We start from the raw sequence: 230,686 nt of genomic DNA, 5'->3' as shown, positions 1-230,686 counted from the left end.
GCGTGGGAATTAATTACGGAAGGCAGGACAATTATGCCGAGGCTATTTCTAATTTCAGAGAGGCCTTGCAGGTGGCCCAACAAAACAATAACGCGGATGATAAGGGCTCAAGCTTGATTAATCTGGGCATTGTTTACAAGCGCATGGGAGAATACCCCACCAGCATTTCTTACTATACCCAGGCATTGGTTTTATATGATTCCATTGGGGATGAAAATGGGCTTGCCCACATTTATGGAAATCTTGGGATTTTGTCCAATATGATGGAAGAGCATGATAAGGCTTTGGAGTATTATGACAAAGCCTTGGGATGGTATCGTTCACAAAATAACAAACAAAAAATAGCTCTTACGCTGAACAATATTGGAGAAGGGTATTTGTTGAAAAAAGAGTTCGACAAAGCCATGGAATATTTAAAAATGGCCTTGGAGCATTATGATTTACCCAAAGAAAGCATTGTGGCCCGAATCAATATAGGGCAAGTTCATTATGAACGAAAGGAATATAGTAAGGCTGAATCATTTTTGAAATCGGCCTTGGAAGATGCCGAAGAGCTGGGGTTTCTTCAAAATCAATCCACGGCGCTTCGATATTTATCCAAAATACAATCAGAACAAGGTAACCATACACAAAGTGTTGCCATGGCACTACGGAATAAGATAGTTGCCGATTCTGTGGCTAGTTTCAATCAAAAAGCAGAGGCAGAGAAATTACTTGCCGACGTGTATGAAAAAGCTGGGTATCTGGAAGCTTCGTTGGAACACCTAAAAAAGTACAATTCTTGGCAGGACAGTATTTTTAATGAGAACAAAACCAAGAGCTATCAAAACCAGCAGGTAATGATGGAGGTGCATGAAAAGGACAAGCAATTGGAAACCCAAGCCCTGCAAGTGGAGTTTTTAAATGGGAGGGTTTTGTTGGAAAACCGCTGGAAATGGAGTCTTTTTTTGGCCAGCTTGTTTCTGCTCATCGCAGGGTTGCTGTATTATCAAAAATATAAGGAACGGCACAGATATTCCAATGTGTTGGAGTTTAAAAACAGGGTAATCACTGAACAGAAAGAACAGATAGAGGAAATCAACCTACAATTGGAAAAACGGATGCTCAGGGCCCAGATGAACCCTCATTTTATTTTCAACTCATTGAGTTCCATACAGTATCTGATCAACACAGATGACAAAGAGTCTGCGTTGCATTACCTATCTATTTTCTCCAAGATGCTCCGTCAGGTACTGGAAACTTCCATCAACACGAACATGGTCTTGAAAGATGAGGTGGAACTGATCAAGACCTATCTGGAACTAGAGGCCCTTCGGTTCGAGAAAAACTTTTCATACAAAATCCATGTGGATGAAAAACTTGATGTTGAGAGCCATGAGATTCCTGGTATGATCATTCAGCCCTTTGTGGAAAATGCGATTTTACATGGACTTATGCCCAAGGAAGGAAAGAAAGAGCTGACTATCGATATCCAAGAAAATGGGCCTCACATTCAGTGTACCATAACCGATAACGGGATTGGACGGGAAGCCGCAAAACGCATCAATGACCACAAAAAAGGAAAATCCCGATCTAGGGGTATCTCGGTGACACAACAACGGATAGCATTATTGGCTAAAAAGTATGGCTTGGAAACGGAAGTCAAATACACGGATCTTTTTGATGACCAAGGGAAATCGGCCGGGACCACTGTAGAGATACGTATTCCAAAACAAGGGCTGTAGCCACATTGAATTCTCCAAGGAATTGCGTTATCTTTAAAAACTTCAAAAAATAACATGATGAACACTTTTTTCCGTTTGTTGTTTTTGGTATGTGCTGTTCAGGTGACCGTAGCCCAAAAACAAAGCTTTTCCTATCTCGATATCTTTGATCTTCAGTATGTATCCGACCCACAAATTTCTCCTGATGGGGAATGGGTTGTATACCGTCGTATGGGCCTGGACATTATGAAGGATGCCGAAACGGGCAACCTTTGGTTGATTAAGGCCGATGGAAGCCAAAACCAAAAACTCACTTCTCGTGAAGTGAACGAAAGCAGTCCTCGATGGTCACCCAGTGGGGACCGTATTGTTTTTGCAAGCAGCACCGAAGAGGGTTCTGAAATCTTTATGTTTTGGGTGGCTTCAGGAAGAGTGGCGAAGCTTACCCAATTGCCCTTTAGCCCCAGTTCACTGACTTGGTCACCGGATGGAAAACAATTGGCCTTTTCCATGAATGTGCCGCAAGCACCTCCGGTAATTGCCAAAATTCCCGCCAAACCCAAAGGGGCCAAATGGCAAGATACGCCTCGGATAACGGATCGCGTTTACCATGAAGCGGATGGCAGAGGGTATATCGCACCAGGCTTCAACCATATTTTTACCATTCCCGCCAATGGAGGTGCGCCTCGTCAGATTACTTCCGGGGATTGGCATCACAGGGGTAACCTGTCCTGGGGAAAGGATGGGTCAACGATTTATTTTTCGGCCAATAGGGTGGACGATTGGGAGTACCGTTTTCGAAACAGTGAAATCTATTCGGTGAATGTGGAAACGGGTGAGATAACTGCCTTGACCGACCGTGATGGCCCTGACCATGATCCCCAAGTATCTCCCGATGGAAAAAGTATTGCCTATGTAGGGTATGAAGATAAGGTGCAAGCATATCAAATTCGAAAATTGCATATTATGGATATTGATGGCAATAACAAAAGGGTCGTTGCAGAGGATTTCGACCGATCTATTGCCGATATCCAATGGAATGCCAAAGGCGATGGGGTTTATGTGTACTATGATGATAAAGGAAATGGAAAGGTTGGTCTGATTTCCCTTAATGGAAAGATGACCAAGTTGGTGGACAATGTGGGTGGAACTACCTTGGGCCGACCCTATTCCGGGGGATCATATAGTGTTTCCAACAACGGAACCATTGCGTACACCCAAACTAGGCCAGAATATCCATCGGATTTGGCCATTCTGGGATCAAAGGCAAAGAACCTTGTCCGGGTCACCCGTTTAAATGATGCCCTGCTCAACTACAGGAAGCTGGGAAGGGTAGAAGAGGTCTGGTACAAATCGTCAGTGGATGGACGGGATATTCAAGGATGGGTGGTGTATCCTCCCAATTACGATCCAAACAAGAAATACCCTTTTATGGTCGAGAACCATGGTGGACCCATAGCTAATTATGGAGACCGATTTTCCACTGAAATGCAGTTGTTCGCGGCTGCCGGCTATGTGGTTTTTTATCCCAACCCAAGAGGAAGTACCAGCTATGGTGAGGAATTCGGGAATCTACTGTACAACAATTATCCTGGAGAGGATTATAATGATGTGATGGATGGTGTAGATCATTGCATCCAAAAGGGAATTGCCCACGAAGACCAACTGTTTGTGACCGGTGGAAGCGCCGGGGGAATTATGTCGGCATGGATGATTGGCAAAAACAATCGCTTTGAGGCCGCTGCGGTGATAAAGCCCGTGATGAACTGGATTAGTAAAACCCTTACTGCCGACAATTATTTTTATTATTTCGACCATCGATATCCGGGGCAGCCTTGGGAAAATTTTGAGGGTTACTGGAAATTTTCTCCCATTTCCCTCGTTGGAAATGTACAGACGCCTACCATGGTCATGGTGGGGATGGAAGATTTAAGAACACCGCCCAGTGAGGCCAAACAACTGTACCACGCGCTTAAACTGCGCAAGATCGAGACCGTTTTGGTCGAGGTTCCCGGGGCAAGCCATGGCATTGCCGGAAAGCCAAGCAATCTCATGACCAAAGTGGCCCATATTGTGGCTTGGTTTGATAAGTATAGAACGGATAAAAAGAATGAGTAGTAAAAAAAGACATTGGCTCTGGAACATATTGATCGTTCTTACCTTGGTGGCCTGTACCCTTGCCTTTGTAGCCCATTACAAGAACTGGCAGAAAATCGAGGAGGGGGAGTTCAGTATTTTTTCAGGGATTTATCGTCAGAAGATTCCAATTGTCGATATGGACAGCATCATGTTGGTGGAGAAATTGCCTGAAATGGAGCGTTCTTCCGGTTTTTCCTGGATGGCAAAGGAGAAAGGAGTGTTCAAGGATTCCATTACCCAAACCAAGGTCTATGTGTTTGTGGATGACCTGAGACAGCAAAAAGTCCGGTTGGTGCACCATGATTCCCTGAAAATGTATTTCAACCTACAGGACAGTCTGGAAACCCAAAAAATATATACTATTTTGCAATCAGAATTGATGGACAACCTCAAAGAACCAAAATGATTTCTTTAATCGTACATGGTATGCAACCCAATAATTGTCCCAATTTACTATGAAACTGATTTTATTAGCGTTCGTGTTAATCCCGGCATCCCTTTTTTCGCAAAACACGATTTCGGTACACATTAAAAATGTGGATTCCACCAAAGGCCATGTGAATGTAGCGGTGTACAACTCAGATGATTCATTTTTATCGTTTGATGAAGTCCTTAAAACCGAAACGGCACCTGCCCATGAAGGGGTGGTAAGCTTGGAGATACAGGATTTGCCCATGGGAGAATACGCATTGGCCGTCTTCCATGATGAAAACGCCAACGGGAAACTGGATACCAACTGGTTGGGCATTCCAAAGGAGAAAGTGGCCTTTTCCAAAGCTAAGATGAAAGCTTTCGGCCCCCCAAAATACAAGGAGTGTGCCTTTAAGGTTACTTCAGATTATGAGATCAGTATTGATCTCTAACCAAAATGTTCTAAAATGGAAACCATTTTTCTCACACAGCTCATGGGCGCGCTCTATGGATTATTGGCAGTTGTTTTTGGTGCTTTTGGCGCCCACGCCCTTAAAAAGAAATTAACCCCTGAACTACTCCATAGTTTTGAGACAGGGGTCAAATATCAAATGTACCATGCCATTGTGCTATTGGTTTTGGGCTTTAATCTGGGCTTTGACCAGCCCTTGGATTCGGCCATTAGCAATTGCTTTATTTTTGGCACCCTTTTGTTTTCCTTCAGCATTTATGCACTCTGCCTGAGTGCCGCTAAAGGAGAAAAGCTTCGCTTTTTGGGTCCGGTAACCCCAATCGGGGGATTACTCTTGGTTGTGGGCTGGGCCTTGCTGCTCTACAAGTTTGTCTCGCCTATATTTTAAGAGATCAGTCCACCGTGACGGGAGTAATTTCCGGATAGAACCATGGCGTATGCTGATTGGTCACCGCGGTCCATTTCCAACCCTCTTTTTCTTTATGGGCGTTCAAGGTCATTAATCCAATCTCCTTAAAAGTGGTATCCGAAGGGACTTCCTTTTTGTACCAGAACATTTTCCAGGAATAATAAGCTATCGCATTTTGGGAATCCAATAGCCGTATTTTGGGTTTTCCTATTTCATAGTAGTACGCCAAGGAGTCATTGCCCATCATCATGCCATGAAACTTTTCAAGCTCCTCTTTTCCTTCAAAATAATACCCTTGCGAATTGATCCAAGTGGCATCCTCCGTGAACCTACCCATGGCCAAGGCCATGTCTTTTTGGATCATAGCCGTTTCCCGGTCCGCAACCATCTGGATCAACTCCAAGGAATCCTGCTCACGGGTATTGGTAAGAGGCGCAGTTTTATTTTGATTTTGACAGGATAGGACTGTTCCGCCAATCCATAGCAATCCCAAATAGAAAATCTTCATGACCTAAAGCCTTAAGTACATATTTCCATTGATGGTGTTCAAGCGAAGCCGATGGGTGGCGTTGTCAAATTTGCCTTCCACTTTTTGACCTACATGCCTATCCGTCACTTGCAGTTCCAGATTTTCATCGGCATAAATATAGCCGTGTATGGTTTCGGCCACCAGGCGGGAGTTTTTCATGACCAGGTCAATTTCACCATTGATGGTCTTCAGGTTCATATCACCAGCATATTTTTTAATTTCAATATTCCCATTGATAAGGTCGGCGGTAAAGTCTCCCTCAATAAGGTCGGCATTTAGATCGCCATTGATGCTACTCACTTTGAAAATGGCATTCTTGGGAACGTAGAGCACGTAGTTGAACCGGTAGGTTTCATGGGTATGGTAATAGCGCCGTTCCCCTTCCGGGCGGTTTTTATTCCACTCGTCATGAAAGGCATCAAAAACATCCTGCGGGTTGGAGGTAATGGTAATGGAACTGTTGCTCTCATCAATGTCCAATTTATATTTATCCAGATATTTTCCGTCTTCCGTAGTGATATCCGCCTTAAAATACACCGAGGACTTTTCCCAAGTCTTGACTTCGATTTTATAGGCAAACTTCACATCCAATTCTATGAATTGATTGGTGTAGGAAATGTTTTTCTCAATGATTTTCTGCGCATTGAGGGACAGACACAGGAGGCCCATCAATACTAGGGTCATTACATTTTTCATGAGGGTTCGTTTTTAAGATGATGGATTGAATTACTGTTTTCTTAGATAGATGTTACCATTGGTGGATTTTAGGGATATGTTCACGCCGCCATTGTTTATGGCTGCATTGACTTTACGGCCCGAAACGGATTTAAGCCCATCCTTTTCTTCGCGTTTTAGATCAAAATTGGTGTAGATGTCCCCGTTCACTGAACTCAGGGAAAGGTCTGCAGGGGTGTTTCCCGGCATGGTGACGTCCACAGCGCCATTGGTGGAATAAATGGAAATGGGGGAATTTTGCTTGACGGTTCCAAACTCCACGGTAACTTCACCATTTAAGGTATTGGCGGTAACCGGACCGTTTACATCCAAAATCTCTATACTTCCATTGAGTTGGGCATCCGCTTCTATTTCGCCTGCGAAACCGTTAATTTCTATGTTTCCGTTCCAGGTACTCTTTACGGCCACATTTTGGTTTTTAGGCAAAAAGATCTCGGCACCTTCAGATTTTCTCAAGTTTTTTACGATTAAGGTGTTCCCATCCTGTACCACATAAAACCCGACCTCGGTATTGTCGTTTCCGCCTTCTCCCACTAGCCGGAGCCCTTTCGCACGTTCTGAAACCTCGTGCCGGTCGCCGGCTTTGATCAATATCTCATTGGACGTGTATGTTCTAACGGTGATGTCTGCCTTGGACTCGATCTTCACCCATTCTATCCCGTTGAGGGACTTGGTGTAGTCGTTTTGTGCCTGGGCCATGACACTTAGAATAAGGGCCGTGAAAAGAATGTTCAATTTTCTCATGATTTTCGTTTTTTTGATGTTTATGTTATTCTGGGTAATACAGCTTTGATTTGTTCTTTGATGAAAGGCTGTGTATCTTCTTGTTCCAATAGTTTTTTCATGGGAGCGATCGCTTTTTTCTCCTGTATCTGTACCAACCTCTCAATGATGCCAATCTGGATGCTTGGGTTTTTTTCCTTCCCTAGGGCCTCGATGAAGACATTCTTTACGGTATCCGATGCGCTGAATTTTGAAAGGGCCTCAAAAGCGGTAAGGCGCACATTGTCATTTTCATCATGGAGCAAACGATTGGCCAACGCCTGTATGATGGCTTCATCCGGATGTTCAAACTCTACAATATAATTGACGCCTTGTATGCGTTTGCTGGCGGATTGGTTTTCCATCAAGGAAAGCATGGCGGTCTGTTTCATTTGAAGGGTTTCGTCTTTTAAAGCGATAATGTCCCCATCGACCTTTTTTTGTTGAAAGAGGCTTCCCATTTGAAAAGAAGCCACTAAAAGAGCAATGCTGGCGGCAACTTTGAGCAGATTGGTGGCCCAGTTGGATTTTTTCTTTGGGCCCAACGAAACCACTTTTTCATGATTTTCTTTTTCGGCATGCAAAGCTTCCTCGAATTTGTTCCTGAGTCGATCTGTAGGTATATGGGGAACGTCATCATCAAAAGCCTTGAACAGCGTTTTCATCTCTTCCAATTCTTTTTGACAGTTGGGGCATTGGGATAGATGCTCTTCTACCTTTTTCAGGGTATTTTCATCAAGAATGCCATCCAAATAGGCCGGAATTAAGTCCGAAATGTGATTATTCTTCATGGCTATAAACTTTCTAAATAAATTTTCTTCAATTTTTTAAGGATACGGCAGACCTTGGTCTTCATCGCTCCGGGGGTACTTCCCATGATTTCCGCTAGCTCTTCGTACCGTATCTCCTTGAATCGGTTTAGGATGATCAGCTCGCGATCTTCAGGGTCCAACTGGTTAAGGGCTTGCTGTAATTGGGAATAATCTTCCACATCTTCATCCCCATCGGATTTGTATTCAAGGACATCCAAACCATCATGATACTTGTGATTTCTCGTAAAATGACTTTTTAGACTATTCCGGGCTATGGTGAACAACCAGGAAACGAACGAGCCATTTTTATAGGAACTTCTGTATTTGATGAGCTTATAAAAGATATCTTGTGTCAAATCCTCACTCAACATGCTATCGCCGGACATCTTGTACAAAAAATTGTACACGTGTTTGTGATGTCGGTCAAATAGGACCTTGAGCACATCCAAATTGCCCTCAGCCACCTTTTGCATCAGTATTTCATCTGAAAGCGCTTCCAAATGCTGTTTTTAGTTGGTGTTTATCCTATATAGTCAGGAAATTGGAAAAGGTTACATATACGAAGAAAAAAAATGTGAATAATCTCATTTATTGGATAGTTTTGATTTTGATGACCCCACTAGATCCCCTTACTCCATACTCAGCGGCTTGAGCACCTGTGATGGCCTCAATGCTTTCAACAAGGAAACTGTCGATGAGTTGGTCCACGGACCGGAAAGAGTTGCCCACAATGTATCCGTTGAGGACATACAAAGGTTCCGTTGCTTTTTCCCCATAAATTTGATTGGAGGCTTTGATAAAGTAGGGCACGCCATTTCTTAGGGTTACGCCCGGAAGTTGTCGTATGCGTTGCAGAAGACTGATGTTTCCTTTGTTCCGTTGCTCAAACTCTTTGGCGATTTCTGGATTGTAACCTGTGCTTTTGGTTCCTGAACAGCTAACCAAGAAGAAAATAAGGAACAAAATACTGAGGGTAAATAGCTGTTTCATAGTGGCGCAATTACCCTACAAGCTATTAATTTTTAGCGAACTAAGTAATTTTTAAAAAGAAAAAATGGACGGAAAAACCTCAGCCACAACCACAATTGTCCTGTCCACAGGATTTGGAACCTTTCTTTTTGCCAAAGGCCATGGATTTCGGCAATATAAATTTCCAGACCAAGTAGGCTATGGCTACGGCCACTATAACATATACCAATAGTTGCTGAATTTCCATTAGCTGAGGATTTGATAGGCGATCATAGCAGTAAGATACGCAAATATGCTCATAAAAGTGAGCTGGAGCAATGGCCATTTCCATGAATTGGTCTCCCGTTTTACAATGGCCAAGGTGCTCATGCACTGCATGGCAAAGGCATAGAACAACATTAAAGAGATCCCTGAGGCCAGATTGAACAAAGGTTTTCCCGAAGGACTCAGTTCAGCGGCCATGCGGTTCTTTATGGTCTCTTCCTCATCACTGCCTACACTGTAAATGGTGGCAAGGGTGCCTACAAACACTTCACGGGCCGCAAAGGAAGTCAGAACGGCAATTCCAATTTTCCAGTCGTAGCCCAAAGGTCTTACCAAGGGCTCAAACGCTTTTCCGGCATAGCCAATGTATGAATGTTCCAGTTTATGGCTGGCTATTTCTTGGGCTTTGGCTCGTTCAATTAAATCTGCGGTACGAACCTGAATGGAATCTTGTACAGCTTCTTGGGAAATCCCCTCATGCTCAGCTGTTAGGCCAGTTGTATAATCGGAGATGTTGTTCTGAATGTAATTTTTGCTGTAAGTGGTTAGACCTTGCGCTTCAATCCGGTTGTTGACAATGTTTTCAGCATCATGAAAATCATCCGAGAACCCATTAGATCCCAAAAACCAAAGTACAATGGAGATGGCCAGGATAATTTTACCAGCCCCAAAGACAAAACTTTTTGTTTTTTCCAATACGGTATAGGCTACATTTTTAAAAAGAGGAATCCGATAGGTGGGCATTTCCACCAGAAAAAGTGACCTACTCTTTATTCTCATGATTTTGTTCAACACCATGGCCGAAAAAATGGCCATACCAAAACCAATTAGGTAAAGCAACATTAAAGTCAAAGCTTGATAACTAAGTCCCAAAAGGGAACCTTCGGGAATCACCAAGGCAATGAGAATAAGATAAACGGGTAAGCGTGCTGAACAAGTGGTAAATGGAGTAACCAAAATTGTGATCAAGCGTTCTTTCCAATTTTCAATGGTCCTAGTGGCCATTACCGCAGGAATGGCGCATGCTGTTCCTGAAATAAGCGGAACAACACTTTTGCCGCTTAGCCCAAAAGGGCGCATAAGTCGGTCCATCAAAAATACAACCCGGCTCATATATCCGGACTCTTCAAGCAAGGAAATGAAAAGGAACAAAAAAGCGATTTGTGGAATAAAGATGACAATACCGCCTATTCCGGCCAAAATCCCTTCGGCCAACAGGTCTGTGAGTACTCCGGGGGGTAAAGTATTTTTGATCCATTCACTGGCTGCCGCAAATTGTTCATCAATAAAATCCATGGGATAGCTGCTCCAATCAAAAATGGCTTGGAAAATGAGCAGGAGAATTGCAAAAAATATCAGGTAACCAAAAACTTTATGTGTGAGCACCTTGTCTATGGAACCTCGGAACCCTTTGGCATTCTGAAAATCAACCTTATAGGTCTCCTTGAGGGCGTTATTGATGAACTGATACCGCAATACGGTCTCTTTATGCTGAAGTCTTTTGAGTTCTTCCTTGGATTTAATGGAAAACGATGTGGCGTCCTGTATCCGTTTTTTTTCAATGGACATAAAGTTTACGTCCTGTGTAATGACCAGCCATAATTTGTAAAGGTCTTCATTGGGGAAAGCCTTTTGTAGTCCGGCAAAATAGACTGGTGCTATGCGCGAAGTATCCAGATTAGGCTTGGTGGTTAAGCTTTTATAGTCCGCAATATGTTGCTTTAGCTGATCAATGCCATTCCCTTTTCTGGTACTTACCAAGGCAATCTTAGTGTCCAGCTTTTCTTCCAAGGCCGCTATGTCAAGGGTAATTCCTTTTCGTGACATACGATCGGCCATGTTTATGGCAAGAATGGTAGGTATGCGAAGGTCTTTGATCTGCGTAAAAAGAAGGAGGTTTCTTTTTAGGTTTTCAACATCGCTGATCACCACAGCAACATCTGGATAGTCCTTATTATTTTTGTTGAGCAACAATTCCACAGCCACACTTTCATCCAAAGAGGTGGTATTAAGGCTGTATGTGCCTGGAAGATCAAGAATATGGGCTTTAACACCTCGAGGAAGTTTACAGATTCCCTCCTTTTTCTCCACAGTGATGCCGGGATAGTTACCGACCTTTTGTTTAAGACCGGTTAATTGATTAAAAACAGAGGTCTTTCCAGTATTGGGATTGCCGATCAGGGCAACATTTATGTTCTTGCTCATAGGGCCGAGGTATCTTCAATAATGTCCAACTCAATACACCGGGCCAATGATCGTCTAATGGCAATGTGACTTCCACTCAGGTTGATGTAAATAGGGTCTTTTAGCGGGGCAACTTGTACCAATTCTACAATATTGCCGGGCAAACATCCCAATTCCAAAAGCTTTATGGGAAGGGTATGTTCGGAAAACTCTTTGATTACCCCTTTCTGCCCATGTACAAGATCCGCTACTGTTGCCACTGTTTTTATTTAGATTGATTTTAATTAGCGTCAAAAATACGTAAAAAAGACATAATACAATATGCAAAAGGAAATGATCCCATTGGAACTATTCTGCATAGCTGGCTTTTAAAGTCTTGAGGTCTTCGAGCAGTTTGTTGATCTCTTCCCTGTTAGTGCCATCGTAAAATCCACGTATTCTTCGTTCTTTATCCACAAGAATGAAGTTTTCTGTATGAATCATGTCATATGCGCCTCCGTCACCATCCATTTTTACTGCCAAATAGGATTTTCTGGCCAGCTCATAAATCTGTTTTTTATCACCAGTGACCAAATTCCATTTACGATCCACCACTCCTTTTTCCAAAGCATACTTTTTCAATTGGGGTACGGAGTCTATCACTGGCGTCACGGAATGGGAGAGTAACATAACTTCATCATCGTCCATAATGGCATCTTGTATTTCGGCCATGTTTTTTGTCATGATAGGACAAATGGTGGGGCAGGTGGTAAAGAAAAAGTCCGCCACGTAGATTTTATCTTTGTAATTCTCTTGGGTAACAGTTTTTCCGTTTTGGTTGGTGAGTTCAAAATCGGCAATCTTATGGTACTTCTTTTTGTAGTGCAGGGTACTGTCAACAAGGGTAGGGTCTACCATGGAAGGTTGGTAAACGGGAAGCATTTTTTGGGGTTGTAGCGCATTGTAAAACAGATAGATGATAACAGAAGAAAGCATCAATAGTACTGCCCCAAAAAACTTGTATTTTGAAAAGAAGGAAAGCATAGCTGCAAAATTACGGCTGTCAAAAGGATTCTTCAAGGTGAAACCCAGTTTTTGTTGCTAAATCTTTCTTAAAACAAACCTCTGCCCAAAAAGCTGTTTTTATATCACTTGGTAAAAGGTTACTTTTGTGAGTTTTAACAAAACACTTCGGATGAGTCCCATACTTATAAAGACCATACAATTCTTTCTTAGTTTATCCTTGCTCATTGTACTTCATGAGCTTGGGCACTTTATTCCCGCTAAGATTTTTAAGACCAGGGTTGAAAAATTCTACCTCTTTTTTGATGTAAAGTTTTCCCTTTTCAAGAAGAAAATTGGGGAGACCGTATATGGTATTGGGTGGCTGCCCTTGGGAGGTTATGTGAAAATTTCCGGGATGATCGATGAAAGTATGGACACCGAGCAGATGAAGGAAGAGCCCAAACCGTGGGAATTTCGCAGTAAACCGGCGTGGCAACGTCTGATCATAATGCTGGGTGGAGTCACGGTTAACTTTATTCTAGCGGTAATCATATACATTGGAATGGCTTATTCCTATGGGGATCAGTATATTCCCATGGAGAGCCTTAAGGACGGGGTTTGGGTCACCGAAAAGAGTATTGGAGATAAACTAGGCATACAAACAGGAGACAAAATCCTTGCGGTAGATGGTAAGGAGTTGGAATCTTTTGATAAGGTTTTTGGTGAGTTGATCAATGGGAACAACATCACCATTGAGCGCAATGGTCAGCAGATTGAAAAAGAAATCCCAGTGGATTTCATTGCCACCTTGCTTGAAGATGAGGATAAAATACGGTTTTTGAGTTTTAGGGTTCCTTTTGTAGTAAATAAGGTTCCCAAGAGTTCGCACAACAAAGATGCTGGCTTTAGTGCCAAGGACAAGTTCGTGGCCGTCAATGGTCAAGCAGCCGAATATAGAGATGAAGTGATTGACTTCTTGGAGAAGAACAAGGGTCAGGAAATCAATGTAACGGTACAAAGGGAAGATGGCTCCAAGGCTGATGTTACCGCCCAAGTAAATGATGAGGGTATGTTGGGCTTGGAAGTTGGAGGTTATACCATGGAAGACCTTGAAGACGAAGGATATTTTTCCATAAAGACCCAAAACTATTCTTTTGTCGAAGCGATACCTGCTGGTATAAACAAGGGTGTAAATACCTTGTCCAGCTATGTGAAACAACTCAAGAAAATATTTAACCCAGAAACTGGGGCATATAAAGGAGTTGGAGGATTTGCAGCTATCGGTAGTCTATTTCCTGATACCTGGAATTGGGCAACCTTTTGGTCTACCACCGCATTTATATCAATTATGTTGGCCTTTATGAACATCTTGCCCATACCTGCTTTGGATGGGGGGCATGTAGCATTCCTATTATACGAAATGGTCACTGGGCGCAAGCCAAGCGACAAGTTTTTGGAGTATGCCCAGATGGTGGGCTTCTTCCTATTGATTGGTTTATTGCTGTTTGCGAACGGTAATGATTTGTACAAATGGCTTTTTAAATAGAAAAGCGGTTTTTTTCTTTGTAGTGTATTAAAGAATCTGCTATATTTGCACCCGCTTAAGGTAAAATATTCCTCCTTAGCTCAGTTGGTTAGAGCATCTGACTGTTAATCAGAGGGTCCTTGGTTCGAGCCCAAGAGGGGGAGCAAAAGCGAAGAAAGCCATACGAAAGTGTGGCTTTTCTCATTTTATCCTGTTGTTGCGAGAAGTTTACCCTGAGCGAAGCTGAAGGGAGACCAAGAGGGGGCAGTTATAGAAATCCAATACTAGAAATAGTGCTGGATTTTGTTGTTTTATGGGGTTTATTGCTAGGTATAACTCTGTATCTGATGCTAGTGTACAAACTGGATTGAGTAAAACAACAATTTCTAGGGCCTGTCGCGGAGAAAGAGATCAAACAGGAGGCTATATTTGGGGTTATTAATAATTAAAAATAGAAGGCCCGGTTAAAAGAACTTTACGGGGCCTTCTTAATCATACTTTGATGAGGAAAGCTTGGAAGAAAGCCAATTGAAATTAATGATTACTTTAGAAATATGTTTTGATGATTTATAAATGGGATTTAATAAAAAATCTATAAAAGGCCAACACATAATCTTAGTAAGTTCTTTGATTGGGCTTATTGGGGCATTTTGGGGGGCAAAAATTGAAAAGAATAATGCAAAAGATGAAAGCAGGGCGGAGACTGATATATTGCAAAAAACCATTACTGATTTGCAAAAAACTATTATCGATCAGAATGATGCATTAAAAGAAAAACAAGACAGTATTGTTCAACTAAATAATGAAAACAAAGAGTTGATTAAAGACGCTGCCAAAAAAACGCATTTTTTGTGGAGTTTGTCAAATGAGAAAGAAAAAACGCTAATCATATCTGAATGTACATTTAGTTTCAAATTATATGGATTAAGTCATGAAGTTCAGAACAATATGAAATCATTGTTAGGGAAAATGGTCAATTATACTTTTATTATGTATCAAGAAAAGGATGGTAAGATTGTATCAGAGGCGGAGATAGATATAATTGGGGTTTGGGAATCAGTATTTAAAGACAATGGAAGCTTTTACAAGAAAAACAGTTTTGTTTATGATTTAGCCCAGATTGGGCTACGCATATTTGATTCAGAAATCAATGTAATCTCTGGGGTTGATAGCTTTGATAAAGCTTTACCGTTAAAGTTTAAACCGAATATTACAACATTTTATGGGAGAAGATTTGATTGGGAAAACGGAAGCTTTTCAATTGGATATAAAGGTAAGTCAAGGAAGGCAGAACTTGAAAATCAGAAAGATAGAAGTTTCATTGGAGTTTTTGATATTTCTACTCTATAACTATTGCTCTACAAGGTATTGATGTTGTAAGACAATGTAAATGAATAGAATACATAGTTTTGTAAGTTATGGATTGGACCACATTAGTTATGGGAGTTTTAAAGTTATTTAAAGACGGCAATGCTATAATTTTGTGCACAGGTGTCATTGCAGCAATTGGAATATACATTGGAACGTCTGTAAAGGAAAAAGAAATAAGAAGGCAAAGTCAAGCTGAAATAGAAGGGTTGGAAGCTAAAATAGATGAGAAAACTGAAGACATAAAACAGTTGACCATTGAAAAAAATGACCTGTTGGAAGCCTTAAATGAAAATCAAATAGGATTTAATAGTGTTCAAAAACAGTTTAGCCAAATTCTAAACACCTACGGCAAAGAGCAGAAGAAGATTTTTTATAGTTCTATAGTATTGAGTGTTAAATTTGAAAGTGAGGCAGATTTTATAACGAAAGAAGTTAAGACTGAAAAAGGAGCGATTGATGTAGTTGATGATTGGTTAAATTTGTTTTCCTATACACTCCAGTTTTTCCGAAAAGAGGGTAACGAGCCATACGCTTCTTTTAGTCTTCTTGATAAAGTTTTTGAAGATAAAAGGTTTTTGGCAACGATGACTCAGAATAATACATATGCTTATCTTGATTTAACCCAAAGAGATGAAAAATCACCTTCTGCGTTTTATGTGAATTTTTGGTTTGATATTGAAAAAGGATCCATAGTAGATAAAATTAACCAAGGGGATATTGTTCGACTGAAGAAAGATTGTATTCATCATAAAGAAGGAAAAGGCACTGTATTGTCCAGTAAACCACATTTGGGATATAGTGTTAATCCGGTAGAGTCGGAACTGAGAAACCAATATGGTATAAAATATTCACTAGTTTACAAGGATAGTGGCTTCGATACTGATCCAGTAATGCACTATTTTGACTTCGAAATTATCGATTAAAAATTTTCGTTATACTATTAAAACTCCGTTAATGAATCTTTTTTGTGTTAGATAAATATTTACCTTAAAGGTTATAAATTAATAAAAGAGCATTATTATGATTTCTCCAATAGCAATGGGTAAAATATCTCGAGATGGTAAAATAATTAAAGCAACACCTGGAATTAAAGTGAAAAATATAAAGCCAATTGACATCAATAGTCAAGAGAGGTACGGCTATTTGATAAGCTTACCTGATAGACTAGTTAAAGATTCTGACTATATAGTTCAATTGACTGCTGAGAATTTTGGTGAAAATGGCCCAGATTTCACTGTGACATCAATAGCTTTAAGATACCAAACAAAAAAGAACTTTGAGGTTATCATTTGGGGAGATAGGGTACAATCTGGGTTGAAAATGGAAACGGTTAAATCTAATTGGCATTTTGTGATATATGATATATAGTGGAAAGGTGATTATAATTTTAGTTAAGAAATAATAAGTTTATAAAAGGCATTCAATTCGGATACCTATTTTTATTAATAAAAGGTAAATTCTTGAAAATCAGAAGGAAATGGTCCTTGGTTCGAGCCCAAGAGGGGAGCAAAAGCGAAGAAAGCCATACGAAAGTGTGGCTTTTCTCATTTTATCCTGTTGTTGCGAGAAGTTTACCCTGAGCGAAGCTGAAGGGAGCCCAAGAGGGGAGTAGAAGTGATAAAACCCGGTTATTTAGCCGGGCTTTTTTAGTTTTACCAACTACACTTAAATGATTTAATCCTCGGGACCCACCCAAGCAAATGGATTATGCGCCACCTCCCATAAGTGGCCGTCCAAGTCTTTAAAATAACCATGGAAACCGCCCCAATCTGCTCTTTGGGCAGATTTTACCAATACGGCACCAGCGTTGACGGCCTGTTCCAAGACTTCCATAACTTCGTTTTCCGAAGCTACGTTGTGGGCCAAGTTTATTCCGGCATATCCACTTCCTTCGGAGGGAACACCGGCATCGGCTGCCAAACTTTCACGGCCCGAAAGCCCAAGCCAGGTTCCGTTCAGGTTAAAAAAGGCAACGCCGGGAGGGGAGGGGAGCATGGGTAGTCCCAGTCCATCGTGATAAAATGCAATGGACTTCTCCAAGTCGGCGACCCCCAAAGAGACCATACTGATTCTAGGTTTCATTTTCTATGGTTTATGGTTCCATTTTTCTTTGATGACCTTACTAAGATACAATTCGCAAGTCATTTTGTGGGTTAGTTCATGCTTTGGTGCCATTGGGATGTATGACAAATGGGCTATCTTGTAGCGAGTATCCAACCAACCATCTATGTCGCCATCTACCACCAACGTTTCCCAACGTCTTTTTTCCTTGGATGTATTCCGGGGATTGACCATGTTCCTATTGATTGCCGAAGCTGCCGGATTTCACGCTAATTTTTCAGCCTTGGCCGAAGGCACTTGGTTGGAAGGGTTTGCCCATCAATTACACCATCACCCTTGGAACGGGCTTCGGTTTTGGGACTTGATCCAGCCCTTTTTCATGTTCATCGTGGGAGTGGCCATGCCTTTTTCAATGCGAAAGCGACTGGCCAACGGGGACAAGAGCGCAGTGACCCGCCATATCTTGAAAAGGTGTTTCCTGCTGTTCAGTTTTGGGGTACTGTTGCACTGTGTCTACAGTCATAAACTAGTTTGGGAACTTTGGAACGTTCTGGTGCAGTTGGCGTTCACCATACTGATTGCCTACGCCATCATGCAGCTTCCCCATAAAGTTCAATTGGCCATGTCCGCAGCACTTTTGGTATTGACCGAAGTGTTGTACCGGGCCTACAATCCCGAAAACCCGTACAACCAAGGTGAAAGTTTTGGTTCTTGGGTAGATATGCTGGTGATGGGAAAGACCAACAGCGGCTATTGGGTCTTCATCAATTTTATCCCTACGGCGGCCCACACCATTTGGGGCGTGGTCTGCGGACAGGTTTTGCTCTCCAATAGGGATGCGAAGGAAAAACTAAAGGTATTCGTCATTTGGGGACTTGGGGTTCTGGTGCTGGGTCTGGCCATGGATGTGCTTAACATTACCCCGATCATCAAAAGGATCGCCACGACCTCATTTACCTTGGCTTCTGGGGGTATAGCCGTTCTGGTATTGGCCTTGTTCTACTGGGGGATTGATGTTAAAGGCTATAAGGCCAACTGGTTGAAAATATTCTCCGTAGTGGGCACCAACTCCATCTTTATCTATTTATTTGCGGAGACCGTGGGGGTACAATGGTTTCAGGATTTTGGAAAAATTTGGACCGAAGGGCTCTTGGCCCCGATCGGCCTGCCCCAAGATTGGCTCATGGTGATCAATGCCTCGTTCGTGCTCTTTATCTTTTGGTACCTCACCTATTTCTTAGATCGGAAGAAAGTCTATTTTAAGGTGTAAGGACGTTTATGAACAAAACCAATAGGAAGAGAAATCAAATGCAAAGTTGGAGAGCATCATACGTTTTTCAGGTATTCCAAGACTCTGCTGAATAGATTAAACCGCTTTTTTCAGCAAAAATTGAGAGTCCCCCGGCTTTTAGAATCGCGTTTCCCGCTTTAATTATTGATTCTTGTTGATTGTATTCACTTTCGGTTAAATCCATTCTGATAAAAAAATCGGAATCCTTGAACTTTCCAAAAAAATCTAAATTGTCAAAATCTGACTTTTCAAGAATTTGAATTCCAAATGATTCTTGGGTACTCATATTCAACATTATATATCCTGCGAAAACAAATTCATTCATGTTGTTTTTTGCAATTGACCCGACTATTTCACTTCTGTCGTTCCAATTTCCAGGAATCCAAAAAACTTCATCGTTCGGAAATTCCACCTGTGGTTTTTTCTTTCTTCTAAATGGATTTTTCATTTTTTACCTCTCCAATAAATCCAACAACTGTTCTTTGTTTAGGTTAAGTGCTTTGGCCACCCTAAGCAAACCAATAACACTGGTATTGATCTCCCCATTCTCCAATCTACTGATTTGGGTTCTGCTGATGTTGGCCTCCAACGCCAATTGATGTTGGGATAATCCGATTGCGGACCTATGGTCCTTGATTTTTTTACCAAGCTGTTTTTTGAACTCGTTTTCCTGCCTTTCAAGCCCGCTTTCATAAAATCCCATTTGTGTTGGATTATGATTCAAAAAAATCTTTTATCGGTACATTCAGTGCTTGTGCCAAAAGATTGAGATTGACAATGGAAGTACTGATTTCTCCACGTTCTATTCTCCCGATCTGATTTTTGGACATCTTCGCATCTGTTTCCAAAGCAGCCTGGGATAGTCCGGCCGCTTCCCTTAAATCTCGTACCCGTAGCCCAAACTCTTTTAAGATTTGTAACTCTTCTTGGGTGTAGTTTCTTCGCATGATTCTAACCCTCTTTCAAAAATAAGGTGTGCAAGGGAACTCCCAAGGCGTTGGCAATTCGGTTGAGGGTAACCAAACTGGTGTTACGCTCTGCACGTTCAATTCTCCCAATCTGGTTCTTGGTGATATCTGCTTCTATGGAAAGTTGGAATTGGGTCAGCCCTTTCGCATTGCGAAGTTGTTGGATTCTCTGACCAACCGACTTCATGATTTCCTTGTCTTCTTGTGTGTAGGTATTGAGCACATGCCAAGTTGCCTATAGTTTAATAAAATATAGACACCCTCGATGGGGTATTTTAATTATTTTTCTTATCATTGTCATAGAAATGCCGGCATAACCCCCTGAACCGTAATCTCTTTGCCATGCCCATTGATCTATTGGGGGAGATCCAACATTTTTTGGACCAGCGTGCCAACTCTTCCCTGGAAATTACCTTCGCATATCTGGACATCCATTTGTTCAATGAGCACAAGTTGCTCAACAGGATCGTTCGGGAGAATGCCAAACTTCGCATCCACGCCCCACCATCGCCCGGGATGCCCCAAATGGAGGTGTTGGACCATCTGGTGTTTCAGTTTTCCTTTCGGTTTGGGCTGCCCACTTCACAATTCCCATTCGAGAGCAATACTTTGGGAATGCCACGACCCTTGGCCCGCGGTTTTTTGCAGATCACCACCGAGGAACTGGACCTACAGTTTACCATTGAGGCCCCAGACCCCAAACTCCACATCTTGGTACAGCATTGTTATGTAAATCCTATATATATAAAGCAGGTAGAGCGGCAAGGTGTGGCCCAACCCTAAAGGGTTGTTTGCAGTAAAAAAGCCCACCGATATCGGCGGGCTCTTTCCTGTAAAGCTAGTTTTTCAGATTGTTTTGATCTGATGGTGTTGGTCGGGAAGATTGCCCCTTGACTTACAGGGTGTCTTCCATTTTATTGGTCAGCACCATCGGCCATGGCGCGATCAATGGTATACTGTGCCACTGCGCGGCCTTGGTCGGTACCCACGGTGGCGTCAAAACTCCAATGGATTCCACCGTACACCCTTGATATGGCGGCCTCTTCGGCCCAACCCCTGAACTTACTGGCCTCTTCCGGGAAAACATAGGCCAATACTTCCGATGCCGCTGCCGAAAACACACTGTGTCCCGAGGTGTAGCTGGGGAAGTTTGGGGTTCCGGCGATGGTCTCAAACCCTTCGATCATCTGGATGGGTCTGGGATAATGGTAATAGTATTTGGCATCCCAACAACTGATCCCGGAGTCCATAATGGCCATATTCATATAGGCTAGGGTACGGGTGGTCTGAAGTGGATTCAATCTATAATCCACGATAAATTCGTTGGCAATGCGGTTCCAGTGCCCTGGAGGGGTGTAGGTGCCCAGTCCATCTTGCCAAAAGTTGGCGATCCGGCGATGTTCGTCCGTCATGTTGCGGGCGTAGTCCTTAAGCAGTTCCACATCGTCCAAAAATTCCTGTGAGTCCAGTTGCGGCGGTGCAATGGGGCGTACACTTTCCACATCGTCAATGCTCCACATGGTGACCTGACTGAACAATGGTGTCAGTCCCACGGGACGTTCCGGGATTTCCAAATTGTCCCAAGCCCAACCAAAACGGTCATAGGCGGCTTGTTTAATGGAATCTGAAACGGCTTTTGGGGTCTGCGCTTTGCTCATGCCGTCGGTGGAAGCCCGTGCCAGGGCAGTGGCGGAGACCACATCACCAATGGCAACGCCTGCGGTGACATCGCTTATCACATGCCCGCCGGACAATCGGAGACTTTCCAAATGTTCTTCTTCCAAGCCTTGCAGATACTCAGCTTCCAAAGGAAACATGGCTGTAAGGATGTTCCGTGAGGCCCTTGCGATCACCGCCCCATCCGAGGGATAGGAGGGGATGGCATTCTCCTCATACGCAAAATCGATGTCCCCATCCTGCTGATAGGGTGCCGCCCGGTTGTATTGGTATTTGTAATGCCATGCGCTGATGAGGCCATCAAACTGCGCTACGGACATATAGGCCAATGCCCTACACGCATAGGGTGGATGTGCAAAAGGAAAGGCCGGTGGCCCTTCAGGGTTGGATGGATTGGGCAGGGTATAGGTGCCATCGGCATTGGGACCGGGGATGAGGTTGTACTTGGCAATGAGTTCCAAGGCAACCTCGTTCCAGCGAATGGCCGGATTGTTGGTCCAATACTTTATGGCTTTTTTCTGTTCTGAGCTCATGCTTTGCATGTCGGCTTTCAGGTCTGCCAGTTCCGCTTGATAGGCTTGGGAATCGGAAGACTCGGGTGCATCCACGGGTATCGAGGCCCCGGAATCATGCAGCACAGGGGTCCAGTCCCCGCCGTTTTCATCAAGTTCGGAATACGCGTAACTTTCATAGGGAAGGTAGCGCGGAGTGTCTTTCTCGCAAGAGACCAAAACCACAAGGGCGATGGCCCAAAGTAGGGTGGATATCTTATTGTACATCATCGGTTGCTTCAATTGGTTTTTTGAATGGGTTGAACTGATAGGTAATACCAAAGCCGGTATTGCTGAGTTTGGGCATGTTCCGCCCATCAATGATCCTGTTGTGGTAGGCCACAACGCCCAATCCCTTCAAGGATTTAAAATAGTATTGTGCCGAAAGCCCAATGCGGTCAAACTTTACCTTATTGGTGGGCTGTGCGGCATTATAGGCCCTGATATCGTCCCCGCTGGTGGAATCCAGTCCGGTATAGTTGAATTCCAACTTGAACGAGTAGTCAAAGAACCACTTTCCAACGATGCCTTCATAGGTCCAGGCGTTCGGGACATCCATCCAAGCGGTGTAGTAGCTGCCGTTGTTGTAATAGTAATCCCGTTCGGCCTCGGTATAGCCACGCCAAAGATGGGCCAAGGAACCCCTTACGAACCAGCCGTTGGACAATTGGTACTGACTTATCGCCCGAAGTGAAAATTCCGGGGCACCTGAACCAATGCTATAAGGTTTGTAATCGGACAGATAATTGGTAAGGGGAGTTGAAAATCCGGCCGTGGTCAAGACGGATAACTCCCCATTGCCCAAGGTCTTTTGAATGGCCCTATATTTTAAAGCGAAGCCAATATCCTGAAATCCCCTTGCGCCAGTGAACTTTCCTCCATTGGGTTCAGAAGATTCCGTACTGATGAAGGGCAGGCCAATATAAAAATTGAGATCGTCCAGAATACCAATGGCCGCCATTGGCAATACCGTGTTGCGGTCCACCGTGGCAATGGTCTCGTTGGACCGTAGGTAATCGCCTTCCCAATAGCGGTCAAAGCTGCCCATATCATAGGCAAACAAGATGCAGATGTTCTTTGAGGGCATCATCAAGGCATCACTGGGAGTCTGAGCCCGAAGCGGGTTCGGTGACCAGATGCATAATAGCGTTAGGGTAACCAGCAGATTGGGCCAAGAAAACCTGGACCTAAATGGGGAACCCTGTTTAGAAGTGTTGTTTAATGGAATCATTATTTAGTTTTGATTGGAAATAAGGTCAAGGCAATGACTCCTAACCTATTTTATGATTGATATGATGGTCGTTTGGTCATGCCGCGGGCTAAAATAGAAGTAAGGCGCTAACGAACGGATTAAGGAAAAATAAGAAGGGTTAAGGAAGGGTTAAGAGGGTTAAGAATCACCTAAAAAGAGGAAATTAAGACTAATCAAAGATTGTGCAAAAAGGGATAGCCGATACTATTCCATAAAAAAAGCCACCCAAAAGGGTGGCCAATCCATATAGGTGGTACAGATTTTCTATACAAAAAGCAATATCACGGTGAGTACAAAGCCTGCTGCGGCAAAGTACAGCCCGTTTTTATAAATGGGGGCTTTGGGACGAAACATAAAAAAAGCGGAAACGGCAAAGAACAATAGCGCCACACCAAAGAAAATGCCCAGCCAGAACAAAGGATGGCCGGAGTGCATTTTGTGGAGTTTGTTCATGTTGTCCAGAATCTTGGGCAAACGTTTTTCGGTATAGGAAGCTTCCCCTGTTTTTTGGTTGTAGGTGCCTCCGTTGAAATACAACACGTCCCCTTCGGTCTTGTCCACCTTGAATCCTCTTTTGCGCAAAGCAGCGCCGAGCGTTTCCTCATTGAGGTTGGGCTCCAATGTTGTACTGACCTGGACATTATTTTTCATGTAGTCCGTATTTCTAAACGTAAGCACAATGCCACTAATGGCATACACGGCCATGATTCCGGCCAAGAAAAACCCAAGATATCTGTGGATTTCCCGAAACGTGTTTTCCGATTTTCTTCCCATGAAGGAGGGTCTGTTTTTAAATTGTTTTCGGGCCCAAATATACTTCTATTGTTGCGCCATTTCTAGATTAATGGTAAGGTCAACTTCATTGCCCAGGGAAGCCGTTTCACCACCCACACCAAAATCCAGTCGGTTGACGGTACCAGTGAGTTTAAGTCCGGCTTTCAACTTTTGGCTGCGTTGGTCCGTAATAATTCCGTTAACTTTTCCATCAAGAGTAACCGTTTTGGTTACGCCATGCATGGTAAGATCTCCAGTAAGTTTAAAGGTTTTGTCCCCCGTCTTTTCAAAGGTGTTGCTCTTAAAGGTGATGGCAGGATGGGTCTCGGCGGCAAAAAAATCATCGCTTCGCAAATGGTTGTCCCTGTTGGTGTTGTCTGTGTCGATACTGGTGGTTTTAATGTCGACCGAAAATTGAGCTTCGTCAAAAGTATCGGTAGCAGTGGCAGTAATGTCAAAATCGCCAAAATGGCCTTCCACTTCAGAGATCATTAAGTGGGTAATGGCAAATCCAACTTTGGAGTGGGCGCCGTCCGATTTCCAAGTGGACTGTGCAGATACCATAGATCCCACAAGAAGGGAAAAAATCAGTGCTGTTTTTTTCATGATTGATTCATTTAGAATGTTAGTGATGTTTTTGTTTCTGAGATTGATAACTACTAATATGGTCAAATCAAATTAGTGCCCCTAAGATTTTTCCGTAAACGGTAGGAGTGGGCATGTCATCAGCAGGTTTTATGAAAATTTTAACTAAACTGTCGTTCAAGGGGTAAATTTTGTTGTTGGCAAAACAATTTTCCATTAAATGTGGATTATACATAGTTTTGACCTTTAATAAATTACAACGTCTTGATTTCAAGAAAGGAACTTCTATTTCAGGTTGTACTGCACGTTATTGTGCTCTTGTTTTTCTCTTTTGACAAACACGAGGGTGGTATTGATATAGATCGAGCCATCTTTCTGTTGTTTTACAGTGCGGCTACGGTCATTATCACCTATTTTCTAATGCCCAAATACCTATACAAGAAGAAGTACTGGCAGTTCTTTATTGCCTTTGGCCTTGTTGTTACCGTTGTGATTTTGTTGGAAGAATTGGTGCTGGAACCCCTGATGTTTCCCAATACCAAGCGGGGGACCTCTTTCCCGGGCGTGTATTTATCCCTATTGGGGGTATTGCCCGTTATGACCATTTTGTCCGGATGTAAATTTGGATGGGACGCTTTGCAGAAACAGGCCGAAATAGATGAGCTTCAGAGTACCATTCAAGAAAGTGAGCTTCAGTTTTTGCGATCACAGATCAACCCGCATTTTCTGTTCAATAATTTGAACAATCTATATTCCTATGCATTGCAGAACTCTCCCAAGACCCCGGAGATAATTTTAGAGATGAGCGGTGTATTGCGTTACATGCTCTATGAGTCCAAGGAGCAGTTTGTCCCTCTCAAAAAGGAGTTGGAACAGCTGGACAATTTTATAAAACTGTACAAGCTTCAGATTGAATCCAGAGGGCACGTTAATTTTAAGACAAGCAACATTAATGGTGGCCATAGAATTGCTCCATTGATTTTGATTGTGTTCGTAGAGAATGCTTTTAAGCATAGTCAATCCGGACAATCATCGGATATTGAGATAGATATTTCCATAAAAATGGAAGGCTCTGTATTGGAGTTTCGTTGCAAGAACAATTTTGAAGTAGTGCCCAGCTTGGATACGGTTGCCAAGGGAATTGGGCTTCAAAACGTTCAAAAAAGATTGCAATTGTTGTACCCGAACAAACATCGTCTGGAAATAAAGGACGAAAATAAAAGTTATAACGTATACTTGAGGTTGGAACTCGAAAAGGCATAGGGTATGAGATGTATTATTGTTGAAGACCAACCACCCGCCCAACGCATCCTACAGAAATTCATAAAGGATGTAAATTCCCTTGAACTGGTAGGGACTTTTTCTGATGGGTTACAGGCCCTGGAGTTTTTAAAGAATGCATCTGTGGATTTGATGTTCTTGGATATCCATTTGCCCAAAATCAATGGAATCGACTTTCTAAAAAGTATCCAAGACCCTCCCAATGTGATACTTACCACGGCTTTTTCGGAGTATGCACTTGAAGGATATGATCTTAATGTGGTGGACTATCTACTAAAACCGTTTTCTTTCCAACGTTTTTTGCAGGCTGTGAACAAAGTGAACAAAAAACCTGATTCGGATTTTAAGAATGGAGGAACTTTGTCAAGTGCGGTCCAAGAGATTTATGTAAAGTCCAGCCATGAACACATCAAGGTCGCGGTGGATGATATTCTGACCATTTCGTCTGATTCCGATTATACGGAAATCCGATTGGAACACCGAAAGATATTGTCCAACGAATCCCTACGCCATTGGGTAAGTGTATTGGAGCCTCCACAGTTTTTTCAAGTGCACAAATCACATATCATCAACACCAAAAAAATTGATAAGATCTCTGGTAATCTTGTGTACTTGACCAATGGAGCAAAAATCCCTATTGGACGTGCCTACAAGGAAAACTTTCTGAATAGCATATTGTAATCCATAACAACATTACTCTTGAAAATAAAAAGGCCCGGAAATTTCCGGGCCTTTCTTGGTGGAATTTTTTGAATCCTACCCAGTAAAATAAGATAGGATGGCAATGACAATCACGACCAAGAGTACAGAAAGTACCACATCCACAGTGCTGTAGCTTCCTTTTGTGGCAGCTCGATCCTCTTCGGTCAATGTGCCAAAAGAAAGGCCTTTAATCAATGCGTAGTTTGGAGGAGCAGTAGCCAAAGTGACCGCAATACATAGGACCACGGAAAAGATGAACATAAATATGGCCATGTGGGCAAAGTTCACCGTAGCAAACTGAAATAGAAAACCTGATACTTCTTCTCCAGAGATAATTTGTGGTTGATAATATATTTCTGAACCCAAGCGCAGCACCAAGAGCACCAGACCTGCCAAAAGTGTGGTGATGGCCGCTTTTGAATTGACCCTTTTCCAAATGATTCCTAAAAGGAACACTGTGGTTACGGGAGGTGCAATATAGGATTGTACATTTTGAAGGTATTGGTACATGACCCCACCACCGATTTTGTCCATAATGGGAATCCAAACAATACCAAGCACCACAATGATTCCCGTGGCAATTTTACCAATGGTAAGCAATTCCCGTTCAGATTTTTCTGGGCGAAGCTTTTTATAGATATCGATGGTGAAAATAGTGGAACATGAATTGAACACAGAGGCCAGGGAACTCATCAATGCGGCCATAAGCCCACCAGCCACCAAGCCCTTCAACCCAACTGGAAGAAGGGTCTTCACTAGCATGGGGAAAGCCCTGTCGGCACGTTCCACACTAAATACTTCTGGGTTTTGAATGGTGAGGGCAAAGGCGATGATGCCAGGTATCAAGAAAATCAGGATAGGCATCAGTTTTAGATAGGCTCCAAAAATGGCCCCACGTCTACCTATTTTAATGTTGTTGGCAGCTAAGGTTCGCTGTACAATATATTGGTCGGTACACCAATACCAAATTCCTACAATGGTTCCCCCGATCAAAAGACCGGTCCACGGAAAATCTGGATCGCTCATGGGACGCCACATGTTAAAGTGGTCTGGGCTAACCGAGGTCACGGTTTCCCGAAGCTGTCCCCAGCCCCCAACTTCCTGAAGCCCCAAATAGGTAATGATCAAGGAACCCAAAATCAAAATAACGGTCTGTAGGGTTTCCGTATAGATCACAGCTTTCATTCCACCAACCACGGTATAGATCCCGGTAAAGACTACTACCCCAATGGCTCCATACCAAAATGGAATCCCAAGCAGTTCGGAAACCACAATTCCTCCTGCATAAATGGTCACGGAAACCTTGGTGAGCACATAGGCCACCAATGAAAATATGGATAGGAACCAGCGCGATCGGCTATCAAAACGTTTTTCGAGGAACTCGGGCATGGTAAAGGCTCCACTACGTATATAAAAGGGAAGGAACAGCCACCCTAGCAGTAGAACAATCCAGGCATGAAGCTCATAATGGGCCATGGGTGTGCCCGATTCAAATCCGGTTCCTGCCAAGCCGACTACGTGTTCCGAGCCTATGTTTGATGCAAAAATCGAGGCGCCGATAACGAACCACCCCACATTTCTACCTGCCAGAAAATAGTCCTCGGTATTTTTGTTTTTCTGGGCCACCACCCAAACGGCCACTCCGATCAGGGCCAAGAAGTAAATGCCCAGAACAATCCAGTCGGGCCTTTCTAAAACTGATTCCATAATTAAATTGGTTTGTTTGCTTTGTTAAGTTAGTTTATATATACTGATTGATTATGTTCTCAAACAACTCCTGTTTTCCACTACGCTTTTTGATTTCCGGGTTTTTAGAAGCATGTGCATGTAGGTCTAACAAGGAGAGTGTACCATCTTCAAAGGCTTTTCCGGTGCCGGAATCAAACGAGCTATATCGGTCCCTCCTCATGCTAATATAATTGGAATTTTCCAATATGTCGTTGGCGGCCAATAAGGCTCTTGCAAAAGCATCCATTCCACCGATGTGAGCATGGAAGATGTCCTCCAGGTCGGTAGAGTTTCTTCGGATTTTTGCGTCAAAATTGATTCCACCGCCCTGAAAGCCACCTGCTTGTAGGATAACCAGCATGGCTTGGGCCAGCTCATACACATCTACGGGGAACTGATCGGTATCCCATCCGTTTTGATAATCGCCCCGGTTGGCATCGATGCTGCCCAACATCCCATTGTCTGCCGCAACCTGGAGTTCATGTTCAAAAGTATGCAGGGCCAAGGTGGCATGATTGACTTCGATATTGAGTTTGAAATCGTCCAAAAGGTCATACTTGGTTAGGAAACCGATGACCGTGGCGGCATCAAAATCATATTGGTGTTTGGAAGGCTCCATGGGTTTAGGTTCAATAAAGAACGTTCCTTTGAACCCTTGTTTTCTGGCATAGTCCTTGGCCATGTGCAGGAACCGGGCCATATGGTCCTGTTCGCGACCCATATCGGTGTTCAATAAGGACATATATCCTTCGCGACCTCCCCAGAACACATAATTTTCTCCATTCAGTTTAATGGTGGCATCCAAGGCGTTTTTCACTTGTGCCCCGGCATGGGCCACCACATCAAAGTCTGGGTTGGTGGCCGCCCCGTTCATGTATTTGGGATTGCTGAAGCAATTTGCGGTTCCCCACAATAGTTTTACCCCGGAAGCCTTCATTTTTTCTTGGGCGTAATCGGTAATGATTTCCAATCGTTTTTCAGATTCGGCCAACGAATTCCCTTCGGCAATCAGGTCAAAATCGTGGAAACAATAGTAGGGAGCTCCAATCTTGGTGATAAACTCAAAAGCAGCATCCATTTTGTCTTTGGCCTGTTGAATAGGGTCTGTACTGGTCAACCAAGGAAATTCTTGGGTCGGTGCCCCGAAAGGATCGGCCCCTACACCAGTGAAGGTATGCCAATAGGCAATGGCAAACTTAAAATGCTCCTTCATGGACTTGTTGCCCACCATCTTGTTCTCATCATAATATTTAAAGGCCATGGGATTATGGGATTCCTTTCCTTCAAACTGTATTTTTCCGATTCCTTTGAAAAATTCCTTATCTCCTTTTGTGATCATAGTTTTCTATTGTTCAATGTTCTAGATATGTTTTTAGTTCTTTTTTCCAGTTGTGATAGGCTTCCTGATAATTTTCAGTGGAAGCGTCCGGTTCATACGTCAACTGAACGGCATCCGTGGCCGTAGCTTCAGCGATACTGTCAAAATCCCCATGGGCATAAGCTGCCGCCCTAGCTGCGCCAACAGCTCCCGTGGTCTCTACAATATCTATGCGGCTATTGGTCAGTGAGGCAATGGTCTTGGAAAATATACCTGCCCGAAAGAGATTGTCATTACCTGCTTTGATCGAGGTGATATCCACCCCGTCGTTTTGTAGGATTTCCATGCCGTATACAAAGGAGAATGCAATGCCTTCCAAGGCCGCCCTGAAAATATGGGGAGCTTTGTGTAGGTTAAACCGAAGGTTCAGAATTCGCGAACCTTTCCCAAAATTGTTCAGCATACGTTCGGTGCCATTCCCGAAGGGAAGAATACTCAACCCTTGGGCGCCAATGGGTATGGATTCCGCCATTTGGTTCATTTGGTGATACGAAAGCCCTTGAGTCAGTTCGTTCCTGATCCAGCTATACTGTATTCCCGTACCGTTGATGCAAAGTAGTTTCCCGATTCTTGGGTCCTTTGGCGTATGATTCACATGGGCAAAGCTATTGATGCGGGTGTGTTCTTGGGTGGTTTCTTTATCGGATAGGGCGTAAACCACTCCTGAAGTACCTCCGGTGGCAGCTATCTGTCCGGGTTCCATCACATTCAAGGATAGGGCGTTGTTGGGTTGGTCCCCTGATCGGTAAAGAATGGGGATGCCCTCGGGAAGTCCAGATTCCAAAGCGCCCTGCTTGCTCACAAAACCCTGTTCCGAAAAAGTGGGACGTATTTCAGAGACCAAGGAAGGATCTATACCAGCTTCCTCCAATAACCATGTAGCCACTTCATTGGTTTTAAAATCCCATAAAATTCCTTCGGAAAGCCCAGATGGTGTGGTAACGCAGGAGCCGGATAATTTTAGGGCAATAAAATCGCCGGGTAGCATGAACTTGTGGATGTTCCTAAAAAATTCAGGTTCGTGGTCCTTGACCCATTTTAGTTTGGAAAGCGTGAAATTTCCGGGGGAGTTGAGGAGATGTTCCACACACTTTTCTTTACCGGCCTTGTTGAACAGCTCTTCCCCGGTTTCCACGGCTCTACTATCGCACCAAATTATAGAGGGCCGGATAGGTTTATGGGACTTATCCACCACGACCAAACCGTGCATTTGGTACGATATGCCTATGCCTTTGATGTCTTCTTTGGAAATCCCATTGTTGGAAATAAGCCCATGTACGGCGGTACAAAGGTGTTTCCACCAGAGTTCAGGGTCTTGCTCTCCCCATCCTGGATTTGGGGCCATGATGGGCATTTCCTTTTCGGGTTGTTGTACAACATCCACCACACTTCCATTCTCTGAATTTACCAAGGCCGCCTTAATGGATGAACTGCCAATATCAAAACCTAACCAATATTTAACCATGTTGTTGTCGAGCGCTTCAAATATTCAATTAAAATAGCATTAAAAATTAAATGTCATCCAAGAATCATGATCAAGAGCAATTTAGGATGGAACAGGAATAATTTTTTGCTAACGATTATTTAAACTAAAAAAGCGGATTGTTTTCCAAAAAAAGTGAGTAATTTGAAACTTTATTTTATTATTTGTAAACATTGTGTCAACCCAAAACGCCCATAAAAGACGGTCTTCCCTGGTATTCGTCCTGCACGCCTCCCTAGCGGCTTTTGGCACCTACTTTTGTATGTATGCCTTTCGTAAGCCTTTCACCGTGGCAACGTTTGACGGGCTGGCTTATTTTGGGGTGGATTACAAAATATTGTTGATCATTGCCCAAGTATTGGGATATGCCCTTTCAAAGTTCATCGGAATCAAGGTAATTTCCGAATTGAAACCCAACCGAAGGTTGCTGCTTTTGATTTCCTTGATCTTTCTGGCCGAGATGGCATTGATAGGCTTTGCAACCCTGCCGGCCCCCTATAATATTTTTTTTATGTTTTTGAACGGCATTCCCCTGGGAATGGTCTGGGGCATTGTGTTTTCTTATGTTGAGGGAAGAAGGTTCACCGATGTGTTGGGAGTGATTCTGTGCGCTAGTTTTATCGTTTCAAGTGGGGTGGTAAAATCCGTTGGGCTTTATGTAATGAATTATTGGGGAGTGAGTGAGCTATGGATGCCTTCGGTCACCGGGGCGCTTTTTGTTCTTCCATTATTATTGTCCTCTTACTTTTTACAACGGGTGCCCCCGCCCACAGCTTCGGATATGGAGCAGCGTACCGAACGTGTTCCCATGACCAGTGAAGATCGGAAAGCCCTTGTGAAGAAATTCTTTTTTCCACTTTTGTTGGTGGTCATTTTTTATACCTTTTTGACCGCGTTTAGGGATTTCCGAGACAATTTTGCCAGGGAATTGTGGGACAGTATGGGGTATCAAGGTGATATTTCCGTCTTTTCCACTTCAGAAATCATCATTGCCATTATTGTGCTCTTGATCATAGGCTCCATTTTTTATGTGAAGGATAACTTTAGGGCATTGTTGACGTATCATTTACTGTTGATATTGGGAACCTTGGTACTGGGAATTTCCACTCTCATGTTCCAAATGGGTTTGATGGCCCCCTTTGTTTGGATGGTCTGCACAGGTTTTGGACTCTACATCTGCTATGTACCCTTCAACTGTCTGTTCTTTGATCGTTTCATTGCGGCATTCAAGATAAAGGGCAACTCAGGGTTCCTGATCTATATAGCCGATGCTTTTGGATATGTGGGCAGTGTTTTGGTGCTCCTCTATAAAAACTTTGGTCAGGCCAACCTTTCATGGCTCAACTTCTTTGTATATGGCACATACGCCGTGGCCATTATCGGTATTTGTATATCAGTGGTGCTTTTTGTCCATTTTGGGGCAAGGCATAAATCAGAAAAATTGAACCAGGAATTGGATTATGGACAATAAATATGATGTAGTTGTTGTAGGTGGTGGTATTTTGGGCACGTTTCATGCCTATCATGCCATGGAATTGGGGATGAAGGTCTGTTTGGTTGAAAAGGACAATTATCCCAAGGGCGCTACCACTCAAAATTTTGGACAGGTAGTTCCATCCGGGATGAACACCAAATGGCAAAAGTACGGGCGGGAAAGCCTTCGAATCTATAAAGAGATCCAGTCCCAGTTTGACATCAGCATTCGCCAAAATGGAACAGTGTACTTGGCATCCAATGAAGAAGAGGAGCAATTGTTGGTGGAGCTAAGGGCCATCAACAACAACAATGAATATAGTTCCAAGATGCTGACGAAGAACGAATGCTTGGAGCGGTATCCCGGCCTACGTAGGGATTATGTAAAGGCTGGACTTTTTTTTCCTGATGAGGTGACCGTTGAGCCTAGGACCATGATCCATAGGCTACAGGAATATCTGGTGGCCCAAAATGGATTGGAGATCAAGACAGGATTTTTGGTTTCTTCCTGCGAGAGAACGGGGAGCGAGATAGAAGTACAGAGCTCGATGGGTGAAAGTATCTTTGGTAAAAAGGTGATCATTTGCAACGGTAGCGATTTTAAGAATCTTTACCCTGAATTGTTTGCCCAAAGCGATTTGGAAGTTTCCAAGCTTCAGATGATGCAGACCAAACCCCAGGAAAATTATACCTTGAAAGGGTCCATTTTAACCGGATGGTCCATCAGAAGGTATGAGGCATTTTACGAATGCCCATCCTATCACGAAATAAAGGCCAAGGAACTACCGGATACCCCGCAGAAAAACTGGGGGGTGCACATTTTGTTCAAACAGGCCTTGGACGGTTCGGTGATCTTGGGAGATTCACATCAGTATGCCGATGCGGCCAATATGGATGATTTAGGGTATGATCTTGATATGGATATTGATAACTTTATGGTGGAGGAAGCCAAAAAAATCTTTCAATTGCCCAACTATGAAATTCAGCGTAGGTGGTACGGGATGTATTCGCAATGCAAGACCAGTGACATCTTCAAAAAGACCATTGATGGGGATATCCACATTGTTACCGGTATTGGAGGTAAGGGCATGACAGGGAGTGCCGGGTTTTCAAAAAAGAATATTGCCAAAATTTTAAATCGATAGAAATCGCTTATGAAAGATATGAAACTAGTTGTGTTTGATATGGCCGGAACTACGGTGAACGAGGACAATGTTGTTTACAAAACAGTACAAAAGGCACTGAACAATGCGGGGGTTGATGTTAGCTTGGACCAAGTATTGGAACATGGGGCAGGGAAGGAAAAATATCAAGCCATATTGGACATTGTTGAACAGGTAAATGCCACTGTGGATGCCAAGGAAGTACATGCCCGTTTCAAGGAAATGCTCAAACAAGCCTATGCCGAGTTGGAGGTGACCACTTATGAAGGGGTGGAACAGCTTTTTGAAACCTTGCGTTCCCATGGGATCAAAGTGGTGTTGAACACGGGGTACGACTCCAATACCGCACAATCATTGTTGCAAAAATTGGGTTGGATACCAGGAAATCAAATAGATGCACTGATCACGGCCGATGATGTGGAAGTGGGAAGGCCTTCTTCGGAAATGATCGATAAGGCCATGGCCTTATTCAATATTACCGATCCAGAGCAAGTGCTCAAAGCTGGTGATTCTGAAATAGATATTGAGGAAGGTAAAAACGCCAACTGCGGGATTACTATTGGGGTCCTTACCGGGGCACAGACCCGGGAACAATTGGAGAAAGCCGAGCCAACCTACATCTTGGAGTCATTAAGTGACCTGAAAGAAATCCTGTTCAAGGATTAGATAAAGAAATAGACCACCAACATCTTTGAAGGAACTTTGCCCCTGTTGATGGGAACATGGGGAATCCTTCCATCGAAAAAGATGGAATCCCCTTCCTTCAAAAGTACTTCCTGGTCCCCAATGACGTATGCACACTCACCGGTTAGAATGTATTTGAACTCAAAGGCATCTGTAATTACTTTTTCCCGTTCGGAGTTGGGCTGCACCTCCAAGAGTACACTTTCAAAACCAACGGAGTTCAATTGTTTTCCAAAGATGTAATTGTAGGTAAATCCAATGGCTTCGTCCTCTTTTTCAATGATGGTCTGTTCTTCTTTCCGCGACACCAAAAAGTTGTGCCCATTGACCTTGGGCATACCATCAAAGAAATCGATCATCTCGGTTTCCAAAGCCCCCACGATTTTTAAAAAAACGGGTAAGGAAGGGATGGTCCTGCCATTTTCTATGCGTGAAATCAACCCAGCGGTAACTCCAGCTTGGATGGCAACATCGCTGATCGTCTTTTTGTTGCCTCTCCGTATTTCCTTGATGCGTTTGCCAATGCCTATCAGATAATCATCCATGATAACTTAACCTCGTGTATTTTAGTATTTATAATATTTTGGAAAAAGGAACAAATAAAGTATGTTTCTTAACCTATTGTTAAACAGTAATATATTAAGGTGTTCACTTGGTGCAAGATACCATAAAATTTGAATATTTGTAAATAATGTTTAGCTAACATTATGGCGATTCTTTTAACCTTTCCATATCTTTTTTTTAATCTGTTCAACTGCGTGCCTTAACGCTTGTGTTGGATATTTGTTGATAAATAATTAACCAAATTTTACAAATATTCAACAAATGAAAAAAGCATTCGTAGCGTTTATACTTGCCTTTACCGTAAGTATTGTCGGCTATTCCCAAACCACATTTTCAGGTACGGTTGTGGATGAAAACAGTGTACCGTTGCCTGGGGCATCGGTTGTTGTGAAAGGTAGCACCGTAGGGGTGGCTGCAGATTTTGATGGAAACTTTGAAATTGGAATTCCCCAGGAAGGTGGAATTTTGGTAGTTTCCTATATAGGGTATATAGCCCAAGAATTTGATCCTTCCGGAAAGACCATGGCAACCATTATGCTACAACCCGATTCGCAGCAATTGGATGAAGTGGTGGTTACGGCTTTAGGTATCAAAAGGGAAACCAAAAAATTGGCCTATGCCGTTCAAAAAGTTTCCGGGGAGGAGATTTCTGAAGCAAAGGAAACCAATGTGGTGAACTCACTTGCCGGTAAAATGGCGGGGGTTCAGGTCACTGGAGGGAACTCCGGTGTGGGATCGTCCTCTCAGATCATCATCCGTGGGGAAAATTCATTGAATCCTAGCCCCAATGCCAACTCTCCTTTATTTGTGGTGGATGGTATTCCTATTAATAATAATGTGAGCAGCCGTGGTTCCGAAGGTAACATGGAAGTGGATTACGGGAATGGTGCCATGGACATCAACCCGGATGACGTGGAGACCATGACCGTATTGAAAGGTCCCAATGCAACCGCACTTTATGGTTCAAGAGGTGCCAATGGGGTTGTCCTCATTACCACAAAATCAGGAAGAGGTACAAGAGGTATCGGTGTTTCATATACCAATAACACCACCTTTGAGGATTTGTTGACCTTGCCTAAATATCAAAATAGATACGGACAGGGGTCTGGTGGACAATTTGCCTTTAATGATGGAGGTCAGAACCGTTCCTTGACTGGAGGGGTCAATGACCATGTGGATGAAAGCTGGGGTCCTGCCTTGGACGGACAACTGATTCCACAGCATGACAGCCCTACCAGCAGTGGATTGCGTGCTGGGGATGTACATGTACGACCTAGAAATCCTGATGGTACTTTCGCGGATGAAATCATTGCGACTCCTTTTTCACCGTATCCAAACAATATTGATGATTTCTTCAGGACCGGGTTTACCATGAGTAACAACATTGCATTGACGGGGGGTAATGAAGATGGAAATTTCAGGGTGTCTTTCACCGATTTGCAGAGCGAGAGCGTTATTCCAAACTCCAACTTTAAAAGACGTTCCTACCAAGTGAACGGAACCTATAACCTGACCGATTGGTTGAAGGTGACAGGATCCATGAACTACATCAATTCCAATTCAAGGAACCGTCCCAACAACTCTTATGGAACGGAAAACGTAATGTATCTATGGATCTGGTTCGGTCGTCATATAGACATGAACGGACTAAGGGATTACTGGCAGCCCGGTTTGGAAAATGTACAACAGTACAACTACAACTATAACTACCATGACAACCCGTTCTTTACGGTTTTTGAAAACACAAACGCCTTTAACAAGGACCGTGTGATCACCAACTTGCGGGCCGATTTGCAGTTGACCAAGGATTTGAGCTTTATGTTGCGCTCCGGGTTTGATTATTCCAATGAACTGGATATGCGTAAAAGGGCTTTTTCAACCCAGCGATTCCCAAATGGGCAGTATCGTGAGGACTACATTTATGCCTACGAGCAGAACACCGATTTCCTATTGGCCTATAACAAGGAGTTGAACGAAGATTTTGACTTTGGAATTTCCATGGGGGCCAACCATCGTTCGGCAAAGAACAGATATCAGCGTATCAGCGCCAACTCATTGTCCATTCCTGACATCTACAATTTTGGTAATGCCGCCGAGCCTTTGACACAGAGTGATTACGACAGCAAGTTTACCGTAAACAGTTTGTATGCCTTTTCAAACATTTCCTATAAGGACTATGCGTTCTTGGATGTGACTGCCCGTAACGACTGGTCGTCCACTTTACCCGATGGAAACAATAGCTATTTCTATCCTTCGGTTGGATTGAGTTTCATTCTTTCCGATATGTTTGAGATGCCAAAAGCCATCAGTTTTGCCAAAATCCGTGGAGGATGGGCCAGCGTGGGTAACGATACCGACCCTTACAACTTGGCTGCCACCTATGGTTTTGGAAACACCTTTAATGGATTTTCCAGGGCATATTCACCTTCAGAATTGAAACTGGCAGACCTAAAACCGGAAAGAACCAACTCGTTTGAAGTGGGTGCCGATCTACGATTCTTCCAAAGTCGCCTAGGTTTGGATGTTGCAGCGTACAAGTCTGCTACTGATAACCAAATTCTATCCCTTCCGGTTTCCAACACTTCAGGATATGGATCAAGGATCATCAACGCCGGTGAAGTGGAGAATAAAGGTATTGAGGTTACATTGAGCGCAACTCCTGTAAAGACCAATAACTTTAGCTGGGATACCAATATCAACTTTACCGCCAACCGTGGCGAAGTAAAGGAACTTACCGATGGACTTACCAGTTATTTGGTAAAAGAGAACTACCTACAAGTGGTGGCCGAAGTTGGTGAGCGAATGGGCGATTTGTACGGAACAGGATTTGAGCAGGTTACCGACAAGAGCAGCCCATACTATGGACAGTGGATTATTGATGAGGGTTCAGGCTTGCCTATCCGAAGCAATGAACTGCGCAATCTTGGAAACTACAATCCAGATTTCATGGTAGGTTTCCAAAACAGCTTCCAGTATAAAAACTTCAGGTTCGGATTCCTTTTCGATTGGAGACAAGGTGGGGTGTACCACTCTAGGACCGTTGCCATTGGAGGAACAACAGGAATGTTGGATTTTACAGTGCCAGGACGTGAGACAGGAATCGTTGCGCAAGGTGTGATTGACAATGGGGATGGAAGCTATACACCCAATACGCAGAGTGTGGCCGCATCCAATTACTATTCCCATGTGTACAATAGAAGCAATGAGCAAAGCTCAATGTTCGATGCAACCTATGTGAAACTTCGCGAAGTAAAGTTGGGATATACCTTCCCAAGTAAATTATTGGAAAGAACCCCGATTAGGTCAGCTACCATTTCACTGGTTGGCCGTAACCTCGCTTTGTGGACAGAAAACGACCACGTAGATCCTGAGACCATTTCTTTCTCCGGAGGCAATATTGTGCCCGGTGTAGAAGACATGGCCCTGCCCAGCACCAGAAGTTTTGGACTGAACCTTAATGTAGAATTTTAAATAGTCAAGACGAAAAAAAGATGAAGACATCAAACATCATAGCGTCAATATTTCTAGCGGGAACCTTAATGGTGTCCTGTACCGAAAACTTTGAAGAAATCAATATGAACCCTAATGCCCCGGAGCAGGTAAGTGCCAACTTGCTGGTATCTACCGTGACCTCGGAAATTACCAGAACACTTACAGAAGAGGGCTACAGCGATGGAAACACCATTACTCAATTGATGGCCAAGAACAACTTTCCTGGATTTAGCCAATTTGATTGGGGAGATCAAGGCATGTGGAATTTCTTCTACAATTACTTGCCGGAAATCAACGATATTTTGGAAATATCAAGGGCAGAGGGTACACAAAATGCAACCTATGAAGGGATAGCCCTTACCATGAGGGCCCTTAGTTTTGCCAACCTGACCGACTTGTATGGACATGTTCCTTACTCTGAAGCCATGTCCGGTAAGTCAGATGGAATATTTACTCCGGTATATGATGATCAAGAGACCGTTTATAATGGGGTGTTGCAAGATTTGGCCGACGCAGATGCCGCACTGGCCAAAGGAGAGGCAATTGCAGGTTCTTCAGGAGATGTGATCTTCAATGGGGATGCTACCAAATGGAGAAGATTGGCAAACTCATTGAGACTGCGCTATTTAATGCGGATTTCAAAACGTAGGGATGTTTCTGCCGACATGCAGTCCATTGTCAATGCAGGAAACTATATCGATTCCAATGCGGACAATGCCGTATTGGTGTACAGTGGAACCTCCAACACAGATTCTTGGCCGCAGAGTACTGGCCGTATTGGTGGATTTGACGAGAAAAGCTTGTGTACCACCTTGTTGGATTATTTTGAACGCTTTAATGATCCACGTTTGGATATTTGGTTCGATAGAAACAGTGATGGTGATTGGGTGGGTATCCCAATTGGCCTAAACCAGGACAACGCCCGTGCCTATGATGACGAGTTCAGCCCAAGCAGGTTGGATGTGGAGTTGTTTTATTTTTCTGCCACTCAAGCCGAAGCTTTCATCATGAAAAACTCTGAAGTACAATTTATTTTGGCGGAAGCTGCCGAAAGAGGCATCATTACTGGAAGTGCGGAGAGCTATTACAATGAAGGTATTAGGGCAAGCCTTTCCTATTGGGGGGTTGATGATGCCGACATTGAAGCCTATTTGTTGGAATCCGAAGTGCAATATGATGGTACCTTGGAACTTTTATTGACCCAAAAGACCATTGCCCTTTGGAATGTGGACTATCAAGGTTGGATGGATTACAGAAGAACAGGCATGCCTGCATTGGAAACGGGTCAAGACGACTTGAACGGAGGAAGATATCCCGTTCGTTTCCTTTATCCTTCATCGGAACAAACCCTGAACAAGACCAATTATGACAGTGCCGTAAGTGCCATGGGCGGAGAGGGAGACAATATAAATACCAAAGGTTGGTGGGAAACCGGAACCAGATATTAGTAGAAGAATTCATTCATTTCAGCGAGCAAACGGTTGCCTCTTAATGGGGCAGCCTTTGCTATTTAAGACTTATGACCATGATAAAAAAAGCACTTTGTTTGTTTCTGTTGGCCGTCTTGGTTTTTGCCTGTGACAAAACGGATAAAAAAGAATTCACCATAGATCATGTGGTTGTGATTGGAGTGGATGGGATGAGTCCGGATGGTATCCGAAAAGCAAACACCCCCATGTTGGACTCCATGGTGCATAATGGAGCCGCAACCATGCAGGCAAGGTCGGTCCTACCTTCAAGTTCCAGTCCCAATTGGGCCAGTATGATTATGGGAGCCGATACGGAGCAGCATGGGATCACTTCCAACGGATGGGAGAAATTTGACCATCAATTGCCTCCGGTCGTGGCTACCAAGAACGGAACTTTCCCTACCATCTTTACCCTCTTCAAGGACCAACAGCCAGAAGCCCATGTGGGTGCGATTTACGATTGGGACGGTTTTGGTAGATTGTTTGAAAAGGACGATGTTGATTTTGATATCAATGGCGACCACGAAGATGGGACTACCACAGATGCAATAGCCTACATTAAAGAACACACTCCCAAGTTTACGTTTGTACATCTGGACCATGTGGACCATGCCGGGCACAGTATGGGCCATGGCAGCCGGGAATATTACACTTCTGTTGCAAAAGCGGATTCCTTGATCACTGAGATTGTAAAGGCCACCAAGGAAGCCGGGATGTTTGAAAAGACCTTGTTCATTGTATCTGCCGATCATGGGGGATTGGGTTATGGACATGGTGGGGAGAGTTTGGCCGAAATGACCATTCCATTTATCATGTACGGGGCCGGGGTGAAGAAGGGCTATGAAATTGAAGAAACCGTATACCAATACGACAATGCCCCTACTGTAGCCTACGCCATGGGACTGCAAACCCCACAAGCGTGGATTGGCAGACCTGTAAAAGGGGCTTTTATAGGAAATGAAAAACCCAAACTGACCTACAAGCGAAAAGAGCAGATCACCCAACCCAAGATTCTTCCCGATGCGGGCCATTATGAGCCGGCAGGCGGAGTTTTTAAAGCCGATTCCGTGGCAGTGGTGATACAAAACCCGAACAATAGTGGGGAAATTCGCTATGTGCTGGGGGGTGAGGTGCCAACGGCAACCAATAGCTCAGTGTACCAAGACACCTTCTATCTGAAGGAAACGGCTGTGCTAAAAGCTGCTGTTTTTCAGAATGGAGCCATGGCAAGCACCATGGCCGAGGCTAATTTTAGAATTGTACCCAAAACCAAGGAAGATCCCGTAAAGTTTCAGATATTCTATGGGGAAAAAATGGAAAAGCTTCCCAATTTCTCTACGCTAAAACCGATAAAGGAAGGATATTTAACGGAGTTCTCCCATAAGCAGGCCTTGAGTCCGGACATTCAACAAGATCAGGTGGCCTTGGTGTTGGAAAGCTATTTGGAAATCGAAGAGGAAGGAAAGTATCGCTTCTTTACCAATAGTGATGATGGCAGCAAACTCTATGTGGATGGAACATTGGTGGTGGACAACGACGGGGACCATGGCGTTTTGGAACGTAGTGGAACCATGGAGTTGACCAAGGGACGTCATGAAGTGCGTGTGGAGTTCTTCAATGGTGGCGGGGGCTACCATTTGGATGTAAAGTATCAGGGGGCCAATGTTCCCAAGCAGATTATGCCTGCAAATAAATTATACAGAGTCAAGTAATAGATGTTCCTCAACCTTAAAAAATTGGGTTTTTTGATGTTTGCCCTGTCTGTTTGGATTTCACATGGACAGGATAAACAATTGCCCAATTGGAAGCCTGGTTTTTTGGATATCCACCACATCAACACCGGTAGGGGAGATGCTGCTTTTATGGTATTTCCGGATGGGACAACATTCTTGGTGGATGCTGGCGACATGTCCGAGACCCACCCAAGGACCACATCAAGTAGAAATGCCAAGTTGGTTCCCAATCGGTCAAAAACTGCCCCTGAATGGATTGTGGATTATGTGGACCAATTCATACCTAAAAACCAAAATAGGCAGTTGGATTATGCCTTGATCACCCATTACCACGATGATCATTTTGGGGAGGTGGACTCCCTGCGAAAAATAGCACCGGGAGGGTATCAGTTGACCGGGATTATGGCAGTGGGTTCGTTGTTGCCCATCAAAAAACTGATTGATCGCGGATTTGAGTTTCCCTTGGATTTAAAGGATGCCAAAGTGCAATCCGAGGAACGTTTCTCCAAGGATACATACGGCATGGTTTCCACCTTGAAGGAATATTGGAAGTTCATCGATTATCAATCCAAAGAAAACGGATTGGAAAATGAAGCCTTGAAAGTGGGTGCCGTGGACCAAATCGTTTTGAAGCACAATCCAAAGGATTATCCTGATTTTTCCGTTCGAAATATTGCCTCCAATGGAGTAATCTGGACTGGAGAGGACGAAAATAAGTTTTCCCTTTTTAAAGCTGGAGAATATCCGGGTGAAAACCCCTTGAGCAATTGTATCAGGATAGATTATGGGAAATTCAACTATTTTACCGGAGGGGATATTGCGGGAATCGATGGGTTTGGGCAAACGGACCTCAACGCCCTTGAATCGCATGTGGCACCCGTCATTGGCCCGGTGGATGTGGCCACGTTGAATCATCATGGTAATCGGGATTCCCAGAACCCCTATTATGTCCGTACCATTAGGCCGCGGGTTTGGATCCAACAAAACTGGACGGCTGACCATCCGGGGGAGGAGGTACTGCGAAGAATCACCTCTAAACAACTCTATCCTGGCGATCGCGATATTTTCTCCACCATTATGCTGCAGGGGACCAAGGATGTCATAGGGGGCAAGGTGAATCAATACAAAAGTCAGGAAGGACACATTGTGGTTCGGGTGTATGATAACGGAAACATGTACGATATTTATGTGTTGGACGACACATCCGAAGAACGTAAAATACGAGCAAAATATGGACCATACAAAGCGAGATAGGCACAGCGGGGAATATGTTGTGGAAGGAGACATCAACCTAACCTCCGCGAGAGGGAAGTGGGTAGAAGGCGATGTGAACGAACAAACCAAGGAACTATTGGAAAAAGATGCCAAGTACTTTTTGCATCAATCCATGTCAACCCCTTGTTTGGATGTCTTGAAAAACTGCGAAGGCTCATATATTGAAAGCATTTCAGGTAAAAAATACCTCGACTTCCATGGAAACAATGTGCATCAAATTGGGTTTTCCAATCCCAAATTGGTGGGTCGGTTGACGGAACAATTACAAGGATTGACCTTTTCTACCCGAAGATATACCAATGAGGTGGCCATAAAATTTGCCGAAAAGTTGACCTCGGTCTGTCCGAAGGGCCTCAATAGGGTATTGCTCACCCCAAACGGAAGCTCCGCAATTGGCATTGCCTTGAAATTGGCACGGGCGGTTACGGGAAAGCACAAGGTGGTTTCGTTTTGGGATTCCTTCCATGGCGCTTCACTGGATGCCATCAGCGTAGGGGGCGAATCGGTTTTTAGGGAGCATATGGGTCCTTTGATGCCCGGTGTGGAACGCATTCCACCCCCAATTACCTACAGGGGCATTTTTGAAGGAAATGAAGATAAAGCACTGGAATATTTGGAGTACGTACTTTCCAAGGACAACCAGATAGGGGCCTTGTTGGCGGAGACTATCAGGAATACCGATGTGCAGATTCCTTCGGAAAAATTTTGGAAAGGGGCCCGCGAACTTTGTACCAAGCATGGAGTATTGTTGATTTTGGATGAAATTCCAATCGCTTTGGGAAGGACCGGAAAAATGTTCGCTTTTGAACACTATGGCATTGAACCCGACATCCTTTGTCTTGGCAAGGGATTGGGAGGGGGGATCATTCCCCAAGCCGCCATTGTAACCCGGGATGAATACAACACCTTTGGGCATATCTCCTTGGGGCACTATACCCACGAGAAAAGTCCGCTGGGGGCCATGGCGGGCTTGACGGTTCTTGACATCATCGAGGAAGAGAACCTTTTGGACAAGGTAAAAACCCACGAAGCCTTTCTAAAAAATGCACTGTACAAATTGCACCGAAAATATTCCTTGATCGGCGATGTAAGGGGCATGGGCTTGCTTTGGGGTATAGAACTGGTCACCAATAGGACCACCAAGGAAAAAGCTGTTGTGGAGGCCGAGGAAATCATGTACGAATGTCTAAAATTGGGATTGAGCTTTAAGGTTTCCAAAGGAAACGTACTGCAATTATCCCCCCCACTGACCATATCACAAGAAGAACTGGAAAAAGCCTTGGAAATATTGAACGAGGCCTTCCTTAAAACCAATGCAATTGTCTAATGAAAAAGATCAACCAACTATTATTCTATTTTTTTGCAGGTACGGTCATGGCCGTGGCCCAGGAACAACCCCAAATTTTGGTGCAGCCCTATTTGCAGGATGCACAACCCAACTCCATCATCATCAAATGGGAGACCAGTAGCGGGGAGGAAAGTATTGTGGAATGGGGAGCCACGGAAAAATTGGGAAAGAAGACCCAAGGGATAGCCTATGATGTCAACTTTTCGGATACGAGGATCCATGAGGTGAAGTTAACAGGTCTGCAACGGTTCACCGAATACTACTACCGGGTAAGGACGGGCAAGGTGAAATCGGATATTTATCAATTTAAGACCCCACCTTTTGCCAGCGACCAGGAATCATTCAATATTGTGGCCATGAGCGATATGCAATACGACAGTCAAAACCCCAACAAGTTTTCCGAAATGGTGAATGAAGGGGTGATACAGTACTTGGAACAGGAGTTTGAAGGCAAATTGCCCGAAAATTTGGCCTTGGTGATGATTCCCGGAGATTTGGTGGCCACAGGAAGCAACTACAGTCAGTGGAAGAACCATTTTTTTGACCCAGCCCAAAAGCTTTTTGCAGAAGTTCCCGTATATCCCGTTTTGGGCAATCATGAGCGGAACTCCGTATTCTATTTCAAATATTTTAGTCTTCCCGAAAATGGTACCCCGGCCTATGCCGAACATTGGTGGTATAAGGACTACGGCAATACACGGGTCATTGGATTGAATTCCAATGAAGGCTACCGCGATTTAAGGGAACAATACGAATGGTTGGAAAACGTCTTGGCCGAAACCGAGAAAAATGATGCCATTGACTTTGTTTTTGCCCAATTGCACCATCCCCATAAATCGGAACTTTGGATTCCCGGAGAGGAAGAATCAACCGGAAAAGTAGTGAAGATGTTAGAAGCGTTTTCCACCAAGACAGGAAAACCCAGTATCCACTTTTTTGGCCATACACACGGCTATTCCCGGGGACAGTCCCGGGACCATAAGCATTTGTGGGTGAATGTGGCATCGGCAGGTGGAGCCATAGACAATTGGGGCGAGTTTGAAGGTAGGGATTATGATGAGTTTACCGTGACCCAGGACGAATACGGATTTGTAATGGTTGAAGTGGATGGTAACCGGGAAGACCCCAAATTTACCATTAAACGCATCAGTAGGGGAAATGAAGAAGATTTTAGGGACAACGAACTTCGTGATAGCATCACCATCTGGAGAAAGGAACGGAAGCCAGTTGCACCCATGCCTTTGACCCCAAAAGAAGATCAAGAGGCAAGTATAGAAGGAACCATCCTTAAAGCCGGAACTTTTGAAAGTAGTCATCAGGGAACCTTTCATGCGGCATCGCATTGGCAGGTTTCAGAGGCCAAGGACTTTGAAAAGTTGGCCTTTGAAAGCTGGAAGCAGCATGAAAACTGGTACTACAAGGAAAACAGACAAAGGGATGATGACCTTACGGATGAAAAGACCAAGCGTCTAAAACCAAATACCACGTATTTTTGGCGAGTAAGATACCGGGACCAAAACCTGAATTGGAGCGATTGGTCCGAAATAACATCCTTTAAAACCAAATAAAACATGAAGAACAGGATTTTGCTTTTGATCACGGCATTTGTGGCCATTATTCATTTGGGGAATGCCCAAGACTCCAACAGCACTAAAGTTATTTTAATTACGTTGGACGGGTTCCGTTGGCAGGAACTTTTTACGGGGGCAGATTCCCTTTTGGTAGCGAACAAGGAATACGTTCACAATCCGGATATGTTGAAGAATACCTACTGGAGGGATACCCCAAGAGAACGAAGAGAGGTGCTTTTGCCATTTGTATGGGGTCAAGTGTCCAAAATGGGCCAATTGCATGGCAACAGGAGCCTGGACAGCAAAGTGAACCTTACTAATACCATGTGGTTCTCCTATCCAGGCTATAACGAGATACTTACCGGTACCGCGGACGATGCCAGAATCACCAGTAACGATAAGATGAACAACCCCAACACTACCATTTTGGAACGGTACAACAATTCCCCCGAAGGGAAGGGAAAGGTTGCTGCATTTGGGAGCTGGGATGTGTTTCCGTATATCATCAACGAAGAGCGATCAGGGATTCCCGTAAACGCCGGTTTTGAATCGGCCACCGAAAACCTGAACGAGCGCGAGAAATTCCTCAACCAATTGCAGGAACAGATTCCCAGCCCTTGGGGCAGTGTTCGGTTGGATGCCTTTACCCATCACTATGCCTTGGAGCATATGAAAAAAGAGCATCCCGATCTGGTCTACATTTCCTACGGGGAAACCGACGATTTTGCACATGATGGGGATTATCAATCCTATTTGAAATCGGCCCACAACACCGATGCCCTGATCAAGGAACTTTGGGAGTTTGCCCAAGAAGATGAATTCTATAAGGGCCAAACCGTCTTTTTGATCACCACCGATCATGGTAGGGGCACCCAACCCTTGGATACTTGGAGAAGCCATGGAAGTAAGATCAATGGGGCAGGCCAAGTTTGGTTGATTGCCTTCGGAAAGGGCGTTAAAGCATTGGGAGAGATGGAAAATGAACAGTTATACTCCAATCAGATTGCCCCCACGGTGCTACAGCTCTTGGATATTCCCATAGTCAAAGAAATCAAGGGGAGTCCCTTAAAATTATAAGTACGTCAGTTTTATTTTCAGTTAATTAGTTTGAGTTAGTTTGTCAGGGCCCGCACGAAGTGCGGGCCCTTGCTTTTTATGGATTTTCATCTTATCGTGGTCATGGGTGTTTTTGCCTAAAATGGTTACCTTAGAGGGGTATAACTTTTATATGAAAGAAGAACTTTTAGGAACATTCAGTTCCCATTTTGAGCAACCCCTTATTGATGAGATTATTGAAGTAGGCAAGTGCATGGAAGTCCCTGCAGGTGAGACCATCATGGATATCGGAAACTATATCAGAAGTATTCCATTGCTGCTTTCTGGAGCCATTAAAGTGTTACGGGAAGATGATGAGGGTGATGAATTGTTGCTCTACTATCTGGAACAAGGGGAGACCTGTTCCGTGACCATGGCCTGTTGCATGGGACACACCCAAAGCGAGATCAGGGCCATTGCCGAGACCGATGCCAAAATTGTTATGGTACCCGTCCAAAAAATGGAGGAATGGATGGGCAAGTACAAAGGATGGCGCAATTATGTGTTCGAAAGCTACCATAACCGATTGAATGAACTATTGCAGACGGTGGACAGTATTGCCTTTAAAAATTTAGATCAGCGCTTGGTGGACTACCTCAAAAAGAAAATTGAGGTGACCAACGACAATCAGATACGAAGTACCCATCAAGAGATTGCCTATGATTTGCATACCTCGAGGGTAGTGATATCACGCTTGTTGAAAAAGCTCGAGAAAATGAAGAAATTGGTCCTTCACAGGAATTACATCCAGATTTTGGATCTATAGGTCTGTGCCTTTGGTTACTGTAAAGCAACACACGGAACCGTATTTTTGTTCAAAACCAATCCTATGCTTAAACGGTTTTTTCCCTTTTTATCGTGGTTGAAGACCTATAATCGTTCACTCCTTTATGGGGACCTTATTGCCGGACTCACCTTGGGGGTCATGTTGGTGCCCCAGGGGATGGCTTATGCCATGATTGCGGGAATGCCCCCAATTTATGGGCTTTACGCTGCATTGGTTCCGCAGATTGTCTATGCATTGACAGGGACATCTCGCCAACTGGCGGTGGGCCCGGTGGCCATGGATTCCCTATTGGTGGCGGCAGGAGTAGGCGCTTTACAACTTGCCAACACCCAAGATTATATTGCAGCCGTACTTCTTTTAGCTCTTCTTATAGGGGGTGTTCAATTGGTATTGGGTTTTTTTAGAATGGGATTTTTTGTCAATTTTTTGTCCAAACCCGTCATTAGTGGATTTACCTCGGCTGCGGCCATTTTGATTGGATTGGGCCAACTGAAACATATTTTTGGGGTCCAGATTTCGCAATCCAGCAAAATACACCAGCTGTTGGGAAATATTTTTGACAGTTTGGGGCAGATCAACCTCTATGCGTTGGGATTGGGTATTGTTGCCATTCTTCTTATCCTCCTCATGAACCGCATCAGCAAAAAAATACCCACACCGCTAATCATTGTAATAATAGGGGTTTTGGCTGTGCTGTTTTTGAATTTGGAAACCAAGGGAATCCAGGTGGTGGGAGAAGTGCCTATAGGACTACCCAATTTTCAAATACCAGTTTTGCAATGGGAGCTAACAGGACAATTGTTGCCCATAGCCATTACGGTGGCCCTATTTGGGTTCATGGAGTCTATTTCCATTGCCAAGACCATCGAAGAAAAACACAAGGATTATGAGCTCGATGCTAATCAAGAACTCAGGGCTTTGGGTCTTTCCAATCTTTTGGGATCTCTTTTTCAATCCTTTCCCGTATCTGGAAGCTTTTCTAGGACTGCGGTCAATGAGCAGGCCGGGGCAAAGACAGGAATGGCACTTATTTTTAGTGCGCTGTTGATTGCTGGCGTCCTTTTGTTTTTAACACCCTTGTTCCATGATTTGCCAGCTGCGGCATTGGGGGCAATCATTATTGTATCGGTCTTTGGACTTATCGATGTAAACTACCCGGCACAGCTTTTTAAAAGTAGAAAAGACGAGTTTTTATTATTGATTGCCACTTTTTTGATGACATTGTTTATTGGGTTGATAGAAGGAATATTATTGGGCGTTTTGTTGTCCCTTCTCCTTTTGGTATACCGAATTTCCAATCCCCATATTGCCGTTTTGGGACGCATAAAAGGCACTGATTATTTTAAGAATGTAAACCGGTTTCCGGAAGAAGTGGAGGTAGAGACTGACAAGCTCATCATTCGATTTGATGCCCAACTGTATTTTGGCAACAAGGATTACTTCAAAAAACAGCTTTATCAACAAATAGAAAAAAAAGGAAGTGGGTTGAAGTATATCATCCTTAATGCGGAGGCCATCAACTATATTGATAGCAGTGCAACAACGCTTTTGGAGAGGATTATTTTGGATTTACGGGAAAGGGGTGTCCAATTGTTGATAACAGGTGCCATAGGGCCCACAAGGGATATTTTGTACGACAGTGGGCTTATCAATGTCATTGGTGAGGAAAACCTTTTTGTACAAACATTTGAGGCAGTGGACTGTTGCTCCGACCACAGGGAAAGGACTGGAATTCAGAAAAGGGTCTCGCTGCAATCCAAAACAAAGACTTTGTAACTTTGGTAACTGTGCAGGTGAAAGTACCTATGTATTTTTGACAAAAATCTTAAGACATGAAAATTGAACAAATCTATACTGGATGTTTGGCCCAAGGGGCATATTATATAGAAAGCGAAGGCGAAGTGGCCATTATTGACCCACTTAGGGAAGTAAAGCCATATATTAAAAAGGCCAAGGAGCGTGGGGCGACCATAAAATATATTTTTGAGACCCATTTCCATGCCGATTTTGTAAGTGGTCATGTGACCTTGTCCAAAGAGACCGGGGCTCCCATTGTTTATGGCCCTACCGCCCAACCTTCTTTTGATGCTATTATCGCAGAGGACGGGCAAGAGTTTAAACTCGGTAAGATTACCATTAAAACGCTACACACTCCTGGGCATACCATGGAGAGTACCACCTATTTGTTAAGAGATGCAAATGGAAAGGACCATGCCATTTTTAGTGGCGATACACTGTTCTTGGGCGACGTGGGGCGTCCGGATTTGGCCCAAAAAGCAGCGCATATGACCCAAGAGGAGTTGGCCGGCACCTTGTACGACAGCCTTCGAAACAAAATCATGCCCTTGGCCGATGATGTCATTGTGTACCCAGCACACGGTGCAGGCTCTGCCTGTGGAAAGAACATGATGAAGGAAACCGTGGACACCCTAGGTAATCAGAAGAAAATGAACTATGCCCTACGGGCAGATATGAACAAAGAAGAATTTGTCAAGGAGGTCACCGATGGCCTTTTGCCACCTCCCCAATATTTCCCATTGAATGTGAAAATGAACAAGGAAGGGTATGAGGATATAGATACTGTCCTAAAAAGAGGAACCCAAGCCTTAAGTCCAGATGCATTTGAGGCAGCGGCCAATGAAACAGGCGCTGTGGTTTTGGATGTGCGTCACCAAACCGATTTCGCCAAGGCACATGTACCACGATCTATTTTCATTGGACTGGATGGAAGTTTTGCCCCATGGGTAGGCGCTTTGATTGCAGATGTGGAACAACCTATTCTTTTAGTGGCTCCAGAAGGTAGGGAAGAAGAGACCATTACCCGCCTCTCCAGAGTAGGGTTCGATGGTACTTTTGGATATTTGAAAGGTGGATTGAAAGCGTGGAAAGCAGCAGGCAAGGAAGTGGATACGGTAAAAAGCGTTTCTGCGGATGAATTAAAAAAAGCCATGGAAGAAAAAGTCCCTGTATTTGATGTTAGGAAGGAAACGGAATATCAGGCTGAACATGCGGAGAATGCCATATTGACCCCATTGGACTTTTTAAACGATTATCTGGCTGAATATCCAGAGAATGAAACCTTTTATATTCACTGTGCTGGAGGATATAGAAGTATGATAGCGGCTTCTATCCTAAAAAGCAGGGGAATACATAATCTTATTGATGTGGCCGGTGGTTTTGGTGCCATGAAAACAGCAGGGATTCCTGTAACGGATTACGTTTGTCCAACTACTTTAAAATAATAACATGCGAAAAGCACTAAAATTTACCCTCTTTACTTTTAGTTTTTTGTGGATGATGTCTTGTCTTCCCCAACAAAAGGAAGTGGTGAAAAAAATAGATAAGGCCACCGTGCAGGCTGAAGTGATAGCCAAAGATGTGCAGTTAGTTGATGTGAGGACTCCAGCCGAATACGACCAAGGGCATATTGATGATGCTGTTAATTTTGATGTGAGCGATACCGAGACTTTTTCAACCCAGATAGAAAACTTGGACAAGGACAAACCGATATATGTCTATTGCAAAAAGGGAGGGCGAAGTAATAAGGCCGCTGAAATTCTAAAGACCAAAGGATTTACCCAAATCTATGATTACTCAGGAGGCTATGATGATTGGAAGAAAATAGAATAGCTCCCTTTCCAAGGGAATTTATTTTTTCCTTTTTCGGAATCCGTGAACCAACTGTCCCCAAAACCCTTTGGGCAGGGTTTCGTCACCCGGAAACCCCAATCTAATCTTTCCACTGCTTTCCGGAACATAATTGGTGCGGAACATGTAATCCCAAAGGCTAAGGCTTATTCCAAAATTCATCCCATAGGGATGTTCTTTCGGAAGATTGTAGGCATGATGGTATAAATGCATCACGGGATTGTTCAAAATGTATTTCAATGGTCCCCAGGTAAGTTTTATGTTGGAGTGGTTAAAATGCCCAATGGCAATGGCAGCAAAATGTACAATAAAGGCTTGCTCAGGCTCAAATCCGCCCAAAACCATAACGCCCAAAGTTTTTAGGGGTTTGTAGAGGATGTTTTCCATCCAATGGTAGCGGAGGTGGGCGGCAAACCCCATTTCCTTAACGCTGTGGTGTACCTTGTGAAACTCCCAAAAAGCTGGTACCCTGTGCAAGAGCACATGGGTGAACCACTGCACAAAATCGAGCACAATAAAGAAAACCAGTAATTGGACCCATTGCGGCCAGAGGGTAACATCCACTAGGGCTAGACTCTTTGAGCTGATGCCCATATCCAAAAAGAGAATTCCTAGCACTTTGTACACGCCACTTACGACTATGGCAAAAATGAAAAAGTTGAAGAACATGTAAAAAGCATCCAACCAAAAGTCCTTTCTAAAAATGGACTGTTCCTTCCGCCAGGGAAAAAGAATTTCCAATCCCCATGCCAAAAGTGAAATGGCAATAAGCCCCCAAAAATAGTTGGTGTACCACGGCACTTGGAACAATATGGATTTCCAGGTCCATTGGGCCGTTCCCAAAAATCCGTTCAACAAAGCGTCTAGATATTCTCCCATGGTCAATTTAGTTCGTACCATTCGGCAACTTCCAAATTCTGTCGCCTTCCTTTGTTGGTCGGCGCATAGTTTTTGGACAGATAATTTAAAATAAGCTTTTCATTTGCGCCCAAATCCCATAGGTTTTGGGTCTCTTGCATCCACACAATGGTGGCTTTCCAACCTTCCCGGCTCATCCGGTTTTGGGTGACCAATTTTGCAGAATGACAGCCCGTACAATTTTGAATGGTGACCTGCATTCCTTCATCTTCAATAAAACCTGTGGCCAGATGTATGCCGTTTTCCACTTTGTCGAAATCTTCTTCACTGATTTCCACAGGAATTTCTTCAAGATTTATTTTTGGTTTTCTGTTGTTGAAATAGAAGAGTCCTCCGAACAAGACCAACATCAGTAATAGAAAGATGGCTAAAACCGATACAAATGCTTTTATCTGTTCTTCAAAATTGGGCTTCATGCTCATACCATTTTAATAGCTATTCTATGACAGGCATTGTTCAGGTATCCCTTGGGATTCCATCCGGGCAAAACCATGGGCTGGGATTTCCCTTGCGAATCCGTGGCTCTTGCCCAAACTTCGTAATAGCCTTTTTTTGGAAATGATATTGAGGCCTTGAAATGTTGCCAGGCAAGTCGATTGGAGGGCTTTTTTAAGGCACAGTTGTGCCATGTGCTTCCAAAATCTATGGAATATTCCATTTTGGAGACCTCAAGTTCCCCGGCCCATGCATGACCGTTAATTTGTAGGATCTGTCCTTTTTTTATGAGTGCTCCGCTCTTGGGAAAGGTAATCAGGGATTTCACGGGCATGGATTCAATAATACACATATTTTCATCATCCACTTTGGTGCCGGGAGAAACCGTCTCGCAGGGAACCCGGTAAGAACTTCCTCCCATTTTTTCACCATCATGTACCTTGTTTCGCACACTGATACGAGTCAGCCATTTTCCCGATGTGGAGGCTGGCCATCCACCACACACCAACCGAAGTGGAAATCCGTGCGCCAATGGAATGTCCTCGCCATTCATGGAAAACGCCAAAAGCGTTTCGTTCTGCATTGCTTTTGCTATAGGAACCCCTCTGGAAATAGGTTCTTTTCTTGGGTCGCCACTTAAATGGGTGTCGGCCGCATGGTACCCAATGTATACCGCATCTGGGTTTATGCCCACATCTTCAAGTACATCGCGAAGACGTACCCCGGTCCATTCGGCACAAGAGACGGCCCCAACGGTCCATTGGTTTCCCTTTGCGGGTGGATTGAACTCGCTTCGCCCATTTCCACCACACTCCAAGGTAAGTTGATAGGTATGCTTTGTAAATCGTTGTTTGAGTTCATCCAAGGTATACGTTTTTGGGTTTTTCACAGATTCCCCATCTATGGTCAAAGCCCATGTGGAAACATCTATGTTCTTTGGGATTTTCCCATTGTTTCGGATGAACATGTATTTGTTGGGGGTGATGTCGTCATTCAACAAATGGGCCTTGGCCTCCATGTTCCATGGTTTGTCATTCAGGACAACCATTTCCTTGTCCTTGTTAAAAAGTTTAAACGGGTCTGGATCTTGGAGCCCCACTGGGAAATAGTTTTGGGGCATTTTGTGACCAAAGACCACTTCGGCTCCCAGAATGCCTGCCATGGTAGCCAATGATAATTTTTGAGTGAACTTTCTTCTTTCCATAAAAAACCAAACCTAAATCTATGATAAAAATAAATAGAACTGTGTAACCCATGTTACCGAATTCTTTCTAGATGTGCTATAACTTTGATATTGAATGAATAATAGTTTTTGAAAGACTAAGGAATCCGGCATTTTTCTGGGTGACACATAAAACATATTTATATGAAAAAGAACATGGGCGGTTCGGACCGCATAATAAGATTGGTTGTGGCGCTAGTGGTATTTTCCCTTTATTATTTTGGGGTCATATCGGGTACTTTAGCCTATGTCCTAATGGCATTGGCCGCCATATTTGTTCTAACAAGTTTTGTAGGTTTTTGTCCTTTGTATGTCCCTTTTGGAATTAAGACATGTAAAACAAAGGATTAGGTTTTTTCTTGATTGGTTGATGACAAAGCCACCCTTTTTGGGTGGCTTTTTTGTGCATGGAAGTATAACTATTCGAATTTTTGTTTTATGAGAATTGTCATACTTTAAGGTTAATAAGGCTGCTATATTTGGGATATAAAATACGCAACTATGAAAACTTTATTAGCTCTACCCTTAGTTTCCTGGGACAACGGTATTATTATGATTGCTGTATTTGGTGCAGTGGTGGTTGCTTTGGTGCTGGCAGTTCTAATGATGATGAACAGCGGGAAAAAGTAATTTCCCCTTTCTAAATAGGTCTCTCTTCTGAGTCGGTTTGTCTGTAAACGAGTCGAGCTTTGGAATATGTGGCTTGTCTTTTCAATAGATGCATATCTTTTGTGTCTGATACTTCTTTTTCGGATATTTTAGCAATAGGTTCACTGTAACCAATGTTACTGTGAAGAGGTTTTTTTGCTGTTAAATTTGCCTCCAAATCATACAATCTTTTTTGTTTAAGTCTTTTTGTTCAACTTTGTTAAAAACCTAACAGATGTTTTATCAACCTTGGCCTTGGTATATAGCCGGACCTCTTATTGCCTTCATGATGGCATTGCTCATTTTAATGGGCAAACGCTTTGGAATGTCCTCCAACCTCGAAACTTTTTGTTCCATCGGAGGCGCAGGAAAATTCACGGATTACTTCAAAGTAGATATAAAATCCAAACGCTGGAACCTATTGGTGGTTTTGGGCTCCGTTATTGGAGGATTTTTGGGAGCACATTGGTTGTCGCCCAACCCCGCAGTGGATATTTCACCCAAAACCGTAACCAAACTTCAAGAATTGGGATTTGATAGCGCCGGAAAAGCCTATTTGCCCGCTGAGCTTTTTAGTTTGGAATCGTTGTCCGACCCAAAAATTTGGATCATTCTTTTGATTGCAGGTTTTTTGGTGGGCTTCGGGACCCGTTATGCCGATGGGTGCACTTCTGGACACGCCATTTCGGGCTTGAGTAATTTACAGCGACCTTCATTGATAGCTGTCATTGGATTTTTTATAGGTGGACTGATCATGGTTCACTTGTTGTTCCCCCTAATTTTTGGATCATGAAGAACTTGGCATATATTTTTATCGGTACTTTTTTGGGAATTGTCCTTTACAAATCGGAAGCGGCCTCTTGGTTCAGAATTTATGAAATGTTCCAATTTGATTCATTCCACATGTACGGCATAATCGGTTCTGCTTTGGCCCTAGGGGTTGTTTTGGTCTTATGGATCAAAAAATCAAAAGTAAAATCCTTTTCAGGAGAACCCATTGGCATACCCGACAAGGAAAAATCTTTTGCTCGATATATTGTGGGCGGAACCCTTTTTGGATTAGGCTGGGCATTGGCCGGAGCTTGTCCAGGACCCATTTATATTTTGGTGGGCGCTGGTTATTGGCCTATCATTATCGTGCTGATTGGAGCCATTTTAGGAGCTTTTACCTATGGTGTATTTAGGAATAAATTACCGCACTAAGGTTGATTGAACGGGATATTTGGGCCAAACAACGATTATGAATGGTTTGTTGCTCGCAAGCCTCTTTCTTTGTCTGTCCCAAAACTTACGTAATTAACCCTGCATGAAGCTAACCACGTTTATTATTGACGATGACTTGGTGTCGCAGTTTGCGACCCGGTATTGCATACAACAATCCCATGGTAATTTTGACATTGTTACTTGCTCCAGCGGAGAGGAAGGCATAAACGCCTGTTTGAGTTCTATTGAGGAGCACGACAGATTGCCCGATATTATTTTTTTGGACCTTGTAATGGATGGGATGAACGGTTGGGACTTTCTCGAAAATTTGCAGACACTATTCAAAAAACATGAACTGCCAAGTGTTTATGTACTTTCAGCCTTTACCAATGCCAAGGACCGAACGATAGCCAAAGGTCACGCTCTGATTGCTGGTTATATTGATAAGCCTTTGTCACGTTCCTATTTGGAAAAAATCTTGAAAGAAGAGGAGAAAAAGCGTGTTGTTTAGTTCCTATCCTGTTCCTTATGAAAAGAATCTAATTAGATTGCTGCAATTGCATAATGTTTTTCAAAAAAACATATTTTTGCATTCCATTTTCAGAAATGGCCCCGTAGTTCAATGGATAGAATAGAAGTTTCCTAAACTTTAGATGCAAGTTCGATTCTTGCCGGGGCTACTTTTAATTCTTCAGATGGTTAATAACAATCCATCTTAATCTGGTTACGATTCTGGTAGTGGCTCAGATTTTTGCTAAGATGCGTGCTGCAAATCTTTTTTAATTCACTCAAAACCTCACCCTGCATTGCAATGGATCCACAAATCATCACATATCCCCCTTTATTCAGGATTTTAGCAATGTCAGCACCATCTTTTTTAATCAAATGTTGTACATAGGTTTTTTCGTCACCAATCCTTGAGTAGGCAGGAACAAATCGGGATAATTTTTTTTGTGCTAGAGCTTTGTTAATGTAAGATTGATAGAGCTGCAAGGACTCTGGTGTTCTTCCGCCCCAATATACGTGTAATTTTCGTTTGTGTGTATTGGTGGCCATCATTCCCAAAAATGGGCCTATCCCTGTTCCTGTTGCGATCAATACCGTTTCTTTATTGCCCTTGGGAAGATGAAAATGTCTGTTCTTTACCACCCCGGCAGATAAAATTTCACCTTTACCCAACTCGCCCAATTGATTTGAACAGATTCCATTGGGATGTTTCTTTACACTGATTGTCAATAGATCTTTTCCTAAGTGGCCAATGGAATAGAGACGCTCACGGCCATCTTCATTAGGGATAATAGATAAGAGGTCACCTGAAACAGTCTTTGCTCCATTTTTGTTTTTTAGGGTGAGCAGAAAAGTATCCTCTTTGGTCAGGTCTGCCCTGTCCATCACCACAAAATCGGAAATCTGGTTTTTGGTTAGCGATATTTTGGGCTTTTCAAGACGCAGTGTTATTCCTTGGGATTTGGCCCATTGATTTGTCCACTTGGAAAAAGCTTCAAAAGATTGATTGTTTATGGTGAAAACTTCACCCAAAGCCGTGGAATCCGTTTGGGTTTTTAAGACTTCGGATACTTCATAGGCGAATTGACAAAAATTAGGATAGGATGTAGAGCCAAATCCAACTACAGAAAAGGAAAATGGCTGTTTTTGCAGATGTTCTTCGGCCAATTGCATAAACTTTGAAGCACTGGCCGGGGCCTCTCCTTGTCCATAGGTTGCAGTTAACAGTGTGAGTTGTTTCATTTTTGGGAAGACATTGTATTCGTTCATCATTCCCAAATAGCTTTTTTTTCCAGTCTTTAGCAGTTGTTTGTGGAATTCTTGGGCAAATAATAGGGTGGTGCCCCCTTCGGTACCTACCAATATGATATGTTCACAATCATTTTTGGCATATTTGTTTTTGATACGGATTTTGGGTCTTTTAAAATAAATGATAAAACCCGTGAGCATCAAAAAAGGAATGGAAAGGCTTCCCAACCCCAATATGCTACTCCAAATGATGCTGCCTTCGCCAGTGTGCAAAACAGTTGCCCACGAGGATATGGTGGTAACAAGGGGTTGTTGCTTTTCAGTAATGGTCTCCCCAGTAAATTGGTTGAGCAAAACCTCCCTATACTTGAGACGGATGGTATAATAATCTTCCACAAACTCAGAAAAAGGGTACTCCAATTCCCGGAGTTCCCCTAATGCTGTCTGCTGGAAAAGCGCAAATTCTTTAACGGGTATGGTTGGTGTTTCCCGTAAGGAATCATAATCCACTTCATGGGCAATCTGTTCTTCTGGAATTAGGTTGAAGCGCAGTAATGACAGGTACACCCCGGTCAATGACAATACCAAAATGGGCAATAATGCTATGCGTGAATAAACGACATGGTTGAATTGCGAAAAATTTTCACGTACCACTGGGGCAAAAAAATATCGGATTCCTCCTTGGCGTTTGGCGATGAGCACAATACCTGAAACAACAATTAAAAAAAGCAGGAAGGAAACAAGACCGATCAAGAACCGTCCTGTGGATTTTAGAAACAATGATCGGTGCAGATTTGTACTGAATTGAAAAATCGGCGCCTTTTCAATGAGGTGGCCTAACTGTTGCCCAGTGAAGGGGTCTACGTAAAATTGCTTGCTCTCACCTTCTATAATGACCGAGACACTGATGAAGCCGTTGCGGTCACGCGAGATGGAAAGAATCTCATCGTATTTCGCATTAAGGTTCTCCATTGTCTGGGCCAAACTAAGCCCATCTGCTTCAGCAATGCGATAGGGCTGTACTTTGTTCGATATGGGTTCCACGGCCAATATTACCCCCGTGATTGATGCAACCAACAGAAACAGGGATGATACCAGTGCAAGGATCAAGTGGCTATATCGCCATACCGAAAGCGCCATAATTATTAATTTGGCACCATCCGAATATAACGGATATAGCCTTTTCCATCAACTTTGTTTCTGATTGTGGCCGAATTGAGGTCTATCTCAGCATCAACGGTATAGTACTCCTGGTTTTCAACCGCAGACTCAAAACGGATTTTGTAGCCGCTGTCTACTTGGGATGAATCCACGGACAGTGAAATAATGTTTCTTTCACCATTGCCCACAGTGGCTCCTGTAATGGCATCAATATTCTCATTTATACCATGGCTAAAACCCCACCAATCTTTTAGGTCTGGAAACCACTCTGGGTCATCTCCTTGAACATACAGGGTTTTAACATAATCTCCTTCAGCATTAATCAAAGAGACAACCACATAGGCTTTTTCACCTGTATAGTTGGCCATCTGTATCATACACTTATAGGAAACCGTGGTTGGTGCTTGCATAAAGGATGAGGCAGCAAAAAAAGCGAAAACCAGTGTAAGTAAAATTATAGGGCGATTCAGTATTCTTTTCATATTTTGATTAATTAAGGAAATCCAAATTCACATTGGTTTTACCCAAAAGTTCATTTTCTTGGGCCAATTCGTATGCGGTTTCACCGAACTCAGTGGTTGCATTGGTGTCTGCACCGTTGGCAATTAAATATTTGAGAATGTCAGTGTCGGTGGATTTCATGGCCGCATAATGTAAAACAGTGTTTCCTTGTTTGTCCTTTGCGTTGATATCCGCACCAAAGGCTTGCACTTTTTTAAGTAAGCCCAAGTCATTCTTGTCCATGGCCAAATGCCATACTGTTCTTTGATCGGGTTGTGGCTTTGCAAAGTCAACCCCTGCTTGGCGCAATGCTTTTACCTTATCATCAAAATCACGGGTGTTGCCACGTGCCGCGAATAGGTAATAGGCAAGGTTGTTCCCGTCTTTGTCCACAACAGTTGTATTGGCCCCCTTAGAGATCAAATAATCCACAACTTCAACGGAATTGTCCTGAACGGCCAAAGTCAATGCAGAATATCCTTCATCATTTTTATGGTTGATGTTATCCGTTTTTTCGGCCAGAAACTTGATCACTTCCAACTTGTTACGCGATGCAGCATTCAACAAGGGGATATTGCCTTCACTGTCCACGGTATTTAGGTCAACTCCCTTTTTTATAAAGTAGTTGTAAAGGGCTAGATTGTCTGAAGAGCGCGACAGGTTGTGCAACGGAGTAATTCCATTTTTGGAGGTAATATTGGCGTTGAGCCCCAAACTTTCCAAATAGTGGAACACCTCCATGCCATTACTGCTTCCCCTTCCGCCACGACTGGCAAAAAGAATGGCATTTTCATTGGTGTTGGGATTTTTTTCCGTTGAAACGCATTTGGCTACCAAGGCTTTTAAAACTTCGATATTTCCACCTTGGGCAGTAATGTTGAATATGCCATTAGCATGATCATCGGTAGCGTTGAGGTCTAGTCCTTTGCTGATAAAATAGTTGATTAAGTCCAAATTTTTTGCCCTTGGTGCTGCCACCAAAAGCACATTGCGACCATCGTGATCTTTTTCATTTTTAAGGTCTGCACCATTTTCAATAAGAAAATCATAGATTTTTGTATCGGTTTGGCCAGTAGCAGCGGTAAATTGGGTCAAGGAATACCCATGGGAATCTTTTACGTCCAATTTGGCGCCTTTTTCAACCAAGTACTTCATGATGTCCAAGTCACCTCGTGAGGCAGCCCAAAAAATATAGGTGCGTGAATCGTGCGTGCGTTTGTTCACATCATTGCCATTGTCGATAAGGTGTGCAATCGTAGTTACTGGATTTCCTCCAAAAATAGCAAAAGTGGTAGGGTCAAATCCGCCTCTATTGGCTTCGGTAATTGAATGCCCTTGGGCAATTTTGCCATTAATATCGGCAATTGAGGGTTTTGAGGCCCAATAGTCCCTATCCATAAATGGATTATCAGTACCGTCCTGTTGTGCCAAGGTGTTTGAGACGGCAAGTACGGCAACCATACCAAGGAGGAAGGATTTTATAGTCTTTGTTTTCATTTTGGTTCTTATGAGATTTTTTAAATGTAAAATTCCATGCTCTATAAATTTATGGCTTATAAAGATGTCAATGGATCGATATAGTATGTAATCAGGGTTTCAAAGTTATTGCTTTTGATCTAAGTTTAAATGGAATACAAGTCCATTCCAAAACTGAACAGGATCTTTTTATAAAATTGTTCAAACCTTAAAATTCCGTGGGATGTTTTTCTCCCACGGAATTCTATTTCACATAATTGCTTCAGAAAGGTTTACCAGGCACCTATAAAATGGCTTCCCGTAGCGTTGACCAGTTCTGCCCCCTTGGTAACTTCACCGGTTTCGGTATCTACAACATAAATGTTTCCGTTCTTTCCTACCGGGGCTTGTGTTAAATAAATCTCATTTCCATCAACGGCATACCCTTGGTATTGGAACAAGTAGAAGTCTGCCTCGTATGGAATATCATTGATTTGGGTAGCCGTTCTGGCATTTAGATCAACAAGGGCAAAGAAACCTTGCTGACCAGCAACACCTTCTGCAGACCCCTCGTGGCGGTAGGCCAAAACTGCTTTTCCGTTGGCAGCAGGTCTCCAGGCCAAGACATAGGCACCGGTTACGCCCAGAGCATCGTCCAAGTTGAAATCGTAGGAGTCATCATACTGGTTGTCAGTACCGATCTTTAGAATATGGGAACCTTCAGGATCGCCTTGGTTGGCTTGGTAAACGGCACCGTCGTACTCAAAAGAGTTGATGCTTCGATATCCGTTGGTGTTACCATGCCCTACGCCAGAAGTGATTATGGTTGGATTCAACAGAGAGGGATAATCCAATACAATGGTTTTGGAGCCTAAAATTTCATAATCACTATCACTTTCTATTGTTTCGGGATCAATTTTGCTCAAACGGGCACCTATGTATAATTTGTCGCCAGCGGCATTTAAAGTGGGCATATCAATTCTAGAAATGTAGTATCCCAATGCCTCTTCTTCTTCGGACAACCCGATCTCATGTTCTTGGAAATTGTTGATTTGGGAATCAACCAAATTCAAAGTTACTACACCAATGGTCTGGCTTGTACGAATGTAGGTGTCATCGGCCACATTGTCCGGGGTGCCGTTGTCATCAACTTGGTGTTCGGTAGATACGTAAACGGCAGAACCCGTTTTGTCCCCATCAAACAACTTGATCCATCTAGGTGCCGATCCTACATAAGGAGCAATACTGATTTCCGATCCGGTTTGTTCAAAATCATTGCCGCCGTTTACAATGTACTTGGTATAGTTGCCACCGGTATCGCCAGCGTAGCTAATGTTAAAAATGGTGTTGCCATCTTCAGAAGCCTGCAATCTGGCCGTTCTGTTGGAGGGTGCTACAAAACCATTGTTAAAAGGATCTATCTGAACGGTTGGGTCTTTGGCCTCTTCACTGGTAACGGAATATATTAGGGTTCCTCCATTGCCATCTCCTGGGTTTTCACCCATTTTGGCACCTGCAATGGTAATCCATCGGGACTCCTCTACGGGCTCTTCATTAGGACATCCATTGTTGGCTGCTGTTCCTGCCTCTGAAGGGCATTCGTCATTTGTATCTGCAATACCGTCGCCATCGGTGTCAACAACCGCGGGGTTTTCACCGCCATTGTCATCACTGCTACATGCGGTCATTAAACCAAACACCAGCAAAAAGACAGCTAAAGTTCTAAAATTTAAAAAGGTACGTTTCATATGAGTTGATTTATTACGATTAAAAATTGTTTACTATGTAGTTTAGTTTTAGATAAAAAGCCCTGCCTGGTTTTTGTACCGATAGATTATCATACACGGCTTGGTCAAAAATGTTCTTGACATCGAAGCTTAGGATGAAATTCTTTTTGGGGAATGTATAGCTGAGCCCAAAATCATGGGAAATTTGCTCGGGAATCAGAAATTCCTCTTCGCCTGATGTGTTTCTCCCTGCGGCGAACTTGAAGGCAAATTCGTCGGTATAGTAGGCGTTATAAAATAGATTGATCCGGGAATTTGTTTGAATGAGGTTGTTAAGGGTATACCGTAAACCTGCATTCATGGTAAACAAGGGTACGTTGGGAACATCGCTCTCTACGCCTGAGTTTACCGTGGTCAAGCTCATCCGGGTCATGTTAAAATTGAACCCTAGGTTATTGTCGTAGGTGTAGTTGAACTCTGCCTCAATTCCTTTGGATTCTGCCGTGTTCGCTAAGTTGGTATATTGTACAAACTCGTCACTTTCCCTAAGTCCATCGGCATTTGCAGGTAGTCCTATCCTGTTTTCAATATTACGGGCAAAGAAGTTGGTGGACAGGGTAACCCCATGTTTTTTAATGTAAAATTTGCCAAGACGAAAACCAATATTCAAATTGTCACTGGTTTCAGGTTGAATGGTCAGATTGGGAAGCAAGTTATCCCCGGCATCACCAAAAACTTCATTTTCACTAGGTAGACGAATGGCTTTTTCAGCGGATAACAACAAGGTAATTTCTGGAATAACAATATAGGAGGAGGCAAACCCATATCCTGTGTAATCTTTGTTGCTTTCGTAAACCTCATCAATTACTTCGGTATTGTCTTCATTAAACACGGGTTTGGTGTTCAGTACTTTTTGTAAATAATGCTTCCCAAAGGCGTTTAATTTAAATTTATCATCAAATGCGTTCAGTTCATAACTAAGGGAAAAGATATTCTTATATATGTCACTGCTTTGTTGGAAGGTGTTTTCCAACAGTGACACCATTTCATCAGTATCTTCTCTGTCAATACCGCTATAAACGTGATTCAATAAAATTCTGTGGTTGTTGTTTATGGCATAAGAAAGACCCGACCGTACCGAAGCTACGTTGCGGACAATTTTGGCCAGCGTTGGACCATTTTCATTTTGGGAGCCCCAGATATAATCAAGGTACTCACCATCAAATCCAACCAATCGCTCTCCTGCCCAAGTATAGGCCTGGGCAACGGTATCGTTAATAACGCGGTTACGCTTGCCATATACCCCATTGACGGTTAGGTCTAGGTTTTTTATAAAAAGATCCTCTTTTTGGTATGTTAGGTTTCCAAGAAATGCGTCGGACTTAAGAAATCGGCCCTTATAGGGTGATATGGTCACGAAAGTACCATGCTGCACTTCATTGTATTCATCGGATGCTGTAATGCCCACCAAAAATTGATCGGCCCAACCAACATTGGTATATCCAACTTGCACTGTACCACCCGAAGAACGATAGGCATCATGAAACCTTCTGGCCACAATAGGTGTTTGTACTCCGTTTGGGGCAATATCCACTATGGTTCTTCCTGAAATTTTATAATCGTTGTCCGAATAGTTGTGAAACGCTGAGGCTTTTATGGTAAATCCTGTTTTTTCTAATCTATAGGCACCATTCAAATTTGTTTGCAAAGTGTTGAAAGACCCATAGGAAACAGAAGCGTTTAGGTTATTTTTGGCCCCATCATGAAGTTCAATGTTAATGGCACCACCTACGGCATCGCTGGATAAATGTCCGGGCACCACCCCTTTATAGACCTCAATATTCTTGATCATTGAAGGAGGGATGCTGTTTAGATTGTAGGAGGAACCGTATACAGAAATTGGAATTCCATCAATAAAAATGCTGACCGATCGGCCAGAAAGGCCATTTAAACTGTATTGCACGCTTGAACCCAGACCGCCATTTTGACGTATTTTAACGCCAACCGTGGTATTCAACAATTCGTTGGTTTGTATACTTCTAAGTCCCGCTTCCTTGGTTTCTATGGCGTTTACCGCAAAACCTTTGGTTTCCAAAGCGGTTTTGTTGGATTTTCCACTTACCGTTACCCCATCTAGGGTTTCAGTATTTTCACTCAGCGTAAAATCGAGCTTTATCCTACGGTTTTCCGGACTTGTCTGAATGGTTTTTGAAGCATTCCCATACCCAATGAAAGATACGGAAACGGTATACTTTCCATAGGGCACGTTGATTTCAAACCTGCCCTGTTCGTCAGTCAAAGAGCCGATCTCTGTCCCTTTGATCAGGACCGTGGCGTATGTCAGCGGGCTGCCATCTTCTGAGGTTATTTTACCGAAAATAGCGCTGTCTTTGGTGCTCTGAGCGTGTGACAGTAAGGAAATAAAGAAGAAGATGGTTGAAAAATGTTTGCCCATTCTTGTAAATAATAACAATTATCTTTATTAAGATTTAATCTAAATAAATTAGATTTGCAAATCTAAAACAGGAGTGGGCGCGAGGATACCGCAAAAGGAAGTTTTAAGTACGCAAAAGGAAGAAATGCAATCAGTCTTAAAAAGTGAGCTGTTCAAGGGGAGTGTTTACAAAAAAAAATACTCCAAGGATTTTCTTACCGAAGAATTGCTCGAGGATAAGATTGAAATTGATACATCAGATGTCTCAGGTGTAATCAAGGAACTTCAACTCAACGGGATTTTTATATGGAGCAAATACATTCATGCGCCAAAAGGATATGTGTTTCAAGTTTCTAGCAACTTTTCACTGTTCGCACTTCATTTTGAGATTGCAGGAAACTATAGGTATACACCTTTTAAAGACCGCAATCCCCTAGTGGAGATACCGGATTTTCATTACAATATATTCTATTTGCCTGAAGTCAATGGTACTCTAGAATATAAAGGGGCGCCAAGGCGTACACTTGAAATTGTCTTTACTTTAGGATTGATAAAAGAATTGGTAGGGGATACTTATGGCCAAACATTGGAGAAAATCGATGACATGGTCAGAAAAGGCAAACCATTTGTTTTTTGGAAGAAGCCACGTCCTATTTCCTCAGAACTTGGTCAAGTTTTGGAAGAAATCATAAACTGTCCATTTGCGGGTCGGTTAAAAAAAACATACTTGCAATCCAAGATTACAACCTTGTTGGTAGATATATTGATTGAGTTTAATGGGAATTTAAAGCCTGAACCAAATATAAAGGTATCCAAAACTGACATTGCCAGTATCCGTAGGGTAGAGCGTCACATAAAATCGAATTTGAAGAAAACTTTACCTATTTCGGAGCTTTCAACAATTGCAGGGTTTAATGGTACAAAATTAAAAAGGGATTTTAAACGAATACACGGAACCACAATCTATAAATATATTACCCGATTGCGTATGAAAAAAGCAAGTGCACTTATACGTAATGAAGGTCTTACAATCGCCCAAGCTGCTTATGAAGTAGGCTATGGCAACCCACAACATTTTACCAATGCCTTTAAACGAACCATGGGGTATTTGCCCAGTAGCCTTAAAAAATGATTCTTTCATTTTGGGTCTACCGTAATTTAACAGTTTGAATAGGTAATACCTTTTTTCATGAAGAAATCGCAGGCTCTATTGCTAAAGACTGCGATTTACTACAATCAAACAAACTCAAAAAACGTTAACTCAATTCCATATAGGGACTATCCACGGTATTATGTACGCTTGGGCCAAAGTGATCAAACAAATCAATAAGAGCATGATCAAACTATGTTTTAAGGTATATCTAAAAAGTTGTGCTTCCTTGCCAATCAACCCCACTGCAGCAGTGCCTACAGCAATGGATTGGGGAGATATCATTTTTCCGACCACACCACCTGAAGTATTCGAAGCTACGGTCACCAAGGGATCAACTCCAATCGATTTAGCTGTTTCAAATTGAAGTTTCCCAAAAAGTGCATTTGATGAGGTGTCCGAGCCAGTTACAAAAACACCAAGCCAACCCAAAATAGGGGCAACAAATGGATACAAAAACCCAGTATTGGCCAATACCAAGGCAATGGTGATTACTATTCCCGAATCGTTTACCACATAAGCAAATCCCAAAATGGCCGAAACTGTAATTATGGGGAACTTTAGTTGTTTTAAGGTTGAAAAAAATAAAGCAAAACCTTCTCTATATTTCATCCCAGAAATAGGGATGGACAAAAGTGCTGTTATCAGAATGGCCGTCCCAGCTGCAGAAAGCATATTTAATTTATACCCATGGGGAATGGGTTCGCCCTGTCTATCCAAAATAACATTGTGCAGTCCTTTGATGTCAAACTTGAACGTACCTATCAAGTCGAGCTTTTCTTTTACAGGTGCTAACCCCCAAACAATTATCAACACGGCTAAAATCACAAAGGGGAACCAAGCAATGGCTATTTGCTTTTTGGTATAGGTCATTTTTTCCACTTCAGAAGGAGCTTCCTCGTTCTCGAACCTCCATATGTTTTTCGGTTTCCAGAATTTTAAAAAAATAATGAGACAAATGATGGATCCCAATCCGGCAATGATATCGGGAAGTTCCGGCCCAAGAAAATTGGATGAAAACCATTGTAAAGAGGCAAAGGATACACCACAGACCAGTATGGCGGGAAACACTTCCAATGATTTTTTGTAGCCACATATCAACATGGTCAAATAAAACGGAAGTACCACAGACAAAATGGGCAAGGTACGTCCTACCAGTTGCGAAATGGCCATTTCAGGTATTCCCGATACTTGAGAAGCTACGGTAATGGGTATACCGATGGCCCCAAAGGCAACGGGTGCTGTATTTGCTATCAAGCAAATACCTGCTGCATAAAATGCATTGAACCCCAAACTTACCAGCATAGCTGCCGTAATGGCGACTGGCGCTCCAAACCCTGCCGTTCCTTCTAAAAATGATCCAAAGGCAAAGGCTATCAATAATGCTTGCAGCCTACGGTCCGAGGTAATGGATGCCATGGAATGTTTAATAATCTCAAACTTTCCGCTTTTAACGATAATGTTAAACAAGTAAATAGTGGTCACTACAATCCAGCATATGGGAAACAGCCCATACAAAGCACCGTGGGTAAAAGACAATAGAGCCAATTTTATGGGCATTCCATATATCAACACAGCTACAAGTAGGGCTGCCAATGCAGCATACAAACTGGCCTTATGGCCTTTCATTTTTTTGATAGCCAAGGCCCAAAAGATAGTGGCAATGGGAACAAGGGCAATCAATAAAGACAAATAGATATTGCCGAAGGGATCTACAATTTGGTTCCAGGTCATCAAATTCAAAATATAGGTTAGTATCCTTGTTGTTTGAGTTTACATGGATGGAAGCCCACTGATCACCCTTGGAAGTGGGGCTGTAAGTCCATTTAAATCGTAGAACACCCGCCCTCCTTTGATGGTCACTTGGCATTCAAACTTTTTGGTGCCAGACATTTTGGTGCCCTGCTGGTCATAAAATCCAAATTTTCCATCGCGGAGGCTGAGGACGGTAACATCTCCTTCCGATCCCACGGAAAGATTTCCCAATTCTTCTCTTTTTATGGTTTTTGCCGGATGCCAGGTTACAGCGGTTATTATATCCTCTAGACCCATACCCATAGCCATGAATTTTGACATTATGCTCAAGATATCCTTCATGGCAGCGTTCATACTTCCTCCATGCAGGTCCGTACTGATGACATCTGGGTAGAATCCATCCTTGGTGCCTGGAATGGCGTTTGCGTACTTGAAGCTTGCTCCTCCATAACCAACATCATAAATAAGACCTCTTTTGCGCGCTTCAAGGACAAATGGTTTAACCTTATTGGTTACGGTATCTATTATGGGCCTGCCATAAACATGTGTAAAAATATCCCCAGGCCTAAAACGTTTAAGAATGGCGTCCTCCAATTTGCCATCCAACATTACCGGTATGTTCCCGGCCATGTTGCCCGCTTCTATTGCGCGATCAATGGGGACATAATAGTCTTCCCCCTCACCTCTAAAGTGTGCAACCTTGAAACCTACGATCAGGTCTGAGTACCTTCGGGCCACTTGGGCACTTAATTTTGCATCCATGTCGCTGGTATCCTGCTCCCAAACTCCTCCCTTCATTCCTTCGCCTACTATATTGAGGAACGATAGAATTCGCGTATGGGACCGGTCAATGGTCTGCTCTTTGAATGTCTGGAAAGACTTCCATCCTGCACTTCCGGCATCAACAAGTGTGGTAACCCCATTCCGAAAAGTAAACCCATCGGGAGGAACGGCGTAAAAACTATTTCTTAAATAATGACCGTCTTCCACCCCAAAAAAGCCATGTGCATGCATATCTACCAATCCTGGCACCACATATAGCCCCTTGGCATCAACAATTCTATTGGCCCTTTTCTTATTGATTTTTTTGGAGATTAACGCCACCTTTCCGTCTTTTATGGCTACATCAAGTGGTTCATTAATATCATTTTTAGGGTCGATTACATGGCCACCTATGATGGCAATATCAAATTCTTGGGCATTTAATCCATATCCCACATAAAGGCAAAAAAGCGCTAGTGCAATAATTTTTTGTTTCATTTTAGGTTGATTGTTTGTTATTCATGGTAAACTATTTTTCACCGAATATGTAGGTGTCAAGAATCAATATTTCCGTTTAGCTTCCCATTTTCCATTACCATACTCGCTAAAACTAACATCGCCACCCATGGTTTGTGCGTTATGTACTTTTCCTTTAAAAGTGAAGTTTAGTCGAACCCCGTCTTCGGTATGTGAACTGCGGATCAGCACCTCGTCTCCATGAATGTTGCCCATTAATCCTCTGGATGCATAGCTGCCGTAATGCGTTCCCTTGATGTCTTCATCTTTCTGTACAATCACAAAGGTTTGATCTGATGATGTTGCTGCAAACCACATTGTAACTTCCCACTCCCCGCTTAAATTAAAAGTGGCAGGCGCCAAATTCTTCCCAATTTTTGGCGGGTTTGACAAAACCTCAAAAACGCGATCGGCGATTATTTTTTCTTCACCATCTTTTAATTGCGACGTGTTTATGCCAATGGTTGGGCTGGTATTGGGCGGAAAAGGTAAAAAACTCCCGGCCCCGCTTACAGCCACTCGAGGCGTTTGGTTCCACAAAATCTGTTCAACTTCATGCCCTGTCAGTGGTATTTTTTCCATATCCCATTTTACCCGAAGTGATGGACTTGGGTTGGATAGCTGTTCCGGTGGGGGTTGTCTTATGGAAGTTTCCAAACCGGGGATCTTATTCAGTTTACTGGCGATATATTCCAACCTATTGGTCCATACTTGCCTTTCTCCAACATGATCTCTCTTCATCCACATTTCCACTGCGGCAAGCATTCCCATGATTTCTTCCCGACCCACCTTATATCCACGACCGAACCCATGGTGCGGTGCGCTGGTCACCCAAGCTGCTTTGATCAAATCTTTACGGCCCAATAACAATCCAGCACATTGGGGTCCACCTAAATATTTTCCACCGCTGTAGGCAACCAAATCGGCACCCTGCTCTATATGAGGGTTGGGCACTGGGAGCCCTTCTGCTGCAGCATCGACCAAGATGGGTACATCCAGCGGTTTGGTGACACTGGCAATTTCTTTTACGGAAAGTGGTCCGTTCATGGATTTTGATCCCGCCAATACAAGTACCATTGCAGTTCGTGGTCCTAAGGCAGCTTTCAGCTCTTCCTTGCTGTCCACCGTGATCATTTTTACCCCAACCCCTCTAACAGAAGATTCGTAAGCGGTCCATGAGTATTTGGGAATAATGACCTCGTCCTTCATGCCTTCCAGGTTAGGGAGTTGCCAGAGCTTATCTGGATCTCCGCCAGTGACAATTCCTGTTGTGGCGATAATGAGCGCTCCCGTGGCTCCGGTTGTGACCACACCATATTCCGTTCCGGTCAACGCTGCCAAACGCTGACCAACGCCATCCATCAATTCATCAAATTCAACATAATGGTGAGTAGCCTCTTCCATTGCCTGCTCAACTTCGGGCAATATCCGGCAACCACCGATGACGGTAATAGTTCCTCTTCCATTGATTACGGGGCGTACACCTATTTTTTCATAGATGCTCTTTCCTTTTTCAGCCTCAAATGCCAGTCCTTTTAGGGTCTTGGCCGTTTCAGTTTGTCTTCCTGCATATAAGCTGGAGGGGATTAATTGAGCTATTGCCCCAGTTAAGGGAAGTACACCCAACTTTCTAATCAATGTTCTTCTTTTCATAATTAATATCCTGGGTTTTGGGTTAAATTAGGGCTGTTATCCAATTCTTGTTGAGGTATTGGAGGCCGCCTCGCTTTACATCAAGAATCATGATTGATTTAAGTGAAGTTGTACGAATGACATAAACGTACTTCCCTTAGAAATATCAACAGATTGAATTTTCAATACCTTAACTTTTTTTAAAAAATATTTTTATAACCTTATCATTTTAACATTTAAATCAAAAATAGCTAAGTTTTTTGTGACATTTATGAAAATAGTGTGTTAATCAAGAATCTTATAGATTGTATTAAGAGGTATACCTTGACATTCATAATTGCCGTAGGGCAATTCTTGACTATAAATTGGATTGAAATGAGATTATGATATGGCCAAATATATGGTGGGGAGTTTCTATATAAATTAAAACCCAGTAATTGTTATACTGGATTAAAGTCTTGAATTCTTGCGAGAACAACTTTTTGAACGAACCAACTTGAATAAGCATATTTATTCCTACCCAAGAAATTTTTCAAATAGAGTTTTTTTCATGGTATGGTAAATAACAAACTATCAAAAACGGCAGTATCAATTTCTGAGGTTATTTGAATATATTTACTACAAAGGATTTTATGTTGCAAACATATTGTTCCAAGAAATCCTTCTTAAAACGTGATTGCTATGAAACGTTTTTGTAAGATAGCTTTACTCTTTCTCTTGGCTCTGCCATTTTTTATCCAGGCCCAAAAATTGGAACCCAAGGAAATTACGGCATTGATCAATACCTTTAAAAATGATGTTCGGGGCCCCTACAAGGATATCCGGTGGTTCTGTACCGATGGAAGTATTCGAGCTCCAAAGGATCCATGCCCAGAGGATATTGGTCCAGGAGTGCAGCATGCCCGTTATAAAGATCAAGTGGTGGCATTGGGAAAATCCAACCATATTTTCCTTGGCCAAATATTGGCGTATACAGATGTTGACTCGTTTTGGGATGAAGAAAATGATCATTCCCGCTTAAAACAATATCAACTTGATAAATATCTTAAAAGTGTCGACAACGGCTGGATTAACCAAAAAGGGCAATTTTACCGTGGGGCTATTCAAGCTGAAGATGAACAGGCATGGGGCATGGAGTTTTATCAATGGCTGTTGGAGAGCGACGAGGTTTTGCTGAAGGAATATTTCTTGGTTCGCCAATCTTTAAAGGATATACCCCACAATGGGGATGACAATGTGGCCCAAAAGATGCGGAGCGAATCCAAGGTCATATCCGATTTGTATTTGCCTTTTATGGATCTTCGGGTTAAAATTCATAGTCAACCCGAAGAAAGTGACATTCAAAAAGTAGTTGGGTTCAAACAAGCACACACTGCTAAGTTGACTTCAGACATTTCCAGAAAAATAGATCAGTTGGTGGCTACCATGAAGGAATTCCATAAGCCAGTGGATATTGTTGCGTTGCCTAAAATAGCCTCTCTCGCGGCAGGAACAGATTTAGGCGGGAAAATAGAAAGTTTTGCCTCCAATTCAGCATTGGTAAATAACGAAAAGTTATTACTGGAACAAGCTTCACAGCTTTTGTTTGATATCAGGAACGATCTTTTGCAAGAGAAAAGACCCACGGCCAGACTACAACTCCTTGATGTTTCTCTAAAACTGGAAGAAATTGTGTTTAAAAGTTCGTCCAACTATCAACCGGAAACCTTGAAAGAGCTCTTGCATAAAATCTGTTATTTGGGCATGGCCGTCACTGGATCGGGATATTTGGAACAATGGGAATGGGAACAGCTGGCCAGTAATCTTACCAGTTATGAATCTGAGGAACGATCACTTGGTGAACTTACTGAAGTATTAAATCGGGCAAGGGCTGCAGTGGAATGGAGTGCAGCCATGGTCAAGGCCAATTATGATGCCATAGTAAGAGAATATGTTGCTTTTGAGCCGCTTACAGCAGGTTTTGTAGATGACAAGATTCGTGGTTCCGTGGCATTGCATTTGGGGCAAAGTGTAGGTGATTTAGGAAATCTAATTTCAACAGAGTCCCAGCTGGCGAACAAAGTAATGGGCCTACAAAATCAAAGTACAATCCGAGGCCTCAATCCCGGATATGCGTTTGGGGAGTTGGTAGTTGTAGGAGGAAGCTCTGATGATATTGAGGTGTCATCGGACAAAATCTATGTGTTTCAACGTCCACCATCAGATCTAAAACCTGTTGCAGGTATTGCCACAGTGGCAGAAGGGAATATGGTTTCCCATGTTCAATTGTTGGCACGTAACCTTGGGATTCCAAATGCCGCCTTGTCAGATGAGAACCTTCAGGATCTTCAACAGTATAATGGAGCAAAGGTTTTCTATGCGGTTTCGAACAAAGGGAACGTTATTCTTAAGCTTGAAAGCCAAATGTCTACAGAGGAAATGGCACTTTTTTCCAAAAAAGAACGTAAGGAAGAACGCATTGAGGTTCCCATTTCACAGATACGGTTGGATGAAAACAATGTTTTAAACATGCGAAATGTTGATGCGGACGATTCGGGTAAATTGTGTGGCCCCAAGGCTGCAAATTTGGGTCAACTCAAAAAAATGTTCCCTGAAAAAGTCGTTGAAGGCTTGGTGATTCCTTTTGGAATTTTTAGGACGCACATGGACCAAAGCATGCCCGGAGAGAAGATTTCCTATTGGCAGTTTTTGACCAAAATGTTCGAGGAAGCCAATAGCATGTTGGATTCAGGGATTTCCGAAAAAGAGGTGGAAAATTATCAGCTACACGAATTGGGGATTTTACGGGATGCCATCAAAAAAATACCCCTTGAGGACAGCTTTGTAAATCAGTTGGAGAAGGGATTTAAAGAAGTTTTGGGTTCCGAATTGGGTTCCGTTCCGGTTTTTCTTCGCAGTGACACCAATATGGAGGATTTGAAGGATTTCACAGGAGCAGGGTTAAACCTTACTATTTTCAACTCTGTAGATAAGGACAAAATTTTACAGGGCATTAAGGATGTTTGGGCATCGCCTTATACGGAACGGAGTTTTAAATGGCGTCAAAAATACTTGTTGAATCCTGAGAACGTTTTTCCGTCCATTTTGGTGATTCCTAGTGTGGATGTGGACTATTCTGGCGTTTTGATTACGAAGGGAATCAGTGCTGGGACAGATAAAGATCTTACGGTGGCATTCAGCAGGGGAGCTGGTGGAGCTGTAGATGGACAGGCCGCCGAACAATACCTGATTATGGATGAAGGCGGATATACCTTGTTGGCTCCTGCAAGGGAACGTTTCTATAACGGTTTGCCCAAAACTGGTGGTACAGAGAAGAAAAAAGCAACCTTCCAAGATCGAGTCCTCAATGAAAAAAACATCAATGAGATTCGGGAGTTGGCCCGTACAATTCGAGCCCGTGTGCCTAAAGAGACACATTCCGATTATCAAGACGCTTACGATGTGGAGTTGGGCTTCAAAGATAATAAGCTTTGGTTGTTCCAGATTCGTCCGTTCGTGGAGAACAAAAAGGCGCTGGGTTCCACATATTTGGAATCCATCACACCTAAGATCGACCTTACCAAACGTATTTCACTTTCTAAAAAATTGTAGATGAAAAAAATACTTGCTTTAGGAATTTTGGGGTTGATGGGATTGGGATTCACAGAATTTGTGGAATATCCCATAGATGGTTATGAACGTACAGGGATAAAACGGCTAAAGCGGCTTGAAATGATAAAGAATGGGGAACTCAAGGAAACGTCTTCTCCCTTGCCGGAAGGTGCCAAAAAATCTTGGAATGATATACAATTAAACCTGCTTTCCAGAAAAGCGGATAGTGTGGGAAGCTTTTTTGTGGTGGACGAATCATTTCAAAAAGATATTGGAGCCTTGTTCAGAGGGCTCGATAAAAGTTATTCCTTGACCATTTTGGATATTTCGGACCCTGATAGTATACGCTATGCCGAACGGAACAAAGCATTGGGCTATCAGCCGGGCAGTGTGGGTAAATTGGCCGTGCTTGTGGCACTTTTTGAACAACTGGACAAGATTTACCCTGATTCCTTTGAAATGCGTACCCAATTGTTGAAGAACAAAGTGGTAAAAGCGGGGGTATGGGGCCTTACAGATGAACATACCGTCCCTATCTTCAATATAGAGAAGAATACCTTGGTCAAACGTCAGGTGATTGCCAGTGATGTGTTCAGTCTTTATGAATGGGCCGATCATATGCTTTCCGTTAGCAACAATGGAGCAGCAAGTATTGTCTGGCGCGAGGCACTTTTAATGGCTGCTTTCGGTCAAAAATATCCCGAACTTACCGAAGAAGAAGCCATGGCCTATTTTAAGGAAACCCCTAAGAAGGAGTTGACGGATTTGGCCAATGACGTAGTTAATCTGCCACTTCGAAATTTGGGAATTACCACTGATGAATGGCGATTGGGAAGTTTTTTCACCTCTGGTGCCAATACCTATGTTGGAGACAAAGGTGGCAGCATTGGTACACCTTACGGACTGATGAAGTTTTTGGTGCAATTAGAGCAGGGCAAGGTCATTGACGAGGCGAGTAGTCTGGAAATGAAACGCCTGATGTACATGACAGATAGAAGAATTCGTTATGCGCAATCTCCTTCCCTTAAAGAAGCAGCCGTTTATTTTAAATCCGGAAGCCTTTACAAATGTGATCGTAGCAAAGGGGAGGAGTGCGGAAAATACATGGGCAATGTGCAAAACTTCATGAACTCCGTGATTATTGTGGAACACCCGGATAACTGTAGATATATGGTAGTGCTCATGACCAATGTGCTGCGGAAGAATTCTGCTTCAGACCATATGTATTTGGCTTCGGCCATAGACAAAATCGTTAGGAAGGGTTAATGTCTCCCAAGGCTTTGATGGCAAAATCCTTGATTTTTGGATTGTCATCCGTAACCAACTTTTCCAATAAGGGTTTAAAACGCAGGTCTTTTTGTTTTCCTATCAGATAAATTACGGCCAGTCTCAAATTTACATCCGGGACATTTAGCAATTGCTCAAAACATTCCATTTCACTGGGAATGGTATGTTTGATTTTTTGGATAGCTTCCTCCGATGAAAAATCCATGGTGGCTTCCTCAATAATGGGCAATAATTTTTGTTTAAGGTTGCCTGTGAGTAGGTTGTCCAAAAACTCAATGGCCTTGTTCCTTGATTCTTCTTTAGGACTTAAAAGCCCCAAATAGGCATTTTGTACATCTTCTTGTACATACTTTAGCCCTAAAAGCTTGAATATCCGTTCCAAGCCCGAATCCAATCTTCGTTCCAACAATTCCAATAACGAGGCACGGGCATCTCGCTCCTCCGAATCGATATTTGCTCCTGATTTTTTCCGGTTTCTGTATGAAATGATAATCTGGGTGTGCATGGCCGAAAGCGTTTGATGGTACAATTTGCATTCCTCAAAAATCTTGGCCACTATTTTAAACCGATTGAATTGTAATGTGGGTCTTTCTTTTCTGATGTCGCTAAGGGCACGTACCACTTCCAACCGAATACTGAGATCAACATCATCAAAAAGTTGAAACAAAGAATAAACGGCTTCCTTGGACATGAATGACTTGATTACCAAGGGCACAAATCGGCAAATTTCGAGGGTTACTGTCCGGTTTTTTACATGTGAAACCAAAATGGGAAGAACCCCTGGACCGTAATTGTTCAGCGCCGCAATAACAAAGGGCCTCATTGCTTTATGAGGGAGCAAATGCAGGAGCTTACTGATGAACATTGGTCGCATACTGAAGCCTGCTGCAACTATGGCAGCTTGTTTTAAAGAGTCATCTTTATCCTCCAAGGCTTCCATGATTACTGGATAATATTGCGGATGCCCAGAAGCGCCAATGGTTTTTAAAACAAGTGGATTTGCGGGGGATCCCTTTTGCGCCAAACGCTTTTCCAACCTTCCAATTAAATCATGCCTTGATTTCAAGGTAATGTTTCCGGCACTTTCCTGTGCCAAACAGAACAGAGCGGTATCGCGAATCAATTGGGTATCTGCATCCAGAAACTGGTCAAAAACGTATTCTTCATTTTGGTCCGCATGAAGCAACAGATACTCAAAAGTGGCCAAAGTCAATTCTTCATCGTTATATGCCAAAAGTTCACTGATATTGGCCACCATTGCAGCGCTGTTTAAAAAATAAAGATTGCGCATTGCGGCAGCTTTTACTTTTAGGGAAGGGTAATCCAGCAATTTCAAAACGTCCTCGGAGAATCTCCTATCATTTATTTCCATCAATTTGTTCAGCATAAAAAGGATTTGTTCCTCTGTTCCGGAGGAAAAAACGCTCTTCATTCCTTCCACCACGGATACGTTCTTCACCTTGGCAATAGATGTGTTTGTGGCTTTTGTAGTTACATTTTCTAAGTTCTTTTTAAAGGTGGTGTAATATTCTTTGCGCAAAACAGCCACAAAAAAAATCCAGACAAGAACCAAGCCAATAATCAGTAGCGTAATACTGGTTGTTCCTAGATTAAGACCAATAACAAAGAAAATCAATAACAGTCCGGCAAATCCTGTGGCAATGCTATCAACAACTACATCTATGAAGGATTTTGTACGATTTTTTAGTTCGAAGGGCAGGGGTAGCGCCAACAATTCAGAAGCACTTTTGTTGATGGATTGCTTCAATACCCCATCCATTGCCTTTATGGCCACAATGGCAGATAATTCTGGGATTATCAAGAAAAAAACAGCCCCAAACAGGATGCCCAAGGGCAATAAAAGCAAGGAAAATCCAACGCCCCAAATGCCCACTATACGTTGGGTGAGGAAGAGTTGTACTGCCAGCGACAATAAATTGAACGTAGAGAACCAAAATGCAAGAAATGCGGAAAGCTCTTCTGGGTCTTCAATGGACTTGGCAGCAAAATCACTAAACAAATAATCCACCAATTTAGCCACCAAAACGCCAACGGCCACGGTTAAGGCCATATACGTAAGGTGACGGGATTTTTTGATCAACGTATAAGGATGACCATCTGTTAATGAGATTCGCTTTTTCTGTTGTAGCTCATCTAGTTTGTTTACCCGAAGTTTCCAAATAAATCGAAGTAACGGAAAACACCCAATAAGTAATACGGCTGCGATAAATATCATAACGGCATTCCCAAGAAGCGGTGCAAAAATGGAGGTTAGATAGCCCCCTATGATTCCACCTAAAATAGCTCCTGAGCCTATAAAGCCAAAAAGTCGTTTTGCATCCCGCACGTTGAAAACCAAATTGGCAAGGACCCAAAATTGGGAAGCAGACAGTACGGCATAAATGGCCACCCATATATAGAAAAAGAAGAGCAGATAAGTGTTCATCAGTCCCAATTTCAATAGGCTTCCCAAGGCCACTAGAACAACAATTGAAGTTGTTAGGGTAGTTTTTATGATGTGGTTCAACTCAAATTTTACCAGAATTCGGGTATAGAATAGGGAGCTGAGCACTGCTGTGAGAGCGACCAATACATAGGCAACAGACAATTTTTCGGCACCGAGTTCCGAGAGAAATAGTGCATTGATCGTGGGCTTTATGATCAAAAGAACTGATATGATCAGAAAGATGTAGCAAAACATGAAAAAGGAGATTTTGTATTCCCCTTTTCTAATGTCAAAAAAGTTATTTGCTAATTTGTAGAGCATTGGTCGTGAAACTATCCAATGACTAAATTTCGGTTTTTTTCAATACTTTTTCTACTGGTTTGACCAGATTTCGAATGATTTGTTCCCCTTCGGGGTCATCAATCAATGCAACCAAGATGTACCTCCGATTAGCATCTCTTCCCCAGACCAAAATGGAATCGGAGTGATATGTTTTCCATGATCCGGACTTCCGGAACAGTCTGGCAGATGGGGCAATGATTTCCAGCGTGTTCACAAACTTATGGTGAAGCTCAGGATTTTCCATAATGCTCAACATTTGCTTGGACCTTTTTTCATTGACCAGCTTTCCATTGGCAAGCAAATAATAAAATCGGCAAACTTGGGTTACCGAAGCGGCATGGCTAAGTTGCTTTAAAGGCTCTCTATTGGTATCGCCACCACCTCCATAGCGCTTTCCTACCCAAAGTCCCCCACCATTGCCTTCATCATAAAAGGTATATTTGGGATCCGTCATGACAGCTTCTATCTTAGCATACCCAATTCGATCTATCATTCGGGTAGAGGCAGCATTGTCCGATTTGCTGATCATTAATCGCATATCTTTTTTGATCTCAGGTGTTTCAACAAGTTCTCCTTTTTCAATAGCATCCATGGCAGATAATAGAATGGCAATCTTGGGAAGACTGGCGGCATACATCATATGGTTGCCATTGATTCGAGCGAACCTGACCTTTTCTGGATTGCTCAGATCCACAATGCCCACGGCCATCTTTTTTTGGGAAATTAAATGTGACCATGTTGGATTGCTTAAAATCTCCTCTTCAAGATTGTTTTGAAGTGAAGTATCTACCAGTTTGGTTAAGGGTTTAATGTTTTTATTGTCCATTTTCAAAGGCAATGCTTGTTGACCTGAAATGGAAAAACAAATGGAAAAAACTAGTAACGCAAAAAAGGTATTTCTCATGTGTAAGTTATGGTGTAAAATACGTGTCAAAAGTATATAATCCTAAGATACACAATATGTTAAAAATCACTTTTTAGATGAATTGAAACAATGAGGATTCATAAGGCTTGCCAATTCTTTCTTCTTCAAAATATGTTAAAATGTGTTCCGATAATTAAGATTAAAAAGAGCGCTGAAAGGGATATTAATTTTAGAGTGGGGTGGTTTAGGTTCAAGGAGTACGATACAATAGCTATTTAATTTTCACTTGTTCAATTAGTTTCTTTGAGATTAACCTTGCTCACATGAACATTAAATAAGTATAAAGCATTATTAATGGGGAATTTTAAATGGATATCAAAAGCTGCATAATTACAAAGCTTTTAAAAAATTATGAAGATAAACCAAATCCAAAGAGGGATGCCGCTGTACTTGCCAGCTCGGCATCCCTAGTGCTCATGATATGGCTAGGTAAATCTTCCCGAGGGTAGTCAAAGACGCAATTTAAAACCGCCATTGGCCACAAAGCCATCTACAGGGGCATAAATGTCCAAAAACTGAGGATTGCTTAAATCTCCAGAATAAATGGCTCCAAAACGGGACTGTCTTGTATCTAGAAAATTTTCAAAATTCAGGAAGATGGAGAAATTCTCCCCTAGCTTTTTTTCGCTCATTAACCCCACAATCCAATAAGATTCACTGGTTGTTCCCGAACTTAATTCCTGTGGACTGTAATAATAGGCTTCCAAACCAATCCAAAAATTCTCTTCTTTTTCATACATCAACACATTGTTCAACCGATGTTTGGCTACCAAAGGAAAGTCTGATTTCATTCCATCTTCGTGTTGTTTCACGTTGGCATGCGTGTATCCGGTGAACAGTTTTAAATCTCCATATTTAACCTTTAGGTTGATTTCGGTGCCCTTAGTATCCACATACCCATTGGATTGCTCAAACAAATAGAAACCATTACCGTTTGGGGTCAGCATCATGGGGTCGTTGATCTTGGTGTAGAATAGCAACGTGTTTACAGACATGGTTACTCCTGGAAATGGGATCCATTTGTAGTTGATGTCAAAATTACCCCCAATGGAATGTTCAAGGTCTGTTTCATCCACGTCAATGGGCAGTACGTTCCTAAATTGGAGTCTTTCAGCATCTTCGGTGAACACGGTTGGGGTTTTATATCCCATACCTCCGCCTAGACGAAACGTTAGAGCCTGATTTGGCTCGTACAGTACGGATATCCTTGGCAGGGCCATTGCACCATAATCGGAATGAAAATCTGCACGGAACCCTGTTTCAAGTGATAAAATATCATTTATAGGCCATACATTTTGTGCAAATAACCCAAAAATCTCGTAGGATTGGTCCAATGCCCCATCTTGATCGTTTCGGACATCATTGAAATACTCTGTCCAAAGGTTTGCCCCGAGAACCCATTCCAGTCCGCCTTCTGAAGCATTGGAAAAGTTTATTTCACTGAATGAAGAACGTTGGTATCCCGAAAAGGTGAAATCAGGAATTTGAATGGTTCTATCATAAAAACTGAAACTGTTTTTTAGCTCTAGCCGATTTTGGGCATCAAAAGCATGCTTGAACCCTAGTTGGGTAGAGAACCGCTCGGTTTCATTGGATTCAAAGTAGGGGTCTTGTACAGTTTTGCCTTTTACATGGTCCATATTTCCCCCTAGGCGGTCTTCCCAAATGGCATTGAGGCCGATCAACAACTCGGTTTGGTCGTTCAAGTACCAATAGAGTTTTGGATTTAAGGTAAAACGATCAAATTCCGGAATGGCGGTCAAACCAATGTCCGCAGGATCATAAGGGGTTCCCAGATTATAGGAGGCAAATACTGTTGTCCCCAATGTTTTGAACTTTTGGGAATAAAATCCACTTAAATCCAAACCTAGGGCCGAGGTGCCATTGGCCATAAAACTTAGTTCTGGAACATCTTCCGGTGATTTGGAAATAAGGTTCACCAACCCTGCAATCGCACCACCACCGTAAAGGGTAGAGCTAGACCCTTTTATAACCTCTACCTGTTTTAGGTCCAAAGGTGCAATCTGCATCAGACTCAGTCCACTGGCAAACCCTGAATATAATGGAAAACCATCACGAAGCAATTGGGTATACTTACCATCCAAGCCCTGTATGCGGATACTGGAATTGTAGCTGGTGGCCGATGTCTGTTGGGTCCTGATGCCAGTGCTCTCATTGAGGAGCATTCTAATATCACCGGGTTTCATATTCCCTTTTTCGGAGAGTTCCTCGCCTGCAATCACCTCTACTCGGGTGGGAATGTCCGCAATGGTCCGTGAGCTCCGTGTAGAAACCAAGGTTATTTCCTCCATTTCCTCGGCCTGGGGAGCTAGAAAAATGAATCTGTCAACGGTATTATCCAAAGGAAAAGTTAGACTGCGATTAACAGAGGTATATCCCAAATAGCTCAATTGTAATTCAAATGTGCCATCGGGGATATCATCAATATATATTTTTCCCGTTTCGTTTGAAATGGCTCCTTTGTCAATGGGTTTCAATAGGGCAGTGACCCCAATCAATGGTTCGGCACTAATGGAATCTTTGACAACAATGTCCAAAGTGTTCTGTGCAAGAACGGATACCGTCCCAAACAGGGACAGCAGCAATAATAATCTCGTTTTCATGTAATTTAAATTTTTGACGTATATAGAATCATGGTCAGGACGGTGCCGACCAAAGTGAATCTGGTTTAAACCAGCTTATACTTCAAAAATCCGAGGGGGTTTAAGGGAAAAGAAATACACTTCCTTGGGAAGCGGCTCAATATAGACAATGGGCTGTATTTTTTCTTCAAGCTCAAAGGGAACAAGCTCCAATGACACATGATTGGTTGTAAATCCTGGACACCTTCCACAAGTAAAAAAAGGGGAACAGGGCGTTTCCTTGTCATGTTGTTCATTTTCAGTATTGTGATCTCCATCAGCGCAATGGGATGCGGTAGAAGTTTCAAAACATGAATCTGTTTCTTGACAACATGGGTATGATGACAGAACAATCGTGAGCAATGATAAAATCACAGTGAGGAACTTCATATCACAAAGATAAGGATTTACTCCAGGGTCACTTCTTTTTGTAAATGATTTGGAATATATCCTTTTTGAAATTGTTGGTTGTATCTTTATGGAATTTGAAAAAAGAGTTAGGATGAACTGGATTTTATTGCTTGTCGCAGGGCTTTTTGAAGTGGCTTTTGCCGCTTGTCTTGGAAAGGCCAAAAACGCTTCAGGAGCCGAAGCAAACTATTGGTATATTGCCTTCTTAATTTGCTTGGCCATTAGTATGTTATTGTTGGTAAAAGCAACCAAACATTTGCCCATTGGAACTGCCTATGCCGTTTGGACAGGCATTGGTGCCGTTGGGACGGTTTTGGTTGGAATCCTACTATTTAAAGAGCCAACAACTTTTTGGAGGTTGTTTTTTATTACCACTTTAGTAATCTCAATTGTTGGTTTAAAAATAGTTTCTCACTAGAACTTTATGGGTTACATGAACGGTTCGGGGTTAATTTTCCCCCTATTCTTCAGCAATTCCTCTGATTTTTGCATAAGCCGCTTTCATCTCGGCCAATTTTTCGGGATGGCTTTTGGCCAAGTTGTTCTGCTGGCCCAAGTCTTCCTTCAGGTTGTACAATTGATATTCCGGATCATTGCCTATCTCAATGTTAACGGTTTTGATCATGGCAGGCCCATCATAAGGCGGGATCATGGCCCAATCCCCTTTTCTAAATGCGGTTCGGGTGGAGGCCTCTATAATGAGTTCATCCCGACCGTTGGTGTTTTTTCCCATCAATACATCCAACAAATCTTGACTGTCCTGGGTCGAGGCATCACTGTTCACCAATGCCGCAATTGAAGCCAAAAGATCTACTTGGCTTACCATTGCATCCGAAGTACCTGGGGTAATCTTTCCTTTCCAATAGGTGATGAAGGGTACACGAGTGCCTGCTTCGAACAAGCTGTATTTTCCACCCCGCAACGGGCCGGCGGGTTTATGGTTGCCCAACTTCTCAACGGAATCGTCATAATACCCATCGTTGACCACAGGGCCATTGTCGCTTGAAAACACGATCAAGGTGTTCTCCAGCAAGCCTTCTTCTTTCAAGGTTTTTACAAACTCGCCCACGCACCAATCGGCCTCCACGATTACATCACCACGGGGACCCATACCGCTAGATCCTACAAAACGCGGGTGTGGGGTTCTGGGTACATGGGGCTGTTGAAGTGCATAATACAGGAAAAAGGGCTGATCTTTCTTCTCTTTTACAAATCGTTTGGCCTCGGCCAAAAAAGTATCGGCCATATCCTCATCCACCCATTTGGCAGCTTCTCCGCCTTTCATGAACCCAATTCGGGAAATGCCGTTCACAATGCTGTTGTCATGCCCGTGGTGCCATTTCATTTTCAACAACTCTGGGTTGTCCTTGCCCGTGGGTTCGCCCGGGAAGTTTTTTTGGTAATCAATTTGAATAGGGTCATTGGGGTCAAGATTGTCCACCTTTCCATTTTCAATGTACACTGTGGGTACCCGATCTTGGGTAGCTGCCATGATGTAACTATGGTCAAAGCCTACCTCGTTGGGACCGGGGCTGATGGCTTGGTTCCAATCCACATGTCCGCTGCCAAGTCCCAAATGCCATTTTCCAACAATTCCCGTAGTGTAGCCTTGTTGTTTCAACACCTTGGGAAGGGTGGTTTGGGCCGTATCAATGATCAAGGGGGCGGTGCCCGGTAAGATTTTGGCACTTTTGTTCCGCCACGGATAGGACCCGGTCAACAGGGCATATCGGCTGGGGGTACAGGTGGCCGAAGTGGCATATCCGTTCGTAAATCGCATCCCATTGTTGGCCAAGTGATCCAGATTGGGTGTATGGAGTTCGGTGGCACCATACGCTCCCAGCTCTCCATAGCCCAGATCATCGGCATAGATGATTACGATATTGGGCAGGGCAACTTGTTCTTCCGACTCGGTCTGCTCTTTCTTTTCGGCCTTACAGGCAAAAAACAATATGGTCATCACAAAAAAAAGGGTTCTGGCAATGTGCATTATAGTGGTTTTGTTGGGTTGATGGAATTGCAATCTAAGGAAAAGAGTGCAATTTTTAGGGAAGCCTATGGACAATTTCGGAATTGTATCAATCGTCAAAAGAAGCATTGAAAAAATCACCTAGGGATATTTCAAAATACTGACAGAGCTTTTTTAGGGTTGAAAGTTGAATGTCTCGCTTGCCTTGTTCAATTCTTGAAAATTGAATTCCCGTATCATGTAGGGCTTCTTCTTGTGTAACTCCTTTGATTCCTCTTAACTCTTTGACCCTTTTTGCCAGATTTACAAGCAATTGCTCTTTGCTTTCTTCTTTCATCTTGGCAAGTTCAGGTCAAAAAAAATTTATTATAACAACCGTTCGGTTGTTTTTTTAATATATTTGAACCAACCTCTCCAAATCATTTCCATGAATAATGCATCCATATGCTTAAGACAAATCCTTTTTGGGTCATTAAAAACTTTATAGACCGAGGTTCTCCAGATATGCTGGAGCTTACTTTTTCCATTTTGCAAACCAAAGTTTGGAGTGATATGGAAATACTCATGAAATCAACAAGGAAAAAAGGTACTATTAGGGTACACCGACCTCCAAACTATAATCATATGTACATTGATGTAGTGGAAAATCCAGCTTTCCGTTTTGTATTCTTATGCTCCATGCCACTCTTACATCATCGGGGTCAAAGGATAAAACTTCCCAGACCTTTAGCGAATGGTCACTTAATGATAGATTTTAGCACGCTCGAGTTGAACTTTACTATCGATACCCCCGACCCAAAACATAGAGTCTATGTGAGACAAAGATATATCGGTCTCTACGGTATGAAAGAAAAACAAAATACTATGGTTCTACAGTCAATATGGCCCTTAGCCTAATGTCATTGGAAGAACTGCCGATCATTATTCTAAAATCGCCCGGTTCCACTACGCGGTCCATACCTTCGTTCAACATGGTCAACATTTCCGGGGTTATTTCAAAGGACAGCTCCTTGGTTTCCCCCTTTTTCAAATGGACTCGTTGAAATCCTTTCAACTCCATAATGGGTCGGGCCACGGAGGCCAAAATGTCCCTGAGATAGAGTTGCACCACCTCGTCTCCATCGAACTCCCCAGTATTGGTGACCTTAAACCGGACGGTTGTGGTCTGGTCCTTGGAAATGCTCGGGGCATCAATTTGTATGTCCTCATAGGCAAAGGTGGTATAGCTTAGACCATACCCAAAGGGGAAAAGTGGTTTTCCGGTCAGGTTGATATAGTCATCGCCCCTTCCGGTAGGTTTATGGTTGTAATACAGGGGTAGTTGCGCTTCATGTACCGGAAAGGTAATGGGCAGCCTTCCAGCGGGGTTGTAGTCACCAAAAAGCACATCGGCAATGGCATCGCCCCCAGCGTCACCGGGATACCATACGTCCAGAATGGAGGGGACATCATCAATCCAACGGTCCATGGTGATAGCACTGCCACCCACCAAAACCACCACCATGGGTTTTCCGGTCTTGGCCACGCTTTGGATCAATTCTTCCTGATGACCGGGAAGGGATAGATAGGCCCTGTCCCTGAACTCTCCTTCCTCGATACCCACGGTAACAATGGCCACATCGCTTTTTTGGGCAGTGGCCACGGCTTGTTGGATCTGTTGTTTCCAATCATTTTCAACACCCACATCCCACAACAGTTTGAACCACACATTGCCCACGGTCTCAAAAAATTCGACCTTGAGGTCGTACTCCTTTCCTTTTTCAAAGCGATAGTCTTGGGTAATGGTCCTGACAGTTTGTTTGGTCCAATTGTCCACCACCAGTTCGCCATTGATGTACACCCGATATCCATCGTTGCCCTTGATACCGATTTTAAAAGTGCCCGTCTCGGAAGCTTTGAGTTTTCCGGTCCATCGGGCAGAATAGAAATCATAATTGATTTTCTCCTGATCAGGGGAAAATAAGGTCCATCTAAAATCAATCACTGGGTCAATCCGAGTAAGTGCAGGCTCGCCTTCAAGGGTAATGTTGTTGAAATATTCCGCCTGTAACCCTGCCTTTTGCTCCCCATCTTGGTAATGGTACAATTGTTCCCTGGGGATGGTCACATAATTGGTGGATTCCCTCCCAGGTCCAGCCGCATGGTTGATTGCCACGTTTTCACCCAACTTGGTCTTGAGGCCTTCCAAAATGCTCACGGGCTTGTTTCCGGGACCGGAGTAGCCCCCCAGTCTTGCTTCTTCGGCATCCGTGCCGATGACGGCCACAGATTTGACGGTTTTGGAGAGAGGAAGGGTTTGGGCATCATTTTTCAACAGGACCATAGACTCCAAGGAAGCTTTCTTGGCCAACTCCCGATTTTCTTTTGTGCCGTTCCATTTGCTGGCTTCTTGCGGGTCTACATATGGGTTTTCAAACAATCCCAATTTAAACTTGGCCCGAAGCACCCTTCTGACGGCTTCATCTATGGCCGCTTCATTGATCATTCCTTTTTCAAAGGCTTCGTAAAATAGGGTGTAGTGGTCGTATGAGGTTTGAAAAATCACATCCAATCCATTTTCAATGGCCTGTTGGGTGGATTCCGCATAATCCTTTGCGGTAAAATGAAGCACATTGGACCCACCTGTGGCCCCGGCATCGGAAATCACAAAACCATCAAAGCCCCATTCCTTTTTCAGTTTTTGGTTGAGCAACCAGTCGTTGGCAGTGCACTGCCTTCCATCAAAGGAATTGTAAGAAGTCATCACGGACCATGCATTGGCCTTTTGGAAACTGGCCTTAAAAGCGGGAAAATAAATTTCCTCCATCAGCCTTTCATTAAAATGAATGGGGTAACTATCGCGTCCACCATCACCTACATTGGCCACAAAATGCTTGGGGGTGGTAAGCACTCCGGACTTTTCAAACTGGGAAATGAAGGAGACTCCCATTTGTGTAGTTAAAAAAGGGTCTTCACCATAGGTTTCCTCGGTTCTTCCCCAGCGAACATCGCGGGCTATATTGAGCACGGGGGACAAGATTTGCCGAATCCCCCTGGTCTTGGTTTCCATGGTAATGGCTTTGCCTACATCGGCAACAAGAAGGGTATCCCAAGTGGCTGCCAAGGCAATGGACTGTGGAAATGCTGTGGCACCTTCCCGAACCAAGCCGTGAAGTGCTTCGTCAAAAGCAATGATAGGAATACCCAATCGGGTTTCCTCCACAAAGTATTTCTGGATTTCATTGATTAAAACGGCGGTTTGTTCTGCGGTTCCCCCACCGGAATAATCCAACAATTGCTCTGCCTCATTCCCAGATTTTCCCTTGGTGGCCACCTGAAACCCAAAAATGCCATGCTTGTAGCGTTCCTTGCCATCGGATAGATCTCCGGGAATCATGAACAACTGCCAGAATTTTTCTTCCAAGGTCATCCTGGGCAATAGGTCATCTACCCTTTCTTCTATGGACAAATCTGGATTTTTGTAATCCAACGGGTCTTCTTTTTGGCACGAAATGAGGAGAACGGATAAAACCACCATGGCCATGCACAGGGTTTTGCAGGGGAGCACTATTGTTTTCATTTAAAGGGTTTGGTTTAGTTTAGAAGAGAAGTCATAGACTGCTTCTTTGGTCATAAATGTAGGGTATTTTCTGGGAATGGGTTGAAGGTGTTTGTTCATGGCCCTTTCTTATTTCTTCCTTACCTTAGTGCAAACTTCCAGCGTATGGAGACCAAAGTCAAGAACGTATTTGTGGATGGGGCCATTTCCTCAGAGTTTATCGCCCAATCCATAGCAAAACACCAATCCAAGACCCAGATTGGGGCACATGATATTTTTCTGGGACAGGTACGTGCCGATGAGATCGATGGCAAAACCGTCTCGGCTATAGAGTACTCTGCTTATGAGGATATGGCCAATCAGAAGTTCCATAAAATCAGGGAGAGCACTTTTTCAAAGTTTGAAATTACCTGCATGCATATTTACCATAGCAAGGGTAAGGTAAATACAGGTGAAATTTGCCTTTTTGTGTTTGTGTCTTCTCCCCACAGGCGGGTGGCGTTTGAAGCATTGGAGTATGTGGTCGAGGAAATCAAGGCCCAGGTTCCTGTATTCGGAAAGGAACTCTTTGGGGATGATTCCTATCAATGGAAAGTCAATACATAGCCCATGGTCGATATAACCCAAAAACAATCCACCCATAGAACTGCCGTGGCGCAGGCGGTAGTAAAAGTCGGGAATATGGCCACGATCGAGGCCATCAAAAACGGAACGGTCCCCAAGGGCGATGTGCTTTCCATGAGCAAAGCTGCCGGTTTTTTAGGGGTGAAAAAAACTTCAGACCTGCTTCCCGATTGTCATCCTCTCCCTGTGGAGTATTGCGGTATTGAATATGAAATGGATGGACTGGAGATCAAGATCATCATCACTGTAAAGACCTTCTATAAAACCGGGGTGGAGGTAGAGGCCATGCATGGTGCCAGTGTAGTGGCCCTTACCATGTACGATATGCTAAAACCCATTGACAAAAGTGTGGAAATCCACCACATAAAATTATTGAAAAAGACAGGCGGCAAGTCAGATATTGATAAGTTGTAATTTTTTCAATTTTTTTTCCCAACCAAACACTTTTATTCTAATTTTAGGTTGATTAGAAAATAACCCCAACACCATGAACAACCTCAAACGTGTAATTGTCGATTACAAAAAGCTAACCCCAGAAGTATTGAAATTACTTGTGGAAAAATACCCCGATGGCTATGGAGATAACGATGTGATCAACTTTAGAAATTTGAAAGGTGAGTTGATTGAGGCTGTTGAGGTATCCACGGAAGACACCAAATATTTGGTAAAGATAAGTTCCAAGTTGGAGCATACCATGGCGAACTTTGATGATGATGACGATGAAGACACATCAGATTTGGATACTGATGATATGGACAAGATGCCAGATGATGACGATGATTTTTCAGATTCCGAAGAGGAAGAATAATCTCAATCCCGTTTTAGATTTTCCAACATTTCAACCGTGGTCTGATCCAAATTAAAGTTGGGTTGCCATCCCCAATCCTTTCTGGCCAGGTATCGTCAATGCTACTAGGCCATGAATCGGCTATTTGCTGTCTAAAATCTGGGGCGTAGCTTATGGAGAAATCAGGAATGTGTTTTTGGATGCTTTTAGCCACTTCACTCGGGGTAAAACTCATGCTGCCCAAATTGTAGGAAGATCGTATGGTGAGGTTTTCAGCAGGGCTTTCCATTAAGCTGATGGTGGCCCGGATGGCATCGTCCATATACATCATGGGGAGTTTGGTTTCTTCATTCAGGAAACATTGGTAGTTGCCATTCTTTAAGGCTTCATGGTATATCTCAACGGCATAGTCGGTAGTTCCGCCGCCTGGCATGGTCTTCCAACTGATCAATCCTGGGTAGCGCACACTACGCACATCAACCCCAAATTTTTTAAAGTAATATTCGCACCAACGTTCCCCAGCCTGTTTGCTTATGCCATATACGGTGCTTGGTTCCATAATGGTGTTTTGTGGGGTATCTTCCTTTGGGGTATTGGGGCCAAAAACAGCTATGCTGGAAGGCCAAAATACCTTGGATAATTTTCCTTCCCTAGCTAAATTCAATATATTGAAAAGGGAGCCCATGTTCAGGTTCCAGGCCCTCATAGGAAACTTTTCTGCAGTAGCGCTGAGCATTGCAGCCATTAAGTAGACTTCATCAATTTCATAATGCATTACCACATCTTCAATGGCGCCATAACTTGTGGCATCCAAAAGTTCAAACGGGCCAGATTTCACTAGATCATTATTTCCTTCCCGTATGTCGCTGGCAATAACACATTCGGAACCATACTTTTTTCTGAGTTCAACGGTGAGCTCGGTACCAATTTGTCCGCATGCCCCTAAAATGAGAATAGGCTTTTGCATCTAATTTGAAGTTAATTGCGTTTAAGGATAAATATAGCCTTTATTAAAATTTGTACATTCGCTTATGCGAAAATTGATAGTTACACTGATGGCCTTTGCTGCTCTTTGGAGCTGTAAAAATGCAGAAAACGCTTCTGAAGAAACCGAGGCCGTAGAGCTCGTATTCAATTATCAAAAATTACCTTCCAAATTGGCCTTGAACCCAGAAGCAAGTGCCATTGTAGAAACTTGGGAGGAATTTAAGGCTTTGTCAGGAAGCATAGATGTTTTGTACAAGGCAACCAACAATGAAGATTTGAGTTTGGCCATTGATGACCTTATTGAAAAGGAAAAACTTTTAGAAAAAGGAACCTATCCAGAGCTTTTTGATAGTTTTCAGGTGAAAAGTAGACAACAGGTACTTAAAACGTATTTGTATAAGGTTAAATCCAAGGTTTTGGAAAATCAAGAAACCACAGAGCCCACTATAGAAATGGTGGAAGCGTACAATGCGATACGTAAACAGTTAAATGTTATCGTAAACAGTCAGTTGGACAAAAAATTGATTTTGGATGAAGAATAAGATATTTTGTCTGTTGGCGCTTACCGTTATGGTAGCCAGCGCACAGACCACGGAAAAGGAAAGAATCGACACTTTATTGGATAGTTGGCACTTGGCGGCTTCCAATGCCGATTATGATGCTTATTTTGCAAAAATGACCCATGACGGGGTCTTCATTGGTACCGATGCCACCGAAAATTGGCAAAATGAGGAATTCAAAGCGTTTTCAAAACCTTATTTTGATCGTGGAAAAGCTTGGAGTTTTACCGCGGTCCAACGTAATATATACCTCAATAAAGCCAAGGATTTTGCTTGGTTTGATGAATTGTTGGATACCCAGATGAAACTGTGTAGGGGTTCCGGGGTGCTCAAAAAAGAAAATGGGCAATGGAAGATTGCCCATTATGTACTTTCAATAGCCGTGCCCAATGAAAATGTTGACGAACTGATTCAAATGAAGGAACAAAAAGATGACCAGTTGTTGCTCGAATTGAAAAAACAACAGGATTAATTTCCTCCCTCTGGTTTCTCTTTTCTAGATTCCAACGCCTGCTTGCTTAAACTCGCCAAATTAAAATTGGGATCCAATTTTAGGGCTTCATCAATGGTAGCTATGGCTGCATCGATATTGTTCCTGTCCATATTGAAGGTCAAAAGGCCCTTTAAGTGGTAAAAGGCAGACTTTAAATGAACTTCATAAGGTTGCTGTCTCTCATAAAAAGCATACTTCATATCGTCCTGGGCGTTGGCAATACCATACTCTATATTGGTGGAAGCTCCGGCATTATCCCCAGTCTGGATTTTTAAGTCGGCTAATTCATATGCCAAATAAGCAGATGGGTCTCTTTTGAAAAGTACCTCAAACTGTTCCAAAGCCCTTTTGGGTTGGTTCAGTGCCTTCAAACATACGGCCTTTACCTGAACGGCCAAATCAGAATCGGCATCATCCTTTTCAATCCCAATGGTGTTCAAAGCTTGTAGGTGTTGGCCATTGTTCATATAGATAAAGGACAAGGTGTCTCTCCTCTCTTGGGAGGGGGCAAGTACGTTTAAATGAGTCAATGCTCCAATAACACCAGTAATGTCACCTTGCAAGCGCATTTCATCATAGTATGCTTGATAGTGTTCCAAAAGTTCATTTTTGCTCTGGGCCATCGCACTAAAACCGATGAGTAAAAGTAATAGGGGTAATGTCTTTTTCATTGATCTTCAATTTAGTGCGCCAAAACTAAAAAAATTATCGGTATAAAGCTGTTAAGAAAATGCCATATGGAATATTAAGCCCTTTATGTGGTAATAGAAGTTGTGAAGCTATGTCCTTTGCCTAGAAAAAGGCTGCTCAGCACCACCTTATTTTTTTCTTCCAAAACATTGTTCTGGTAGTGTGGTGGGGGAATATCTCTTTTTTTGGCTTCATCCACATAGTAATCCCTTTTTTTTGGGTGCAATGGATAAACGCCATTAAAAATTTCACCCCAATACTCATTTTGGATGATGGTGGAAATCATGAGGATGCAATCATCCAGATGAATTAAGTTTACCGGGTCATCACCATTGGTAAGGTTTTGTTTTCCGGAGAGCATGGTTACGGGGTGTCGTTGAGGTCCAATTAATCCGCCAAAGCGAATTACAGTGGTGTAAAGGGTGGCGTCTCCCATCAAAAGATTTTCACAGGCCAGTAATTGCTTTCCAGACTCTGTATTGGGTATTGGAGGAGTGAATTCGGTAACATTACCTTTCACATCACCATATACCGATGTGCTGCTTACAAAGATAATTTTTGAGACTCCACTCTTTTTAATTTCGGCATGGAGCAGTTTTATTTTTTCAATATAGCTTTCGGCATTTTTACTCCTTAATCTTGGAGGTATATTTATGATTAAAATGGAAATGTTGGATAAGAATTTTTGAATGTCACCTTTGATACCCGTTTCGGACAACTCAATTTGAAAAGGTGTTATCCCATCCAATTGAAGGGCATTCATCTTATCTTTTGATGTTGTGGAGCCATGCACATCATAAGAATTCTTTGCCAATTGTCTGGCCAAGGGAAACCCTAACCATCCACATCCTAAAACACCAATTTTTTTATTCAAACCGCAATGTCTTAATGGTCAATATGGCATCGTTCAACACAAAGGGCATGGGAATGCTGGACTCGGGTCTTTTGGGAATGCTAAAGTCCGGATGGGTAAGCAAATCATTGGAAGCCTCGTAAAAAGACAGCTCCAACACCGAGTCTTTTGGAAAGGTCAACTCAAGCTCGGTAAAGTCATTATTGGTTATGTAATGCGTTACGAGTTTCGAGTTTCGAGTTTCCAAAAAATGTTCTGACAATGGGATTCTATTCACTTTTGCGTTTTGCAAAGTGATGGGGTTGGTGTACACATCCAGGCGGTTAACATCCCGTTTTGGAGTGATGCACAGCTCTAGAACCCTAGCATCACCTATAATCGTGTCTTTTACTTTATCAATCCACGGAATTGCAATGTTTTTTTTCGGTGCATCGGCAATGTAAGTGAGCTGGGTTCGGTATTTGCTGGATAATGTCTCATATTCCTCAGTACTGGGTTTGTGTTTAGTATCTCCCAAAAATTGATTGTTCCAATCAATTGGGCTATTGTCATACGTGGCCCAAGTAGCAGTGTCCGTATCTGCGTTGTAAACGTAAAGGAGGCTACTTGGTTTGGGTCTTTCTGCATTAAAATCTGAATTAATATGGGACGATATGCCAAACACCATAAACAGAAACAAAAACAGATAGGCCAAACGATCTTTGTTTTTTAGTTGTCCGAAAAATGGTAACAACAAAACAAATAGGAGGGTAGTGAATACCGTTGCGGCCACCATCATCTTCAAGCCTAATCCAACAGGAAACATTTTAATGAAAGGCGAATAAATAAAAACTGCCGGCAATCCTAAAAAGACCATCAAAAAAGGATTGGGCTCATCTTGGTTCAGGGTTACCATAAAAGCGGCCAAAAGCCCAAAAAGAGGAATCACAAAAAAGCTTGCGCCAGATAAATATTGTGCAACAAGGCCACAGATAATCAACCATACAAAAATCGGCGCAACCAAAAGATTGGGCGTGCCTGTTTTTCGAAATTTATGATAGGTCCAAAAACATACGGCCAAAGAAATCATGACATAGACCACGATGTACAAATGGCCATTATAGGTGAACCCATGTAACATATCCTTAAAGTCGGGATACCACCAAGTAATTGTGGTCCAACAAAAATAGCCGATTGCTCCATTGACCACGAGAGTGAACAGTAAAGGCAAGAACCCTCTTAGAATATCTTTTAGATGTAATCTTTTCTTTTTGAAGCCTACAATCAATAAAATAACAAAGGTCAATAGGGCAAACCCGAACATGGGCCAAATCCATTCAAAGGGATAAGAAACCAGATTGAAAAAAGGGAGATTAAAGTAGATATAATCATTTAGGCTTTTAAGATTCCCCAAATCCGATTCACTGAAATGTTTGAGCAATGGCATTAGGTAACTGCCCTGATGAGCCAATGTTTTTCTGTCCAAACGCTCATAAGTGTCCAGCGCAGTATGGTAATCAAAATGGTCATCAATAAAGGCAAAGTTAAAGCCATCAATATCGCCATCTTCCCTAAAGACAGTCAAATCCGTATCATTGGGCAACATTTTATAGATGCTGTAGGCTAAGGAATTGGCTACGGGATACTCTGGGTGGGCTTCGGAAAATTCCTTGATAAGGGTTCCATTGCCCCTATTGGTCTCAATGAGCATATAACTAGGGCCTCCGCTTCCACGCGCCTCAAAATTGAGCACCAAACCAACATCTTTTGCCCATGGATGTTTGTTTACAAATAAATCGGCTCCATTGAGACCCAATTCTTCAGCATCGGTGATAAGTATGATAATATCGTTTTTCGGGTTTTGGTTTTCTTCCAAAAAAGCCCTAACTCCTTCTAAAATTGTGGCTACGCCACTTGCGGCATCACTTGCGCCGTGTGATGAATGCGGATTGCTATCATAATGGGATAACAACAAAAGTGCTTTTCCTTCTGATTTACCCTTTATCCTTGCCAAAATATTGGTGGCTTTGCTGAGATTGGCCCAGTCCCCAGCGGTATATCCCTCTTGGGTAGAGGTTTCCAATCCCATTTTCTTAAGCTCGGAAATAATATAGCTTCTGGCCCGTGCATGCCCTGGAAATCCAACGGCATGAGGCTCTACGGATAGATTTTTAACATGAACCAATGCCCTGTCCGTGGAAAAAATCTGCGGAGACGCATCCATATCTGGACCGTATGTTGGCGTCAAGGCTTTATAGCTCCAAAATACAGCGGCTAAGAGAAGGAAAAGGGCAAGGGTTCGGGAGAACTTCATGGTTTTACGTTGTTTGGTCATAAAAATATGAAATTATGAAAGGTTCTCATATTTGGATATAAAAAGTTAGATAATTCGCTAAAAAAAGCTATATTTAATATTCAACCTTAAATTTAACCTTATGGCAATCAAGAGTTTTCAAGGCGTACGATCTAAGGAGGAGTCTAAAAAAAAGTACGACGCTCCTATTTTGGTTGAGGATTACATGACCAAAAAACTGATTACTTTTTCACCCGAACAATCTATTTTGGAAGTAATGGAAGCATTTGCCAAGTATCACATATCTGGGGGGCCAGTTATGGATAATAATGGATTTTTGGTAGGCATCATTTCCGAAGCGGACTGTATGAAACAGATTTCTGAAAGTAGGTACTTCAATCAACCTATATTGGACAAAAGTGTGGAACGGTATATGACCAAGGAGGTGGAGACCATTCCGCATGACATGAGCATTTTTGATGCGGCCGGTGTCTTTGATCGACATAACCGTAGGAGGTTGCCGGTAATGAAAAAGGATATTCTGGTGGGCCAGATAAGCCGCAAAGACATTGTAGTGGCAGCCCTAAAGCTCAATGCACAGAATTGGAAGTAAAATTTTATCACTCCCGTTTTACGATCATATAATAATCGTTGTCCAAAGGTAAATACCCAAGGTCATAAACGAAATAGTAGGTACTGCCCTTTTTGGTGGTATATAGGTTGGTAATGTATTCAAAATCGAAGCCTTTATCCAGTAATCGCATCTTTGTAGTGGTGGTTTTCCCTTCTTTTAATGGAAAACTATCCAGAATACGATAGTTTTTGCGCAGTTTGTTATTGATGTTGCGCACCAAGTTTTTGCTGTCTTTGTTCAGGCGATTGTTATAGGCATTTCTACAGTGGTCGGAGCAGTATTTCTGGTCAATCCTGCCCAAGAGCTTTGCCCCACATTCCAAACATTTTCTTTCGGACATAGGATAAGATTTAGGTGACTACAATATCATACTTTTTCAACAAACCTATGAGACCCTCTTTGCTGAACTTACTTTTTTTGAGGGAGTTTCTAGTGGGGTCGATGGAAAAACCGAAGGCAGTTTCAAAATCCGTCCCCTCCAGATCGGTATTCTCAAAAATAGCATTCTTCAGGTCAGAACCTGAAAAGGAACTCCCTTTTAGGGAGGTGTTGGAAAAATCGGTCTGGTGCAACTTGCAATTTAGAAACTGGGTCTGGGGAATTTCCAAATCATAAAAAGAAGCCACCGAAAGATTACATCCGTCAAATTGAAACGATAGCAGCATGGGATTACAGCTGTCAAACTGAAGCCCCACCATTTTGCAATTAATGAATTCCACCTCGTTAAAAGTGGTATGGGCTATATTGGCATTGGTCAAATCACAGTCCTCAAAGGTACACTCCACAAAGTTTTGGTTGTCCAAAAACCCCTTGGTGAACAAGCAATCCACAAAGCGACAATTTTCATAATCCCCTTTGGGCAACTTGGTTTGCGTAAAATCCTGTTTGATAAACTCTTTGTCCAGCCAAAATGATTGTGCCATATGATATGTTTCCAATGAAATTAAACCGTTTTCGGGGTCATGCGCAATGTAAGGTAAGTTACAAAAACTGATGGGGATTGTTAAGAAAAGGATAAACCTTGAATTTTATTTGGAACAATCGTTCTAAAATAAATATGTTTGTATTGGAACATTCATTCCAAAATAAAAACATAAAACAATTACACCATGAAAAAACTATTGGGAAAAGTAGCCATCATTACCGGGGCAACAAGTGGAATGGGTCTGGAAACGGCCAAAAGATACCTCGAGGAAGGGGCCAAAGTGGTCCTTACGGGTAGAAGTCAGGACAAGTTGAACGCCTTAGAGGACCAACTTTCAGGAGAGTACTTATTGGTAAGGGCCGAAGCATCCAGTGTCTCGGACAGTGCGGCCCTTGTGGCCCAGACCGTGGAGCGGTTTGGGAAGATTGATATCCTGTTTCTGAACGCAGGAGTCTTTAGAATTGAGCCTTTGGAACATCTGACCGAGCAGATTTTCGACGAAGTGTACGACATAAATGTGCGAGGCCCGCTATTTACCGTAAAGGCAGCCTATGAATATTTGAATGAGAGGGCTAGTATCATTTTCAACACCTCCATTGTAAACGTAAAAGGCTTTTCGGGCATGTCAGCCTACGGATCTAGCAAAGCGGCATTACGGTCACTGACCCGTACATTGGCTGCCGAATTGGGACCCAAGGGAATCCGGGTAAATGCCATAGCACCGGGACCTATTGACACTCCTATTTACATCAAGCACAATGCGCCTCAGGAGAATGTGGACCAGATGGCGTCCAACCTTCCTTCAATGATACCCCAAGGCAGGTTTGGGACTGTGGATGAGATTGCCACCACAGCCGTATTCTTGGGGTCTTCGGACAGTAGTTATATCACCGGGGCGGAGATTCCCGTGGATGGAGGATTGGCGCAAGTGTAATTTTTTGAATACTTTCGAAAGAATTATTTCGAAACACATGCCAAGGGTAAAGCAGTTTGATGAAGCGGAGATATTGAACAAGGCTATGGAACTCTTTTGGGAAAAAGGGTTCCATGCCACTTCAATGCAGGATTTGGTATCCCATTTGGGTATCAACAGGGCCAGTTTATACGATACCTTTGGCTGTAAAGAAGCCCTTTTCCAGAACGCCGTGGAACACTATATTGAGGTGAGCGGTAGCTGTATCCGAAACTTGTTCGCAGAGGAAAATGATGTTCGTGTTGGACTCAGAAAGCTTTTTGATATGGCCATCAATGAATCCCTTTGTGATCTGTCCAAAAAGGGGTGTTTTGTAGTCAATACCACCACAGAGCTCATTCCCGGAGATGCGGCCATTCAGGAAATGCTCCAAAAGAACAGGGAGAACATGGAAGCAGTTTTTGTGGATTATATCCAAAAGGGAATCGACAAGGGCCAAATCGATGCCTCCAAAAATGCACAGGATGTTGGGTTAATGTTTTTTGGTCTATACAATGGACTCAGGGTTTTGGCCAAAGTGGACCCTACTTCGGAAAGTCTCAAAAGAATGGCGACCGCTGGACTTTCCATCTTGGATTAAGGACCGTTAAGGAACCCGCTTGTAGGCAAATAGCACTTCTTCGGCAGAATCGGCATCTTCAATAAGAACATGAACGTTCATCTCATTTTCATTGACTCGTTCCATGGTGAGTCCTTCAAAAAAAACCTTGTTCTTTTCAACCTTGACCAACCTAAAATCAACGGTTTCATCCTTTTCTTCCCATCCTCTGAGGTTTCCTTGGAAGTGTTTCAACTGTAAAATCATCGTATTCTCCACCTGTTGGATATGCCCTATTTCATAAAAAGAAACCTTGTTGTCCTTGACCAGTTTAAAGACAAACATCATGGAGCCCCCGAGCGGGGGACCCCAGATTTCTTCAGCAATGCCGCCAAAGGCTTCGCCTTGCCAATGCCCAGATATCCAAGATACATCTTCCAGTGTGGCATTTGGGGATTGTTGACCTTCGGTCAATTGTAAGGTTTCTTGGGCCGAAACCATACCCACATGGAACAGGAGCAGGATAATTGCAGTTCTCATACGATGTTTTATGGTAAGACGAACGGCCAGCTATTAATTGGACAATGCAAACTTTACATTTACCGTGGTCTCCACTCTTATTTTTTCAAAATCGATGTCCAAGGGTTGTGCTTGGCCCATGTCGGCACTCACTGCTTTCATTTCCATCATTGGAGCTTGGTTGTATCTGGGATAGTGTGGCTGCGAGTGGTCTGCGATATGAAGGGCAGATCCCACTTTTTGTCCTAACGGTTTAGTGAGCGCATTAGCCTTTTGCTTGGCCTTTTTCACGGCTCTGGTCTTCAGTTCCAGTTCCAGTTCATCCATTTTGGAATATTCGGTTTTTTCCAAAAAAGCATTGGCAATATCCAACTGCTCCAAGGCCATCAAGACCTCACCGGCCTGTTTTCCAGAGTATACCAAAAGGGAATACTGTTTGCTTTTTAGCACTTCCTTCCCACGTAAAAAATATTTTTGAAAGTTACTACTGAGGTCTTTGATCACCAATTGCTTGTCCAAATCCACCCCAAGGGCCTTTAAGCGTTGGGCCATTTTGTTTTCCTGCTCTTCCACGGAATTTCGGCCTTTGGAATCCTTTTCCTGAATGGTGATGTTGAGGTAAATTTTATCTGGGGTGACCAAAGTGTCCACTTGGGCCGAGGTTTCCAAATAGGGAACATCCAAGAAACTCTTTGATTGTGCAAAAATGGCTGTTGAGAACAATAGCCCGATAATGGGAATGATTACTTTTTTCATGCGTTTTTGATTTTTTATTTAAAGGTAAATACTTCCCCCCAAGAAGCAAAACCTGTGCCGTTTTATGATCCATAAAATTTCAAAACATAAAAAACTGGGGGATTCTCCAATATTCTTGAGTACATTGTAAGTATGAAATTTGTTCTGGCTCCCGATAAATATAAAGGTTCGCTCACTGGGCGGCAATTTTGTGATGCGGTTGAAAGTGGGATAAAAAAAGTTTTTCCTACTGCTGATATCGTCAAAAAGCCCTTGGCCGATGGCGGGGATGGTACCATTGAAGTTGTGATGGATTATCTTCATGCAGAAATGGTTTCCGTTAAAGTAAATGATCCTCTTTTTCGTGAGATAGAGTCGGCTTATCTGCTTTCGGGAGATGGGAAAACGGCATTCATTGAAATGTCCGAAGCCTCAGGGTATAAATTATTGGCCAAATCGGAAATGAACTGCATGCACACCACTTCTTTGGGAATAGGTGAAATGATCGTGGATGCGATGGAAAAAGGGGCTAGGAACATTGTTCTTGGTATTGGGGGCAGTGCCACCAATGATGGAGGCATGGGGTTGGCCATGGCCTTGGGGTATGAATTTTTGGACAAGGATGGGCAAGTTTTGGAACCTGTGGGGAGGAATCTTATCCATGTAAAGCACATCAGCAAGGAAAAAGTTCACGGGAAATTATCTGAAATCAATGTTCAAGTGGCCTGCGATGTCAATAATCCCTTGCATGGCAAACAAGGCGCGGCCCACATATACGGACCCCAGAAGGGAGCCTCTCCAGATGAAGTGGTCTTTTTGGACCAAGGGTTGGAAAGTTTTGCGCAAGTACTCCAAGCTGTTTTTGATGTGGATGTACAGCAAATTCCAGGAGCTGGTGCCGCAGGAGGTATGGGAGCTGGGACCTTTGTTTTCTTGAATGCCCATTTAACGCCTGGGGTGGATCTGGTGATGCAATTGGCCCGTTTTGATGATGCTTTGGAAAATGCTGATTGGGTCATCACTGGCGAAGGACAAATGGATGGTCAGACCTTTTCTGGAAAAACCATCAATGGGGTAGTGCGCTCGGCCCGGGCAAAAAATATTCCAGTTGCCGCTTTTTGCGGTTCCATGGAGGTTTCCATTGAGGATATGCAGAAGATGGGACTACAGTATGGGGTTTCCATTTTGAACCATGTGGGCAATTTGGAGGATGCCAAGGCCAAAAGCTACCGGAATCTGGAATTGGCCAGTTATAATTTTGCGAGTCTTTTGAAACAGGCCAAAATGTAATCAGGGCTTGGATTTCCCTCGCATCATCTTAAATTCCAACGAAGTTTTTACGGCTTTCCATTCGCTGTCCAAAATGGAAAAGAGCACCGTATCCCGAATAACTCCCCTTTCATCAATGCGATGGTTTCTCAGGATTCCTTCTTGTTTGGCCCCTAATAGAAGAATGGCATTGCGCGAAGGAAAATTATGAAAATGGGTCTTGAACTCCACCGCAATACAATCCAACACTTCAAAAGCGTGTTTCAAGAGTAGATACTTGCATTCGGTATTGACCCCGGTTCGCTGTACCCGTTCAGCGTACCAAGTCGCCCCGATTTCAACCCTTCTGTGTTGGGCATCGGCATTCAGATAGCGGGTACTGCCTACAACGGTATTGGTTTTTTTATCGATGATAGCGAATGGAAGTGCCCTGTCCGCTTTTTGTTCCGAAAAGACAATACCCATATAAGTGTCAATGGTGTCGGCGGATGGAACGGAAGTATACCACAACTCCCAAAGTTTACCATCTGAAGCTGCGGAGACCAAAGCCTCTCTGTGTTCGGCTAGCATAGGGACCAGCTTTACCAACTCTCCTTCCAGCGTAATGGGTTGCAACCAAGGTGCCATAGAATTTACTTAATGTTGATTTTACCAAAGGTATTATGCTTGGCTCAATTTTACACAACAAAAAAGCCGGGATATGCTCCCGGCCCATTTGTCAATCAAAAAACGAAATCTGAAAAAGGAAATTATATTTCCCTGAATTCCTCTACAGAGAAAAAGTCTTTATCGGTATTGTCAATAAAGTAAATACCTTTCGTTACAAAATACTGCATGGTTTTGTCGTCTATCTTGACGGCAAACCCCTTTTTTGTGGGAACTACCTTAAAACTATCGGTTACGGACCGTCTGTATTTTAAGACCATATAGTGATCATAATTTTGATCATTGTCTTTGTCCACGGCAATGAGTTTGGTAACTACTGCCGGTTTCTCTTTTCTATTTTGATTAACTTGACTCATCTCTTTTTGTTTCAAGACCATGGGGTAATTTCTATGCTCCATGACCTTAAGGCTGTATGGAACCTCGGTGCCATCTTTTTCAATGGAAAAAGTTTTATGGATAGTGGCGTTCATATGACCGGAGTCTTGGCTTTGGGCATATCCTGCCATACCGGTTAGTATAAAAATTGATAAGAATGTTGTTAGGATTTTCATGGGTAAATGTTTTTAAATGATACATATTTTCTTTCTCAGGGTGTGGTCAAGAATTATTTGAGATAAGCAGTGAACATCCAATTTCTTTTTTCCATGTGCATAAGGAAATCGGTGAGGATTTGTTCCGTGGCCACATCACCACTTTCCAAGGCGGCATTGATACCGTCCAGCATATTGTTATGTAGTATTTCATAATCGTTTAGTACTTCCCGTACCATTTCTATAGCGGACAGTTCTTTTTCAGGTTCCTTTATGGTAGAAAGCTCAATGGTTTTCTTTAGGGTAAAGTTGGGTTTCACGCCAAAGACGCGAATGCGCTCTGCTACAATATCAATGTTTTCCTTGGTGGTGTTGTATTCTTTTTCAAATACTTCATGGAGTTCAAAAAATTCTGGACCTTCAATGTTCCAATGAAAATTTCTCAGTTTATTGTAGAATACCTGATAGTTGGCAAGTAGAGTATTTAGAGTGACTACAATTTCGGCAGTCTCCAAATAGGTAAAACCTAATTTTTTAAATGTCTTGTTTTTTGTTTTTACAGTTTCCATTTTTTGTGTTTTTCTGATTCGACTTTGTGTTTAATTTGATGCATACCCTATTTGGTCCATAAATCGGGCTTAATAAGAAATGCATTTTGTACGCTGGGTTGTGGGAAAAGAAGGTTTCCCAATATGGATATAAGGGTCAATTGCTCGACCTAGAAGATAATAGGATTGAAGTCTGTTTTTATGATATCCATATTATTAATATAGAAGTATATTTCAGAAAATCAAGTATTTAACATGGTTTAACGTCTCTAAACACTCTATTAACAGTTTTGAGGTGGTATTTTATTCATTGTCCCGATTTCGCACAATAAAATCCTTGTTGAGAGCAACGTATATATCGGCAGAAATATCAATGACATACTCTTTGTCGCTATTAAAGACTTTTTGGGACTCTCCATTTTGATGGTCATGCTCTTGGATGTAGATGGTTTCCATTTTATCATATAACCGTTTTCCAAGACTAAAGCGTTTTACTACTGTGTATTTGTGGATGCACCGTATGATCATTTGTGTTGTTTGGTTGAGTTTCATCTTAAGACACTCTTTGGATGTATTTGGTCACTCTCCTTTTGATTGTTGCTTGATTTAATCAATCGGCACCTATATTAAATTTCAATCATTTACATGCGTTTACAAACGAAAACAAATGATTTCAAACCGATTCATGCTTTGAACGGCTGCTAAGTTTGCCCTGTCGAACAAAACCTATTCGATAGTAGTAACTGTTTAACGCTTAAATCTTAAATCATGAATTCACTACGAAACAAAGTACAGTTAATTGGTAACCTGGGGAACGACCCAGAAATCATCACCATGGAAAATGGAAACAAACTGGCCAAGTTCTCTGTGGCCACTAATGAATCCTACAAAAATGGAGATGGCGAAAAAGTAACCGATACGCAATGGCACAATATTGTGGCTTGGGGGAAAATGGCTGAGATAGCCGAGAGTTATCTTGTCAAGGGAAAGGAAGTCATCATTGAAGGGAAGTTGATGTCCCGTGCCTATGAAACCAAGGAAGGTGAGAAACGGTATGTCACTGAAATTAAATGCAATGAGCTTTTAATGATAGGTAAATAAGACGATTCCTACATGTGAACGAGAAAGGGGGCAGTTTGTCCCCTTTCTTTTTGTTTACTATGACTTCATGATATCTTAAAGTAAATAGATGCAAGCTTTGGGGTACTTGTTCGTCTTACTAAAAAAAGATTGCCATGAAAGCTATGATCCCCTTCATATTGTTCCTTTGCTTTGGACCATTGTTATTGGCCCAACAGGAGAGTATTGTACCTCAAAACTTTAGATTTTATGAGGATCTAGCCCTTCGTGATGCGCAATATGAGCAGAAATTGGAAGCCATGGACCTACAGGATGAACTGGATTATTGGACGGACCAGCATAATTATGAGCGCCAATTGGGAACAGAAAACTTTACGGCCTATCTGGTATACATGAAAAGCAAAAAGGAGGCCTATCAACGGCACCTACAAAATTGTACGGAAGGCTGTATCCATAGCAGACGTTTCTTTGAAAGGGCCCATGAGTATCTTTCTTCTTCGGATACGGAATACTTAAAACAGCTAATGGAAAATGGAATGGTCTTGAACACTTCCCCAAAAAGAAACCAATAAGACTAAAAAATCCACCAATTGGTGGATTTTTATGCAACTTTCTTTAAAAGGTCAAAACAAGGACAGCGCTTGCAACGCTTGTTTTCTCCCTTTTTATATTTTTTACAGCACTTGGTCTTGCAGTTAGTAACCTGAAGTTCTTTCAACAAGGCCTTTTTCTGTTTTTTTTCTTCTTTTTTCTTCTTCTTTCCCATCTATCAACACAGTGGATGGGCAAAAATAATTATTTTAAATCAATCTAAATAAAAAATTATTAACAATTGTTTGACTCCCAAGCTAAAAACGAAGGGCAACTCCCATGGTATTTGGGCCAAAGGAAAGGTTCCAGCTTAATTTTGATTGGTTGTCATTGTATTTCTCATCGTATTTGGAATCCAAGTACTTGTCTATGGATTCTACAATAAAAATGCTCAGTACAGTGCTAAAAGCAACATCAGAAACCCAATGGAAATCATCCACAACCCGGACCATACCGGGAATCATGCCAACGGTATATAATCCTGCTTTCACCCAAGGACTTTTAAATTGCTTGGCAATGGCATATGCGTTGCTAAAAGCCAACATGGCATGGCCAGATGGGAAGGAGTCATAATCATATACACGGTCCAAGTGGAATGGGTCAAACGTACTGGAACTGGCTCCACTTTTTGGTCTTGCCCTACCTATGATACGCTTGCTCACTTGTTGTAAAAACCCACCTGCGGTGGCAGACGAAATCAGGAGCACCCCGGTCCGTCTCAGTTTTTCATTTTTGGTAAAGAGTCCGGCCAAATATACTCCTCCTGTGAGCATATAATTGTTTTCAGGACTGCCATACTCATGTCCATAGTCAATCACAAAATCAGGAATGTCTTTGCGAAAACCGCTTTTCCAATCGTTGAGCTCGTCATCCGCGGTAAAAAGAAGCAAGGTGCCTCCAGTCAGATATCCAAAATTGGCCCAATCGTTTCCTTGCCAATGAAATGGCCGTGAATAGGCATGGCCAACCCCGCCAAAAATGTTTCCAACATCATAGGTGAAGTTGTTCCAGAGGTTTTTCTCTTTTGTTGGTTGTAATTCTTGACCTGCTACGGGAATCACAATTAAGATAATAATGAAGTATTTGAACAATTTCATGGCGATTGAAAATAAAAATTAGGCGATAAAATTACGCATAAATGTCCTGCGCCAATCTAAAGGTATTGGCATGGGCTTCTACAATAACCTTAATGTCGGGAGAATACCCTCCTCCCATACAGCATTGTACTGGAATTTTTGCATTATAACACATTTCCAGCACGTAGCGGTCACGTTCTCTGCATCCCTCCAAACTCATGGCCAAGGTGCCCAATTTGTCGGAGGCCAGTACGTCCACACCGCAGAGATAGAAGATGAAATCCGGTTGTACTTTATCTAAAAGGCCGGGTAGGGTGTGCTTTAAAATGGAAAGGTACGCTTGGTCCGTGGTACCTTTTTCCAGAGGGATATCCAAGTCCGAAGTTTCCTTTTTGAAGGGATAATTACCCCTTCCATGCATGGAAAACGTAAAAATAGTGGGGTCGTCCTGAAAAATTTCGGCAGTACCGTTGCCTTGGTGTACATCTAAGTCAATAATTAAAATATTCTTGGCCAAGTCTTTTTTTTGAAGATATCTGGCCGCTATGGCTTGGTCGTTCAATAGGCAAAAAGCTTCGCCTCTGTTGGAATACGCATGATGGGTTCCTCCTGCGATATTCATGGCAATACCATGTTCAAGTGCAAATTCACAACCCTTGATTGTGCCATCTGCAATAATCTGTTCACGTTTCACCAATTCGTCACTTAAGGGAAAACCTATTTTTCGAATGGCACGCTTATCTAGATGTAGGTTTATCAAATCCTCATAATATGCTTCGGTATGAACCGCTAAAATAGATTTGACATCAGGAAAAGAGGGTTCAAAGAAGTTTTCTTTGCCGCAGGTACCTTCATGAAGAAGCTGTTGGGGCAACAACTCATACTTGATCATGGGAAACCGATGCCCTTCCGGTAATGGATGCCTGTAAATGGAATGGTAGGCTATTTTTAGCATTGAATTCCCTTATTTGTGAAGAGCCAGTTGAATACGTTTTCTAGAAACATCCACATCCAACACTTTGACCACCACTTGCTGATGTAGGCTTACGTGCTCATTGACATCTTTCACAAAAGTATCTGAAAGATTGGAAATATGGATGAGTCCACTTTCCTTGATACCGATGTCCACAAAACAACCAAAATTGGTAATATTGTTTACAATGCCCGGCAATAATTGTCCTTCTCTTAAATCGGTTATTTCCTTGATGTTTTGGTTAAAGGTAAACACCTTGGCTTTTTCCCTGCGGTCCAAACCAGGTTTTTCCAATTCTCCTAGAATATCTTTTAAAGTAGGAATTCCAATATTGTGCGTGCAATAGGATTCAAGGTCGATGTTTTGTAAGACCGATTTATTGCCAACAATCTCTTTCAAGGAAATGCCTTGGTCTTTCACCATTTTTTCAACTATGCCATAACTTTCTGGGTGAACAGCTGAGTCGTCCAATGGATTTTCACCCTCTTTGATACGCAGGAATCCGGCACTTTGTTCAAAGGCCTTTCCACCAAGCCGGGGTACTTTTTTAATTTGGTCCCTGCTGGTAAAGGTCCCATGTTCATTGCGATAGGTGACAATGTTTTCAGCCAGTTTCGGACCAATGCCCGACACATAGCTGAGGAGGGGCACACTAGCGGTATTGATGTTGACCCCGACGGAATTGACACAGCTCTCAACCACGGTGTCCAAGGAGGTTTTCAATTGGGTTTGGTCCACATCGTGTTGGTATTGGCCCACCCCAATGGATTTGGCATCTATTTTCACCAATTCGGCCAAGGGGTCTGCCAAACGGCGCCCAATGGAAACTGCCCCTCGGACAGTAACATCGTAGTTTGGGAATTCATCCCTGGCAATTTTGGAGGCCGAATAGATGGAAGCTCCTGCTTCACTGACCACAAAAACCTCAATGGGGTTTTTAAATGCAATACGTTTTACCAGTTGCTCCGTTTCCCGTGATGCGGTTCCATTGCCAATGGCAATGGCCTCAATTTTGTACGCATCGACCAAGGAACTTATTTTTTTGATGGCCCCTGCACTGTCCCGTTGAGGTGGATGTGGATAAATGGTCTCGTTGTGTTTTAAATCGCCTTGCGCATCCAAGCACACCACTTTGCAGCCCGTTCTGAACCCCGGGTCTATGGCCAAAATACGTTTTTCGCCCAAAGGAGCACCCAATAGCAATTGCTTTAGGTTTTTGGAGAACACCTGTATGGCCGAAGTATCCGCTTTTTCCTTGGCGGTCTTCAAAAGTTCGTTGGAAAGAGAGGGAAATAAAAGGCGTTTGTAGGCATCCGCTATGGCCAGTTCAATCTGTTGCGAACAAGTATTGTTGGATTTGATGATGCGTCTTTCAATGGCATTGAGTGCCCTGTCATCATCGATTTCAATCTTAACCCGGACAAACCCTTCCTTTTCCGCTCGCATTATGGCCAAAAACCTGTGGGAGGGACAGCGGTCCAATGGCTCGCTCCATTCGAAATAGTCGCGGAACTTTTGGGCCTTTTCGTCCTCTTTTTTGGTTTTGATGACGTTGGTGGTGATCAAGGCATGGCGTTCCAGCTGGTTGCGTAGCTGGTTTCGAATGTCCGAACGTTCATTGATCCATTCCGCAATGATGTGGCGGGCGCCTTCCAAAGCTTCATCTTCATTGTTGACTTCCTTGCCTAAATATTTGGAAGCGATGAACTCAATCTCATCACTCCGCTGGGCCATGATAATCTTTGCCAAGGGTTCCAACCCATTTTTTCGGGCAGTCTCCGCTTTGGTCTTTTTACTTTTTTTGAAAGGGAGATAAAGATCCTCCAGAGTGGTAAGGTCGGAACAGTTCTGGAACTTTGTCTGTAATTCCGGGGTAAGTGAGCCCTGTTCTTCGACCGCCTTGATAATGGCGGATTTCCGCTTTTTCAGAGCCTCAAACTGGGTTTTATACTGTACAATGGCCCCAATTTGGACTTCATCCAGATTACCGGTACGCTCTTTTCTATAGCGGGAGATAAAAGGAACGGTACAATCTTCGTTCAACAAAGCCACGGTGTTCTCCACACTCTTTTGCGAAAGTTGGGTGTGGTGCACAATATAAGGAACGAGTTGCATGATGTTTGTTTAGTAGTTATCACTTCGAGCGCAGTGGGGAAGTCTTACAATCCAAATTTTTGAAAGAGGGTATCGACTGCGTTCGACCAAATAGTTTCTTTGAATGTGAACTAGCTTATACCTTCCCCATTCCCAACCCCATCTTCATCTGGGTTGACGAACACCAATTTCCCTTCTTGGTTTTCGGTCATTAAAATCATCCCTTGACTTTCCACACCGCGTAATTTTCTTGGGGCAAGGTTCACCAAAACGGTTACTTTTTTCCCTACGATATCTTCGGGTTTAAAACTCTCGGCGATTCCGGATACAATGGTTCGGGTGTCCAATCCGGTATCTACTTTCAACACCAAGAGCTTGTTGGCCTTGGGCATTTTTTCGGCTTCTACAATGGTACCCACCCGCATATCCAGTTTGGTGAAATCGTCAAAAGTGATGGTGTCTTTTTCAGGGGTCACGGCTTTGTCCATTTGTGCATTTACTTTTTTGGTAGCTTCCAGTTTGTCCAATTGTTGTTGGATCTCCGCATCTTCAATTTTTCGGAAAAGCAGTTCACTTGGGTTTATGGTATGTCCAGAGGGAAGTATTACATTGTTATTAGGCTTGATATCATCCCATGAGGGTATTTCAGAAAGTGAATTAAAATTGAGAATATTCTTTAATTTTTTTGAGATGAATGGTAGAAAAGGTTCACTAAGGATAGCTAAAGATGCAGCAATCTGTAATGCCACAAACATAATGGCCCTTACTCCTTCATCATTAGTCTTTATCAATTTCCATGGCTCACTATCAGCAAGATACTTGTTTCCTAAACGGGCTAAATTCAACAGTTCCTGACTGGCTTCTCTAAATCTATATCTTTCTAACGATTCTTCAATTTGCTTTGGGAAAAAGCCTGCTAATTGCAGAGTTCTTTTGTCGGAGGGATCCATTCGTTCAGCTAAAGGAACAACTCCATCGTAATATTTGTGGGTCAACACGGCCACGCGGTTCACGAAATTTCCAAAAATGGCCACCAACTCATTGTTGTTTCGAGCTTGGAAATCTTTCCAAGTAAAATCATTGTCCTTGGTCTCTGGGGCGTTGGCGGTCAAGGCGTAGCGGAGCACATCTTGCATATCCGGAAATTCTTCCAAATATTCGTGTAACCAAACGGCCCAATTCTTTGAAGTGGAAAGCTTGTTGCCCTCCAAGTTCAAGAATTCATTGGCAGGGACATTTTCCGGCAAAACAAAATCGCCATGGGCCTTAAGCATGCTCGGGAAAATGATACAGTGGAACACAATATTGTCCTTTCCTATAAAATGGACCAACTTGGTGTCCTTGTCCATCCAATAGGGTTTCCAATCTTTTCCTTCGCGTTCGGCCCATTCCTTGGTGGAGGAAATATATCCGATAGGCGCATCGAACCAGACGTAGAGCACTTTCCCTTCGCCACCTTCCACGGGAACGGGTATTCCCCAATCCAAATCTCGGGTTACGGCACGGGGTTTCAGCCCGTCATCAATCCATGATTTGCATTGGCCATAAACATTAGGCTTCCAGTCAGATTTATGACCTTCCAGAATCCATTCTTTGAGAAAATCTTCATAGCGGTCCAAGGGTAAGAACCAGTGTTTGGTCTTTTTAAGCACTGGAATCCCACCGGTTATGGTTGATTTTGGGTTGATGAGGTCTGTGGCATTCAAGGACGAACCGCAGTTTTCACATTGATCACCATAGGCTTCCTCATGACCACATCGAGGGCAAGTACCCACCACAAATCTATCTGCCAAAAACTGTTGAGCTTCCTCATCAAACAATTGCTCGGTCTCCTCTTCGATAAAATCATCTTGCTCGTACAGTTTTTTGAAGAAATCCGATGCAGTCTGATGGTGTACCTTAGCAGATGTTCGGGAATAGTTATCAAAAGAAATCCCGAATTCGGCAAACGATTTTTTTATGATGCCGTGGTATTTGTCTATGATCTCTTTTGGGGAGACCCCTTCTTTTTTGGCCTTCATAGGGATGGCCACACCGTGTTCGTCACTACCGCAGATAAAGGCAACATCCTGTCCTTTTAGTCTAAGGTAGCGGGAATAGATATCGGCTGGAACGTACACCCCCGCCAAATGGCCAATGTGAATGGGGCCATTGGTGTAGGGTAGCGCAGCTGTAATGGTGTATCTTGAAGGAGACGTTGTCTTGGGCATGTATTGTGTAATTAGGCCTCAAAAATACTCATTTTGGAAGAAGCCTAAAATGCCTTGCGACGAAAAAGCAAAACCTCCAAATTGTGCAGCCCAAAATTGGGGTGTGGGGTTGCACAACAGGAGGCTTTTTTGAATAAATGATTAAGTATCCCGCTTTTTTACATGATCATTACGGATTTGCTCATTCGTTGATCCGCAACGGATATTCTATAAATGTATTTCCCAGTGGAAAGACTATCTCTCATACGCTCCCTAATATTGATTTCGGTGGAACCTTCCAACATCATCTCATTGAAGACCGTTCCCACTTTTTGCCCAAGAATATTAAAAAGCTCAATATCCACATGCGCAGCAAAAGGCATCTCCAAATGAATATGCGGTGCCCTTTGGTTTGGGTAGTAGGGGGTATGTACAATATTGTTCAACAAATCTGGGTTTGGATCTGTACCATCTTCACTTGGGGGTGTTTCCGGGAAGGTTGGTGGGTCGTTGTCCATGGCAATATCGTCAAACTCTTCACCACTACAGTTGAACCCAAGGTCAATGGCCCGGTACTGATACCCCAATAAGTGTTGTTCCACGGATGCTCTTGGTACACAAAGCCATTCGGCTAAAACAGTGCCATAAAGATCCCTGAAATCCATAGTATATTCCAGATTTCCTCTACTATTTGGACTGTCCAGGGAAGGGTGGTCCCCTACAAAGGCGCTACCACTTAATCCAGAACCAAAGAAAAGTGTGGGGGCGGCCTTACCGTGGTCGGTACCGTTGGAACCATTTTCAAAAATCCTTCGACCAAACTCGGAGAAGGTCATACTCAATACCTTATCATCTTGTTCGGTACAGGCCAAATCTTCATAAAAATTGTTGATGGCAATGGAAAGTGTGGACATCAACCGCTCATGTGCAATTGGCTGATTGCCGTGGGTGTCAAACCCGCCCATGGAAATCATGTACACTTTAGTGCCAAGTCCGCCTTTGATCAATTTGGCCAAAAGCGACAATTGTCTGGCAAAACCATTGTCTTGATACTCTACACATCGTAGTGCATCACCACGTTCGTATGCCTCATGGATTTTGCCTGCATACTCATAGGTGGTATTGGCCACACCACGCAAAAAACGTAATTGATCACCGTACATACAGTCATCAAATGGAGCATTTTGAATATCATAGAAGTAACCAGTTTCGGCAATTTGTTCCAATTGCTCCACATTGTTGGTTACAAAAGCGTAATTGGTTTCGTCACCTTGGAAGACCAAATTGGCCAAGTTGCCAATTTGTATGGCTGCAGGCGCCTCGGGTGGATTGATCAAATAATCTGGATACAGTTCTTCAAAGTGCCTGCCCATCCAGCCAGTGGGTTCTCCACTAAAACCTGTGGTGTTTAGGTCGGTATTGGCAAAAATATCGGACCCGGTAAAATGGGATAGACTTTGGTTTTGGTACCCAACCCCATGAACGGCCTTGAACTGGCCATCGCCCCAAAGAGATTCCAGAGCGTTCATATAAGTGGGGACCCCAAAATCATCGGTAAGTTTTAGGATTTTACTTTCCGGGATGTAGATATTGGGCCTAGCATTTGCATAGGTGTCGTATTGTTGAATGGGAATTACCGTGCTTAAGCCATCATTTCCCCCAGATAATCTAATAAGTACCAGAATATTGTCCGTTTCGGCTGCAGCAATGGCAGCAGAAAGGGGAGAAGGGGCAGAGGCGGAAATAAGGTTGCTTCCCAAGAACATGGATCCTGACCCAGCGATGCCCAGTGCTTGGATAAAGGAACGCCTGCTCCAGTTTTTATGTTCCAAATCGTGGCCATCATGTTCGAGGCCCTTGTATGGTGATGATGTATTATGGTTGTGATGAGAATCGCACATGGTAGTAGGGTTATTTTAGTTGGAATTCGGGTTCTCTGGACAAGTGTCTTAGCAACACATAAACTTGTGTAGGCACTTCCATACTTACGGAAAGTGTCCAAAGGCTCAATCCGCCTGCAATGTAGTCAGGGGAATAGTACTCTTCCGGAACATCGTCTATTTTGAAGGCATCCATGGCCTTTTCAAAATCGGCATCTGTTAAAAGGCCTTTTGGTGTAAACTTGTCCACCAAGGCGCGGACCACAATCTCTGGGTTGCTGGTATTGCTGTTGGCTGCACCAACGGCGTCCATGGCCAGGGTCCTAAATTGCTCCGGGTCTGCTTGGAAAAAACGTTCCAAGAACACTTCCGATGTCAACCAACGACCAATAATAAAATTGGTATTGATCCACTGCCGGTCCCGTTGCCAACCTTCCACTTCGGGTGGGTCAAAGAAATCTTGACCAATCAATGCGCATGAGTCCATTATATTGATAATGGTCATATCATCATAGGAAAAGTTGGTTTCCTTCAATAAATTGAAATAAAGATCTGCTGGACTCTTTATTATGACCCCAATTGCTGTTTCATCAAAAAAGTGTTGACTTTTAAAGAGCTGTCGCAATACGGGGGCAATCTCAAAATTGTTTGCAATAAAAGTTTGTGCAAGGCCATCTATAATTTGAGGTGCAATGCCATTGCCATCATCTCCTGTGGAATCTGGATGCACAAAAAACTCGTAAAGTTTTTTACAAATGAACCATGCAATTTCGTTGGGGCGTTCGTTGAAAAGGATATCAATGACATCATCATAGTCCCAATTGCCAGTTTGCCCAAATATAGTTTTGTTCTCTGTGCTAAAATCTTCGGCATTAAAGGTTACTTGTGTACATCCTTCCTCTCCTCTTTCAGTATACCCTGATAATGCTTTTGAGGTTTCAATGATGTCCTCTTCGGTATACCCATTACCATCCCCCAGCGTAAAAAGTTCGTAAAGTTCACGAGCATAGTTTTCGTTGGGGTTGTTCCCCCGGTTTCTAACCCCATCCAAATAGTACAACATGGCACTGGTGAGGCCAATCTCGCTGGTGAACGTTTTAAAATTGCCCAATGAATTGCGTTGAAGGCAATTGATATAGTAGTATAGAAATTGGGTACAATTATAGATTTCCAACTGGGTTACAAAGTGGTTGCTCCAGAAAAAGCTCAACCTGTCTCGCAGGCCATTGTCCATAAGGGCATTTCCGTAGGCGGCGGTAAAGTCTTCTAGCTGGGCGCGTCTCATTTGGCGTGCCAAATCATCGTCATCGGGATAATTGGCATCGGTCCAATCCGCCCATTCAGGGGCTGGAATGACTGGAGCTGCAAGTGCTTGATCTACTAAACTGTCCACTAGATTGTTTGCGGTCTGTCCTGTTGCAGCATTAATAGTTTGTACGGAGGCGCTAAAGCCCAGTCTCCGATATAGATGCGCAGCCCGTAACGCATCCAATGGAATAGTGTACGGCGCTAAGGTCGAGGTGTTACAATTGATGAAGTACTCCATAGCAAAGTCTGGCGTTAATTTGGTACATAGTTTGGGGCAACTATATGTTTATGCTAATGTTGGATGTGGTTCAATTGGGCCAACAAATTACAATCTTAACGTTCTGTATCCCATGAACTACCAATTTTTTCGATGAAATGCATGTTTTTTTCACTAATTTTCTATTTCGATGGCAAAACACACCGAATTTGGAAGACTGGGAGAGCAATTGGCAGTTGATTTTTTGTTGCATAATAGGTATAAAATATTAGCCAGAAACTACCGATATCTCAAAGCAGAAATAGACATCATCGCCCAAAAAGGAAATGCCCTGGTTGTTGTAGAGGTAAAGTCAAGAAATATGGGCTTTTTAGAAGATATTTCCAATACTGTAAACCGTAAAAAAGTAGGTTTGCTCACCCTTGCTGCCAATCAATTTGTACAAGATCGGGATTTAGAAGTTGAGGTTAGATTTGATATTGTCAAAGTAGTTAAGAATGGTAATGGTTTTGAAATAGAGCATCTTGAAAATGCATTTTATTATTTTTAACCATTTGTTTGTTTTGTAACAACATGTTATTTTTGTAGCAAAGCCAAACTAAACCAAAAAAATGAAAACAATCTCTGCGGTAGTTGAACATTACATTAAAAAGAAACCTTTTTTGCAAACTGCCCTTGCACAGGGCATCATCAACCTAACCTCTCTTTCGAGGCAGATCAAGCCCGAAATTGCCGATGAATTGGGTAAGGATGTAAAAGATGGGGCCATCGTCATGGCTCTCAAAAGACTTTCAGATGATTTGGAGTTCCGGGCTACGCACAGAATTGTAAAGGTCCTCAAGAATATTGGGGAGATTACCGTACGCTCCAATCTAACAGATTATACCTTTTTGGCCTCCGATACCATTCTAGAACAACAGGCCCGACTTTTGGAGGAAGTAAATATCAACCAAGATGTGTTCTACACGTCGTCACGGGGGGTCAATGAAATTAATATTGTGATCAGCAATATTATGGATCGGGTAGTGGAAAAGTATTTTAAAAGCGAGCGTTGTACCCAAAAAGTTGAGGGGCTTTCCTCGATTACCGTAAAGCTCCCATCGGAAAATGTGTCGGTACCTGGAATCTATTACTTCATTTTCCAGCGATTGGCCTGGGAAGGCATCATTTTGTACGAAGTGATCTCCACAACCAACGAGTTTACCATTTTAGTCAATGAAGAGCAGGTTGATGTGGCCTTTAAGACCATCAAAGACCTGAAGCTCCTTTAATGTTTTAATTCCTGCAAGAGGGAATTTAAATCCAGAGACTTGGTGTGCATGTCCAATGTGCCATCATTTTTCTGTGGCCAGATTTCCCTTGGTTTGTCCCAATACAGTTCAACGTCGTTTCCATCGGGATCATCCAGATATAGGGCTTCTGAAACCCCGTGGTCTGCAGCACCTGTCAATGGGTAATCTGCTTCCAACAAACGATTTAAAATAGTGGCCAAATCCTTTCGGGTTGGGTAAAGAATGGCCGTGTGGAACAATCCTACGGTATTCTTGGGTGCAGGAGGTGCATTTTTGCTTTGCCAAGTGTTCAATCCAATGTGGTGATGGTACCCTCCTGCCGAAATAAAAGCAGCTTGGTCTCCATAGGTCTGGGTCAACTCAAAACCCAAAAGCCCACAATAAAAGTCAAGGGCACGTTGTAAATCCGAAACTTTAAGGTGTATGTGACCAATTCGGGTTTGGGATGGAATGGAATAAGCGGTAGTCTTGTTCATAAAAGCATTTTTTATAAAAATAACCATTGAAAACGTTCCAATAACAATTGTTAACTTCAAACCATCTTTAAGTTTATTTGCTATATGAAATCAATATTAAAGCTTACGTTCCTTATAAGTCTATTGGGTTATGCACCCATAATGGCACAAGATTTCTTTTTTCCAGAAAGAAATCAACCTTGGAAAACGGCCAACAAGAATCAATTTAAGTATGATGTGCAGTATTTGGAAAAGGCTGTGGATTTTGCCAAGGCAAATGAATATTCCGGGTCCCGGGATTTGCGCCGTGCCATTCTGGAAGGATTTCAACGAGAACCCTTTCATGAAATTTTGGGCCCCACCAAAAAGCGGGGTGGCCCTGCGGGACTTATTTTGAAGGATGGCTATGTACTTGCTTCATGGGGTGATACTAAGCGGGTAGACATGACCTTCAGCGTTACCAAGAGCTTTTTGTCCACCGTTGCCGGATTGGCGGAAGACGCTGGTTTAATTCAGGATACCAAGGACAAAGTGGCCAATTATGTTTGGGACGGAACTTTTGATGGAGAACACAATACCAAAATAACCTGGGAACATCTATTACAGCAAAATTCGGATTGGTCTGGAGAGCTTTGGGGTTTGAAGGACTGGGCGGACCGTCCGCCCAATGAAGGGGGACTGGACGACTGGAAATTTAGAAAGCTTAACGAACCGGGTACGGTCATGGAATACAATGATGTAAGGGTGAATGTCTTGGCCTATTCCTTGACCAATGTGTGGCGAAAGCCTTTGCCAATGGTCTTAAAGGAGCAATTGATGGATCGTATTGGGGCGACCACCACTTGGCGTTGGTATGGCTATGATCATGCTTGGACCGAAATAGATGGGCTACAGATGAAGTCGGTCACGGGAGGCGGACATTCAGGTGCCGGTTTATTTATCTCCACCGAAGATATGGCCCGTTTTGGAATGGTGTTTCTGAACCATGGTAAGTGGGACCAACAACAGTTGGTCAGTCCGGAGTGGATTAAAAAGGCCACACAGCCTTCAGTGCCCAATGTAAATTATGGATATATGTGGTGGCTCAACCAAAAAGGTCCACGGCATTGGGAAGGGGTGCCTGAGCACTTGTTCTATGCTGCTGGGTTTGGAGGCAATTTTATTGTGGTGGACCAAAAAAATGGATTGCTTATGGTAACCCGATGGCTGGAACCCTCCAAAATTGGGGAGTTTGTAAAGCAGGTGTACGAGGCATTTTAATCCTAGCTTATTTCAAGTGAATATCACAAAACCCAAATTGAATGGCATTTTCTGGGTCTGATGGGTTATCGTAGGTCTTAAAGACCTTTTCTCCAATGGTAAATGGGATAGGAGCCTCAAAAATAGGTCCGTCAAAACAGAACGTATGGTATTCCCCGTTTTCACCACAAGGATCAACATCTGAGGGAAATTTGTTTAGGAGTTCTTGGGACAATTCCTGTCCCAAAAAGGATGCGTCCAATTTTGAGTTATTGATGCAAATAATCACTGCCCGAAATCCCAATCCCAAGAATTCTTGTATCAATTGTTTGGTGTCTTTTTTCCATAATGGAAAAAGTGTGGTCAATCCATAGGGTTGAAGCATGTCCTCCCGATATTGCTTTAGGTCTTCCAGAAAGATATCCCCAAAGCCCGTATGGGTATACCCTTCGGACCGTAATCGGGTAACTGTTGTTCGCATCAACTCATTGTATTGTTCCATACTGGGCTTTTCAGGAACTTCAAGGATGTCCAATGGAATCCCAACGGATGCTGCCTGTGCCTCCAGAACGTTTCTGGGCAAGCCGTGCATGGAAACTCTGTTGTAATGCGCATTTACCGTAGTCAGCAATCGGTCAATATCATGATGGCTTTGTTTCAATAGATAGTGAAGTGCCAATGCGGAATCCTTGCCGGAACTCCAGTTGAAATAGGTCTTTGGTTTTTCTGACATAACTGGATATTGGACTATGATACCACTACTTTCTGGGGGCTGAGAGGTTCCAATACCTTCAACGCTTTTTCCACACTGGTGACCCGGTCGAATACCAACAATAATCGTAGCCCATTTCGGGTCTGCTTTTCCTTGAGTTTCGCTTGTTGTGGATGGTGTTGTACATATTGCAACACTTGGGTGAACGCAGCAGTTTGGTAAAACTTGGATTGCTGGTCTGCAATAAAATACCCCATGAATTTGCCCTTTTTCATAATGACCTTTTCCAGACCAATAAGTGTGGCAATCCATTTGATCCGAATGGAATTCAACAGGTCCACGGCTTGCTGTGGCAATTCTCCAAAACGATCCACCAACTCGGATTCATATTTTACAAGCCCTTCTTCATCTTTGATTTCATTGAGTTGGGTGTAGAGGTTCAATCGCTCTGTGATGTTATTGATATAGTCATCCGGGAAGAGCAGTTCAAAGTCCGTATCCAGTTGAATATCCTTCACAAAAACTTTTTCCTTGTGGCCTTCCACTTCCTCGTACAACTCCTTGAACTCGTTTTCCTTGAGTTCTTCTATGGCCTCCGTTAATATTTTCTGATAGGTCTCAAATCCTATTTCGTTGATGAAACCACTCTGTTCCCCGCCCAATAGATCACCGGCACCACGGATTTCCAAATCCTTCATGGCAATGTTGAATCCACTTCCCAAATCGGTAAATTGTTCCAAGGCCTCGATACGTTTTCGGGCGTCGGGGGTCATGACCTCATACGGAGGAGTGATAAAGAAACAGAACGCCTTTTTGTTGCTTCGGCCTACACGGCCCCGCATTTGATGCAGGTCGCTCAAGCCAAAATTGTTGGCATTGTTGATGAAAATGGTATTGGCGTTGGTCACATCCAATCCACTTTCCACAATGGTGGTGGAAACCAACACATCAAACTCCCCGTTCATAAAGGCCAGCATCAGCTGTTCCAGCTTTTTGCCCTCCATCTGTCCATGGCCTATCCCAATTTTGGCATCGGGGACCAGACGTTGGATCATTCCGGCCACTTCCTTAATGTTCTCAATGCGGTTATGGATAAAAAATACCTGCCCACCTCGTTGGATTTCATAGGAAACCGCATCACGGATGATTTCTTCATTGAACCGAATGACCTGACTTTCGATAGGGTATCGGTTGGGCGGTGGTGTGTTGATGACGGATAGGTCCCGGGCTGCCATCAAACTAAATTGCAGGGTTCTTGGGATAGGTGTGGCGGTCAGTGTAAGCACATCAACATTTTGCTTGATGGAACGGAGTTTTTCCTTTACTGAAACCCCAAATTTTTGCTCCTCGTCCACAATCAATAATCCCAATTCCTTGAACTGGACATTTTTGTTCACCAACTGGTGCGTTCCGATGATAATGTCAATTTTGCCTGCCGCCAAACGCTCCAGAACATCCTTTTTTTCCTTTGCGGTCCTAAAACGGTTCAAGTAATCCACAGTTACGGGCATATCCTTCAAACGCTCCCGAAAGGTTCTGCTATGTTGGAATGCCAAGATGGTGGTGGGTACCAGAACAGCCACTTGTTTCCCATTGTCCACGGCCTTGAAGGCCGCACGAATGGCTACCTCGGTCTTTCCAAAACCAACATCCCCACAGATGAGTCGGTCCATTGGGCGCTCACTCTCCATGTCCCTTTTAACATCCTGGGTGGATTTTTCCTGATCAGGGGTGTCCTCGTACAAAAATGAAGCCTCCAACTCGTGTTGCAAATAACTGTCCGGGGTATATTGAAACCCTTTTTCCAGCCTCCTTTTGGCATACACTTGGATGAGGTTAAAAGCAATTTTCTTGACGCGACTTTTGGTCTTTTGCTTAAGCGTTTTCCATGCCGCTGAACCAAGCTTGTATATTTTTGGGGGCGCCCCGTCCTTGCCGTTGTATTTGGAAATCTTGTGCAGGGAATGGATGCTGACATATAATATGTCCCGGTCACCATAAATCAATTTGATGGCTTCTTGTTTCTTGCCCTCAACATCTATTTTCTGCAATCCCCCGAACTTGCCGATACCATGGTCAATATGGGTTACATAATCCCCAATCTCAAGTTTATTGAGTTCTTTTAGGGTAATGGCCTGTTTTTTGGCGTACCCATTTTTCAGGTGGAACTTATGGTAGCGCTCAAAAATTTGATGATCGGTGTAACAGGCCAGTTTTAGATCTACATCAATGAAACCTTGATACAGAGGAAAAACCAGGGTTTGGTAGTGTACGGTCTGATCTACTTCCTCAAAAATATCGTGAAGACGCTTGGCTTGTTGTTCGGTGGAACAGAAAATATAGTTGGTGAAACCCGCTTCACGATTCTCATTGAGGTTTTCAATAAGCAGGTCGAATTTTTTATTGAAGGCAGGCTGGGGTTTGGTGTTGAATTGAATAGCAACATTATTGTTTTCTGTCTGCTTCTCGACTGCGCTCGAAGTGACAGTTGTTCCTATTTCAGCACACAAAAAATCCTGCAATTGGGATTTCATCAAAGTGGAGTCCACAAAAAGCTCTTGGGGCTTCGCATGCTTGATTTCCTCGCTCAGTTTGGTAAAACTCTCCTCCGCCTTGGCAAAAAAAGAATCAATGCGGTCATAGATCAAAGCTGGGTTTTTGGCAAAAACCACCGTTTTGGGTGAAATATACTTGAGGAAACTCTCGCGGCTCTCCTGCAAAAACTTGTTTTCCACATTGGGGATGATGGTGATTTTTTTTACCTTTTCCAAGGAGAGCTGGGTCTCTACATCAAACGTACGGATGCTGTCCACTTCGTCCCCAAAGAATTCAATACGATAGGGTTCATCATGCGAAAAGGAAAAAACGTCCACAATACCTCCACGCACGGAAAATTCCCCGGGCTCTGTCACAAAATCCACCCGTTTAAACTGGTATTCAAATAACACCTCGTTCAAAAAATCCAACGAAAGGGTGTCTTCCAATTTTATCTTGAGGGTGTTTTTGTCCAGTTCCTTTCGGGTGACCACTTTTTCAAAAAGAGCATCAGGATAGGTGACAATCACCGCGGGTTTCTTTCTAGAGTTGATACGGTTGAGGACTTCTGCCCGCAACAAGACATTGGCGTTGTCCGTCTCTTCAATTTGATAAGGCCTTCGATAGCTGCCTGGGTAAAAAAGCACATCTTTCTCCCCTATCAACTGTTCCAGATCGTTCAAGTGATAGGCAGCCTCTTCCTTATCGTTCAAAATCAATAGAAAAGGTGCTTCGGCTGATTTGAATGCCTCGGAAAGTACAAAGGAGAGGGACGATCCCACTAGGCCTTTGATGTTGATTTTTTGGAAGGATTTCGACTTCTCGGAGGAGGTCGAACCTACGTTTTGTGCAATGGTGTCCCGCAGTTTTCCCAGTGGGGAAGACTGTGCGTAGTGTTGCGAGATGGAGGCTTTGGTCAATCCAAAAACTTTGCAGCAAAGATAAAATGAAATGTTTTTTATAAAAAGTGTTTTTTGGATTTCTCACGTTCATTGTATTCAGTTCGAAATGACCTTTTCAGAGCGATGTCATTTCTAGCCCTGTCCTGGGTGTATGCGAAGGAGCTGTGAGAAAACTTTTTGGTTTTTGACACGAATGACACGACTATTCTAGATTGTCATTTCGAACGAATGTGAGAAATCTATGAGTTGGTGAGATTTCTCAATCAATGCTCCGCATCTCATATCGAAATGACATCAGATTAAATAATCGATTGGGCAAAGGAGCAATAAGGTGATATCGGATAGTTTTGGCATGAATGATATTGATTGTGGGAATGCTCGTTACATGGTCATTTCGAACCGAGCGAAGGGAGTGAGAGAAATCTTTTTGTATTGACACGAATGGCACTAATTGTTGCAAATGTTCTGTTGTTATTTCAAGCTCTGTCCTGAGGGTATGCGAAGGAGCTGTGAGAAAACTTTTTGGTTTTTGACACGAATGACACGAATGACACGAATGACACGAATATTCTAGATTGTCATTTCGAACGAATGTGAGAAATCTATGGGTTGGTGAGATTTCTCAATCAATGCTCCACATCTCATATCGAAATGACAAATCAGAGGTGTTTTCAAACAGACCTCTAAAAGGAGTTGAAGGGACATTTTTGGAAATCTAAACCTTGACCACACTACCTTCCACAATCGCAAATACCTCATCATTTTTTGTAGGCTTAAGGGTGTGGGTGCCCGTAAACTCCCCAAAAGCGGGTAGGATCATCTGGTTTTTGGTTTTAAAAAAGCAGGGGAGCCGCAGACTTTGCCTTCCCAACCCTCGTAACTTTACGGCTGGATGGATGTGACCGCAAAATGTAAATTGGTCTGTTCGGGTTTGGGGATGATGGGTCAACAAGAAGTCATCGATGAGGAGTTCGGGGAAGATGGCAATGTTGAGCTGTTCAAATTTTAAGGGCGAAATGATATCGTGGTTCCCGGTCACCAGAATGATTTCCGCAGGGGTTTTGGCCACCCAATTTTCAAACAGCTCCCATTCCTTATTGAGCGAAGAATGAAAAAGATCACCCAAGAAACAGATTTGGAAAGGTTGAAGTTCGGACACGATTTGGTCTAACAATATATAATTTTTATGGACTGCCTTTTGAGGGACAGCGGCCCCAAATTTTCTAAAATGCGATACCTTTCCCAAATGCACATCGCTGATGAGCAATAGCGATTTTTCCACCCAAAATACTCCACCCAAAGGGTGCAGTTGGAACGCCTGATCTTGTATGGTAATGTTATGTGCCACGATAGTTTGTTGAAACAAATTTAATGGTATTGTCATTTCGAACGGATATTGGAAATCTTTTAAATTGACACGAATGACTCGAATTTTTCAAATATTCTATAGTCATTTCGAACCGAGCGAAGGGAGCGTGAGAAATCTTTTTTTGGTTTTGACACAAATGGCACTAATTGTTGTAAATGTTCTGTTGTCATTTCGAGCCCTGTCCTGAGTGTATGCGAAGGAGCTGTGAGAAATCTATTCAAAACAAGATTTCTCAATCGTCGCCGGCTCCTCATTTTGAAATGACGGTTAAGAGTAAAGGGAGTAATTATCGGGTCAGTTTTGCAGTCATCCGTTTGATGCGGTCTGCCAGTTTCTCATTGGACAACTTCTCCCGAAGACGGTCCGTGATAATGGGAAACGAAAATGGAGTGGCCTGACTGCACTTTTTCCAAACAATTTCCTGTTGGGCAATACGCTCCAAGGCCAAGCGCAAACGTCCCTCTTCCAACTGATGTTCAAAGGTTTCGGTAAAGGCTTGTTGGTAGAGAAGGTTGTCATCCTCAAAATCCTTGAACACATCGAACAATAATTGGGAACTGCTTTGCAGATGTTTCATTTTAACCCCTTTTTCAGGATAGCCCGTAAAGACCATACCACTGATCACGGCAATATCCCTGAATTTTCTTCGGGCCATTTCGTTGCTGTTCAAACTTTTTTGAAGGTCGGAAAGCATATAATCGGCAGTGAATAGATTGTTGTCTAGAATATCCTGGATGTTGATTTCCTTGTCGGACAGTAGTTCAAACCCATAATCGTTAAAGGCCAAGGAGCAGGTGATAGGGGTCAATAAGCTGATGCGGTAGGCCAGCAGACTACTCATGCCTTCATGGATGGCCCTGCCCTCAAATGGATAAAAAATATGGTGGTACCCGTCAGAGGACTTAAAGGTCTCGATCAAAAACTGATGGGGCAACGGGACAATACTTTCCTGCCGTTGCTTTGCAAACATGGGGGCAAGCGCCCTAATTTCAGGCCCTTGTTGAGAAATTGGTAGCTGTGCAGTATACAGTTCTTGTCGCAACAATTCGGACATTTTTGCTGAAAAACTGAGTCGACCGCCCATCCAACTTGGAATTTTATTGCTGCGTTTGGAAGAATTGCGTACTTGTGCCGACATGCCCTTGATCCGGATGAATTCCAGATTCCTTCCCGCAAAGGTGAACACATCGCCAGAGGTAAGTTTTGAAATGAACGATTCTTCAATGGTCCCGATATACCCTCCTTTTTGGTAACGGACCGATAGACTGGCATCGCCCACAATGGTGCCGATCTGAAATCGGTGACGCATGGCAACCGTTCTGCTGTTCACCTTAAACCTGCCATCTTCCTCAACCTCAACCTTTTTATATTCATCATAACTTTTTAGACTTTGACTGCCCATGACCAAGAAATTGAGGAGCCATTGCCACTGCTCATCGGTAAGGGCTTGGTAGCAGAAGGTCTGTTTGATTTCTGGATATATTTCTTCGGGGAAAAATCCATCGGAAACCGCCAAGGTGGTTAGGTATTGTATCAGTACATCAAAACTGTTTAAATACGGAATACGGTCCTCCACAGCACTGTTCAACACCGCTTTTTGCATGGCCGAAGCTTCTATGAGTTCCATGGCATGGGTAGGTAAAAAGTAAATCACACTTTCCTTTCCGGGTCGATGTCCACTTCTTCCCGCACGTTGTAAAAAACGGGCTACCCCTTTGGGGCCACCAATTTGGACCACGGTCTCCACGGGGGCAAAATCAACCCCCAAATCAAGACTGGAGGTGCAGACCACGGCCTTGAGGCTTTCATTTCGGATGGCCTGCTCCACCCAAAGACGGGTATCCTTGTTGATGCTGCCGTGATGCATGGCCATTTCGCCGGCAAATTCTGGATACTTTTCCAATATTTTTTGAAACCAAATCTCGCACTGGCTTCGGGTGTTGGTGAACAGGAGCGTGGTTTTGCTGTTACGGATGATGGGTACGACCTCGTCCAGCAAGTGCAGTCCCAAATGGCCCCGCCACGGAAAGGTTTCCATTTGTTTGGGGATGATACTCTTTACGGTGATTTTTTTGTTGAGCTTGGCCTTGACCAAAACCGAGTTCGCCAAGGCAGGGGAAGTGGGCCCCAACAGTACTTCGCGGGCCTGTTCCAGATTGCCAATGGTGGCCGAGATACCCCAAATGCGAAGATTTTTACAGACCGTTTTCAATCGGGAAAGTCCCAACTCCATCTGGATGCCTCTTTTGGTACCTAGCAGTTCGTGCCATTCGTCCACTACAATGGCGGAACAATCCTTGAAAATTTTGGCATATCCTTTTGAGGACAACAATAATTGTAAGCTTTCAGGAGTGGTGATCAACAAATCGGGCATAGTGGTACGTTGCTTGGCCCGTTCCTTGGTAGAGGTGTCCCCGGTTCGGATGCCCACGGTCATTTGGGTTTCCAAATCTTCGGTAATGCGTTCCGCGGATTGTTTTATCTCTTGGGAAAGGGCCCGGAGAGGGGTGATCCAAATCGCTTTTAACCCCTTCTTATGTTTGATTTTATAATCAGGATTATTTTTAATGTGGTTGAGTACTATTGGAAACCAAAGCGCATAGGTTTTTCCACTTCCTGTTGGAGCGTTTAACAGACCATGCTTTCCCATCAAAAAAGCTTTCCATGTTTCTTTTTGAAAGGGAAAGGGTTTCCAGTTCTGTTGGCTGAACCAATTTTCGGCAATATGAAAAAGTTGGGACTCTTTCAGTGGAATACATTTAGGATTTTAAGGAGGAATGAAAATTACAAATTTCTTTTGGGCTCATTTTTATGAACCTTTCTACTTTAAGATTTATATTTGTGCCACAAAAAATCAAGTATGCCCATTTTAGATTTATACGAGCACGGGGACCACAGGAAAAACCTGGCCCACTTTGCCACTTTGGCTACTTTGGCGGCAGTGGACGGAGAAATCAACCCAGAGGAAAAAGCAATTTTGGACAAATTTGCCTTTAAGTTGGATATCACTGAGGCAGAATATAAGGAAGTGATGAAAAGGGAGAACAAATATCCCATAGAAACACCTCATAGTGGAGAAAAACGCTACCAAAGGCTGTATGAGTTTTTTCAAATTATCTTTTCAGACCATGAGATTGATGCCCAAGAGCGAAAGATTGTTGAAAAATATGCCATTGGTCTAGGGTTTCCTCCAAATATAGCTTCTCAGATTATTGAAAAGTCCATAGCCATTTTTACGGGTAGGATTGATTTTGAGGATTACCACAGGATTATGCAAAAAGGATAGCTAGGCATTTGCCATAAACTCCTCTGCTTTTTCCACCATTCTTTTACTTCCACAGAAAAAAGGTACTCGCTCATGGAGTTCGGTGGGTTGTATGTCCATGACCCGTTGGAATCCGTCACTGGCCTTGCCATTGGCCTGTTCGGCTATAAACGCCATGGGATTACATTCGTACAGCAAGCGTAGTTTTCCCTTGTGGGCTTTACTGCTCTTTGGGTACATGTAAATTCCACCTTTGATCATGTTCCGATGAAAATCAGAAACCAAAGATCCAATATACCTTGAAGTATAAGGTCTGTCGCCTTCTTCTTTTTGACAATACTTGATATAGTCTTTAACTCCCTGGGGAAAATGGATGTAATTGCCTTCATTTACGGAATAAATGTTACCATCTTCCGGGTATTGCATGTTGGGATGAGATAGATAAAAGGTCCCCAAGGCCGGGTTTAGCGTAAAACCATTAACGCCGCTTCCAGTGGTATAGACCAACATAGTGGAAGTACCATAGATAATATATCCAGCGGCAATCTGGTTTTTTCCAGGTTGAAGAAAATCTTCAAGGGTAACGGGAGTGCCAACAGGTGTAATCCTTCGGTATACGGAGAAAATAGTCCCTACGGAAACATTCACATCAATATTGGATGAGCCATCCAATGGGTCAATGAGCACTACGTATTTGTTTTGGTGCTGCTTGTCAAAACTATTGATAGTAATGAAATCGTCCTCTTCCTCTGAGGCAATTCCACAAACAATCTCCCTGTTTTTAAGGGTCTGTATAAACTTTTCATTGGCCAATACGTCCAATTTTTGTTGACTCTCTCCCTGTACGTTGGTTTCACCGGCAGAACCAATGATATCTACAAGGCCGGCTTTGTTCACTTCGTGATTGACTACCTTGGCGGCCAAACGGATGCCGTTGAGCAATCTTGAGAGCTCACCGGAGGAATATTGAAAAGAATCTTGATTGGCAATGATAAATTCACCTAGGGTGCGATGTTGCTTATCAAACATGAAAGGCTGTTTTATTTGAGGACAAATATCGTGCATTTTGTGAAACTACAACGATTTCGTTTAGATTAAGTTTTAGATATTTATAACTTTGAGTTTTATTTGTAACAAAATGGAATACTTGATTCGAAACGCCCGAAAAAATGATATGGGACAAGTCTTGAAGCTGGTTCAGGAACTTGCCGATTTTGAGAAAGAGCCCCATGCGGTTGAGATTACCCAAACCGACTTGGAAAAAGACGGTTTTGGGGAAAATAAGTTGTTCCATTGTTTTGTGGCCGAAGTAGCAGATGAAATTGTGGGCATAGCCTTGGTCTATCCCAGATATTCCACATGGAAAGGTCCAGTAATTCATTTAGAAGATCTTATTGTTTCTAAAAAAATGAGGGGAAGTGGCTTGGGAACCGCCTTGTTGGATAAGGTAGTGCAATATGGCCATCAACTTGGTGTGAAACGAATTTGCTGGGAAGTATTGGATTGGAACGACCCGGCCATTGAGTTCTATGAAAAGAAAGGAGCCAACGTACTGCGGGATTGGGATGTGGTACAGTTGGATGAAAAAGGTATTAAAAATTATATGGAAGGTTTAAACTAAGCTTCCAATCAACAATATTTAAGCATGAGAGTTTTTAAATTTGGAGGTGCATCCGTTAAAGATGCCGATGGGGTTAAAAATGTGGTAAATGTCCTTAACCAAATGGGGCATAAAGACACTTTGGTGGTGATATCAGCAATGGGAAAAACCACCAATGCCATGGAAAAGGTCGTTGAGGCCTATTTTAAGGACAAAGACGCAGTAGCGGGAATGCTACAGGAGGTCATGGACTATCATGATGGCATTTTAGCAGAACTGTTCCAGAACACATCCCATCCAATTTATTCCAAGATCAAATTGCTTTTTGAAGAGGTTAAAGGCTTTTTAACTTGGAACAAGTCACCAAAATATGCATTTGTATATGATCAGGTGGTGGGCTATGGAGAATTGGTTTCGACCACTATTGTTAGCGAATATCTTAACGAGGTGGGCATGGCCAGCACATGGTTGGATGTTCGTACCTTGATCAAAACCGACAACAATTACCGGGATGCCCAAATCAACTGGGATCGTACTCAAAGCGAGGTGACCGCAAAGGTAGATATGTCCAAGTTGAACATTACCCAAGGATTTTTGGGAAGTGATGATAATAACTTCACCACCACCTTAGGTAGAGAGGGTTCGGATTACACGGCCGCCATTTTGGCCTATTGCCTTAATGCAGAATCCGTAACCATTTGGAAAGATGTGCCGGGCGTATTGAATGCAGACCCCAGAAATTTTAAAGAGACCCAACTATTGGAGCAGATCTCCTATCGAGAAGCTATAGAATTGGCTTTTTATGGAGCTTCTGTGATACATCCAAAAACATTGCAGCCCTTGCAAAGAAAGGAAATACCTTTGCATGTAAAATCGTTCGTAAACCCCAAGGACAAAGGAACAACCGTAGGCAAAGGCATTGGAATTGTGCCCAAAGTACCCTGTTTCATCGTTAAAAAAGACCAAGTTCTTCTAAAGCTCTCTTCTTTGGATTTTTCTTTCATTGTGGAAGACAACATCAGCGAAATATTTAAACTCTTCCATGATCATCGATTAAAAGTAGACCTGATCCAGAACTCTGCGATTAGCTTTTCGGTCTGTCTTGACAATAAGTTCAATGGGCTTCAATCCATGTTGGACGAGTTGAAAAGAAAGTTCAAAGTGGTCTGCCATGAAGAGGTATCTCTTTACACCATTCGCCATTTCAATGACAATGCCGTAAAATCCCTTCAAAATGGGAAGTCAGTGCTTGTGGAGCAACGCGGCAAGGAAACGGTCCAGTTAGTGGTAAAATAGCGGATGCGATGCACTTTTTTGGAATACCAAGCCCAATACCCGTAATTTTCTATCTTTACGTCTACCTAAACAATACGAATATACATGGGGCTGGTTTCTGCGAAAGAGGTAGCAAAAGTGATTCATCTGGACAAGTATGGCTTTTTGGGCACTTTTGTTGGATGGCTTTTAATGGTGGCTACCAAGATTACTACCATAAACCGATTTTACAACAGAAATAAGGAGCTCCCTGGACCTGAATTTCTGGATGCCATTTTAGAACATTACGAAATTGATTTTGAAGTTCCGGAGGAAGATTTAAAACGACTTCCCAAAACAGGACCATATATCACCATCAGTAATCATCCTTTGGGAGGTATAGATGGTGTTCTTTTGTTGAAACTGATGTTGAATGAACGTCAGGACTTTAAAATCATAGCCAACTTTTTGCTACACCGCATAGAACCGTTGAAACCATACATTATGCCCGTAAATCCTTTTGAGAGCCATAAGGATGCCAAAAGCAGTATTATGGGATTCAAGAATGCACTCAAACATTTACAGGAGGGACATCCATTGGGGATTTTTCCTGCAGGGGAAGTGTCCACATATCGCGATGGCAAATTGGTGGTGGACCGCCCATGGGAAGAAGCAGCCATTAAACTGATTCGTAAGGCCGAGGTTCCTGTGGTGCCTATTTACTTTCATGCACGTAACAGTCGACTTTTTTATCGGTTGTCCAAAATGAACGATGTTTTTAGGACGGCCAAGCTGCCTTCGGAACTGACATCGCAGAGCAGAAGACCTATTAAGGTGCGTATAGGTCAGCCCATTTCCGTGGCTACTCAAAACGAAGAGGAGACCTTGGAATCCTACACGGAGCTGCTACGCAAGAAAACGTATCTTTTGGCCAATGTGTTCGAGAAGGAACGTTTGATCGATAAGGTCCCGACGACATTAAAGATTCCCAAACCGCCCAAAAAAATAGCCACACCGGTCAATTCCAAAGTTTTGGAAGGGGAGATAGAAAAATTACGGGAAAAGGACTGCAGGGTGCTCCAGAGCAAGAACTATGAGGTGTATCTGGCCCAACAGAAAGATATTCCTTTTATCTTGAATGAAATAGGAAGGCAGCGGGAAATCACCTTTAGGGAAGTAGGTGAGGGGACTAACAATGCCATTGACTTGGATAAGTTCGACTCTTACTACCACCATCTCTTTTTATGGGATGATGAGGATAAGAAAATTGTTGGGGCTTACCGTATGGGATTGGGATCCGAAATCTTCAATCAATATGGGATAGATGGGTTCTACCTTCAGGATCTTTTCCGTTTTGAGCCGGAACTTTATGGAATGATGGAAAAATCCATCGAAATGGGAAGGGCCTACATTATCAAGGAATATCAACAAAAACCCATGCCCCTTTTTCTATTGTGGAAAGGAATTGTGCATACCACATTGCGGCATCCAGAACATAAATATTTGATAGGAGGGGTAAGCATCAGCAACCAGTTTTCCAATTTCTCCAAGTCCCTTATGATCGAATTCATGAAATCCAATTATTGGGATCCCTATGTGGCACAATATATCCGTCCCAAAAAGGAGTTTAAGGTAAAGCTCAATGATGCGGACAAAGAATTTGTTTTTGATGAGACCCAAGCCGACCTCAATAAGTTTGATAAGCTGATCAGTGAAGTGGAGCCAGGGAGCCTTCGTTTGCCCGTTTTGATCAAAAAATATATCAAACAGAACGCCAAGGTGGTGGCCTTTAATGTGGATCCACTATTTAATAATTCCGTAGACGGACTCATGTACATACGGATTGCGGACCTACCTGAAAGTACGGTAAAGCCCGTTATGGAAGAATTTCAAGCAGAATTGGAACGAAAACTGGCTGAAGGTCCAGCTACCCACAATGTGGATTAGCCTCTCAACTCCTCCTTGACAAAATCATGGCAAAACTCCTTGATTTCTTCCCGAGTCTTTAAAAAAGCATCGTGGATTTCCTTTTCCGAACCCTTGACCTTAGAGGGATCAAAAAAGTTTTGATGAATGCGTATGGCATTTTTGGCCGGGATAAAAGGGCAGTTTTCCTTGGCATGGTCGCATACAGTGATGATATAGTCCCAATCAATACCAGCATATTCATCCACATGGTTGGAGGTATGGTTGGAAATGTCCACCCTGTCTTCTTTCATGATGGCCACAGCCCCAGGGTTTAGTCCGTGGGTTTCTATCCCTGCACTATAGATGTTGGCTAGCTTATCTTGAAAATAGTTGAGGTAGCCATGGGCCATTTGACTTCTGCAGGAGTTTCCGGTACAAAGTACCAATACGTTTTTCATTTTTTATTTGGTTTTTGATGTGATGATTATTCTATTCCAACCTTTTTACTACGCTTTTCAAATAAAAGGTTGTCTTTCCAGACCCCATGGATTTTACCCACGCGTTCGCGCTTGCCAATATAGCGAAAACCCACTGTTTCATGGAGTTTTACACTTGCTTTATTTTCGGGAAAAATACCGGATTGCAATGTCCAAAATCCAGCCTTTTCACTTTCGGTAATGAGCTGTAGCATAAGCTGTTTTCCAACGCCTTTTCCACGGCTTTTGGAGCCAATATATACACTTACTTCGGCCACACCTCCATAAACACATCTACTTGAAACTGGTGACAGAGCCGTCCAACCCAGTACAATGCCATTTTCCTCAGCAACCAATCTACAAGAGTCCACATGGGACAGATTCCAATTTTCATAGCTTGGAGGCTTGGTCTCGAAGGTGGCAAAGCCAGTGGCTATACCTTCAGTATAGATTTGTTGTACCTGCTCCCAATCAGAAGCTTTCATGCTACGGATCAACATGACCTCTTTTTTAGCAACAACCGGATTCAGGGGAGCAACAAGCTTCGGTTTCAACCGCTGAGGTGGTTGATGTTGGTTCGACCCCACAAGTTTCCTTGGCCTTGCAATCTGTTTTCTCAACAGACAGTTTTAGTGTGAGCTGTTTTTCATCCAATGTGTAGTCATCTACAAATAACTGGGCAGTATGAAAGTTGTCGTTGCTATATTCAAACTTGATTTCGGCATCTTTTTGCATGGGTTTTATCCTGTCCACCTTTTTTAAAATGGAAAGGGCCTTGTAGACAGACATGAAATCCCTTTTGCCAATTTCCTTGGGACTTTCCCAAAGTTGTACCACGGTCTCTTTCCAAAAATCTGTACCAGCGCCGCAGTCAACGGAATCCACAGTGATGTTTTTTACTTCGGTAATATGATAATTGGCTCCAACGAACTGATCTTTTGTGTATTCAAAAAGTAGACTTTTGTCTTGGTGTTGTTGAAGGATGGATAAAAATTCTGATGTTTTCATGTTAACAGCAATTACGGTTAATATTGGAAAAGAAGGTGTTAAAAGCCTCTTGAAGCTCTTCCCAGCGTTCTTGGTTAATACAATAGCAAAGATTTTTCCCCTCAAAGGTCCCTTTGAGCAACCCAATTTTCTTGATTTCGTTCAAATGTTGTGATATGGTGGGTTGGGCCAGACCGATAACATCCACCAAGTCATTGCATATACAAGCATCCTGTTTGCTAATGTATTCCAGGATGGCCACGCGCGCAGGGTGCGCCATGACCTTGGCTATTTGGGCCAATTCGTTATGCGTTGGTGAAAATATATGTGTTTTGGAGGCTCCCATGTGAGCGTATTTTTCTTTGAATCTTTATTTTATATTGCAATATTACGATAAAGCAAGTAAAAATAAAAGCCAGAAGGAAAAAATCTGGCTTTTTGTATCTGTTTTATAGGCTCTTGAACCAGTTTTGGAAGTGTTCACCCACCAAAAAGACCGGTTTTTGGGTTCCGTTTATGGCTCCGATCAAACTAATCACCCAAAGAATAACTGGGAATATCCATCCAATAAGGTTTACCACAGGGATAATTCCCAAAACAAACCCAACCAGAAAAATCCCAAGTACCTGTCTTACATAAAAAGAACCGATTTCGGTTTTGTTGCTGCTGTTCATGATGATGGCTATGATCCATCCGATCAAAGTCAAATGGGCAATAAGGGCAACCGTTTTACCGCTGTCAGGATTTTTGGGGTCAAAGGTTTCCTTTACATCCTCCTTGAAATCACTGGCGGCTTCCTTGGCTTCCTCCGCAGCTTCTTTTGCTGCATCTTTGGCTTTGTCAAAAGCTTCTTCAGCTTTATCTCCTAAGTCTTTTTTTTCTTCAGACATGGTTTTTAATGTGTTGGTTAAACGATTACTAAATGTAGCAAATAATTCAATATCTAAAGAAATGCTTTATCAACAGGTTCCCATAGCTCCAATTTATTGCCCTCAGGATCTATTATCCATCCAAATTTTCCGTAGTCGTATTCCTCTATTTCACCCACAACGGTTACCCCTTCTTTCTTTAGGGCTTCCAGTAATTCCACTAAATTCTCTACCCTAAAGTTCATCATGAACTGTTTTTCACTGGGTTGAAAGTAGGTGGTGTCTTCTGCAAAGGGGCTCCATTGGGTCATGCAGTCGTTACCTTCTTTGTCTTTCCACCAGAAGGAACAACCGTATTGGTCAGTGTTCAAGCCCAAATGGGTCTTATACCAATCCTTGATTTTATTGGGGTCTTTGGTTTTAAAGAAAAACCCTCCGATTCCTGTTACTCTTTGTTTCATGATTTTTTAATGTTTTGTTCGTATAAAGTGATCCAATCCTTAGGGGTCATTTTTTGGCATAGTTCGGCAATCAGTTCAAAGGGAATATTCTTGCTGTTTTTAAAACGGATGCAGCTTTTGCCCATATCCAATTTAGTAGATACGTACTTTGGGTACTCCTTTACAAACCAATTGTGAAGTTTGGGGTTGGCATAAATACCGGAATGATAGAGGGCTATGAAATTTTTCTGCGAAGCAATGTTGATAAAGGGTAGGGGTAAGCTCGGGTCACAATGATATCCATCAGGATAGAGTGAATGCGGAACCACATAGCCAATCATTTTATAGCTGATACACTCCTGAAAACCCTTGGGTAAATGCTGCTTTACAGTTTCCCTTAATTTGGAAACAGCTTCCCTACGGTCTTCAGGTACTTTACTGATATATTCATCCGGTGTCTGTGCATCTAGGGTCATGAGAAGTTTATTTTCGTTGTAGAATCAATGCCGAAAGTAGGGAAATGATAAACCCAATCACAAAGACCGTCATGGCCATGAGTGCAAAGGACATCAATGGATTGGAAAACAATTCCCGTTGAGCTTCAAGCTCCATCAATTTTTGTTCAACAAGTTCAGGGGGAAGGGATGCTTTTAAGCTATCGGCGCTACGGTCATAGTATTCTGTCATAAAAGCTGGGTTGAGCACTTCGGTGTAGATGACATCCAAAATACCAAAGGCCACAGCAGTAATTAAACTGATGAATACCCCAATCAGTAGGGCGGTTTTAAAACGTACTCTCCCTTCATTCTCTTTATCCCGATAATATTTAATGCCCAAAAAGACAAATCCCAATGATAAAATCATGGATGCATAACCCAGGACTTCTTGGGTGGAATATGGGAGATTGCCAAAGATAAACCAACTCACCAAAAAAAGGATACAAATGGTAAAGGCTCCATACAAACCGAATTTCAAGACTGTTCTCTTCATGATTTTTTAGTTATATAATTGACCCAAAAGTAGTTGTGCCGAGGGAATCGAAGCTCATACTAAAGTACCAAAACCATGGAACTTTAGAGTAAAAAAGGTCTTAAACGGATAAAATCTGAAGGTCTATAGCTCTTTGGATGGCTTGGGTGCGACGTTTGGCATCCAGTTTTACCAGTAGGTTTGAGACATGGGTTTTAATGGTACTTTCCGAAACAAAAAGAGTGTGTGCAATTTCCTTATTGGACAGCCCTTTGGAAATCTCTACCAACACTTCGTATTCTCGTTTACTGATGCCCAGCTGTTCAATTTTTTTTACGTCAACGGCAGGAGATTCGGATTTCTTTTTCTGAAGAGCTTTTTTATTGATATAAATGCCAATAAAGAAAAATACAAGGGCAATTACCGCAATACCAATCTCCATGGAAATGTCGCCGGAGAAATAGGCGTATTTGCCCAATTTGAAAAGAAAGAGCAGGGCAATGATCAATGCCGAAAAAGCAAAAATGGTTTTTTTCACCCTGTTAAATTAGCAAAATCTTGCTTTCACCTTGTCCACAATGGTCTGGGCCAACTTTTCCTTGCTTTCTACGGTCCATCCGGCCACATGGGGAGTCAGTAACACGTTTTTGGCCTTTCTAAGATATTTGAAGGCCTTGGGTTTTTGGATGAACATGTTCTCAAAGGATTTCTTTTCATATTCCAACACATCCAATCCGGCACCCAATACTTTTCCTGATTTTAACGCTTCCACCAAATCTTTGGTGACTACACATTTTCCACGGGCCGTGTTCAATAACCAAATAGATTTGTGGAATCCATTTATAAACTCTGAATGGACCATGCCCACAGTAAGTTCGGTCTGGGGTACATGAAGGCTTACCACATCCGATTTTTGTTGAAACTCCATAATCCCGACTTGGCGGGCATTTTCATCGCCAACGCCTCCCACAATATCATAGCAAATGACTTCCACATCAAAGCCCCTGAGTTTTTTCGCAAATGCCTTGCCCATGTTTCCGTAGCCTACTATGCCCACGGTTTTGCCATCCAATTCCACACCACGGTTCCCTTCGCGGTCCCATTTTCCTTTTTTTACTTCATGGTTGGCCTTGCCCATGTGGTTCATTAAAGACAGAAGCATACCCAAGGTGTGCTCACCCACGGCATTTCGGTTACCTTCAGGGGCCGAAGCAAGAAAAACTTCCTTGTGTTTGGCATATTCCACATCAATGTTTTCCAATCCTGCACCAACACGGCCAATAAACTTTAAGTTGGATGCCTTGTCCAAAAATTGCTGATCTATAGTAAATCTACTACGGATGATTACACCGTCGAACTCATGTATTTTTTGCTCCACTTCTTCTTTGGAAGAGGAATAATCTTCATGATTTTCAAAACCCAATTGGGCAAATTGTTCCAAAAGTAAAGGGTGATTGGTGTCCAGGTGGAGAACTTTCATAAGCTAAATATACAATTCCTAGATTTTGGGATAAACGGTCTGTGTTTTTTCATGTTGAACATCGCCAGTATGGGCCGTGGTCAATTTTTCAAAAAGTAGCACATGCACTTCCTCTCCATTTTTGGTCATGGGATTGTGCTCCACTCCTTTGGGCACCACAATAATTTCTCCTTCCTTTACCACTTCGGTCCGATCTCTAAATTGCATATAAAGGGTGCCTTTGATGACCTGGAACAGTTCATCTTCGTGTTCGTGGGCATGCCAAACAAATTCTCCTTGCAACTTGGCCAAAAGAACTTGCATATCGTCCACCACAGCTATTTGGTGTGGGTGCCATTGATTGGTGAATTCGGCATGTTTTTGCTTTAGATTGATGGATTTCATGGTTGTGTATTAAATGCCCAAGATGAGTTTGGCGATCAAAAAATAAATCAGGATTCCAAAAATGTCGTTGCTAGTAGTGATAAATGGTCCTGTGGCTATAGCGGGATCTATGTTCCTTTTATGAAGGAAGAGTGGGATAAAGGTGCCTATCAGTCCTGCTACAACAATGACCACTACGAGTGATAGGGAAATGGCCAAGGCTGTGCTGAATGATCCTTTCCAAAACCATGTGAAGAACAAAAGTAAGACAGCCAAAATGAGTCCGTTCAAGAGTGCCAATAACATTTCCTTGACAAGCCTGTTGCTAATACTTCCTTTGAGATCATCATTGGCGAGACCTTGCACAATGATGGCACTGGACTGTACCCCAACATTACCCGCCATGGCCGCTATCAATGGAGTGAAAAAGAAGAGAACCGCATGTTTGGATATCATTTCCTCAAATCCGCCCATAATCGCGGCAGCTCCCAAACCACCCAAAAGGCCTAACATGAGCCAAGGCAATCGGGCACGGGTCAGGACCCAGATATCGTCATCGGCCTCCACGTCTTGAGATATACCTGCAGCCAATTGGTAATCTTTGTCAGCCTCCTCTTTAATTACATCCACAATATCATCAATGGTGATGCGGCCTACCAATCTGCCCACTTCATCAACCACGGGAATGGCTTCCAAGTCGTATTTAGACATGATTTTTGCCACTTCTTCCCCTTTTTCGTTGACCGTTACGGAATCCACTTTTGGGATGTATACATCCTTGATGTTGGTTTTGGTGGATGTGGTCAACAAATCCTTCAATGAAAGCCTGCCCTTGAGCCTACCTTCGTCATCCACCACGTATATGGAATGTACCCTTGTGACATTTTCGGCCTGGGCACGCATTTCTTTGACGCAGGTGAGCACGTTCCAATTCTCGTTTACCATGACCAATTCCTTGGCCATAAGTCCACCAGCGCTATCCTCGTCATAGCGGAGCAGGTCCACAATGTGCTTGGCGTGCTCTCTGTCTTCAATTTCAGAGATGACTTCTTGGACCATCTCTTTGGGGAGCTCATTGATAATATCGGCAGCATCATCCGTGTCCAGTTCCCCCAGCTCTCCAGCAATCTCCTTGGCAGTAAGGTTTTTTAATACCGCCTCCCGGATGTCCTCGTGCATTTCCGCAAGGATATCCGATGTTTTTTCACTGTCCAGTAGCTTAATGAGATAGGTAGCCTCCTCTACATCGAGTTCATCGGCTATTTCGGCAATATCCGCATAGTGGAACTCCTGCATCATGGCCTGAAGGGCGGCATTTTTATGTTCCGCTATCAGTTGCTGGATTTCTTCTAAAAGCTCGTCTGTAAGTTTAAACGGGGTCATTGGCTATCTTTTGGGTCAACGTTACAAAATCTGCCACACTGAGCTGTTCTGGGCGCTGGTCAAAGATAGTATCTTCTTTGAGATTATCGGAAAGATCAAAGGTTTTAAGGCTGTTACGAAGCGTTTTCCGTCTTTGGTTGAAAGAGGTTTTCACCACTTTAAAGAAAAGGTGTTCATCACAAGGTAACTTTAGGTCTGGTTTTCGGGTAAGTCGCAATACCCCGGAATGTACCTTTGGGGGCGGATCAAAAACCTGGGGCGGTACGGAAAACAAATATTCAGCCTCATAGAAGGCTTGTACCAACACTGATAGGATGCCATACGTTTTGCTACCGGGTTTTTCACAAATACGTTGGGCAACTTCTTTCTGGAACATTCCCGAAAACTCTGGAATTTGTTGCCGTATTTCCAACATCTTAAAAACAATCTGGCTCGAGATGTTGTATGGGAAGTTGCCTGTTATGGCAAATTGCTCATCGCCATAAAGGTCCCTTAAATCGAATTTCAAAAAATCAGCTTCGAGAATGTTAAGGCGGTTGTTCTTTTTTAAAATCTCTGCATGTTCCAGCGGAAAACTGTGGTTTAGGTAGATAATAGATTCCTCATCCAGGTCCATGGCCACCAATTCTAGATCGCGTTGTAAAAGATACTTGGTGAGTACACCCATGCCCGGACCTATTTCCAAAACGTTGGTATAACCATTAAGGCTAAGGGTGTCCGCTATTTTTTGTGCAACTGTTTCGTCTTTCAGGAAATGTTGGCCCAAATGTTTTTTGGCTTTTACAGCACCATTTCCCTGCTCATTTTCATTGCGATAGGGCCTACCATTGCCAGACTTTTTTTTGTTCTTTTTGGACACGGGGTTTTTTTGCAAGTTACTTGGAATTTTCGACATAGACCCATGCCTTTTTGCCAGATTCCAAAAGGAATTTTTGACGTTTGTAGGCGTGGGTTTCATAAATATCGGCCTTTTTTAGGTCGATTTCGGAAACCTCATAAACGTTACCTTTTACTTTATCCTGGGGGTTTTGGGTTTGAACTACCAATGGATACCTTTCATAAACGGCATTTTCAAGTTTTTTGAATCCCAGTAAATGGTCAGGTTGTCCATCAATGGTACGTCCAAATACATATTCCTGTACTTGCAGGTCTTGTAAGGTACCATAGGTGAAAAGGTAGGTCAAGGTTTAGGGTATTTGCTGACTGATGACTTCAAGTTCTGTACGGAAAGCCACAAACTTATTGGGAAATAATTTTTGGGCATCGCCCCGTAATCGCTCAGCGTCTTCTTTATAGTACAATTCCAAGGTCTGTCTGTCCTTTGTGGTGTATTGAATGGAATAGGTAACTCCGCCCATATCTTCTTCAACCAAAACTTTTACCATTTTGGCATGGGTAAATTTTCCGGTTGCCAACATGTCCGGGAGGTGTTTGTCACGCATCCACAACAACCATTCATCGTGCACACTTTTATCTATGTTGATGGTAACATTGTAAATGAGCATAGGTTTTTTTTGGAATCTAATGTAGGGAACTATTAATTAATGGCATCGCCACGGAGTCGTCTAAAATTCTTTCGGGCCTGTGGAAAATAATAACTGTCCTGATAGTTGTAAATGATTTTCTCATAATGACTTTTTGCCTTTTCAGGTTCTTCAAGGATGTTTCTGTACAATTCCCCAAGTGCAAAGTGTGCATCATCGGCCAAAATCCCATCGGCATAGAACTCTACTATTTTTTGGTAGTTGAACCTTGCAGTTTCGTAGTCTTTTTGTGCTTCCAAAAGTTGGGCTTGTCTCAATAGTGCCTCATCTTCGATTTTTTCCCCTTTGTGGTTTTCAAGGATATCCTCCAATTCTGCAATGGCTTCTTCGTTTTTATTTTGATAGGCCAGCAGGTCGGCACGGGCATATTTTTTCAATGCGGTCTGGGTAGAATCTTCCAAGGAGTTGTCCGAAATCAAAAGGCTCAGTTGCATGGCATCGTTGGCAATGAGCTGTGAGGTAGAGCCACGGAGGACTTTTAATTGGGTAAGTGCCCAATCAAAATCACTTTTATAGAAGCTGGTTTGGGCCACTTTAAATCGTGCGTTCTGGCCAAGGACATCATTTTTGAGGCTCTTCTGCACTTGGGTAAAATAGATAAGTGCCTGATTGAATTTTTGGTCGTACACCAAAATATCGCCCAAGGCCAATTTTACGTAAGCTGTAATTGTGCGCCCCATTGGAAGTTCAAGACTTTCCTTAAGAATGGCAATGGCAGGTTCGGGTTGTTCCCTTTTAAAAGTCAAGAAATTGGCATAGGCAATCTGCAGTTGTAGGGTACGGCTTTCATTGCCATATGTGGCAACCAAATCCTGAAATTTCTTTTCAACCTGGTCCAAAACTCTATCCGTTGGATTTTTTAATTCAATGTCAATAAGGTTGAGCTGCGCATTCAATTTGCTGTTGGGGTCCGCACTGTTTTCCGCAAGGTATTCAAAAATGGACACGGCATTTTCAAGGTCGTTGTCTTCAAGGGCAATATGTCCTAGGTTCTCCAAACGATCTTCAGAGGCTTCATTGGTGCGTTTAAAAATGGCTTTTTCTTGGCTGAATGCACTGTTGTATTGCTTTTGTTGCACGAAGAGCCAACTCAATAGTTCATTCCAGAGAATGTCCGGTGATTTTTGCGCATTTTTCAGCAACACTTTTCGTAGCAGTACATTGTTGGCATCTGATGGGTCTTCCGAAATAAAATCATCGATATTTCGGAGGACGTTGGCTCGGGAAGTCCTCCCTTCCCAGATAAGATTAAGATAGGATTGGTACATTGCTTCAATATTCCCTTGTTCCCCGTAAATTCTTGCCAATTGAAAATCATAGTTCAAATCTGGTTTTAGGGCCATGGCCCGGGTATAGGCTTTTATGGCATACTCCAAGAGCGCATATTTTTGAAATCGGTATCCCACACTGTATCCAAAATTTGGATTTTCCTCTATTTTTTGGATAGCTTGGTCATAATAGGCAGTTGCCCTTTCAGCTTGGTCTTGCAATGTGTAGTTGTAGCCCAATTCAATAAAAAAGGTAGGGAAGGCATAGGTGTCCTTTATTTTTTGCAAGAGAAAGATTTCGGCATCTTCATACCGTTCCAATTGTTGGTAGCAGGCCACCAGACCTTCGGCATAGTCAGTACGTCTTGGGTTTTTCTCCACCAACTTTTCGTAGAAGACGACGGCCTTTTCATAATCACCATCGGTAAAATACTGCTTGGCCAGAAAGTCCTCTTGAGCATAGGAAAGCGTCTGCACTAAAATGCATGATATGAGAAATAGAAGGAGCCTCAATAGCTGGTTTTATTTCAAATATAACGCAGAAAAGGGCGGTATTCTGTTAATCGAATCCCAATAATCGGTGAAATCCTTAGTCTATGACCTCAAATCCGCAGTAGGGTACCAAAACCTCAGGGATTTTAATGCCATCTTTGGTCTGATAGTTTTCCAGGATTCCGGCCAGAACTCTTGGAAGGGCCAAAGCGCTTCCGTTCAGTGTGTGGGCCAACTGGCTTTTTCCATTTTCATCCTTGAAGCGTAGCTTTAACCGGTTGGCTTGGAACGTTTCAAAATTGGAAACAGAACTGATTTCCAACCAACGATCTTGAGCCGTGGAGAACACCTCAAAGTCATAGGTTAGGGCAGAGGTGAAGCCTAAATCGCCACCACATAGACGAAGAATACGATAGGGTAATTTCAAATCCTGAAGTAGGCCCTTAACGTGTTCCACCATTTCATCCAAGGCTGCATAGGAATTGTTGGGGTGCTCCATACGAACGATTTCCACCTTGTCAAACTGATGCAAGCGGTTAAGGCCGCGTACATGGGCGCCGTAGCTTCCGGCCTCCCTCCTAAAACAAGGGGTGTAGCCTGTATATTTTATGGGAAAATCGGATTCAGCCAAAATATCATCCCTATGCAAATTGGTAATGGGAACTTCCGCCGTGGGAATCAAGTACAGGTCATCTGCGGTAACATGGTACATTTGCCCTTCTTTGTCGGGTAATTGTCCTGTTCCATAACCAGAGGCCTCATTCACCATGAGAGGTGGCTGAACTTCGGTGTACCCGGCTTCGGTGTTTTTGTCCAAGAAATAGGAAATGAGCGCGCGCTGTAAACGGGCACCTTTTCCCTTATAAACCGGGAAACCAGCCCCGGAAACCTTTACGCCGAGCTCAAAATCGATGATGTCATATTTTTTGGCCAATTCCCAGTGGGGCAATGCACCTTCTTCAAGAGAGGGGATATCGCCCTCCCTAAAAATTTCTTCGTTATCCTCGTCCGTGTTTCCCGCGGGAACAGTTTGGTGTGGGACATTTGGAATTTGATACAACTGCTCCTGTAAGGCGGCCGCTGCTACATTCAAGTCATCCCCCAACTGTTTTGAGGTTTCTTTCAATCCAGCGGTTTTTTCTTTAAGGGCATTGGCTTCCTGTGCCTTTCCAGATTTGAAAAGCATGCCAATCTCTTTGGAAAGTTTGTTTGATTCGGCCAAGGTCGCATCCAGTTCAGTTTGGATGGAACGTCTTTTTTCATCCAGTTCGATGATTTTTGACAGCATAGGTTCGGCATCAATGTTGCGTTTTTTTAGAGCTGCAATGATGCTTTCCTTGTTTTCCCGAATCGTTTGTAATTGAAGCATGGCCTAGTTTTGAGTCGCAAATTTAATTCAATCTGAAGACGTGCCAAACAATTATTCTTTTTGAGAGGGTAAGATCCAGTCGTTGTGGGCAAAATGTTTCCAAGGAACGCTGGCTAAATCGACCTTTGGGTCTATAAACTCATAGTACTCACCTTGATTGATTTTCACCTTATTGGTAACGAATACTTGGACATCTTCACCTTTGTTGGCGTAGTCCTTTTTCAAATGTTGGGCAAACTGCCATGCAAAATCAGGATAACAGGCTACTCTTCTACGCTGTTTTTTGGTGAGGTAATCCCCAAGGTCAATAAACGTTACTTTATCTGTTTTTTTGTTTACCACTCTAAACCGAATGGTTCCGGACCTGCTGCGTAGCATCATCCGCCAACTGAGCCTATGACCTTCTTCGGTCCATAACACATCATCTTGAAAGGCATGATGGCGCAACGGGAGAATGAGTTGCACAAGAAAATATCCGCCCAAGATGCCCAATATCCATTTGCGATTTTTGGGCAGTATTTGGGTTTGTTCAACAACTACCTTTTTGGTTTTTAAAAATAGATTTCTAATGGTTTGGGGCTCAAAAAAGAAGACCGTAAATGCCAAGGATAGGTAAGGGAAAATCCCAATTTGAAATACGATACTGTTGAACAAATGGAAAAAAATGGCCAAGACAAAGGCGATTTTGCGGGAAGGTTTCCAAAGTAGGGCCGGCACAATGAGCAAATCAAAAAATATTCCGAAAAATGCCACGATCTTATGTACCCATTTTTCCTGTAAAAGGTCCCCGATCAAAAAATAATCGGATTTGGATTTCATCAACAGTTCTATGATGCTAAAATCCAACCAATCTCCATACAGTTTGGCCACTGAGGCATAGGTGTAGACGATAAATAATTGAAGGATAATAGTCCATCTTACCCAGTTAGGCATGGCATGGGAATGCAACTTTGGATTTAATTTGGCATCCAACGAGGCATCCTTTTGGGCAGGTAGGAATGCCATGATGAAGGCCAAAAGCATTAATAAATAGTAATGGTTGTTGTAGGATGTCTTTTGCATAAGGTAGACCCCTGCCCACATTAGGGCAAAGGCCAAGGCGCTATAGCGGTATTTATAACCTATGGTTATTAAGATTCCCAAAGTGCCCATTATGCCAAAATAGACGTACATGCCATTTCCTGGAAGCGGCTGTAGCCACTCAAACCCAATAAAGGAGAATGTGAATTTGGGTTCGATCAAGGTTCGCCGGACCCACCCAGTAGCAATGGCGCCGTAGCATTCTGCGCTGACCAAAAGCCCATAAAATATTCGAAATACCACCAATTGGGCATTGTCAATCTTTTTGAAAAGGAATTGAGACAACATTTATTTGGAAATTAGGTCCAACGAGTAATCCTTGTCTTTTGCCAATTGTTGTTGAAGTTCCTCAACAGAATCAAATTTGTGCTCATCCCGGATGCGATGTAAGATGCTTACCTGTATTTTTTTGTCGTACAGGTTGCCCTCGAACTCAAAAAAGTTGATTTCAATACTTTTTTCGGACCCTCCAGACACGGTTGGATTGTAACCAATGTTCATCATCCCAAAATATTCCTTGTCGTTAATGGTACTCTTTACTACATATACCCCATTTTTTGGGATGAGTTTGTAGGTTTCGGGAATGTGTAGATTGGCCGTGGGAAATCCGAACTTTTTGCCAAGTCCTTTTCCTTTTTTTATGACTCCTGTAAGCATATAGGCATAACTCAGATAGCTATTTGCGGTGGCAATATCGCCTTCCATAAGTGCCTTCCTAATTTTTGTGGAGCTTACAGAAACATCATCGATTTCTTGGGCGGGGATTTCCTCGACCTCAAAATCGAGGGTACTGCCAAAGGCAATAAGGTCTTGGATATTTGCATTTCTATTTCTGCCGAATCTATGGTCGTAACCAATGATGATTTTTTTGGCTTTCAGGTTGTTTACCAAAATGTCGCGAACAAATTCCGTTGCAGAAAGTCTGGAAAAATGCTTCGTGAATGGGTGGATAATAAGATAATCCAAGTTCAATGCATTTAGAATCTGTGCTTTCTCCTCAATGGTGTTCAATAGTTTTATATCGGTATCTTTTTGAAGAACCATTCTGGGATGCGGGAAAAAAGTGAGTACTGTAGACTTTAATCCTGTATTTTTGGCACTATTTATGAGACGTTCCAGTATCTTACGGTGTCCCATATGGACTCCATCAAAAGTGCCGATGGTGATGGCCGTTTGATGCGTATTGCGTTTAAAAAGAGAAATATCCTGGATTGTTTCCACCTAATCGAGAAATAAAAAAGGCTTATTTTTGAAATTGACCTATGCCCAAACTATGTATGAGAGCTAAATTACACCTTGTTTTTTCAATAACCATATTTTTTGGCTGCTTTTGTGCATTTGGGCAGCAAGGTTATTGGAAGTCGGTTGCCAAGGAATCAGGCTTTAAAAGCCCATCTGTAAAGGATATAGGAAAGGCTCAAGCTGTATTTTCCTTGGACAAAAGTATTTTTTCGGAGAAGATCAAGCCTTCCCATGTTTCCAAAGGCAAAAGCGTTGTTGTGGATCTTCCCAATGGGAATGGTGAAATAGTTCCCTTTTTACTTACGGAAACTCCGGTTCTACATCCAGATTTGGCCAAAAAATATCCCAACATCAAGTCTTTTTCCGGGGTGAGCCAAGATGGTAAGTACAAAATAAAGCTCAGTAGTTCGCACAAGGGGTTGCAGAGTATGGTTGTAAATTTAGGCAATCGGGAAAAGCACTTCATGGAACCGGTTCTGAACAAGCCCAATGCTTATGTACTATATAAAGAAGGTACGAGTGGCTCGGCCAAGGACGCCTTTATTTGTGGAACGCAGAAAATTCAGCAAAGCCTAACCGCAAAGACCATTGTGCCCTTGGTGGACGACCAAGTTCTTAGAAAATATAGAATTGCTGTTTCAGCAACAGGAGAGTATACCAACTATCACGGCGGTACGGTAGTTGACGCCCTGGCAGCCATCAATGCAACACTGACACGGATAAATGAGGTCTTCGAAACAGATTTGGGCATTACCTTGGAGTTGGTGCCTAATAATGATTTGGTAATTTTCACCGACCCTGAATCGGACCCCTATAACGGGAACCTTAATTCCCAAGTTCAGAATACATTGACTACCATTATAGGCGAGGCCAATTATGATGTTGGGCATTTGTTCAACAAGGTGTCTTCGGTTGAACAAAACAATGGCAATGCTGGTTTTATAGGGGCCGTCTGTGTGGATAATCAAAAGGGAAGTGCATTTTCTTCAGCTTTTGAACCACAAGGAGATGTTTTTGATTTGGATTTTGTTTCGCACGAGTTGGGGCATCAATTTGGAGCCAACCATACTTGGTCTTTTGAATCAGAGGGAACAGGTGTTCAAGCAGAACCTGCAAGTGGAACAACCATTATGGGATATGCGGGTATAGTTGATGGAAACGATGTAGCTCCCAATGGGGACGACTATTTTCATTACTATAGCATTCTTCAAATATCGAATTATGTGCAATCCACAACTTGTGCCCAAACAACAGCGCTTACCAATTCACCTCCAGTACTATCTCCTGTAGATGACTTTATAATTCCGAAAGGTACTGCTTTTGTATTGGAAGGGAATGCCACTGATCCAGATGTTGGGGATGTGCTTACCTATACTTGGGAGCAGATTAACAATGGTGTGGTGACCACCAATACCTTTGGGCCAACCAACCCCAGTGGGGCCAATTTTAGGTCTTCACCACCTTCCCCAGACCCAAAAAGATATTTTCCACGGTTGTCCGAAGTTGTTCAGGGGAACCTTACCCAGACCATGCCGGCAGAGAATGAAGCTTGGGAGACAGTATCTGAAATTGAAAGAACCTTGAGCTTTGCATGTACGGTACGGGACAATGCATCTGGAGGGGGACAGGTTATCTCGGATGTTTTGGATGTTCATGTGATCAAAGCTGCAGGCCCTTTTGTGGTAACCTCACAGGCCGCTGCTGAAACATATGCTGCGGGATCTATTCAAGAAATTACTTGGGATGTCGCCAATACCAATATTCTGCCTGTTGATGCCCAGACTGTGGACATCTTTCTTTCTTTGGATGGAGGTGCCACTTTTCCCATTACCTTGGCCAATAATGCCCTTAATGATGGGGTAGAGGAAGTGCTCCTTCCCGGAAACGTAACCTCAACGGCGCGTATCATGGTAAAGGCCAGTGATAATATTTTCTTTGCGGTCAATGCTTCAAATTTTACCATTGAAGAATCGGAAGTGGTTTTGGATTTTGCCGAATTGTCTTATGTGGCATGCCAACCTAATGATATAGTAATTCCTTTCACCTACAGGACTTTTTCAGGGTTTAGTGAGAATTCTACCTTTTCTGCTGATGTACCCGTGGGATTAACAGCGGTTTTTTCCCCAACGAATACAAGTACCGATGCCACATCGGTGGATTTAACTCTTTCCAACACGGGGAGTGTTGCTCCAGGAGTTTATGATATCACAGTTACATCGACTTCAACATCGGTGACCAAGGATGTAATTTTATCCCTTACAATAGAGGATGCAACTTTTGCGGATGTTGTTTTGGTATCGCCATCCAATGTCCAGGCCGATGTTTCATTGAACGCTCTATTGGAATGGCAGGCCAATCCCTTGTATACCAATTATGATGTGCAGATTGCCACGGATGTTGCATTTTCCAACGTGATCGAATCTGCATCGCCCCCCTTTAATTTTTACAAGCCAGCCAATTTAGAAGGGCTTACCGAGTATTTTTGGAGAGTGCGCCCAAGTAACGATTGTGGCGTGGGTACGTTTGGAACACCATTCAGTTTTACCACAACACAAGTAAACTGTAAAACCTTTGAATCAAAAGGTCTGCCTTTGGAGATTTCCAATGTAGGTACCCCAACAGTTACTTCATCCATACAGTTTTTTGAGGATTTACCCGTTTCTGATGTCAATGTAAATTTAGAATTGAACCATACCTATTTGGAAGACCTAATGGTGACCCTCATATCGCCCCAAGGAACTCGGGTTGCCTTAATTTCCAGTACTTGTGGAGGATTGAATAATGTCAACGCAGTTTTTGATGACGATGGAGTCCCTATTGTATGTGCTGGCAATCCCGCGATCACTGGTACGGTAGCTCCATTGGGTTCTTTGGCATCGCTTAAGGGAGAATCCATTTTAGGGGAGTGGGTATTGGAAGTAAAGGACAATGCTTCCAGTGATGGAGGTGAGCTTATTGCTTTTTCCTTGGAAATTTGTGTGGAAGGAAACTTTAGACCGGATGATGACGAAGATGGGGTTTTTGATGATGGGGATGACCTTTGCTTGGGAACACCAAAAGGCATCGAGGTAGATACCAATGGGTGTGCAGTCTACCGTTTTGCTGCTGATAATTTTGAAGTTGAGATAACAAGTGAGACCTGTAGGAGCAATAACGATGGCTCAGTGGTAGTGACCGCAACGGATACCGCGATAGCATATTCAGCTGTTTTGGATGGAGGTGGAACCCCGGTAAGTATGGATTTTACAGATACCCATACTTTTCAAAATTTAAGCGCTGGTACGTATTCGCTTTGTATTACCGGAACCAATGGACTCATTACATACAGGGAAGCTTGTTTTACTATTGTTGTATCCGAACCTGATGTTTTGGATGTGGATGCCATTGTAGAGAATGGCTTTTTGGAACTTACAATGGATGGTGGCAATTTCTACACGGTTGAACTGAACGGATTGGCCACACAAACGAAAAATTCCAAAATTGAATTACCCTTAAAGGAGGGCCGGAATACCTTAAAAGTATACACGGATCTTCCATGCCAAGGCGTTGTGGAGAAAACCATATTGAATACCCTGCAACCTGTTTTGTTCCCAAATCCTGTGGAAAGTATGGCCCAGGTATACCTTAATGGGTATGTGGGTTCCGTAGCCATAAAAGTATTTTCCCCCAATGGTAGGTTGGTAATGAATGACATTAAAAATGCGACCGGTAGAAGCTTGGAAATGGACTTCTCGGAACTGCCTCGTGGCACATACTATCTTCAAGTTGAAGCAGAAGAGATTAAGGAAGGATTTAAATTGATAAAAAAATGAAGCGGCTTTTTATAGGTATATCAATGCTTGTTTTGTTGGTTTCCTGTGGAGGAGGTGATGATGGACCTTCAATCCCGGAAGCGGCGGAACTTGTGTTTCCTGATGAAAACTCAGAATGTACAACTGGAGTAAGTGTCAGTGAAAATCTAAGCCAGGTTACCTTTCGGTGGATGGCTTCGGCCAATACCAGTAGCTATACCCTGAATGTGGTAAATTTAGAGACCAATGTTCCCCAGACCATAACAACAGCTGCTACATCAGCTAGTTTATCAATAGCCAAGGGAACACCTTTTGCGTGGTCCGTATCATCTACGAACAATAAGTCCGATCAAGTGGTAAGCAGTGAAACATGGTTGTTCTATAATGCGGGCTCCCAAACAACCTATGCGCCATTTCCGGCTCAAGCGGTGTCTCCTATTTCCGGTTCAACCGTATTGAAGGATATCGCCAACGAAGTAACTTTGGAATGGTCAGGTGCAGACGTGGAGGGAGATATTGTTTCCTTTGAAGTATTTTTTTCAGACCAGAATCCGCCAACCACCTCTTTGGGTGAAGTTGAAACAGCTACCACAGAATTTAATGTAAGCGTTACCTCCGGGATTACGTATTACTGGAAAATTATTACCACAGATGAAGAAGGAAATACTTCGGATTCTGGAGTGTTTGAGTTTAAGGTAAACTGATTAGGAGCCGTTAAATTGGTTCATGGTGTTTTTTACTCCGGAAAACACAAAAGAAAGTATAAGTTCGGCCGATTTCTTCAAACGTTCGGGTAGAGCTTTGCGCTCTTCATCATTCCATTGGCCCAAAACATAGTCTACCTGTTTTCCTTTGCTGAATTCTGCCCCGACCCCAAATCGGAAACGGTTGTATTGGGAAGTTTGTAGTGTGTTCTGTACATCTTTTAATCCGTTATGCCCCCCATCGCTGCCTTTGGTTTTTAGGCGGATGGTACCAAAGGGAAGATTGATGTCGTCAGTAATAATGAGAACATTTTCCAAAGGAATTTTCTCCTTTTCTATCCAGTAGTTTACGGATTTTCCACTTAAGTTCATGTAGGTGGAAGGCTTAAGGCACAGAACACTTTTTCCTTTGTGTTTAAATGTACCCACAGCGCCTAATTTGGCACTTTCAAAAGAGAAGCTTTCCTGTTCAGCCAAAAAATCCAACACTTTGAACCCAATGTTGTGACGGGTTTCTTCATATTCGGATCCAATGTTTCCCAGTCCGGCTATAAGGAATTTTTTCATGGAATCTGTCTCTTGTATCAGGGGTTGTTTTTTGGCAAACCATGTTTTTATAAACCTGATCATCTAGATTATGTGTTTGTCCAAAAATACAAAAGCATCCCATTATTTGCTCAATCGCGAATGGGATGCTTTGTAATCTATTATTGGATAAGAAACTATTCTGTAGCTTCAGCTTCTGGGGCGTCGCCACCTTCAGCTGCGGCTTCAGCGCCTTCTTCAGTTTCTTCATCCTCATCTTCCACTTCATCAACAGAAGTTCTGGATGCTTTCACCTGTACAATTGCAGTACTATCTGGGTGGAGGATGGAATAATCGTCATTCAAGATGGTTTCAACCGCAATTGTTCCACCTATCCTTAGTTTGGAAATATCCACAGTAATAAAATCAGGCAGCAACTCTGGCAATGCCTTGATGGATAGTTTTCTCTTTCTGAACAACAAACGTCCACCGTTTCGTACCCCAGGGGAATTTCCTTCCAAACGAACTGGGATGTTCATGGTAACAGGTTTGTCCTTGAACAATTGATAGAAATCGATGTGCAAAATTTTATCGGTTACAGGATGAAATTGAATGTCCTGCAATACCGCGTCAAATTTTTGGCCGTTTTCCAACTCAATCACAGCAGTGTGTGCATTGGGGGTATAGACCAAATCTCTGAATGAAATTTCATCAGCTGAAAAGTGTATTGGTGTATCCCCTCCGTACAGCACGCAAGGGACCTTTCCAGCATTACGTAAGGCTTTGGTAGATACCTTGCCCACGCTTTCTCTTTGGGATCCTTTGATTGTAATTGACTTCATTGTAATATATTAAATTGATTTACATTAAAAACTTGGAAGATATTGAGGTGTTGTGGTGCACCCTATGCATAACGTCTGCAAAAAGGTCGGCACAGCTCAATACCTTTATTTTATTCTGTTTATGGTCAACGGGAATTGAATCCGTAATGATCAGTTCCGTCAACTTTGAGTTCTCTATTCTTTCATAGGCGTTTCCGGACAACAATCCGTGTGTGGTGACGGCACGAACACTCTCGGCCCCGCGCTCTATCATAAGGTCCGCTGCTTTGGTAAGAGTACCAGCGGTATCCACCATATCATCTACCAAAACCACATTTTTGCCCTGAACATCCCCTATAAGTTCCATGTGGGAGATGACATTGGCCTTGGCCCGCTGCTTGTAACAGATAACCACATCGCACTCCAAAGCCTTGGAATAGGCATAGGCTCTTTTGGAACCTCCCATATCTGGGGAAGCAATGCAAAGATTATCCAAATTGAGGCTCCTTAAATAAGGAAGGAATAGCGTGGAAGCAAACAGATGATCTACGGGCTTTTCAAAAAAGCCTTGGATTTGGTCTGCATGAAGGTCCATGGTAATGATCCTTGTAGCTCCCGCCGTTTCCAACATCTTGGCCACCAACTTTGCGGCTATGGGTACTCTGGGCTTATCTTTTCTATCTTGTCTGGCCCAACCAAAATAAGGCATCACTGCGGTAATGTGTCTTGCGGAAGCTCTTTTAGCGGCATCCAACATCAACAACATTTCCATTAAGTTTTCTGAACTAGGATTGGTGGAACCAATAATAAAAATACGTGCCCCACGAATAGATTCCTCAAATGAAGGCTGGAATTCCCCATCGCTATATCTGGAAAACTGTATCTTCCCCAAATCCGCACCGTATGAGGCAGCTATTTTTCTGCCAAGTTCAATACTTTGGGTACATGCGAAAATTTTTGGTTCAGGAACTTGATAGGCCATTGCAAACTCTTGTTGTCTAGCTTTTTAACGATGCTTTCTGATAAAGAGGTGCAAATTTAAAAATTAATTTGGGTTGCTAAAGGATAAATACAAGTATTTTTTGGTGGGGAATTAAATTATTTTTTTAGCTTTGCAGTCCATTTTGAAAAGCACCATAAATGCCTTGGTGGCGGAACTGGTAGACGCGCTGGATTCAAAATCCAGTGTCTTCGGACGTGTGGGTTCGATTCCCACCCAAGGTACCAAAGAAAAAGCCTGGAAATCAATAGATTTTCGGGCTTTTGTTTTTATGCTGCCAACTTTTCTTTCTCCAATGCCAAAAAATTCTTCAGCACATTATTGGAATCGTAAATAGGCACTATTTTGATTTGGCACAGATAGGGTTGTCCATTTTTTCGGTAATTTAAGATTGAGCCCGTAAATGTATGTTCGGTCTGTAACTGTTCCCGGATTTCCTGTTTTGTGTTTTTGGAAGTTTTGATTCCCTGAAGAAAGCTGGGTCTTTTCCCAATGGCAAAATTTTTGGAATACCCTGTCATTTCCTGAAACCCCTCGCTTACCCAAATAATGTTTTGATTTGACCCGGTTAGCACCAAGGCATCATAATCTTCTTGTAGAATAGCATCCTTTATGGTTAGAGCAATTTCATTTTTTACAATAGATTGTAATTGGGTTAGATTATTTTTTCTACGCAATTGTCGGAGTAATTTGTGGTAATACTCCAGATAGATATCAAAACTGACCAATGGGGAAATATAGGATTTTACTTCTTCTTTCATAATTATCACTTAGAGGGTTCCTGTTCATTTCTCATAAAACTGAAGTGGATTTTTTGTTTTCATCCAAAGCTACAAACGTGAAAAGACCGCTTATGGCCTTTTCCCGGTGGCTAGAGTACATTTCTTCCAAATAGATGTCCACTTGTACCTTCAAACTTTTGTTTCCCACTTTTACCACTTGCCCAACAAGTTCAATAATGGTGCCGGCAGGAATCGGGTGGTCAAAATCGATGCGATCTGTACTAACGGTCACCATTCGTTTTCTGCTGAATCGTGTAGCGCTGATAAAGGCTACCTCATCCATCAGGCTAAGGGCGGTCCCCCCAAAAAGTGTATCATAATGATTGACCGTAATGGGAAAAACAGCTTTGAATATGCTGGTTTTTGATTGTTCTATGCGCTCAGTTGTTTCCATTGTCTTTTTTGTAATAAACTCCCAAGATTCTTTGTAGGGATTGTTGATGTTTCAAGTTTCTGTGTTCCATCTTTAGCGTTTTCATGCATCGGGCACAAAGACAATCATCATATTTTAGATTGATGTACTCATACTCTTCTTTATCAAGTTTAACGGTGGCGCATTGACATAAGGAGATAGACCCCACTTTACATTCGAAGCGGGTATTGCAACGCGGGCAGTTTTTTTCCTCGTGATAGGCCATTTTTTAAGGGGCCGATGGCAAAATCGGCCCCATTAATTTTAAGTTGAAGGTTGGCCGACGGCCTCTCTCATCTGTTGGGCAGCGGAGACCATCACCTGTAAGGCCTTTTTGGTTTCCTCCCAACCTCTTGTCTTCAATCCGCAATCCGGGTTTACCCATAGCTTGGAAGCGGGCAACACTTTTTCAGCCTTTCGTAAGAGCCTCAAAATCTCTTTGGAGGAAGGAACCCGTGGGGAATGGATGTCATACACCCCTGGCCCTATATCATTGGGATAATCGAACTCATAAAAAGCATCCAACAACTCCATTTGGGATCGGGAACACTCAATAGTGATCACATCGGCATCCATATCCGCTATGTTCTTGATGATATCATTGAACTCGGAATAGCACATATGCGTGTGGATCTGTGTGGAATCCTTTATGCCACTTGTAGATAGCTTAAAAGCTCCTATGGCCCAATCCAGATAATGGTTCCAATCCTTTTTGCGCAAAGGCAATCCTTCCCGAATGGCAGGTTCGTCTACTTGAATTATGCCAATACCTTCTTTTTCCAAATCCAATACTTCATCCAAAATGGCCAATGCAATCTGTTCGCAGGTGACGGAACGAGGCTGGTCATCCCGAACAAAGGACCATTGCAAAATGGTTACAGGTCCAGTCAACATTCCCTTTACAGGTTTGTTGGTCAATGATTGTGCAAACGATGTCCAGAAGACCGTGATGGAATTTGGTCTGGAGACATCGCCATAAATAACAGGCGGTTTTACGCAACGTGATCCGTAACTTTGCACCCATCCGTTTTGGGTGAATGTGAAGCCTTCCAGTTGTTCCCCGAAGTACTCCACCATATCATTTCGTTCAAATTCGCCATGCACGGGTACGTCCAGGCCAATTTCTTCTTGTAATGCTATTGCTTTTTCGGTCTCACTTTTTAGATATGCAACATATTGTTCCTCATTGATCACTCCCTTTTTAAACAATGACCTATTTTGTCTCACCTCCCTAGTTTGGGGAAACGACCCAATGGTGGTGGTTGGAAAAAGCGGAAGCTTTAAATGGGACTCTTGCAGGACCTTCCTTTTTTCAAACGGGGATTGTCTATGGTAATCCTTTTCATCCAACTGTTCCAAACGTTGTTTCACTATGGGTTTATGGATCAATGTGGAATTCTCCCTTTTTTTGATGGAAGCCAAATTCTCCTTGAAAAGAGGATGTGATCCATGATCAGGGATATGGGCCAGTATCTTTAGACTTTGGAGTTCTTCCAATTTCTGTTTGGCGAAGGCCATCCAATCCTTTATTTCCTTGGAAAGCACTTTTTCGTTTTGTTCCAAGTCCAAATCATATGGAACGTGTAACAATGAACAAGACGGAGATATAAAGATGTGCTTCTCTCCTAATTGTTCCTTGGCTTGCTGAATACATTTCAATGAGGCTGCGAAGTCATTTTTCCAAACATTCCGCCCATCGACCACACCCAAAGAAAGAGAAATGTTTTCTCGGCGTTTATCGGACTTTAAAACCTGTTCCAGTTGATTGGGCCCTCTTTTCAAATCCAAGTGGAGTGCACATACTGGCAATGAAAGCACAGTACCAAGATTGTTCCCATAATCCCCAAAATAACTGGCCAAATAGGCTTTTAGGTTTGGGAATTTTTCTGAAACCCTATGATATACATGGATAATGGCTTCTTGTTCCTCATGTGTAAGGTCTGTGGACAGTATAGGCTCATCAAATTGTACCCAGGTCGCTCCCGCTTCCGTCAATCTTTCCAAAATGGTAAAATATACAGGAAGAAGTTTGGACAATAAATCAAGCCTTTTAAAACCCTCTTCTTTTTCCTTCCCCAGTAGCAGATAGGTTACAGGACCCAAAAGCACAGGTTTCGTATGGATTCCAAGTGCTTTGGCTTCATTGAATTCGTCAATGACTTTTGAGGATAGTAGTGCAAACTCTTGATCTTTGGTAAATTCAGGAACGATGTAGTGATAATTCGTATCGAACCATTTCGTCATTTCCATGGCAATGACATCCACGCCATCTTTTTGCAAGCCCCTTGCCATGGCAAAATAAAGATCCAATAAATTTTCATTGGATACTTGGGCATTTTTGTAGCGCTCTGGAATGGCACCCACCATTAAAGTGGTGTCCAGAACCTGATCATAAAATGAAAAATCGTTGGAAGGGATAAGGTCGATTCCCTTTTCGTGTTGGAGCTTCCAGTTTTCTTTTCGGATGCTCTTTCCGGTCACGAGCAGTTCCTCCAAAGAAATCTTGCCCGACCAATACTTTTCGCAAGCCTTTTTCAGCTCACGGTGGGCACCAACTCTTGGGTAACCCAAATTGCTTGTCTTCATTGCTAAAGCTTTTATAAAATTGAACAATTAGATAAAAGCTCCTTAGCTCAACTTCGCAATGCCTTAAAACAAGAAGAACGTGGCTGGAATTTACCCGGATTTCTGGAAAAATTCAAACGCTCGACCCGCCCTTTACGCGAAGGCACCGTCAAAATCCTACAAAGTAGGAACGACATGGGCAGGTATCCTGGCTTGTTCGATTTTTACCGCCTTCTCATCCTAAAATAAGACAATGGCTTTTATGGCAAAAACATACTATTCCAAATGGAATCGGACTTACAGTTGCGCGTCAGCTCGTGATTTACACACGATTCCCTTTTAATTCCGACCTAAATCGGAAACCCTTATCGTTTTGATAAAGAAATTAAGTAAAGAACTTATTGAGGTGTAAATGTATGCAATAATCTGTGCACATCTATCTAGAAAAGTCACATTAATGAAAAGAACAGTTGCTGAGAACATCAGTCAAAGTGTAAAAGGGACTTAATAAAAGGTGTGGTTTTTTAGTAGATCAATTATCAGAATATGATTGGATGTTGAGAACTGATCCACTTATTCAGGACACAAAATTTTGCTTTTGTGCGGAGGATTACATCATGAAGCCTTAAATTTCAGCCTAAAATCGATAACGGAATGCTCAAATCCTTAACCATTATTTTTCTTTTTCTCATTCTTGGGGAATTTGTGAATTACATTTTTAAGATTCCCATAGCAGGGAATATCATCGGAATGGTATTGATATTTCTGGCCTTGAAATTCAAACTCATCAAGTTGGAAATGGTGAAACCGGCTTCTGATAAACTACTGAAATATTTGGTCCTGTTTTTTGTGCCTTATGGCGTAGGGTTGATGGTGCATTTTGAGACCATTAAAGCACATTGGTTCTCCATTGGTTTGGCGGTTTTGGGAAGTACAATATTAACACTTTACCTCACAGCATTTATTCAAGAAAAACTGCAGAAGAAATGAAAACCTTTCTGTCCTTACCAGTAGTCTGGGTGTTTTTGACCTTGGCTATATATTTTTTGGCCCAAGGTTTACATAAGAAGGTGAAATGGGCTTTGACAACCCCTATTTTGGTTACCATTTTTGTGCTTATACTTCTCTTGTCAGTTTTTGATGTGGATTTTGGGACCTATGACAGTGGAGGAAAATTTCTCAGTTTCTTTCTAGGGCCTTCAGTGGTGGCACTTGGAGTTCTATTTTATGAAAAGTTGGATGAAATAAAATCCAACTTGTTGCCTTTTTGCATAGCCGTTTTTGTTGGAGGTATTGGTAGTATACTCAGTTTAATTTTTATTCTGATGGCTCTTAAGGCTCCTGAAGTATTGATGCGGTCTTTGGCTCCAAAATCAGTCACTACACCCATAGCCATTGAAATTGCAAAGTCTGTCGGAGGGGTTCCATCCATCACGGCAGGAGTGGTCATTGCCGTTGGGATTTTTGGCAATGCCTTCGGAATCTATATCCTTAAGTTTTTGGGCATTACCAGTAAAACGGCCATAGGCACGGCCTTGGGAACTGCATCGCATGGCATAGGTACAGCACGCGCGTTGGAAGAAAGTGAACTTTCAGGGGTTTATAGCGGGTTGGCACTTTGTGTAAATGGGCTTGTTACCGCTATTGTAACCCCTTTGGTCATAGATTGGATTCTTGTATGATTGTTCTTCAATTTACCATCAAGAGAAATCAGAATTGTTTCAGAAGCGCAATTTTGCTAATAAACTGACGAGTCCGCTGAACAGGGTCAAAGATATCCACCTGCGTATCGTTGAACACAAGATAAATAAAGGACAAAGGCATATATTCCCAACTAAAGCGTACATTCCAACGCCCTTGTTCATCAAAACTGTTGTACTGATAAAAGGTGGATAGCTGTACCCTTGGATTCAGGGCCAGGCGTAGACTCCCCGTATACAAGTCGGTATCCAAATCCTCTTGAAGAATTCCCAAACCATTAATGTTGTTATGTTCGTAATCTGCTGTAAACGATATATGGGGAAGCGGTGCATAACGAAATCCGGCAATGGTTGTATTTCGGGTGCCGTTGTAAAAATCCCCAAAATCGTATCTGATGGAACCGGAAAGTTTTTTGGATTGGTCAGAATTATATCGAAGCGTATATCGGGTGTAGTTGTAACTCCCTTCATCAATTTGTAAACCCAACGGAGCAAAATCAAAATTGATGTTCTGCCAAGTAGGCGTAAATGAGGCTTCAACAAAACTATTGTCCTTGAACCATGTATAAATTGGAAAAATATAAAGGTTGGCCTGTTGGAAATTTCCAAAATCCTCAAAATCATGGAAATAATTGAAGAAGACGCCTGGGTCCCAGCGGCGAACAAAGGGCAGCCACTTTGGCCTTACAATGGCATATCCTCCAGGGCTGTGTGTCACAACATCCTTTTGGAAAACAAATCCCATCCCAGGGGTATAGTCCGAACTGACGATATCAGAAATATAACCCATGTAATAGGCATTGGTTCTAGAGGTTGCTGATATTCTTCCCGAAAAACCGGTGTCCCCTGTCTCACTATCCAAGGATGTGGATAACAGATAGGTCAATGTAATATCCGGTTTTGGACGAATCAATCCATCAATGGAAATGGTGGTGTTATTTTGGCTCACCAATCCTAATTCACCCAAAGAATCGTCCAACCGATAGGTAATCATGGCTCCAATATTGTTTTCCTTGCCATAGTTTTTGGTATAGCGGGCCACTCCAAAGGTGCTTCCCGGGCTATCATCGGTTTCCCTTTGGCGAACAGCCAATGCGGCAAGGGTTCTATTCTCATTACGATCCGTATAGCGGGCCCCAGCATCCAAAGGTGCCGGAGTTGCATTAAAGGCATTGGAAAGGCCAATGGTACGACTAAAGAATGGCCGTACCCGAACATTGCTTGCACCTGCCCAAATCCCCGAGTTTTCCAAAAAGAACTGTCGGCGTTCTGGAAAAAAAATGTTGAACCGCTCCAAATTGTTCACGGCCCTGTCCACATCGGCTTGTGCAAAATCGGTGTTAATGGTCAGGTCCAACACCGCATTGGGATTAATGGCCCATTTGACATCTCCCCCAATTTTTGGGTCACTCAATTTATCGGTCAATGTATTCCCAGCTTTATTCTCATCGTACTGATAAAGGGCATAAGGTTCTACACGGATGTTAGCCGATGGTGGCGGCACCTCCAGACCGGTAAGCTTGGCGGCATAGACCATTCTATTTTCTGAAAAAGATTGGGGAATGTCCGGAAAAACCGTTTTTTCAAAGTCCTTTCTTGCCAAACGATACAATGTGATTCCCCAGGATACGGGAACACCCTCCCTAGGTTTGTCATACCGAATGGATTTAAAGGGGATGGCAAATTCGGCATAATAGCCGTCATCCATTCTTTGCGTTCGTACGCGCCACAGGGCATTCCAGTCTTCATCCCTGTTGTTGTCGTTGAAACTCTGTAAATCCAACTGGTTTCCATACGGTGTTGTTTGGAAGGATACAGCGTACTGTTTCGTATTTTGCGCATCAATTTGAATTCCTAACACATCGTTTTCGCCATTGTCAAAATCACGCCTCAAGTCTTGCATTCGAACCCCTTTTTTGCCCAAAGAATCTGCTGCAAAAACTCCGAAATAGAGATTTTTGTCATCATACAGCACGCGGACCGTGGTAGGATTCTTTATTGGGCCGCCTTGGACAGGTTCAACACGAAAGAAATCGGTGATAGGTTCCGCTCGGTTCCAATCGGCCTCCTCCAATCGACCATCAATGGTTAGGTTTCCAAGGGCTCTGGTCGCTGAAATGCTCACAGGATTTTCCGGTGGGGGAAAATTGTTCGTATTTTGAGTTTGACCCCACATGGAAATCATGCTTGAACTGATTAGTGCGAACAAAAGGTATTTCATGCTATAGTCCATTTAAGATGCCCTTTTGTTTTGAGTTTTGTCCCAACAATAGTCCGACCCCCAAAAGAAGGGCCGTAGTTAACAGCATAATAGGAACCGATGTGCTGATGGTTCTTTTTCTCTCATTTTGGAATTGAAACTGTGGCAATCCTGGGTAGTCGGCTTGCGAGAAATTTCGGTTGTTGTATAAGAAAGACATAAAATGCTCCCTCCATACTTCGGCAAAACCCATTACTTGGCCACGATAGTTTTCATAATCATCCGTAGAAGTTCCCGCTAGTTGATTAAGGGATTCTTGAACAACAATTGCGGGGGAAATCCATTGCAATTGTTTGGACCATGTTTGTTGTTTTTGCAGTTGTTTCTCATATTCGTTCACTATGGGTTGCAATTCTTCTTTTACCACTTCTTGGGAGGCCATGTACCTGTGATAAAAACTTCGGGTCTGTGTAGAATCGTTTATGGCATATTCTGGGTGGTCCCGAAGGAAATTGTCCAAAATCTCATCTTGTCTTTCGGTGGCCGCCGCTTTTCGTTCCCGCATTTTGTTGATCATGAGGGTTCGTGATGGCATTGGATAGAGCTTACTTCCCAACTGATTAAGCACGGAAGGTGTTAAAAGGACAAAAAGAACCCATAGCCCAATAAGTGATACAGCATTCTTGGCTGAACTGCCCACAAAGAGATTTACCAAAAAGGCAAGGGCGAACCAAAATAACATATAGCTTAAGGTGAGTGCCAACAAGCTCAAAAAAGCACCCCATTGGAAAGGCCCGATGCCTACAAGGAAAATGGTCGCCAATAAAGAGAACGTTGCCAGTACTGAAAGCCAAAAAAAGCGAAGAATCAGTTTTTGGAACACCCATTTTCCAATGGATATCGGTTGTGATGCCAACAGGCGTAACGAGCCTTGCTCTTTTTCGGAAGATAGTACGTTGTAGGTAAAGGCAATGATGAGCAACGGCAGTAAGTAAACAATCACAAAAGCGAGATCAAAACTGCCAAAGAGGAGTTGCACAGGGCTGCTCATTTCGGTGAAGTTCAAAGTAAAATCATCCCCGCTCACCGTGGGTTTCATATAGTGTGTGAACAAATCTGCTTGTCCAGTGGAAACAAATGACATGGGTTGAGGTTCCATGGCCGCCACTCTAGGGTAGTAATTGCCAACGGCCATGGGGCTAGTGGGGATAGTCCAGTAAGGTACGCTTACCTCCATTCCGCGTTCTACGGAATCCAGCAGTTTTATCATGGCTTGATCCGATTCCTGAACTTCTTGCTTGGCCGCGGCTATATCACTTCTTCTTTTTTGCACTTTTTGTTCACCGTTGAAGGTTGAAAAACCGAACAGGACCAACAACAATAGACTTAGCAATTGAATCCAACGGCTACGCAACAGAAGCCGTAATTCATAGATAAAGTTGTATCGTAACATGATCAAATGGTTTTTGTGGTTAGTAGAAGTATGCTAAAAGAAACCACAATCCATGCCCCAAGAATCCAAAGACTTGATGCATTGTTCGTTAGAATTGTCCTTAATTCAGGTGGATCGTAGTTAAAATCGGGAAGCTCTTTCCAAAAATCTGCATCAGCCCGGTATGCCCATTCACCGTAAGATGAATTTTCGGCAAAATTGTCATTTAAGAATTTTTGGGTCGCGATTCGATAATTTTCGGCAGCATCGGCAAAATCCCAGTGGGTTGCATAGTCGGTATGGGCTATGGCCATGCTCAGAAACCGTGCGGGGAGGTATGGGGATACAACCGCCAAACCTCGATATACATTGGATTGTCGTGTAAATTGTTCTTTTAGGTGATTGTAGTGCTTAAAGTAGATTTCTGCTTCATGTTCTTCGCCTTTTTGCATGCGATAGGCATCAAAATTAAAGGGTAGCTTATGGATGCTGTCCACACCATGTTCCGCGAGTACCTTTTGTTCCAACAATTTTGATTCTTTACTCCACGGATTATGGCCATCGAGCCCACCCTGTTTGTCTTTCAAAACATTGGCCGCAAATTCTTGCCTTGTTGGGTAGGGGTATTTTGTTTCTGCAATGTTACTAGCCGCTTTGGGTGCTGCCAAGCAAGCCAAAATCCATACGGATAATGATAATACCAAGGCTATGCCGGATTTTTTGACTCTTGTTGAAATGAAGAGGATAATATTGATGAAGATGATATAATAGCCGGTGTAAATCCAAAACATGGTAAATAGGGAGCTCCAATTGAACACACCAAAATCCTGTAAATTGGATAGTATGAAACCAGCAATCAGGAACAAGGTTGCTGAGAGGACAAAAATGGGAAAGAACAGGGCCATCCATTTTCCCACAACCCATTTCCAGCTTGAGATCCCTTGACTTTTCAATAAGGTCAAGGTGCCCATTTCCTTTTCTTTGGTGAAACTGTTATATCCTAAAAGAATTATGAGCAAGGGAACAATAAAAAGTAGAATGAAATCCGGGGTCAGGTCACCGAACCTGGCCAAGCCAGTTTGGTCGGCCGCAGCACTGAACTGGGCTTCGTTGCGCTTGTGGGCTTCCAAAAAAATGGAGGTTCCCACGTATTTGTCAACGCCTTGGTCAACCAAGGAAAGGGGATATTTGGGTTTAAAGGCATAGGTGCCATAATGGGCTGCGGAATGGGGATTTTTTTCTCCCTGATTGTCCCAAATGGCTCGTTCCGTAGTTTCGGCCATTTGATATTGTTCGGTTATATTTTGGTACTGGCGGGCACTTATCCAGATGGCTATTCCCAAAAGTGATAGTACAATGGTAAAAGCTATTCGTACGCGACCATCCCTCCAAACTTCTTTGGATTCTTTAAAGAAGGTTCTTAAGATCATGGCATTGCTTCTGTAACGTTCATAGTGTCCAAATACGCTTTCTCCAATTGAGAAAGTGAAATATCATCAGCAACAAATTGCTGCCGTAATTGCCCTCCTTTCATGATGCCAATATGGGTAGCAACCTCCTTGGCTCTAAACAGGTCGTGGGTAGCCATTAAAACGGCAACTCCTTTGTTTTTTAAGTTTTGCAGTAATTCACCAAATTCATTGCCAGCTTTTGGATCCAGGCCAGAAGTGGGTTCATCCAATAGGAGGACTTTGGTGTCTTTGGCCAAGGCTAGGGCAATGCCTACTTTTTGTCGCATTCCTTTGGAAAAAGTTGAAATCCGTTTGTGAAATGCATTGGTCTGTAAGCCGGCTTCTTCAAGAAAATTCGATAGCTGTGTGGGAGTAAGTTTTTTTCCCGCTATGCCCGAAAAATAATCTAGGTTCTCCATGGCTGTTAAACTCGGGTAAAGCATCAGGTTTTCTGGGATGTAAGTGATGTATTCCTTGGTCTTTATTGGATTTTTCACCACGTCCAGATCGTTTATGGTGGCGGAGCCCGAACTTGGATTTATAAAGTTCAGGAGCATATTGATAGTGGTGGATTTTCCCGCCCCATTGGCACCGAGCAGACATAGGATCTCACCTTCATTGACAGAAAGGGAAAGTTGGTCCACAGCCGTAAAATCGCCAAATTTTTTGGTCAAATTGTTTGTTGATATCATAGTGATATGGTTTAAGGTTTTAGTAGTGGATTCATTCCACAATTTTTATATCTATGGAGGTCCTGCTCTGCCATCCTGTGGCATCGGTTACCGAAAAGGCACAATGATAATCTCCCGTATCAATATCACTTGGTATGGTGACGGTCAGGTTGATTTCATAGGAAGTCCCACCATTTTCAATGGAGTGGTTTTCCATAAAGATCATGGGGTTAATGGCACTCTTTATGGGGTTCAAATCACACTGGGCCCCTTGGTCGTCATGGGTGTGATGGTCAAAATTGTGATGGATGTTTAGACTGTATGCGGCCAGTTCCATATTGTCGGTGACCATGGCCCGGAATGTATACGATTGCCCCCTTTGGAATTCTTCGCAGGCCTGCGGAAACCCTCCGCTATAGTTTACACTGATGGTGGGTTTTTCCTCATCAATAGTAGTGTCGTCACTGTTTGAGCAAGCAAATAGCAAAATGGTTGCTGCAAGCATGGACAGAGGTTTATAAAATGCTCTCATATTCAATTTTTATTTAACCGCATGGCTTTTGTAAGAAGCCATGCGGAATAAGGTTATCTACTTTTGGCTTAGGCCAATTATTCTTCTTCCGCTACCACACTAAAGGGTACGGACAACTTTACGGCTTCTTCAGAACCAGAATCCTTCACATAAATGTTGAGCCAGTAATTGCCGGTTGGAAACTCTGGGTCAATGGACATATGATAATGGATGTGCGGATTTGTGGAGTTTTCATAAAGTTCTGTGGGGAGCGTGTGAAGGATCTTGTCCCAACTGCCTGCCGGAACGTTCTGTCCCTCTCTCCATTCTTCAAACCACAGTTCGTAAACTATTTCACTTACCGTATGATCTCCTCCTTGATACTCGAACTCGGTATGTAGCTCATCACTGCCATAATGGACATGGCCATCATGCCCGACCTCAACTTCAAAAAATCGTTTGACGACTTCAAACTCTTTGGTCAGGACACTTTCGGAACCATCTTCCTCAACAATGGTGAAGGTCATGGTGTAGGTCCCCTCAGCTGGGCGCATGGAAGGGAAGTATTCATTATCCGGGTCAAAAAGAATGTGATAATGGATGTGTGGATTGATCTGGCCTTCATAATAACTCTCAGGAATCAAATATTTGGAAACATTCCAATCCACTTCATCACCGACCGGAGTTTGGATACTTACGGACTTGATATCGAGATATACCTCGGTCACTTTTTGTTTTCCGGTGTAATCAAACTCAATATGCAGGTCCGGGTTGGCCTGGGGCACTTTGAAATCTGCATTCCCGATCTCCAGGTTTTCAAATCGTTCTGGATTGATATCGCCTTGTTGGTCCAGCGCATCATCATCGTTGCTACAGGATGCCAAGAAGATAAAAGGGAGTGCGATCAAAAGTAATTTTACTATCTGTCTCATTATAAGTGTATAAATATTTGGTATGTTATATTTTGATTGGGATTATTCTGTGGTTACGTCAATGTGGGTTTCATACTCGTAGGTATTCCCATCTTCATCTTCAATAGTGAAAATAATGTGATACTCTCCGGCAGGAGCAGTAGCTGGAACATCAATATGCTTGTGGAATTCTGCTTCGGTCAGCTCGTGGAAATCTTCTGAGTAATCGCCTTCAAAATCCCATTCAACTTCACCTTCTCCAACCTCTAAACCATGGGCATGAACGTCAACCAGAACTTCGTGGATTCCGTTAACGGCTTCAATCATGAATTCAACATGAAAATCACTTCCTCTTTCCACGGTTTCATCCATTTCAAAATCGCTTATGGTAATTGGATCCAGAATCTGGATATGGGCTTCGAATTCGGTGCTGTTGCCCAATTCATCGGTTACTGTTAACACTATATGATATTCCCCAGCTGGAATATTGGAGGGAATATCTATGTGTTCGTGGAAGGTTGGGTTGATTACAAGGTAAGAGGCATCCGTCCAAGTTTGCTCAAAGTCCCAATCGACTTCGCCTTCACCTGCTTCAACTTCATCAGAATGGATGTCAATTGAAATACTGCTTACCACTCCTTCGGCATTGATTTCTCCCTCCATGTGAAGATCCGATCCCTTGTAGGCAACTTGGTCGGTTGAGTGATCGCTGCCTTCTCCAAACTCAAAATTGGAGATTACCGGGGCGGCTACGGCTGGCGTTCCTTCATCGTCACTACTACAAGAATGCAGGACCAGTCCTAAAAAGGTAATAATTGCTAAAGATTTAAAATTTGCTTTCATACTACTTGTTTTTGGTGTTATACTAATTTGATTTATGTTAAAATGGTATGGTGGCCGAAACCGATAGGTTCCTACCGGGTTCGGGTACATCAATAAGTCTGTAAAAACTGGTGTGGTCGTAATATTCCGTGTTGAACACATTGTTGAGTTTGATGCGCATTTGCACTGGTTTACCGTTTCCAAAGAGGGGTAGTTGGGTTATGGCGGCTAGGTTGAACGCTTGATACCCTTCCGTTCGCTCTTCGGGGGGCACAATTTCATTTTGGGCGGCCGTAGCCCTAAAATCTACCGTGATCAAGGGCTGTTGAAAAAACAGGACACCCTTGAATTGATAACTGACGGAAAACAGCCCGGACAGGGGAGGGGAAAAGGGTAATGTAAAATCCTTTTTCGGACCACTGGTCTGTTTGGCATACACATACTCCAGCGAGGCATCCACGTGCAGGGCACCGGTAAGGTCTATACCCATACTGGCTTCACCGCCAAACCGGAATACCTTACTTTGTGTATACTCATATATTTGAAGGGTTTCATAGTAGTTTGGGGTGGGATTCAGATAGATGAAGTTGTCAAAAAAGTTTATGAAAGGACTAATCCCCACACTGAACCATTTGTTGGAATAATCAATGGCCATATCCAATTGATAGGACTGCTCGGGATTTAGGTCAATATTGCCCCGCTCGTATCGGTACATGTGATAGTTGACCCCATCCGAAGCCAATTCATTAGCCAGCGGCATCCGGAAACTTTTCCCCAAATTAATTTTGTAGGTGGTGTTTTTACTGAGGTAACTCATGCCCACCGAACCACTAAAGTTTCCAAAGTTCAACGTCTTGTCCTGTGCGCGCTGCAGTTGAATATAGGAGGTTGTGCCATTTGGATTGTTGACGGTGGATGTAAACCAATCGTAATATGCCCTGGTTTCCACGAGGCCCACATCGTACCGCAGACCAGCTTGCAAATGGAAGTTTTCGTTGATCTTGTAATGGTCATAGGCAAAGACCCCTGCGGAATATCGGTCGTACTCCGGAATCAAGAAACCCCACCCCCCAATATTGTTGTTCTGTAGTTCGGCGTCCACTCCAAAAACCACATCATGCCTTGCATTGGGCCTAAAAGTGTCCTTGGCATTTATGGAAAAGGTGTTCTTGGTAAAAATTCTTTCCCTGCTGTTGGGTGGAGTGGGCATATAGCCATGGGGTACGGGTTCTGAGTGCTCTTCCCTTTGGTTGTTTTGGTAGCCCAAATCTAGGTGCAGGGTGTGTTTCCCTTTGTAGAGGGTGGTATTGTTGATAACCTTAAAATGGTTCACTTTGTGAAAAGGTAGGTCTACATCCCTGTTGGAACTATCATAATCAATGGTTGAGGTCCTGACCTCCAGACCGTGCGCGTTGGCAAAAAAGCCGTTCTTCGCATTGACGTTGCTGAAGAAGGTCTCGGATTTTATATCATCTTTTGCAAATCCAATACTGAAACTGGCATTGGCCTCCCTTCCTGCGGTATTTCTTAAATGGTTTTCATGGAGTTCAAAAATGTAGCTTTCGTACCGTATCCGATCGGTGGGCACTTTATAATCCCCATAATCCCTGTAAGTGAGTCTTGCTCGGTAGAACCAGTTCTGTTTTCTGGTTTGGATTCCTGCGGATACTCCCAATAGATTATTGTTGGTTTCTCCCAAGAGGTTTACTTCTCCCCCAAAAGAATTTGGTAAGGGAACGTTTGGGGGTTGAATATCCACAACACCGGCTATGGCATCGGAACCATAGAGCAATGAAGCCGGGCCTTTTATGATCTGGATGTTGTCTATGCCATATTGGTCTATTTCCAACCCATGGTCGTTGCCCCATTGCTGGGCTTCGTGCTTTATGCCATTTTGCACCACGCTCACCCTGTTGAACCCCAATCCCCTGATGGTGGGCTTGGATTGCCCCGAACCTATGGTCATGGTGCTGACCCCGGGAATTTTTCGCAAGGTCTGCATGAGGCTGTTCTCTCGGTTTTTATCCAAAAATTCTTTGTTCACGCCAACAGAAATGGTGGAAAGTTCTTGGGCTTTACGGTGTTCGGTCTTTCCATAAAGTTCCACTTCATCAAGGTTGGTGACAGATGCCACTAATTCAATGGTTACCCAGCCCATATTGGGATTGACCTCCAGGGTAAGCTGGTGGGAGGTGTACCCTATATGGGTTATTGTAAATTTTTGGAGGCCTTGGGGAACATTCTCAATACTGAATTCACCACCATCTGACGATACGGCAAATAGATTGTTGCCTATGATATTGGCCCCTATAATGGGATCTTGGGTTTTGGCATCTACAATAACCCCCTTTATGGTATGGAGTTCTTGTGCAGATGCCTGAAGGCATAGGCCGATATACAGCCATGCCATTAGCATTTTGTTGCTCATTGTGTGAGTACGATAAATTTGTTGGATATGCTCCTACAGGGTAAGGGGAGCTTAATGGCCGGACTCCATTACATCTTGCATAAGTGAAATAATTGTACAGATTGCCCCTAAGATGGCGATACATGTACCATACAATGGGTTACAAATAAAATCTCTGTTGAAATTGGAGAAATTATTGGGTTTGACCCAAAGGGTCACAGTACAATATTTAGCAAAAATGTAAGGGAAATTAGACTGTGGGAGGGGGGCGCGAAAAAGGAAGGTTTAGGCTTGTGTCGGATGGAATGTGTACATCATAATCTATGCCTATTTCCTTTTGAAGGACAAATTCAACGATTTTGGTCAGAGGTTCGTGTGAATCTGAAAGTACAGCAGGTACTTGATGGTCAGCTGCAATATTGTGGCATATGGCACAATGGTCCGGATAGTCCTTATCGTCATCATGCGAAAGCACGTGCAGTCCTGCCAGTTCCGTGGTAAGGAACAGTGCGAGGAAAAAGTACGCAATGCTATGTATGAGACGATTTTTTTTCATACCCTCACAAACTTATTAAAAAAGTTCTGTTATTGTTGTGTTGGCCATGTTAATATGGGATTTTTTGAAGTAATTGATACAAAACAGCACACTTTTGTTCAAAAATTTTCCTCGGTCAGTTCTTTGTTGACCACCGCCCCAGCAAAATTTCCCTGTTGTACGGCATTGGCCACCGAGCGCATAGGGCTTGTGTTGTCCCCACAAGCATATATGCCCTGAACGGTGGTTCGTTGTAGCCCATCAATTTTAAGATATCCTTGCTCGGTTAGCTCGCAACCCAATGTTTCAGGAATATTACAATGTTGTTCAAAAGGAATGGCGGCATAAAGAGCGTCGAAGAGAAGTTTCTTGCCATTTTTTAAGACAATGTGGGTAATGTTTCCATTTTTGTGTTCAATTTCTCTAATTGTGCCTTCTTCAACTTTAATATTGTGTTGTTGAAGTTTTTTTGCTTGATCAACGGTAAGCTGGTCTTCGCCATGTGGTAATAGGGTAAGGTCATCGGTCAGGTTGTTGACCAGACCTGCCAAGTGAAATGCCCTTTCCACATGGCCCCAAATACCAGTTTTTTTGCCTTTAAATTCATATCCATGGCAATAAGGACAATGGATGACTGTTTTTCCCCAACATTCAGAAAATCCTGGGATATTGGGAATGTTATCCTTTACTCCTGTGGCAAAAATCAACTTCTTGCCCTCAAACCTTTCACCGGATTGGGTGCTGATTTCAAAACCTTCGGCTGTTTTTTTTCCATCAATGGCAACATCCGTATGAAAATGAACGGTTTTGTATTGTGATACTTGTTTTTGGGCAATGGATGATATTTCCGAAGGGGTCTTTCCATCTTGGGTAAGGAAGTTATGGGAATGGGGCGTGGGTTTATTGCAGGGTTCGCCCGAATCTATCACCAAGACTTTTTTTAAAGATCTACCTAGGGCCATGGCTGCTGATAAACCAGCATAGCTGCCGCCGATTATGATCACATCAAAAACACTACTTTGTTCCATTTTATGGTTTTAAGAGGAATTGGGTTGCCAAAGTTAGAAACATTTTTTATTATTGCAACAAAGTCGCATTAATAAATTATGAAACGAAGAAGCACACCCACTAAAGAAGCGGTACTGGATTTGTTATCACGGAGAGGCAAGGCCATGAGCCAGGATGCCATTGAGCGGGAAATCGACATCGATATAAACCGTGCAACCATTTATCGTGTACTTAATAATTTTTGTGAGGATGGCATTGTGCACAGAATAGTTGCCGAGGACGGGAAACAGTATTTTGCTTTCTGTGTCAACTGTGGGGAAAACCAAGTGCCAACCCATCATTTTCATTTCAGATGTACCACTTGCCAAACTATTGAGTGCTTAAAGGAAGAGGTTCATTTTTCGTTGCCCATGGGTTATGAAGTAGAGAAGGTGAACTGTATTTTGACCGGAACTTGTATTGACTGCTCATAAAGTTGAGCAAAATGGTTGAGGTCTCAAGTGCATACGTTTTATAGTTGAGTTTTATTCCCGCTTTCCCAAAAAAGATGTGTCCGCCAGCATCATTTATCTCTAGGCAAATTCTTCATTTTTTCTAAATGTTCAATGTTATTACCAAGTTGTAGTATCAAGGTAAAGCAATGGAGAATATATCGTATTGATTATCAATACTTTAAAATCATTGTTAATCAAAGGTAATTAGTTTGACTCAAGAGCTCTCCTCATATATCCGATGTTTCACAACAAATGATCGGTGAAATACAACATAACTTCCGTTTTGTTAATGTTTGTTGATATGTTTGGGTAGGCTTAGTCTCCTAAGCTCAACCTCATTTCCTCAACTATGAACATATTTCAATACTGTTGGAACAAAAAAAACCAGTGCTTGGTTGTTTTGTTTATGTTCATCTCAATTCAGATGGGATATGGTCAGTTGTGCGTGGCAGATGCTGGACCAGATCAGACCGAAAATCAAACGACATCAGTTTTTTTAAATGCGGTATCCCCTGTTCTGGGTACGGGAACTTGGACACAATTGTCCGGCCCATCTTTGGTGAGTTTTGCCAATGATAATGATCCTGGCACACAAGTATTTGGTATGGTACCTGGGATTTACATTTTTGAATGGACCGTATCCGATATTACTTGTATAACGGTGTCAGATACTGTGGGAGTTACTTTTTTGGGTGTTGATCTTGAAGTGGAAACTTTGGCTAGTAATACTGTCCCCGATGTTGGGGATATAGTCAATTTTACAATCAATCTTAGCAATCTGGGAGATGTGGATGCCACAGGGGTTGCTGTTGAGAACCTAATACCTCCGGGATATGGCAATATTACCGCGATAAGCAATGGGGGAACCTTTTTTATTGGGCCGCAGGCCGTAGTGTGGTCAGGGCTTACTGTTCCACAGGGAACCAATACTTTGGCGCTTACATTCAATGCAACTGTACAAACTCCTACTGGAGTTTCAAACGAATTTGAACATATTGCACAGATTACTTTTTGTGATCAAATTGATTTGGACAGTACGCCAAACAATGATGATGGTGATCAGAGTGAGGACGATGAAGACGCCCTTACCGCATCGCCACAACAAGCGGATTTATCTTTGATAAAAACCGTTGTAGGCAATAATTTGGCACCGGGAGTTGGTGAGCAGATCAGTTTTGAAATAATCTTGACCAATGACGGTCCAGATGATGCTACCAATGTAACCGTGGTAGATCAACTTCTTTCTGGGTTTAATTTTGTGTCGTACACCGCCACGGCCGGAACCTATAGTTCGGCCACAGGATTTTGGCAGGTGGGCACTTTGGCCAATGGTGCATCGGAAACCTTGACGATTGATGTTACCGTTAACCCGAGTGGAAATTACACGAATACCTCGCAAGTCATTGCTTCGGATGGGTACGATTTGGATTCAACCCCTGCCAATGGGGTTTCTTCAGAAGATGACCAAGGCGATGTTTCTTTGACCCCTGTTGAAGTCATAGATCTTTCTTTAACCAAAACGATTAGCAAATCCCCTCCCTTGGTAAGTGACAATGTCATGTTTGTTTTGACCATTTCCAATGCGGGTCCAAACACGGCAACCTCGGTAGAGGTAACCGACCTTCTTCCGTCTGGATTTACTTATATTTCGGATAATGGGGGAGGTAGCTACAATGCTATTTCGGGTCTGTGGAATGTAGGTACTTTGGCCAATGGGGCTTCGGAAAGCCTAAACATTATGGCAAGCGTAAACCCCGCTGGAATATATACCAACATTGCAGAAGTTACCAACCATGATCAATTTGATGCTGATTCAACACCCAACAATAATGTTCCAGCGGAAGACGATCAAGACGAAGTTGTAGTCATCCCTGAACCTTTGGTAGACCTATCAATCACCAAGACGGCAGATAATCTGACCCCTAATGTGGGCGATCAAATTGTTTTTACGGTAACCGTGCGCAATGATGGTCCAAGTGATGCCACTAACGTTGTGGTCACCGACCTATTGGCTTCTGGGTATGGCTTGGTGAGTGCAGTACCTTCTTCGGGAAGTTATAATGCTGCGAACGGAGTCTGGAATGTTGGCAGTTTAAACAGTTCCAATACGGAAACCCTTACCATAACGGCCAATGTGCTTTCAAGTGGTGATTACAGCAATACCGCAGAACTTACAGGATTAACCGAGATGGATATAGACTCGGCCCCGGGAAACAACAATGGTGCTGAAGATGATCAGGTATCCATAACACCAACTCCTATCCCAATATCCGATTTGCTATTGCGCAAGTCGGTGGATAAGCTTAGTCCAGTGGTTGGTGAAGAGGTAATCTTCAACATCAATATCTCTAACTTGGGTCCAAGTGATGTAACCGGTGTAGAGATAATGGATGTGCTCCCTTCGGGTTATACTTATGTTTCCAACAGTAGAACTGCAGGAACCTATAATGCCACAACAGGAATTTGGGAATTGAACAATGTATTGCCAAATGGGGTCACCGAGACTTTGAATATTGTGGCAACGGTCAATGCTTCCGGCGATTATTTTAACGTGACCGAAGTATTTTCCTCCAACAATGTGGACCCCAATTCCATACCCAATAACGATAATGTTTTTGAAAATGACCAGGATAGTGCAGGGACCATCCCGATTCCTGCGGCAGATTTGGAGCTAAGCCTTACCGTGGACAATGAGTTTCCAGATGTATCCAGCATAATTACATTTACACTAACCCTATCCAATATTGGACCAAGTGACGCTTCCGGAATTGTGGTGGATGACCTGTTGCCATCTGGATACAACTATATTTCTGATGATTCCGGTGGTCTGTACGACCCATTTAGCGGCTTATGGTATTTGGGCAGCGTAGCGAGTGGAGCCAATACAACATTGAACATTTTGGCGGAAGTGAACCCTTCCGGAAATTATACCAATAGAGCGGAAGTAGTTGCAGCCATTCAGTTGGATACAGATTCCACTCCGGGTAACAATGTTGCTTCGGAAGATGACCAAGATGTGCAATCTACAACACCTAGGCATGTAACAGATATTTCAATAACAAACACAGCGGATGATTTGAGTCCGTCTGCTGGGGATGAAATTGTTTTTACCATTACAGTGAACAATGCAGGCCCCAATGATGCCACAGGTCTGGTGATTGAAGATCAATTGGCAACGGGCTATAGCTATATCAGTGCTGTGGCAACTTCGGGCACTTACGATAATATTGCTGGATCTTGGAGTTTACCAAACATATCCAGCGGTAGTTCTGAAATCTTGACCTTAACCGCTTTGGTATTGCCCAATGGGGATTATAGGAACACTGCGGAGTTGATCGCGCTGGAAACCTATGACCCTGATTCGACGCCCAACAACAACCTAAGCTCAGAAGATGACCAGGCCAGTGTAGTTCCTGTGCCTGATGGTTTGGCCGATTTGTCACTCGTCAAAATTGTGGACAACCCTACGCCTAATGTGGGTGATGTGGTTCGATTTACCATCAGCGTTACCAATAACGGCCCTACTGATGCTACAGGAGTAGTGGTATCAGAGCGTATGCCAATAGGCTATATATATCAATCCCATACGACCACAGCCGGGGTTTACAATCCAGATACGGGTTTATGGAACGTAAACCGAACTATTTTCAATCAAAACACAGAAACATTGGAAGTGTTGGCCAGGGTCAATGCCCCAACAGGAGAAGCAGATGAATATTTAAACGTGGCCGAGATCACAGCGAGCAACTTTGCCGATCCAGACAGCAATCACGCACAAGGAATTTTAGTGGATGATTTTTCGGATGGAGTTGAAGATGATGATGAAGCCAGTGCCTTTGTGGTGCCACAGACCACAGATTTGGCTTTGACAAAAGAAGTCGACAATACTTCGGTAAATGTTGGTGATGAGGTGGTTTTTACCATAACACTGACCAATTTGGGTACTGTGCCAGCCACTAACATTGGTGTGGAAGATCAGCTTCCGCAAGGATATAGATTGGTGACCAGTTCATCATCATTGGGTGTGTTTGATGAAACCTCAGGTTTTTGGGAGTTGGATGTTTTGGAAGTTGGCGAAACGGCCCAGCTTGAGCTCACGGTGGAAGTTTTGGATATTGAAGACTATCTAAACCAGGCAGCTTTGGCTTTTGTGGACCAAATTGATACCAATGGAGACAATGATACGGACGAAGCATTCGTAAGCCCTACCTGTTTGGTGGTCTACAACGAATTTTCACCCAATGGAGATGGGGTCAATGACTTTTTTAAAATTGATTGCATCTCCAGATATCCCCAAAACGAACTCCAAGTATACAACCGTTGGGGGAATATTGTCTATCAAAAACGAAACTACAATAATGATTGGGACGGTACACCCAATGGAAGGGCCATTGTACAAAAAGAAGACCAGTTACCCGTTGGAACCTACTATTATATTTTGGATTTGGGTGATGGCTCCGAGCCGCGAACAGATTGGTTATATCTAAATCGATAGGAAATGGGGTGGAGCTTGATTAAACATATGCAGCAATTGAAAAAACGACTTGGACTTGTGGGTTTACTAGTGGTTATTCTTGGATGCTTTTCAGTATCCGGACAACAGGATCCCCAGTTTACCCAGTACATGTATAACACCATGAGTGTGAATCCTGCCTATGCCGGGTCACAAGGGTACCTTACGGCCTTGTTGTTGCACCGTTCCCAATGGGTAGGCATCAACGGGACGCCAAATACGCAGGTCTTGGCGGTGGATACGCCTTTGGAAAATAAATTGGGTGTGGGCGGTATTTTGGCCCACGATGCACTTGGGCCTTCTTCAGAGATTTTTGTGGATGGCAATGTGTCTTATACCATTCAATTGGACAGCACCAATCGAAAATTGTCCTTTGGACTAAAGGTTGGCGGACGACTTTTTGATGTGGATTTCTCCAAAGGATTGACCGAGAATCCCGATGTGGCCTTTCAAAACAATATCAAAAGCAAATTTTTCCCGACCATTGGGGCGGGACTATATTATCAGACCAAGGATAGTTATTTAGGTTTTGCCGTGCCCAATTTCTTTTCGCAAAAGCATTATGATGGGGAAGAACAGGAAATTGCAGCCGAGCGACTCCATTACTATTTTATTGGAGGAAAGATGTTCGATGTGACCCCCGAAGTGGTGCTTCGACCATCCTTTTTTATTAAGTGGGTCCCGGGGGCACCGATCATTTTGGATGTTTCGGCCAATGCCATCATCAGGGAAACTTTCACCTTTGGTGCTGCCTATAGATGGGACGATTCCTTTTCTGCCTTATTGGGGCTTCAAATTACCTCTAATCTTAATGCAGGCTATGCTTACGATCTAACATCTTCCAATTTGGGGGGATATACAGGAGGAAGCCACGAATTGTTCCTACGATACCAATTTAAAGAACTGAAAAAGACGGACGGGTCCCAAGGACGCGTTTCCACACAATAAACCAAACATAGAACCTAACCTCATGCAGCATGCCTTCAATTTACGTTGAAGGCTTTTTTTTTCGAAAAAAAATAAAAACGTGCAACCATTTCATTTTTGATTTGTCATTGGGATAGAATGAAATAGAATTATTTTTAGCGTCATTGAATAATCGTCCAGGATTTTTGGAAGCAAACGTACGTCTTACGCACCAAGCTTTGGTGGAGCAGAGCAAACAAGGAAACCAGAACGCACAATACCAGTTGTATGGATTGTATGTGGATGCCATGTTCAATGTTGCCATGCGGTTACTGACCATTCGGGAAGATGCCGAGGATGTCTTGCAGGAAAGCTTTGTGGAGGCGTTTAAAAAATTGGACACGTTTCGGTTTGAAAGCACTTTCGGAGCATGGCTCAAACGAATTGTGATCAATAGGAGCATCAATCACCTAAAGGCAAAACGGTTGCTGTTCGCTTCCATGGAAAATGAAGGGGAGCCTGTAGAAGAAGACGAAAAAATAGAGGATGATGATTTTGAAATGGAAAAGATAAAAACCGGTCTGGCCCAATTGCCAGAGGGATACCGACAAATCATCACCTTGTATCTGATTGAAGGGTATGACCATGTTGAGATTGGAGAAATTTTGCAGATTACCACCTCTACATCAAAGTCGCAATACCACCGTGCTAAAAAGAAACTAATTCAAATTGTAAAGGAGTTATGATGGACAATTTTGAAAAACGTATTAAGGAAAATAAAGAGGCTTTTGATGTTCACAAGGTGGACAGGGACAAGCTTTGGAAAGGCATTGCCTCCCAATTGGAAGAGAAAGCAGAACCCAAGGTCATCCCACTTTGGAAATCGAGAGGGTTTAAGGTGGCGGCTTCCATTGTGTTGCTGGTGGGACTTTCGCTCACGGCATTTGTAACGATGAATGCCCCAAGTCAAAATATAGAGGGATATGCCAGTGAGGAACTTTTGGAAATAGACATGCATTATCAGCATCTAGTCCATCAACAGGTATTGTTGATACAGGAAAACCCAAAACTTTCTGCTATGGACAAAGAAGAGTTTTTATCCTTCATGGATGAGCTGGACGAGGAATATATGCAACTAAAATTGGAAATGCGGGACAATCTGGACAATGAACGGGTACTCGAAGCTATTGTGAACAACTATAAAAAGCGTATTGAGTTGATAGAGAATTTGTTGAAACAGATTAACGCTTCAAAAAAAGAAATGGATTATGAGGGATATACACTATAAAACCATGATTACGGCACTGCTGGTGTCTTTCTGGACCATTGCCACCCTCGCACAAAGCGAACACAGCAAGCAATGGAACAAGACCTATGACCTATCCCCTACGGGCAAGGTGCATATTGAAAATAAGTATGGGAATGTGGTCATTAACGGATGGGGCAGGGACCAAGTCAAGGTGTCCGTTTCCATTCAAGTGAACCACAGGAAGGATGAGAGCGCGGAAAAACTACTGGAACGGATTCAGCCCAAAGCAATCCAAGCTGGAAATTTCATCCAATTCATTTCTGAAATAAAGGATCGTGATGCCAATCTTTTTGCCAAATATTTTAGCAAGGCCAATCCGTTCGATTTTGATAAATCCAATGTGCAGATAGATTATGAAGTATTCTTGCCCATCAACGCGGAGCTCAATATCAACAATAAGTTTGGAGACATCATCATAGATGCATGGGAAGGGGATTTGGAAACAGATCTCCAGCATGGGGATATTTGGATCAATAGCGATATATCAACGGCCAAGGCGGATATACGCTTCGGGAAGTTCAATGCCCGTAACATGGGGTACGGAAATGTTAAAATGGATAATGGTTCCATTGACATTGAACATGCCCAAAAGCTGAAAATTTTGAGTAGTGGTAGCGATATAGCATTAGATCAAGTAGCTGATTTGGAACTCTACTCCAGTAAGGATGAGGTGGAACTGGCAAAGGTGGGAAGTCTTCGGGGAGATTTTAAATTTTCAAATGTTGAGATTGCCGATGTAACAAATGGAATGTTCTTAACACTAAGGATTGCGGATGTGGACATCAAAAAAGTGTCTAAGCCCGATGCGGACATCAATATTGTACAGGAATCCTCCGAGATCAATATGAACGTTTCAGGAATGGTCTTTGACTTTGGCGCGACCTTGGAGCAAGGCCTGCTGCGGGTGCCCAAGACCTTTACAAACATTAAGACCAATGTGACCAATGAAGGAAGCAAGATCCGCGATATCACGGCAAGCTATGGCAACGGGACCAAGGGAAAATTCACCATCAATGGAATCAAAGGAGTAATCGTCCTTACCGATTGATGCAACATAAAAGTTGCTGAGGATGCAACCCTTTAAAAATTTGAATGTCTTTAAAACGAAAACCAAAAAACGAAACATGATACGACTGAAACCAATACTTCCCATCCTTCTTTTCGGATGTATGGCCATGGGGCAAGCCCAAGAGGAAGTAGACTACATTGAATTCAACGACCGCAAGAATGTGGTGCACGGGGTGTACCTGGGTCTTACCACATATTATGGGGAGATCAAGGGAAAATCCACCTATTTGGGCGGTCTTAAAGTGGCCTATGTGGCCAATCGGCAGTTTGAAGTGGGGTTTGCAGGGGTCTTCTTGTACTCCGAGCAGGACAATCCCAGAACCATAAATGAAGATTTGATCGGAGCGTACGGCGGAATTCACTTGGAGCCTATACTTTTTAGCAAGTCGGTGGTGAACCTTTCCTTTCCCTTACTTATCGGTGCCGGGGGTGTTGGTTATCTTGGGAACGATTTTGACGACCGTATTGGCGATATTGACGAAGATGATATTGATGCCATTTTTGTAGCCGAACCGGGAGTGAGCCTTTTGTTCAATATTTCCAGATACCTGCAATTGGAAGCGGGGGTAAAATATCGTTTTTCCAGCAAGTTGGAACTCGATGCTAGTCCCCTTCGTAACATCAATGGGTTTTCCGGGGGAATAGGACTCAAAGTGGGTGTTTTCAATATGGGACGTAATCGGTACAAAAAACACCTGCGAAATGGCCAGTAAATCAAAAAACAACAGACAATCATTGCGTAAGGTAGTAGTGGCCAGACACGTGTTCACACAAAATGGAACCGTGTTCTTGAGAAGCGCCCAAAACCTTGAAATGAACGAGTGGTCCGCCATAAACTTTTATTGGATGCCCGTACTGAAATTGGAACGGGAACTCGGCTCATAACAGTTTTTTTAATCAAATCACATCAAAAAATGAATGGTATGAAATCAATTCAAAGGATTACTATTGCCCTATTTTTGGGCCTTACAGTAACATCTTGTGTCCAGGAAAGTATATGGGTTTCGGAGGAAGTATCCACCAGAGACTATGACTTTGACAACATAAGGGCACTACAAGTATCATCGGATTTCAGGGCCTACGTTACTTTTTCCGATACAGAGGAAAAGGTTTCCATCAAAGCCAATGATAATCTGTTCAGAAGGATAGATGCCTATATGGAAGGGAGTAAACTGGTGGTTAAACTGGAGAACAATGTTCGGGTTAGGGGGAAGGAGACCATGGAACTCTATGTGACCACCAAGAACATTTCCAAGTTCAAGGCGTCGGCCGATGCGGCCATCTTTATGGAAAGTCCCATAAATACCAATACGGTTTCCATTGAGCTGAGTTCGGATGCGTATTTTGAAGGGGATATCACGGCAGATGACTTGGAACTCCATATGGCTTCGGACAGTGAGGCCGAAATGTATCTGGATGTGCAGGATGCGTATTTGGACCTTTCATCCAGTTCTAGGCTGCAAGGGGAATCCAAGATAAAAGATGCCAAGATAAGACTTGCCTCGGATGCAGAAGTGGATATGGTAGGAACCATTGAGAGCCTGGATGCCATTATGTCGTCGGATAGCGAGCTGAAGGATTATGGACTTGAAGTACAGGATTTGCAGATAGATCTAACATCGGACAGTGATGCCTTCTTAACGGTTACCGGTACCATTGATGTTATGGCCAACTCTGATAGTCGATTGTATTACAAGGGCGATGCGGAGATTATCCGGCAAGTGTTGTCCAGTGATGGAAAAGTCATCAAGAAATAGCCCTATCTTTATATCCTTGGTTTCCCTTGAAGGGATTTTTTTAAGGATATGTGATGGAACAGAACGAGCTATACCCCATTTTTTTAAAGGCCTCCCACTTGAATATACTCATTGTGGGAGGGGGCAATGTGGGTTTGGAAAAATTGACTTTCCTATTAAAGTCCAGCCCCAATGCCAATGTACAGATGGTGGCTCCGGAATTTTTACCCGAAACCTTGGAGTTGGCCAATAGGCATAAGGTAGAGATTACCATGGCAGTCTATGATCAGAGCTTTTTGGATGGCAAGCATATGGTGGTGGCCTGTACAGACAAAGTGGGGGTGAATGAGCAAGTGTATCATGACTGTCGGGAGCGAAGCATTTTGGTGAATGTGGCCGATAATCCACCTTATTGTGATTTTTATATGGGAGGTATCGTTACCAAGGGAAATGTAAAAGTGGCCATTTCCACCAATGGAAAATCACCGACCACAGCCAAGCGGTTGCGTCAATTTTTTGAAGATGTAATTCCGGATAACATAGACGACTTGGTCAAGAACCTTAATGAATACCGTAAGACCTTAAAGGGCAATTTTGAGGAAAAAGTGGAGACCCTGAACGAGTTTACCAAGGGATTGTTGGATGGCGAGCCCAACAAAGGACAAACTAAAAAATAGGTTTTTTCTAAAGCCGTTTCATGGCTTCCATGAGCTCATCCTTTTTCCTTGGAGATATGCTAACATGCATATCGTTGCTCATAATGATATACCCACCATCGGATTTTACATATTTCTTTACTTCATTGAGATTAATAACGTAACTGTTGTGAACCCTCATAAACTGGTAGTCCCCCAAAAGATTCTCATATTCTTTCAGGTGTTTGCTGACCATGAGAGTGTTTTTGTTTTTTAGGACGAATGAAGTGTATGATCCATCCGCCTTGCAAATCACAATATCTTCAATGGCAATGAACTCCATACCGGCAGTAGTGGCCAGGCAAATTTTTTCTTGTTTGTGGTTTTCTTTGGCCAAACTCTGCATTAGAGTATCTATTTGTTGACGGTAAACATTGGTGTCCATCCTGTTCCTTGCCTTTTCAACGGCGTCTTGAAGCTCACTAAGGTCAATGGGCTTTAACAAATAGTCAAGGGAACTAAATTTAATGGCTTTAATGGCGTATTTTTCAAATGCGGTGGTAAAGATGACTTCAAACGTTGGATCTTTTATTTGTGTGAGTACGTCAAATCCCAAACCAGATTGTAGTTCTATGTCTAGAAACACAACATCCGGACTATAAATTGAAAGTACTTTTACTCCCTCGGAAACGGAACTGGCTGTCGCGATAACTTTAACATCTTTGCAGAACTCTTCAAGCATGGATTTTAAGGTCTCCCTGCTATGTTTTTCATCTTCAATGATTACTACTTTTAAGGTCATTTGGCTGGCTAATTTTGTGGTTGTCTAATTTTATAATATGATTTTTGAGAGTCCTATATATTTTTTGATGTATTTTCCTTCAATTTTGAAGGAATATTAATATTTTTTGTATATTGCCGATATTGGGAACAGGTTCGTTCTGAATCTTTTCCTGAACAGCTTAATATTGTTGTACCCTAAATCGTTGCCCAATGGATTTAAGGTATGAATAATTTTTGTCTTTGATTGGGTGTATTAGTGCTTCACAGAATTTTTTTAAAACATTTTGTTTAGAATAAGCTGTAATTTGTTTTATAGAGCTTCTCTAATTTCTAATGAATTTATGAACATCGTCCAAGAAAAAGTAGGCTGGTAATATGCTAAGATGGGTGGTGTGGGCTAGTTTGTCAAGGTATGATTTTCCATCTGTTCATTGGTATGGTAACGTTGCTAAAGATTAAAGCAAGGTTGTTAGCATCTATAATCAATTTTGATTGCTCTTTTTCAATAAAAAAAACTCACCACTTTCTTTCCTCTATATCGCTGTTGCGCAGCATAACCCCATACTTGCTTTTAGCACTTTTTAAAGGAACTACTAATGGTGAGCTCATTTTATTGGTTCAATGAACAGTGTTTAGAATCTATTATTTTTAAATCCGTTGGGCCACACAACCTTCATCGCCAGAACTGAAGATTAGAGTTTTATGTCTACGTGCGGCCCAGTTTCTTTATTTTATTTGTTTAGGGTAAATCTACTTGCCTTGTTTATATTTTCTTGTGTTGACTTGACGTAAGTACGTTTTGAGTTCATGGATTGTACGTTTGAATTTATGAAAGCAATAATGTTTATAGTTGTAAATTGATAATAGGCTGGAAAAATGGGATTTCTCAATTTGTGAAATCCCATTTGAACATATAATAATGAACACTAAAAATTTAGTTGAACATGTCTACCCAGTATAATAGAGTCTGTTCTTATTGGATTGTAAAATTGAAGACTTGGTCTTTAATCCTGTTCTTTTTGGTGCTTGGGAAACAAAATGACCTTTAAAGTCTATCACTGCGATATTACTGAAATAGCCAAGTATGTCCTCATAACTATTCCAGTTGATACCCGCTCTCCTAAGCCTTCTATGAATCGGGGATTTCTCAGGTTTTGCCCCCCAATCCCCGTTAATTCTTTGGTCTTTGGATTTGATAATGAGAATTTTAACCTTACTTAGGTGGTTATACGGAACATAGAAATTGGAAACTCCATCATTCAGAGATTTAAAGGTTACATAGACCTTGCCTATATTTTTATAAACATTGGCGGTATAACCCATATCTGCATTATTAAATGGGAGCTTAAGACAGGTATCCTTGGACTCCAGATAGAAAAGAATGGGATTGTTACTAAGAACTTCCTCGGTAATTTGTGGAACGTCCAGAGTAAAGGACCATCCAGGCAACTGCTTGGTAACATCAAAAGATAATAACTCAACAGTATTGAAAAGCCCTGATGTATTTTCTTTACTAAAATTGGCTAATGACGAAGGCCTGTTAAAAAGGTATAGCGGATATCCAATTATTATTGCAGCGCAGACTAGGGTCCAGATTATGGTAAACAGTTGCATAGGTGTATGTTTTTTATTTAAAAAATTTGGGAACTTTCTCAAAACATACTCTAAGTAACAAATAAGGTTTCAATCACTTTACCCCTAATATATGGATGCCCCTTATGAATTGACGAATGAGAACAGTCTGATGAAATGCATTTTTTACCGATGAAATACATCGATGTTTTAAGCTAAAGCTGTAATAGAACATTTAACAGGCCACCAGCAATCCGTAGGTATGGAATAATCTCTTTACTTTATTCCCTCTCAGTTTTCCTTGCCCTTTACTTCCTCCAATTGACCAACAATTTTCATTACATCATAATTGGCAATTTTTTGGGTGCTGTAATTCCTTTTAATGTGGTTTACATAGGTGTGTATTTCAAGGGTATAGTAATTTTCGAGCTCAAATATCGAATCTTTGATCAATTCTGGACTTTCTCTTAGCGTTCTTTTGCCATAAGACCTTGCATGGTACACAATCTTGTAACTGTCGTTTTGCTCATCTATCCACTCAATGGTCACCTCAATAAAGTTGTCCATTCGTTCCTTAAGCTTATAGGTTGCTTGTTTAGGGATTTTTCCATGTTCATACTCTGTTTTCACAAGGTCTAGAATCCATTTTTCAAGAAAATTTTCTTTCATTTCGGTTAAATTTTGTTTGGGTGTTCTGATTTGGGATTTGGTCTTTAATAGTTTTGATTTTTGTCCACTTTTAATGGTTCTGTATAGACCATTCTTTATTTTTTAGTGATTGCTTGTTTCAATTTTTTGCAGGTAGTTAATTGAAGGTGTTCAACATTTTGGTTTGATGAGCATTGTGGGAGGAGGTTGAAGAACGGACACAATACAAGAATGCTAGGGAATTCTAATGGATTAATCGATATGCAATATTTTTCTAAGCCAATCAATGGTCTTATCCCTTGCTATTTTGCTCTGACTATTGTCATCAGTATCAAATCCATGGCCAACTCCGTTATAAATGTTCAGTTCCACAGGGCGTCCTTTCTCTGCCAATAAGTTTGCCAAACAGATGCTGCCCTCGGATAGAGAATCATCAATAGGTATTTGAAATAAGATGGGGGCATAATTTTGGTAAATATTTTTTTCAAAGGCATTGGAATTGCATGTACTGGATCCCCAGTAATTGTACCCGCCAGACCCTCCATAATAGAACACTCCACCAGAAAACCCTTGTTGGGGTTTTGGTTCTGGAGGCATTACTCCAGAAGAAGTATCATATTCCTTACCATTAAAACTTTGCGTCCACTCCCAGTCAAGAGGGGTGGAGTTGGTGTCATAGAGTGTTGATATCACCGATGTTCCACCATCCGAAAATCCAAGTAGGGCTATGTTAGCGGGGCTGATCATGGAATTTCCATCTTCGAGCTTAAGTTTTTTGAGTTGTGTTAAGACCGCATTGGCATCTCTTGACCTAATAAATTGGGAACTGATTTTAAAATTTTCTGGCGGTGTTTCCCATTTTCCGGATTTTTCGACAGCGCCCCGTCCTGAAAAACTATCCACGAAAGCTCCAACAATGCAGTTGTTGTTGAGCAACTCCTTCCATTCACGGAATTGACTGCTCATGACCCTGCCATCTGGGTCGTCATCTTTCCACATCCCACCAGAACCATGTAACACCACAACAGCAGGTAAAGGGGAGTTGTCAGTGCAGCCATGTGGAAAGGAGAGATACACAGGAACCTTTACATTATGTACCGGGACATAAACAATAGTATCTTCTATAGACGAATCAACAACAATTTCCCGTATTTCGGAATCAAAAACACCATCGTCATTATTACACGATGAGAAAAACAAAATGCAGCTAAAAAATATTGGGAGGTTAAGTAGTTTGAATGATTTGGGAAGTGACTTCATAATCAAATAGTATTAATAGTGGTTAATAAGTACATGTGCAATTGGAAATACCTTGGAACAAATCAATGCCCAGGGTCAGTACATGGGTTCCAGTGGAATACCCCAATATTTCATTCATGATGAGTTGATAGGAATAGCCAAAGTAAAAATCCCCCTTCTTGAGTCCCATTATTGGTGCAACATAGAGTGGAGAGCCAAATTGGTCGTTCAAAAAACGATATGTAAGCCCAACGTAGTAATAATCAAGAAAATCATATTTTTTTACCCTAAGGTTTACATCGGTCACCGACCGATTGTCGTTTTCAAAATATTGAAGGAATACAGAAGGCTCAATTTCGTAGTCCGATCGTTTACTTTTTCTATAGGTATAACCAGAATAGAGGTAGTAGTTTCTTAGAGTGTTTGGCTCAAAGATGGGATTGAATTTTTTGAAATCTTTGTTTAGAATATTGGCAACGTTCAAGCTTAAATAAAAACTACCCTTTCGGTACAAGGTGCCTAAATCAAAATTAGGGTTGCTGGATGCGCGATCATCTATCACAGCTTGATCGTCATTGTTTTTAAAATTCTCAATATCTATCCTGAATTGGTTAAGATTAAAGGACATGGCAAATGAAAAGTAATGAGACTCATACTTGTTGAAGGTCAAATGATGCGCAAAAGAAATTTTACCCCCACGCTGTTTGGTCTCCCCGTTGGAATCATTGTATAGTACCATTCCAATGCCCGACCTGTTTCCTAAGCGGACATCTGCTGAAAGGGATTGGGTGTCAGGAGCATCTTTAACGCCTACCCATTGCGTAAGACCGTTCATTCTAACCTTTACGAAGTTGCCAATACCGGCATAAGAGGCCGACATTAAAAAGGGGTTGTCCGATAAATACTGAGACAATTGGGGAATAGTTAACTCTTGCGCGTTTCCACTCCCCATGAACAGAGTAATCAACAATAATAATCCAGCAATTTTCCTCATCATCATCTAATTTTATCTGTATAATGTAAAGTGACCTACAAACTCACGCCCTGATCCGTCGTTTAGTTTAACGATATACCAGTAGTCACCCGAAGGCATAGGCTTGGACTCATATTGGCCATCCCATCCATAGTCAAAAGCTCCTATAATTTTGATTTTTCTTCCGTACCGATCAAAGATGTAGGTCTGTACATTTGGGAACCACTCCATGTTTCTTGGTCTCCAATAATCATTCTGCCCATCATTGTTTGGCGTAAAGAAATTTGGGATCGAAATTTCAATAAGATTTAGGGTAATGGTCTCCGAAGTTTCACAACCATTACGGTCCATAACCCTAACTATAAAAGTTCCACTCCGATCTATTGAGAAGGTATTGGAAGGGGTTCCGGGATTATCTTCAAAATAATAGGTGTATGGAGGAAACCCTCCCATGGCAGTGGCTGTTATCTCATTTACATTGATATTGGCCAACGACAGGCTTACTGGTTCTACTTGGCCTATGTTGAAAGGAATTTCCTGAAGACAACCATTGGTGTGCAATATAGATAGTGAGTGGTTACCTGGAGCAATATTCTCAAAATTAGGAGTCATGATAAAATCATTGGGGCTTGTGGAATCCAGGGCGTAGAGAACAGCATTGCCGATGGATGGGTCGGACAGTGTGACAGCAATAGTATTGGAAGACAATCCGGAATCACATAAATAGATGGGTTCTATGGATGCATCAAGATTGGGCCCACCAGCCAAGATTTCAAAGTTGGCTTCAGATTGACAACCATTTTGGTCTATCACGGTCAACGTATGGTTTCCAGTAGCTAGATTATCAAAGGAAAAAGCATTCTGGTTAAAGATTGTGGATGGCATTGAATCCAATTGAACGGTAAGAGGCAGATTTGTATTGAAAACATTTACATGTACGATACCATCTTGGCTTTGCCAACAAGTCTCATTCTCTACATTGGTCGATATCTCAAATCCAGTGATGTCCACCTCAAAGGAGTTCTCCACGTCGGGGCATGACCCTGTCCCTGGGCTGAAGACGTAGAGTGTTGTTGTCGTGGTTATGTCGTCCCCTGCTGATAGGGCGTTGCCTCCCCCGCCGGGTGCATCGAAATAGTTGCCGTTGGCAAGGGCCGGCAGGGTGTAGGAGTCACAGCTCTCCACATCGGCGGGTGCGTCCGCCAGTGGGGTGTTGTTTATGGTGACGTTGAAGGAGTTCTCCACGTCGGGGCATGACCCTGTCCCTGGGCTGAAGACGTAGAGTGTTGTTGTTGTGGTTATGTCGTCCCCTGCGGATAGGGCGTTGCCTCCCCCGCCGGGTGCATCGAAATAGTTGCCGTTGGCAAGGGCCGGCAGGGTGTAGGAGTCACAGCTCTCCACATCGGCGGGTGCGTCCGCCAGTGGGGTGTTGTTTATGGTGACGTTGAAGGAGTTCTCCACGTCGGGGCATGACCCTGTCCCTGGGCTGAAGACGTAGAGTGTTGTTGTTGTGGTTATGTCGTCCCCTGCGGATAGGGCGTTGCCTCCCCCGCCGGGTGCATCGAAATAGTTGCCGTTGGCAAGGGCCGGCAGGGTGTAGGAGTCACAGCTCTCCACATCGGCGGGTGCGTCCGCCAGTGGGGTGTTGTTTATGGTGACGTTGAAGGAGTTCTCCACGTCGGGGCATGACCCTGTCCCTGGGCTGAAGACGTAGAGTGTTGTTGTTGTGGTTATGTCGTCCCCTGCGGATAGGGCGTTGCCTCCCCCGCCGGGTGCATCGAAATAGTTGCCGTTGGCAAGGGCCGGCAGGGTGTAGGAGTCACAGCTCTCCACATCGGCGGGTGCGTCCGCCAGTGGGGTGTTGTTTATGGTGACGTTGAAACTTTCTTCATCATAACAAACTCTGGAGACCCCTCCTCTTTCATCATATATATACAAGGTCATATCTGTAGTGATGATGTTTCCTTCAGAATATATATTGCCACCTCCCAATGGCCCTCCAGGTAAATCATAGTAGGCTTCGTTACCTGAAAGGTCAGTTCCTGTTATTTGTGGAAGCGTGTAGGATTCACAGACTTCTTGGTCGGGAATATCATTTATATTAGGTGTGATGTATACATAAATAGTTTGTTGAACATCTAGATAGTTGTTATAGATGTCCGTTACTCTATAAATACGGGTTATGGTTTCCGGATTGATTAGACCGTCTGAAATATCACCAATATGGGTGACGGTATCTACTGCGCAGTTGTCTGCTTCATCAGTGACTACGCTTGGGTCTGGTATAGGAGTAGAGTCGCAAACTGTTATGGTCGAAGGATTGCTTGCTGTGGGAGGTGTATTGTCCCTAAAGGCAATAGTGAAAACATCTTGATGTTCAAAATCTATATTGTTGAAGTAAGCATTCTGTGAACCATCTACGCTGGTTGCAGCGATTTCGGTTTGTGTTCCTGTAAGAAAATTACCATCACCATCGGTATCAATTATAAGAACTAAATCGCCACAATTCCCATTGTTCAAAATATTCGAACTTGAGAGATCTATGCGTACACTTACACCATTGATTGGATCCACACCACCAGGGGATACTGTTTTTTGAATTTTCCATTCCCTGCCCATTCTTGTACTGTAGTTGGTGGGAAGTTCAATTGCGGTTTGATTGATATCGCCATGGTTATTTCCCCATAAGAGATAATTGTGAAGGACAGATGTGGTGGTGGTTGAGACACTATTGGCAGTTGTATTGTCTATTATTGGCCTGGATGTATCCAAATTATCATTTATGAAATCGCTATTGGTGGACATGGTTACGATTGCTTCGATATTTTCACTTTTGGCAATACGCTGGTGTAGGTTGTATCTAAGTTTTAAATCGCCAATATCATTGGGAAGACCTGATTCAAAGTCATCATAGCGATCTCTTCCCAGACCGGCGATGTCATATAAATATATAGGGTCTGGTAGCCAAATGGGAGTTCCATCAGCCGCCAAATAGGTATAACCTTGGTTTCCAACCATACTGCCCAGTTGTCCGCCGATATTATTTAGAGTGATACCATATTTAATAGCCAAATAGCTTTCCACCCTTTGAATGGAATTGGTGTCCAATGGACCATCGGCCAATAAGATTTCGGCAATGTTTCCTGTGAGGTTTCGATTGGAGTCGTTACTGTTGAAATGTTTTCCCAGTTTATTGAATAGGTATAGGTCCCTTTCTATACCAGGATGGTTTTTTATGATGCTAATGTCAGGCAAACCATTGACTTGAGTGTTCAGCACCTCATCCTCCAATATTATATCAGTATCTACTTGTCTTATTAGAACCCCAATAGTGGGCAATCCCTGAAGATCAATACCGCCACTCTCAAAATCGCTCCATGTGGTCCAAGTTCTTCCAATGGAAAATCTATTGCCATCAGAAATACCAATAGATAGGTTGGTAGTGGAACTATGGTGAGTGTCTATGTCACCACCAAACAATAGGCGTTGACTTTCTGCGGTGTTTCCCATTCCACGGGCTTTGAAGACTATGAAAACAGTAATTTCTTCCCTTGATTCGGAACGAAAGTGCAAAGCATTGCCAACTCCACTACCATCAAATTCAATGGATGGATTAAAGTTCATGTCATTTCTGCGGAGGATAGGAACTCCAGGAATTGGCCCTACAGGGTCAAGGAAAGCGGGAGAACCAAAAGGAGTTACACCATCCGTTTGAAAATGCCCAAATCCATCAGGATATGCAAGAGGGTAGAGCAGGGGCGTTGGATGCTGAATAGCATCTTGTGAACTACCATCTATAAAATCGTACCAAGTGGTCACCGAAGTCCCATCTGCAGGAGGTAAAGGAGTAAATAAATGAAATTGACCCACAGGAGTGGGTGAAATATTTACGGCTCTGTCTGCAGTGAACCATGTGTCTACATGTTGGCCGCATATTGGAGTGGCCAAAAAGACCATCCATAGAATTAAGGCATATTGAGATGCTTTTTTAGTAAGATCTGGGAATGACAATTTTTTTGCCGCTGTCCTTGAGAGGGTTAAGTGTAGTAAAAGTTTTGTCATAACAAGTAGGTTTATGATGTTTCTTGTTGGGTTAAAATCAAGAAATGGATTTGGTACTATAAAATAAAGTGCTTTCCTGTTTATAGAGGGAGGTCAATTAACCAATGGGTGTTTAGAATTGACGAAAGGGCTAAATGAATTGATGGAAATTATCGACAATCCTGATAATTAGAGTTTTTTGAGAACATTTTATCGAGGGCGAAAAAAAGCCGTCAAGAGAACTGACGGCTTTACTATTGATGTGTCCAAAAGAAATGAGATAACCAAACCTTACATTCTCAGTTGAATTATGGACCCAATAGTTGTTTTGGTTGTTGGTGTTCTATTTAAATTTGAGTTCAGTTTAAAGAACTCTTTAATTTTAAAAAAGAGGAGGCTTTAAAAACCATTACAACCAAGGAATTTTAATAAATTCCTTGGCGTAACGGAAACCTCAACTAAACTAAACACTTTTGTGACCTTTGGTCCTGAAAAGTGCATTGCTATATGTGCATGCGTTAAAATTGATCTTGCTTTTCAATTGGCTTAACGCTTACTTGCACGACAAACATAGTGCGTTATGTTTTTTCAAAGACCTCCCAATTTATGGATGCCCTGTTTGATCCAACGAATGGGGTAGTTCAATTGATGGGAATAAAATTTATGGGGTAAAAAAAAAGAAGTATGTCAAAAAAAACAGCCCTTAAAAGGGCTGCCATATTTATTTCCAAAATTGGATGTTTCCAAGAATCATGAATTGTCATCGACTGATGCACTTGGAGCATTGGTTTTTACGGAAGCAATCCCATTTTCCATGGCAGAAGTGCTGGAATACATTTCACTGTTACCGATTACCTGACCGTTGGAAGCCTTCAGATTAAAGTAAGGGCTGCCGTCCTTGGCAGTCTTTCTGTCGAACCTGCCATCGTCTTGAGAATTCTTTCGGACAGATTCAATTCCGTTCTCGCAGGCGGCTTTGGTGGTATACGCTTCACTGCTTAAGATCACTTGGCCATTGTTGGCCTTTAAATTAAACCTGAACTGACCAGATTTATCTGTTTTGATTTCAAATTTTCCCATACTGAATATATTTTGTGTCTTAAATCTAGATATTTTCTTAAAAAATGACCAATAAATAGGTGTAAAATTACCATTAAGCTAACAGATAATTGGCTTTTGTACAGCAACTGAACCAGTCATTACCAGTAAGAACTGTAAAAGATGTGCTATACACGGACTTGCCCATCCCCAAACACATAGTATTTGTTGGTCACCAATTGTTTAAGCCCCAAGGGTCCCCTATGGTGCAATTTATCGGTACTGATGGCGAGCTCCGCACCCACACCCATCTGTCCACCATCTGTGAAACGGGTGGAAGCATTTTGATATACCGCCGCACAATCCACATTTTCCATGAAGGTCTGGGCCATGGTATTGTTTTCGGTCATGATGGAGGCCGAATGCCCTCCGGAATGGGTGTTGATCTTTTCAATGGCCTCATCCAAATTGTCCACGGCCCCAATCACACATTTCATGGCCAAGAACTCCTCTTCCCAAACCGATGGGTCGGGAATGACATTCTCTTCAGATAAGATGGCTTTCACCTTTTTATCGACCAAAATTGATACGCCTTTGTCAGTCAATAGTTGTCTCAATTCTTTGAGCTTGTTTTCATAACCTTCAATCCTTGTGTCGACCAATATTTTGTCCAAGGCATTACAGGCCGAAATCTTATGGGTCTTGGCATTGATGATGACCTCCAAGCTTTTTTCCCAATCCGCTTCCGGGTGTACATAGAGGAAATTGTTCCCTCGACCACTGACCAGAACGGCACATTTGGCATGTTCTTTCACAAAAGCGATCAATCGTTCACCACCACGTGGGACAATCAGATCTAGGTCTTGGTCCGGGTTTTTCAAAAATTCTTGGGTCTGGGTTCGGTCCATTTCCAAGAACTGGATGAAATCGGAAGGGAGATTGTTCTCCGTCAAGGCCTGATGCCAGAACTTTACCAGTGCTTTGTTACTATGATAGGCTTCTTTACCGCCTTTCAACAATATTTTGTTGTTGGCCTTAAAAGCCAGTACCGCAGCTTCCACCGTTACATCCGGACGGGATTCATAAATGATCATGATGGTCCCGAACGGAGCCGTTTTGTTGATGATTTTTAATCCATTGTCCAAATGCTGGGTAGATATTTCCTGATTTACCGGGTCTGGTTGCAACCGCACTTCCTTCACGGCCTGTATCATTTGATCTACCTTTTTCTGATCGACCACCAACCTGTCATAGAGGGCTTGATCGTCCCGATCAAACGCATCCAAATCTTTTTGGTTGGCTTGGAGGAGCTCTTTCCGGTTTTTGTCCAAGATACGCTTCATGTCTGCCAATACTTTATTCTTTATATCTGTGTTCAATAATTTCATAGTCGTTTTTTAAAGGGAAACTTTGGTCCCCACTTTTTTTCCTTCAACAATGTCTATAATGATGTTCTCTTTCTTCCCGTTCACAATGTAGGACGGGATGTTATTGGCTGCCGCTATTTGGGCGTAGTTCAATTTAGAACCCATTCCACCACGACCTTCGCCTTCGGCTTTGTTGCCCTCTTCAATATACTTGTCCAAATCTTCTTTGGGCGCCACTTTTTGGATGATCTCGGAATCCTCCTTTTCGGGATGTCCGTTGTACAAGCCATCAATGTCGGTCATGAGGATGAGCTTGTCCGCATTCATCAATTGGGCAATCAACGTGGCCAATTCGTCATTGTCCGAGAACATGGACATGGCCACTGAAACGGCATCGTCCTCATTGGCAATGGGCACAACACCTTCCGACAGTAAACCTTCTATGCAATTGATCATATTGTCCCGGTGTACCCCAGGATTAAAATCCCGTTTTGTGGGCAGCACTTGGGCACACTTCATCCCGTAATCACTAAAAATGTTGTAGTAGTGCCGCATCATTCTGGGTTGTCCTATGGCAGAGTATACCTGTCTACGCTGGGTCTTGTTCTTTATTTTTGATTTTCCCAGCACCTCTTTTCCCGCGATTACGGAGCCAGAGGAGACCAAAATGGTCATGATGTCGCGTTCGTAGAGTTCGGCAATCTGTTGCACCAAACTATTGAGTACGGGTCTTACAATTCTATTGTCCTTGTTGGTCATTACATTGGTTCCTACCTTAATGACCACGAGTTCTTTATACATGGTTTAATATTCTTCGCCAAGTTCCACGGCGCGGTTAAAGGCGGCAAAGGCCGCTTCTTTTATCAATTCGTTTACATTGTTATCTTCCATGGAGTCCAAGGCGGCCCTGGTAGTTCCTCCTTTGGAGGCCACTCTTTCCATCCAAGTGTCCGGATTAAGGTTGTTCTGGTTGAACAGTTCCACGGCCCCGGTAAAGGTTTGGCTTACCAGTACTTTGGAAACATTTTCGGAAAAGCCCATTTGCAGGGCGGCCTCCATCATACTTTGCATAAAGTAAAAAACGTATGCGGGACCACTCCCCGAAATGCCCGTAGAGGCATCAATAAATTTTTCATTTTTTACTCGGAGGGATTTCCCTGTGGTGTCCAACAGGCCTTCCACCATAAAAAGCTCTAGACGGGAAACTTCGTCGGAAGAAACATAGCTAGTTAAACCCTTACCAACCTGAGCGGGCAAATTGGGCATGGCCCGTACCACTTTTTTAATTCCAAGCGATTCTTGGATAAAGCTGATGGTGACCCCGGCCATTATGGAAATGAACAGTTGTTCTGGGTTCACCAATTTTTTCATACGTTCAAATAGTTCTTCGGCATGGAAAGGTTTAACGGCCAAAAAGATGATATCCGCTTGGGGAACACAGTCCTCCAAACGGTCTATGGCATCAAAATGGGCGATTTTATCGACCTCTTCCATTTTTTCCTTTGATTTGTCCAACACCATAATGTTGCGCTTTTTCAATAGCTTGGACTTGGACATACCTGTGGCGTAGGTAAGCCCCATGTTACCTGCGCCAATAACCAATACTTTCATTGTTTTATATAAAGGGTTAGAATATTGTTAAGCGGATACATTGCAATCCTTACAGTCTTTTACTTCTCCGTAATAAGTTTCACGGTATCTGTGCAACGTGCGAAAAGGAAGGCCAAAAATGTACTCTTTGATATACGTGACCTGGGTAGTGAGTTCCCCCATTTTAACGCTATACCGTTTTTCGTACTTGGTCTTCCGCTTGATTTTTGTAAGTTTCATGATATGGTCAATGTGTTGATGACTATTCGTTTTCCCTGTTTAGGTATTTTTCCCGGTATTCGGCCGTTTTGATGGTCTTTCTTCGCCGTACCGATTTTTTGGTGTATTCCTGACGGTCCCTGATTTGCTCCAATCGTTTGGTATTTCTATACTTTCTTTTGTAGCGCTTTAGGGCACGTTCTATACTTTCACCTGATTTTACTTCTATTTTGAGCATATTTTGATTTATCTGTTCAATCTCATTTCTGTGTGGGTCACGTCAAACCCATTCTCTTTAAAAAACGCTTCTTTCGGATATTGGTTTTCGTTGGTGATATGGACGGCTACGTCGCCTTTACAGTATTGAAGGGTGTATTCCAAGAGCTTTGGTTCAATGTCTTTGCCGCGATGCTCCCGGTGCACCACAAAAAAGACCATGAAGTTCTCGGGGATATAATCGCCCATCCCTGTTTTGTTGACCACGGCCAGACCAAGGATTTTTTCCCGTTCCTCAATGACAAATACATATCCACCCAAGCCCGGTATTTCCTTTGCCGAATATTGAATGGCTTTTCGGATGGCATTTTTTGATGCTTTTTTTCCATCTTGGTGGTCGAATATAAAATTGGTCAATCGGGCGGTTTCCATGGTGGAAAGCCGTGTATAAGCGTCATAGGTTTTGATCACCATGCTTTGATGCTTGTCTAAAATGTTTTTTTGATAGTTTAGGGTACGTACAATTGCATAGGAACGATGCAGGTGATTGCGGAGTTTTTCCACAATGCTACATCGCAAAAATCACCACTGAAGTGGTCTGAAATTTAAAGTGTAGGTGGGATGAATTTATCCGGTTGGTTTCTAAAAACCAGATATTGAAAGCTAAGGATCCTGCAATTTTTCCTTTCGTGGAGTTTGATCTTCATCGCTGCAAAGGTAGCCAATGCAAACGGTATATGCCAATTATACTGGGTTTTATGCTTTTTATAACGTTTGTGTCACGCTTGTTTTAACAGTTTTTGGAGCTATGATCTAGGGGCTATAGGTTTTTAAAATTGGGCAATTGGGAAACATCTGGGCAACCTATTTGTTCCATTACTTGCTTCAATTGGGTCTTTAACAGCATGGCGGTATGGTCACCTCCGGATTTCCCTAAAGCCGCCGCCCCATACATAAAGGAACGGCCCAAAAATGCAAATTGTGCCCCACTGGCCAAGGTTCTGGCAATGTCTGGTCCTGAGCGCACACCACTGTCCATCATCACGGTGAGTTGATCTCCATATTTTGCCGCTATCCGGGTCAAGGGTTTTATGGTGGATTCCCCGGCATCCAATTGTCTACCTCCGTGGTTGGATACAATAATGCCGTCCAATCCCAAGGATATGGCCTTTTCGGTATCGGCTTCCGTGGCGACTCCCTTTAGAACCAGTTTTCCTTTCCATAGGTCCCTGATTTGGGCAATTTTATCCATATCCATACGCTTGCTAAAGGTCTGGTCCATGAACAATCCCAATTGTTTTAAGTTGAGTCCTTTGGGCATATAGGGTCGCAACACCTCAAAATTGGGTTGGCCATGCTTTAGGGTTTCAAAGGCCCATTTGGGTTTGCCCAATACTTGTAGAATATTGGCAATGTTCATCTTTGGCGGCATGGATAGCCCATTTTTAATTTCCTTGGCACGAAACCCAAAAACGGGGGTATCGCACAAAAGGACCAATACGGGGCAGCCGGCTGCCTCGGCACGTTGAATTAAATCGTCACGGACCGATTTCTCCGTGGGATGGTATAATTGGAACCACGCTTTACCTTCGGTAATCTCACTGATGCGTTCTATGCTCGATGTGGTCACCGTACTCAGAATAAAGGGGATGTTATGGTCAAAGGCAGCTTTCGCCAGAATTTCAGGCGAATTGGGCCACATCAACCCCTGAAGCCCTATGGGAGATATCCCAAAAGGGGCATCATACTCCTGCCCAAAGATTTTAGTGGTCATGTTGGCCTCTTTGTAGGCATCCAAATATCTGGGCAACAATTCCACCTCCCTAATTTCCCGGGTGTTCTTTCTCAGATTCACCTCTTCGTTGCATCCACTGTCCAAATATTCAAAAGCAAATCTGGGAATGCGTTTACGGGCTCCTTCTCGGAGGTCCTCAATGGAGGGATATCTAGGATTGAATTTTGGGGTATACCGGGCCATATCTGCTGTGTTTCTTCTATCTGCGTGGTTCCAATTGTTATGCGGTTACTCCGATGGAGTGTTTTCCGTTGCTTCAAAAACGTGTTTGGCGTAGTTGTAGCCTTTGGTTTCGTACAGTTTTCGCATATGGTTCAATCTAGATTTGAAATCTTCAAAATCCATATCCTCTTTTTGCGACCAAACCACTTCAGATAGTGCAGTGGCTCTGGGCAAGGCCATATATTCCATATGCTCATCCGTTGGGATATACTCGGACCAAATGTTCCCTTGGGCTCCCAAGATATAGTGCTGTTGATCGGCCGATAATTCCTCTGGAACAGGCTCGTAGCTATATACTTTTTCAACCGGTAAGAAACCACCAATGGACAAAGGCTCATTGTCGGTGTCCTTGGACTGATAGTGATCAAAATAACAATGGGAATTTGGAGTCATGATTACGTTGTGGTCTTGTTTTGCCGCTTCAATGCCTCCTTTTACACCTCTCCAGGACATTACCGTTGCATTGGGGGCCAAACCACCTTCCAAGATTTCATCCCATCCGATGATTTGTTTGCCTTTACTATTGAGGTATTTTTCCATTCGGGTTACAAAGTAACTCTGTAGGGCATGTTCGTCCTCAAGACCTTCTTCTTTGATTCTTTTTTGGCAATTGGGGCAACGTTCCCAGTTTTTCTTTGGGCACTCGTCCCCTCCAATATGGATGTATTTGGATGGGAAAAGGGCGGTTACCTCGTCCAATACCCCTTCCAAAAAGGCAAAGGTCTTTTCTTTTCCGGCACAGTAAACATCATTGTATACCCCCCATGACTCTTGAACTACCTTGGGTTGGCCGTTTTTCTGTTGTTCTTTTGAAGCTTCGGACATTAGACCGTTGGGCACTTCAGTAGGTTCCTCAGGGAAGCAGCTCAAATATGGGTAAGAAGCAATGGCTGCTTGGCTGTGACCGGGAAGTTCAATTTCTGGAATCACCTCAACATGGCGCTTTTGGGCATAGGCCAAAACCTCCCTTATGTCATCTTGGGTATAGAAACCACCGTAACGCTCATTATCATTGGTTTCTCCAGGATAATGACCGGTTATGGTTCCATTTCGGTAGGCTCCAACCTTGGTGAGTTCAGGATATTTTTTGATTTCTATACGCCATCCTTGGTCTTCGGTCAAGTGCCAGTGGAAGGTGTTCATTTTGTGCATGGCGATCATGTCGATGTACTTTTTTACAAAATCCACATCGAAGAAATGACGTGCCACATCCAAGTGCATTCCCCTGTAAATGAAGCGGGGTTGATCTTTGATGGAGACAGCAGGTACAGTAATATCGGTAATGGATGACCCTTCTTCGGGTAAACTAATCAACTGTACAAGGGACTGTATGCCATAAAAAACACCTTTGGCGTTCTTTCCCGAAATGTTGATCTGGTCAGGAGTCACGTCAAGCGTGTATCCTTCTTCATTTTCAATTTGATCGTTTAGGGCGAGGGCGATGCTGGCCTTTTGGTCCGTAATGGATGGACTTACTTGAGTCAACTGTTGGATGGACTCAGCAAGAAAAGTCGTCTCTTCCTTAAGGCCTTCGGCAGCACTGATGGAGGTGCCCCCATCTATCACAAACTTCCCAACCTGCATGGTCAACTCCGCAGGTTTTGGAATCACTTGATAGTCTTCCGAGGTGTTTTGAACGTTGTCGTACTTTCCGGTACAGGCCATTATAAAAATGGCCCCTACGGCGATAATCACTTTCTTCATAGGGTTACAAATTATAATTCAAATATTTTTTTGGTCAACAACCATTTCTCCCCGGGCTTGGCCGAAGGCAATGCTTGTTGATAGTTCCACATTAATTTTTCCCATTCCTGTACTTTGGGGTTTGTAGCATCGGCTTGTTGTTTTGCTTCAAACGAAAAGGAAGCATCGACCTCCATGATCATGAAGAGGCGATTTTCGATTCGGTAGATTTCCATGTTTCGGATTCCAGAATCGGTGATGCTCTCCAAGATTTCAGGCCACACTTTTTTATGATGGTCTTCGTAGGCGCGAATGCTTTCTTCATTGTCCACAAGATCCAAGGCGAGGCAAAATCTTCTTAAATCTCCCATATGTGTTCGTTTTTGAAGGTTTTGAAACCAAACCACGCAATGTAAACAAAACAGCAGAGCGGTAGTATAAAAGAGAAGTTGACTTCTGAAACACCCATCATTTTGGTATCGGCCACACCATTTCCGCCAACATCAATGATCATGCCTTGTAGTTTGGGCATCAAGGCACCTCCAACGATGGCCATAACCAATCCGGCAGCACCCAATTTGGATTCCTCCTCGGTCAATCCGTTCAGGGCAATGCCATAAATGGTAGGGAACATGAGCGACATAAAGAACGAAACACCCACTAGGCAGTACAATCCCAAATGTCCCTCGATAAAAATGGTTCCCGCGGCACAGGCTCCGGCCAATACCGCAAACCACATCAACAGCTTTCCTGAACTGATAAAACGGAGCATATAGGTGCCAATGGCCCTTCCCACCAAAAAGACGATGAACGCCACAAATTGATAGTTGGCGGCCACGTCGCTGGCCATGCCTATGGCCTCGGCATATTGGTAGATATAGGTCCAACACATAATCTGTGCGCCCACATACAGTACTTGGGCCAATACGCCCAAGATGTATTTGGGTCTATGGAACAATGCCTTTCCAGTTTCTTGGAGTGAAGGAATGGTACCATCACCTTTGGCTTGGGGCATCTTGCTCACCAAAATCAATACAAAAACCGCCAAGATTACCAATCCAAGGATAACATAGGGGTCTCTAATGACCATAAGGTCCGATGTGCGGATTAATGCTTTTTTGGCTTCATCCAAGGACGAATAATCCGCGATGTCATCGGATTGTAATTTTTTAAGGACAAATTGCTGGGCAATGAGCAGACCCAAAATCAACCCTACTGGATTAAAGACTTGGGCAAGATTTAAGCGCTGGGTGGCCGTTTCCTTATCGCCCATGGCCAAAATGTACGGATTGGCCGTGGTTTCCAAAAATGCCAGTCCAAAGGTAAGGACGTACAGCCCCAGACAGAAAAACCAAAACTTTTCGGTGATGGCGGCAGGGTAGAACATCAAGGCTCCGGCGGCATAAAGGGCCAAGCCTATCAGTACCCCAACTTTATAGGAATACTTTCGGACGAACAATGCGGCGGGCAAAGCCATGCAAAAATATCCCCCATAAAAAGCCATCTGTACCCATGCAGCTTGGGAGTTGGACAACTCCAACACTTTCTTAAAGGCCTGGACCATGGGGTCGGTCACCGCATTGGCAAAACCCCAGAGCGCAAATAGCGAAGTGATCAGGATAAAGGGTAAGAGAACTTTTTTGGATACAATTTTTGGTTTGGTCATGGTTGATATTTTAAAGCGAACGGTCCAAATGGGTATAGCCACCATCTACATAGATCAGTTGGCCGGTGGTGTGACTGGATTTTTCCGAAAGGAGAAAAGCTACAGTATTCGCAATTTCTTCCGGAGTGGTCATTCTTTTTTCCAAGGGGATGTTGTCCGTGATTTCTTTGAGTTTTTCTTCAGGATTATCGAACGAATTTATCCATCTTTTATATAATGGGGTATAAGATTCGGCAACAATTACGGCGTTCACCCGAATGGAATAGGGGAGCAGCTCCACGGCCCATTCCCGGGTAAGCGAATTTCTGGCCCCGTTTGCGGCAGCATAACCGGAAGTATTCCCTTGGCCCGTCACCGAAGTTTTGGAACCTATGTTTACAATGCTGCCCTTGTTCTTCTTCAATTGGGGCAAGGCATGGTGGGCCATCACATAATAATGGCCAACATTGCGCTCCAAGGAACGTTTGAAATCGTCATAATTGCCATTTTCAAGCCCCACGCCGTCATTGACCCCGGCATTGTTTACCAGTCCATCGATTCTACCGAATTCCTGAATAGTTTTTTCAATGGCATTTTTGCATTGTTGGGGGTCGGTGAGTTCCGCGATGGCATAAAAGGCTTTGCCACCGGTTTTGGTGATTTCTTCCACAGCAGACAGTACATCACTTTCCTTCCGTCCAATAATTACCGGGATGGCCCCTTCTTGGGCGAGCACTTGGCAAATACCATTGCCAATGCCCTTGTCACCTCCAGTGACCATAATCACCTTGTCCTTCAATCCTAAATCCATGTATTATTGATTTGTGGTAAATACCCCTATTTCCGCAAAGGAAGTCCGGGCATCCCCATTGTGCTTTTCCAAAGCACGTAATTTAATGTATCTGCCAGAAACCGGCTCGAATTTAACTTTTTGTTCAATGCGATTGTTGAACACATTGCCAAATTCTCCCTTTGATGCCGATTTCCATGTGCGGTTATCCTGACTGACCAAAAATTCGTATTTGGTGATCATTCCAAATGGATACCGTTCTTGGATGGGCCAGTAGCTAAATCCGGTAAGGGTATGGGATGCTCCCAAATCGATGGTGATTTCGTTGATATCGGATGAGTCTTTATCGGTGGCCCAAAACGTATAGGGGTCTTCATCCATTAGTTTAACTACATCCGCATTGTTTTCTAAGGCACCAACGACTTTCCAATCTTTTTTGGCCAAGTCAAAATATTGACTAACCGCTTGGGTCTGTTGTCCATTGTTTGGATTCACGGCAATGGCCTTTATGGTGGCGGGTGTCAAAACAGGAAAAGGACCATCATATTTTTGTGAAGCTGTGGTTGGATCATCACCATTGGTGGTCACATAGAGATCTACTTCGTCATCGGGTACTTCAATGGAGACCATTCCCTCTCTGTTTCTGTTGATTTTTGGGTCCACCAAAAATGGAGGGGCATTGTAAAGTTCCAAAGTGGAGAGGGTGATGGGGCCTTTGGCATCCAAGATATCCACTTTTACTTGGGAAGCGGTAACCGTTTCAAACCTAAGGATACGTTTGTAGCCCACAGTGGTCTGCTCGTCCAAAACCTGCCATGTACCATCGACTTCGGCACTGACCGTGAATTTTTTGATGCGTTGCCCTAAAGGAACATACTCTTGGAGGAGTATGCGATTGACTTTGGTGGGTTCATCAAAACTTACAGTTATAGAAGCTTGGGTGGTTCCATCATCGGTGGACCAATAGGTGTCAAAGTTTCCATCTATGGCCTTTTCGGCATTGAAGGAAGAGCTGTTACCACGGACATTGGAGGCTTCGGCGGTGTTTCCCTGGGCCAATTCTTGCGCAAAATCCTTATCAATTTGGGCCTTGAGCGCTATCAATTGTTGCACATCGGTTTCATGCACCAAACCTCTGTCGTCGACAGGTAGGTTCAACAAAAAGTTCCCGTTCCTACCGATGGATTCGTAATACGTTCGCACCAAACGGGGCAAGGTTTTTACCTGATGGTCCTCACCGGGATGGTAATACCAGCCTGGACGTATGGAGGTGTTCACTTCGGCGGGCAGCCAATGCGTTCCATCTTCATGGCCGGAACGCAGTTCCACATACCTTGGCCATCCGGGATGGATCTCATCCCTGCGCATCACGCTCCAGTTGGTCTCATTGGCCCAACCTTCCTCGTTGCCCACCCAACGTATATCCGGTCCACCATCACTGAAAATGACTGCATTGGGCTGTAATTCCCTGATCATTTCGGTGGTCTTTTCCCATTCGTAATAAGTTTTGTTGTCTATTTTTCGGGTTTCGTTGGCACCGCCATAATATCCGGAACCTCCGTTGGCACCATCAAACCAAACTTCGAAGAGTTCCCCATAATTGGTCAACAGTTCCCGTAATTGTTCGTGGAAAATTTCCACATATTCTGGTTTTCCATAATATTCGTTATTACGGTCCCAAGGAGAGAGGTATAATCCCAACTTAAGGCCATACTCCTTGCAGGCATCGGCCAATTCTTGGACCACATCGCCTTTTCCATCCTTCCAAGGCGAATTTTTAACGGAATGTTCCGTGGTCTTGGTGGGCCACAAGCAGAAACCATCATGGTGCTTGGCGGTCAAAATGATGCCCTTCATTCCGGCCTCCTTGGCAACCTTGGCCCATTGGCGGGTATCCAATTGAGTAGGGTTGAAGAGATCTACAGATTCCCCTCCCGTACCCCATTCCATATTGGTAAAGGTGTTCATGTTGAAATGGATAAAGGCATAGTATTGCAGCTCATGCCAGTCCATTTGGCGTTGCGAAGGGGTGGGACCAACAGGTTTTGGTGGTTCCACGGTCTGGCAAGCCATCAGTAAAAGAATCAGGGATAGGGTTAGAATGTGGGCTTTTCGAATCATTTTCAAGGTTTTATTTTATGAGATACCAGGTGTAGCCGTTTGGGGCAATTTCCACTTGGAGTGGAATGGTATAATCTCTATTGACAGTATATTCTTTTGTATTTGTTCCTTCATGGGATATCTGGGCGATAGCATGGATATCCGTATAGTACATTGGAATTTCCAAGGTTTCCTTTATAGTTTTATCCGTGGGGTTGAATAGCATCACCAGACCTTTATTTTCTATATCTGGATTGGCATGCATAAACCCGTCCCAAGACCTTCCATCGGGTCTTTTCAGGTGGATGATGTCTGAGTTTAGGATATCCCTGTACTGTTTATAATGCTCAATCTGTGATATCACTAAATCTTTGGTTTCCTTGGCATCGTACAAGCGTGGTCCGCGGTAACAGGCCTGTACCCCGGAACCATAGTTTTGGGCCATATGGGCCTCGTAGGAATCCAGATGGTCTTTTAGCGGCTCCAAAGTGGCTGCTTTTCCCCCGCCGTGATATTCTGTAAGCGGAACAAAGGTCCAAGCCATGGATGGTGTTTTTTCCCAAGTGCCATCATAGATGTTTTGTCGCCCCAGTACAATCTGTTGCTCCCGGGGAAGCGACCAGTTGACCTCCCTATACCCAATGCCGCATTTGTTGGAGCCTTCCAAAAAGTAAAAGTCAGGAGCGTTAAGGTAGATTCCGTTTTCCCGCAACCAATGGTAAAAATCCACGGACATGTTCCATTGCACCCATTGCGAATCCTCATACCCTTTGTGGTATTTGTGTGAGGTCGATGCACAGTGGTCGCCGGGGTAGGGCCCGTCGTGCTCCAATAGGTCAAAACCTGTATTTTTCAAGAAAAACTTGAGTTTCTCCAAATAGTCCTTCCCCCATTCGCTGGCCAAGCAAGGGGCATTTCCAAACTTGGTGCCGCCCGGTTTTCCGGTTTCCTTATTGATGACATCCACAGATTCGTTGATGCTTCGACTTGAAAACAGCGAGTAGCCTCCCAAAGCGATGCCTTTACTGTGGGCATAATCGGCCAACTTCTTATATTTTTTGATGTTTTCTGGGGAATTGTCCTCCATGTTCAATCCACTTCCAAAGCTAAGGATGACCATTTCATACCCCGTGTCCACACATTGGTCTATGGCGGCTTTCACCTCTTTTTCGTCCGTGGTGGTCAAATGCATGAAAATGGGGTTTTCCGTGACCCATGGGGCCAGTTTTCGATACATTTTTCGGAGGCTGAGTGCAGTCTGTTCGCGATTGCCTCGTTCCTCCAGTAATAATTCGTAAGTCCTGAAACTCTCAAAAGTGCTTTCAGGTTTTAGATCAAGGTTGGGACCTACAGGGAGTTGACTCACCAATAGGCAAGGGGTCTCCATCTTCCAGTTGACTTGGGAGGTGTATTCCGGGTCTTGTTCCCAAAATGTGGTTACGGTAGACTCACCAGCTGTAAATCCGCCAAAAGCGTAATTGCTCTCCACATGCAAGTTGGGTTTTCGCCATGTGTTGGGAGTCTCTACTGGATTTTCCACTTCTGGAAAGGCCAACAGTTCGCTTTTAAATCGGTTTAGGGTGATGGTGTTCTTTCCATGATTTTCCACAGAAATCCATTTTGAGATCAACGGCATCCCATCAAAAACTTCGTAGTGGACCAAAACCTCGATTCCTTCCAATTCTTTGGATTCGTGGTTGAACTTTAAGGTGAGGCGCTTTCCTGTGGCAAAGGAACTTTTCGCAGTGTTGTACCGTAGCTCGGAGTTCCAAGCAATGCGTGGTTCTATATCTTCAATGACATGGCTGGTGTATTGAAAATCGGAATTCTGGGACTCAAGGTCATTTAACCATGATTCCTTGAAATAGCCGTGCTCTTTCAACCCGTATAATCCACCAACGTGATAAATACTGTCGTTCAGTGTGACCTCCGCTTCCGGTTTGATGCTACGGAGCATGGTTTCCTGCGTGATGAGGTTTTTAAACTCTACCGTGGCCGCATTGGGTAGCAACTGTATTTTCCGAAGTACCAATCCATTGGTCAACGAGATGGTATGTTCCGATTCCGTTATTTCTGCTTTATAGGTGTCTGATTGCAAAAGCCAATCCGTTTGGACTTGGGCAAAGGAGACCATACTACAAAGTAGTATGAGGAAAAGGGCACTATTTCTTTGGTTCAACTTCATTCCGGTTGTGTTGCATTGGGCCAGGGAATTTGCTCCCCAGTTGCTTTGTCAAAAGGCATTTGGGCGTCAACGGCTATCAAATGTTCCGTGAGGATGGCGGCCAATTGCTTTACCTTTTCAGGATGTTCCCCCACCTTATTTTGGGTTTCCCCAATATCTTCTTTGATGTTATAGAGTTCCATTTGTTGGTTTTTGTGGAAATAAATCAATTTCCAATCTCCCAATCGGATGGCGCTGAACGCATCGATTCCGGGTCCTTCGGGTCCCCATTCATTGGGGTAGTGCCAGAAGAAAGGTCGGTTATCGGCAGAGATGTCGTCACCTTGCAATAGGGAGGTGAAACTTTGTCCATCCACCACCTGTACCACTTCTGGACTTTCAACACCGGCCATTTCCAAAATGGTGGGGAAGAAATCCTCTATGATGACGGGAGTATTGGTCACAGAACCGGGAGTGGTCCTTCCTGGCCACTTCACCAACATGGGTTCCCTGATTCCCCCTTCGTAGATAGATCCTTTTCCACTGGCCAGAGGTTTGTTGTGGGTATGGGGTTCCCCACCACGGGCCACGGCGCTCAATCCTCCATTGTCCGACATGAAGAGAATAATGGTATTCTCTGCAAGCTGTTTTTCTTCCAGATAATCCATGATGTCCCCCAAGCTTTTGTCCATTCCTTCCACCATGGAAGCATATTTGGCTTCGGTGCTGTCCAAGCCCTTGTCCAAATACCCTTGAACGAACCTTGGGTCACCCATAATGGGTGTGTGTACCGCGTAATGCGCCATATACAGGAAAAAAGGCTTTTGGTCCGGTTTGGAATTCAATTTTTGTAAGGCTTCTTGGGTCAATGCTTCGGTGAGGAAAATGTCCTTGCCATGGTATTTCTCCAATCCGGGTACGGCCCAAATTTCCTTGCCTTTTTTTCCGTTGCCAAAGTTTTGCATGCCGTAATAACTTTCCGGGGCACCAGCGGCATGTCCGGCAATATTCACATCAAAACCCAGATTCAATGGATTCTCCCCCGGGGTTCCAATAGCCCCAAAATGTGCTTTCCCTGTATGGACGGTGAAGTAGCCAGCGTCCTTTAAAATTTGTGGAAATGGGGTGGCATATACCGCTAGTGAGTCGGTATTGTCTTGTGGGTTGATGCCGTTCGTGTTCCACTTTGGAAAGCCCAAGGTTGGATGGTTGTTCTCCATGGGCTGGATGGCATTTTTGTGCAAAGTCCAGTTAGTGACCCGGTGCCGGGCGGCATTCATACCGGTGATAAGGCTTATCCGTGTAGGGGAACAGACGGGAGTGGCATAGGCTTGGGTAAATTTCATGCCCTCGGCGGCCAAACGCTCCATGTTGGGGGTTCGGTACCGATCATTGAACGGGGTTCTCTTGTTCCAAAAGGGGACAGAGGTGTCTTGCCATCCCATGTCATCCACCAAAAAGAGAACAATATTGGGTTGTGATACTTCTTGCTTTTTTTCTTGCTCCTTGCAGCCCAAAAGCAGTGCTCCAAAGAGTAGGACAAAGCCAAAATGTTGTAGTGCAGTTTTCATCTTAGTTGCTTTCAATTACAGAACCGTCTTCGCGGTACAAGTCTATTTTACCATCCAAGAGTACGGCCAGAACGGTCATGTTTTCATCCAAAACATAATCGGGGACTTGAATGTATTTGATGCCCGGATAATGGCTCCAATAGATTTTTCCCACCACTTTGTGGGAGAGCTTGGTGCCATCGCCAACCACCCATATGCGGTTGATTTTGTTCTTTATTCCCCGGAGTACAATTTCCCCGTTCGGATTTCCTTTTACGAACAGATATAGAATGCTTTTATCCTTTGAAAGCGTAGTGGGGCCATAAAAGTGTTCTTTTGGGATACCCGCGCTTGTATCAAAAATGGCCTCTTTGTGCTTCTGGGTCCAACGTCCCAAACCAGTCAATAGTTCTTCCTGTTCCTTGGGAATGGAACCGTCCCCTTTTGGGCCAATGTCCAACAACAGGTTTCCACCCGATGAAATGACATCGGTAAAAATGCCGATCAATTGGTCAAGACTTTTATAGTCATGATCATTTTTTTGATACCCCCACGAGTTGTTCATGGTCATGCAGAGCTCCCAATAGTTCTCTTTGGGGCGGGTAACGGGCATACCCTGTTCGGGAGTGGCATAATCCCCATGTCCCTGTAATCTGGAATTGATGATGGTGCCGGGATTTCGGTCGAGTAGCATTTGCCGTACCTTGGGGGCTTCCCACTCCGCGGAACTGTGCTCCCAATCCCCGTCAAACCACCATAGATCCGGATTGTAGGTTTTTGAAAGTTCCTTGAGCTGTCCTTGGTAATAGTTTAAAAAAGTGTTCCATCGCTTGGGGTCATCCGCGGGTTTATACCGCATGGAGTCCCTAGTGTGGTGGGTATAGTCTTGATAGGACCAGTCCGGAAGTGAATAATAGATGCCCACTTTTAATCCTTCTTTTCTCAGGGCATTTACAAAAGGGGAAAGCACATCCCTTTTGGCGGCTGAAGCCTTTTTGGCGTTAAAATCACCAAACTTGCTGTCCCAAAGGGCAAACCCATCGTGGTGTTTTGAGGTGATGACCGAGTAACGCGCCCCACTCTTTTTGATGAGGTCGGCCCAAGCTACTGGGTCATAGTTTTTGGCGGTGAATCCGTTGGTCTGTTTCAGGTAATCGTTGTGTGAAATATACCCGTTAAAAAAAGACCAAGACTCATCAATGCCGTTTACGGCATATAGGCCCCAATGGATAAAAATACCCAGTTTGGCATCTTGGAACCACTGCATCTTCTCTTCTTCCGGTTGTGTATTGTTCTGTGCATGTCCGGGAAGTGATGTCAAAAATAGCAAGGTTAGAAGGCCTAATTGGGTCAACTTGTTAAGGGTTATCTGGATAATGTTCTTTTGCAATGGTGATGTCATTTTATATGGGGTCATTTAATCGTTTGTCTTTGTAAGGTTTGTATTTAGCTTGATTTCTTCGTTGGCCTTCATTGGTAGGTCAACCACGGACGAGCCATATTTTATGGTAATATTCGTGTCGGATGGGGAACGAAAAGCAACTTCCTCCAAGATACCATTCTTCCAGCTCATGTCCACCTCAATATTTCCCCTGGCCTTTAGACCTGTTATTTTTCCGCCCTTCCAGTTGGGAGGTAGGGCGGGCAACAATCGAATAAAACCTTCGTGCGATTGGATCAGCAGTTCCGCTACCCCGGCGGTATATCCAAAATTCCCGTCAATCTGGAAAGGGGGGTGCATATCGAACATATTGTTTGCCAAAGAGACCTCAAAGAATTTTTGGATGTTTTCCCCAGCCGAGGCACCATCCAACAAGCGGGCATTCAAATTGATCATCCAGACGCGACTCCAGCCGGTTCCTGCACCACCATGTTCCAATCGGTAATCGATGGTTTTTTGCGCAGCGGCAAAAGCTTCGGGATTGTTTTCTGTAATGTCGTCCCCAGGGTGAAGAGCATAGAGGTGGGACATGTGCCGATGTCCTTTTTCAGGTTCATCATAGGGTTCGTTCCATTCCAAGATGCGTCCATCCTTTCCAACGATCACACCGGGATGTAGTGCAGCTCTCTTGGTTTTCACCTCTTCCACAAGCCCATCTTGGATATTCAAAATCTGGGCCGTTTCCAAGAAATTATCGAACACTTCCCCAATAATTTGATGCCCCATGGCACTCCCCATGGAAACCGCGGCCGATTTGCCGTTTGGGTTGTAATAGGAATTTTCCGGGGAAGTTTCCGGAGTGGAAATCCATTTTTTGCTTTTGGGGTCCCATGTCAACCAATCCAGATAAAAGGAAGCAATGTCCTTAAGGACAGGATAGGCCCTATCACGTAAAAAATCCTTGTCTTGGGTGAATTGATAATGTTCCCAATAATGTTGGGCACACCATCCGCCCCCATGGATCCACGATCCCCAATAGGCTCTTTCGGCCCGCATAAATGGGGTTGCCCAAAGGTCTGTGGTATGGTGGGCCATAGTGCCCCGGTCAATGCCGTATTGTTCCTTGGCGGTTTTTCTTCCTCGTTCCAATACTCTATCGATAAGATTGAAAAAAGGTTGATGGAGTTCGCTCAGATTGGTGACCTCCGCGGGCCAATAATTCATTTGCAGGTTGATGTTGAGGTGGTAATCGGCATTCCAAGGTGCTTCAAGATGTTCGTTCCAAATTCCCTGCAGATTGGCCGGATTGGTGTTGGGTCGCGAAGAGGAAATCAACAAGTACCTTCCATATTGAAAGAGCAGGGATTGCAACCCCAAATCTGTACTTCCATCCTTACAGCGCTTTAAGCGCTCATCGGTAGGAATGTGGTTTAAATTATCTTCTCCCAACTCAAAACTCACCCTGTCGTAAAGTTTTTGGTAATCCGAAACATGTTGTTCCAAAAGCGATGTAAACGACTTCTGCGTGATTTTGGAAAGGGTCTCGTCATTTTTTTCAGCAAAATGGTCACCGTGATAGAAAGAGGTATTGCCCACAATAAAAATCAGGGCTTTTTGGGCTCCTTTTATAGAAACCTTGCCATCTTTGGCGGTGATTTTTCCATCAGGGGTCACCACCTGAAGTCGTACCTCAAAACGTACTCCGTGATCAATGGGCAAGGGTTTGGAGAACCGCTTTCCGCCATATTGGGTCACTTGACCCGACATACTGATTTGATTTTGGGAAGGGTTGGAAACATGCACTGTGGCTTTGCCATGATCCTCAGGTCTGCTGAGGGAAAGTTCCAGGTTCAACCCTTTCGGGGAGGTGGTGGTGAGCTCCATCACCATGGCATCGTCGGGTTGGGAGGCAAACACCTTTTGGGTGTAATGGTTGCCATTAAGGGTGTAAGAGGTAGAGGCCAATGCTTGGTTGAGGTCCAATTCCCTCCGGTAATTGGTGATTTCCCCTTTTTCTTTAAAATCAATGAAAAGGTCGCCCATGGTTTGGTGGGAGCGTAGGACGGTCTTGTTGGAGAATTTCTCAACGATCAAACTATCTACTTCCGCAGTTTTACCTTCTTGCAACAATTGCCGCAACATTTCGAGGTCTTCGGGAGTTCCTTGCGCGTCTTCCCAATCGGGTCCTCCGGCCCACATGGAATCCTCGTTCAGTTGAAGGCGCTCCTTGAGAGGGTCTCCAAAAACCATGGCCCCCAAACGGCCGTTACCAATGGGAAGGGCCTGCATCCATTCTTCAGCGGGATTGGAATACCATAAAATATCTTTGGAATCCTGAGCATTCAAGCCGGATAGGACACCAGTCAAAATGAAAAGCAGCCCCATTGTCAATTTTAATGGGATGGGGTTCTTCGGAACAAAAGAAGAGCATTTGGTCATCATAGCTTATAAAACTTTTCAGCGGTTAATCCCATGACCTGCTTTCGAGACTCTCTCGGATATTTGGTCAGATATTGGGTCAAAATACAATTTACCTGCTTGTATTCGGCCGAAAGCAGACAAACGGGCCAATCCGAACCAAACATGATTCGCTCAGCGCCAAAGGACTGGAACACCACATCTAAATAGGGGATGAAATCACTTTTGGACCATTTGCCCCATTTGGCCTCGGTGACCATGCCGGAAGCCTTGCAATATACATGGTCTTGTTGGCCAAGTTGGTTCATGTAGTGTTCCCAACAGGGTTCTATTTTGCCATTGATCTTGGGTTTGGCAATATGGTCCACTACAAAAGGTTGGTTGGGAAACAATTTTACGAGTTCCAAGGCAGAGGATAAATGTTTTGGGAATATAAGGATGTCGTACGTAAGCCCATATTTTTCCAAAAGGGAAATGCCTCTCAAGAATTCTGGACGAAGCATAAAATACTCATCCGGTTCATCTTGAACAACATGTCGCAAGCCTTTCAACAAAGGGTTTTTTGAATATTCCTGTAGTTTTTCCTCGATATCTTCGGAACAGAGATCCAACCAGCCTACCACTCCCTTGATGAAGGGGTGCTCCTCGGCGCATTTCAACAGGAAATCGGTTTCCGCTTCGGATTGATCGGCCTGTACGGCAACACAACCGTCCAATTCATGGTTTTGGAGCAAGGGTTCCAAATCCTCGGGCAAAAAGTCCTTTTTAAGGACTCCCATGGTGGAATCTATCCAAGCATGACTGCTAGGGTTATATCTCCAAAAATGTTGATGGCTGTCAATTTTCATCCGCTCCGATCTTATAGTGTTTTCATTTCCTTGGTTTGTGGATATGTGTCTGAATCAAGTTGCAAGGTGTCGCCCATTTTTTGTTGGAGTTTTACCAAGTCGGTAAATAATGCCTTCACCTTTTCCTGTTGGTCTGGATGTTCCGATACATCCATCAACTCATTGGGGTCGTTTGTCAGGTCATACAAGCGCAGCTTTGCGGCCCGTGGGTAAACAATGAGTTTCCAACCATCTTTGCGGATCATACGTTGAGACCCTTTTTCATAACATCCATATACCTCTGCCAGCCCTTCGGTGTCCTGATTGATTTGGGGTAACAAACTGCTGAACTCAACATAATCGGGTTTTTCAACTCCCGCCAATTGCAAGGTTGTGGCCATAATGTCCTGCAGATATACGTCGTTTTCCACCTTTTTCCCTTTGGGAATGTCTGGGCCCAATACCATCAAGGGTACCCGTACACTGTGGTCGTACATATTCTGTTTTCCCAATAGGCCGTGTTCACCCACAGAAAGCCCGTGGTCGGCCGTGAAAAAGATGTAGGTGTTTTTGTCGAGCCCTTTTTCTTTCAGTTTGGAAAGGATCATGGCAATTTGGTCATCCAGATGGGTGGTGATGGCGTAGTATTCCTGACGGTTCTTTTTAATGGCATACTCGGTACGTGGAAAAGGGGCCAGTTTTTCATCCCGTAGGTTTGGACCTGCTCCCATGGCTTCTGCATAGGGGTATTTGGGTAAAAACGACTCGGGAAGGGCAATATCCTCAACATCATAACTTTCCACGTATTCCCGGGGCGATTGTCGCGGGTCATGCGGAGCATTAAAGGCGATGTACATGAAAAAAGGTTCATCAGCATTGGCCGCCGTGTCAATAAAACCAAGGGCATCGTCCCGAACCAGTTCGGACCAATGCTTTCCGCCTTGCCAGTATCCTCCTCTATCCGTATCCCATGGTTGCCAAAGGGTGTCGTTTACACTTAGCGGTCTATTGTAACCTTCCGGGGTATCAAAGGGCATGCCCCGGAGCGAACGTGCCACGTGGTCGAAAATACTATCGGCAGGGGCAGAGATATGCCACTTGCCCGTCATATAGGTTTCATAGCCCACCGTTTTCAGCAACTGGGGCCAAGTCTTGTCGAAATCCTTGTTTTGGGAAAAGGATTTGGAAACCTCTTGGGCGCGCCAAACCGACCGTCCACTGATGATCATTGCCCTTGAGGCCACACAGATGGCACCGTTCCAACCGCCCATGTTATAGGCATGGGTAAAGGTGGTGCCTTCCGCCACCAATTGGTCCATGGCCGGGGTGCGGACCTCCGAATTGCCAAGGGCATGAAGGTCGCGATAACTTTGATCGTCCGTAAACAGAAAAATGATGTTGGGCTTTTGCACAGAAATATCCACTTGGTCTTTGGGAGTGTCTTTACATCCCAAAAAGACTAAAGTGCTGATTAAAAGTGTGTATGTTGGTTTGGGCCACTTCATTTTTTCATGTTTACTGTTGAAATAATTATTGTCCGTAAGCTTTCGCCGTTTGCGTTGAACTTCCCAGTCCATCAATGCCCAATTCCACTACGTCACCCGGTTTCAAGTAAGTAGGGGGCTTTAAGCCCAGTCCCACTCCAAAAGGAGTTCCTGTGGAGATGACATCACCGGGCAGCAGGGTCATAAATTGACTGATGTAACTGATCTGTGTTGGAATGTCAAAGATGAAATCCGAAGTGCTGCTGTCCTGCATCATCTTCCCATTCAACTTGAGCCACAGGCGAAGTGCATGAGGGTCTTTGATTTCATTGGGAGTGGCAATAAAGGGACCAAGAGGAGCAAAGGTGTCACAGCTTTTTCCTTTTACCCACTGACCTTCACGTTCCAACTGAAATGCGCGTTCGCTGTAATCGTTGTGCAATACATAACCCGCTACGTGGTCCAGGGCCTGTTCTTTGGAAACATAGGATGCTTTTTTGCCGATGACAATGGCAAGTTCCACTTCCCAATCGGTCTTTTCACTGTTCTTGGGGATGACCAAATCATCGTTGGGTCCCACAATGGCCGAGGTGGCCTTGAAGAACAATACAGGTTCCTTGGGTACGGCCATGCCACCTTCGGCAGCATGTTTGGCATAATTGAGTCCTACACAAACCATTTTGGACGGTCTGCACAATGGAGCACCCAAACGGGTTTCCTTGGAAACCTCTGGGCAATTGGAACCATTTTTTTCCAGCCAATCTGCTAATCTGGACAGCCCATCACCCCCAAAAAACTTCTCATTATAGTCTTGGCCAAAGGCTGAAACATCCAACCATTTGCCATCTTCGGTCTGTACACCGGGTTTCTCTTTTCCTTCTTCACCAAATCGTATCAGTTTCATAGATAAGTGTTCTTTATTTGTGTTTTATTTTAACTTGATTGTAAAGGCAACGGTTCCCTTTAGGCTGGTTTTGGCCGAAGATGGAATGGTAAAGACGGTATTGTCCCCATTTTTCTGCCATTTCACCCTGCCATTGGCCCCCAAAATCGTTGCTTTTCGAATTTTTTCCATTGGAAGGTCTTTAAACACTACGGTGTCCGGGAGCACTTCCTCATTTTCGTCCATTAGATAGATGAGGTACAGACTTCCATCCGGTTTGGAGGTGAGGCATACCTTCTCAAACTTGTATGGAGCAATGGCCTCAGTACCATAGATGGCCTCATTGTTGATATCCATCCAATCCCCAATACCTTGAAGCAGGTCATAGGCGCCTTGGTCCCATTCGCCTTCTGGACTTGGGGCAATGTTCAACAACAGGTTACCTCCCTTGGCGACAATATCCACCAAGGTGTGAACCGCTTTGTTTGTGGTCATGTATTTCGCGTTGAAGGCATAAGACCATCCGCCCCCCGCAATGATGCAGGATTCCCATGGATAAGGCAATGCTTTTTCGGGAACCCGGTTCTCGGGAGTGAGGTAGTTTTGGTTTTTTCCATGAACGGCCCTGTCCACCACAATGAGACCAGGTTGTTTTTCCCGGGCTTTCTCCACCAGTTCGTCCATTCGGATATCCTGGTTTACGATACGGTGCTTCAGATAGCCATTGTCATTGTTCACCAATTGTTGGTCATACCAGCTGTTGATTTGGGATTTTGGGGTCTTGGCCACCCATCCGCCGTCGAGCCATAAAATGTCCACTTTCCCATAATCCGTGAGCAATTCCAAAATTTGGTTGTGGGTGAAATCAATAAATTGATTCCATTTTTCAGGATTGGCTTCGGGTTCATAGTTTACGTTTCGATCCCTTGGCGGATAATAGGGGTCCCAATAGCTGGGATGGTGCCAATCCGGTTTAGAGAAATAGGCCCCTGCCCAGAGTCCTTCACCACGGAACGCATTAAAAATTTCCTTGGTGATATTCGCTTTGGGGTGGGTACTGAATGGGGTTTTGGAATCGGTGACTTTATAATCCGTATATTTTGAATCGAACATGCTGAAACCATCGTGGTGCTTCGTGGTGAACACCACATATTTCATCCCGGCGTTCTTGGCAGCATTGGCCCACTTTTCCGGGTTGAACTTTACAGGATTGAAGGTGGTCTGAAGGCCTTCGTATTCTTTCTTGTAGGCAAAGTAATTATCTGGATTGTCACCTTTTTTTCGTTCACACCAGCCGTATTCTTCCGGGCAGATAGACCAAGATTCTACAATGCCCCACTGGCTGTAGGGTCCCCAGTGCATCAGCAATCCGAATTTCAAATCTTGCCATTCGTCCAGTTTTTTTAGGACCAAGGGGTCGGTCTCGGGTACGTAACGCTCATCTTCATAAACGGCTTGGGCGAAAAGTTCTCCGATAATCATCAAGAGACAAAGGGTAGCTAAAGTTTTTAGTTGGGTCATGCTGTTGTGTATTAGGCGTTCAATTTGATAAATCCACCATCAATGGGAAAATCCGTGCCTGTAATGAACGAGGCTTCATCGGAACATAGATAGAGGGCAAGATTGGCCACTTCCTCTGGTTTTCCCATACGGCCAATGGGTTGGGTCTTGGACAATTTTTCAAACATTTCCTTTTCATTCCCCGGATAGTTTTTGGCCAAGAAACCATCCACAAAAGGCGTATGCACCCGAGCTGGTGATATGCAGTTGCATCGGATGCCTTGTTCCACATAATCCTTTGCCACGGAATAGGTCATGGTCAGTACGGCCCCCTTGGTCATGGAATAGGCAAACCTATCGGGAATACCTACTGATGAAGCGATTGAGGCCATGTTCAGGATTACCCCGGAGCCTTGTTCCTTCATTTTACCAATAACAGCATGGATGCAGTTGTAGACCCCTTTGATGTTCACTTGGTACAGTCGGTCCATATCGGCCTCCGAAGTACCTTCAATATTGCCCACATGGGCTATCCCGGCATTGTTGACCAAAATGTCCACTTTGGGAATTCCGTCGATCACTTGTTTTACCTGTTGGTGATTGGAAACATCGCATTGATGAAAATGGGCAGTGCCTCCCAAATCCTGTATTTCTTGGGCGGTTTTCTCTCCTTCTTCACTGTTATATTCCAAGAGGTGGACCGTAGCCCCATTTCCGGCAAACTTTAGGGAAATGGCTTTTCCAATACCACTGGCGCCACCGGTGATCAAAGCTATTTTTCCTTTTAAATTGAATGCGCTCATCTATAATCGGTTTTAGTTTGAAGCCGAACTGTTCTCGTCGGTAAATTGTGCTATCTGCATCCACGCCTGCCCATTCAAAGGCATTTCATTGGATTGGGTGTGGCCCGGAGTGCTTCGTCCATTGCGGATCAAAGATGCCATCTCCATTTTTAGTTCCTCCACAACCTCAGGATATTTTCCCTGAAGGTTTTCTTGTTCTGATATATCCGTGGTCTGGTCATACAATTGATACGCCGGAAGGCCTTTCTCTTCCTCAGAATTTGGTTTGGGAGAACTCCATCCTCCGGAACCCGGAGCGAAAATCAATTTCCATTTCCCTTTTCGCAAGGCAAAACTTCCGTTGATGGAATGATGGACAGTTGAAGTACGTCCGTAGCTGGATGTGGAGGAATCCAACAGTAGAGGAAGCATGGAAAAACTATCCTCGCCTTCATTTTCCTGAAGCTGAGTCCCGGTGATTTCTGCGGCAGTGGCAAAGAAATCCGTGGTGCAGATGGTTTGGTCCGAAGAGCTACCCGGCTGCACTTTTTTAGGCCATTTTACAATAAAGGGAACCCGATGGCCTCCTTCATATATATCTGCTTTATGACCTCGGAACACATAACTGGGGTCGTGTCCTTTTTCGGCTAAAACCGCAAAATCCGCCTGGGGGGAACACCCATTGTCGCTGGTAAAGATGACCATGGTTTCCTCTTCAATCCCCGCTTCCTTTAAAACTTGGGACAGTTGGCCCATATAATCATCGATCATCATCATAAAATCCGAATAGGGATTTATGTCGCTCTTTCCCTGCCATTCCTTAGTGGGAAGGATGGGCGTATGCGGTGAGGGCAAAGCCAGATATAAAAAGAAGGGTTCTTCTTTGTTGGCACTTTCCTTGATATGCTCGAAAGACTTTCTGAAAAAGTTGGGGGTCACATCTTCATGGATAAAATCCTTGGAGGTAGGACCTTTGCGCCACCAGGTGTATTTGCCGGTATCTTCCGTGATGGAGTCCGGAACCATGGTGGCCTTCCCATTTTCAACATAGACATAGGGAGCCATGTCCAAAGAGCCCGAATGACCATAGGCATAATCAAAACCAAGGGTGTTGGGGCCGTTTGAAACGGGTTTGGAAAAATCGATGTTATTGAAATCTTCGTGGTTCCATCCTTCCCCAAGAGTACTATCGGTTGATTGAAGTGCCCAGTCCCAACCCAAATGCCATTTTCCGATGAATGCGGTGTGGTAGCCCTGCTTTTTGAGCAAAGAAGCCACAGTGGTCCTTTCTTTTGGAATGAGTGCTTTTGAAGCTCCGGTGAGCACACCGCTTTTCAATGGGCTTCGCCAGTTGTAACGACCGGTGAGAATGCCATAACGGGTTGGCGTACATACCGCTGATGAGGTATGGGCGTCAGTGAACCTCATTCCCTCTGCGGCCAGTTGATCTATGGCCGGGGTCTTTATTTTTCCATGCGGGTTAAAGGCCCCAATATCCCCATAACCCAAATCATCCGCCAAGACATAAATGATATTGGGGTGTACCTCAACTTGACTGCTTTCCTGTGCGGTCTTTTTGCAGCCCAGCATAGGTAAGGCCAGTATCAGCAGTATGGTTATATGTTTGCCATAGGTGATCACCTGAGGGTAATTTCTATAATGGTGTCTATAGGGTCTTGTCGGTCTTTCAAAATTTTCAGCAACAGGCCATAATCGTTGAGTTCATGAGTCACTTTTTGCTGGGTACCGTAATAGGTTATTTGCTTGATTCGCTGGTTGAATCCTTCAATAAAAACCACGTCCTTGTTCTGCAACAGATGTACGTAGATCGTTTTCCCTTTTTGGGTGGTGGCATATTCATCGGTTGGGCCCGAAGGTCCCGCTTTGGTCCCGTAAATGGTCTCTCCATTTTTACGCAACCAATCTCCCATTTGTTTCAGGGATTCCTTGTGTTCGTCTTGGATTTTCCCATTGGGCATTGGTCCTACGTTCAGTAATAGGTTGCTGCCATAGCCGGCGGCTTTTACAATGTACTGTACCAGCTCTTTTTCGGATTTATGTTTTCTATCTTGAAGGTTGAAACCCCACGATCCATTGATGGTCTCACAAACTTCAAACGGCAGTTGGCCTATATCGGATTCCGAGGTGCCAAAGCCTGTGGTATTTCTTCCGGGAAGGTCTTTTTCGAACATTTGAAAATCTTCTCCTTCAATAGGGGCAATGTGGTGGTTGTTCCCAATCAAGCATTGGGGCTGAAGGTCATGGATCAATTTGTAGATCTCATCATAGTGCCAATCCACCTTCAATTTTCCAAATTTCTTGCCGTCCCATTCTTTTTGGTCCCAATGACCATCAAACCAAATTCCGGCGATATCCCCATAATTGGTCAAAAGCTCGGTGAGCTGGGCCTTCATAAATTCAATATAGTCTTTCCATTCTCCTTCTCCTCTCCCGGGAATGCCTGTTCCTGTTCTTCCCCTTGGATAGTAATCGTCCCGGTTCCAATCCAACAGAGAGTAATAGAAAAATAGTTTGATGTCCTCTTTTTTGCAAGCATCGGCCAATTGCTTCAATACATCTTTCCCATAGGGAGTGCTGTCCACAATATTGTAATCGCTAGCCTTGGTATCGAACATGGAAAAACCGTCATGGTGTCTGCTGGTGATGGTTATATATTTCATCCCGGCATCCTTTACCATTTTAACCCATTCTTCGGCATCAAAATCGATGGGATTGAAAAATGCGGGCAATTTCTCATAGGCGTCAACGGGAATGTTCTGGTTGTTCATGACCCATTCGCCGTCCCCTAGAATGCTATAGACCCCCCAGTGTACGAATAATCCAAATTTGGCGTCTTGGAACCATTGCCTGGCCTCAAGGTTCTCGAGAGAGGGTTGATAGTTTTTTTGGCCTTGGCCTTGGAGCAATAGGCTACAAAAAAGAATCAGGGCAGTACAGATTTTTATTGGATGTTTCATATCGTTGAGGTTTGAAGGGTGTTCCATACTTTTCCATCGGGAAAGGCGTGGTCTTCCAAGGATTGTTCTTTCATCTGGATGCTGTATCCGGGCATGCTGGGGGGCATATAGGCCCCATTTTTGATGACCACTGGGTCCAGAAAATGCTCGTGGAGGTGGTCCACATATTCGATTACCCGGCCTTCCATGCTGCCACTGATACAGATGTAGTCTATCATGGAGAGGTGCTGCACATACTCGCACAGCCCCACTCCGCCGGCATGGGGGCATACGGGAATATTGAATTTGGCGGCCATGAGCAATATGGCCAAGTTTTCATTGACACCACCAACCCTGCAGCTGTCTATCTGACAAATCTCAAAAGACCCGGCTTGCATCAATTGTTTAAAAATGACCCGGTTTTGACAGTGTTCTCCCGTGGCTACTTTGATGGGGGCCACGGCTTTGGCGATTTTTGCATGTCCCAAAATATCATCTGGGCTTGTGGGCTCTTCAATCCAATATGGGTTGAACTTTTTCAGTTGGGCCATATTATCGATAGCTTCCTGTACATCCCATTTTTGATTGGCATCCATCATTAGTTTAAGGTCATTGCCAATTTCTTCCCGGATGAGTGCGGCTCTACGCATATCGTCCTGTAGGTCGGAACCTACTTTCATCTTCATATGGGTAAAGCCTTCTTCCTTGGCTTCACGACATAAGCGTCTCACTTTTTCATCGGAATAGCCCAACCAACCTGCTGAGGTGGTGTAGGCAGGGTAACCGTTGCTCAATAGGGCGTCAATGCGTTCTTTTTTGGTGGATTCTTGCTCTTTAAGAATCTCAAGGGCTTCCTCGGGCGTGATGACATCAGTGACGTATGTAAAATCAATACAGGAGACCAGCTCTTCAGGGCTCATATCTGCTATGAGTTTCCAAAGTGGTTTTCCTTCGATTTTTGCATACAGGTCCCAAACGGCATTGACCAAGGCCCCTGTTGCCAAATGGATAACACCTTTTTCCGGCCCCAACCATCTCAATTGACTGTCGCCTGTGACCATTTTCCAAAATTCCCCCATGTCGGCCGTAAAACTTTCCAAGCTTTTACCCACTACCAAGTGGGACATGGCTTTAATGGCAGCTGCGCAAATTTCGTTACCTCGACCAATGGTAAAAGTGAGCCCATGGCCTTCAAGATTTTTTGGATGATCGGTTTTAAGAATAACATAAGCCGCCGAATAATCGGGGTCAGGATTCATGGCATCCGAACCATCCAACGATTGGCTTGTGGGGAAGCGGATGTCGCGCACTTCTAGTGCTGTTATTGTAGGCATAAAGATTATACTAGTGTGAATCTTACCAAAATTAGAAGTGTTGGTGCTTATACACTACCTAAAAAAGTACCTAATTCAATACTTTTTTTGCCTTAATGCAAAATCACCCGGATTTTTTGTATGATTTGATGTAATCGGTAGGGGATGTAGCTTTAATGGCCTTGAACTGTCTGTTAAAGTTGGAAATGTTATTAAACCCTGATTCATAAGCTGCTCCTGCAATGCTGTTCTCGCTTTCAAGCAACAGTTTGCAAGCATACCCAATACGTATCTCGTTGAGATATCGTGTAAATGGTTTTCGGTGTATTCTTTTAAAGAACCTACTAAAGGCTGATGGATTCATCCCTACCAATTCTGCTACATTGTTTAGGTTGACATCACTCTTGAAGTTGTCAAAAATGTATTCATATACCTTGCGAAGTCTTTCATTTTCAATTTGCCCAAAGCTGTTCACATATCCAATGCTGGACAGCAGTTCATATTCTTTATGTCTGGCCAATTGGTTCAATAGTTCAATCAAAGCTATTGCTTTGGAGAAGGCGTTCATGGAGAGCATGTTTTCGAAAGACTCGTATAGGACAGGAGGGATGGAATGGAATTTAATGCCTCTCAATGCTGTGCGCAGCATAAGGCCAATATGTGAAAATTCGGCAGATTTGAAAAAATGCTCCCCCAAAAAATCTTCGGTAAAATGGATGGATATGGCTTCGGCCGCGTCAGGAATATCTTCTTCAAAATAAGATTCATCATTTAACCACATATGGGGTAGGTTCTTCCCTAAAAGCACTACTTCGCCAACTTGAAATTTTTGAATACTGTCACCAATAAACCGTGTACCGGTACTTTTTTTAATCAATACCAGTTCCAGTTCGGCATGATAGTGCCAAATTTTTAAAAAATGAGGATGGCAATTATGGGTAATGGTAAAAGAAGAGCCGGTGTTGCTTCTCCGATTTAGCAAATGAAGTTTCATGATTGCACAATTCAGTGTGCATAAATGTACAGATTTTATTAAGACCTCTTTAAAAAGGTATAAATAGTACGTTTAAGTGAATTTGTTTTGATAGTAAATGCTGTATTGGTCAAGCTAAAACCATTGAGTGTTGGGGAAGTTCACTTATTACATTAATCTATTTGGATTCGTCGTTGGTCTAAAAAATTGAAGATGCTTTACTGAAAAGTGGGAATATTAACAATATGCCATAAAAAGGCAGGACTGGCTATGAAAATTCAAGAATTTGACGTGCAATTATTGTCGTATTGGATTTTTACCCCTATTTTTCGTTTCCGGGGAGCCAATTCATTTTAATTTATAATATAAAGAAGTATTAGTCGCAATGCAGATAATAGAAGATTCAACGGTATATGATGCCATAGTTGTAGGCTCTGGAGCAGGAGGGGGGATGGCCACAAAAGTACTGGCCGATGCAGGCCTGAAAGTGGCCGTGGTGGAGGCAGGTCCGTTCTTTGATCCAGCCGATCCAGAACAGAAAACACAATTAAGGTGGCCCTACGAGTCGCCCAGAAGAGGGGCTGGCACAGTAAGACCCTTTGGAGATTTTGATTCTGCCTACGGAGGTTGGGAGATTGAAGGGGAGCCTTATACACACAAGGATGGCACCAAGTTCGATTGGTTTCGTTCACATATGTTGGGAGGGCGTACCAACCACTGGGGGCGTATCTCCTTGCGTTTTGGTCCTGATGATTTTAAACATAAAAGTATTGATGGTCACGGAGATGATTGGCCCATAAGCTACGATGACGTAAAGCCATACTACGACAAGGTGGACAAAATGATCGGGGTGTTTGGAACCAAAGAGAACATCCACAATAATCCAGATGGATTTTTCCTTCCTCCCCCAAAACCAAGGCTGCATGAGCTTTTCTATATCAAGGGAGCGAGAAAAACCGGTGTTCCGGTATATCCTTCACGGATGTCCATGCTCACCAAGCGGATCAACAATGAAAGAGGGGTTTGCTTTTACTGCGGACAGTGTAGCCGTGCCTGTCAGGTATATGCTGATTTTTCAGCAGGGACCTGTTTGATTTTCCCGGCCCAAAAGAGTAGGGGTCAAGTGGACTTGTTCGTGAATTGCGTGGTTCGTGAAGTAACGGTTGATGATGAAGGTAAGGCAACCGGAGTTTCCTATATCAATAAAGAAGATAGAAAAGAATATAAGCTCAAGGGCAAAGTGGTAGTATTGGGCGCATCTGCCTGTAGTACTGCCAGAATCTTGATGAACTCCAAGAGCCCACAACATCCCAACGGATTGGGGAACAGTAGTGATATTGTGGGTAAATATCTCCATGATTCCACTGGGGCGGACAGAATGGCCTTCGTTCCCGATTTGATGAACCGAAAGGTGTCATACAATGAAGATGGGGTAGGTGGAATGCATGTGTATTCACCTTGGTGGGGCGATAACTCCAAATTGGATTTCCCACGGGGCTACCATATTGAAATATGGGGCGGTATGGGTATGCCGAGTTATGGCTTTGGCTTTAATGTCAACGAGTTCAATAAATTCTTCGGAACCAAGGTCGGCGGTTATGGAGATGTGCTCCGTAGCGATGCCAAAAAATATTATGGGGCCTTGGTGGGGCTAAGTGGACGGGGAGAGTCTATTGCCTATAAGGACAACTATTGTGAAATAGACCCCAACACGGTCGATGAATGGGGTATCCCTGTATTGCGTTTCCATTACAAATGGTCGGAATATGAGCATAAGCAAGCCATTCACATGCACGATACCTTTGAGCAAATACTTACCAATCTTGGTGGTGAAGTGCTTGGAAGCAAGCCCGGAAAAGAAGCGGATTATGGTCTCCACACACCAGGGCGTATCATTCATGAGGTGGGAACTACCCGTATGGGAGATGATCCTAAGACATCGGTTACCAATAAGTATCAGCAATTGCACGATGCGGACAATGTATTTGTAGTTGATGCAGGGCCATTTGTGTCCCAAGCCGACAAGAACTGTACATGGACAATTTTGGCACTCTCATGGAGGGCCTCAGAGTATATAGTGGACCAATTGAAAAAACAAAACCTGTAGGTCATGGATAGAAGGAAAAGTTTAAAATCGATTGTATTGGGTTCCGTGGCCGGAGGTCTGGCCATCAATGGATGTAAGCCTGGAGCGGAAACCCCGGTTGAAGAGGTCGCTTTGGACCCCACTGCTGTAAAATGGCGCACCGATAGGGAAAATGAACATGTGGCCGAGTTGGAGAGGGAACGCTTTTTCAATGACCATGAGGCAGCCACCATGACCGTGCTTTGTGATTTGATCTTACCGGGAGGCGCGGAGTTCAAGAGTGCTTCCGATGCTGAGGTGGTACCTTTTATAGAATTCATGGCTAAGGACCTACCGCAAATGCAGGTGGATCTTAGGGGTGGATTAATGTGGTTGGACCATAAGAGCAATACCGAATTTGGAACCGAGTTCAAATCAGCTACGGAAGAACAGCAAAAAAGTATTCTGGACGGGATTGCCTATTACGATCCAGATGTACCTTCAAGTGAAAGACCCTTTGAGGTGAACTTCTTCTCTTTGGTGAGGAATCATACCATGACAGGATTCTATACTTCAAAAATTGGGATAGAGGAACTGGGTTACAAAGGAAACATGCCCAATGTATGGGACGGTGTTCCCCAAGATGTACTTGATCAGCATGGAGTATCCTATGAACCGGAGTGGTTGGCCAAATGTGTGGACCAGAGTAAACGGAACATTGTAGCGGAATGGGACGAGGACGGTAATCTCATTAGTTGATTTTGTCTCCAAGAAATAGTTTATTGACCCTGTTCAGTATAGGAATTTATAAAATGGTAAGGCCCGGTATATGGACATTTGTTTGTCTGTTCTGGGCCTTTGGTTTTTCCCAGGATCTTCCTGTTCCGAAAGTGAAAGTACTTTCGGAAGAATTTATTTTTGAAGAAGCTCCGTTTGCCCAATGCCATGCCTCTACTTTGGTTGGGATGGCGGATGGCTCGGTCATGGCGGCTTGGTTTGGGGGAACCCACGAAAGACATCCCGACGTGGCCATTTATGCAAGCTCTAATACCTCTGGGAATTGGAGTGACCCAAAATTAATTGCCAATGGAGTGGTCAGCGATACCCTAAGATATCCCTGTTGGAATCCCGTACTGTTTGCAAACAATCGAGATCAAGTTGTAATGTTCTACAAGGTAGGACCTTCTCCTTCCACATGGTGGGGTATGTACTCCATTATGGATGATAATAAAAAAGTTTGGTCTGAATCCCGTCGATTACCTGATGGAATATTGGGTCCAATCAAAAATAAGCCCATACAAATTGGTGATGAGCTTGTTTTGAGTCCCTCCAGCGTAGAAATTGAAGATGGCGCCATTTGGAAATCCCATGTGGAAATATCCGCTGATGGAGGAGCCACATGGACCAAGTCCCATATCCCCTCAGGAGAAGGCATTAAAACAATTCAACCTACATTGTTACACCTCCCGAATGGAGACATAAAGGCGCTTTTGCGAAGCAATCAAGATGTGATTATGGAAAGTGTGAGTAGTGATTCTGGATTAACGTGGTCCAAGGCGTCTACAACTTCCGTTCCCAATCCTAATAGTGGTATAGATGCAGTTTCTTTGAAGGAAGGGGGATATTTGCTCGTATACAATCCTGGAGTCAGTGGGGAGGATTGGTCCAATGGCAGGGAAAAATTAAATTTGGCATATAGTAGTGATGGCAATCTTTGGCACGATATTTTGAAGTTGGAGGATCATGAAAAAGGAGAATTTAGCTATCCGGCCATTATTCAAGATTCTCAAGGTACTGTCCATATAACCTATACCTACGATAGGTCTAAGATTAAGTATCTAAAAATAGCGCTTGATTAAGATAAGATTGCGCAAAAGTGTTGGCTTTTCTATTCGGTTGAATCGGATTTACTTCCAGTATGGGATATGGAACGATCTAATATACTGGCTTTAACATCTTCTAAATAGCTACGACCTATAACGTATCTTTTGCCTGCAATCTCTACACTGTTCCCTTCCAAAGCCTCAATTTTGTCCAAAGAAACCGTATAGGATCTATGTATGCGGATAAACTTTTCATTGGAGATCTCTTCGGTAAAGGCACTTAAAGTTTTGTGCACAACATAGTTGCCATTGGCAGTTATGATCTTAATGTAATCCTTAAGGCTTTCCACTAGAATAATTTCATCCAAATGGATTTTCTTCATTTTTTTCTTGTCCACCTTTACAAAGACATGTTCCCGTACAGTTGCGGATGTTTGATGTTTTTGTGCATGTGTCATGGCTTTGTTCACAGCCTTTATAAATCGGGGCAAGGCTATGGGCTTTACCAAATAGTCCAACACCTCCAAGTCAAAACCTTTTGCCGCGTATTCCGCATGGGCCGATGTAATGACTACCATGGGCTTGGTGTCCAAACTGTCCAAGAAACTAAAACCGTCAATAATGGGCATGTTTATGTCCAAAAAAAGCAAATCAGGTTTGTGTTCCCTGATAAAGGGAAGACTGTCAATAGCATTGTTAAAAGCCTTTATTTCTTCCAGTTCCTTTACTTGAGAAATATAGTTTTGAATGACCTTTACTGCCAAGGGCTCATCATCAATAATCACACATTTTAACTTCATCTGAGCTTGAGCTTTAAGTTTACAACATATTCGTCTGATTCCTCATAGATACCCAAACGGTATTCTTCATCTCCATAACGCAGTTTTAATCTTTTCTCCACATTGGAAAGTCCTATGCCGCCCGTTTTCTTTTTGGTCGGCAAGATATGGTTTTTGGGTTTTGTGTTGCTAATTCTAAAGTATAGGAATTTTTCTTCGATTTTTATCTCGATGCTTATTTTGACTTTCCCAATATTCTGATTGGCGCCATGCTTAAAAGCATTTTCAATGAACTGGACCAGCAACATAGGGGCGATTCTTTTGCCTTTTGGATTTCCAATAACATTGAAATCAAGTTGAAGGTTCTGGGTGTATCTTATTTTCTCCAGATCTAGATAATTCTTTATGAAAACAATTTCCTTGGCCAGGCTTTGGTCCTTATCCTTTGTCTCGTACAGTACGTATCGCATAAGATCAGACAATTTTATGATGGTCTCAGGGGTTTTGTCCGACTTTTCAAGACTAAGGGAGTAAATGTTGTTGAGCGTGTTGAAAAAGAAGTGTGGGGATATTTGTGCCCGTAGAAATCGAAGCTCGGTCTCCAGTTGCTCTTTTTCAAGTTTGGCAACCCGCCCTGTCTCACGCAACCAATCAATGGTCAGTTTTATGGAAGCTACAAAAGTGATTACATAGAGTTCGCCGAGCATCATTACTATGGCGTAATTAAATGTAAGGCTATGGGTTTCAGGGCCTTCAGGCCAAACGTTGTAGCTTATCAGGCTATAGGTAAGAAGATATTTAAGGAACACCATCAGAAAAATACTCGATATGAGAATGATCATGAAAGTGAAGAACTTCCGTTTAAATATGAACTTTGGGATTAAATAATAAATGGTAAAATATGTCAGGAAAATATGAATCGGAAACCCTAAGAGATTCGACTTGAAAGAATACAGGTAATCGTTAAAATAGCTCCCCCACCTCAGAAAATTAAAAGTGAAATAAATGGCCCAGAACACAACATGATGCCATGCCGTGATTTTGTATTCTGCCACGGCGTTCACTAAAAATTTATTCTTGATTTGTTTTTGAAGATACATTAAAACAAAAGGTTACTTTTTTTAAACATTTGTCCTCGGTCAGCTGTCATTGGTCTAATAAAGAACTGTAAATACAGATTAAATTAGGAATTTTTACCATGATTCAAACACCATTTTGGCCCAAGGTTCCATTTTTGGCAAAGAAAGGAATTTATTTTCATTGAAGGAGTTCTAGTCATAATGTGTTTGCAATCAATGTAATGGAAGATGCAAAAACAATAGTGGATAAATGAAGGGCATGGCTCAAAGGTTTTTTTTTATTTTGGTAATGTGTGGGTATGCAATAGGCTTGGGTCAGGGAATAAAAGAACCCCGGTCCATAGTAGTGTATAAAGCTGAAGAACCTCTTACTATAGATGGGCAAGCCAAAGAGATGGCATGGGAAAAAGCCCAAGTCTCCGAAAACTTCATAGATATCGAAGGTGTTAAAGCACCTGCCTACCAAACCAACGTGCGCATGTTGTGGGATGAAGATTATCTATACTTCTATGCGGAGCTTAAGGAGCCCCATGTATGGGCAAACCTGAAACAACGGGATACGGTTATTTTTTACAACAACGATTTTGAGATATTCATTGACCCAGATGGAGACACCCATAATTATTATGAATTTGAAATGAATGCCCTCAACACGGTTTGGGATCTTTATCTAACCAAGCCTTACAGGGAGCATAGCCCAGTAGTGGATAGTTGGGAAATTCTTGGTCTTAAATCGGCGGTACATATAGATGGCTCCCTTAATGATCCAAGTGATATGGACAAAGGTTGGAGCGTGGAGGTAGCCATGCCTTGGTCTGTCCTTACAGAGGCCAGTGGAGGTAACAAAATACCGGAAGGTGAGTTTTGGCGGGTAAACTTTTCCAGGGTTAACTGGGACTTTGAGTTGACGAATGGGAAATACGGTAGAAAAAAGGATGTCAATGGGAAGTTTCTCAGGGAATATAATTGGGTGTGGTCCCCACAAGGGGTAATCAACATGCACGAGCCAGAACATTGGGGATATGCCTATTTTTCCCCAAATGTTGCAGGTGATGAGGATTCCTTTGTTATTCCACGAGATGAGCAAATCAGATGGCTGCTGTACAAATTATACAGGGCACAGAAAGAACATCGTTCAAAGAATGAGAAATGGGCTACGGATTTGGCTGAACTTGTTTCAAGACCAGTATTGGAGGATGGGACAAAAGTTGAATTGGATATGGAGGTGCATAGGGTTGGATGGTCTATACAAGCCAAAAGTCCATTTACAGGCAAGTCATATATCATTACTGAAGATGGTAAATACTATCCCATAAAATAACATGCTTATGAACAAACAAGTGGTTATTGCGTTTCTTTTAGCTCTTTTGGCCTTATCTTGTTTGGATAATATAGGGGCACCACCAAGACATGTTCAGGCTAAAGAAAATGGAAGCAAACAGCAATTTGAGCTTACAAGGGAAACCTATTTTGTGTTTGACTCCCTAACCGATGACACTTCTTTGTTTGTGTTGAAGCCCATGTTTCAAGAAGCGATGGGATGGGAGCCAAAAATTGGAGTGCAAGAGCCGGAGAAGAACTATGTTTTGCTTAAAATGAACCCTGAGTTGGAAGAAGGGGCTTACCTTTTGTCCGTAACATCCAATCGTATTATCATGGAATCCTCTTCCCGGGAAGGGTTTGAACATGCGCAGGAAAAGCTGGCAACCTTGCTTTCCAATATACCAGAAACCAAGGAAATGGTTTGGAAAGTACCTGCAATTGAAATTCAGGAAAGCTATCGCTAATAGGTAGAGAACCCACATGTTTTTTATTATCAATTAAAATTGAGGGAGTTACCGGATTAAACCTGTTCGGGAATCTTTTTGTAATCTAGGTCCTTGATGTTGAGCTATCAAGCGTAGTCGTTGGTCTAAATTTTTTCTCCACTAGATTCTATTGTAGCACTTTTAAGACTAGTAATCAGTATGAATACTTTAGTTTTAGTTAATTGCCTAAAGACCGGCCAACTTTTTAAGTTGGCCGGTCTTATTTTGTGGGATCTCTGCAATGTAAAATAATTGTTTGGCGAAAGCTTTTGCCTAATGGTCATAATCTTAAGGGGTTTGGGTCTTGGTAGGGAAATTGCATGGTTCTACCTTAAAAGGCGCATTAGTAAAAATGCAATTTGTAAACGCTTATTTTAGGGCATTGCCATTTTAAAAACTAATCATTTGTCATTTTAAGAAATAAATATGCCATTCGGCCTTTCACCTCCGTTGTTGGTCGAAAATTTTTCAGGAATCTCCAAGTATTGGGGATTTTCACTTTTTGTGTTAACTTTAAGTTAATTAAACTCGACTATTATCTAACAATCAAACAAAAAAAACTAACATGATTCAAAAACTAAAGTATGTACTTGTTTTTGCGGTGTTGTTCTCTATACAGGGGGCTTTGGCGCAAACAATTACCGGAACGGTTTCTGATGAAGCGGGGGTTCCGCTTCCTGGAGTCAACATTGTTGAAAAAGGAACCAGTAATGGTGTATCATCGGATTTTGATGGAAACTACAGCATAACCGTATCAGGCGGAAATGCAACCTTGGTGTTTTCTTCATTGGGAATGCGAACTGTTGAGGTTCCGGCGAACGGAAGAACCTCAATCAACCTGACTATGCAGGAAGATGCGGAGCAACTTGGAGAAGTGGTGGTGACCGCTTTGGGTATCAGGAAAGAAACCAAGGCATTGGGGTACTCCCTTACTGAAGTTGGGGGCGAAGAAATTTCTTCGATCAAAACCCCAAACGCGATCAATGCGCTTCAAGGTAAGATTGCGGGGGTGAACATTACCCAAAACTCAACAGGGGCCGCAGGTTCCAGTAGGGTTATCATTAGGGGTAACAGTACTCTTACAGGAAACAACCAGCCATTGTATGTTGTTGATGGTATTCCTATTGGAAACGACAACAACGGAGCCGCAAGTTTGTGGGGAGGTAATGATGGAGGTGATGGTATATCCAGTATCAACCCAGATGATATAGAGTCGGTATCTGTGCTAAAAGGTGGTTCGGCTACTGCACTCTACGGATCTAGGGGTGGTAACGGTGTAATCTTGATTACTACAAAGAGTGGTAGAGATCAAAAAGGTTTTGGGGTTGAATTCAGTACCTCAGTCCAGTTTGATAAGGTCAACACCAGTCTTGTTGATTTTCAGACCGAGTATGGTCAAGGTAGATTTGGTGAAGCGCCTACTTCCCAAGCTGAAGCTTTGGCTTTTGGTAACTCGTCATGGGGTTCTAGATTAAATGGGTCCTCTGTGGTGCAGTGGGATGGTGTTGAAAGACCATATTCATATGTGGGAAGCAACTACGATCACTTCTACAGGACAGGTTCTACCTTTATTAACACTGTGGCATTGTCCAGTGGATCGGAAGATTTGAACTTTAGGTTTTCCGCATCTGATCTTTCCAATGATGATGTTGTTCCCAATTCTGGTTTGAACAGAAAAACATTCTCCTTGAATGCAGGGGCAGTATTGAATGAAAAACTTACTGCGCAGATCAATGCCAAATACATCGTGGAAGATGTAATGAACAGACCAAGACTTTCAGATGCACCTGGTAATGCCAACTATACTGTGGGACTTCTTTCTCCCAACGTGGATGTAAGGTTTATGAATCCTGGTGCGGATGAAGATGGTAGGGAAAGGTCATATTCTGATAATACATTCTCCCAAAACCCATATTGGGCCGCCTATAATTTTAGGAATGAGGATACCAAGAACAGGATTATTGCTTCTACGTCGCTTCGTTACGACATCTTAGACTGGTTATATTTAACAGGTAGGGTTGGTATTGACCACTATACAAGAAAGTCTACAGGTGTGGAGCCTTGGGGAACAGCTTATACTCCTCTTGGGGCCATGAACGAAGAAGAACGTATATATTCCCAGATAGATTCTGACTTGATGTTGGGTATTGATAAGGATATCACAGATGCATTTGGTGTTTCTGCATTTTTTGGTGCCAACAAAAACTCTATTGAGTTTGAAAGACTTAGACTGGATGGTTCCCAATTCATCGTTCCTGGTTTGGAAGATGTTGCAAACTTGACCAATCAAGGAAGAAGTAGGGAGTATAGTGAAAGAGAAATAGGGTCGCTTTACGGGTCTGTTGAATTCTCATATAAAGACTATGCGTTCTTGACCTTCACAGGAAGAAATGACTGGTTCTCCACACTTTCTTTCCCAGGCAAGACCACACCAAACAATGATTTTTACTCTTCGGTGAATGCCAGTTTGATTCTTTCGGACATGTTTGAAATGCCAACCGCCATAGATTTCTTGAAGTTGCGTGGTGGTTATGCGCAAACAGCTGGTGGAGCTGATTCGGCCTATCAGTTGGCCTTGACTTATGAGATCTTTGGTCAAGGACACCTGGGTCAGCCTCTAGGTAGGGTTACTGGGGGTACTGTTCCAAATGCCAATTTGGTGCCATGGAATAAGAGTGAAGTGGAAGTAGGTGTTGATGCTCGCTTCTTTGGAAACAGATTGTCCTTGGATTTGGCGTACTATACCAATGAAACTACAGATGATATTGTAAATGTTACAACTTCCATAGCTTCAGGGTACAACAATGCAACTGCAAACCTTGGTAAGATTGAGAACAAAGGTGTGGAAGTGTTGCTTTCCGGTACTCCAATACGTAATGCCAACTTTGAGTGGAATACTTCTGTAAACGCTTCATTCAACGAAGGTTTGGTAACGGCAACCAACCCAGAGAACGGAAATGTGACCTTGGATGAGCCACGTACGCAGAACGTGAACATTTCCCATGTTGTTGGGGAGCGCTACGGTGTAATATTCGGAACTTCTTTTGTTAGGGATAACGACGGAAACATTGTATATGATTTGGATGGAGATGGTGTTCCAATCCCAAGACAAGGAGAAAGAAAAATCTTGGGTCAAGGTGTTCCACCTTGGCAAGTAGGTTTTACCAATACATTCCGATATAAGAACTTAAGTTTAAGTTTCTTGATTGATGGTAAGTTTGGAGGTCAATTGTTCTCAGGTACCAATACTGTTGCTTATGGGGCTGGACTTCATAAAGAGACTCTTAATGGTAGGGAAAATGGCTTGAGCGTTACGGGAATCGATGGTTCTACTTTCAATGCGGATACTGGTACGGGAACTTCCTTTACGACTACCGTAACTCCAGCGAATTTGGAAACTTACTACGGTCGTGTAAACGATATTGCTGAGTATTTCGTGGAAGATTCAGATTATATCAAGTTTAGACAAATAAGCTTAGGCTATTCACTTCCAAGCAAAATATTGGATAAGACGTTCTTGAGCAGTGTTAATGTGAGTTTAATAGGTCAGAACCTATTTTACATCAAGAGAAGTATAGATAATGTGGATCCAGAAAGTGCTTATAACTCTGGAAATTCGCAAGGTCTTGAATATTTTGGTGTTCCTTCGTCTAGAAGCTATGGAGTAAGTTGCAACATTAAGTTTTAAAAAAAAAGAATTATGAAAAGATCAATTTATATCATATTGTTTGTCTTCTTGCTCGGCGCATGTGACGAGGGCTTTGAAGACGTTAACGTTAATCCAACGAAACCGGTCCAGGTAAATGTTGCCAATAAGCTTACCGCGGCAATATTGTTGG

At 43.2% G+C, this 230,686-nt stretch carries 209 protein-coding genes, 3 tRNA genes, 2 pseudogenes and 1 riboswitch (2 of these 215 running past the window's edge); of the genes and pseudogenes, 78 read left to right on the top strand and 136 right to left on the bottom strand.

The features are described 5' to 3' along the window. The 5 genes in view from ACP14V_RS15690 to ACP14V_RS15670 are tightly spaced (at most 54 nt apart) and all read left to right on the top strand, a layout consistent with a single transcriptional unit that may run on beyond the window. Positions 1-1,724: the 3' portion of a tetratricopeptide repeat-containing sensor histidine kinase gene (locus ACP14V_RS15690; RefSeq protein ID WP_272608897.1), read on the top strand. Its footprint begins 280 nt before the window's first position; only the last 1,724 of its 2,004 coding nucleotides appear in the window; its start codon lies off the left edge, out of view; it ends in the stop codon at positions 1,722-1,724. Positions 1,725-1,778: 54 nt separating this feature from the next. Further along, positions 1,779-3,821, top strand: coding sequence for a S9 family peptidase (locus ACP14V_RS15685; protein ID WP_272608896.1), 2,043 nt, complete (start codon positions 1,779-1,781; stop codon positions 3,819-3,821). Continuing rightward, positions 3,814-4,248, top strand: coding sequence for a hypothetical protein (locus ACP14V_RS15680; protein ID WP_136564833.1), 435 nt, complete (start codon positions 3,814-3,816; stop codon positions 4,246-4,248). The genes ACP14V_RS15685 and ACP14V_RS15680 overlap by 8 nt, the downstream gene beginning before the upstream one ends. Before the next feature lie 49 nt (positions 4,249-4,297). Further along, a complete protein-coding gene (locus ACP14V_RS15675; RefSeq protein WP_272608895.1) occupies positions 4,298-4,705 on the top strand; it encodes a DUF2141 domain-containing protein in 408 nt (135 codons plus the stop codon). 15 nt (positions 4,706-4,720) lie between these two features. Then, complete coding sequence (locus tag ACP14V_RS15670) at positions 4,721-5,113, top strand: DUF423 domain-containing protein (RefSeq protein WP_136564831.1); 393 nt, start codon at positions 4,721-4,723, stop codon at positions 5,111-5,113. Between the two features lie 4 nt (positions 5,114-5,117). Here the strand turns inward: ACP14V_RS15670 and ACP14V_RS15665 are convergent, their stop codons facing one another. From ACP14V_RS15665 to ACP14V_RS15620, 10 genes are all read right to left on the bottom strand, one after another. Continuing rightward, entirely contained in the window at positions 5,118-5,642 is a 525-nt protein-coding gene (locus ACP14V_RS15665) for a nuclear transport factor 2 family protein (RefSeq protein ID WP_272608894.1), read from the bottom strand. 3 nt (positions 5,643-5,645) lie between these two features. Next, a complete protein-coding gene (locus ACP14V_RS15660; protein WP_272608893.1) occupies positions 5,646-6,359 on the bottom strand; it encodes a hypothetical protein in 714 nt (237 codons plus the stop codon). 30 nt (positions 6,360-6,389) lie between these two features. Continuing rightward, positions 6,390-7,142 carry a DUF4097 family beta strand repeat-containing protein gene (locus ACP14V_RS15655; protein WP_272608892.1) on the bottom strand — a complete coding sequence of 251 codons (753 nt, stop codon included), beginning with the start codon at positions 7,140-7,142 and terminating at the stop codon, positions 6,390-6,392. 20 nt (positions 7,143-7,162) lie between these two features. Next, positions 7,163-7,951 (bottom strand): HEAT repeat domain-containing protein, encoded by a 789-nt coding sequence (locus ACP14V_RS15650; RefSeq protein ID WP_272608891.1) that lies wholly within the window; start codon positions 7,949-7,951, stop codon positions 7,163-7,165. Positions 7,952-7,953: 2 nt separating this feature from the next. Next, positions 7,954-8,472 (bottom strand): RNA polymerase sigma factor, encoded by a 519-nt coding sequence (locus ACP14V_RS15645; RefSeq protein WP_272608890.1) that lies wholly within the window; start codon positions 8,470-8,472, stop codon positions 7,954-7,956. Between the two features lie 88 nt (positions 8,473-8,560). Further along, positions 8,561-8,962, bottom strand: a complete 402-nt coding sequence (locus ACP14V_RS15640) for a TonB-dependent receptor (RefSeq protein WP_272608889.1) — start codon at positions 8,960-8,962, stop codon at positions 8,561-8,563. Positions 8,963-9,041: 79 nt separating this feature from the next. Continuing rightward, positions 9,042-9,188: a hypothetical protein gene (locus ACP14V_RS15635; protein WP_201741807.1), complete on the bottom strand. Its 147-nt coding sequence runs from the start codon at positions 9,186-9,188 to the stop codon at positions 9,042-9,044. Then, positions 9,188-11,410 (bottom strand): ferrous iron transport protein B, encoded by a 2,223-nt coding sequence (gene feoB, locus ACP14V_RS15630; RefSeq protein ID WP_272608888.1) that lies wholly within the window; start codon positions 11,408-11,410, stop codon positions 9,188-9,190. The genes ACP14V_RS15635 and feoB overlap by 1 nt, the downstream gene beginning before the upstream one ends. Continuing rightward, positions 11,407-11,649 (bottom strand): FeoA family protein, encoded by a 243-nt coding sequence (locus tag ACP14V_RS15625; RefSeq protein WP_272608887.1) that lies wholly within the window; start codon positions 11,647-11,649, stop codon positions 11,407-11,409. The genes feoB and ACP14V_RS15625 overlap by 4 nt, the downstream gene beginning before the upstream one ends. 88 nt (positions 11,650-11,737) lie before the next feature. After that, entirely contained in the window at positions 11,738-12,412 is a 675-nt protein-coding gene (locus ACP14V_RS15620) for an SCO family protein (protein WP_272609312.1), read from the bottom strand. 151 nt (positions 12,413-12,563) lie between these two features. Here ACP14V_RS15620 and rseP point away from each other — a divergent pair, with 151 nt between their 5' ends. The 5 genes from rseP (at position 12,564) to ACP14V_RS15595 (ending at position 16,637) form a co-directional block, all read left to right on the top strand. After that, positions 12,564-13,919 carry an RIP metalloprotease RseP gene (rseP, locus tag ACP14V_RS15615; RefSeq protein ID WP_136564822.1) on the top strand — a complete coding sequence of 452 codons (1,356 nt, stop codon included), beginning with the start codon at positions 12,564-12,566 and terminating at the stop codon, positions 13,917-13,919. 69 nt (positions 13,920-13,988) lie between these two features. Beyond that, positions 13,989-14,062, top strand: a tRNA-Asn gene (locus ACP14V_RS15610). Positions 14,063-14,471: 409 nt separating this feature from the next. Then, complete coding sequence (locus ACP14V_RS15605) at positions 14,472-15,248, top strand: hypothetical protein (RefSeq protein ID WP_272608886.1); 777 nt, start codon at positions 14,472-14,474, stop codon at positions 15,246-15,248. Positions 15,249-15,316: 68 nt separating this feature from the next. After that, positions 15,317-16,192, top strand: a complete 876-nt coding sequence (locus ACP14V_RS15600) for a hypothetical protein (protein ID WP_272608885.1) — start codon at positions 15,317-15,319, stop codon at positions 16,190-16,192. A 97-nt stretch (positions 16,193-16,289) separates the two neighbouring features. Next, the gene (locus tag ACP14V_RS15595) at positions 16,290-16,637 is read left to right on the top strand and encodes a hypothetical protein (RefSeq protein WP_272608884.1); all 348 of its coding nucleotides are present in this window, start codon (positions 16,290-16,292) and stop codon (positions 16,635-16,637) included. Positions 16,638-16,943: 306 nt separating this feature from the next. On the opposite strand, the gene ACP14V_RS15590 is transcribed toward ACP14V_RS15595, so the two are convergent. Continuing rightward, complete coding sequence (locus ACP14V_RS15590) at positions 16,944-17,351, bottom strand: VOC family protein (RefSeq protein ID WP_272608883.1); 408 nt, start codon at positions 17,349-17,351, stop codon at positions 16,944-16,946. 145 nt (positions 17,352-17,496) lie between these two features. Between ACP14V_RS15590 and ACP14V_RS15585 the strand changes: the two genes are divergently transcribed. Continuing rightward, positions 17,497-18,600, top strand: a complete 1,104-nt coding sequence (locus tag ACP14V_RS15585) for an acyltransferase family protein (RefSeq protein WP_272608882.1) — start codon at positions 17,497-17,499, stop codon at positions 18,598-18,600. A gap of 67 nt (positions 18,601-18,667) precedes the next feature. On the opposite strand, the gene ACP14V_RS15580 is transcribed toward ACP14V_RS15585, so the two are convergent. The 4 genes from ACP14V_RS15580 to ACP14V_RS15565 are packed head-to-tail and all read right to left on the bottom strand — an operon-like array spanning position 18,668 to position 19,812. Then, on the bottom strand, positions 18,668-19,069 hold the full coding sequence (locus ACP14V_RS15580; RefSeq protein WP_272608881.1) for a hypothetical protein: 402 nt from the start codon (positions 19,067-19,069) through the stop codon (positions 18,668-18,670). A 3-nt stretch (positions 19,070-19,072) separates the two neighbouring features. Beyond that, positions 19,073-19,324: a helix-turn-helix domain-containing protein gene (locus ACP14V_RS15575; protein WP_272608880.1), complete on the bottom strand. Its 252-nt coding sequence runs from the start codon at positions 19,322-19,324 to the stop codon at positions 19,073-19,075. 10 nt (positions 19,325-19,334) lie between these two features. Continuing rightward, entirely contained in the window at positions 19,335-19,568 is a 234-nt protein-coding gene (locus ACP14V_RS15570; protein WP_272608879.1) for a helix-turn-helix domain-containing protein, read from the bottom strand. 4 nt (positions 19,569-19,572) lie between these two features. Beyond that, positions 19,573-19,812, bottom strand: coding sequence for a helix-turn-helix domain-containing protein (locus ACP14V_RS15565; RefSeq protein ID WP_272608878.1), 240 nt, complete (start codon positions 19,810-19,812; stop codon positions 19,573-19,575). Between the two features lie 119 nt (positions 19,813-19,931). Between ACP14V_RS15565 and ACP14V_RS15560 the strand changes: the two genes are divergently transcribed. Further along, positions 19,932-20,372: a hypothetical protein gene (locus ACP14V_RS15560; RefSeq protein WP_272608877.1), complete on the top strand. Its 441-nt coding sequence runs from the start codon at positions 19,932-19,934 to the stop codon at positions 20,370-20,372. 131 nt (positions 20,373-20,503) lie between these two features. Here the strand turns inward: ACP14V_RS15560 and ACP14V_RS15555 are convergent, their stop codons facing one another. The 4 genes from ACP14V_RS15555 to ACP14V_RS15540 all read right to left on the bottom strand — a co-directional run bounded on the left by ACP14V_RS15555 (position 20,504) and on the right by ACP14V_RS15540 (position 24,449). Next, entirely contained in the window at positions 20,504-22,048 is a 1,545-nt protein-coding gene (locus tag ACP14V_RS15555) for a phosphatase PAP2 family protein (RefSeq protein ID WP_272608876.1), read from the bottom strand. Further along, entirely contained in the window at positions 22,035-23,048 is a 1,014-nt protein-coding gene (locus ACP14V_RS15550) for a transporter (protein WP_272608875.1), read from the bottom strand. Before ACP14V_RS15550 ends, ACP14V_RS15555 begins: the two co-directional genes overlap by 14 nt. 285 nt (positions 23,049-23,333) lie before the next feature. Beyond that, a complete protein-coding gene (locus ACP14V_RS15545; RefSeq protein WP_272609311.1) occupies positions 23,334-23,882 on the bottom strand; it encodes a PepSY domain-containing protein in 549 nt (182 codons plus the stop codon). A gap of 6 nt (positions 23,883-23,888) precedes the next feature. After that, positions 23,889-24,449, bottom strand: coding sequence for a YceI family protein (locus ACP14V_RS15540; protein WP_272608874.1), 561 nt, complete (start codon positions 24,447-24,449; stop codon positions 23,889-23,891). Between the two features lie 243 nt (positions 24,450-24,692). On the opposite strand from ACP14V_RS15540, the gene ACP14V_RS15535 reads away from it, so the two are divergent. Continuing rightward, positions 24,693-25,691, top strand: a complete 999-nt coding sequence (locus tag ACP14V_RS15535) for a sensor histidine kinase (protein WP_272608873.1) — start codon at positions 24,693-24,695, stop codon at positions 25,689-25,691. A 3-nt stretch (positions 25,692-25,694) separates the two neighbouring features. After that, positions 25,695-26,390 carry a LytR/AlgR family response regulator transcription factor gene (locus ACP14V_RS15530; RefSeq protein ID WP_272608872.1) on the top strand — a complete coding sequence of 232 codons (696 nt, stop codon included), beginning with the start codon at positions 25,695-25,697 and terminating at the stop codon, positions 26,388-26,390. Between the two features lie 75 nt (positions 26,391-26,465). Here ACP14V_RS15530 and ACP14V_RS15525 read toward each other — a convergent pair whose 3' ends face one another. From ACP14V_RS15525 to ACP14V_RS15515, 3 genes are read right to left on the bottom strand one after another with little or no spacing between them, the layout of a single operon-like run. Beyond that, positions 26,466-28,118, bottom strand: a complete 1,653-nt coding sequence (locus tag ACP14V_RS15525) for a sodium:solute symporter (protein WP_272608871.1) — start codon at positions 28,116-28,118, stop codon at positions 26,466-26,468. A 34-nt stretch (positions 28,119-28,152) separates the two neighbouring features. Continuing rightward, positions 28,153-29,478, bottom strand: a complete 1,326-nt coding sequence (gene xylA / locus ACP14V_RS15520) for a xylose isomerase (protein ID WP_272608870.1) — start codon at positions 29,476-29,478, stop codon at positions 28,153-28,155. A 13-nt stretch (positions 29,479-29,491) separates the two neighbouring features. Beyond that, a complete protein-coding gene (locus ACP14V_RS15515) occupies positions 29,492-30,982 on the bottom strand; it encodes a xylulokinase (protein WP_272608869.1) in 1,491 nt (496 codons plus the stop codon). Positions 30,983-31,262: 280 nt separating this feature from the next. Between ACP14V_RS15515 and ACP14V_RS15510 the strand changes: the two genes are divergently transcribed. From ACP14V_RS15510 to ACP14V_RS15500, 3 genes are read left to right on the top strand one after another with little or no spacing between them, the layout of a single operon-like run. Continuing rightward, a complete protein-coding gene (locus tag ACP14V_RS15510; RefSeq protein ID WP_272609310.1) occupies positions 31,263-32,471 on the top strand; it encodes a DUF5690 family protein in 1,209 nt (402 codons plus the stop codon). Further along, positions 32,461-33,618, top strand: coding sequence for a TIGR03364 family FAD-dependent oxidoreductase (locus ACP14V_RS15505; RefSeq protein ID WP_272608868.1), 1,158 nt, complete (start codon positions 32,461-32,463; stop codon positions 33,616-33,618). Before ACP14V_RS15510 ends, ACP14V_RS15505 begins: the two co-directional genes overlap by 11 nt. A 9-nt stretch (positions 33,619-33,627) precedes the next feature. Then, complete coding sequence (locus ACP14V_RS15500; RefSeq protein ID WP_272608867.1) at positions 33,628-34,302, top strand: phosphonatase-like hydrolase; 675 nt, start codon at positions 33,628-33,630, stop codon at positions 34,300-34,302. Here the strand turns inward: ACP14V_RS15500 and ACP14V_RS15495 are convergent. After that, complete coding sequence (locus ACP14V_RS15495) at positions 34,299-34,865, bottom strand: helix-turn-helix domain-containing protein (protein WP_129655114.1); 567 nt, start codon at positions 34,863-34,865, stop codon at positions 34,299-34,301. The two genes, ACP14V_RS15500 and ACP14V_RS15495, sit on opposite strands and share 4 nt — an antisense overlap. Before the next feature lie 280 nt (positions 34,866-35,145). On the opposite strand from ACP14V_RS15495, the gene ACP14V_RS15490 reads away from it, so the two are divergent. From ACP14V_RS15490 to ACP14V_RS15440, 11 genes are all read left to right on the top strand, one after another. Then, positions 35,146-38,355, top strand: a complete 3,210-nt coding sequence (locus ACP14V_RS15490; RefSeq protein ID WP_272608866.1) for a SusC/RagA family TonB-linked outer membrane protein — start codon at positions 35,146-35,148, stop codon at positions 38,353-38,355. A gap of 20 nt (positions 38,356-38,375) precedes the next feature. Continuing rightward, entirely contained in the window at positions 38,376-39,824 is a 1,449-nt protein-coding gene (locus ACP14V_RS15485) for a SusD/RagB family nutrient-binding outer membrane lipoprotein (protein ID WP_272608865.1), read from the top strand. A 77-nt stretch (positions 39,825-39,901) separates the two neighbouring features. Then, positions 39,902-41,557: an alkaline phosphatase family protein gene (locus tag ACP14V_RS15480; protein WP_272608864.1), complete on the top strand. Its 1,656-nt coding sequence runs from the start codon at positions 39,902-39,904 to the stop codon at positions 41,555-41,557. 36 nt (positions 41,558-41,593) lie between these two features. Continuing rightward, a complete protein-coding gene (locus ACP14V_RS15475; RefSeq protein WP_272609309.1) occupies positions 41,594-42,832 on the top strand; it encodes a ComEC/Rec2 family competence protein in 1,239 nt (412 codons plus the stop codon). Continuing rightward, positions 42,810-44,180 (top strand): (R)-1-hydroxy-2-aminoethylphosphonate ammonia-lyase, encoded by a 1,371-nt coding sequence (gene pbfA, locus ACP14V_RS15470; RefSeq protein WP_272608863.1) that lies wholly within the window; start codon positions 42,810-42,812, stop codon positions 44,178-44,180. Before ACP14V_RS15475 ends, pbfA begins: the two co-directional genes overlap by 23 nt. Then, positions 44,180-45,769, top strand: coding sequence for a fibronectin type III domain-containing protein (locus tag ACP14V_RS15465; protein WP_272608862.1), 1,590 nt, complete (start codon positions 44,180-44,182; stop codon positions 45,767-45,769). Before pbfA ends, ACP14V_RS15465 begins: the two co-directional genes overlap by 1 nt. 3 nt (positions 45,770-45,772) lie before the next feature. Continuing rightward, on the top strand, positions 45,773-46,849 hold the full coding sequence (locus ACP14V_RS15460; RefSeq protein ID WP_272608861.1) for a sulfatase-like hydrolase/transferase: 1,077 nt from the start codon (positions 45,773-45,775) through the stop codon (positions 46,847-46,849). 151 nt (positions 46,850-47,000) lie between these two features. Then, positions 47,001-47,633, top strand: a complete 633-nt coding sequence (locus tag ACP14V_RS15455; RefSeq protein ID WP_272608860.1) for a Crp/Fnr family transcriptional regulator — start codon at positions 47,001-47,003, stop codon at positions 47,631-47,633. Positions 47,634-47,696: 63 nt separating this feature from the next. Further along, positions 47,697-49,430, top strand: a complete 1,734-nt coding sequence (locus tag ACP14V_RS15450) for a SulP family inorganic anion transporter (RefSeq protein WP_272608859.1) — start codon at positions 47,697-47,699, stop codon at positions 49,428-49,430. A 56-nt stretch (positions 49,431-49,486) separates the two neighbouring features. Further along, a complete protein-coding gene (locus tag ACP14V_RS15445; RefSeq protein ID WP_272608858.1) occupies positions 49,487-50,896 on the top strand; it encodes an MBL fold metallo-hydrolase in 1,410 nt (469 codons plus the stop codon). 4 nt (positions 50,897-50,900) lie between these two features. Further along, a complete protein-coding gene (locus ACP14V_RS15440; protein ID WP_272608857.1) occupies positions 50,901-51,284 on the top strand; it encodes a rhodanese-like domain-containing protein in 384 nt (127 codons plus the stop codon). 18 nt (positions 51,285-51,302) lie between these two features. On the opposite strand, the gene ACP14V_RS15435 is transcribed toward ACP14V_RS15440, so the two are convergent. From ACP14V_RS15435 to ACP14V_RS15425, 3 genes are read right to left on the bottom strand one after another with little or no spacing between them, the layout of a single operon-like run. Next, positions 51,303-52,181: a sterol desaturase family protein gene (locus ACP14V_RS15435; protein ID WP_272608856.1), complete on the bottom strand. Its 879-nt coding sequence runs from the start codon at positions 52,179-52,181 to the stop codon at positions 51,303-51,305. A gap of 2 nt (positions 52,182-52,183) precedes the next feature. Continuing rightward, positions 52,184-52,636, bottom strand: a complete 453-nt coding sequence (locus ACP14V_RS15430) for a monoheme cytochrome C (protein ID WP_313791636.1) — start codon at positions 52,634-52,636, stop codon at positions 52,184-52,186. 2 nt (positions 52,637-52,638) lie between these two features. Next, on the bottom strand, positions 52,639-53,859 hold the full coding sequence (locus ACP14V_RS15425; protein ID WP_272608854.1) for a sulfite oxidase: 1,221 nt from the start codon (positions 53,857-53,859) through the stop codon (positions 52,639-52,641). A gap of 162 nt (positions 53,860-54,021) precedes the next feature. Here ACP14V_RS15425 and ACP14V_RS15420 point away from each other — a divergent pair, with 162 nt between their 5' ends. The 6 genes from ACP14V_RS15420 to ACP14V_RS15395 all read left to right on the top strand — a co-directional run bounded on the left by ACP14V_RS15420 (position 54,022) and on the right by ACP14V_RS15395 (position 56,408). Continuing rightward, positions 54,022-54,228: a YgaP family membrane protein gene (locus ACP14V_RS15420; protein WP_136564791.1), complete on the top strand. Its 207-nt coding sequence runs from the start codon at positions 54,022-54,024 to the stop codon at positions 54,226-54,228. Between the two features lie 150 nt (positions 54,229-54,378). Continuing rightward, positions 54,379-54,507 carry a hypothetical protein gene (locus ACP14V_RS15415; RefSeq protein ID WP_262709742.1) on the top strand — a complete coding sequence of 43 codons (129 nt, stop codon included), beginning with the start codon at positions 54,379-54,381 and terminating at the stop codon, positions 54,505-54,507. 253 nt (positions 54,508-54,760) lie between these two features. Continuing rightward, positions 54,761-55,318, top strand: a complete 558-nt coding sequence (locus ACP14V_RS15410) for a YeeE/YedE family protein (RefSeq protein ID WP_272608853.1) — start codon at positions 54,761-54,763, stop codon at positions 55,316-55,318. Then, positions 55,315-55,728, top strand: a complete 414-nt coding sequence (locus ACP14V_RS15405) for a YeeE/YedE family protein (protein ID WP_272608852.1) — start codon at positions 55,315-55,317, stop codon at positions 55,726-55,728. The genes ACP14V_RS15410 and ACP14V_RS15405 overlap by 4 nt, the downstream gene beginning before the upstream one ends. A gap of 103 nt (positions 55,729-55,831) precedes the next feature. Further along, positions 55,832-56,239 (top strand): response regulator, encoded by a 408-nt coding sequence (locus tag ACP14V_RS15400; protein ID WP_272608851.1) that lies wholly within the window; start codon positions 55,832-55,834, stop codon positions 56,237-56,239. Positions 56,240-56,336: 97 nt separating this feature from the next. Continuing rightward, a tRNA-Arg gene (locus tag ACP14V_RS15395) sits at positions 56,337-56,408 on the top strand. Between the two features lie 19 nt (positions 56,409-56,427). Here the strand turns inward: ACP14V_RS15395 and ACP14V_RS15390 are convergent. From ACP14V_RS15390 to ACP14V_RS15370, 5 genes are all read right to left on the bottom strand, one after another. Then, positions 56,428-58,623: a PepSY domain-containing protein gene (locus ACP14V_RS15390; protein WP_272608850.1), complete on the bottom strand. Its 2,196-nt coding sequence runs from the start codon at positions 58,621-58,623 to the stop codon at positions 56,428-56,430. 5 nt (positions 58,624-58,628) lie between these two features. Continuing rightward, positions 58,629-59,126: a DUF2271 domain-containing protein gene (locus ACP14V_RS15385; protein WP_272608849.1), complete on the bottom strand. Its 498-nt coding sequence runs from the start codon at positions 59,124-59,126 to the stop codon at positions 58,629-58,631. A 7-nt stretch (positions 59,127-59,133) separates the two neighbouring features. Continuing rightward, positions 59,134-60,642 carry an ankyrin repeat domain-containing protein gene (locus ACP14V_RS15380; protein ID WP_272608848.1) on the bottom strand — a complete coding sequence of 503 codons (1,509 nt, stop codon included), beginning with the start codon at positions 60,640-60,642 and terminating at the stop codon, positions 59,134-59,136. A 251-nt stretch (positions 60,643-60,893) separates the two neighbouring features. Beyond that, a complete protein-coding gene (locus ACP14V_RS15375; protein ID WP_272608847.1) occupies positions 60,894-62,348 on the bottom strand; it encodes a hypothetical protein in 1,455 nt (484 codons plus the stop codon). Positions 62,349-62,367: 19 nt separating this feature from the next. Then, the gene (locus ACP14V_RS15370; RefSeq protein WP_272608846.1) at positions 62,368-64,782 is read right to left on the bottom strand and encodes a TonB-dependent receptor; all 2,415 of its coding nucleotides are present in this window, start codon (positions 64,780-64,782) and stop codon (positions 62,368-62,370) included. A 124-nt stretch (positions 64,783-64,906) separates the two neighbouring features. Between ACP14V_RS15370 and ACP14V_RS15365 the strand changes: the two genes are divergently transcribed. After that, positions 64,907-65,893: a helix-turn-helix domain-containing protein gene (locus ACP14V_RS15365; protein WP_272608845.1), complete on the top strand. Its 987-nt coding sequence runs from the start codon at positions 64,907-64,909 to the stop codon at positions 65,891-65,893. Positions 65,894-66,022: 129 nt separating this feature from the next. Here the strand turns inward: ACP14V_RS15365 and ACP14V_RS15360 are convergent, their stop codons facing one another. The 4 genes and pseudogenes from ACP14V_RS15360 to ACP14V_RS15345 form a co-directional block, all read right to left on the bottom strand. Further along, entirely contained in the window at positions 66,023-67,645 is a 1,623-nt protein-coding gene (locus ACP14V_RS15360) for an L-lactate permease (RefSeq protein ID WP_272608844.1), read from the bottom strand. A 39-nt stretch (positions 67,646-67,684) separates the two neighbouring features. Further along, positions 67,685-68,926, bottom strand: coding sequence for an amidohydrolase/deacetylase family metallohydrolase (locus ACP14V_RS15355; RefSeq protein ID WP_272608843.1), 1,242 nt, complete (start codon positions 68,924-68,926; stop codon positions 67,685-67,687). Between the two features lie 63 nt (positions 68,927-68,989). After that, a complete protein-coding gene (locus tag ACP14V_RS15350; RefSeq protein WP_272608842.1) occupies positions 68,990-70,597 on the bottom strand; it encodes an aminotransferase class V-fold PLP-dependent enzyme in 1,608 nt (535 codons plus the stop codon). Positions 70,598-70,599: 2 nt separating this feature from the next. Then, positions 70,600-70,659: pseudogene (locus ACP14V_RS15345) on the bottom strand (RagB/SusD family nutrient uptake outer membrane protein); the annotation flags it as partial. 598 nt (positions 70,660-71,257) lie between these two features. Between ACP14V_RS15345 and ACP14V_RS15340 the strand changes: the two are divergent. Both ACP14V_RS15340 and ACP14V_RS15335 read left to right on the top strand, forming a co-directional pair. Next, the gene (locus tag ACP14V_RS15340; RefSeq protein ID WP_272608841.1) at positions 71,258-74,167 is read left to right on the top strand and encodes a PEP/pyruvate-binding domain-containing protein; all 2,910 of its coding nucleotides are present in this window, start codon (positions 71,258-71,260) and stop codon (positions 74,165-74,167) included. Next, entirely contained in the window at positions 74,168-75,433 is a 1,266-nt protein-coding gene (locus ACP14V_RS15335; protein WP_272608840.1) for a serine hydrolase, read from the top strand. Here ACP14V_RS15335 and ACP14V_RS15330 read toward each other — a convergent pair. The 4 genes from ACP14V_RS15330 to ACP14V_RS15315 form a co-directional block, all read right to left on the bottom strand. Continuing rightward, entirely contained in the window at positions 75,420-78,155 is a 2,736-nt protein-coding gene (locus ACP14V_RS15330; protein ID WP_272608839.1) for a hypothetical protein, read from the bottom strand. The genes ACP14V_RS15335 and ACP14V_RS15330 overlap by 14 nt on opposite strands. Before the next feature lie 88 nt (positions 78,156-78,243). Further along, positions 78,244-79,146, bottom strand: a complete 903-nt coding sequence (locus ACP14V_RS15325) for a serine hydrolase (RefSeq protein WP_136564758.1) — start codon at positions 79,144-79,146, stop codon at positions 78,244-78,246. A 470-nt stretch (positions 79,147-79,616) separates the two neighbouring features. Then, entirely contained in the window at positions 79,617-81,791 is a 2,175-nt protein-coding gene (locus tag ACP14V_RS15320; RefSeq protein ID WP_272608838.1) for a TonB-dependent receptor, read from the bottom strand. 75 nt (positions 81,792-81,866) lie between these two features. Continuing rightward, positions 81,867-82,199, bottom strand: a complete 333-nt coding sequence (locus tag ACP14V_RS15315) for a hypothetical protein (RefSeq protein WP_136564756.1) — start codon at positions 82,197-82,199, stop codon at positions 81,867-81,869. Between the two features lie 112 nt (positions 82,200-82,311). Between ACP14V_RS15315 and ACP14V_RS15310 the strand changes: the two genes are divergently transcribed. Continuing rightward, on the top strand, positions 82,312-82,638 hold the full coding sequence (locus ACP14V_RS15310; protein WP_272609308.1) for a DMT family transporter: 327 nt from the start codon (positions 82,312-82,314) through the stop codon (positions 82,636-82,638). A gap of 42 nt (positions 82,639-82,680) precedes the next feature. Here ACP14V_RS15310 and ACP14V_RS15305 read toward each other — a convergent pair whose 3' ends face one another. From ACP14V_RS15305 to ACP14V_RS15295, 3 genes are all read right to left on the bottom strand, one after another. Continuing rightward, on the bottom strand, positions 82,681-84,210 hold the full coding sequence (locus ACP14V_RS15305) for a sulfatase family protein (RefSeq protein ID WP_272608837.1): 1,530 nt from the start codon (positions 84,208-84,210) through the stop codon (positions 82,681-82,683). 88 nt (positions 84,211-84,298) lie between these two features. Then, positions 84,299-84,526 carry a helix-turn-helix domain-containing protein gene (locus ACP14V_RS15300; protein WP_272608836.1) on the bottom strand — a complete coding sequence of 76 codons (228 nt, stop codon included), beginning with the start codon at positions 84,524-84,526 and terminating at the stop codon, positions 84,299-84,301. 525 nt (positions 84,527-85,051) lie between these two features. Then, positions 85,052-87,748: a glycoside hydrolase family 3 C-terminal domain-containing protein gene (locus ACP14V_RS15295; RefSeq protein WP_272608835.1), complete on the bottom strand. Its 2,697-nt coding sequence runs from the start codon at positions 87,746-87,748 to the stop codon at positions 85,052-85,054. Between the two features lie 144 nt (positions 87,749-87,892). On the opposite strand from ACP14V_RS15295, the gene ACP14V_RS15290 reads away from it, so the two are divergent. From ACP14V_RS15290 to ACP14V_RS15280, 3 genes are all read left to right on the top strand, one after another. Next, positions 87,893-88,333, top strand: a complete 441-nt coding sequence (locus tag ACP14V_RS15290) for a molybdenum cofactor biosynthesis protein MoaE (protein ID WP_272608834.1) — start codon at positions 87,893-87,895, stop codon at positions 88,331-88,333. Positions 88,334-88,336: 3 nt separating this feature from the next. Further along, positions 88,337-88,765 carry a cyclic pyranopterin monophosphate synthase MoaC gene (gene moaC, locus ACP14V_RS15285; RefSeq protein WP_272608833.1) on the top strand — a complete coding sequence of 143 codons (429 nt, stop codon included), beginning with the start codon at positions 88,337-88,339 and terminating at the stop codon, positions 88,763-88,765. Positions 88,766-88,838: 73 nt separating this feature from the next. Next, positions 88,839-89,159 (top strand): hypothetical protein, encoded by a 321-nt coding sequence (locus ACP14V_RS15280; protein WP_272608832.1) that lies wholly within the window; start codon positions 88,839-88,841, stop codon positions 89,157-89,159. Positions 89,160-89,161: 2 nt separating this feature from the next. On the opposite strand, the pseudogene ACP14V_RS15275 reads toward ACP14V_RS15280, so the two are convergent. Further along, positions 89,162-90,105: pseudogene (locus ACP14V_RS15275) on the bottom strand (NAD-dependent epimerase/dehydratase family protein). 64 nt (positions 90,106-90,169) lie between these two features. On the opposite strand from ACP14V_RS15275, the gene ACP14V_RS15270 reads away from it, so the two are divergent. Together ACP14V_RS15270 and ACP14V_RS15265 are read left to right on the top strand one after the other, a co-directional pair. Continuing rightward, the gene (locus ACP14V_RS15270) at positions 90,170-90,667 is read left to right on the top strand and encodes a hypothetical protein (RefSeq protein ID WP_136564748.1); all 498 of its coding nucleotides are present in this window, start codon (positions 90,170-90,172) and stop codon (positions 90,665-90,667) included. Continuing rightward, complete coding sequence (locus ACP14V_RS15265; RefSeq protein ID WP_272608831.1) at positions 90,657-91,157, top strand: nuclear transport factor 2 family protein; 501 nt, start codon at positions 90,657-90,659, stop codon at positions 91,155-91,157. The genes ACP14V_RS15270 and ACP14V_RS15265 overlap by 11 nt, the downstream gene beginning before the upstream one ends. Here the strand turns inward: ACP14V_RS15265 and ACP14V_RS15260 are convergent. From ACP14V_RS15260 to ACP14V_RS15250, 3 genes are all read right to left on the bottom strand, one after another. Further along, on the bottom strand, positions 91,154-91,849 hold the full coding sequence (locus ACP14V_RS15260) for a tetratricopeptide repeat protein (RefSeq protein WP_136564746.1): 696 nt from the start codon (positions 91,847-91,849) through the stop codon (positions 91,154-91,156). The genes ACP14V_RS15265 and ACP14V_RS15260 overlap by 4 nt on opposite strands. Positions 91,850-91,932: 83 nt before the next feature. Next, complete coding sequence (locus ACP14V_RS15255) at positions 91,933-92,742, bottom strand: NAD-dependent epimerase/dehydratase family protein (protein ID WP_272608830.1); 810 nt, start codon at positions 92,740-92,742, stop codon at positions 91,933-91,935. Further along, complete coding sequence (locus ACP14V_RS15250; protein WP_272608829.1) at positions 92,735-95,014, bottom strand: M20/M25/M40 family metallo-hydrolase; 2,280 nt, start codon at positions 95,012-95,014, stop codon at positions 92,735-92,737. Before ACP14V_RS15250 ends, ACP14V_RS15255 begins: the two co-directional genes overlap by 8 nt. 121 nt (positions 95,015-95,135) lie before the next feature. Here ACP14V_RS15250 and ACP14V_RS15245 point away from each other — a divergent pair, with 121 nt between their 5' ends. Then, positions 95,136-95,606: a CBS domain-containing protein gene (locus ACP14V_RS15245; protein WP_136564743.1), complete on the top strand. Its 471-nt coding sequence runs from the start codon at positions 95,136-95,138 to the stop codon at positions 95,604-95,606. Between the two features lie 7 nt (positions 95,607-95,613). Here ACP14V_RS15245 and ACP14V_RS15240 read toward each other — a convergent pair whose 3' ends face one another. Continuing rightward, positions 95,614-95,967 (bottom strand): hypothetical protein, encoded by a 354-nt coding sequence (locus ACP14V_RS15240; RefSeq protein ID WP_136564742.1) that lies wholly within the window; start codon positions 95,965-95,967, stop codon positions 95,614-95,616. A gap of 10 nt (positions 95,968-95,977) precedes the next feature. Then, positions 95,978-96,550 carry a pentapeptide repeat-containing protein gene (locus tag ACP14V_RS15235; RefSeq protein ID WP_272608828.1) on the bottom strand — a complete coding sequence of 191 codons (573 nt, stop codon included), beginning with the start codon at positions 96,548-96,550 and terminating at the stop codon, positions 95,978-95,980. Between the two features lie 186 nt (positions 96,551-96,736). Here ACP14V_RS15235 and ACP14V_RS15230 point away from each other — a divergent pair, with 186 nt between their 5' ends. Both ACP14V_RS15230 and ACP14V_RS15225 read left to right on the top strand, forming a co-directional pair. After that, entirely contained in the window at positions 96,737-97,486 is a 750-nt protein-coding gene (locus ACP14V_RS15230; protein ID WP_272608827.1) for an SDR family NAD(P)-dependent oxidoreductase, read from the top strand. A 37-nt stretch (positions 97,487-97,523) separates the two neighbouring features. Continuing rightward, on the top strand, positions 97,524-98,105 hold the full coding sequence (locus ACP14V_RS15225) for a TetR/AcrR family transcriptional regulator (RefSeq protein ID WP_272608826.1): 582 nt from the start codon (positions 97,524-97,526) through the stop codon (positions 98,103-98,105). Positions 98,106-98,111: 6 nt separating this feature from the next. Here ACP14V_RS15225 and ACP14V_RS15220 read toward each other — a convergent pair whose 3' ends face one another. Both ACP14V_RS15220 and ACP14V_RS15215 read right to left on the bottom strand, forming a co-directional pair. Then, positions 98,112-98,603 carry a DUF6265 family protein gene (locus ACP14V_RS15220; protein ID WP_272608825.1) on the bottom strand — a complete coding sequence of 164 codons (492 nt, stop codon included), beginning with the start codon at positions 98,601-98,603 and terminating at the stop codon, positions 98,112-98,114. A 33-nt stretch (positions 98,604-98,636) separates the two neighbouring features. After that, complete coding sequence (locus tag ACP14V_RS15215; protein WP_272608824.1) at positions 98,637-99,338, bottom strand: SIMPL domain-containing protein; 702 nt, start codon at positions 99,336-99,338, stop codon at positions 98,637-98,639. A gap of 132 nt (positions 99,339-99,470) precedes the next feature. On the opposite strand from ACP14V_RS15215, the gene ACP14V_RS15210 reads away from it, so the two are divergent. Next, positions 99,471-100,607, top strand: coding sequence for a glycerate kinase (locus ACP14V_RS15210; protein WP_272608823.1), 1,137 nt, complete (start codon positions 99,471-99,473; stop codon positions 100,605-100,607). On the opposite strand, the gene ACP14V_RS15205 is transcribed toward ACP14V_RS15210, so the two are convergent. The 4 genes from ACP14V_RS15205 to ACP14V_RS15190 form a co-directional block, all read right to left on the bottom strand. Further along, positions 100,608-101,213, bottom strand: a complete 606-nt coding sequence (locus ACP14V_RS15205; protein WP_272608822.1) for a GNAT family N-acetyltransferase — start codon at positions 101,211-101,213, stop codon at positions 100,608-100,610. A 122-nt stretch (positions 101,214-101,335) separates the two neighbouring features. Beyond that, complete coding sequence (locus ACP14V_RS15200; RefSeq protein ID WP_272608821.1) at positions 101,336-101,803, bottom strand: hypothetical protein; 468 nt, start codon at positions 101,801-101,803, stop codon at positions 101,336-101,338. A 53-nt stretch (positions 101,804-101,856) separates the two neighbouring features. Next, positions 101,857-102,351, bottom strand: coding sequence for a Dps family protein (locus ACP14V_RS15195; RefSeq protein WP_272608820.1), 495 nt, complete (start codon positions 102,349-102,351; stop codon positions 101,857-101,859). A 282-nt stretch (positions 102,352-102,633) separates the two neighbouring features. Further along, positions 102,634-102,882 (bottom strand): hypothetical protein, encoded by a 249-nt coding sequence (locus ACP14V_RS15190; RefSeq protein WP_424987576.1) that lies wholly within the window; start codon positions 102,880-102,882, stop codon positions 102,634-102,636. 216 nt (positions 102,883-103,098) lie between these two features. Between ACP14V_RS15190 and ACP14V_RS15185 the strand changes: the two genes are divergently transcribed. Both ACP14V_RS15185 and ACP14V_RS15180 read left to right on the top strand, forming a co-directional pair. Then, entirely contained in the window at positions 103,099-103,431 is a 333-nt protein-coding gene (locus ACP14V_RS15185) for a single-stranded DNA-binding protein (RefSeq protein WP_272608818.1), read from the top strand. 134 nt (positions 103,432-103,565) lie between these two features. After that, positions 103,566-103,982 (top strand): hypothetical protein, encoded by a 417-nt coding sequence (locus tag ACP14V_RS15180; protein WP_136564730.1) that lies wholly within the window; start codon positions 103,566-103,568, stop codon positions 103,980-103,982. A gap of 276 nt (positions 103,983-104,258) precedes the next feature. Here ACP14V_RS15180 and ACP14V_RS15175 read toward each other — a convergent pair whose 3' ends face one another. The 6 genes from ACP14V_RS15175 to ACP14V_RS15150 form a co-directional block, all read right to left on the bottom strand. Then, positions 104,259-105,098 (bottom strand): phosphatase PAP2 family protein, encoded by an 840-nt coding sequence (locus tag ACP14V_RS15175; protein WP_272608817.1) that lies wholly within the window; start codon positions 105,096-105,098, stop codon positions 104,259-104,261. Positions 105,099-105,129: 31 nt separating this feature from the next. Then, positions 105,130-106,032 (bottom strand): histone deacetylase family protein, encoded by a 903-nt coding sequence (locus ACP14V_RS15170; protein WP_272608816.1) that lies wholly within the window; start codon positions 106,030-106,032, stop codon positions 105,130-105,132. Positions 106,033-106,041: 9 nt separating this feature from the next. Further along, positions 106,042-108,165 carry a Tex family protein gene (locus ACP14V_RS15165; RefSeq protein ID WP_272608815.1) on the bottom strand — a complete coding sequence of 708 codons (2,124 nt, stop codon included), beginning with the start codon at positions 108,163-108,165 and terminating at the stop codon, positions 106,042-106,044. 110 nt (positions 108,166-108,275) lie between these two features. After that, the gene (gene metG, locus ACP14V_RS15160) at positions 108,276-110,354 is read right to left on the bottom strand and encodes a methionine--tRNA ligase (RefSeq protein ID WP_272608814.1); all 2,079 of its coding nucleotides are present in this window, start codon (positions 110,352-110,354) and stop codon (positions 108,276-108,278) included. Between the two features lie 158 nt (positions 110,355-110,512). After that, positions 110,513-112,234 (bottom strand): DUF1501 domain-containing protein, encoded by a 1,722-nt coding sequence (locus tag ACP14V_RS15155; protein WP_136564725.1) that lies wholly within the window; start codon positions 112,232-112,234, stop codon positions 110,513-110,515. Positions 112,235-112,244: 10 nt separating this feature from the next. Further along, a complete protein-coding gene (locus ACP14V_RS15150; protein ID WP_272608813.1) occupies positions 112,245-113,759 on the bottom strand; it encodes a DUF1800 domain-containing protein in 1,515 nt (504 codons plus the stop codon). A 169-nt stretch (positions 113,760-113,928) separates the two neighbouring features. Between ACP14V_RS15150 and ACP14V_RS15145 the strand changes: the two genes are divergently transcribed. Both ACP14V_RS15145 and ACP14V_RS15140 read left to right on the top strand, forming a co-directional pair. Further along, on the top strand, positions 113,929-114,288 hold the full coding sequence (locus tag ACP14V_RS15145; RefSeq protein WP_272608812.1) for a YraN family protein: 360 nt from the start codon (positions 113,929-113,931) through the stop codon (positions 114,286-114,288). Positions 114,289-114,349: 61 nt separating this feature from the next. Next, positions 114,350-115,009, top strand: a complete 660-nt coding sequence (locus ACP14V_RS15140; RefSeq protein WP_136564722.1) for an aspartate kinase — start codon at positions 114,350-114,352, stop codon at positions 115,007-115,009. Here ACP14V_RS15140 and ACP14V_RS15135 read toward each other — a convergent pair. Continuing rightward, positions 115,006-115,506, bottom strand: a complete 501-nt coding sequence (locus tag ACP14V_RS15135; protein WP_272608811.1) for a VOC family protein — start codon at positions 115,504-115,506, stop codon at positions 115,006-115,008. The two genes, ACP14V_RS15140 and ACP14V_RS15135, sit on opposite strands and share 4 nt — an antisense overlap. Positions 115,507-115,590: 84 nt before the next feature. Here ACP14V_RS15135 and ACP14V_RS15130 point away from each other — a divergent pair, with 84 nt between their 5' ends. Then, a complete protein-coding gene (locus ACP14V_RS15130; protein ID WP_272608810.1) occupies positions 115,591-116,745 on the top strand; it encodes a serine hydrolase domain-containing protein in 1,155 nt (384 codons plus the stop codon). A gap of 7 nt (positions 116,746-116,752) precedes the next feature. On the opposite strand, the gene ACP14V_RS15125 is transcribed toward ACP14V_RS15130, so the two are convergent. From ACP14V_RS15125 to ACP14V_RS15110, 4 genes are all read right to left on the bottom strand, one after another. Continuing rightward, entirely contained in the window at positions 116,753-117,457 is a 705-nt protein-coding gene (locus ACP14V_RS15125; protein WP_272608809.1) for an adenine nucleotide alpha hydrolase, read from the bottom strand. A gap of 14 nt (positions 117,458-117,471) precedes the next feature. Next, complete coding sequence (mfd, locus tag ACP14V_RS15120) at positions 117,472-120,891, bottom strand: transcription-repair coupling factor (RefSeq protein WP_272608808.1); 3,420 nt, start codon at positions 120,889-120,891, stop codon at positions 117,472-117,474. Positions 120,892-121,588: 697 nt separating this feature from the next. Beyond that, positions 121,589-122,221, bottom strand: a complete 633-nt coding sequence (gene pdeM, locus ACP14V_RS15115; RefSeq protein WP_272608807.1) for a ligase-associated DNA damage response endonuclease PdeM — start codon at positions 122,219-122,221, stop codon at positions 121,589-121,591. A gap of 307 nt (positions 122,222-122,528) precedes the next feature. Next, entirely contained in the window at positions 122,529-124,991 is a 2,463-nt protein-coding gene (locus tag ACP14V_RS15110) for a ligase-associated DNA damage response DEXH box helicase (RefSeq protein ID WP_272609307.1), read from the bottom strand. Between the two features lie 111 nt (positions 124,992-125,102). On the opposite strand from ACP14V_RS15110, the gene ACP14V_RS15105 reads away from it, so the two are divergent. Then, positions 125,103-125,528: a TerB family tellurite resistance protein gene (locus ACP14V_RS15105; RefSeq protein WP_136564714.1), complete on the top strand. Its 426-nt coding sequence runs from the start codon at positions 125,103-125,105 to the stop codon at positions 125,526-125,528. Here the strand turns inward: ACP14V_RS15105 and fbp are convergent, their stop codons facing one another. Then, positions 125,529-126,536 carry a class 1 fructose-bisphosphatase gene (gene fbp / locus ACP14V_RS15100; protein ID WP_136564713.1) on the bottom strand — a complete coding sequence of 336 codons (1,008 nt, stop codon included), beginning with the start codon at positions 126,534-126,536 and terminating at the stop codon, positions 125,529-125,531. It abuts the gene before it with no gap. 109 nt (positions 126,537-126,645) lie between these two features. Between fbp and ACP14V_RS15095 the strand changes: the two genes are divergently transcribed. The 3 genes from ACP14V_RS15095 (at position 126,646) to ACP14V_RS15085 (ending at position 130,308) form a co-directional block, all read left to right on the top strand. Further along, positions 126,646-127,128, top strand: coding sequence for a GNAT family N-acetyltransferase (locus tag ACP14V_RS15095; protein ID WP_272608806.1), 483 nt, complete (start codon positions 126,646-126,648; stop codon positions 127,126-127,128). Positions 127,129-127,152: 24 nt separating this feature from the next. Further along, positions 127,153-128,403: an aspartate kinase gene (locus ACP14V_RS15090; protein WP_136564711.1), complete on the top strand. Its 1,251-nt coding sequence runs from the start codon at positions 127,153-127,155 to the stop codon at positions 128,401-128,403. Positions 128,404-128,487: 84 nt separating this feature from the next. Then, a complete protein-coding gene (locus ACP14V_RS15085) occupies positions 128,488-130,308 on the top strand; it encodes a GNAT family N-acyltransferase (protein WP_136564710.1) in 1,821 nt (606 codons plus the stop codon). Here ACP14V_RS15085 and ACP14V_RS15080 read toward each other — a convergent pair. The 19 genes from ACP14V_RS15080 to ACP14V_RS14990 all read right to left on the bottom strand — a co-directional run bounded on the left by ACP14V_RS15080 (position 130,305) and on the right by ACP14V_RS14990 (position 144,210). Next, positions 130,305-130,727: an arsenate reductase ArsC gene (locus ACP14V_RS15080; protein ID WP_272608805.1), complete on the bottom strand. Its 423-nt coding sequence runs from the start codon at positions 130,725-130,727 to the stop codon at positions 130,305-130,307. The two genes, ACP14V_RS15085 and ACP14V_RS15080, sit on opposite strands and share 4 nt — an antisense overlap. Before the next feature lie 26 nt (positions 130,728-130,753). Continuing rightward, a complete protein-coding gene (locus ACP14V_RS15075) occupies positions 130,754-131,245 on the bottom strand; it encodes a GNAT family N-acetyltransferase (RefSeq protein WP_272608804.1) in 492 nt (163 codons plus the stop codon). Positions 131,246-131,255: 10 nt separating this feature from the next. Continuing rightward, complete coding sequence (locus tag ACP14V_RS15070; protein WP_272608803.1) at positions 131,256-131,753, bottom strand: DUF6428 family protein; 498 nt, start codon at positions 131,751-131,753, stop codon at positions 131,256-131,258. Between the two features lies 1 nt (position 131,754). Continuing rightward, entirely contained in the window at positions 131,755-132,078 is a 324-nt protein-coding gene (locus ACP14V_RS15065; RefSeq protein ID WP_136564707.1) for an ArsR/SmtB family transcription factor, read from the bottom strand. A 103-nt stretch (positions 132,079-132,181) separates the two neighbouring features. Continuing rightward, positions 132,182-132,622, bottom strand: coding sequence for a YtxH domain-containing protein (locus ACP14V_RS15060; RefSeq protein WP_236640823.1), 441 nt, complete (start codon positions 132,620-132,622; stop codon positions 132,182-132,184). A 53-nt stretch (positions 132,623-132,675) separates the two neighbouring features. Continuing rightward, a complete protein-coding gene (locus tag ACP14V_RS15055; RefSeq protein ID WP_136564706.1) occupies positions 132,676-133,062 on the bottom strand; it encodes a VOC family protein in 387 nt (128 codons plus the stop codon). Further along, entirely contained in the window at positions 133,059-133,517 is a 459-nt protein-coding gene (locus ACP14V_RS15050; protein ID WP_272608801.1) for a DUF1801 domain-containing protein, read from the bottom strand. The genes ACP14V_RS15055 and ACP14V_RS15050 overlap by 4 nt, the downstream gene beginning before the upstream one ends. A gap of 7 nt (positions 133,518-133,524) precedes the next feature. Next, positions 133,525-134,031, bottom strand: coding sequence for a DUF4199 domain-containing protein (locus ACP14V_RS15045; RefSeq protein WP_272608800.1), 507 nt, complete (start codon positions 134,029-134,031; stop codon positions 133,525-133,527). Positions 134,032-134,131: 100 nt separating this feature from the next. Next, positions 134,132-134,548, bottom strand: a complete 417-nt coding sequence (locus ACP14V_RS15040; protein WP_272608799.1) for a response regulator transcription factor — start codon at positions 134,546-134,548, stop codon at positions 134,132-134,134. 9 nt (positions 134,549-134,557) lie between these two features. Further along, positions 134,558-135,490, bottom strand: coding sequence for a 2-hydroxyacid dehydrogenase (locus ACP14V_RS15035; RefSeq protein WP_272608798.1), 933 nt, complete (start codon positions 135,488-135,490; stop codon positions 134,558-134,560). A gap of 18 nt (positions 135,491-135,508) precedes the next feature. Further along, a complete protein-coding gene (locus ACP14V_RS15030) occupies positions 135,509-135,874 on the bottom strand; it encodes a cupin domain-containing protein (protein ID WP_272608797.1) in 366 nt (121 codons plus the stop codon). Between the two features lie 9 nt (positions 135,875-135,883). Beyond that, positions 135,884-137,236 carry a magnesium transporter gene (gene mgtE, locus ACP14V_RS15025; protein WP_136564700.1) on the bottom strand — a complete coding sequence of 451 codons (1,353 nt, stop codon included), beginning with the start codon at positions 137,234-137,236 and terminating at the stop codon, positions 135,884-135,886. Next, on the bottom strand, positions 137,223-138,131 hold the full coding sequence (rsmA, locus tag ACP14V_RS15020) for a 16S rRNA (adenine(1518)-N(6)/adenine(1519)-N(6))-dimethyltransferase RsmA (protein ID WP_272608796.1): 909 nt from the start codon (positions 138,129-138,131) through the stop codon (positions 137,223-137,225). The genes mgtE and rsmA overlap by 14 nt, the downstream gene beginning before the upstream one ends. Beyond that, positions 138,112-138,420: a gamma-glutamylcyclotransferase family protein gene (locus ACP14V_RS15015; protein ID WP_272608795.1), complete on the bottom strand. Its 309-nt coding sequence runs from the start codon at positions 138,418-138,420 to the stop codon at positions 138,112-138,114. Before ACP14V_RS15015 ends, rsmA begins: the two co-directional genes overlap by 20 nt. A gap of 3 nt (positions 138,421-138,423) precedes the next feature. Beyond that, positions 138,424-138,741 carry a DUF4286 family protein gene (locus tag ACP14V_RS15010; RefSeq protein ID WP_136564697.1) on the bottom strand — a complete coding sequence of 106 codons (318 nt, stop codon included), beginning with the start codon at positions 138,739-138,741 and terminating at the stop codon, positions 138,424-138,426. Between the two features lie 32 nt (positions 138,742-138,773). Beyond that, positions 138,774-140,525 (bottom strand): tetratricopeptide repeat protein, encoded by a 1,752-nt coding sequence (locus tag ACP14V_RS15005; RefSeq protein ID WP_409557918.1) that lies wholly within the window; start codon positions 140,523-140,525, stop codon positions 138,774-138,776. Between the two features lie 112 nt (positions 140,526-140,637). Beyond that, positions 140,638-141,909: a serine--tRNA ligase gene (gene serS / locus ACP14V_RS15000; RefSeq protein ID WP_272608794.1), complete on the bottom strand. Its 1,272-nt coding sequence runs from the start codon at positions 141,907-141,909 to the stop codon at positions 140,638-140,640. Positions 141,910-141,960: 51 nt separating this feature from the next. Then, positions 141,961-143,277, bottom strand: coding sequence for an HTTM domain-containing protein (locus ACP14V_RS14995; protein ID WP_272608793.1), 1,317 nt, complete (start codon positions 143,275-143,277; stop codon positions 141,961-141,963). Further along, a complete protein-coding gene (locus tag ACP14V_RS14990) occupies positions 143,278-144,210 on the bottom strand; it encodes a bifunctional riboflavin kinase/FAD synthetase (RefSeq protein WP_272608792.1) in 933 nt (310 codons plus the stop codon). Between the two features lie 56 nt (positions 144,211-144,266). Here ACP14V_RS14990 and ACP14V_RS14985 point away from each other — a divergent pair, with 56 nt between their 5' ends. Together ACP14V_RS14985 and ACP14V_RS14980 are read left to right on the top strand one after the other, a co-directional pair. Beyond that, positions 144,267-148,043, top strand: a complete 3,777-nt coding sequence (locus ACP14V_RS14985) for a reprolysin-like metallopeptidase (protein WP_272608791.1) — start codon at positions 144,267-144,269, stop codon at positions 148,041-148,043. Continuing rightward, entirely contained in the window at positions 148,040-148,726 is a 687-nt protein-coding gene (locus ACP14V_RS14980) for a hypothetical protein (protein ID WP_272608790.1), read from the top strand. Before ACP14V_RS14985 ends, ACP14V_RS14980 begins: the two co-directional genes overlap by 4 nt. Here ACP14V_RS14980 and pth read toward each other — a convergent pair whose 3' ends face one another. The 3 genes from pth to ACP14V_RS14965 form a co-directional block, all read right to left on the bottom strand. After that, entirely contained in the window at positions 148,727-149,356 is a 630-nt protein-coding gene (gene pth, locus ACP14V_RS14975) for an aminoacyl-tRNA hydrolase (protein WP_272608789.1), read from the bottom strand. A 92-nt stretch (positions 149,357-149,448) separates the two neighbouring features. After that, positions 149,449-150,093 carry a 50S ribosomal protein L25/general stress protein Ctc gene (locus tag ACP14V_RS14970; protein WP_136564690.1) on the bottom strand — a complete coding sequence of 215 codons (645 nt, stop codon included), beginning with the start codon at positions 150,091-150,093 and terminating at the stop codon, positions 149,449-149,451. A 19-nt stretch (positions 150,094-150,112) separates the two neighbouring features. Continuing rightward, complete coding sequence (locus ACP14V_RS14965) at positions 150,113-151,054, bottom strand: ribose-phosphate pyrophosphokinase (protein WP_136564689.1); 942 nt, start codon at positions 151,052-151,054, stop codon at positions 150,113-150,115. Positions 151,055-151,214: 160 nt separating this feature from the next. On the opposite strand from ACP14V_RS14965, the gene ACP14V_RS14960 reads away from it, so the two are divergent. Continuing rightward, positions 151,215-151,299 (top strand) — tRNA-Leu (locus ACP14V_RS14960). Positions 151,300-151,341: 42 nt separating this feature from the next. Here ACP14V_RS14960 and ACP14V_RS14955 read toward each other — a convergent pair. Genes ACP14V_RS14955 through metE form a run of 4 tightly spaced genes read right to left on the bottom strand, consistent with a single transcriptional unit; the run spans position 151,342 to position 154,852 of the window. After that, positions 151,342-151,833 carry a PAS domain-containing protein gene (locus ACP14V_RS14955; protein ID WP_272608788.1) on the bottom strand — a complete coding sequence of 164 codons (492 nt, stop codon included), beginning with the start codon at positions 151,831-151,833 and terminating at the stop codon, positions 151,342-151,344. Positions 151,834-151,864: 31 nt separating this feature from the next. Then, positions 151,865-152,248, bottom strand: coding sequence for an acyl-CoA thioesterase (locus tag ACP14V_RS14950; protein WP_272608787.1), 384 nt, complete (start codon positions 152,246-152,248; stop codon positions 151,865-151,867). After that, a complete protein-coding gene (locus tag ACP14V_RS14945) occupies positions 152,235-152,492 on the bottom strand; it encodes a cysteine-rich CWC family protein (RefSeq protein WP_272608786.1) in 258 nt (85 codons plus the stop codon). The genes ACP14V_RS14950 and ACP14V_RS14945 overlap by 14 nt, the downstream gene beginning before the upstream one ends. 38 nt (positions 152,493-152,530) lie before the next feature. After that, positions 152,531-154,852 (bottom strand): 5-methyltetrahydropteroyltriglutamate--homocysteine S-methyltransferase, encoded by a 2,322-nt coding sequence (gene metE / locus ACP14V_RS14940; protein ID WP_272608785.1) that lies wholly within the window; start codon positions 154,850-154,852, stop codon positions 152,531-152,533. Between the two features lie 160 nt (positions 154,853-155,012). Continuing rightward, positions 155,013-155,213, bottom strand: a riboswitch (cobalamin riboswitch). A 272-nt stretch (positions 155,214-155,485) separates the two neighbouring features. Between metE and ACP14V_RS14935 the strand changes: the two genes are divergently transcribed. Further along, positions 155,486-155,821, top strand: a complete 336-nt coding sequence (locus ACP14V_RS14935) for a CidA/LrgA family protein (protein ID WP_272608784.1) — start codon at positions 155,486-155,488, stop codon at positions 155,819-155,821. Next, a complete protein-coding gene (locus tag ACP14V_RS14930; protein WP_272608783.1) occupies positions 155,818-156,513 on the top strand; it encodes an LrgB family protein in 696 nt (231 codons plus the stop codon). The genes ACP14V_RS14935 and ACP14V_RS14930 overlap by 4 nt, the downstream gene beginning before the upstream one ends. A gap of 28 nt (positions 156,514-156,541) precedes the next feature. Here ACP14V_RS14930 and ACP14V_RS14925 read toward each other — a convergent pair whose 3' ends face one another. From ACP14V_RS14925 to ACP14V_RS14880, 10 genes are all read right to left on the bottom strand, one after another. Beyond that, positions 156,542-158,656 (bottom strand): carbohydrate binding family 9 domain-containing protein, encoded by a 2,115-nt coding sequence (locus ACP14V_RS14925; RefSeq protein ID WP_272608782.1) that lies wholly within the window; start codon positions 158,654-158,656, stop codon positions 156,542-156,544. A 97-nt stretch (positions 158,657-158,753) separates the two neighbouring features. Next, positions 158,754-160,184 carry a DUF3526 domain-containing protein gene (locus ACP14V_RS14920; RefSeq protein ID WP_272608781.1) on the bottom strand — a complete coding sequence of 477 codons (1,431 nt, stop codon included), beginning with the start codon at positions 160,182-160,184 and terminating at the stop codon, positions 158,754-158,756. A gap of 2 nt (positions 160,185-160,186) precedes the next feature. Next, on the bottom strand, positions 160,187-161,593 hold the full coding sequence (locus ACP14V_RS14915; protein ID WP_272608780.1) for an ABC transporter permease: 1,407 nt from the start codon (positions 161,591-161,593) through the stop codon (positions 160,187-160,189). After that, positions 161,590-162,306, bottom strand: coding sequence for an ABC transporter ATP-binding protein (locus ACP14V_RS14910; protein WP_272608779.1), 717 nt, complete (start codon positions 162,304-162,306; stop codon positions 161,590-161,592). The genes ACP14V_RS14915 and ACP14V_RS14910 overlap by 4 nt, the downstream gene beginning before the upstream one ends. A 31-nt stretch (positions 162,307-162,337) precedes the next feature. Beyond that, positions 162,338-162,790 carry a DUF4625 domain-containing protein gene (locus ACP14V_RS14905; protein ID WP_272608778.1) on the bottom strand — a complete coding sequence of 151 codons (453 nt, stop codon included), beginning with the start codon at positions 162,788-162,790 and terminating at the stop codon, positions 162,338-162,340. Positions 162,791-162,894: 104 nt separating this feature from the next. Next, complete coding sequence (locus ACP14V_RS14900; RefSeq protein WP_272608777.1) at positions 162,895-163,728, bottom strand: hypothetical protein; 834 nt, start codon at positions 163,726-163,728, stop codon at positions 162,895-162,897. Positions 163,729-163,770: 42 nt separating this feature from the next. Beyond that, positions 163,771-164,550 (bottom strand): DUF4625 domain-containing protein, encoded by a 780-nt coding sequence (locus tag ACP14V_RS14895; RefSeq protein ID WP_272608776.1) that lies wholly within the window; start codon positions 164,548-164,550, stop codon positions 163,771-163,773. A 37-nt stretch (positions 164,551-164,587) separates the two neighbouring features. Further along, complete coding sequence (locus ACP14V_RS14890; RefSeq protein WP_272608775.1) at positions 164,588-166,939, bottom strand: TonB-dependent receptor; 2,352 nt, start codon at positions 166,937-166,939, stop codon at positions 164,588-164,590. Positions 166,940-167,186: 247 nt separating this feature from the next. Beyond that, positions 167,187-167,492, bottom strand: coding sequence for a hypothetical protein (locus ACP14V_RS14885; protein WP_116217018.1), 306 nt, complete (start codon positions 167,490-167,492; stop codon positions 167,187-167,189). Between the two features lie 98 nt (positions 167,493-167,590). Further along, positions 167,591-168,499, bottom strand: coding sequence for an NAD(P)/FAD-dependent oxidoreductase (locus tag ACP14V_RS14880; RefSeq protein WP_272608774.1), 909 nt, complete (start codon positions 168,497-168,499; stop codon positions 167,591-167,593). A gap of 78 nt (positions 168,500-168,577) precedes the next feature. Here ACP14V_RS14880 and ACP14V_RS14875 point away from each other — a divergent pair, with 78 nt between their 5' ends. The 10 genes from ACP14V_RS14875 (at position 168,578) to ACP14V_RS14830 (ending at position 179,182) form a co-directional block, all read left to right on the top strand. Next, positions 168,578-168,952: a Fur family transcriptional regulator gene (locus ACP14V_RS14875; protein ID WP_272608773.1), complete on the top strand. Its 375-nt coding sequence runs from the start codon at positions 168,578-168,580 to the stop codon at positions 168,950-168,952. 412 nt (positions 168,953-169,364) lie between these two features. After that, the gene (locus ACP14V_RS14870; RefSeq protein ID WP_272608772.1) at positions 169,365-173,468 is read left to right on the top strand and encodes a gliding motility-associated C-terminal domain-containing protein; all 4,104 of its coding nucleotides are present in this window, start codon (positions 169,365-169,367) and stop codon (positions 173,466-173,468) included. A gap of 27 nt (positions 173,469-173,495) precedes the next feature. Continuing rightward, positions 173,496-174,434, top strand: a complete 939-nt coding sequence (locus ACP14V_RS14865; protein ID WP_424987571.1) for a PorP/SprF family type IX secretion system membrane protein — start codon at positions 173,496-173,498, stop codon at positions 174,432-174,434. A 164-nt stretch (positions 174,435-174,598) separates the two neighbouring features. Continuing rightward, positions 174,599-175,138, top strand: a complete 540-nt coding sequence (locus ACP14V_RS14860; RefSeq protein ID WP_272608770.1) for an RNA polymerase sigma factor — start codon at positions 174,599-174,601, stop codon at positions 175,136-175,138. Then, positions 175,135-175,680 (top strand): hypothetical protein, encoded by a 546-nt coding sequence (locus tag ACP14V_RS14855; RefSeq protein WP_272608769.1) that lies wholly within the window; start codon positions 175,135-175,137, stop codon positions 175,678-175,680. Before ACP14V_RS14860 ends, ACP14V_RS14855 begins: the two co-directional genes overlap by 4 nt. Beyond that, positions 175,661-176,749: a hypothetical protein gene (locus tag ACP14V_RS14850; protein WP_272608768.1), complete on the top strand. Its 1,089-nt coding sequence runs from the start codon at positions 175,661-175,663 to the stop codon at positions 176,747-176,749. Before ACP14V_RS14855 ends, ACP14V_RS14850 begins: the two co-directional genes overlap by 20 nt. 76 nt (positions 176,750-176,825) lie before the next feature. Beyond that, positions 176,826-177,482: a hypothetical protein gene (locus ACP14V_RS14845; protein ID WP_272608767.1), complete on the top strand. Its 657-nt coding sequence runs from the start codon at positions 176,826-176,828 to the stop codon at positions 177,480-177,482. After that, on the top strand, positions 177,472-177,654 hold the full coding sequence (locus ACP14V_RS14840; protein WP_272608766.1) for a hypothetical protein: 183 nt from the start codon (positions 177,472-177,474) through the stop codon (positions 177,652-177,654). The genes ACP14V_RS14845 and ACP14V_RS14840 overlap by 11 nt, the downstream gene beginning before the upstream one ends. A gap of 38 nt (positions 177,655-177,692) precedes the next feature. After that, a complete protein-coding gene (locus ACP14V_RS14835; protein WP_272608765.1) occupies positions 177,693-178,526 on the top strand; it encodes a GIN domain-containing protein in 834 nt (277 codons plus the stop codon). A 53-nt stretch (positions 178,527-178,579) separates the two neighbouring features. Next, a complete protein-coding gene (locus tag ACP14V_RS14830; RefSeq protein ID WP_272608764.1) occupies positions 178,580-179,182 on the top strand; it encodes a precorrin-2 dehydrogenase/sirohydrochlorin ferrochelatase family protein in 603 nt (200 codons plus the stop codon). Between the two features lie 7 nt (positions 179,183-179,189). Here the strand turns inward: ACP14V_RS14830 and ACP14V_RS14825 are convergent, their stop codons facing one another. The 32 genes from ACP14V_RS14825 to ACP14V_RS14670 form a co-directional block, all read right to left on the bottom strand. Then, on the bottom strand, positions 179,190-179,942 hold the full coding sequence (locus ACP14V_RS14825) for a LytR/AlgR family response regulator transcription factor (protein ID WP_136564674.1): 753 nt from the start codon (positions 179,940-179,942) through the stop codon (positions 179,190-179,192). 929 nt (positions 179,943-180,871) lie between these two features. Then, positions 180,872-181,537, bottom strand: a complete 666-nt coding sequence (locus tag ACP14V_RS14820; protein ID WP_136564673.1) for a hypothetical protein — start codon at positions 181,535-181,537, stop codon at positions 180,872-180,874. Between the two features lie 249 nt (positions 181,538-181,786). Further along, the gene (locus tag ACP14V_RS14815) at positions 181,787-182,164 is read right to left on the bottom strand and encodes a hypothetical protein (RefSeq protein WP_136564672.1); all 378 of its coding nucleotides are present in this window, start codon (positions 182,162-182,164) and stop codon (positions 181,787-181,789) included. Between the two features lie 231 nt (positions 182,165-182,395). Further along, positions 182,396-183,403: a dienelactone hydrolase family protein gene (locus tag ACP14V_RS14810; RefSeq protein WP_272608763.1), complete on the bottom strand. Its 1,008-nt coding sequence runs from the start codon at positions 183,401-183,403 to the stop codon at positions 182,396-182,398. 22 nt (positions 183,404-183,425) lie between these two features. After that, the gene (locus ACP14V_RS14805; protein WP_136565513.1) at positions 183,426-184,376 is read right to left on the bottom strand and encodes a PorP/SprF family type IX secretion system membrane protein; all 951 of its coding nucleotides are present in this window, start codon (positions 184,374-184,376) and stop codon (positions 183,426-183,428) included. Positions 184,377-184,388: 12 nt separating this feature from the next. After that, positions 184,389-188,417, bottom strand: coding sequence for a T9SS type B sorting domain-containing protein (locus ACP14V_RS14800; protein ID WP_424987570.1), 4,029 nt, complete (start codon positions 188,415-188,417; stop codon positions 184,389-184,391). A gap of 729 nt (positions 188,418-189,146) precedes the next feature. After that, positions 189,147-189,476: a YegP family protein gene (locus ACP14V_RS14795; protein ID WP_136564669.1), complete on the bottom strand. Its 330-nt coding sequence runs from the start codon at positions 189,474-189,476 to the stop codon at positions 189,147-189,149. A 146-nt stretch (positions 189,477-189,622) separates the two neighbouring features. Then, a complete protein-coding gene (locus ACP14V_RS14790; protein ID WP_272608761.1) occupies positions 189,623-190,822 on the bottom strand; it encodes a glutamate-5-semialdehyde dehydrogenase in 1,200 nt (399 codons plus the stop codon). Positions 190,823-190,831: 9 nt separating this feature from the next. Further along, positions 190,832-191,602 carry a glutamate 5-kinase gene (gene proB, locus ACP14V_RS14785; protein ID WP_272608760.1) on the bottom strand — a complete coding sequence of 257 codons (771 nt, stop codon included), beginning with the start codon at positions 191,600-191,602 and terminating at the stop codon, positions 190,832-190,834. Positions 191,603-191,605: 3 nt separating this feature from the next. Further along, positions 191,606-192,412 (bottom strand): pyrroline-5-carboxylate reductase, encoded by an 807-nt coding sequence (gene proC, locus ACP14V_RS14780; protein WP_136564666.1) that lies wholly within the window; start codon positions 192,410-192,412, stop codon positions 191,606-191,608. A 27-nt stretch (positions 192,413-192,439) separates the two neighbouring features. Then, on the bottom strand, positions 192,440-192,631 hold the full coding sequence (locus ACP14V_RS14775; protein WP_116217043.1) for a hypothetical protein: 192 nt from the start codon (positions 192,629-192,631) through the stop codon (positions 192,440-192,442). A gap of 22 nt (positions 192,632-192,653) precedes the next feature. Continuing rightward, entirely contained in the window at positions 192,654-192,848 is a 195-nt protein-coding gene (gene rpsU, locus ACP14V_RS14770) for a 30S ribosomal protein S21 (RefSeq protein WP_116217044.1), read from the bottom strand. 8 nt (positions 192,849-192,856) lie between these two features. After that, on the bottom strand, positions 192,857-193,300 hold the full coding sequence (locus ACP14V_RS14765) for a GNAT family N-acetyltransferase (protein ID WP_136564665.1): 444 nt from the start codon (positions 193,298-193,300) through the stop codon (positions 192,857-192,859). Between the two features lie 346 nt (positions 193,301-193,646). Beyond that, positions 193,647-194,804, bottom strand: a complete 1,158-nt coding sequence (locus ACP14V_RS14760; RefSeq protein WP_272608759.1) for an alpha-hydroxy acid oxidase — start codon at positions 194,802-194,804, stop codon at positions 193,647-193,649. A 45-nt stretch (positions 194,805-194,849) separates the two neighbouring features. Further along, positions 194,850-196,547 (bottom strand): beta-N-acetylhexosaminidase, encoded by a 1,698-nt coding sequence (locus ACP14V_RS14755; RefSeq protein ID WP_272608758.1) that lies wholly within the window; start codon positions 196,545-196,547, stop codon positions 194,850-194,852. An 11-nt stretch (positions 196,548-196,558) separates the two neighbouring features. Beyond that, positions 196,559-196,897: an L-rhamnose mutarotase gene (locus ACP14V_RS14750; protein WP_272608757.1), complete on the bottom strand. Its 339-nt coding sequence runs from the start codon at positions 196,895-196,897 to the stop codon at positions 196,559-196,561. After that, positions 196,885-198,192 (bottom strand): L-fucose:H+ symporter permease, encoded by a 1,308-nt coding sequence (fucP, locus tag ACP14V_RS14745; protein ID WP_129655777.1) that lies wholly within the window; start codon positions 198,190-198,192, stop codon positions 196,885-196,887. The genes ACP14V_RS14750 and fucP overlap by 13 nt, the downstream gene beginning before the upstream one ends. A gap of 10 nt (positions 198,193-198,202) precedes the next feature. Beyond that, positions 198,203-198,982, bottom strand: coding sequence for an SDR family oxidoreductase (locus tag ACP14V_RS14740; protein ID WP_272608756.1), 780 nt, complete (start codon positions 198,980-198,982; stop codon positions 198,203-198,205). A 3-nt stretch (positions 198,983-198,985) separates the two neighbouring features. Then, entirely contained in the window at positions 198,986-201,082 is a 2,097-nt protein-coding gene (locus ACP14V_RS14735; protein ID WP_272608755.1) for an alpha-L-fucosidase, read from the bottom strand. Between the two features lie 10 nt (positions 201,083-201,092). Then, entirely contained in the window at positions 201,093-203,246 is a 2,154-nt protein-coding gene (locus ACP14V_RS14730) for a glycoside hydrolase family 36 N-terminal domain-containing protein (RefSeq protein WP_272608754.1), read from the bottom strand. Continuing rightward, positions 203,243-204,796, bottom strand: coding sequence for a sulfatase (locus tag ACP14V_RS14725; RefSeq protein ID WP_272608753.1), 1,554 nt, complete (start codon positions 204,794-204,796; stop codon positions 203,243-203,245). Before ACP14V_RS14725 ends, ACP14V_RS14730 begins: the two co-directional genes overlap by 4 nt. A gap of 1 nt (position 204,797) precedes the next feature. After that, on the bottom strand, positions 204,798-206,192 hold the full coding sequence (locus tag ACP14V_RS14720) for an alpha-L-fucosidase (RefSeq protein ID WP_272608752.1): 1,395 nt from the start codon (positions 206,190-206,192) through the stop codon (positions 204,798-204,800). Beyond that, positions 206,193-208,541, bottom strand: a complete 2,349-nt coding sequence (locus ACP14V_RS14715) for a glycoside hydrolase family 95 protein (protein ID WP_272608751.1) — start codon at positions 208,539-208,541, stop codon at positions 206,193-206,195. Positions 208,542-208,594: 53 nt separating this feature from the next. After that, a complete protein-coding gene (locus ACP14V_RS14710) occupies positions 208,595-209,422 on the bottom strand; it encodes an amidohydrolase family protein (RefSeq protein WP_272608750.1) in 828 nt (275 codons plus the stop codon). An 11-nt stretch (positions 209,423-209,433) separates the two neighbouring features. Beyond that, positions 209,434-210,978: a sulfatase-like hydrolase/transferase gene (locus ACP14V_RS14705; RefSeq protein WP_424987569.1), complete on the bottom strand. Its 1,545-nt coding sequence runs from the start codon at positions 210,976-210,978 to the stop codon at positions 209,434-209,436. After that, on the bottom strand, positions 210,932-211,789 hold the full coding sequence (locus ACP14V_RS14700; RefSeq protein WP_272608748.1) for a fumarylacetoacetate hydrolase family protein: 858 nt from the start codon (positions 211,787-211,789) through the stop codon (positions 210,932-210,934). Before ACP14V_RS14700 ends, ACP14V_RS14705 begins: the two co-directional genes overlap by 47 nt. Positions 211,790-211,813: 24 nt before the next feature. Continuing rightward, positions 211,814-213,289, bottom strand: coding sequence for an alpha-L-fucosidase (locus ACP14V_RS14695; RefSeq protein ID WP_272608747.1), 1,476 nt, complete (start codon positions 213,287-213,289; stop codon positions 211,814-211,816). An 11-nt stretch (positions 213,290-213,300) separates the two neighbouring features. Beyond that, positions 213,301-214,071 carry an SDR family NAD(P)-dependent oxidoreductase gene (locus ACP14V_RS14690; RefSeq protein ID WP_272608746.1) on the bottom strand — a complete coding sequence of 257 codons (771 nt, stop codon included), beginning with the start codon at positions 214,069-214,071 and terminating at the stop codon, positions 213,301-213,303. A gap of 12 nt (positions 214,072-214,083) precedes the next feature. Further along, positions 214,084-215,691 carry a sulfatase family protein gene (locus tag ACP14V_RS14685; RefSeq protein ID WP_272608745.1) on the bottom strand — a complete coding sequence of 536 codons (1,608 nt, stop codon included), beginning with the start codon at positions 215,689-215,691 and terminating at the stop codon, positions 214,084-214,086. Further along, on the bottom strand, positions 215,688-217,028 hold the full coding sequence (locus tag ACP14V_RS14680; RefSeq protein WP_272608744.1) for an alpha-L-fucosidase: 1,341 nt from the start codon (positions 217,026-217,028) through the stop codon (positions 215,688-215,690). Before ACP14V_RS14680 ends, ACP14V_RS14685 begins: the two co-directional genes overlap by 4 nt. Then, positions 217,025-218,341, bottom strand: coding sequence for an L-fuconate dehydratase (locus tag ACP14V_RS14675; protein ID WP_272608743.1), 1,317 nt, complete (start codon positions 218,339-218,341; stop codon positions 217,025-217,027). Before ACP14V_RS14675 ends, ACP14V_RS14680 begins: the two co-directional genes overlap by 4 nt. A gap of 103 nt (positions 218,342-218,444) precedes the next feature. Next, complete coding sequence (locus ACP14V_RS14670) at positions 218,445-219,314, bottom strand: AraC family transcriptional regulator (RefSeq protein ID WP_136564652.1); 870 nt, start codon at positions 219,312-219,314, stop codon at positions 218,445-218,447. A gap of 364 nt (positions 219,315-219,678) precedes the next feature. Here ACP14V_RS14670 and ACP14V_RS14665 point away from each other — a divergent pair, with 364 nt between their 5' ends. The 3 genes from ACP14V_RS14665 to ACP14V_RS14655 are packed head-to-tail and all read left to right on the top strand — an operon-like array spanning position 219,679 to position 223,217. Beyond that, positions 219,679-221,400, top strand: coding sequence for a GMC family oxidoreductase (locus ACP14V_RS14665; protein ID WP_272608742.1), 1,722 nt, complete (start codon positions 219,679-219,681; stop codon positions 221,398-221,400). Positions 221,401-221,403: 3 nt separating this feature from the next. Further along, a complete protein-coding gene (locus ACP14V_RS14660) occupies positions 221,404-222,117 on the top strand; it encodes a gluconate 2-dehydrogenase subunit 3 family protein (protein ID WP_136564650.1) in 714 nt (237 codons plus the stop codon). A 2-nt stretch (positions 222,118-222,119) separates the two neighbouring features. Next, positions 222,120-223,217: a sialidase family protein gene (locus tag ACP14V_RS14655; protein ID WP_272608741.1), complete on the top strand. Its 1,098-nt coding sequence runs from the start codon at positions 222,120-222,122 to the stop codon at positions 223,215-223,217. A 29-nt stretch (positions 223,218-223,246) separates the two neighbouring features. Here ACP14V_RS14655 and ACP14V_RS14650 read toward each other — a convergent pair whose 3' ends face one another. Both ACP14V_RS14650 and ACP14V_RS14645 read right to left on the bottom strand, forming a co-directional pair. Next, on the bottom strand, positions 223,247-223,981 hold the full coding sequence (locus ACP14V_RS14650) for a LytR/AlgR family response regulator transcription factor (RefSeq protein WP_136564648.1): 735 nt from the start codon (positions 223,979-223,981) through the stop codon (positions 223,247-223,249). Continuing rightward, positions 223,978-224,802, bottom strand: a complete 825-nt coding sequence (locus ACP14V_RS14645; RefSeq protein WP_313790937.1) for a sensor histidine kinase — start codon at positions 224,800-224,802, stop codon at positions 223,978-223,980. Before ACP14V_RS14645 ends, ACP14V_RS14650 begins: the two co-directional genes overlap by 4 nt. Positions 224,803-225,298: 496 nt before the next feature. Here ACP14V_RS14645 and ACP14V_RS14640 point away from each other — a divergent pair, with 496 nt between their 5' ends. The 4 genes from ACP14V_RS14640 to ACP14V_RS14625 all read left to right on the top strand — a co-directional run. Beyond that, complete coding sequence (locus tag ACP14V_RS14640; protein ID WP_272608740.1) at positions 225,299-226,360, top strand: carbohydrate-binding family 9-like protein; 1,062 nt, start codon at positions 225,299-225,301, stop codon at positions 226,358-226,360. Positions 226,361-226,367: 7 nt separating this feature from the next. Next, positions 226,368-226,826, top strand: coding sequence for a glycoside hydrolase family 20 zincin-like fold domain-containing protein (locus tag ACP14V_RS14635; protein ID WP_272608739.1), 459 nt, complete (start codon positions 226,368-226,370; stop codon positions 226,824-226,826). 586 nt (positions 226,827-227,412) lie between these two features. Beyond that, the gene (locus tag ACP14V_RS14630; protein WP_272608738.1) at positions 227,413-230,535 is read left to right on the top strand and encodes a SusC/RagA family TonB-linked outer membrane protein; all 3,123 of its coding nucleotides are present in this window, start codon (positions 227,413-227,415) and stop codon (positions 230,533-230,535) included. A 12-nt stretch (positions 230,536-230,547) separates the two neighbouring features. Further along, positions 230,548-230,686, top strand: the start of a protein-coding gene (locus tag ACP14V_RS14625) for a SusD/RagB family nutrient-binding outer membrane lipoprotein (protein WP_272608737.1). 1,382 nt of this gene lie beyond the right edge of the window; 139 of the gene's 1,521 nt are visible here — the first part of the coding sequence; its start codon is at positions 230,548-230,550; the stop codon falls past the right edge of the window.

The sequence above is a fragment of the Flagellimonas alvinocaridis genome, from assembly GCF_965248585.1.
In the GTDB taxonomy this organism is placed as follows: Bacteria; Bacteroidota; Bacteroidia; order Flavobacteriales; family Flavobacteriaceae; genus Flagellimonas; species Flagellimonas alvinocaridis.
The sequence above is the reverse complement of the archived record's forward strand: the minus strand, read 5'-3'. Positions and strand labels throughout refer to the sequence as shown.

Bases quoted from the DNA above. Each gene is read 5' to 3' on its own strand.
- ACP14V_RS15620 (WP_272609312.1), bottom strand. From the start codon at position 12,412: ATGCTTTCCTTCTTTTCAAAATACAAGTTTTTTGGGGCAGTACTATTG.
- ACP14V_RS15650 (WP_272608891.1), bottom strand. From the start codon at position 7,951: ATGAAGAATAATCACATTTCGGACTTAATTCCGGCCTATTTGGATGGC.
- ACP14V_RS15125 (WP_272608809.1), bottom strand. From the start codon at position 117,457: ATGTCAGAAAAACCAAAGACCTATTTCAACTGGAGTTCCGGCAAGGAT.
- ACP14V_RS15180 (WP_136564730.1), top strand. From the start codon at position 103,566: ATGAAAGCTATGATCCCCTTCATATTGTTCCTTTGCTTTGGACCATTG.
- ACP14V_RS14640 (WP_272608740.1), top strand. From the start codon at position 225,299: ATGGCTCAAAGGTTTTTTTTTATTTTGGTAATGTGTGGGTATGCAATA.
- ACP14V_RS15490 (WP_272608866.1), top strand. From the start codon at position 35,146: ATGAAAAAAGCATTCGTAGCGTTTATACTTGCCTTTACCGTAAGTATT.
- pth (WP_272608789.1), bottom strand. From the start codon at position 149,356: ATGATCAGGTTTATAAAAACATGGTTTGCCAAAAAACAACCCCTGATA.
- ACP14V_RS15495 (WP_129655114.1), bottom strand. From the start codon at position 34,865: ATGGATGATTATCTGATAGGCATTGGCAAACGCATCAAGGAAATACGG.
- ACP14V_RS14630 (WP_272608738.1), top strand. From the start codon at position 227,413: ATGATTCAAAAACTAAAGTATGTACTTGTTTTTGCGGTGTTGTTCTCT.
- ACP14V_RS14700 (WP_272608748.1), bottom strand. From the start codon at position 211,789: ATGAAACTGATACGATTTGGTGAAGAAGGAAAAGAGAAACCCGGTGTA.
- ACP14V_RS14690 (WP_272608746.1), bottom strand. From the start codon at position 214,071: ATGAGCGCATTCAATTTAAAAGGAAAAATAGCTTTGATCACCGGTGGC.
- ACP14V_RS15315 (WP_136564756.1), bottom strand. From the start codon at position 82,199: ATGAAGTTCCTCACTGTGATTTTATCATTGCTCACGATTGTTCTGTCA.
- ACP14V_RS15530 (WP_272608872.1), top strand. From the start codon at position 25,695: ATGAGATGTATTATTGTTGAAGACCAACCACCCGCCCAACGCATCCTA.
- ACP14V_RS15600 (WP_272608885.1), top strand. From the start codon at position 15,317: ATGGATTGGACCACATTAGTTATGGGAGTTTTAAAGTTATTTAAAGAC.
- ACP14V_RS14800 (WP_424987570.1), bottom strand. From the start codon at position 188,417: ATGACAAAACTTTTACTACACTTAACCCTCTCAAGGACAGCGGCAAAA.
- ACP14V_RS15290 (WP_272608834.1), top strand. From the start codon at position 87,893: ATGGAGACCAAAGTCAAGAACGTATTTGTGGATGGGGCCATTTCCTCA.
- ACP14V_RS15350 (WP_272608842.1), bottom strand. From the start codon at position 70,597: ATGAAAAGAAGAACATTGATTAGAAAGTTGGGTGTACTTCCCTTAACT.
- fucP (WP_129655777.1), bottom strand. From the start codon at position 198,192: ATGACCAAACCAAAAATTGTATCCAAAAAAGTTCTCTTACCCTTTATC.
- ACP14V_RS15245 (WP_136564743.1), top strand. From the start codon at position 95,136: ATGGCAATCAAGAGTTTTCAAGGCGTACGATCTAAGGAGGAGTCTAAA.
- proC (WP_136564666.1), bottom strand. From the start codon at position 192,412: ATGAAAGTATTGGTTATTGGCGCAGGTAACATGGGGCTTACCTACGCC.
- ACP14V_RS14765 (WP_136564665.1), bottom strand. From the start codon at position 193,300: ATGGTGATCAAAACCTATGACGCTTATACACGGCTTTCCACCATGGAA.
- ACP14V_RS15340 (WP_272608841.1), top strand. From the start codon at position 71,258: ATGAAACGTTTTTGTAAGATAGCTTTACTCTTTCTCTTGGCTCTGCCA.
- ACP14V_RS15095 (WP_272608806.1), top strand. From the start codon at position 126,646: ATGGAATACTTGATTCGAAACGCCCGAAAAAATGATATGGGACAAGTC.
- ACP14V_RS14915 (WP_272608780.1), bottom strand. From the start codon at position 161,593: ATGATCTTAAGAACCTTCTTTAAAGAATCCAAAGAAGTTTGGAGGGAT.
- ACP14V_RS14830 (WP_272608764.1), top strand. From the start codon at position 178,580: ATGGAACAGAACGAGCTATACCCCATTTTTTTAAAGGCCTCCCACTTG.
- ACP14V_RS15575 (WP_272608880.1), bottom strand. From the start codon at position 19,324: ATGGGATTTTATGAAAGCGGGCTTGAAAGGCAGGAAAACGAGTTCAAA.
- ACP14V_RS15270 (WP_136564748.1), top strand. From the start codon at position 90,170: ATGCGAAAATTGATAGTTACACTGATGGCCTTTGCTGCTCTTTGGAGC.
- proB (WP_272608760.1), bottom strand. From the start codon at position 191,602: ATGTATAAAGAACTCGTGGTCATTAAGGTAGGAACCAATGTAATGACC.
- ACP14V_RS15355 (WP_272608843.1), bottom strand. From the start codon at position 68,926: ATGAAACAAAAAATTATTGCACTAGCGCTTTTTTGCCTTTATGTGGGA.
- ACP14V_RS14950 (WP_272608787.1), bottom strand. From the start codon at position 152,248: ATGGAAACAACTGAGCGCATAGAACAATCAAAAACCAGCATATTCAAA.
- ACP14V_RS14910 (WP_272608779.1), bottom strand. From the start codon at position 162,306: ATGATATCAACAAACAATTTGACCAAAAAATTTGGCGATTTTACGGCT.
- ACP14V_RS15050 (WP_272608801.1), bottom strand. From the start codon at position 133,517: ATGACCCTAGATGCACAGACACCGGATGAATATATCAGTAAAGTACCT.
- ACP14V_RS15465 (WP_272608862.1), top strand. From the start codon at position 44,180: ATGAAAAAGATCAACCAACTATTATTCTATTTTTTTGCAGGTACGGTC.
- ACP14V_RS14755 (WP_272608758.1), bottom strand. From the start codon at position 196,547: ATGAAGAAAGTGATTATCGCCGTAGGGGCCATTTTTATAATGGCCTGT.
- ACP14V_RS14795 (WP_136564669.1), bottom strand. From the start codon at position 189,476: ATGGGAAAATTTGAAATCAAAACAGATAAATCTGGTCAGTTCAGGTTT.
- ACP14V_RS15150 (WP_272608813.1), bottom strand. From the start codon at position 113,759: ATGGAGTACTTCATCAATTGTAACACCTCGACCTTAGCGCCGTACACT.
- ACP14V_RS15335 (WP_272608840.1), top strand. From the start codon at position 74,168: ATGAAAAAAATACTTGCTTTAGGAATTTTGGGGTTGATGGGATTGGGA.
- ACP14V_RS14885 (WP_116217018.1), bottom strand. From the start codon at position 167,492: ATGAAAAAAAATCGTCTCATACATAGCATTGCGTACTTTTTCCTCGCA.
- ACP14V_RS15320 (WP_272608838.1), bottom strand. From the start codon at position 81,791: ATGAAAACGAGATTATTATTGCTGCTGTCCCTGTTTGGGACGGTATCC.
- ACP14V_RS15360 (WP_272608844.1), bottom strand. From the start codon at position 67,645: ATGACCTGGAACCAAATTGTAGATCCCTTCGGCAATATCTATTTGTCT.
- ACP14V_RS14805 (WP_136565513.1), bottom strand. From the start codon at position 184,376: ATGAGGAAAATTGCTGGATTATTATTGTTGATTACTCTGTTCATGGGG.
- ACP14V_RS15195 (WP_272608820.1), bottom strand. From the start codon at position 102,351: ATGGAAACTGTAAAAACAAAAAACAAGACATTTAAAAAATTAGGTTTT.
- ACP14V_RS15090 (WP_136564711.1), top strand. From the start codon at position 127,153: ATGAGAGTTTTTAAATTTGGAGGTGCATCCGTTAAAGATGCCGATGGG.
- ACP14V_RS15080 (WP_272608805.1), bottom strand. From the start codon at position 130,727: ATGAAAAACGTATTGGTACTTTGTACCGGAAACTCCTGCAGAAGTCAA.
- ACP14V_RS15165 (WP_272608815.1), bottom strand. From the start codon at position 108,165: ATGCAACTCGTTCCTTATATTGTGCACCACACCCAACTTTCGCAAAAG.
- ACP14V_RS15660 (WP_272608893.1), bottom strand. From the start codon at position 6,359: ATGAAAAATGTAATGACCCTAGTATTGATGGGCCTCCTGTGTCTGTCC.
- ACP14V_RS15215 (WP_272608824.1), bottom strand. From the start codon at position 99,338: ATGAAAAAAGTAATCATTCCCATTATCGGGCTATTGTTCTCAACAGCC.
- ACP14V_RS14945 (WP_272608786.1), bottom strand. From the start codon at position 152,492: ATGGCCTATCACGAGGAAAAAAACTGCCCGCGTTGCAATACCCGCTTC.
- ACP14V_RS15280 (WP_272608832.1), top strand. From the start codon at position 88,839: ATGAACAACCTCAAACGTGTAATTGTCGATTACAAAAAGCTAACCCCA.
- ACP14V_RS15305 (WP_272608837.1), bottom strand. From the start codon at position 84,210: ATGCACATTGCCAGAACCCTTTTTTTTGTGATGACCATATTGTTTTTT.
- ACP14V_RS14840 (WP_272608766.1), top strand. From the start codon at position 177,472: ATGGCCAGTAAATCAAAAAACAACAGACAATCATTGCGTAAGGTAGTA.
- ACP14V_RS15170 (WP_272608816.1), bottom strand. From the start codon at position 106,032: ATGCTAAAAATAGCCTACCATTCCATTTACAGGCATCCATTACCGGAA.
- ACP14V_RS14935 (WP_272608784.1), top strand. From the start codon at position 155,486: ATGCTCAAATCCTTAACCATTATTTTTCTTTTTCTCATTCTTGGGGAA.
- ACP14V_RS15200 (WP_272608821.1), bottom strand. From the start codon at position 101,803: ATGAAAATCCTAACAACATTCTTATCAATTTTTATACTAACCGGTATG.
- ACP14V_RS14710 (WP_272608750.1), bottom strand. From the start codon at position 209,422: ATGAAAATTGACAGCCATCAACATTTTTGGAGATATAACCCTAGCAGT.
- ACP14V_RS14920 (WP_272608781.1), bottom strand. From the start codon at position 160,184: ATGTTACGATACAACTTTATCTATGAATTACGGCTTCTGTTGCGTAGC.
- ACP14V_RS15430 (WP_313791636.1), bottom strand. From the start codon at position 52,636: ATGAAGCCCAATTTTGAAGAACAGATAAAAGCATTTGTATCGGTTTTA.
- ACP14V_RS14980 (WP_272608790.1), top strand. From the start codon at position 148,040: ATGAAGCGGCTTTTTATAGGTATATCAATGCTTGTTTTGTTGGTTTCC.
- ACP14V_RS15580 (WP_272608881.1), bottom strand. From the start codon at position 19,069: ATGAAAAATCCATTTAGAAGAAAGAAAAAACCACAGGTGGAATTTCCG.
- ACP14V_RS15675 (WP_272608895.1), top strand. From the start codon at position 4,298: ATGAAACTGATTTTATTAGCGTTCGTGTTAATCCCGGCATCCCTTTTT.
- ACP14V_RS15440 (WP_272608857.1), top strand. From the start codon at position 50,901: ATGCGAAAAGCACTAAAATTTACCCTCTTTACTTTTAGTTTTTTGTGG.
- ACP14V_RS14965 (WP_136564689.1), bottom strand. From the start codon at position 151,054: ATGGCCTATCAAGTTCCTGAACCAAAAATTTTCGCATGTACCCAAAGT.
- ACP14V_RS14670 (WP_136564652.1), bottom strand. From the start codon at position 219,314: ATGAAACTTCATTTGCTAAATCGGAGAAGCAACACCGGCTCTTCTTTT.
- ACP14V_RS15205 (WP_272608822.1), bottom strand. From the start codon at position 101,213: ATGGCACCTTGGTTGCAACCCATTACGCTGGAAGGAGAGTTGGTAAAG.
- ACP14V_RS15030 (WP_272608797.1), bottom strand. From the start codon at position 135,874: ATGAAATCCATCAATCTAAAGCAAAAACATGCCGAATTCACCAATCAA.
- ACP14V_RS15130 (WP_272608810.1), top strand. From the start codon at position 115,591: ATGAAATCAATATTAAAGCTTACGTTCCTTATAAGTCTATTGGGTTAT.
- ACP14V_RS15425 (WP_272608854.1), bottom strand. From the start codon at position 53,859: ATGGAAAGAAGAAAGTTCACTCAAAAATTATCATTGGCTACCATGGCA.
- ACP14V_RS14845 (WP_272608767.1), top strand. From the start codon at position 176,826: ATGATACGACTGAAACCAATACTTCCCATCCTTCTTTTCGGATGTATG.
- ACP14V_RS15235 (WP_272608828.1), bottom strand. From the start codon at position 96,550: ATGGCACAATCATTTTGGCTGGACAAAGAGTTTATCAAACAGGATTTT.
- ACP14V_RS15300 (WP_272608836.1), bottom strand. From the start codon at position 84,526: ATGAAAGAAGAAAGCAAAGAGCAATTGCTTGTAAATCTGGCAAAAAGG.
- ACP14V_RS14970 (WP_136564690.1), bottom strand. From the start codon at position 150,093: ATGAAGTCAATTACAATCAAAGGATCCCAAAGAGAAAGCGTGGGCAAG.
- metE (WP_272608785.1), bottom strand. From the start codon at position 154,852: ATGAAGACAAGCAATTTGGGTTACCCAAGAGTTGGTGCCCACCGTGAG.
- serS (WP_272608794.1), bottom strand. From the start codon at position 141,909: ATGCTTCAATTACAAACGATTCGGGAAAACAAGGAAAGCATCATTGCA.
- ACP14V_RS15035 (WP_272608798.1), bottom strand. From the start codon at position 135,490: ATGAAAGTTCTCCACCTGGACACCAATCACCCTTTACTTTTGGAACAA.
- rpsU (WP_116217044.1), bottom strand. From the start codon at position 192,848: ATGCTCAAAATAGAAGTAAAATCAGGTGAAAGTATAGAACGTGCCCTA.
- ACP14V_RS14930 (WP_272608783.1), top strand. From the start codon at position 155,818: ATGAAAACCTTTCTGTCCTTACCAGTAGTCTGGGTGTTTTTGACCTTG.
- ACP14V_RS15635 (WP_201741807.1), bottom strand. From the start codon at position 9,188: ATGGAAATTCAGCAACTATTGGTATATGTTATAGTGGCCGTAGCCATA.
- ACP14V_RS14955 (WP_272608788.1), bottom strand. From the start codon at position 151,833: ATGAAAGAAGAAGTAAAATCCTATATTTCCCCATTGGTCAGTTTTGAT.
- ACP14V_RS15230 (WP_272608827.1), top strand. From the start codon at position 96,737: ATGAAAAAACTATTGGGAAAAGTAGCCATCATTACCGGGGCAACAAGT.
- ACP14V_RS15135 (WP_272608811.1), bottom strand. From the start codon at position 115,506: ATGAACAAGACTACCGCTTATTCCATTCCATCCCAAACCCGAATTGGT.
- ACP14V_RS14825 (WP_136564674.1), bottom strand. From the start codon at position 179,942: ATGACCTTAAAAGTAGTAATCATTGAAGATGAAAAACATAGCAGGGAG.
- ACP14V_RS15500 (WP_272608867.1), top strand. From the start codon at position 33,628: ATGAAAGATATGAAACTAGTTGTGTTTGATATGGCCGGAACTACGGTG.
- ACP14V_RS15370 (WP_272608846.1), bottom strand. From the start codon at position 64,782: ATGGGCAAACATTTTTCAACCATCTTCTTCTTTATTTCCTTACTGTCA.
- ACP14V_RS15595 (WP_272608884.1), top strand. From the start codon at position 16,290: ATGATTTCTCCAATAGCAATGGGTAAAATATCTCGAGATGGTAAAATA.
- metG (WP_272608814.1), bottom strand. From the start codon at position 110,354: ATGCCCAAGACAACGTCTCCTTCAAGATACACCATTACAGCTGCGCTA.
- ACP14V_RS14890 (WP_272608775.1), bottom strand. From the start codon at position 166,939: ATGGCATGGCTGTATATCGGCCTATGCCTTCAGGCATCTGCACAAGAA.
- ACP14V_RS15450 (WP_272608859.1), top strand. From the start codon at position 47,697: ATGCTTAAACGGTTTTTTCCCTTTTTATCGTGGTTGAAGACCTATAAT.
- ACP14V_RS15505 (WP_272608868.1), top strand. From the start codon at position 32,461: ATGGACAATAAATATGATGTAGTTGTTGTAGGTGGTGGTATTTTGGGC.
- rsmA (WP_272608796.1), bottom strand. From the start codon at position 138,131: ATGTCGAAAATTCCAAGTAACTTGCAAAAAAACCCCGTGTCCAAAAAG.
- ACP14V_RS15010 (WP_136564697.1), bottom strand. From the start codon at position 138,741: ATGCTCATTTACAATGTTACCATCAACATAGATAAAAGTGTGCACGAT.
- ACP14V_RS14985 (WP_272608791.1), top strand. From the start codon at position 144,267: ATGAGAGCTAAATTACACCTTGTTTTTTCAATAACCATATTTTTTGGC.
- xylA (WP_272608870.1), bottom strand. From the start codon at position 29,478: ATGATCACAAAAGGAGATAAGGAATTTTTCAAAGGAATCGGAAAAATA.
- ACP14V_RS14660 (WP_136564650.1), top strand. From the start codon at position 221,404: ATGGATAGAAGGAAAAGTTTAAAATCGATTGTATTGGGTTCCGTGGCC.
- ACP14V_RS14855 (WP_272608769.1), top strand. From the start codon at position 175,135: ATGATGGACAATTTTGAAAAACGTATTAAGGAAAATAAAGAGGCTTTT.
- ACP14V_RS15065 (WP_136564707.1), bottom strand. From the start codon at position 132,078: ATGGGAGCCTCCAAAACACATATATTTTCACCAACGCATAACGAATTG.
- ACP14V_RS15445 (WP_272608858.1), top strand. From the start codon at position 49,487: ATGAAAATTGAACAAATCTATACTGGATGTTTGGCCCAAGGGGCATAT.
- ACP14V_RS15475 (WP_272609309.1), top strand. From the start codon at position 41,594: ATGTTTGCCCTGTCTGTTTGGATTTCACATGGACAGGATAAACAATTG.
- ACP14V_RS15585 (WP_272608882.1), top strand. From the start codon at position 17,497: ATGTCGCCATCTACCACCAACGTTTCCCAACGTCTTTTTTCCTTGGAT.
- ACP14V_RS15060 (WP_236640823.1), bottom strand. From the start codon at position 132,622: ATGTCTGAAGAAAAAAAAGACTTAGGAGATAAAGCTGAAGAAGCTTTT.
- ACP14V_RS14790 (WP_272608761.1), bottom strand. From the start codon at position 190,822: ATGAAATTATTGAACACAGATATAAAGAATAAAGTATTGGCAGACATG.
- ACP14V_RS15455 (WP_272608860.1), top strand. From the start codon at position 47,001: ATGAAAGAAGAACTTTTAGGAACATTCAGTTCCCATTTTGAGCAACCC.
- ACP14V_RS15075 (WP_272608804.1), bottom strand. From the start codon at position 131,245: ATGTTGATCCGTAGCATGAAAGCTTCTGATTGGGAGCAGGTACAACAA.
- ACP14V_RS15140 (WP_136564722.1), top strand. From the start codon at position 114,350: ATGAAAACAATCTCTGCGGTAGTTGAACATTACATTAAAAAGAAACCT.
- ACP14V_RS15145 (WP_272608812.1), top strand. From the start codon at position 113,929: ATGGCAAAACACACCGAATTTGGAAGACTGGGAGAGCAATTGGCAGTT.
- ACP14V_RS15540 (WP_272608874.1), bottom strand. From the start codon at position 24,449: ATGAAAAAAACAGCACTGATTTTTTCCCTTCTTGTGGGATCTATGGTA.
- ACP14V_RS15400 (WP_272608851.1), top strand. From the start codon at position 55,832: ATGAAGCTAACCACGTTTATTATTGACGATGACTTGGTGTCGCAGTTT.
- ACP14V_RS14815 (WP_136564672.1), bottom strand. From the start codon at position 182,164: ATGAAAGAAAATTTTCTTGAAAAATGGATTCTAGACCTTGTGAAAACA.
- mgtE (WP_136564700.1), bottom strand. From the start codon at position 137,236: ATGACCCCGTTTAAACTTACAGACGAGCTTTTAGAAGAAATCCAGCAA.
- ACP14V_RS15665 (WP_272608894.1), bottom strand. From the start codon at position 5,642: ATGAAGATTTTCTATTTGGGATTGCTATGGATTGGCGGAACAGTCCTA.
- ACP14V_RS15590 (WP_272608883.1), bottom strand. From the start codon at position 17,351: ATGAAACCTAGAATCAGTATGGTCTCTTTGGGGGTCGCCGACTTGGAG.
- ACP14V_RS15385 (WP_272608849.1), bottom strand. From the start codon at position 59,126: ATGAAAAGAATACTGAATCGCCCTATAATTTTACTTACACTGGTTTTC.
- ACP14V_RS14995 (WP_272608793.1), bottom strand. From the start codon at position 143,277: ATGTTGTCTCAATTCCTTTTCAAAAAGATTGACAATGCCCAATTGGTG.
- ACP14V_RS15390 (WP_272608850.1), bottom strand. From the start codon at position 58,623: ATGGCGCTTTCGGTATGGCGATATAGCCACTTGATCCTTGCACTGGTA.
- ACP14V_RS14905 (WP_272608778.1), bottom strand. From the start codon at position 162,790: ATGCTTGCAGCAACCATTTTGCTATTTGCTTGCTCAAACAGTGACGAC.
- ACP14V_RS15410 (WP_272608853.1), top strand. From the start codon at position 54,761: ATGTTTTATCAACCTTGGCCTTGGTATATAGCCGGACCTCTTATTGCC.
- ACP14V_RS14895 (WP_272608776.1), bottom strand. From the start codon at position 164,550: ATGAAAGCAAATTTTAAATCTTTAGCAATTATTACCTTTTTAGGACTG.
- ACP14V_RS15415 (WP_262709742.1), top strand. From the start codon at position 54,379: ATGAAAACTTTATTAGCTCTACCCTTAGTTTCCTGGGACAACGGTATT.
- ACP14V_RS15640 (WP_272608889.1), bottom strand. From the start codon at position 8,962: ATGAAACAGCTATTTACCCTCAGTATTTTGTTCCTTATTTTCTTCTTG.
- ACP14V_RS15330 (WP_272608839.1), bottom strand. From the start codon at position 78,155: ATGTTTTGCTACATCTTTCTGATCATATCAGTTCTTTTGATCATAAAG.
- ACP14V_RS15655 (WP_272608892.1), bottom strand. From the start codon at position 7,142: ATGAGAAAATTGAACATTCTTTTCACGGCCCTTATTCTAAGTGTCATG.
- ACP14V_RS15380 (WP_272608848.1), bottom strand. From the start codon at position 60,642: ATGAAAACAAAGACTATAAAATCCTTCCTCCTTGGTATGGTTGCCGTA.
- ACP14V_RS15225 (WP_272608826.1), top strand. From the start codon at position 97,524: ATGCCAAGGGTAAAGCAGTTTGATGAAGCGGAGATATTGAACAAGGCT.
- ACP14V_RS15685 (WP_272608896.1), top strand. From the start codon at position 1,779: ATGATGAACACTTTTTTCCGTTTGTTGTTTTTGGTATGTGCTGTTCAG.
- ACP14V_RS15680 (WP_136564833.1), top strand. From the start codon at position 3,814: ATGAGTAGTAAAAAAAGACATTGGCTCTGGAACATATTGATCGTTCTT.
- ACP14V_RS14750 (WP_272608757.1), bottom strand. From the start codon at position 196,897: ATGGGAGATTTAAGAAGATTTTGCCTCGCCTTGGATCTTGTGGACAAT.
- ACP14V_RS15515 (WP_272608869.1), bottom strand. From the start codon at position 30,982: ATGGTTAAATATTGGTTAGGTTTTGATATTGGCAGTTCATCCATTAAG.
- ACP14V_RS15550 (WP_272608875.1), bottom strand. From the start codon at position 23,048: ATGATTCCATTAAACAACACTTCTAAACAGGGTTCCCCATTTAGGTCC.
- ACP14V_RS15405 (WP_272608852.1), top strand. From the start codon at position 55,315: ATGAAGAACTTGGCATATATTTTTATCGGTACTTTTTTGGGAATTGTC.
- ACP14V_RS15560 (WP_272608877.1), top strand. From the start codon at position 19,932: ATGCCCATTGATCTATTGGGGGAGATCCAACATTTTTTGGACCAGCGT.
- ACP14V_RS15240 (WP_136564742.1), bottom strand. From the start codon at position 95,967: ATGTCCGAAAGAAAATGTTTGGAATGTGGGGCAAAGCTCTTGGGCAGG.
- ACP14V_RS14730 (WP_272608754.1), bottom strand. From the start codon at position 203,246: ATGAAGTTGAACCAAAGAAATAGTGCCCTTTTCCTCATACTACTTTGT.
- ACP14V_RS14865 (WP_424987571.1), top strand. From the start codon at position 173,496: ATGCAGCAATTGAAAAAACGACTTGGACTTGTGGGTTTACTAGTGGTT.
- ACP14V_RS15605 (WP_272608886.1), top strand. From the start codon at position 14,472: ATGGGATTTAATAAAAAATCTATAAAAGGCCAACACATAATCTTAGTA.
- ACP14V_RS14715 (WP_272608751.1), bottom strand. From the start codon at position 208,541: ATGGGGCTGCTTTTCATTTTGACTGGTGTCCTATCCGGCTTGAATGCT.
- ACP14V_RS15210 (WP_272608823.1), top strand. From the start codon at position 99,471: ATGAAATTTGTTCTGGCTCCCGATAAATATAAAGGTTCGCTCACTGGG.
- ACP14V_RS15460 (WP_272608861.1), top strand. From the start codon at position 45,773: ATGAAGAACAGGATTTTGCTTTTGATCACGGCATTTGTGGCCATTATT.
- ACP14V_RS15310 (WP_272609308.1), top strand. From the start codon at position 82,312: ATGAACTGGATTTTATTGCTTGTCGCAGGGCTTTTTGAAGTGGCTTTT.
- ACP14V_RS14835 (WP_272608765.1), top strand. From the start codon at position 177,693: ATGAAATCAATTCAAAGGATTACTATTGCCCTATTTTTGGGCCTTACA.
- ACP14V_RS15525 (WP_272608871.1), bottom strand. From the start codon at position 28,118: ATGGAATCAGTTTTAGAAAGGCCCGACTGGATTGTTCTGGGCATTTAC.
- ACP14V_RS14850 (WP_272608768.1), top strand. From the start codon at position 175,661: ATGAGGGATATACACTATAAAACCATGATTACGGCACTGCTGGTGTCT.
- fbp (WP_136564713.1), bottom strand. From the start codon at position 126,536: ATGTTTGATAAGCAACATCGCACCCTAGGTGAATTTATCATTGCCAAT.
- ACP14V_RS15375 (WP_272608847.1), bottom strand. From the start codon at position 62,348: ATGAAACGTACCTTTTTAAATTTTAGAACTTTAGCTGTCTTTTTGCTG.
- ACP14V_RS15220 (WP_272608825.1), bottom strand. From the start codon at position 98,603: ATGAGAACTGCAATTATCCTGCTCCTGTTCCATGTGGGTATGGTTTCG.
- ACP14V_RS15365 (WP_272608845.1), top strand. From the start codon at position 64,907: ATGCAATCAGTCTTAAAAAGTGAGCTGTTCAAGGGGAGTGTTTACAAA.
- ACP14V_RS15185 (WP_272608818.1), top strand. From the start codon at position 103,099: ATGAATTCACTACGAAACAAAGTACAGTTAATTGGTAACCTGGGGAAC.
- ACP14V_RS14705 (WP_424987569.1), bottom strand. From the start codon at position 210,978: ATGGACTGGGAAGTTCAACGCAAACGGCGAAAGCTTACGGACAATAAT.
- ACP14V_RS15435 (WP_272608856.1), bottom strand. From the start codon at position 52,181: ATGGGAGAATATCTAGACGCTTTGTTGAACGGATTTTTGGGAACGGCC.
- ACP14V_RS14720 (WP_272608752.1), bottom strand. From the start codon at position 206,192: ATGACCCCATATAAAATGACATCACCATTGCAAAAGAACATTATCCAG.
- ACP14V_RS14675 (WP_272608743.1), bottom strand. From the start codon at position 218,341: ATGCCTACAATAACAGCACTAGAAGTGCGCGACATCCGCTTCCCCACA.
- ACP14V_RS15055 (WP_136564706.1), bottom strand. From the start codon at position 133,062: ATGAAACAAAGAGTAACAGGAATCGGAGGGTTTTTCTTTAAAACCAAA.
- ACP14V_RS15105 (WP_136564714.1), top strand. From the start codon at position 125,103: ATGCCCATTTTAGATTTATACGAGCACGGGGACCACAGGAAAAACCTG.
- ACP14V_RS14900 (WP_272608777.1), bottom strand. From the start codon at position 163,728: ATGAGACAGATAGTAAAATTACTTTTGATCGCACTCCCTTTTATCTTC.
- ACP14V_RS15295 (WP_272608835.1), bottom strand. From the start codon at position 87,748: ATGAAAACAATAGTGCTCCCCTGCAAAACCCTGTGCATGGCCATGGTG.
- ACP14V_RS14740 (WP_272608756.1), bottom strand. From the start codon at position 198,982: ATGGATTTAGGATTGAAGGACAAGGTGATTATGGTCACTGGAGGTGAC.
- ACP14V_RS14735 (WP_272608755.1), bottom strand. From the start codon at position 201,082: ATGATTCGAAAAGCCCACATTCTAACCCTATCCCTGATTCTTTTACTG.
- ACP14V_RS15480 (WP_272608864.1), top strand. From the start codon at position 39,902: ATGATAAAAAAAGCACTTTGTTTGTTTCTGTTGGCCGTCTTGGTTTTT.
- ACP14V_RS15085 (WP_136564710.1), top strand. From the start codon at position 128,488: ATGGGGCTGGTTTCTGCGAAAGAGGTAGCAAAAGTGATTCATCTGGAC.
- ACP14V_RS14645 (WP_313790937.1), bottom strand. From the start codon at position 224,802: ATGATCATTCTCATATCGAGTATTTTTCTGATGGTGTTCCTTAAATAT.
- ACP14V_RS14650 (WP_136564648.1), bottom strand. From the start codon at position 223,981: ATGAAGTTAAAATGTGTGATTATTGATGATGAGCCCTTGGCAGTAAAG.
- ACP14V_RS14810 (WP_272608763.1), bottom strand. From the start codon at position 183,403: ATGAAGTCACTTCCCAAATCATTCAAACTACTTAACCTCCCAATATTT.
- feoB (WP_272608888.1), bottom strand. From the start codon at position 11,410: ATGAGCAAGAACATAAATGTTGCCCTGATCGGCAATCCCAATACTGGA.
- ACP14V_RS15260 (WP_136564746.1), bottom strand. From the start codon at position 91,849: ATGAAAAAGACATTACCCCTATTACTTTTACTCATCGGTTTTAGTGCG.
- ACP14V_RS14875 (WP_272608773.1), top strand. From the start codon at position 168,578: ATGAAACGAAGAAGCACACCCACTAAAGAAGCGGTACTGGATTTGTTA.
- ACP14V_RS15670 (WP_136564831.1), top strand. From the start codon at position 4,721: ATGGAAACCATTTTTCTCACACAGCTCATGGGCGCGCTCTATGGATTA.
- ACP14V_RS14695 (WP_272608747.1), bottom strand. From the start codon at position 213,289: ATGACCCAACTAAAAACTTTAGCTACCCTTTGTCTCTTGATGATTATC.
- moaC (WP_272608833.1), top strand. From the start codon at position 88,337: ATGGTCGATATAACCCAAAAACAATCCACCCATAGAACTGCCGTGGCG.
- ACP14V_RS15190 (WP_424987576.1), bottom strand. From the start codon at position 102,882: ATGAAACTCAACCAAACAACACAAATGATCATACGGTGCATCCACAAA.
- ACP14V_RS15155 (WP_136564725.1), bottom strand. From the start codon at position 112,234: ATGTGCGATTCTCATCACAACCATAATACATCATCACCATACAAGGGC.
- ACP14V_RS15325 (WP_136564758.1), bottom strand. From the start codon at position 79,146: ATGAGAAATACCTTTTTTGCGTTACTAGTTTTTTCCATTTGTTTTTCC.
- ACP14V_RS15250 (WP_272608829.1), bottom strand. From the start codon at position 95,014: ATGAAGTTCTCCCGAACCCTTGCCCTTTTCCTTCTCTTAGCCGCTGTA.
- ACP14V_RS15045 (WP_272608800.1), bottom strand. From the start codon at position 134,031: ATGAAGAGAACAGTCTTGAAATTCGGTTTGTATGGAGCCTTTACCATT.
- pbfA (WP_272608863.1), top strand. From the start codon at position 42,810: ATGGACCATACAAAGCGAGATAGGCACAGCGGGGAATATGTTGTGGAA.
- ACP14V_RS15265 (WP_272608831.1), top strand. From the start codon at position 90,657: ATGAAGAATAAGATATTTTGTCTGTTGGCGCTTACCGTTATGGTAGCC.
- ACP14V_RS15420 (WP_136564791.1), top strand. From the start codon at position 54,022: ATGAAAAAGAACATGGGCGGTTCGGACCGCATAATAAGATTGGTTGTG.
- ACP14V_RS14665 (WP_272608742.1), top strand. From the start codon at position 219,679: ATGCAGATAATAGAAGATTCAACGGTATATGATGCCATAGTTGTAGGC.
- ACP14V_RS14880 (WP_272608774.1), bottom strand. From the start codon at position 168,499: ATGGAACAAAGTAGTGTTTTTGATGTGATCATAATCGGCGGCAGCTAT.
- ACP14V_RS14680 (WP_272608744.1), bottom strand. From the start codon at position 217,028: ATGAAACATCCAATAAAAATCTGTACTGCCCTGATTCTTTTTTGTAGC.
- ACP14V_RS15175 (WP_272608817.1), bottom strand. From the start codon at position 105,098: ATGAAATTGTTCAAATACTTCATTATTATCTTAATTGTGATTCCCGTA.
- ACP14V_RS14775 (WP_116217043.1), bottom strand. From the start codon at position 192,631: ATGAAACTTACAAAAATCAAGCGGAAGACCAAGTACGAAAAACGGTAT.
- ACP14V_RS14760 (WP_272608759.1), bottom strand. From the start codon at position 194,804: ATGGCCCGGTATACCCCAAAATTCAATCCTAGATATCCCTCCATTGAG.
- ACP14V_RS15555 (WP_272608876.1), bottom strand. From the start codon at position 22,048: ATGATGTACAATAAGATATCCACCCTACTTTGGGCCATCGCCCTTGTG.
- ACP14V_RS15485 (WP_272608865.1), top strand. From the start codon at position 38,376: ATGAAGACATCAAACATCATAGCGTCAATATTTCTAGCGGGAACCTTA.
- ACP14V_RS14725 (WP_272608753.1), bottom strand. From the start codon at position 204,796: ATGAAAACTGCACTACAACATTTTGGCTTTGTCCTACTCTTTGGAGCA.
- ACP14V_RS15510 (WP_272609310.1), top strand. From the start codon at position 31,263: ATGTATGCCTTTCGTAAGCCTTTCACCGTGGCAACGTTTGACGGGCTG.
- ACP14V_RS14820 (WP_136564673.1), bottom strand. From the start codon at position 181,537: ATGCAACTGTTTACCATAATCTGGACCCTAGTCTGCGCTGCAATAATA.
- ACP14V_RS15570 (WP_272608879.1), bottom strand. From the start codon at position 19,568: ATGCGAAGAAACTACACCCAAGAAGAGTTACAAATCTTAAAAGAGTTT.
- ACP14V_RS15070 (WP_272608803.1), bottom strand. From the start codon at position 131,753: ATGAAAACATCAGAATTTTTATCCATCCTTCAACAACACCAAGACAAA.
- ACP14V_RS14635 (WP_272608739.1), top strand. From the start codon at position 226,368: ATGAACAAACAAGTGGTTATTGCGTTTCTTTTAGCTCTTTTGGCCTTA.
- rseP (WP_136564822.1), top strand. From the start codon at position 12,564: ATGAGTCCCATACTTATAAAGACCATACAATTCTTTCTTAGTTTATCC.